The sequence below is a fragment of the Arthrobacter sp. FB24 genome, from assembly GCF_000196235.1.
Taxonomy (GTDB): Bacteria; Actinomycetota; Actinomycetes; order Actinomycetales; family Micrococcaceae; genus Arthrobacter.
On sequence record NC_008541.1, the window covers coordinates 4241352 to 4470542 of the forward strand.

A 229191-nucleotide genomic window follows, 5' to 3' on the forward strand; every position below is an offset into this window, starting at 1 on the left:
GCCGGTATCGCGGCGTCTGTGGTGGGCCTGAAGGTGGTGGCGTAATGACCAGGAATGCGACTGCCTGGCTGATCCTGCTCGCTTCCGCTGTGCTTGAGGCTGTCTGGGCCACCGCACTGGGCCTGTCCGACGGTTTCTCCCGGCCGCTGGCCACTGCCGTTTTTGCCGTCACAGCAACACTGAGCATGGCGGGGCTGGGGATCGCTGTGAAGTCGATCCCGCTCGGGACTGCCTACGCCGTGTGGGTGGGGATCGGCGCCGCCCTTACCGTGGGCTGGGCGATGGCCACCGGCGTCGAGCCCGCCAGCCCGCTCAAGCTGCTGTTCATCGCCGGGATCGTGGGCTGCGCGGCGGGCCTGAAGCTGCTGCCGCAGGACCGGTAGATCCACGCACCACCAGGTCGGACGCCAGGACCACCGGCGAACGGGTGGACTGTTCGCCGGCAATTTCGGCCGCCAGGGCATGGACGGCGGCGTGCGCGATCGCGGCGACAGGCTGCCTGAGGGTGGTCAGCGGCGGATTGGTGAGCGCCATCAGCGGGGAGTCGTCGAAACCGACGATGGACACATCCTCCGGGACGCGCAGCCCCCTGGCTTGGACGGCGCGGATGGCGCCGAGTGCCATGACGTCGGAGGCGCACACTATGGCCGTGTGGCCGGAGTCCAGGAGCTCATTGGCCGCGCTCTGCCCGCCTTCCACCGTGAACATGCTGGTAGCCGTGTGCGGTTCCGGGTCCTGGGTGTCCAGGTACTCGGCGAGGGCGGAGCGGAATCCGGCCAGCTTTTGCCTGCTGGGGATGAAACGGTGCGGGCCTATAGCCAGCCCCACCTTCCGGTGCCCCAGGCTGGCCAGGTGGTGCACCGCCGTGCTGATTGCCGCGGCGTCGTCATTGGACACGGAGGCGGCCGACAGTTCCGGACGTGCACCGTTGACCAGGACGAACGGGATGCCGCGGCCGCGGAGCCGGTGGTAACGCTCCAGGCTGGCCTGGCCGTCGGCGTGTGAACTGCAGATGAAAATGATTCCGGACGCTTCCTGCGCCACGAGCATCTCGATGTACTCGTCTTCTGAGCGCCCCCCGCCCGGCAGGGCACAGAGGATCGGGATGAAGTCCTCCTGGGACAGGAGCGATACGACAGTCTGCGCAATTGCCGGAAAGATCGGATTGGTCAGGTCCGGAACAATGATCCCCACCTGGCCCCGGGTGGTGCTTCGTGCACGGTCCGGCCGCTCGTAGCCAAGGTCGTCCATCGCGGCGAGGACCGACTGCCGCACCTCGCGCGAAACGCCTTTCCGTCCATTGACCACGCGGGACACCGTGGCGATGCTGACTCCCACCTTCCGGGCGAGGTCCTCCAGCTTGGGTCGCTCCGGGGCGTCAGGGTGTGCGCGGCCCGCCGTCGTGCTCATAAGGCTCCTTCACCGGAACAGCCGTCCGGAAGTCATCGTGCCCCCAGTCTACGTAAACGGCACGCCGCAAACGATGAAAACAGAACGCAAAATTTTCCGTAAATGGTTGACGTGCGTCACAACGGCTACCTAGGCTCATCGGTATCCCCGCTCACCGCTGATGCCGTTCTGGGGCATTGTCAAGGAAGGTCTCCCATGATTCGCCACTCCCGCCTGCCCGGGTCCCCGCCCGTCCTCAACAGGAAACTCCTGGCTGCGCTGGCCGCAGCCTGCGTCACTCCCCTCACCCTGGGCGGCCTGGCCCTCCCCGCCTTTGCGGACCACACTGCCACTCCGGGGACGGTGGCCCTCGTCGGATCGCTGCAGTCCGAAATCGGCTGCCCGGGCGACTGGCAGCCGGAGTGCCCCGCCAGCAGGCTGCTGCCGGTCGAGGGATCCGCAACTCTGTTCCGGGCCACCTTCGATGTCCCGGCCGGCACCTACGCCATGAAAGTCGCCCTCAACAATTCATGGGACGAGAACTACGGCGCAGGCGGGGCGGCCGGCGGGGGCGACATCGTGCTCAACGCGCCGGGAGGACCGGTGACCTTCACGTACGACCACGCCAGCCACAGCCTCACGGACGACGTGCCGGACGCGCTGGGAGCCGACGCCGGGGCGCACTGGCTGACGGCGGACACCATCGCTTGGAAGGCCCCCGCAGCCGAGGGCACGACCTACCGGCTCTACAGCGCCCCCGACGGCGGCCTGGCGGTTGCCGACGGACAGGTCACCGGCGGTTCCGCCCTTCCCCTCGAGCTCGATGCCCAAGGGTTGGATGCAGGCCTTGCGGCAAAGTATCCGCACCTGGCGGGCCTCGCCTCGCTGCGGCTGACGGAAGCCGGCTCACGCCAGGCCAAGGAACTGCTCAAGGGCCAGCTGCTGGTGGCCGCGATCGGCCCGGACGGCAAAGTCACAGCCACTACCGGGATCCAGGTTCCCGGCGTCCTGGACTCGCTGTACCCCGGAGCGGCAGAGCGGGAACTTGGACTGGCCTGGAAGGGCAGGCGCCCGGAGCTTTCGCTGTGGGCCCCCACGGCCCGCAGCGTCGCTGTCCGCACCTACGCCTCCGGCTCCGGCGGCGAACCCGTCGCCACCACGGCCATGAAACCGGGCAAGGACGGCGTATGGTCCATTACCGGGGACAAGGACTGGAACGGTGGCTACTACCTGTACGAAGTGGAGGTGTTCGTTCCGGAAACCGGCAAGGTCGAGCGGAACCTAGTCACCGACCCCTACAGCGTTGGCCTCTCCGCCAACTCCGAGCGCAGCCTCTTCGTGGATCTGGATGACAAGTCCCTGGCACCGTCCGGCTGGGCCAAACTCCAGAAGCCCGCGCTCAGCAAGCCGGAGGACCTTTCCGTCTACGAGCTGCACGTGCGTGACTTTTCCATCACCGACGACTCCGTTCCGGCCGGGCACCGCGGCACCTACAAGGCGTTTACGGACACCGGCAGCAACGGCATGAAGCGCATGCAGGAACTGGTGGACGCCGGGATGAACGCGGTCCACCTGCTGCCTGTCAACGACATCGGCACCATCGAGGAGCATCGCAGCGAGCAGCGCGAGCCGCTCTGTGACCTCGCAGCCCTTCCCGCCGACTCAGAGGAACAACAGGCCTGCGTGGCAGGGACGGCAGCCAAGGACGGTTTCAACTGGGGCTACGATCCCCTGCACTACACAACACCCGAAGGCTCCTACTCCACCAACCCGGACGGAGCCACCAGGATCACGGAGTTCCGTGAAATGGTGGCCGCCCTCAACACCACCGGCGCGCGGGTCATCCAGGACGTCGTCTACAACCACACCTCCAGCGCAGGCCAGTCCGGAAGCAACAACCTCGATCGGATTGTCCCGGGCTACTACCACCGCCTGAACGCCGTCACCGGTTCCCTGGAGACGTCCACGTGCTGCGCCAACACGGCCACCGAGAACGCCATGATGGGCAAGCTCATGGTCGACTCGCTGGTGACGCTGGCCAGGACCTACAAACTGGACGGGTTCCGTTTCGACCTCATGGGGCACCACTCAAAGCAGAACATGCTGGACGTCAGGGCTGCCCTAGACAAGCTGACCCTGCACAGGGACGGCGTGGACGGCAAGAACATCGCCCTGTACGGCGAGGGCTGGAACTTCGGCGAGGTGGCCAACAATGCCAGGTTCGTGCAGGCCACCCAGGCGAACATGGCCGGAACCGGCATCGGGACGTTCAACGACCGCCTGCGCGACGCCGTCCGCGGCGGGGGCCCGTTCGACCCCGATCCGCGCGTCCAGGGTTTCGCTTCCGGATTGTTCACGGATCCCAACGATTCCCCGGCCAACGGCACACCCGAACAGCAGAAGGCCGCCCTCCTTCTCGCACAGGACCTGGTGAAGGTGGGCCTGACCGGCAACCTGAAGGACTACTCCTTCATTGACCGCACCGGCGCCGCCGTCAAGGGTTCGGACGTACCGTACAACGGCGCCCCGGCGGGGTACACCAGCGATCCCCAGGAGGCCATCACCTACGTGGAGGCCCACGACAACGAGACGTTGTTCGACGCCCTGGCCCTGAAACTGCCACAGGATACGCCCATGGCCGACCGCACCCGGATGCAGACCCTTGCGCTCAGCACCACGGCCTTCGGCCAGGGCGTCTCCTTCTGGCATGCCGGAGGCGAATCGCTGCGCAGCAAGTCCCTGGACCGCAACAGCTACGATTCCGGCGACTGGTTCAACGTCCTGGACCACACGGACGCCACCAATGGATTCGGCCGCGGCCTGCCGCCCAAGGCTGACAACGAGGACAAGTACGGCTACATGCGCCCGTTGCTGGCAGATCCGGCCCAGAAGCCGGCTTCCGCGGACATCACGCAAGCCCGTCAACGGGCCGAGGAACTGCTGCGCATCCGCAAGAGCACGCCGTTGTTCCACCTGGGCGATGCCGGACTGGTCCAGCAGAAGGTCTCCTTCCCGGCGGGCGGCCCGGAACAAACCCCGGGCGTTGTGGTGATGCGCATTGACGATTCGGTCGGGACGGACGTGGACCCGAACCTGCGCGGGCTGGTGGTGGTGTTCAATGCCTCGGATGAGGCCACGAGCCAAACCCTGTCCGGCACGGCGCGTTCCGCCTACGCCCTGCACCCGGTGCAGGCCGGGGGCGTCGATTCCGTGGTCAAGGCGGCCGGATATGATGCGCAGTCGGGGACCTTCAGCGTCCCCGCCCGCACGGTGGCGGTGTTCCAGGCCAGGTAACGGCGAATTAGGCTGGTGGCCATGGCATCTATCCAGCCGGACGCGCTCCGGCATCCGGAGTTGAGGGCGGCCGTGGCGGACCTGCGCGGCCGCCTGGCGTCCGGGAACCGGACGCTGCTCGGCATCACGGGCTCGCCGGGATCCGGCAAATCGACGTTTGCGGCTGCCCTGCACACCCTCTTCGGCCCGGACCTGGCCGTGGTGGTGCCGATGGACGGCTTCCACCTGGGCAACGCGATCATCGACGGCACGCCGCTGCGGCAGCGCAAGGGGGCAATCGACACGTTCGACGCCGGCGGTTACCTCTCACTGCTGCGGCGGCTCGCCCGGCGGGATGAGCCGGTGGTCTACGCGCCGGATTTCCGCCGGGAGATCGACGAGCCCGTGGCAGCCTCCATCGGCGTTCCGGCCTCGGTGCCGCTGGTGATCACAGAAGGGAACTACCTGCTGGCGGACCACCCGGTGTGGCGGCAGGTCCGGGCGCAGCTGGACCAGGTCTGGTTCATGGACACTCCCCCGGACCTGCGGCTCGAGCGGCTGGTGGACAGGCATGTGCACTTTGGCATGGACCGGCCTGCTGCGGAGCTATGGGCCGGCGGCTCCGACCAAGCCAACGCGCGGCTGATCGAATCCACCCGTGCTGCCGCGGACCGGATCATTCCCTGGTCCTAGGGTTCCCGGTTCGTTCACCGCCGGCCGGACGGGGTTCCCGAAGTCTTATTTCAGCGGCAAACGGTCCAAGGCAGTGCAGCCCTGTTAGCCTGCTCCTAGGATCACCGGACCATCATTGGGTCTCAGCCGGTGGCTGGGTCCCCCGTGGCTCCTGGACGCAGAGGACAACAGCACATGGATGCGCAAGCACCGGACAACGCTTCAGGACCAGCGGCCACGCCCCGGGACCCCGCAACCGGGCCTGCCGCGTCCGGGCGCACGTGGAGCCTGCGGCGCGAATGGTCCAGGGCGTTCCTGCTGATGCTCGCCGCACTGCTGATCGGCGCCGTGGTCACGATCGTGGGTGTGCGCGGCCTGATGGACCAGGTGCAGGAAACGTCCGGCCGGTTGCAGCTCGAGCTCGAAAAAGTAGAGACCCTCCGGTCGGCACTCGACAGCCACGAGCAATTGGGGCACCAGTTGCTCTCGAGTGCCCCCGTGGACCGCTCCGCTTTCCTCCGGCAGCAGGAGGAAATAACCCGCGTCTTCGAGGACGTCGCCGCCGTCCTGCCGGCTGAGACAGAAGTGCGGGAAACGATTGCCGCGGCCCGGCAGTCGTGGGAGGAGACCTTGGCGGAACACGGCCTGTGGGGCAGCGGGGTGCTTTCACTCCGGGGCAGCCACGTGGAGGAGACCCCGGCATTGGCCGCCTCCAGCGCAGGAATCCGCAGCAAGCTGGCGGACATCCGGCGCTACTCCCTGGCGGAAATGGACAAGGGACTCGCGCACAGCGCCGAACTCGAGCGGTTCCTGGTTGTCGCGCGCAGCTTCCTGTTCGTGGTGGCAGTGGGCGCTACGGTCTACTTCCGCCGCAGGATGGTCAAGGACCTCATGCGCCCGGTAGGGAGCCTGCACCAGGGTGTCCGCAAGCTGCAGGCAGGCAATTACAACCACCGCATCGAGGTCTTCCGCCGCGACGAACTCGGCGAACTGGCGGAGGCATTCAACGGCATGGCCGCCGCCGTCCACAGCAGCCATGAGACACTTACCCACCGGGCGACGCACGACCCCCTCACCGGCCTGGCAAACCGGGCGGCCCTGATGGAACGCCTCACGGCATCCTTTGGGGCCGGAAGCACCCGCAGGAACCGGAACGAGGGGCTGCTGTTCATCGACATCGACGACTTCAAGGAGGTCAACGATTCACTGGGACATGAGCGGGGTGATGCCCTGCTCATCCAGCTGGCCGCCCGCCTCAAGGGCTGCGTCCGCTCCGACGACGTGGTTGCCCGGCTCGGCGGCGACGAGTTCGCGATCGTTGTGATGGACGACGACGCCGGCTCGGTCACCGCCTGGATCGCCGATCGGATCCACCGGGCGTTGCGCGCACCGTTCTTCGTCGGCGACGACCGGCTGACCGTCACGGCCAGCATGGGCGCGGCACAACGGCGTCCGGAAACCACAGACGCTGCCGAGCTGCTGCGGCAGGCGGACTTCGCGATGTATCTGGCCAAACACGGCGGAAAGGCACGTTTCCAGCTTTTCGACGCCGAGGGCTACGACCATATGACGTACCGCGCCGCCCTCAAACGGGACTTGGCCTCCGCCGTGCCCGCCGGCCAGCTCCGCCTCGAGTACCAGCCCGTTGCCGATCTGAACAGCGGAGCCATCCTCGGCGTCGAGGCTCTGGTGCGCTGGGAGCACCCCACGCTGGGGCTGCTTGCGCCGTCGGAGTTCATTCCGCTCGCCGAGGAGACGGGCGACATCGACGCCGTCGGCTGCTGGGTGCTGGACAACGCGAGCCGCCAGGCGGCCAGCTGGCGGAAATCCCTGCCGCACTGCGGAGACCTCTGGATTGCCATCAACCTCTCCACCATCCAGCTGCCCAACCCGCGGAACCTGGTCGCCATCACGCGCATCCTTGCCGACCCCGCGGCACAGGCGGAAAAGGTGGTACTCGAAGTCACCGAAACAGCCCTTGCTGGCAGCACGGACGGCGGCATCGCCGCACTCAAGGCCCTGAAGGAGACCGGTGTGCGCGTGGCTATCGACGACTTTGGGACGGGATATTCCTCGCTGAGCTCCTTGGCGGTGCTGCCGGCGGACATCCTCAAGATTGACCGTTCGTTCCTTGGACGGCAATCGTCCGAGGCGCAATCGGCGGCGATGCTCGAAGGCATCCTGGGGCTGGCCCGCATGCTCTCCCTCGACGTGATCGCCGAAGGGGTGGAGGAGCCCGGACAGCTGGACCTTCTCCGCGCCCTGGATTGCCCGATGGGCCAGGGCTACTTCCTGGCCCGCCCGGGTTCCGCCGAGGCGATCGAGACGCTCCTGGCTTCGGGTGCCCGCCTTCAGCCCCGCCCGGCAGCACTCGAGCAGGCCGTCGATTCATAAGGAATACTGGCCTTGCCGCAGGAGTTCTTGGCTAGGACGGCACTTCCCGGAACACGCACAGCAGCGAATTGGAGACCCTTATGGCACCGGCACCCGCACCATTGGTCCACCTCGGCGACGGATTGAACGTCAGCCCCCTGGGGTTCGGCGGCATGGCCCTGACCCCGGTCTACGGCGAAGTGGACGAGGCCGAGGCCCTGCGGACCCTGCACCATGCGGTGGATGCGGGCGTCAGCTTTATCGACACTGCGGACATCTACGGCGGCGGCAGCAACGAGGAACTGATTTCCCGGTTGCTCAAGGAGCGCCGGGACGAAGTACAGCTGGCCACCAAGTTCGGGCTGGTGGGCACCCCGTCAACCGGCTATACGGACATCCGGGGTGACGCCGCCTATGTGCGGGAGGCGGTGGAAGCCAGCCTCCGCCGCCTGGGCACCGACACCATTGACCTGTACTACATGCACCGCCGCGACCTCCGCGTTCCGATTGTGGAAACCGTGGAGGCCATGGCGGCGCTGGTGCAGCAAGGCAAGGTGCGGCACCTCGGCCTGTCGGAAGTGACGGCCGAGGAACTGCGGGAAGCCAGCAGCGTCCACCCGATCGCGGCGGTCCAGAGCGAGTGGTCCATCTGGAGCCGCGATGTGGAACGCCACGTTGTTCCCGCGGCGGCCGCACTTGGGGTGGGTTTCGTGCCGTATTCACCGCTGGGCCGGGGATTCCTCACCGGCACAGTGGACGCTTCGAAGCTCGGGAGCGGCGACTTCCGCCGCAACATCCCCCGCTTCGCCGCTGACGCGGCGGATGCCAACCGGGGAGTGGTGGCCGCGGTTCAGGCCGTCGCAGCCGAGCTCACCGTCGCCGGCGAGCCGGCGACTCCGGCACAAGTGGCCCTGGCCTGGCTGTTTGCCCAGGGCAAAAAGCTTGGCCTGCCTGTGGTTCCCATCCCCGGCACGCGCAAGGCGGAACGGATCGACGAGAACCTGGGTGCGCTGTCGCTCAACTTCACCAGTGCGCAACTGGAGAAGCTCGACGCCGCCGCGGACGCCGTCGTCGGCTCCCGCTCGGCGGACCCCAAGTGGGTGTCCCAGGGCCGCGAATAGGGTTTCCGTAGACTGAGGCCCATGGATTCCCTCATTCACGACCTGCGTGACATCACCATCCGCCGGATTTCGGTCAGCGAGATGGACAACAACGTTTATCTGCTCACCAGCAAGGCTTCCGGTGCCCAGCTCCTGATCGATGCGGCCGATGATCTGGCCGCCATCCAAGGGCTGCTTGCGGAGGCCGCCGCGGATACCCCCGCGACGCCGAAGCTGGCGCTGATTGCCACCACCCACCAGCACTGGGACCATGTCCGTGCGCTGCCGGGCCTGGTGGCAGCCACCGGGGTGAAGACGGCGGCCGGGACGGATGACGCCCCGGAACTGCCGGTACCGGTGGACGTCCTGCTGGACCACGGAGACGTGGGCAACTTCGACGGTTTCGACGTGACGGCAGTGCACCTTCGGGGGCACACGCCGGGTTCGGTGGCGCTGGTGTACCAGGACCCGGAGGGGCCTGCGCACATCTTCTCCGGCGATTCACTGTTCCCGGGAGGCGTGGGCAACACCCAGAAGGATCCGGAGCGGTTCAACCAGCTGATCAGCGATGTGAGCGAGCGGCTGTTTGACGTGTACCCGGATGACACGGTGGTGCATCCGGGCCACGGCAAACCCACTACCCTCGGCGCGGAACGCCCGCACCTGGAGGAGTGGCGCGCCCGCGGCTGGTAGCTTTCAGGCTGGCGCTGCGCTTCGTGATTTACGCTGCGCTAAATGCCGGTCGCTGCGGATATACCCGCAGCGACCGGCATTTTGCGTGTCGCCCGCTACTTTAGGTAGCGAAAACGCGAACTCTAGCGGCTGCGGCGTTCGTTCGAGGCCGGAGCCGACGCGCGGCGGGGGCCGCCGCTGCGTGCCGGACGGCCTTCGCCGGAGCGGCCGTTGCCGCCGCCTGCGTAGGATCCGCCCGAGGTTCCGCCCGTGTTGGAAGACCAGACTGCAGCGTTACCGCCGGCCGAGCCGGACTTGCTGCCGGCAGCGGCGCGCTGGCCCGTTGCCGGACGTCCGCTGCGCTGGCCGCCCGTTGCTCCGCCAGTGCGGGGAGCGCCACCGGTGCGGGGAGCACCACTTCGCGGTGCACTGGTGCGGGTTGCGCCGCCGCGGGCGTCGCCACGGCCGTCGGTTGTACGTGCGTCAGACCCGCGGCCGGCCGATGCACGGCCGCCTGCTGCGGGAACGTCGTTGTGGTGCGAGTAAGCAGTGGCACGGCCGCGGCCGCGGGCATTGCGGCGCTCGGCGCGCTCGGCGTCGGCACGGTCCTGGTTCTTTTCCGCCACGCGCTCAGCGGCGTTGCGGGCAGCGGCCTGGCCTTCATAGGCCACGGCACGTCGCTCGGAACGCGGAAGATCGGTGCGCGGAGCCTCTGCTCCGACGCGACCGCGTCCGCCACGTCCACCGCGGCCACCCGCGGTGGGTGCAGCCTGCGTGGTGCGGCGTGCGCGCTTGCGCTCCGCGTTTGCACCGGTGGAGGTGCCGCCGCCCTGGTTGGACTTGGCAGCCAGAAGTGCGGCGCGGGTGCGCGGGTCGATCTTGTCCGCCATTTCGCCCACCAGTTCTGCAACCAGCGGGGAGTTGGCGGTGACGCGCTCGAAGTTGACCTCGACGCCGGCAGCCTTCATGAGCTTCTTGACGTCGGACTGCTGCTCCGGGAGGGTCAGCGTGACCACGGTGCCGTCGGAACCTGCGCGGGCCGTACGGCCTGAGCGGTGCAGGTATGCCTTGTGCTCTGTGGGCGGGTCAACGTGGATCACCAGTTCGACATCGTCCACGTGGACGCCGCGGGCTGCGACGTCCGTGGCCACCAGGACGCGGACGTCGCCGGAGGAGAACTCGGCGAGGTTGCGGTCACGGGCGTTCTGCGACAGGTTGCCGTGCAGGTCGACGGCGGGGATGCCGGCGTCGGTCAGGGTCTTGGCAAGCTTGCGGGCGTGGTGCTTCGTGCGCATGAAGAGCACGCGACGGCCGGCACCGGAGGCGAGTTCGACGATCAGCTGCTTCTTGACGGTCTGGTCGTTGACGACGAGCACGTGGTGTTCCATGGTGGTGACCGCGGCCTGCGGATCGTCCACGGAGTGGGTCAGCGGGTTGGACAGGTAGCGCTGGACGATCTTGTCCACGCCGTTGTCCAGCGTGGCGGAGAACAGGAGCCGCTGGCCCTGGCTCGGGGTCATGTCCATGAGCTTCTTGACCACCGGCAGGAAGCCGAGGTCGGCCATGTGGTCGGCCTCGTCGAGCACGGTGACCTCGACAGCTTCGAGGGTCAGGATGCGCTGGCGGATCAGGTCCTCCAGGCGGCCCGGGCAGGCGATGACGATGTCAACGCCGGCGCGCAGCGCCTTCTCCTGGCGCGCCTGGGAGATGCCGCCGTAGATAACGGTGGTGTTCAGGCCCATGGCCTTGGCCATCGGCTCGATGGTGGCGTTGATCTGGGTGGCCAGCTCGCGGGTCGGCGCAAGGACCAGGCCCATTGGGCGGCCGGGCTTGCGGAAGTGCTTGGCTTCCCGCTCAGCGAGTCGTGCTACAAGCGGGATGGCGAAGGCGATGGTCTTGCCGGAGCCGGTGCGGCCGCGGCCCAGGACGTCGCGTCCGGCCAGGGTGTCCGGGAGGGTCTTGACCTGGATGGGGAACGGCTCGGTGATTCCCTGTGCGGTGAGGGTGTCGGCAAGTTCTTTGGGCGTGCCGAGGCCAGCAAAAGTAGTCATGTGTTTCAAAGGTCTTTCAGGCGGTATCCGTGCGGATATCGGCCCCCGGCGCCGGTTGGCCCAGGGGTTCGCCGAAGAAAAGTCAGGTGATCAACCGGGCTGCTGCAAACCTTGCGGTAGCGGCGGCCGGGACCAAATAGAACGCGTTCATCGACGCAGGATGTGCCTCTCACATGAAAAAAACCCACTCCCTGCCGGACAAATCCTTCGGGGGATCCGGTTGATGAACCGAATCAAAGTGGGCATCACTGCACATCAAGTTCCACCAGTCTAGCATCCGCACGCCGGGGTTCCCTGCGCGGACCGTCCGCCGGCACCTTGAACCCCGGTCCGTCACCGTGGACGTGCAGGTGGCCGCGATCTCGGGTCCCCAGCCGACACACCGGTAGCCGGCGCCCGCAACGTACCACTGCCGATCATTGTTACGTCCAACAACGGACTACAGTTGATGCCCTGAGGCTCGACGTTTGTCGAGGTGCAGGCAACACGGACTGCGGCTGATCCGCCGTCCCTGGAGACGAGGACAGGGAGGCTCCGCCATGGCCCCCCAGCCCGGCACCAAGCGGGGGCACGCCCTTTCCCGTCCGAGGAACCAACGAACAATCGGGGCCGGCCGCCGTCGGCATTCCGGCGTCCCGCCCGCCAGCACCGGTTGCCCCGCCGCGGAGGAGGGGCCCCCGCCCGCCCCCTAGTCTTAATCCACACCCCCAACTGTTACCTCCGTCACATCTGTGGCGGCTCCGTGCGGACGGCGGCGGTGCAACCTGCCGACGGCAGGCCGCCTGCGGCGCATTCCGCCTGAGACAAGGAAAGAAGCACTGATGTCTGAACGCACCACCACGGTTGCCAGGAACACTGCAACGGAAACCGCCCGCGGAGGCCACAGCCAGGAGCCGCACCTCGCCCGGGCACTGGGCAACCGCCACATCCAGCTGCTGGCCATTGGCGGCGCCATAGGCACCGGCCTGTTCATGGGCTCCGGCAAGACCATCTCCCTTGCCGGCCCGTCCGTCATATTCGTCTACATGATCATCGGCTCCATGTTGTTCTTCGTGATGCGGGCCATGGGCGAAATCCTGCTCTCCAACCTGAACTACAAATCCTTCAGCGACTTCGCCGGCGACCTCCTGGGCCCGTGGGCCGGGTTCTTCACGGGCTGGTCCTACTGGTTCTTCTGGGTTGTCACCGGTGTGGCGGACATCGTGGCAATTGCCGGCTACGTGGACAAGCTGGCACCCGGAACCCCGCTGTGGATCCCCGCGCTCATCACCCCCGTCGTGCTGATCCTGTTGAACCTCCCGACGGTCAAGGCCTTCGGTGAAGCCGAGTTCTGGTTCGCGATCATCAAGGTGGTTGCCATCCTGGCGCTGATCGGCACCGGCATCGTCATGATCGCGACGCACTTCACCTCGCCCAACGGCGCAGTGGCAAGCCTCGCCAACATCTGGAACGACGGCGGCATGTTCCCGCACGGCATGTTCGGCTTCATCCTCGGCTTCCAGATCGCCATCTTCGCCTTCGCCGGCATCGAACTGGTGGGCACCGCGGCAGCTGAAACCAAGGACCCGGAGAAGAACCTTCCGCGGGCCATCAACTCCATCCCGATCCGCGTCCTGCTCTTCTACGTGGGCGCCCTGGTGGTCATCATGGCGGTCAACCCGTGGCGGACCATCGACGCCGCCAGCAGCCCGTTCATCGGCATGTTCACCCTGGCCGGCCTGGGAATCGCGGCAGTGGTCATCAACCTGGTGGTCCTCACCTCCGCGGCTTCCAGCGCCAACTCCGGCATCTACTCCACGTCCCGCATGGTCTACGGCCTGGCCCAGGACGGCAACGCCCCGAAGGCTTTCGGCAAGCTGAGCATCCGCAAGGTTCCGCAGAACGCCCTGCTGTTCTCCTGCATCTTCCTGCTCGCCGGACTGGTGCTGCTCTACTCGGGCGACTCCGTCATCGGCGCGTTCACCGTGGTCACCTCGGTGGCATCCGTGCTCACGATGTTCGTCTGGTCCATGATCCTGGTCAGCTACATTGTGTTCCGCCGCCGCCGGCCAGCACTCCACGCCGCGTCCGCCTTCAAGATGCCCGGCGGCTCCTTTATGCCGTACGTGGTGCTGGCATTCTTTGTGTTCATGCTTGTGGCGCTTGCCCAGGCCGAGGACACCCGGCTTGCCCTGGTGGTGGCTCCCCTCTGGTTCCTGATCCTCGGCGCGGCTTGGCATTTCAACCGCAAGACGCCGCTGCAGCAGGCCCGGATCGAAGAGTGGAAGGCTGAGTCTGCGTCAGATAAGGCCGCTGCCGGACGCACAACGGCCGGCTCGCTAGCCAGCTAGGACTTCTTCCGCGCCGCAACCCTCGGCGCAACAACAACGGCGACGACGGCGATGGCGGCCGTGAGGGCGAAGACTCCGGCGAAGGAGCCGCCCGAAACCCCGCCCGCCGTCGTCGTTGCCGTTAACGCCGTGAACACGATCCCGGTGGTGGCCAGGGCCAAAGCTCCGCCGAGGGAGTCGGCAATGGACATGGCCGAACTGTTGAACCCCTCGGTGTCGGGCGTGGACATGGCCAGGGTCATCACGCTCAGGCGCGGATACATCAGTCCCATGCCGCCGCCGGCGGAAATCCAGCCGGCAATCGCGACGGCGGCCGGCCAGCCCAGGACGGTGGTCACCAGGGCGAGGGCCACGGCGGCGAGCACCATCACCGACCCGATCTTCATGGCACGGACGTTGCTGAGCTTGGCGCCCAGGCGGCCCTGGACCGCGGACGCCCCGGCCCACGCAAGGGCGCCGCCGGTGAGGGTCAGACCGGCGAACGTCGGGGAAAAGGAGTACCGCTCCACCAGCAGGTACGGAAGGTAGACCTCTGCCCCAAAGAACGCGGCCGAAACGAGGCCCCGTGCCAGGATCACACTCGGCAGCCCCCGTCTGCCAAGCAGGGTGCCGCGGGGCACCAGCGGGCGCACCGCCACCAGTGCAATCACGACGGCGGCCGCCGCCAGGTATCCTCCGGCCCCCGGCACCTGCGCGGACAGGTTCAGCCCCAGGACGGCCAGCGCCGCAAGGACTGCCCACGCGAGCCGGCCGTAGGACCACCGCCCCGGGTCCGAGCTGCCCTCCGGGACGCCTCGGAGTCCGCGCAGCGCGGGCACGATCATCAGGAGCGCCGGAACCACCAGTCCCACCACGCCCAGAAACACCCAGTGCCAGCTGGCCGCCTGGGCCACGATTCCGGCCGCGAAGGGTCCGACCAGGGAAGGAATGACCCATGCCGCGGAAAACGCGGCGAAAATCTTCGGGTGCAGCAGGGGCGGATAAACGCGCGCCACCACAACGTACAGCGCTACGGTCATGCCGCCGCCGCCCAGGCCCTGCACCAGCCGCCCGGCCACCAGGGCCGCCATGCTTCCGGCCGTTCCGGCGATCAGCAGCCCCAGAACGAACAGGGCAACAGAGGCGTACAGCGGACCCACCGGTCCGCGGCGGTCGGACCAGTTGCCGGCCGCCACCATGCCGATCACCCCGGTGGCGAGCGGTCCGGCGAAGGCCAGGGCATACAAGGCGGCGCCGTCCAGTTCGCGGCTGACCAGCGGCATGATGGTGGTCACGGCGAGGGACTCGAAGGCGGCCAGGAACACCAGGGCACACGCGCCGGCCGTCACCAGCAGGTAGTGGCGGTGCAGGATTCCGGCCTTCTCTGGGGCCTCGGCGGGGGCGCTTCGTTGCACGGTGGTGGCCTGATCAGTCGTTTCGGATGGTGCCTGCCATTAAACACCCCGGGGCCGTGCTGCGCCGGTAGGGGATCACCCGGCCGGCGCCGCCGCTCCCCGCGAGGCTAGGCCTCCAGGCCCAGGCCGGCGGACGGAACAACGGCTCCGGTGGCGGTCGAATCCGGGTTAAGCATCCAGCCCACCCGCTTGGCGGCACTCAGGACCACCACACTTTCCGCCAGTTCGATCCCGGGAATCCGCTGCTGGAGGGCCAGTTCGGCATTCATCACTTCGGCCAGTGATTGCAGCCACATGATGATCACAAAGTTGGTCCGGCCGGTGGTGGACGCGGCAAGCCGGACATTGCGCAAACCGCGAAGTTCCGCAGCGGCGGCCTCGTGCCGGCCGGGCGGCACATTGGCGAACCATTGGCACGTGACCGGGTAGCCGGAGTACTTCTGCGCGATTTCGCAGCGGAAGGACAGCAACTGGCTGGACAGCACCCGGTTCAGCTGCCGCTGGACGGTGGCCGGATTGCGGCGCAGGCTGCGGGCGATCTCAGCCGCCGTTGCCCTCCCGTCCTGCGCAAGGAACGGAATCAGGTCCAGGTGGCTCCGGGGCAGCGGGGCAGCCGTGCCGGCTGGCGGAACGTTGCCGGCGGCCTCGGGTCCGGCGAGCGCGTTGAGGGCGTTCTGCTGCGCCTTGCTCAGGACGTTGAGCCGCCAGGCGTAGCCACCTACGTGAAGCCGGGTGCAAAGGGAGGTCCGGTATTTGAGCAGGCCCGGGATCTCCTTGAACTGCGGCACCACCGACTCGCTGAAGTGGCCCAGGGTGGGAGTGATGACCGTCAGCATCAGGTCGCGGTTGCTGGCAGCTTCCTCCACCGTGACCACCTCCGGGATGGCCGCGAGCGCCGCGGTGACGTCAGCGCGCTGCCGCATTTCGCAGTCCACGTCCACCAGCGCCAGGCACATCTGCTTCGGGTCGCCGATCAGGTGGGCTGTTGTCCACGCGACGCCGGCTGTCCGCAGCCGGTCCCAGCGGGCCGCCAGGGTGGTGGCATGCACCCCCAGGATGCCGGCGGCATCGGACCAGCTCACACGTGGTGCGATTTGCAGCGCATTGATCAGTTCAAGATCGTCTTCGCTGACATCCATCTGCCGTCACCCTCTCACATGCGCGAATCCTGCAAGATCCATCTTACTTTTGATTTTTTCGAGCTATTTCCGTAATTGTGAACCAGCTCACTCCAGAATGGACGCAGGTCACTTACCAATCGTTCGGGAAGTAGGAGAACATATGTCGATCACCGTCGATGCCAAGGAACTGCAGGACGAAATTGCCCGGTTCCGCCACGAACTCCATCGGGAGCCGGAGATCGGTCTGAACCTCCCCCGGACCCAGGAGAAGGTACTCAAGGCCCTGGACGGCCTGCCGTATGAAATCACCCTTGGGGAGAGCACGACGTCGGTCACCGCGGTCCTGCGCGGCGGCGCAGCGCACGCTTCGGCCCGGAAACCGGCGGTCCTGCTCCGCGCGGACATGGACGGCCTGCCCGTCCAGGAACGCACCGGCGTCGACTTCACCTCACGAGTCGACGGCGCCATGCACGCCTGCGGCCACGACCTCCACACCTCCATGCTGGCCGGCGCCGCCCGGCTCCTGGCCGATCGCCGGGATCAGCTGGCCGGCGATGTTGTCCTGATGTTCCAGCCGGGAGAGGAAGGCTTCGACGGCGCCTCTCACATGATCCGTGAAGGCGTCCTGGACGCTGCCGGCCACCGAGTGGATGCCGCTTACGCCATGCACGTGTTCTCCGCCCTGGAACCGTACGCCCAGTTCTGCACCAAGCCCGGCGTCATCCTGAGCGCCTCGGACGGACTTTTCGTCACCGTCCTGGGTGCCGGCGGCCACGGCTCCGCACCGCACTCCGCTAAGGACCCGGTGACGGCCGTGGCCGAGATGGTGACCGCGCTGCAGGTGATGATCACGCGCCAGTTCAACATGTTTGATCCCGTGGTCCTCACAGTGGGCCTCCTGCAGGCAGGCACCAAGCGCAACGTCATCCCGGAATCCGCGCGCTTCGAAGCCACCATCCGCACGTTCTCGGAGGCATCCCGGGAACGGATGATGACGGCCGTTCCCATGCTCCTCAAGGGCATCGCCGCCGCCCACGGACTGGAGGTGGATGTGGACTACCGCTCCGAGTATCCGCTCAGCGTCACGGACGAGGACGAGACGAACACTGCCGAAAGGACCATCCAGGAGCTGTTCGGAGAGTCGCGCCTTACCCGCTGGGCCACCCCGCTCAGCGGTTCGGAGGACTTCTCCCGGGTGATGGCGGAGGTGCCCGGAACCTTTATCGGGCTCAGCGCCGTTGCACCGGGTGCGGATCACACGTCCACCCCTTTCAACCATTCCCCCTACGCCACCTTTGACGACGGCGTCCTCTCCGACGGCGCAGCGCTCTACGCGGAGCTCGCTGTTTCCCGCATCGCGGCCCTTGCGGCTGCCGGCAACTGACCTTCCCACCACTTTTGGAGCACCATATGACTTCCACCGTAGGCATGCCAGCCGAGGTCCAGATTCACAAGTCCCACCTGCGGACCCTCATCGGCACCGGCATCGGCAACGCCGTTGAATGGTACGACTGGGCGATCTACGCCACGTTCTCGCCATTCATCGCCAGCGCACTGTTCAGCAAAGCGGATCCGACGTCGGCCTTCCTGGCCACCCTGGCGATCTTCGCCGTCGGCTTCGTGGCCCGTCCGTTCGGCGGCTTCGTGTTCGGCTGGATCGGTGACCGGATCGGCCGCAAGACGTCCATGACATTCGCCGTCGGTCTGGCGGCGCTCGGCAGCCTGCTGATCGGCGTCGCCCCCACCTTCGAAGCTGTTGGCGCCTTTGCGTCAGTGATGCTGCTGGTGGCCCGCCTGATCCAGGGCCTGGCCCACGGCGGCGAGCTGCCGTCGTCGCAGACCTACCTCTCCGAAATGGCACCCAAGGAAAAGCGGGGCTTCTGGGCCACGCTCATCTACACCTCCGGTACCGCCGGCATCCTGGCCGGGACCCTGCTCGGCGCCATCCTGTCCAACGTCCTCGGCCAGGCCGACATGAACGCATGGGGGTGGCGCATCCCGTTCCTGATCGGCGGCGCCCTGGGCGTTTACGCCCTGGTGATGCGCGCCAGGATGAAGGAGACTGCTGCCTTCGAGTCCGAAACTCCCACCGAGAAGCATGAGCCGATGTGGCCGCAGATCTGGCGGCACCGCAAGCAGGCCCTGCAGGTCATCGGCCTGACCGTCGGCCTCACCGTGAGCTACTACATCTGGGGCGTCGTGGCGCCGAGCTACGCCGCAACCACACTTAAGATGGACCGCGGCGAAGCCCTCTGGGCCGGCGTGATCGCCAACGTCGTCTTCATCGCCGCCCTGCCGTTTTGGGGCAAACTGTCCGACCGGATCGGCCGCAAACCGGTCCTGGTCATGGGCTCCGCCGGCGCCGCCCTGCTGCACTTCCCCATGACCTGGCTCTTGAAGGACTCCCCCTGGCAGCTGGCCGTCACAATGTCCGTGATGCTGTTCTTCATCGCAGCCAGCGCCGCCATCGTTCCGGCGGTGTATGCCGAGCTCTTCCCCACCAGGATCCGCACTGTCGGCGTCGGTGTCCCGTACTCCATCTGCGTCGCTGTCTTTGGCGGCACGGCCCCCTACCTGCAGACCTGGCTTGGCACCATCGGACAGGCCAACCTGTTCAACGTCTACGCCGTGCTCCTGCTGCTGGTCGGCATCGCGTTTGTCTTCACGATCCCGGAGACCAAGGGCAAGGATCTGACGCACTAGGGTTGCCCGAAGCGTCACAGGCCGGGTACGCACACCGGAGCCCCAGCAGGATCTGCGTACAATCGACCGACAGACATCTATTAAGGGAACCATGAAGAAACTCACCACGGCCCTGCTTGCCGCCGGGCTCATCATCTCCGCTTCCGCTTGCTCCGCGCCGGTACAGCTGACCACCGCTGAGACCTGCGACCGGCTCAAGATCGTTGTGACGGACCCCAGCGCCAACGCCGGCAAAACCGGAATGGTCATCCTCGGCAACAAGCTCCGCCCGCTCGTGGGAGGGGCCTCGGACGAGATGAAGCCCGCCGTGCAGGCCATCCTGGACTACGCGGACGAGAACGCCAAGGAAAACCCCGACGCTGACAAGGTGGCCGAGCTGCAGGCGGGGTACCAGAAGGCCGGCGCGACCTTCGGGCAGCTCTGCAACTAAAGTTCCGCGACTAAGGGGCTCGAACCCTTAAGGATCAGCATGAACGCAGAGGAACGGCCGGAAAGCCGGGAGCTGGACGAGGCAACACCGGGCCACGCCGCCACCCCGGTCCAGGCCGCCCCGCACGATCGCAGACTGCAACGCCGCGTGGTCTCCGTCCTGGTCGGCGGCCAGATCCTCGGCGGCATCGGCATGGGCGCGACGCTTTCCCTGGGTTCCCTGCTGGCAGCCCAGCTCTCCGGATCCAACGCGTGGTCCGGAATGGCCGCCACGATGAGCACCCTCGGCGCTGCCCTCGCTGCTGTCCCCCTGGCCCGGCTTGCCCAAGCCCGGGGGCGCCGGGTCTCGCTGTCCACGGGCGCCCTCATTGCCGGGGCCGGGGCCATCGTGGCCATCACCTCAACCGCCCTTGCCGTCTTTCCGCTGCTCCTGCTGGGCCTGATGCTCCTCGGAGCGGGCTCCGCCGTGAACCTGCAGGCACGTTTCGCTGCGACCGACCTTTCGCTCCCCGGGTCGCGCGGCCGGGATCTCTCCATCGTGGTCTGGTCCACAACAATCGGAGCCGTTCTGGGCCCGAACCTTTTCGGCCCCGGCGAGGTGGTGGGCGCCGCGCTCGGCCTGCCACCGCTGACTGGCGCTTTCGCGTTCTCCGTGGCCGCCCAGCTTGCCACCGCCGTCGTCTATGCAACCGGCCTGCGGCCGGACCCGCTTCTCACCGCGATGGCCTCCCGCGTCCCCGATCTCACAGCACCCCGGCCCCAGAGCGGCCTGCGGATCCTGCGGAGCAACGCCAAGGCGCGGTACGCGGTGGCCGCCGTCGCCCTCAGCCACGCCACCATGGTGGCGCTCATGTCCATGACGCCCGTTCACCTGCGCGACCACGGGGCCAGCCTCACAGTGGTGGGCCTGACGATCAGCCTCCACATCGCCGGCATGTACGGGTTGTCCCCCGTCTTCGGCTGGATGGCGGACAAAGCGGGGCGGCTGCGCACCATCCTGCTGGGCCAGGCCATGCTGTTGTCCTCGCTGGTACTGGCCGGATTTGCGTCCGATTCGGGCCCGGCCGTGACCGCAAGTTTGATCCTGCTGGGGCTTGGCTGGTCCGCCTCGGTGGTTGCCGGGTCCGCTCTGGTGGCCGAATCGGCGCAGGTGCAGGACCGGCCGGCCATCCAGGGCGTTTCGGACCTGAGCATGAACGCGGCTGCGGCTACCGGCGGTGCGCTGGCCGGCCCGGTGCTGGCCGCCGTCGGCTATTCCGGGCTTGGTCTGATCTCCATCGCGCTGGTGGTCACCGTGATCATCTGGACTGCGCTGCAGCCGCGGTCCGGAGCCACCGGACTGAACTGACGACAACGGCGGCAGTTACCTCACGTGACGCTCCGTTACCTTCCGGACGCGCCACTCGGCCGCTCCGGGCTTCCCCGATGACGCTTTGAGTCACCGCGTGAACGCCGGTGAACGCGCGCGTCGCGGACCGTTGATAGTGCCACGCGCCAAACCGTAATCTCGGTCCAAGCGCTGGCACCGGGGCACCGGGGACGCTCCACAAGAGCAGCAGGCCCAGCCACTGACCAACGATGGAGGGCGGCAGAGATGCCGCCTCGAGCCTCCGTCCCTTCGACCTCCATCCCCGACTGTTGTCCGGCGGCAGCCCTGTGCGGGCAGGCCGCATTCGTGAAGGAATCCCCATGTCATCGCATCAGAACCCAGAAGGATCCACCCGCATCGTGGCGGGCCAAAGCAGCAAAGTCCAAAACTCCGCAGCAAAGCGCAAACGCGCCCTCGGAATCGGCATCGCGGCCGGGCTCGTCGCCCTGATCGCCGGCGGCGCGGCAGTGGCGTCGAACCTCGCCCGCAGCACCGAATCACAGCCGGCCGCAGCAGCTGCCACCGGCACGCCTGCCGCGGAGTTGAAGCTTGGCTTCTTCGGCAACGTCACGCACGCCCCGGCGCTGGTGGGGGTGAAGGAAGGTTTCATTGCCGGGAGCCTGGGCGGGACGAAGCTGAGCACGCAGGTGTTCAATTCCGGTCCGGCCGCGATCGAGGCGCTGAACGCCGGCGCGATCGACGCCACGTATATCGGCCCGAACCCGGCGATCAACTCCTTCGTGAAGAGCCGGGGCGAGTCAGTGAGCATCATTGCCGGCGCCGCGGCGGGCGGCGCCCAGCTGGTGGTGAAGCCGGAGATCGGCTCGGCCGCGGATCTGAGGGGCAAGACCCTGTCTACGCCGCAGCTGGGCGGGACCCAGGACGTGGCGCTGCGCGCCTGGCTCGCCGGGCAGGGGTACAAGACGAACACGGACGGCAGCGGGGATGTGGCGATCAACCCGACCGAGAACGCGCAGACGCTGAAGCTGTTCCAGGACGGCAAGCTCGACGGCGCGTGGCTGCCGGAACCGTGGGCGTCCCGGCTGGTGCTGCAGGCCGGCGCGAAGGTCCTGGTGGACGAGAAGGATTTGTGGGACGGGTCGCTGACGGGCAAGCCAGGCGAGTTCCCCACCACCATCCTGATCGTGAACAAGAAGTTCGCCGCTGACCACCCGGACACCGTCAAGGCCCTGCTGAAGGGCCACGCCGAGTCCGTGGCCTGGCTCAACTCCGCGGCCGCCGCCGAGAAGTCCACTGTCATCAATGCCGCCCTCAAGGAAGCGTCCGGCGCCGAGCTGAAAGCCGACGTCATTGAACGGTCCCTGAAGAACATCGTCTTCACCGTGGATCCGCTGGCCGGAACCTACAAAAAGCTGCTTGAGGACGGGGTGAAGGCCGGCACCACCAAGCAGGCGGACATCACCGGCATCTTCGACCTCACCGCCCTGAACAGCGTCACCGCCGAAACAGGCGGCAGTAAGGTCTCCGCCGCCGGACTCGGCACGGACTGAGACGCCGACGCCGCAGGGGCTGAGGGGGCGGCGGAGGCCGCCCCCTCAGCCGCTTAACCCCCGATGAAACGGTTGCGCCCGGCGCGGAAACCGAACACCGCGGCGAGCGCCCCCACCACCAGGAACAGCACACCTGCCGCGGCGAAGGATCCCGTGGCCTGATGCAGCTGCCCCACCATCAGAGTGCCTGTGGAGCCGACGCCGTAGCCCACACCTTGCATCATGCCGGACAGGTGGGCTGCCGTGTGCCCGTCACGGGTGCGCAGCATGATCATGGTCAGCGCCACCGCGGTCAGGCTGCCCTGCCCGAGGCCCAGCAGCCCGGTCCACACCCAAATGAAGTCCAGCGGCCCGAAAATGCTCAGCGCGAACCCGCCGCCGGTCATCAGCGCCACCACCGTGTTGATGGACCGCTGGTCGCGGAACCGCGCGGCCAGCGCCGGGGCGAACAGCGAACCAAGCATCTGCAGCACGATGGACGCGGAGACGATCAGCCCGGCCGTCCCGCCGTCCACTCCGCGCTCACGCAGGATGGGTGCCAGCCAGGCGAACACGCTGAAGGACATCATGGCCTGCAGCACCATGAAGATGGTCACCTGCCAGGCGACCGCCGAGCGCCACACGTTCACGCCGTCGGCAACGGCCTGGTGCCGCGGGTGCCGCTGCCGAAGGGCCATCGGAAGGAACAACAGAAGGACGACGGCGGCGGGCAGCGCCCAGAACCACAGCGCCGCCGTCCACTCCCCCGATGCGCTGAACACGGGGTAGGTGAACCCCGCGCCCAGCGCGGCCGAGGCGCAGATCGCGGTGGTGTAGAGCCCGCCCATCAGCCCCAGCCGGTGCGGGAAGTCACGTTTCACCAGGCCTGGCAGCAGCACGTTGCATAAGGCGATCGCGGCGCCACAGGCCGCTGTTCCGGCCAGCAGCGCGGGCAGGTGGCCGGCGCCCGGCAGCTCGACGGGGCGCAGCAGCAGCCCGCCGGTGAGCACGCCCATCGCCCCCAGCAGCACCCGCTCCGCACCGAAACGCCGGGCAAGGACCGGCGCCAGCGGGGCGAAGACCCCCAGCAGGGTCACGGGCACGGTGGTAAGGACCACCACCGCCCAGCCCGGCAGCCCGGCGTCTGCCGTTACTTCGGGCAGTACTGCGGAGAAGCTGGAGAAGACGGTGCGGAGGTTCAGCCCGATCAGGACCAGGCACACGCCCAGGTAGGCCAAGGCACGGCGGCTGCCCACCCGGGTGGGTTCGGCAGCGGGCAATTCATCGATTTCGGCGTCCACCAGCGTGCCCGGGTTTCCGCGCGGGTCCCGGCCCGGAGCTTTGGTTTTCACGGCTGGGTTCCTGGCTTGGTTTTCGGCTTCGTTCGCGGCTTCGGTCACGCGCCCCATTCTTGCAGGAGTTATCCACATAGCGGCGAATCCCGGCAGCGGCCCCGCCCTGCCGTCCATAGTCTGGACTGACCAACCCCGGGGCGCCACAGGGCATCCCCCTACAGGACCAAGGAGAGCCAATGAACCCACCGGAACCGCACGTCTTACCCGCAGTGTCATCGCTCGTGCCGCCAGGCCACGAGCCGCCGCCGGCCACCGCACCGTCCGTCCAGCTGCGGCGCGCCAGTGATGGCGGGGCGGGTATCGCCAGCCTGGTCATCAGTGTCGCTGCTTCTATGAGTCTGATCGTGACCGTGCCCTTGAGCCTCATGGCCGCGCTGTTGACCCGGCCCGACACCGGCCGCGGCCAGCGGGACTGGGTTGCACCGCTGGTCCTCTGGAGCCTGCCAGTGGTTCTGGGCCTTCTGGCCCTATCTCTTGGCATCGCCGCAGTCCGACGCTCCTCCCCGGGGTCAAACAATTGGACTGCCGCCATCGCCGGCTTGTGGATCTCCGGGCTGCATGCGGCCGCTGCCCTGACGCTCGTGCTCGCGAAGGGGGATTTGATGATCTTGTTCTGAAGCGCTCCCGCGCCAGCATGCCCTGGCTGCCAGTCTTGGGACGTCACAACTCCAAGCGGGTGATCTCAACTATTCTGGAAAGGATGAGTGAATCCCCAGAAACCCCCGAGCCGTCCCCTGCCCAGTCGCCGGAGGCCGCTCCGGAGCAGCCGCAGGCAGCGCGCCCGGTGACTCCCGGCAGCCAGGCTTCGTTCGGCACCTACGGCGGCCGGCCGGTCAGCTTCGTGCGCCGCGGAACCCGATTGCAGGGCCGCCGCCAGCAGGCCTGGGAGGAGCACTCGGACCGCTGGGCGGTGGACGTCCCGCGGCACATCGCCAACACCTCGGTGCACCCGGACTACGTGTTCGACGCCGAAGCGGAGTTCGGCCGCTCGGCGCCCCTGATCGTGGAGATCGGTTCGGGCCTCGGCGATGCCGTCTGCCACGCCGCGGAGGAGAACCCGGACTGGGACTTCCTGGCCGTGGAGGTTTACACCCCCGGCCTCGCGAACACGGTGATCAAGATCAACAGCCGCAAACTCAGCAACGTGCGCGTCGTGGAGGCCAACGCCCCGGAAGTCCTGGCCACCATGCTGCCGGCAGGGTCCGTGAGCGAGGTCTGGGTCTTCTTCCCCGACCCCTGGCACAAGTCGCGCCACCACAAGCGCCGGCTCATCCAGCCCGAGTTCGCCGCGCTCGTTGCCGCCGCCCTGAAGCCGGGCGGCCTGTTCCGCGTGGCCACCGACTGGTCCAACTACGCCGTCCACGTCCGCGACGTCATGGCCGGCTCGGCCGATTTCGTCAACCTGCACGACGGCGAACGCAGGGGTCCCGAAAGCCCGCTCACCCAGGTGTGGCAGTCCGGCGTCGAATCCCTGGTGGGCGGCGCGCCCGTCAAGGAGGGCCGTGCCCCGGTAAGCACCGAACACACCGGACCCAACGAGGGCGTGGACGAAACCGGGGGCTGGGCGCCACGCTTCGAGGGCCGCATACGGACAAGCTTCGAAAACAAGGCCCATGAGGCAGGCCGCCTCATCTTCGATCTCTGCTACCGGCGGCTATGAGGCACCATGGCCTCCGCACAGCCCTCCACCCCGCAACGCCCCTCCGCTGGTTCCCGCGGGCCGGCAGCCGACATCAGCAGCCTGGCGTCTGCCGCGCTGGCACCGTTTGGGGCCGTCTTCGGCCTGTCTACGTTCTCTTCGGGTAGGTAGGCGCCGGTCAGCTCACCTTGATGGCGCCCACCACTTCCTTGAGGAGGCCGATCCGCGGCTCGATCTGGGGGTCAACATAGGGCCAGATCACCACGACGCCGATGAACCGTTCCTTTTCCCACACCCCCACCGTGGCGGCCGCCTTCGCGTCGCCCCGTTTGTCGTCATAGCCGACGACGACGGCGTAGGCGGCTTTGCCGGGAAGGTTCAGTTCGCCCTCGGTCAGCAGGTTGCCGCCGCGCTCATCAAGGTAGTGGGCCGACATCAGGTGCGCCCAGCCGTTGGCCTCAGCCGGGCCTTCCACGGAGGTGTCATCCTTGATGACGGTGACGAGGACGTCTCCCAGCAGCCCGTACTGTTCGGTGTTGGGGCCGGCGGTGGAGTCGTCCAGGACCAGGGTGTGCTCGGGGAAGTCCGCGGTGAAACCGAGCGGGGATTCGATGTGAACTGTCATGGCTGGTGGTTGCTCCTTCAGCGGTAACTCGGTGTATATGGGGCGGCGGCGGCGAAACTACAGCCGGGAGAGCTTGGTGTCGTTCGGGACCTTCTGGTACGTGCTGACGTTCGTGCTGACCTGGTTTTCGGTGCTGACCTTGACCTCGCCTGCCTTGACGTCGAACCCGGCCTCGTTGGACGCAGTGACCACGCTGTTCACCTGTACCGTAGCCGAGCCCGCCTCGTAGAGCTTCGCGGCGTCCCGGGCAGCTGCGGCGTCGTTCCCGAGCGCCACGTTCTTCATGTAGCTGTCGATCACGGCGCTGTTTTCCGGCGTGTAGTCGATGTCGATCTTGACGGTGCCCTGGGTGCCCGCCGTCACGCTGGACTCGACGTTGCCGGCCTTGACGTCCATACCCTCCTTGACGCCCTGCGCCACGGTACCTTCCATGGACAGGGACACCGAACTGAGGTTGTTGTCCTTGTCCATGTTCAGTTCCAGGCCACCCTTGCCCGAAGCCTCGAACGTCCGCCCGTCCAGGTCCAGGTTGCCCTTCGCGGAGACTTCCACGCTCCCCTTGGACGTCCCGTCGCTGAGGTTCTTTTCATAGGCCAGTTCCAGCTTCGCGGAGGCGGCGGCATCAGCCGAATCGGCACCGGCTTCAAAGCTCAGCGATCCCTTGGCCTTGTCCTCGTGTCCGTTGGAGCCGTTGTCCGAGGCGGCCTCGTCCAGGGTGTCCAGGATGTAGTCGGGCGCGTTGCCGGCCACGTCCTTGATGTCACCCGCACTGTCCGGCGGGAGGTCGGCGTACATCTGGTTCCGCGCCGCCATGGCTTCTTCAATGCTGCCGAACGTGTATTCGCGGGCCACCTCGCCCGTCAGGGTGGCCCCGGCGGTCCCGGAAGCGTCGTTCACGCCCAGGCCCATGTTGCCGTAGACCTTCACGGTGGCCGAGCCGTCCGCGTTTTCCACCACTTCGGTGCCCACTTCGGCGCCGCCGTGGACCCACAGGACACGGGCTTCGATGGAGGCCTTGCCCGTCTCCGTGTAGACCGGGATGTCTTCCTTGGCCAGCTCCAGCAGGTGCTGCCGGGCGAGGTCCTGCGCTGCTTCCGGGATTCCGCCGTCCATGGCCATCAGGTCCTTGGCCAGCGGACCGTCCGGGCCTTCGCCCTCGATCAGGTACTTCTTGTCGGCGGCCGAGAGACCGTCCCACCACTTGGCCTGTTCCTCCGGGCTGGCCCCGGCCATCGTGTCCAGCTGGCCCTGAAGCTCGGCCCGGTGTTCCGCCGCCTCGCGGGCAGCCTCAAGCTTTTCCTGCGCCCAGTTCTTTATCTGGTCGAACAGGCCCTTCAGCCCGCCCGGGCCTGCGCTGGTGGCGCCCGTGCCGGCCGCCGAGGACTTTTCCTGCTCCGCGGCGTTCTGGAGCAGGACTTTAGAGTTCTGCCGGAGGCTTGCAACCACCCGTTCGATGCTGGGACGGTGGCTGCCCGTCCACTCCTGCCGGAAACGCTCGCCGTCGCCGCCTTTCCAGGGGGCGGCAAGGATCTGGCTCTGCAGCGAGGACGCCCTGGTGCTGAGCAGTGAAGCTGCTTTGTCTGCGGCCTTGGCCAAGGCGCGAAGCTGACTGACGTCAGCACCGTAAAAAGTCATGATGTCTCCCCAGAGAATGATGCAGTTGCGAGGTGGTGGCTGGTCCATATCGTGCCATGTTGCCCCCGGGGGTGCCATGGGCATCACTACCCATGGCACCCCCGCGAGCAGCCTGAGTCCGTCCGCCGCCACCCTGCCGCGGTGCATAACCGCCGTCGGCGAGCTGTTCCGGAGCCGGTTCCCGTGGCACGATTGGCCTTTAACACCGCCTGCGGGACAGCCCCGCGGCCACGAGAACTGCACGAGGGTCCGGACATCAAAAGAGAACTGAGAGAAGCCGCCGGGACGGCTGAGGAAGTCACCAACTCACGGCCGCTGGAGCTCATGGCCCGTGCCGGGTTCGCAGTGAGCGGCATCCTGCATTTTTTGGTGGGCGCCATCGCCATCCGCCTGGCCATGGGGGGCGAAGGCAAAGCTGACGTCAGCGGCGCCGTGCAGGAGCTAGCCGGCCAGCCCGCCGGACCCATCCTGCTGTGGAGCAGCTTCGCCGCCTGCGTGGCGCTCGCCATCTGGCAGACCAGCGATGCGATCTTCGACTTCAGCCACCTGCCGAAGCGCGAAAAGATCGGCAAGAAGCTCAAGGCGGCGGGCCAGGCCGTGGTCTTTGCCGCTTTCGCCGTCACGCTGGCCTCGTTCGCCATCGGCACCGGGAGGGACAACAGCCAGTCCACCAGCGATTTCACCATCGCGCTGATGAAGGCCCCTGGCGGCGTTGCGCTGCTGATCGTCATCGGCGCCGCGGTGGCCGTCACGGGGATCGTGTACGGGATCCGCGGCGTCCGGAAGTCGTTCGAAAAGAACCTCAGGATGCCTGCCCCGGGCACCACCCGAACCGCGGTGACGGTCCTGGGCGTGGTGGGATACGTCGCGAAGGGCTTCGCACTGCTGCTGGTAGGCCTGCTGATTGTCATTGCCACCATCCGGTCGCACCCGGAGGAATCCACCGGGCTCGACGGCGGGTTGAAGGCGCTGCGGGACCAGCCGTTCGGGCTGTACCTGCTGGCCGCTGCCGGCATCGGCCTGATCTGCTACGGCGTGTACTCGATGATGCGGGCAAAGCTGGCGAAGATGTAGGCCGCGTGCGGACACCCGCCCGGCTAGGGTGGACGCATGCCCCAGGTACGCGCCGAACGATTCATCCGACTCGACCCTGAGACCGCTTTTGCGTTCTCCCAGACCACCGGCGAGTTCCGGCTGAAGTGGGATCCGTTCATTTCAGCTCAGGGCTGGCTGGACGGCGCCCGGGCGGCCGGCAAGGGTGTCCGAACGCGGACGGTCTCGAAAATGGGTCTGGTGATGGTGAGCCAATACGTCTCCTACGCACCGCCCCGGAACGTGGGCATGACTATGGTGTCCGGGCCGTGGTTTTTCGCCAACTTTGGCGGCGGCTGGCGTTTCACCCCGGCCGACGGCGGCACCCGGGCTGTCTGGAAGTACACCTTTTCCTGCCGGCCGGCGTGGTTGCGGCCCGTGGCGGAGCGGATCGGCAGCTGGCTGCTGGGCCGTGAGATCGAAAAGCGCATCGGGGCTTTCGCCCGGGCGTGCGAGGACCCGCAGCTCGTGGCGGAGTTCCGCGCCCTGCGGTCCTAGGGCCGCCCGCCCTCGAGGGCGGCCCGGACACGCGCACCGATGCCGCGCAGCCGCTCGACCGGTTCGGTGGCGTAGACCAGCCGTACGTACCGGGGAGCCACGTCCTGGCCCCACGCCGTCATGGGGGTCGCGGCGATGCGGCCCGCCACCAGGAGCCGCCGGGACAGCTCCGGCGCCCGCATCCCCAGTGCCTCGGCATCCAGCAACAGCGACCAGCCGCCCTCAGGCACCACAACGGGCAGCCCGGCCAACTCCGCGGTCACCAGGTCCCGGCGCGACTGCCACTCGCGCACGGCACCGGTGATCCCGTCGTCGCTGTTGGTCAGTGCGGCGAGGACCCCGGCCTGGTTGAAGCCGCTGGCCACGGCAGTGTTGTAGATCGCGGCGAGGGCCACGTCTCCCATCACCTCCGGGGGTCCGGCCACCCAGCCGACGCGCCAGCCGATCATGCGGTAATTCTTGGAGACTCCGCCCATGGTGATGGTGTGCGGGGCCAGTTCCGGAAACGACGCCGGATGACGGTACGGCAGGCCGTCGAACAGGATCCGGTCCATGGCGGCGTCATATAGCAGCCAGCAGTCCGCGTGCAGGCAGGCATCACGGACTGCGCCCCATTCGGCGTCGTTGAGCACGTGGCCGGTGGGCATGGCGGGGCTCATTAACAGGATGGCCCGGGTGCGCGCGGAAACCGCCGCGGCGAGCCTCACCGGGTCCAGGCGCCAGCGCCCGCCGGAGACCATCAGCGGAACGAACACCGGGATGGCCCCTGCAAGCCGGACCCTGTTGATCATGCCCGCATAGGTGGGATCCGTGAGGATCACTTCGTCGCCGTGGTCCACGGTTGCCAGGAGAACGCTGAGCATTCCGGCGAGAGCGCCGCCGGTGATCACCACCTCGGAACGGGGATCGTAGGAAAGCCCGGTCTGCTGCCGGAGCCGGTGCGCCACGGCCTGGCGGAGGGCCAGCGTGCCGGTGAAGGGGAGCCAGCTGTTGGCTGCCTTGTTTCCCACAGCCTCGCGGGTGGCGATGATGGCCGACGGCGGCGGCGCGATGTCCGTGTCCAGGTTCTCCATCCGGAGCACGTCGGGATCACCACCGACGGCGGCTGCCACCTTGTCGATGCCAAAGGGCTGAATCCGGGCAAAACGCCCGGTCCTGCCGCGGACCATGTGCCCAGCGTCCCACCGGGCGCGGTGCGCGTCAATGGGCCCCCGACGAGCCGTCCACCATGGAAATGACAGCCACTGTCTGCTGGCCTTCGTTGCGCAGTTCCACACTGCTGATCCGGCTGATCTGGGTGGGCGTTGCCCCGGTGATCCTGGACCTGCCACCGGGCGTCGCGGACCAGCTGCACGCCCGGTCCTCTGTGCCGTCCTGGCCCTTGACCCACAGGGACAAGGTGCCCTGGGTGGGCAGGCTGGTCCCGGAAAACGAGACCTCGGTCCCCCACGCCTTCTTGATCAGGGCAAGCTGGACCTGAAGGCCGCCCGGGGCTTCCACCGAGTAGCTGGCGTCCGGCCGGGGCGGCTGGTTGAACAGCGGAGCGGCCAGCACCCCCACCGCCAGGCACGCGGCGGCCACCGCCCCGACAAAAGCCGCCCACCGCCGTCGTGATTTCCTCCGCCGTACTGCCAGTTCGTCCAGCAGGGCGGCGGGTTCCGCCGCGGAAGCCACTACCCCCAACGCAGTGGCTTCCGGGGCTGCCGCTGCGGGCGCCGGCCCGGCCAGGGCGACGGCGTCCGCAACAGGGAGGGCGTCCAGAAGCGCCGGCAGGCTGGCAAGTTCGTCCAGCTCCCGCCGGCAGTCCGGGCACCCCGCCAGATGCTGCTCGAACCGCGACACGTCAGCCTGCTCCAGGCCGCCCAGCAGGTAGGCTCCCAGCAATTGGTGCACGTCCGCGCTGCTCACCGTTGCACCCCCATTTCGTCAAGGATGGTCCGCAGCGCCCGCACCGCATAGAACGCGCGGGACTTCACCGTCCCGGCGGGAATACTCAGCTCCAAGGCCGTTTCCGCGACAGTGCAGCGGCGGTAGTGCAGTGCCACCAGGACGTCCCGGTGTTCGGCGCTGAGACGCAGCAAGGCTTCCTCCATCAGTACGCGGTTGAGCAGTTCGTCAACGCGTTCACTGGCTTCCGCGGGGTCTGCCACATCCCGTTCGGCCGCTTCGAGGGGACGGCGCTGGGCCTTGCGGTAGTTATCGATCATGATGTTCCGGGCGGTGCGGAAAAGGTAGCTCCGCAGGCTGCCGGTAATCTCCGGGGCCTGCTGCCAGACCCGGAGGACGGTTTCCTGGACAACGTCCTCAGCCAGTTGCGGATCGCGGCAGGCGCTCAGTACAAAGCGCCGCAGCGCCGGGCCGTGCTCCCGGTAAATCGCTGCCACCACATCTTCATCGAGCGGCATCCCCGCCCCTCCCGCTGTGCTGATGGTGCCCTGCATTATCTGTGATGCCTCATGGTGCCGCGGCCGGCCGGACGCCCGCCGTTCCCCAGTTATGACGCCGCCCGGCCCGAAACGGTTCACCGCCGAGTGCGGTCCACGGAGGCGCCGCACTGAACGATTCTGCTTGTGAACCATTCTGTTCCCTGACACGTCATACCGGATAGCGCCGGCCCGCATTCCGCACCTTTTGGCCGGCACGAATCCAAGGAGCCGGACATGAAGAAGCACTGGGGAACAGGCCTGTACGTTCTGGCGCTGGCCGCGGCCCTCACGGCCTGTGGCGGCGGAACCGGAACGTCGACGACCACCACTGCGGAAGGCACGACGTCGGCCTCCGCTCCCGCGGAAAGCTCGACAGCCGCCGTCCCCGCCGGAGCGGCTGAACTGAAGACTGCCTCGTCTGCGGCGGGCCGGATCGTGGTGGATGCGAAAGGCATGAGCGTCTATTTCTTCACGAAGGACGTGAAGGACTCCGGCACCAGCGCGTGCACCGGCGCATGCATCGCCGCGTGGCCGCCGGTCCTCACCGAATCGGACGCGCCGGCCGTGGAGGGCGTTACGGGAACGGTGGCAACAATCGCGACGCCGGAGGGAAAGAAGCAGGTGACGATCAACGGCCTGCCGGTCTACTACTACGTCAAGGACAAAGCCGCAGGTGACATCACCGGCCAGGGCGTCAACGACGTCTGGTACCTGGTCGGCCCCTCGGGAGACATGCTGAAGACCGCGGCTGGCGGCTACTAGCCGACGGTTTCAGCACAGAGCCCCGTTTCAGCACAGAGCCCGACCGGGCACGCGGCTAGCGAACCGGCGAGGGAGCAGGCAGCTCGGGGACTGGCAGCTCTACCGGCGACGTAGGAACAAGATCGGACGGACCGGGGCTCACGGGGGCGGACGGAAGCGACTTGCCCGGGGGCAGCTGTCCAAGTCCCGGAACGTTGGCCGGGTTGCGGGGATCGGGTTTCCCCGGCAGGGCGCGTCCGGGCGCGGGGACGGTGCCCGGCGAGGGGGCGGCGGTTTCCCCGGCGCTGCCCTGACCTGGTTGCCCGCCGGAGACTGTTCCGCCGTCCGCCGGCGAAGGCGCCGGCGAGGCGGGCGCGGGTGCGCCCGGTGACGTTCCCCCGGTGCCCGGCACCGGCTGGCCTGGGGTGCTTCCCCCGCCTCCCGGAGTTACGGTCCCCACGAAGAAGGTCACGGCATGACCGACGTTACCCAGGGTGTGGCGGAAGTTTTGATCCGAGGCTGCCGCGGCGGCGCCACCGGCGGCCAGGGCAGCCGCGACGGAAAGCGCCGTAAGCGGCAGCCGGCGTTTGCGCCGTCGACGGGCGGCCAGCTCATCCACGGCAGGCTCACCAGGTGCGGAGTCGGCGGGTGAGGGCTCGGCAGAGGCGGCGGGCAGTGCCATGGCGTGCGTGCGGGCGGCGGCGGATTCAGCAGAAACAGCGGGAAGCACGGTCAGCGTGACGGCCGGCGCCATCAGCGCTTCCACCGCGGCGGACGGCCGCGGGCTGTCGGCGGCCAGTGCACGCAGTTCCAGCAGGACGGGACGCAGTTCGCCCGCGTCTTCCATGCCGGCGTCAGCCAGCAGTTCGTCGATGATCCGCTGGTTCCGGAATGAGGAGTTGTCACTCATGGTCTGCCTGGCTTCCTATTGAGGCGCGTTCCCTAAGGGCGATGAGCGCCCGGCGATGCAACTGTTTGACGGCTCCAGGTGTCCTGTCCATGATTTCGGCGGCCTGCTCCACGGACAGGTCCGCCACCACCCTGAGGGCGAGGACTTCCTGGTGGTCCGGGCTGAGTCCTTCGAGAAGGGCACCTGCGCCTCCGGAGTCCACCTTCGCGAGCGCCAGTTCCTCGGCCGAAGCCGAACTGCGGCCGTCGAGTTCAGACTCGTAGGGGCTGAGGGACGGAGTGCGCTCGTTGCGGCGGTAATAATCCACCATGCGCGCATGCGCAATGGAGAAAATGAGCGACTTGGCGCCCTGAAGTCCGCCGCTCAGGCCGTCAAGCTTCGGATAGAAGGCAAGGAACACGTCCTGGGTGACCGCCTCGGGATCATCCACTCCGCGAGCCCTCAGGTAGCCAAGAACTGCGCCGGAGAACTTTCGGTAGACAAGGGTGAACAGCACGGCGGGGTCGGTCCCGTCCGTGCGCACATATTCATCTGCCAAAGTGTCCAGCACCCTAGGGCTCCTCCATCCCGTGCCGCGCGGTCACATATGTCCGAAGATCGGAAGGCTGCGAACCTGCGCCGGTTGCACCGCGGGACTTCCGCCACAGCGAAAAGTCCCGCGGTCCACCATAGGCGGCTGTATTACGGACGGCCAGCTGAGGTGGGCAGCTCAGGGAGCTCGGTGGGGACCTCGGCGGGGATTTCCGGGGTGGCCGGAACTGCTGCCTGGGTGGGCAGCTCAGGGGCTTCCGGAACCTCCGGGGCCTGAACGTCTGCTGCGGCCTCGCCGGAGCCCGCACCTTCAACCTTGCCGCCCTCGGACTTGGCCGATGCGTTGGCAGCTGCCTTGCCTGCGGCAGTTACATCAGCGCAGTAGCCTTCGACGTTGGCTTCGCCCTCAGCGGCGATGGCAAGCGACTTGAAAGCGGTGGAGGATGCGTCCAGGCCGCCCTTGGTGAAGGCGGTGCACAGGCCGTAGGCGGCGGGGCCGGTGGCGTCCGGGCCGACGGCGGTTGCCGAGGCTTCAGCGCTGGCGTCCTCGTCAGAGCCGGTTGCTGCAGCATCCGCCGAAGCGGAAGCGGACGGCGAGGCGGAGGCGGACGCTTCCGCGGTGGCGCCGGCCGTAGCGGTCTCGGAGACACCGCCGACGTGCGGGGCGGGAGCGCCGAGCAGTTCGTGGGCGCTCTGCTGAACGTCAGTAGGAAGGGCTCCGGCAAAGGCGGCTGCGCCGGTGCCACCGACCGCCAGCGTACCGGCCGCCAATGCGCTCGCGGCAACCTTACTAGTGGCAAAAACAGTGAACAAGGACATGAAACCCTCCGAAAACATATACAACAGTGTCAGTAACGGCCAGGTTGGATCCGGCCACTCAAGCTGTGCGGACGCGGTCCGCACTCCCCTTACATCGCTGCGTGTTCCGGAAAAGTTACGCGGTGCCGAAAATTCTTTTTGCGGGACCCGGGCAGGCCTGTGGCCGCGGGCCCGGCATTAGGATCGGGACCCGGGCAAGCCGACCGATCTGAAGAATGCCGCGAGGACCTGGCAGACCATGGTGGGTCAACCGTGGGCCGCGGGAAGGACGAAAGACACCGTTGTGCCCTCTCCCGGGGCGCTGGTGAGGCTGATTGATCCGCCGTGTCCTTCGATGATGGTCTTGCTGATGGGAAGGCCAAGCCCTGCTCCCGGAATGGCCGTATCGCGGGACCGTGCGGATCGAAAGAACTTGGCAAAGGCCTGTTCCTGATCTTCCTTCGTCATACCTATGCCCGTGTCGGTGATTGAGCAGACCAGCTTTTCGCCGTTCCTGCGGGCCCGGACGGTGATCCTTCCGCCGTCCGGTGAGTACTTCACCGCATTCGAGATCAGGTTGCCCGCCACCTGCCGGATCCTGACCGGGTCCACCCGGGCAGTCAGCGGTTCTTCCGTGTCGAGCACCAGGGCCGCTCCGCAGAGTGCAGCCTTCTCGTGGTCGGCGGCCACGGCGGCAGCGAGGAGGCCTGCAATGTCCGTCTCCTGCAGGACGAGCTCCACGCTTTCAGAAGCGACGGCAATCAGGTCATTCACAAGGCCCAGAAGGTAGACGGCATTCCGCTCCACGATCCGCAGCTCAGCCTGTATGTCCTCGTGGCCCGGTTCGTCGATGACCAGTTCCAGGTAACCGAGTATTGACGTCAGCGGCGTGCGCAGCTCGTGGGACACCGTGGCGACGAAGTTGTCCTTGGCAGCGAGGGCGTTGATCAGCGTGGTCACCTCGGCGAAGGTGACCACGGCCCCCGTGTTGTCCCCGTCCGGGGACGGAATGGCGCGGCCGCTGACGGAATAGGCCCGTTGCCCGCTACCCTCGCCGGCCCAGTACAGCTCATTGGTGAAGGCCTCACCGCGGGACGCCCGCGCTGCCGGGAACCCGTCCGGCGGCACTAGGGTGGTCCTGTCACCATAAAAGAGCTGAGGAGATCCCGTGGCGGGGACCAGCCGGGCCAACGAGGGGTCGGTCCGCATCGCCCTGTTGGTCAGCACATCCTGACCCTTTGCGTCCACCACCCAGACGCCCACATCAACGGCTGAAAGCACGGCATCAAGCAGCCGCTGGCGTCGGACGCTCTCGGCGAGGGTTGCTGCCAGGTCACGGTCCTTCCGGACCAGCGTCCCGCGTTGCCGGTGGAGGGCGCCGGCCACCACGTGGGCCGTCACCGCGATGGCAGCCATCAGGAGCGGCAAGAAGATGGTCCGGATCATGGAACCCTGCGCCGGGTCCGCTCCCAGGGCGGCGGCAGGGACGACGGTGCTGAGTACGGTGGCGAGGACTGCCAGGACAACCCGGTGCCTGCGCCCGCTCACCGACAGCCAGACCACCGGGAAAACCAGCAGCAGGCTCAGGACGTTGAAGCTTGGGCCGCCCGCTTGCCGCGTGAATCCGATGGCAACGCAGTCCAGGACCGGTATCAGCGTGAACGCTTCGGGGTGCAGCTTCCCCCAGGGAACGGCCAGGCAGAGGCCGAACAACGCGGCATGTGCCAGCAAGGCAATCCTGAACGCGTCGTCCGCCAGCGTTGCCGGGCTGAAGATCGCGGCAGTAACAACTATCAGGGACAAGGTAACGGGCAGAGGAAGCTGGCTCATCACCACACGGCCCCGGACTCCGAGCCTGCCGAAAAACCGGTCGATCCAGTCGGCCAACAGCGCATCCCAGGCGGGCGATGCGCCCTCTGCTGGTGGACTGTCATTGCCCGGCCCTGCCGCCGGTTGCGTCATGTCAATCGGATCGCTTGCATGGATACGTTTCATCCGTCTGTCCCCCAGGCACAGATAAAGAATCCCCCGGGCTGCTTCAAGGGCGCTGACCACAGTGTAGACCGCCCGGTGCTGTGAAAAGATCAAGCATGCGTCCCATGCAGCACTCCAGCAAACTCCAGAACGTCCGCTATGAACTCCGCGGACCCATCCTCCAGGCCGCGAAGGAGATGGAAGCCGAAGGGCACCGGATTCTCAAGATGAATCTGGGTGACACCGCGCCGTTCGGACTGGAGACTCCCGAGTCCGTGGTCGTGGACATGATCCACCACCTGCGCGGGGCCCAGGGCTACAGCGATTCCAAGGGCATCTTCTCTGCGCGCACGGCCATCTCGCAGTACTACCAGACCCGCGGCCTGATGCAGATCGGCGTCGAGGACATCTTCATCGGCAACGGCGTCAGCGAACTCATCTCCATGTGCCTCCAGGCCTTCATGGAAGACGGCGACGAAATCCTGATTCCGGCGCCCGACTACCCGCTGTGGACGGCGGCCGTCACGCTGACCGGCGGCAAGCCTGTGCACTACCTGTGCGACGAGGACGAGCACTGGTGGCCGGATATGGCCGACGTCGAAGCAAAGATCACCAAGCGCACCAAGGCAATCGTGATCATCAACCCGAACAACCCCACGGGAGCCGTGTACCCGCGGCACGTCCTGGAGCAGTTTGCCGCACTGGCGCGCAAACACCATTTGGTGCTCTTCTCGGACGAAATCTACGAGAAGATCCTGTACGAGGACTCGCAGCACATCCATACAGCCTCGGTGGCCGAGGACATCTGCGTCCTCACGTTCAGCGGCCTCTCCAAGGCGTACCGGATGCCGGGGTACCGCGCAGGCTGGGTGGCCGTCACGGGCCCGCTGGCGGCAACGCTGGCCTACCGGGAAGGCCTGGAGCTGCTGGCATCCCTGCGCCTGTGCCCCAATGTCCCCGCCCAGCACGCGATCCAGACGTGCCTCGGCGGCTATCAGAGCATCGAGGCCCTGGTCCGGCCGGGCGGCCGCCTCCGCGAGCAGCGGGACCGCGCCCATAAGCTGCTCACCGCCATTCCGGGCGTCACGTGTGTTCCCGCGGCGGCGGCCATGTACCTGTTTCCGCGTCTTGACCCGGAGCTCTACCCGTTCAAGAGCGATGAACAGTTCGTCCTGGACCTCCTGCGTGAACAGAAGATCCTGGTCTCACACGGCACGGCGTTCAACTGGCCCCGGCCGGACCACTTCCGCTTCGTCATCCTTCCGTCGGTGGAGGACATCGAGGAAGCAGTGCGCCGGATCGCCGCGTTCCTCGCCTCGTACCGGACCGGCGTGGTGGACGACGCCTAGCGGGAAGAATCAGTGCCGGATCAGGACGTGGCCGCCATCGGTGTATAGCTGAACGACTTGAGCGTCAGCGTCCCGTCCTTCGTCAGCGCCTTCAGGCCCTTAGGCGCCCCGGCAGGGAACACGAGAGACGTGAGGGTTCTCTCGCCGTCGTTGACGAACACTTCCACGGAACTGTGGTCCACATAGACCGTCAGCCGGACCCGGCCCTCGCGGGGTGCGGACTCCGCACGCCGGAGCACGCCGTAATCGGGCGCGAGTCCGGCCGTTTCCTTGGCGGCACCGTCCCGCGTGACGAAGGCGGTTCCCGATTCGAAGTCATAGCCCACTGTGGCAAAGACCCCGTTTTCGGCGAGCAGTTCCACCTTGGCCTCGGAACCGTCGTCGTCTGCCGCGCGTTCGAGCGTGAGGTCGAGCCGGTACGCTCCGCGGTCAGGCACGGGTAGCCCGGCTGCACCGTCAGGAGTCAGTTTCCGGTCTTCCACGGTGGCGGTGTCTCCTTCCAGCGACTTCAGCGCACTAGTGGGCATGGAGACGAGCGTGGGCTTGCCGGAGACCGTCTTCAGCCGGATATCCCTGACCAGAGTGTCGGCGCCCCCGTGCCAGTCGTCGGTGGGCAGCTTGCGGGCATAGGCCCAGTTGTTCAGCCACGCGATGGAGTGGCGCGACCCCATGCGCTGGCTTTCCGTGAGACGGGGGTCGTCCCAGGTCACGGCGGCGTAGAAGTCGGAGCCGTCGTCCAGCCACTGGTGCTTCTGGTCCGAAGGCTCGAACCGGGTCCCGTCCCAGGTCCCGGTCCAATAGGCGACGCCGGTGGACTTCCCTTCCTCGGCCCCGTTGGCGCTGGCAGCAAGGACCCAGGTCCGTTTGGCGGGATCGCCGTCGACGTCGAGCTGGAAGAGTTCCGGGCATTCAAGGATCCCCAGTCCCTTGCGTTCAAAGGCCGAAAGGTAGCGCCATTCCTTCAGGTTGGCGGAGGCGTACAGACCTATCTTTTCGCCCTCCGCCAGGGCCATCACCCACTGGTTGTTCGCGTTATCACGGATGATCTTCGGATCGCGCCAGTGCTGCTCCCCCGGGTTGTCCATCACCGGGTTCCCCTCGTAGGGCTTGAATGTGTAGCCCTTGTCGGTGGAATAGAACAGCGACTGCCGCTGGATGCCGTCGTCCTGCTGAGTCATGACGGCGATGACGGCACCTTTGCCGAACCCCGCGGAATTCTCGTAATCCACCACGGCACTGCCCGTTTCGATGTCGCCCAGGCCGTTCTTGTACTTTTCAATGGCCACCCCCTCGTCCTTCCAATGCACCAGGTCGGTGCTGGTGAGGTGGTACCACTCAGTGCCGTTCTCCTCCGGGTAGCCGGCGTTGTAGAGGTAGTAGTAGTGCCAGAGGCCGTCCAGCCAGAACGGCCGCTGCGGATCGTTCATCCAGTTTTCGCGGGGGGTGATGTGGTAGCCCGGGCGGTAGGCGGAGGCACCGTCCGGCCGCGCGAACGCGGACTCCGCCGGCGCCGGAACCTCGGGCCGTGCGCCCAGGTCGGACAGCATGGCCTCCACTGCAACAGCTGTGACGCAGTCCGGGCGGCGGATGTCCGCGGAGCCAGCCCGCACCACCTGGTCCTGACTGCTGGAGCGTACGAAGACGTCCTGCCCCACCCTGGCGGCGGCCACCCATCCATCGGCGCATTCAATGGCGCGGAGGTCGGAAACGCCGTCGGTCCGGAGCGGGCGTGCCAGGCCCTCCAGGCTGCGGTCGCCCCCGGCCAGCCAGAACGAGCCATAGCGGCCGGCGTCTTTTTTGGCCTCCGCCTGGGCGCCGGCGACGTCGGCCAGCGCGTCCGCGGCGGGGCTGCCCGGGCCAGGCTGCGACCCCGCACCCACCACGATGGCTACCGCCGCCAGGACGAGCGCCAGGGCAGCGGCCACCGCGACCCATAGGGCCCGTGGCGTGAGTTTGCTGGGGAGAAACCTGAGCGACATGTCCACCGATCATCGTGATGCACAAACGCCGGCGCCGGTATATAAGCCGGCGCCGGCGTTCGTGCGTGTTGGTCTGATTTCGCTCAATTTTACAGGGGCCGCGCTTCCGCGTTCCCGCCGCGGTCCCGGCAGGGCGGTTCGGGGACCCTAGGCGTCGGCCTCTTCGAACTCCACGGCGGCAATGATCTCCTTGGTCGAGGGGCTGATCATGTAGGCCTCCTCGTCATCCTCCACCATGATGAAGTCGCCCTGGTCCGTGGTGAAGTGCCAGGCGAGGACGGTCTCGCCGTTGTGCTCGTAGTTGGGATCGCCCATGGTGATCTTCTGCAGCTCCTGGCCCGCGACGTCGCACAGTTCGCGGATGATCAGTTCGAACTCCGGCGCGTTCTCCAGGGCTTCTTCCGCCGCTTCGGCCTGGCGTTCGGCAAGGTTGGGGATCCGGGCCACACGCTCGGCGATGTGGAGTTCCAGCTGCTCCCCGTCAAGCAGCAGCAGGCCTTCCTGGCCGCGGAGCCAGGCGGCGTTGAGCGCGAGGATGTCCTCGCTCTCCAGCAGCGACTCGAATTCGTCGTCGAGCCTTTCGAGTTCCCGGACCGCCTCCGGGGAGGCGGTCCCGCCGCCGTTGTCGGCGCCGCCAAAGCCCTCCGAATCCCCGTCTGCATCCCCATCCAAGTACGCGTCGGCGTCGTCCTCTGAGAGCGCATCAAAAGCCGCGGCGGTGCGGTTGAACAGCGCCAGGTGGGCGGTGGCGCCCATGCCTTCCAGGCCTTCGCGGACATAGGCGTCGATCTCTTCGCGCTCCGGAACCGTGAAGACGTACTGGGCAAAGCCGCCTGCCAGCGCCTGGGTTAGGTAGAAGTCGACGTAGTAGCTGCGGAGCGCGTTAGGCGCGATTTCCGGGGCGTCGAGAAGCTCCGCATACATGGCGTTGACCACGGTCACGTTGGAGTCCACAACGTCCTCGTTGGCCGCCTCGGCGCTTTCGGGTGCCAGGACGACGGGGTGCTTGCTGGCGGGCTGACCGGTGCTCATGGAAGATCCTCACTGCTGAAAGCGGGTGGTGCTCTGGACCCTTTCACGCTACGTGGCGCACCGGTCCGCAGGTGGAGGATGAGCTGAACGTTGGGCGAAGTTTCAGGGCCTCTTCCGGCTCGGTAAGATGGATCAGATAACCTGCAGATTTTTGACCTGCTGAAAGTAGCGCGCACCATGCCATCCCAACCGGACGAGAGTGCGGCACTGGCAATACAGACCCCCGCGATCAACGACCGCTCCCTCGCGGCCGGACTCGCCTACGCCATGGGCAGCCGGGTCTCGGGGATTTCCTTCGATGCCGCCACCGGCCTGATGCTCGGCAAGGTCCGCGGCGGTTCGGACGCGCCCTATTCAACCACTGCCAAGCTGGTCCGGAAGGCGGGCGGCTGGAGCTGCACCGTGGGCGTCTGCAGCTGCCCGGTGCGGAAGGACTGCAAGCATGTGGCCGCGCTGCTGTTCGCGGCCGAGGACAGTCCCGCCATCCGCGTCCAGCTCCTGGCCCCGGCCGAGGCCACCCGCCTGTCCCGTGAACCCCTGGCGCAGGACATGCCGGACTGGGAGCAGGCCCTGGGCCCGCTCATTGCCCGCCCTGGAATCACCCCGTCCACCAACGGCATCCCGCTGGCCCTCCAGTTCGACATTGAAGAGCCGGCCCCGCACTTTTCCTACACCGGCCGCCGTGATCCGCTCCGCAGCGTCCGCCAGCTGAAGGCGCGCCCGGTGATCATGGGCGCCAAGGGCAAGTGGATCCGCGGCGACGTCTCCTGGAACACCCTGAGCTACCTCAACTACCGGCGTGAATGCAACGAGGCCCACGTGGAGTGGATGCAGGAATTCCTTGCCTCCCACACCGCCCTCGCGAACCGGCAGCACAACTCCACCGCGCCCTGGCTGGGGCTGAACACCTACGCCGGGAAAAACCTGTGGAGCCTGCTCGCCCAGGCCCGGAAGATCGGCGTCGCGCTGGTGCATGCGGGCAGCCAGGAACCCGTGCGGTTTGTGGAGGAGCCGGCCGCGGTGGGACTTAACCTGACCCGTTTCGGCGCGTCCGGCGGGGAAACGGGCGGCGGCGCCGCCGTCGAACGTGCCGCCGTCGGGCCGGCCGCCGCCGTCAACGCGAAGACGTCCGACGACGGCGGGCTGACGCTGGCGCCCACCATGACCGTTGAAGGGGAAGTGGTTGACCCGGCGTCCGTGGGGACCATCGGCCGGCCGGCCCACGGGATCTTCCTGACGTCCGGAGCGGACGCTCTTCCCGGCACGGGCAACGGATCGATCATCACGCTGGCTCCGCTGGAAAGCGGGCTTAGCGAAGAACTCCTGACATTCGTCACGGCCGGCAGCACGCTGCACATTCCGGCGCGGGACGAGACCCGCTTCCTCACCGGCTTCTACCCCAAGCTCAAGCAGGCCGCCCGCGTCACCGCGTCGGACCAGTCGGTGGAACTGCCCACGCTGGCCGTCCCCACCTTGTCGCTCCTGGCCAACTACGGTGCCGACCACAAAGTCCGGCTGCACTGGGAATGGCACTACACGTCAGGGAACCTGGTCACGGCGCAGCCCCTCTGGCGGCATCCGGGCGACCACGGCTACCGTGACGACCCCACGGAGGCCCGCATCCTCGAGGCCGTGGGACAGCCCTGGGAAGTTGTCCCCAAGCTGGGCGAATCCGCCACCGGAGGCTGGGGAACTCCGCGGCTTGCTGCTTCTGCCGAGCTGAGCGGGCTGGACACGCTTGCCTTTACCGAGGAAGTGCTTCCCCGGCTCCGCAACACCCCGGACGTGGTGGTGGACACCTCAGGTGAGATCGCCGACTACCGGGAGGCCGAGGAAGCCCCCGTGGTGGCCATCTCCACCAAGGCCACGGACCAGCGCGACTGGTTCGATCTCGGTATCCAGATCTCCCTTGAAGGCCAGCCCGTTTCCTTCGCAGCGGTGTTCTCCGCCCTCGCCGCCGGCCAGACGAAGATGCTCCTGCCCAGCGGCGCTTACTTTTCGCTGGACCTTCCGGAACTCCATCAGCTGCGGGCCCTGATCGAGGAGGCCCGGTCCCTTCAGGACAACAAGGACGCGCCGCTGCAGATCAGCCGGTTCCAGGCCGGGCTTTGGGATGAACTGGCGCACCTTGGCGTTGTCGATGAGCAGGCGGCCGCCTGGCGCGAGGCCGTGGGCGGACTGCTGGAAGGCGGCATCAAGGGGCTGCCCCTACCGCCAACCCTGAATGCCGAGCTTCGCCCCTACCAGTTGGAGGGTTTCAACTGGCTGAGTTTCCTCTACCGGCACGGCTTGGGCGGGGTGCTGGCCGATGACATGGGCCTGGGCAAGACCGTCCAGGCCCTCGCGCTGGTTTGCGCGGCTAAGGAAGCCGCCGCGTCTGAGGGGAAAGCGGCCGACGGCGCCGCGCCCTTTCTCGTCGTGGCCCCCACCAGCGTGGTGGGCAACTGGGAGGCCGAAACCGCGCGGTTCGCCCCCGGGCTTACCGTCCGCGCCATCGGCGAGACGTTCGCGAAAAACGGGGTGGACCCGGCCGAGGCCATGGCCGGCGCGGACATCGTGATTACGTCCTACGCCCTGTTCCGGATCGACTACGAAGCGTATGCGTCACGGGAATGGGCCGCCCTGGTGCTGGACGAGGCGCAGTTCGTGAAGAACCACCAGTCCAAGGCCTACCAGTGCGCGCGCAAGCTGCCGGCGGCGTTCAAACTGGCCATCACCGGAACACCGCTGGAAAACAACCTGATGGAGTTCTGGGCGCTCACCTCGATCGTGGCGCCGGGCCTGTTCGCGAGCCCCAGCCGGTTCGCCGAGTACTACCAGAAGCCGGTGGAAAAGAACGGCGACAAGGGGCAGTTGGACAAGCTCCGCCGTCGGGTCCGTCCACTCATGATGCGGCGCACCAAGGAACAGGTCATCCACGACCTGCCGCCCAAGCAGGAGCAGATCCTCGAGGTGGTGCTGAATCCGCGGCACCAGAAGGTCTACCAGACGCACCTGCAGCGGGAGCGCCAGAAGATCCTGGGCCTCATTGAGGACGTCAACAAAAACCGCTTCACCATTTTCCAGTCGCTCACCCTGCTCCGTCAGCTCAGCCTGGACGCATCGCTGGTGGACCCGTCCCTGTCCGGCGTGCGGTCCAGCAAGCTGGACGTGCTCTTCGAGCAGCTTGAGGACCTCGTGGCCGAAGGGCACCGTGCCTTGATCTTCAGCCAGTTCACCGGCTTCCTGGGCAAGGTCCGTGAACGGCTCGTCGAGGAGAAGATCGAATTCTGCTACCTCGACGGCAGCACCCGCAACCGCTCCGACGTGGTGAACGAGTTCAAGAACGGCTCCGCCCCCGTGTTCCTGATCAGCCTGAAGGCCGGCGGCTTCGGCCTGAACCTGACAGAGGCGGACTACGTGTTCCTGCTGGACCCCTGGTGGAACCCGGCGTCCGAGGCGCAGGCGGTGGACCGTACGCACCGGATCGGCCAGGCCCGCAACGTGATGGTCTACCGGCTGGTTGCCAAGGACACCATCGAGGAAAAGGTCATGGCCTTGAAGGCCAAGAAGTCGCAGCTGTTCGCGGACGTCATGGAGGGCGACGCGCTCTCCGGCGGTTCCCTGACGGCCGATGACTTGGCCGGCCTGTTCAACGACTGACGGTTGACCGGCTCCCCGGTTGGGCGGCCCCTCAGCCCATGGCCGGGGCCAAGGACCTTCCGGAGGACAGCTGCTTCCGGGCCCAGCGGGCGAGTTTCTTGCCCTTGCCCTTCCACCAGTTGTCCTCGTCCTTGTCGTGGTGCAGGCGGAAGATGATCATGACCATCACGAAGACACCCATGGCGACGTCCATCCATGACCAGAACACGGCGTCAACCAGGACGCTGATACCCATGGCGAGGACCGACGGCAATGCCAGCGTCCGGAAAACGGTGCTGGCCACATAACGCCGGTGGGACCTGGGCACGGACAGTGCACGGACCATGTCAAAACAGAGGCACGCCACCACCATGGCCTGCCCCAGGGACAGGATGACCAGACCGGCCATCGATCCGGCGAACATGGCAACGGATTCCATCCCCGCGCTCATCGGACGCCGCCCGTCATTGCGGGGAGCCGGTAGGACACCATGGGAACGCACAAAACAAACATAGGAAAACCCCCAGAGACCAGAGACCAAGCTGTGAGACCAAGCTGTGGTCCATTCAATCCGCTGCCGCGGCGGTCCGTCACCAGTAGTGTGTACTCTATTCTGCCGGCTTGGGTCGCCGGAGGCGCGCCTCAGTACTCAGTCCGGCCCGGCGGATGCCGTTTGTCAGGATGATCTTCGTCAGAGCGTGATCTTGCGGCCGACGACTTTTGCGGCCGTATCGTAAATGGTCTGGTTGTGGGCGCGGGCATAATCGCGCAGCATCGAGAAAGCCCGGTTCATGTCCACGTTCGCGGTATGCGAGATGACGCCCTTCGCCTGTTCAATCTGGATGCGGCTGTTCAGCGCGCGCTGCAGCTGTTCATTGATGATGGCGCTTTCCCTCGCCGCACGTTCCTGCAGGAGGGTGATGGTGGCGACGTCGGCAAACGCCTGCGCAATGGCTGCGTCGTCCGCGCTGAGGGGACCGGTTTCGCGGCCGAAGAGGTTCATGGCGCCAATGGTCCGGCTGCGCAGGCGCATCGGGACGGCGTGCAGTGAGCGGAACCCCTGTGCCAGCGCGGACGCCTGGAACAGCGGCCACCGGGATCCGTCCGCCGCGATATCGTCAACGGCCACAACGGCGCCGGTGTGGTAGCAGTCCACGCACGGGCCCGCGCCGGCCTCCAGCTGGAGCACTTCCACCAGCTGGCTCTCCTCGCTCGTGGAAGCCATCACCTGGAGATCTCCGGCCGGGTCCACCAGCACCAGCCCGGCAGCGGCGGCGTCGAGTATTCCCACGGATTCCTCCACCAGGGTGTGCAGGAGGTCGAAAACGTCGTAATCCGCCACCAGGGTGTCCGCAATCTTGACGAACGCGGCACTCACGCGCCCGGCGCGGCTCATCATCGCCATGAAGGGATTCTACTGCACGTCATGGTTCGCCGTTCACCCGTCATTCGGGGTGAAGTCAAGGGTCTTGGCGACCACGTCGCGGGCCACGTCGCGGACCGTGCGCCCCTGCGCGAACGCATGCGCCCGCAGCAGCAGCAGAGCGTCGGTGGCGGAAGCCCCGGTCTGGGCCAGGACCATTCCGGTGGCCTGGTGCACCTCGCGCCGGGAGAGCGGCGAGCCGTCATGCGGCGCGTCTGTCCCGTCTCCCGGGGACAGGGTGAGGAGCTGGCGGAGCAGCTGCCACGTCACGGCATCGGCCAGTTGCAGTGCCGTCGAATGGTCAGCGGGGCTCAGCGGGCCGGCGTCGGAGCTGTACAGTTCCACCACGCCGATATCCATGGCACCAAGCATCAGCGGGAAGACGAAGAGCGCTGAAACATCAAGGTCCCGCAGGGCGTCAGCGAAGACGGGCCAGTCCGGGTGCGGAGCCGAGCGCACGTAGGGAAGGAGGACCGGCCTCCGGGTTCCCAGCGCCTCCCAGCGCGGGCCCTCGCCGAGGTCGAACTGGAGCTCGTCAATCCTCGCCGACACCGTGTTGCTGGCACAGACCATCGTTTCCGGAGCCAGCCCGGAAAAGACGGAAATGGACGCTCCGGAGACGGGCAGGGATTCCAGGAACCCGGCGCAGAGGCCCCCGTCCAGCCCCTCGGTCATCGAGCAGGAGTGTTCAACCATGGCTGGACCACGCCGCGCCAGCCGCATCCGGGCCACGGAAGGAAGTCGCTTGAACCATCGGAAAGGCACCTTCCATGCATCAACTGCTGTTCCTACAGTTTATGCCTGCTTTATAGTCAGTCCGCTGGCTGCCGCCCGGGTCCTGTGCACCCCTTGCCAGGCGGGATATACTTAATTGTTGCCCCGGACCCCGGTAGCGCCCATTGTCGGCGAACTACCCAGGAGGAGTCCAATCAATGCGCGGCCACCAATTCCTAGAAGTATCGCTCACGCATGCGGCATCTCCGGACCATGGCGAGTTGTTGAGGGCTGCCATGTCCGCCAGCCACCACGCCGGCCCGATTTGAGCCTGGACCGAAGTTCCCCTGACGCAAGGCAAACTACGATGCCGGACGATTCCGAAAGCTGGCGCGACGAGCTATTGACGGAGATCGAGGACCTCGTGGGGCAGCTGAAGGCGAAGGTGGCGCGCTACGCGCTCCTGCGGTCCGACCCGTCCCTGCACGACCCGTTGCATCCGGACAACCGGGCCGCCACGGACTGGATGCACGAAGCCCTCGAGGATATCGCTGCGACGGCGCTCGGCATCGAGCTTGCGACGCAGGAGCGGATTTTTCGCGCGATCTCCGACGTTGACCGGGACGCCACGATCCAAACCAACCAAGAACCAAGAACGGGAACCGCAGGATGATCAGCACAATCGAGGCCGGACGGACCTTTTTTGTCGAAACCACCGACCCCCGCCTCATTGATGATGAGTTGAACGCGGCGGTGGAGCAGGCACGGCAGCACGCCATGGAAGAGGGCACGTCCGGCATCCTGGTGACACGGCTGGGCCACACCACGTTCACCGTAGCCGTCAGCGCGGACGTTCCCTTCGGCCAGACGCACGAGCGCCAGGGCCCGTCCGCGAGCACGTAGAAGCTGTCCGCGGCGTTCAACGCAAAGCCGATGTGCTGTTTGTTCCACCAGCAGGACCCGCATGCCGCTGCGCTGGGACAGCTTAATGATGGCCTCCTGGATTTCGGCCACAAATCCCTCAGAGTACCCGGCGCCTACTTCTTCAGGAAGGCCAGGAGTGCTTCGTTGATTTCCTTCGCGTGGGTCCAGCACATCCCGTGCGGACCTCCCTCGATCTCCACGTAGTCCGCGTTGGGCAGCGCTTCCTTGAAGCGGCGGCCGGTCACGTCAATGGGCAGGATGCTGTCCGCGGTTCCGTGGACGATGAGCGAGGGGACATCGATTTTCGGAATGTCCGCGCGGAAGTCGGTCAGCCAGGTGGGCTGGGCGGCCACGGAGGCGTGCGCGGAGGATTTGCTGGCGGTGGCCCAGTTGGCACGCAGCGCTTCTTCGCTGAGGCGGCTGCCCAGGGTGTCGCCGGTGTTGAAGAAGTTCTTGAAGAACTCCGTGAAGAACGCGTAGCGGTCTTCCTTGACCGCACTCAGGAGGCCGTCGAAAACGTCCTGGGGGACGCCGTCGGGGTTGTCTTCCGTCTTCAGCAGGAACGGCTCGAGGGATCCGAGGAACACCGCCTTGGAAACCCGGTCCGAGCCGTAGGTGCTGAGGTAGCGGGCCACCTCGCCCGTGCCCATCGAGAAGCCCACCAGCACGGCATCGGCCAGGTCGAGTTCGGTGAGGAGGGCGTTGAGGTCGGCGGCAAAGGTGTCGTAGTCGTAGCCCTCGGTGGGCTGGCTGGATTTGCCGAATCCGCGGCGGTCATAGGTGATGACCCGGTAGCCCGCCTCCAGCAGCGCACTGGTCTGCCGTTCCCACGATGCGCCGTCCAGCGGGTACCCGTGGATGAGGACCACCGGCTGTCCCTGCCCGTGGTCCTCGTAGTGAAGCTCTACGGTGGTGCTGTTTTCTTTTCCAACAGAGACAAAAGCCATGAGGCGTTCCTTCCGGGACAGTGAAGACTGGCAGTGAACAGGCGTAACCATCCACTCTGTTCCGGCATCCCTGAGCTGTCAAGAACCCACAGCACGCTCCCGCCCGCGGTCACTCCGTGGGGCGGGGCCGCCACACCACCACAGCCTGGGAGCGGGCGCGGGGACGCTGGCCGCGGGCCAGGCTCACCACGTCGCCGGCTGCTCCGGCCGCGAAAATGCGCGAATCCAGCGGGCTGCGCCGGCGGCCGAGTTCCTCGGTCAGTTCGCTCACCCGGCGCTGCAGGGCAGCCACCTGGTTTTCCAACTGGAGGATGCGTTTGATGCCCTCCAGCGACACCCCCTCGTGGGAGAGCCGCTGCACCTCGCGGAGCACGTTGACGTCCCGCTGGGAGTACCGCCGGGATTTGCCGGGCGCGCGGCTGGGCGAGACGATGCCCAGGCGGTCATACTGGCGCAACGTCTGCGGGTGCATGTCCGCCAGCTCCGCAGCCACGGAGATCACGAAGATCGGCTGATCGAAATCAATGTCCATGGCCGGCTCCTCCCGCTAGTCCCAGTCCGTGCACGTGCGTTTCCTAGAGACGCGCCTTGGCTGCCAGTCCCGCCCGCACGTCCTGGCCGTCGGTGGCCGCGGCGAACGCCTTCACGGCGTCCTCCGCCTCTTTGGTCAGTTTCTGCGGAACCACGACGTCGATGGTCACCAGCAGGTCGCCGGTGGCCTTCGCGTGCTTGACCCCGCGGCCCTTGACGCGCAGCGTCCGGCCGGACGGCGTCCCTGCCGGGACACGGACCTTGACCTTCTCGCCGTCGATCGTGGGCACTTCAATGTCGGCGCCCAGGGCAGCTTCCGGGAAGGTGACCGGAACATGGATGCGGAGATTGTCGCCGTCGCGCGTGTAGAAGTCATGGCCCTTGACGTTGACGGTGACCATCAGGTCGCCGTTGCCCGCCGGGCCGTACTGTCCCTTGCCGCGGACGCGGACCTTCTGTCCGTCCTTGATCCCGGCCGGGACTCGGACGTCGATCACATCGCCGTCCGGTTCGCGCAGGCCGATGGTGGTGCCGCGGATGGAACCGGCGAAGGAGATGGTGGTGGTGGCCGTACGGTCGGCGCCCTTCTGCGGGGCACGCTGGAATCCCGCACCGGAACCGGGTCCGCCGAACTGTCCGCCGAAGAGGTCGGCAAACTCCGGCGGAATGCCGCCCGAGGTGCTGTAGCCCCCGGAGTGGCGTCCGCCGCCGCCGGTGAAGAGGCCGCCGAAAAGGTCCTCGAAGCCCGCACCGCCCGCTGCGCCGCCCCCGCCGCCGGGAGCAAACCGCGCACCGCCGCCCATGGCACGGATGGCGTCGTACTGCTGGCGCTCGTCCGGATCGGACAGCACGGAGTACGCCTCGGAGATGTCCTTGAACTTCTTCTCCGATGCGACATTCCCCGCGTTGGTGTCCGGGTGGTGCTGCCGAGCGAGCTTCCGGTAAGCCTTCTTGATATCGGCGTCGGAAGCGTCCTTGGCGACTCCAAGGATCTTGTAGAAGTCCTTGTCGACCCAGTCCTGGCTAGCCAATGGCGTTTCCTTTCAAATCTTTGTGCCGAGATGGCAGCTCGCGGCAATGTTCTTGCGAATCACTGATGCGAACTGCCATCTCGATGGGGTAATGCTAGGCCGGAACTGCGACGATGACCTGGGCTGCCCGCAGGACCCGCTCGCCGGATTTGTAGCCGGAGCGCAGGACCTGGCTGACGGTGTCGATTTCGACATCCTGGCCGGGCTGCTGGATGAGGGCCTCGTGGATCGTGGGATCGAACTCCACGCCGGTCTCATCGATGCGCACCAGGCCGTAGGTCTTCAGCGCGCTCTCCAGCTTGGCGGCGATCGCGGCGAACGGGCCGTCGGCCAGGTCGCCGTGCTGGCGGGCGGCGTCGACGTCGTCCAGCACCGGAAGCAGCGAGTTCAGGACGCCGATGACGGCCATCTCCCCTGCCACGGCTCGGTCGCGTTCCACGCGCTTGCGGTAGTTGACGTATTCGGCCTGCAGGCGGCGGAGATCATTCCTGAGTTCCTCCGCCTCCTCGGCGCCTACGCCCTGGGCCACAGATTCCTCGGCCGGAACCTCAACGCTGTTGAGGATGTCCTCGGCCTGGGACAGTGCGTCCCCGGAACCGGTGTTCGCTGCAGGTGCGTGTTCCTGGTCAGGGTGGCGGGCCTGGCCGGTCTTCGGATCAACCTTGCGGTTGTCGTGGATGACCGGTTTCTGCGGCTCGTTCTCCTGGCGCTCGTTTTCGCGGCTGTCGCGGGCGTGGCCTGCGGAAGGGTCGTGCTCTTCCTCGTTACCGTGATGCGGCATGATTACTTCTTCTCGTCTTCGTCAACGATCTCGGCGTCGACGATGTCCTCATCAGCCTTGGCACCTTCAGAGCCTGCGGCACTCTCTGCGCCTGCAGGACCCGTGGCACCGTCCGGCGAACCGGCCTGCGCGTAGATGGCTTCGCCGAGCTTGCTCTGGGAAGCCTGCAGCTTCTCAAAGGCGGTCTTCACGGCGGCGTCATCGGTGCCTTCGAGGGCCTTCTTGAGGGCGTCGACGTCGGCCTTGACCTCGGTCTTGACCTCTTCAGGCAGCTTGTCGGCGTTGTCCGCGATCAGCTTGTCCACGGAGTAGGCGAGCTGCTCCGCGGTGTTGCGGGTGTCGGTTGCCTCGCGGCGGGCCTTGTCCTCGGCTGCGTGCTCCTCGGCGTCCTTGACCATGCGGTCAATGTCTTCCTTGGAGAGCGCGGTGCCACCGGTGATGGTCATGGACTGTTCCTTGCCGGTGCCCTTGTCCTTCGCCGAGACGTGGACGATGCCGTTGGCGTCGATGTCGAAGGTAACCTCGACCTGCGGGACGCCGCGCGGAGCCGGAGCGATGCCGGTCAGCTCGAACGTGCCCAGCGGCTTGTTGTCGCGGGTGAACTCGCGCTCACCCTGGAAGACCTGGATGGCCACGGACGGCTGGTTGTCGTCAGCCGTGGTGAAGGTCTCGGACCGCTTGGTGGGGATGGCCGTGTTGCGCTCGATCAGGTGCGTCATGACACCGCCCTTGGTTTCAATGCCGAGGGACAGCGGGGTGACGTCGATCAGCAGCACGTCCTTGCGCTCACCCTTCAGGACACCTGCCTGCAGTGCGGCGCCGACCGCGACGACCTCATCCGGGTTGACGCCCTTGTTGGGCTCCTTGCCGCCGGCGAGTTCCTTGACGAGCTCGTACACGGCGGGCATGCGGGTGGAACCGCCCACGAGCACGATGTGGTCGATCTCGGAGAGCTTGATGCCGGCTTCCTTGATGACGTCCTGGAACGGCTTCTTGGTGCGGTCCAGGAGGTCCTTGGTGAGGTCCTGGAACTTGGCACGGGTCAGCTGCTCGTCCAGGTGGACCGGGCCGTCGGGGGTGACGGAGAGGTACTGGAGGGAGACGTTGGTGCTCGTGGAGGAGGAAAGTTCCTTCTTGGCCTGCTCGGCAGCTTCACGGAGGCGCTGCAGGGCGATCTTGTCCTTGGAGAGGTCGATGCCCTTGACCTTGAGCTGGTTCAGCAGGTAGTTGACCACGCGCTGGTCCCAGTCGTCGCCGCCGAGGTGGTTGTCACCGGCGGTGGAGCGCACCTGGATGGTGGAGAAGTTGTCTTCGTCCTTGCCTACTTCCAGCAGGGAGACGTCGAAGGTTCCGCCGCCGAGGTCGAAGACGAGGATGAGTTCATCTTCCTTGCCCTTGTCCAGGCCGTAGGCCAACGCCGCCGCGGTGGGCTCGTTGACAATGCGGAGGACGTTGAGGCCCGCGATTTCGCCGGCTTCCTTGGTGGCCTGGCGCTGGGCGTCGTTGAAGTACGCGGGAACGGTGACCACGGCATCGGTGACCTTTTCGCCGAGGTAGGACTCGGCGTCGTTCTTCAGCTTCATCAGGATGCGCGCGGAGATTTCCTGCGCGGTGTACTTTTTGTCATCGATGGCGACGTTCCAGTCAGTGCCCATGTGGCGCTTGACGGAGGCGATGGTGCGATCGATGTTGTTGACGGCCTGGCGCTTGGCGATCTCGCCGACCAGGACTTCGCCGGACTTGGAGAACGCAACGACGGACGGCGTGGTGCGGCCACCCTCGGCGTTGGCAATAACGGTGGGCTCGCCACCTTCGAGAACGGAGACGACGGAGTTAGTGGTTCCGAGGTCGATACCTACTGCACGTGACATGTGTTGCTTCCTTCTTTCCTTGGAAACGATCCGGCGCCGGGTCGCCGGGACGGACGATTCAGGCTGGTCGAAATTCAGGCACGCCCACTGATTGAGCGATCTACACTCAACTCTACTCGGGGCCGGAATTAAGTCAATCCAAAGTTGAGTCGACTGCACTCAACTCTGTGAATCGCCAGCGGGATGTGGGCGCACACGGAGAACTGCAAGCTTGAAAATCCGCGGATTTCCGCCGGACATCCGGCCGCGTGGCTGCGGTTTCGCTGTGCGTGAAACCGGCGGCCGGGTACGCCGGCCGCCGGTCAGGGGCTGTCAGGGAACGTCGCCGGTCTCCGCGGCAGTATCCGCCGGGCCGGCAGCACCGGGGGCCGGACCGGCAGTACCGGCCTTGCCGTAGTCGCCGTCCGGGTACTCGGCTTCTTCCAGAGTCACCAGGTTCTCCCCCGCCGTGCCGGCCTTGCCATAGTCGCCGGCTTCGTATTCGCCTTCCACGGCGCCGGCAGGTTCCTCGACCGCCCCGGCGGTTCCGTAATCGCCTTCGGGATATTCGCCGTCGCCGGTTGCCGCCTCGGCCTCATGCGCAAGTCCGGCCTTGCCGTAGTCGCCGTCGACGTACTGGCCGCTTTCCCCTTCGACTGCCGGCGCCGGTTCGGTGCTGCGCTGTTCTTCCGCTTCGAATTCGCTGTTCTCTGACACTGACGGTTCCCTCCTGGAAGCATCGGGCGCCCGGACGGACGCAGGGGCAGTCTATCCATCCGCCCGGCGCTCCAACAGGGGCGGGCGCCCCGTTTCAGTTGCGCACGACTGCCACCCTGCTGCCGCCCGATGCAGCAGCTGCTATTCGAGCCCGGCGATGCCGGCCAGCACCTGCAGGTGATGTTCGAACAGCTCGTCCCTGGCAGAGAAGGTGCCCTCGCCATACTGGCCGAAGACTTCGAAGCTGATGGCCCCGAAAAGGGATGTCCACACTAGCGCCCCGCGTGCCAGGAGTCCGTCCGTAAGCCCCAGGCCCCGCTCTTCCCGGATCACCTTCAAGTCGGCAGCCAGAGCCGGAGGCACTGCAGCCGGAGGCGCCGCAGCCACGGCCCCGGATTCCGCCCCCAGGGCGCCGGCCCGCCAGGCGTTGTCAAGGAGGGCCATCAGGCTGTAAACCACCCGGGTCCCCGGTTCCGTGGTGCGCTCCGCCGGGGCCCGGTACCCGGGCACGGGGCTGCCGAACAGCAGGGCGTAGCGGGCGGGCTCGCGGAGGGCCCAGCCGCGGACAGCGCGGCCCAGCGCCCGGAAGCGCCCGGCAAAGTCCCCCTCCGCAACGCGGCTGACGGCGGCATCCACTTCGTCACCCAGCTCGCCGTAAGCGTCGATCAGCAGAAGGGTCAGCAGTTCGTCCCGGCTTTGCACATACCGGTACACGGCGGAGGACACCACACCCAGCTCCCTGGCCACAGCCCGAAGCGACAGTGCCGCCGCTCCGTGGCGGGCCAGGTGCTCCCGGCCGAGGCGGACAATATCGGCGACGGTTTGCGCCCGGGCGCGCTCCCGCGGCGTGCGGAGCGCCGGGGTGGCGGCATCGGTAACTGGCATGCCTCCAGCATTCCACGACCCAGAGCGGTGTCAACAATAGAGAGCAGTGCTCTTGACGAGCGGCATCCGGCAGGGCATCCTTGTTTCCGAGAGCACCGCTCTCTTATTCACGCGCCGAATCAAGCGCACACGGGACATCCGGAGGAAAGAGAATTCAATGACCGAACTGTATGTGGTGACCGGCGCCGGCCCCGTTGGCTGGACCGTGGCGGAGCAGCTTGCCGGCCAAGGGAAGCGGGTGCGGGTCCTGACGCGCTCCGGCAGCGGACCGGATCACGCCCTCATCGAGAGGATGTCCGTGGACGTCTCCAACCCTGCACTGCTCGGCGCGGCCTTCGCGGGGGCGTCCGCCGTCTTCCACTGCATCCACGGCTCCGCCTACACTGCGGAGGCGTGGCAGCGGGAACTTCCGGCGGCGGAGGAGACGGTGCTGTCGGCTGCAGGCGAGGCGGGCGCCGTCGTCGTATTTCCTGAGAGCCTCTATTCCTATAGCCAGCCGGACGAGGTGATGGCGGAGGACAGTCCGCGGGAGGCGGAGGGCGGAAAGCGCGGTGTCCGGACAGCCCTGCTGAAGGCGCGCGCGGCGTCCCCCACGAACACCGTCAGTGTTGTGGCGGGCGATTTCTTCGGGCCGCGGGTGCGGACCTCCCACGCCGGCGAACGCGTCGTCCCGGCAGTGCTGGCCGGAAAGAGGCTGCTGGTGATCGGCAGCGCAGACCAGCTGCACTCCTTCACCTACGTGCCGGACCTTGCTGCCGCCATGATCCGTGCCGCCCAGACGCCGTCCCTGTGGAACCGGGTGTGGCACGCACCCACGGGCCCGGCCGTCACGCAGCGCCAGCTTGCGGCGGCCTTCGCGGAAGCGGGCGGGGCACCGGCACCCAAAATGGGTGCGGTTCCCGGCCGGCTCCTCAGGGCCGTGGGACTTTTCTCCTCCGGCACCCGGGAACTGGCCGAGATGCTCTACCAGTTCGAGCGTCCCTTCGTGATGGACTCGCGGGTGAGCGAGGCCAGCCTGGGCCTGCATCCGACCCCGCTACCGGAAGCCGCAGCGGCAACGGTGGCGTGGTGGAGGGCCCAGGCGTGACGCCGCGGCGCGCCTACCTGCGCCCGGCACCCTCCAGATCGGTCTCCAGGCTGCCTTCGTCGCCGCGCGAGCCGGCGAGCGCCCGCTCGTCGTCCTCCAGCCGCCCCGGTTTGCCGGGCCACCAGATCCGCCGGCCGAGATCGTAGGAGAGCGCCGGGACCAGCAGCGAGCGGACCAGCACAGTGTCCAGCAGGACTCCGAAGGCGACGATGAAGGCGAGCTGGACCAGGAACATGATGGGGATGACGCCCAGCGCCGCAAAGGTCGCGGCGAGGACCACGCCCGCGGACGTAATGACGCCGCCCGTCACGCCGAGGCCCCGCAGGATTCCGGGCCGGGTGCCGTGCTTAAGTGATTCCTCACGGACCCTGCTCATCAGGAAGATGTTGTAGTCCACGCCCAGGGCAACCAGGAACACGAAGCCGAACAGCGGCACCGTGGCATCGGCGCCGGGGAACCCGAAGATGTTGTTGAACACGAGTGCCGATACGCCCATGGCGGCGGCGTAGGAAAGAACCACCGAGGCCACAAGCAGGACCGGGGCCAGTACCGAGCGCAGCAGCAGCATGAGGATCACCAGGATGACGGCGAGGACCACGGGGATAATGACCACCAGGTCGCGCTGGGCAGTGGTGTTGGTGTCCAGGGCCGTGGCGGTCACGCCGCCCACCAGCGCGCCGGCGTCGATCTTCTTGAGGTCCTCGCGGAGCTTCACCACGACGTTCTCGGCGTCACCGGAGTCGGCCGCGTAGTTCAGGGTCGCATTGATCAGCACCTTTCCCTCGCGGACATCGGGCGCGCTCGGGGCACCCGGGGCGCCTGTGATCGGCACGCTCCCCTCCGCCAGGAGGTAGGCGTCGCCGACGCCGTCGGTCGCCTTTGTCTTGTCCAGCACCTCCCGGGCCTTCGCTTCGTCGGCGACAATCACCGCGGGACTGCCGGAACCGGCGTCGAAATGGCGCGCCAAGGCGTCCTGGCCGTCCACCGCATTGGAGGCAGTGAGGATGACATCGGTCTGCGGCACGCCGTTGGCTTTGAGCTGCAGGATGCCCGCGGATGCGACCAGGAGCAACAGCACGGAGGCGATCCAGACAGTCCGGGGCCGACGGGACACGAGGGAGCCGGTAGCCCGCCACAGCCCCTTCTGGCCTTCGAGTCCGGTGACGAACTGAGGTTCACGTTCAGCCTCGGGCACCAGCTTGGGCCGGAACGGCCAGAAGGCGGTGCGACCCAGCAGCGCCATCAGGGCCGGGAGCAGCGTGAGGGCTGCAAACAGCGAACACAGGATGCCGGCTGCCGCCACCGGGCCCAGCGCTTTGTTGGAGTTGAGGTCGGAAAACAACAGGCAGAGCAGGGCGATGATCACAGTTGCGCCGGAGGCCAGGATGGGCTCGAAGGAGGCTTTCCAGGCCGTGAGGACGGCCGCGGTGCGGTTGGTGGTGTGGGTCAGCGCCTCGCGGAACCTGGCCACATACAGCAGCGCGTAGTCCGTCGCTGCGCCGATCACCAGGATGGAGAGGATGCCCTGGCTTTGGCCGCTGAGCTGGATCCAGCCGAGCTTGGCCATGCCGAAGACCAGCAGGATGGCCGCACAGAGCGCGAACACCGACGTGAAAAGCACCGCAATGGGCAGCAGCAACGAGCGGTAGACAATCAGCAGGATGATGAACACTGCGGCAAGGGCCACGAGGAGCAGGATGCCGTCAATGCCGGCAAAGGCGCTCACCAGGTCCGCGGTCAATCCCGCTGGACCGGTCACGAATGTCTGCATCCCCTCCGGAGCTGACGCCTTGACCTCATCGCGGAGCTCCTGGACGATCTCCTTGACCTCGCCGGAGGAGGAAATGGGCACCACGAACTGGACGGCCTCGCCATCCTTCGACGGGATGGGCCCGATGACCGTGCCGACTGCCTGCAGTTCCTCCAGCTTGGACTTGAGGGCGGCAGCCTCGCCCAGCTGCGCGGGCGTGAAGGCCGAATCGCTCTCGACGACAATGACGGCCGGAATCTCGTCAGAGTCCCTGAACTTTCCCTGCCAGTCCTGCGCTTCCGTGGCTTCTGCGCCGGACGGCAGGAACGAAGCCTGGTCGTTGGACGACACTTCGTCCAAACGGCCGAAAGTGGGGCCGCCAACACCGGCGACAGCCAGCCAGGTAAGCACGAGCAACACGGGAACCAGCCAGCGGAGCCAGAACGGCACTCGCTCCCGGGAGTGGGGTTTGGGTTTCATTGTTCCTTCTGGAGGTCGCGGGCGGACTAGAATTGATTCCAGCATAGATTATCTCTGCTGTGGAGATAAGTGCCAGCCTAGCTTGTTTTGAAAGATGTCCTCCCTCGCGGGGATGGCTGCCCGGCCCGGAAGCAATGCCAGGCTGGCGGGGCACCGCGCTGAAGTAAGATCCTCAGGACGGCGGCCGTAAGAACAGCTTGGGAAACGGATGGAGGCAGGGATGGCAGACGACGACGCAGCCCGCACTCCCGACGGCCCGCCGGCGCTTGTGTTGCTGCTTCAGGAGTTCAGCCTGGAGGCCAACCGCTACGTGGACACGGCGGGCGGTCGGAATGACATGCATCGCACGGACCTGAACGCGCTCGCCGTCATCATGCGGCATGCCGCCAAGGGCATGGTGGTCACACCCGGCGTCCTGCGGAAGGAACTCCACCTCAGCTCCCCCGCCACCACAGCCCTGATCGACCGGCTGGACCAGTCCGGCCACGTGGTCCGCGAGCGGCTGGGCTCCGACCGCCGGCAGGTCCAGCTCCGGATGACACCCAAGGCCTACCGCGACGGCGGCGCCATGTTCCTGCCGCTGGCCCGCCACATGGGCGCGGCCATGGCTGAATTCACCCCCGCGGAGCTTGAGGTGGCGGCACGCTTCATGGAATCCATGACCCAGGCGACCATCCGTGCGGCACAGGAGGCCGCAGGGCAGGACGAGGGCACGGGCCAGTGAAGTCCGGCTCCGCCGTCTACTGCTCCACGGCCGACATATCGCCGACGCCAGGCGTGCCGTCGGCAATGGCGTAGCGCTGCAGCACCGCACCCTTCGGTGAGGCGACGACGGGTTCGATGAGTCTGAGGTTGGTCGGAACCACCCCGCCGGCGAAGACCTTTTTGCCGCCGCCGAGGAGGATCGGATACACCCAGAGGGTGAGCCGGTCGAAGAGCCGCTCCGCGAACAGGGTCTGCACGAAGTCGAGGCTGCCGATGACGTGGATGTTCTCGTGCCGGTCGCGCAGTTCGCGCACGGCGGCGACGACATCGGGACCAAGCAGCGTGGACTCGGCCCACTCGAGGGTAGGCGTCCCGCGCGAGGCCACGTATTTCGGGATGCGGTTGAACAGCCGGGCGATGCCCCCTTCCGCCTGCGGCCAGTATCCGGCGAAGATGTCGTAGGTCCGGCGCCCGAGCAGCAGCGCGTCCATCCCGGCCATCCCGGAGTCGACCTGTTCGCCAACGACTTCGTCGATGAGAGGTGCCTGCCAGCCGCCAAACGCGAACCCGTCGGCGGGGTCCTCGTCCGGCCCGCCGGGCGCCTGCGCGACGCCGTCGAGCGTGGTGAACAGGTCGATGTGAATGAGTCCCATGCCTTGCTCCGTCCTCTGTCGCCCGTCGTCGCCTTCGTCGCCCGGCGACGGGGATCACTTCGAGCTTGCCACGCGGCCCCCTGCGAGGCAACCGGTATCAACGGTTCGACGCGAGGCCCGCTGCGCATTGGACACGCCTCAGCCGAGCCGCGGCAACTGCCTGTTTTGGTCCGCTCGATTGACGCGCATTTTCCTGGCGGAGCGGTAGCGTTTCCTTATGAGTGCACAGCAGCCTGAAGACGTGTACACGCACGGACACCACGAGTCCGTGGTCCGCGCCCATGCCTCGCGGACCGCAGAGAATTCCGCCGCGTTCGTGATCCCGTACCTCACCCCGGGCACTTCCGTGCTGGATGTGGGATGCGGGCCGGGCAGCATCACCTGCGACTTCGCCGGCCTCGTGGCGCCGGGACAGGTCACCGGGCTGGACCGCTCCCCTGACGTGATCGCGCATGCCGCCGCGCTTGCCGCCGAACGCGGCGTGGAGAACGTCGGGTTCGTGGCCGGAAACATCTACGACCTGGATTTCGACGACGAAACGTTCGACGTCGTCCACGCCCACCAGGTGCTCCAGCACCTGACGGACCCCGTGGAGGCCCTGCGCGAAATGCGCCGGGTCGCCAAGCCGGGAGGCATCGTGGCAGTGCGCGACGCCGATTTCCACGGCATGAGCTGGTACCCTGCCGTCCCGGAACTGGACGAATGGATGGAGCTGTACCAGCGCATCGCACGCCGCAACGGCGCGGAACCCGACGCCGGCCGCCGGCTGGTCTCGTGGGCGCAGGCCGCAGGGTTCACGGACGTGGCCCCCTCCAGCAGCAACTGGCTGTATGCCACGGGCCAGCAGCGCCGGTGGCAGGCCCGGGTCTGGGGCGAGCGCGTGCTGCATTCGGCGTTCGCGGACCAGGCCCTGGAATACGGCTTCGCCAACGCCGCCGACCTCGCCCGGATTTCCGCAGGCTGGCACCGCTGGGGTTCCACCGACGACGGCTGGTTCCTGATCCCCAACGGCGAGGTCATCGCGCGGGCCTAGGCTGCCGCGCTGGACCATCCGTACCTAGGATGCAAGAAAACCATCAGCGAGGAGAATCCCCATGCGCAAGTTGACCGCCGGCCTTTTCTACTCTGTGGACGGGGTGGTTGAATCCCCCAATCTTTGGCAGTTCGACAGCTTTGATGAGGAGCTCGGCGCCGGGATGAACGAAATGATGGCCCGGGTGGAAACCGGGCTCCTGGGCCGGGTGGGCTACGAGCAGTGGGCCGGCTACTGGCCTGGCGCGGCCGCTGACGCCGACTTCGGCGCGTTCATCAATCCGTTGCAGAAGTTCGTGGCCTCCAGGACGCTGTCGGGCGAACTCGAATGGCAGAACTCCCGGCTTATGGACGCACCGCTGGAGGAGTTCGTGGCCGGCCTCAAGAACGGCGACGGCGGCGAAATTGCCGTGTTCGCCAGCATCTCTCTGACCCGGCAGCTCCTGTTCGCCGGGCTGCTCGACTCGCTGATGCTCATGGTGCACCCGGTCATTGCCGGAAGTGGGCGGCGGCTGTTCGAGGACGGGGACCCGGTGACGCGACTGGAGCTGCAGGATTCGCAGCGGACCAGCAAGGGGAACATGATCCTCAGCTATGGCATCCGCCCCTCGGCCCAGCCCCACTAAACTGGATGGGTGCAACCCTCCCTTTGGCTGGCCCTGGCCGGCGCCGGCGTCCTGATCAGCTTCACCCCCGGAGCAGGCGCCATCAACACCATGAGCAACTCGCTGAATTCGGGTTTCCGGCGGTCAATCTGGGGAATCCTGGGCCAGCAGGCTGCACTGGTGATCCACGTCCTGATCGTGGCCCTGGGCGTCGGCGTCCTGGTGGCCAGCTCGCCTGTGGCATTCAACGTGATCAGGTATGCCGGCGCGGCCTACCTGGTCTATCTGGGCATCCGGCAGTTCCTGCACAAGCCGGACCTGGACCAGGAGAAGGCCGCAGAGCTCCGGAACGAACCGGCGGCATCCATGTTCCGCCGGGGTCTGTGGGTCAATCTGCTCAACCCCAAGGCCGTCGTCTTCTTCCTGGCCTTCATGCCCCAGTTCATCAGGCCTGAGCAGCCGCTGCTGCCCCAGTATCTCGTCCTGACCGTCACCGTGGTGGTCATCGACATTCTGGTGATGTGGTTCTTCTTCGCCGCCGCAGCCAAGTCCTTCCAGCGTTTCACGCACAATGCCCACGGGCAGAAGATCCTGAACCGGACGTTCGGGGTTCTCTTCGTGGCCGTGGGCATCATGCTCGCGCTGATCCACTAGCTAGGCGGCCAGCGGAACCTCCGGACGGCCCGCAGCCACCACCAGTTCAGGCCCGTCCGCGGACACCGTGACCTGTCCCCCGGCGGCCAGGCCGGAGCCCACCAGCAGGTCGGCGATCCGGTCATCAAGCTCGCGCTGGATCACGCGCCGCATGGGCCGGGCACCGTATTCGGGCTCGTAGCCCCGCTCGGCAATCCAGTCCACCGCGTCCTCGCTGACCACCAGCCCGATGCCCTGCGAGCGCAGGCGGGCGTCGGTCTCGTCCAGCATCAGCCGCACGATCTGGCGCAGCTGGGCCCGGTCGAGCTTGCGGAACAGGACGATCTCGTCGATGCGGTTAAGGAACTCCGGCCGCATCGATTCACGCAGCCGCGCCAGCACGCGGTCGCGCAGGGCCTTCTCCGAGCCGAACGCGTCCCCCGCCGCGGTGAACCCGGTGGGTCCCGCCTTGCTGGCCAGGAACTCCGACCCCAGGTTCGAGGTCATGATGACCACCGTGTTGCGGAAGTCCACGGTACGTCCGTGCCCGTCCGTCAGGCGCCCGTCGTCGAGAACCTGCAGCAGGAGGTTGAACACGTCCGGGTGGGCCTTCTCCACCTCGTCGAGCAGCACGATCGAGTACGGATTGCGCCGCACCCGCTCGGTCAGCTGCCCGGCCTCGTCGTAACCCACGTACCCCGGAGGGGCACCCACCAGTCGGCTCACCGTATGCCGTTCACCGAACTCGCTCATGTCGAAGCGGATCATGGAGTCCTCGCTGCCGAAGAGCGAGCCTGCGAGCGCCTTGGCGAGTTCGGTCTTGCCCACGCCGGTGGGGCCCAGGAAGAGGAAGCTCCCGATCGGCCTGCCAGCGGCGCCCATGCCCGTGCGGTTGCGGCGAACGGACTTCGCAATCAGGCTCACGGCATCCTCCTGGCCCACAACACGCTGGTGCAGGTCCTCTTCGAGCCTGGCCAGGCGTTCACGGTCACCCTCGGTGATCCGGCTCGCCGGGATGCCCGTTGCGCGGGAGATGATCTCGGCAATCTCCGCCTCACCCACGACGGCGGACTCGCTGCCGGGGCCTTCCTGGCTGGCCGCGCCGCCGTCGAGCTTTTCCTTCAGCGCGTTCGCTTCGTCCCGGAGCCGGGAGGCCGCTTCGAAGTCCTCCGCCGCTATGGCGGCGGTCTTCGATTCCTCAAGCGCCACCAAGCGCTCGCGCAGGGCGGCAGCGTCCTGCCGGGAACCGAGCTTCAGGCTCAGCCTGGCACCGGCCTGGTCCATGAGGTCGATCGCCTTGTCGGGAAGGAACCGGTCCGTCACGTACCGGGCGGACAGTTCGACGGCGGCCCTGACCGCTTCGTCGGTGTAGCGGACACCGTGGTGTTCTTCATACCGCTCGCGCAGCCCGGAAAGGATCTGCACGGCATCCTCGACGGCGGGCTCCCCCACCTGCACGGGCTGGAACCGGCGTTCGAACGCGGGGTCCTTCTCCACCTTGCGGTATTCGTTAAAAGTGGTGGCACCCACAACATGGAGTTCGCCGCGCGCCAGCCGCGGTTTCAGGATATTGCCCGCATCCATGCCACCTTCCCCTGCGCCGCCTGCGCCGATGACGGTGTGCAGCTCATCGATGAACAGAATGAACTGCCCCGGGTTCGCGGTGACTTCGTCCATCGCCTTGGTCAGCCGCTCTTCGAAGTCGCCCCGGTAGCGGGTCCCTGCGAGCATGGCAGGAAGGTCCAGCGAAATGACCCGCTTGTTGCGGAGCTGTTCCGGCACAGTGCCGGCGGCAATCGCCTGGGCCAGGCCTTCGACGATGGCCGTCTTGCCCACCCCCGCTTCGCCGATCAGCACCGGATTGTTCTTGGTGCGCCGGGCGAGGACCTCAATGGTCTGGGCTGTTTCGTCGGAGCGCCCGATGACCGGGTCAAGGCCGCCTGAGCGCGCCAGGGCCGTCAGGTCAGTCCCGTAGGTGTCCAGCATCGGGGTCGCCGCCGCGGTGCCGGTACCGCTTGCGGATGCTGCAGCGTCCGGTGCGCCGGCTCCGGACGGCTCGGTACCGGAAGTTTCGCGCGCCCCGGCCTGGAAGGACTCCGGCGTGACGCCGGCCGCAGCGAGCACCTGCCCGGCGGGGGCGTCCTGGTTGAGCACCAGGGCGAAGAAGAGGTGCTCCGGGTCGATGTAGGTGGACCCGAACGCCCGGGCTACCTGGTAGGCATCGAGCAGTGCGCGCTGCGCGGACGGCGTCAGCGCAGGGGCGCTTGTCGCCGCCCGGCCGGATTTCTCCGGCAGGCGTTCTTCGGCTGCCCTGGCAACTGCCGCGGGGTCGGCCCCGGCGCGGCGCATGTAGCTGGTGGCCGGTTCCGCCCCGGCCATGGTCCGCAGGATATGCAGGGCATCCACATCGCCGTGTCCGAGGTCCACGGCGAACTGGCCGGCGAGCGAGAGCACTTCATGGGTGCGGCGGCTCAGCAGCCGGGTGATGTCCGTGGGGCGCCCGGACCGGGCAGCGCGCTGGCCCTGCAGGTAGCGCGCGAGGAACTCGTCAAACGAACCGCTGCCGGTACCGGCAGGTCCAAAAAACGTTGGCATGTACCCTCCGTAGGTAAAGTTGAGTGCAATTGACTCAAGTCTCTAGCTACGAAGATTATTCCCGGTCCGGGGACGGGACCGCAACTGTCCGTTCGCGCCCGCCCCCGGGGCCGCAAGTGCCCGTTCGCGCTACTGCAGCTGGCCGTTTGCGGGGGTCAGCTTCCGCAGGTCCGCCTTCCTGATCTTGCCGCTCGCCGTCCGCGGCATCTCGTCCACGAACACCACCGACTTGGGAATCTTGTAGCGGGCCAGGCGCCCGTCCAGGTGGGCCCGCAGCTGCTCCTCACTCAGCTGGGCCCCCTCCCGCAGCAGCACCACGGCCCGCGGCACTTCGCCCCACTTTTCGTCCGGCACGCCGATCACCGCCACGCTGCCCACGGCCTCCAGCTCGGTGATGGCCTGCTCCACTTCCGCCGGATAGATGTTCTCGCCGCCGGAGATGATCATGTCCTTGAGCCGGTCCGAGATGAACACGAAGCCCTCGCCGTCCTTGTAGCCCATGTCGCCGGACTTGAACCAGCCGTCCGCGGTGTAGGAATCGGCCGTCGAGTCGGGCCGGTTCCAGTATTCGTGGATGACGTTGGGACCCTTGATCTGGATCTCACCCACCGTGCCCGGTGCCGCCGGCTCCGTGTCGGGACTGGCGAGGTCTGCTATCCGGACCTCCGTAAAGAAGTGCGGCAGCCCGGACGATCCGGCCTTGTCCCGGGACCGCGCCGCCGGCAGCGTGGTGGCACCCGGCGCCGTCTCGGTCATCCCGTAGCCGTTCGAAAAGTGCAGCCCCCGCTTCTCGTAGGCATCCAGCACGCGCAGCGGCACCGCCGACCCTCCGCAGGTCAGCTTGTTCAGGGAGCTCAGGTCCGTGGTTTCCCAGGCGGGATGTTCGCAGAGCATCTGGTAGGTGGTGGGCACCCCGCTGATGGTGGTGGCCCGGTGCCGTTCGATGAGCTGAAGCGTCCGCAGCGGATCGAACCGGGCCTCCAGCACCACGGTCCCGCCCTTCAGCAGTGTGGGCAGGACGCCCATGTCCAGCGACGCCACATGGAACATCGGGGAGATCATCAAGGCAACGTCCGTGGAAGCGAAGTCGAAATCGACAATCACATTGATGCAGTTCCACGTGATGTTCCCGTGGGTCAGCAGGGCACCCTTGGGGTGACCGGTGGTGCCCGAGGTGTAGAGGATCATGGCGCCGTCGTCCAGGCCCACCGGCTCGTCGGGGGCCACGTTCGCGCCGGACGCCACCACGTCTTCGTAGCGTTCCGCCGGCTGGTCCCCCTGCACGGCGGCAGCGCCGCCGTCGTGCTTTCCTGTCGGGGCGGCTTCGTCGACGGCGATCCGCCGGACGGCGCCGGTGCCGCCCGCGCCACGGACCGCCAGGTCCGACAGGCTCTCCGCGTGCACCAGCAGCACGGCGCCGCAGTCCCTGAGCTGGAACTGAATTTCCGGGGGCGCCAGCCGCGTGTTCAGTGGGACGAAGACGGCTCCGGCCAGGCCGCAGGCGAAAAGGGTCTCCAGGAAGGACGGATCGTTCTCCCCCAGGTAGGCCACCCGGTCCCCGCGGGCCACGCCGCGGTCACGGAGGGCATTGGCAAGCCGGGCCGAGCGTTCCGCCAGTTGCTCGTAACTGACCTCCCGGTCTCCGGCGATAATTGCTGTCTTGTTGCCCGACTTCGGGCGGCGCCGTTGCAGCCACGAGCCGATGCCAAAATTTTCCACGGCAAATCCTTTCTAATTAGACGGTAGTCCCTGGCGGCCGGATCAGAGCCGGACTGTCTGGAGATCGTTGTTCTTGGGTTCCCGGGTGAGCAGGATGAAGACGATCGACACCACGGACATGATGGCGAGGTACCAGACCACCGAGCCGGTGTTCTGGCCGGAGTCCTTGAAGATCTGCGCCACGATGGAACATCGGCACGAGGTAGGCGATGAACAACACGAGTCCGCCCACCATCACCGGCCGCCGGCCCAGCTTGTCCGAGAGCCTGCCGCCCAGGACCACAAAGACGATGGAGACCAGGGAGGCTGCGGCGTAGGCGTAGAGCACGCCCTGGCGGTCGGCGCCCTTGGAGACGGCGAAGGTCACCGCGAACGTTGCCAGCACCACCTGCAGCGCGAACCCCGCGGCTCCGGCCAGCATGGTGAAGATGAGGGTCTTGGGCCGGCGGAGCACCTGGAGCAGGGGAATTTCACGGCGGACCGGTGCGGTGCCGCGGGCTCCGCTTGCGCCTTCCGTCCGCGCCGCTTCGGCCTGCACGCGCTTTTCCTGTTCGAGGGCAGCCTTGAAGATGGGGCTCTCGGAGACCTTCAGACGGACGAACATGCCCACGCCCAGCAGCACGAAGGAAAGCAGGAACGGTACGCGCCAGCCCCAGGCAAGGAACTGGTCGTTCGGCAGTGACGAGAAGGCGCCCATGATGAACGTGCCCAGGACGGCGCCCGTCGGGGCACCGGCGTTCACGAACGACGCCGCGAAGCCGCGCTTGCCGGATTCCGAGTGTTCCAGCGCCATCAGGGCGGCGCCGCCCCATTCACCGCCGACGGCGATGCCCTGGAAGATGCGGAGGACCACCAGCATCACGGCGCCCCACGGCCCCGCCACGGAGGCGCCCGGGACCAGGCCGATCAGGGTGGAGGCCACGCCCATGACCAGCATGGAGACGATGAGCATTCCCTTGCGGCCCAGCTTGTCGCCGAAGTGGCCGAAGATGATCCCGCCGAGGGGGCGGGCCACGTAGCCGGCGGCGAAGGTGCCGTAGGCCGCCACCACGCCTACCCATTCGTCCATCCCGGAGAAGAAGACCTTCGGGAAAACGACGGCGGCGGCCGTGGCGTAGAGGAGGAAGTCGTAGTACTCGATGGTGCTGCCCAGATAACTGGAGGCGATGACCGTGCGCGCTTCCTTGCGGCGTTCGGCCGTACCCATGGCTTGAAGCTGAGTGAGTCCAGACATGGCTGTTCCTTTAGGACAGAGGGATAAAAAAGGGGGGTTTGTACTGGAAAGGCGGGTTCCGTGGCGATTATTTGTAGAAGCGGGCCAGGAATTCGGCCACGACGGCGGGGCGCTCCTGGCCTTCGATCTCGATGGTGTTGGCCACCTTGATCTGGGCGCCGCCCTTGACCTCGGTGACCTCGGCAATGGTGGCCTGCATGCGGATCCGCGAGCCCACCTTCACCGGCGAGGTGAAGCGGACTTTGTCCAGGCCGTAGTTCACCTTGGTGGTGACGCCGTCCACGTCGAACAGCTCGCCCCAGAACGGAATGATCAGCGAGAGGGTGAGGAACCCGTGGGCGATCGGGGCGCCGAACGGGCCTTCCTTGGCGCGCTCCGGGTCTACGTGGATCCACTGGTCATCGCCCGTGGCGTCGGCAAATTTGTTGATTTGCTCCTGCGTGATTTCGCGGTATTCGGTCACGCCGAGATCGGTTCCGGCGAGCGTGAGCAGTTTGTCGAAGTCGACGACGAGATTGGGCATGTGGGCCTCCTAGTGTGGTTTTTGGAGTTGCGGAAGTACGACGGCCGTGCGGTGCTGCCGCCGTCGGGTTTTGGTTGTTGTTCGATTCAGTTAGCGGCGTCCGGTTAGCGGCGCGTCAGCGGGTGAAGGCGCTTTCGCCGGTGAGGGCGCGGCCCACGATGAGTGCGTTGATTTCGTGGGTGCCTTCATAGGAGTAGACGGCTTCGGCGTCGGCGTGGAACCTGGCCACGTCCGTCTCGAGGGTGATTCCGTTGCCGCCCACCACCTCGCGGGCCAGGGCCACGGTTTCGCGCATCAGCAGGGATGTTTGCATCTTGGCGAGTGCGGAGTCCTGGTCGCGGTAGATGCCGCGGGCCTGTTGTTCAGTCAGCCGGACCACCAGGGACAGCGAGGACGTGACGTTGCCGAGCATCCGTGCCAGTTTTTCCTGGACCAGCTGGAAGGAGCCCAACTGGCGGCCGAACTGCGTGCGTTCGGTGACGTAGCGGAGGGCGGCTTCGAAGGCCCCGGCCTGGATGCCGGTGGCAATCCAGGCAACGTCCGATCGCATGGCCCGGAGCATCGCGGCCACGTCCTTGAAGGAGTTCACGTTGTGCAGCCGCATGGATTCCGGCACGCGGACACCGTCGAGCCTGATGTGGGCGTTCTGCATCATCCTCAGCGCAGTCTTGCCGTGGATCTTCTCGAGTGTCACGCCCTCAGCCTGGCGGTCCACCAGGAAGGCCTTGACCTGCCCGTCCTCCTGGTCCCGGGCGAAGACCGCCAGCACGTCGGCGCTTACTGCGCCGCCGATCCAGCGCTTGGCGCCGTTCAGCACCCAGGAATCCCCTTCCCTGCGGGCTGTGGTGGACAGTCCTCCGGCGATGTCCGAACCGGAGTCAGGTTCAGTGAGGGAAAAGACGCCCTTGAGGGAGAAGTCGACGACCTTCGGCATCCACTCGGCCTGCTGCTCCGGCGAGGCGCCCACCCGGATGGCGGTGCGGAAGAGTCCGGCCTGGGACGTGTACCAGGTGGCCAGCGAGGCGTCCGCTCGGGCGAGTTCGAAGATCCGGAAACCCTGGTAGATGCCCCGGGCAGGGCTGCTTTTTGCGCCCAGGGCGCCCGTAAGCTCCGCCGGTTCCATCAGGTCCAGGTCGATCAGGGGCTGGGCGAGTTGTGTGGGGAACTCCCCGCGTTCCCAGTAGTCGGCCAGCAGCGGTTGCGCTTCCCGGTCCAGGAAGTTCCGCAGCCGGCCCAGCACGCGGCGCTCGTCCTCCGTGAGAAGGGATTCGGCGTCGTAGTAGTCGCAGACGCCGTAGAGGCGGGCCGCCGCCACAGTCCCCGTATCGGTATCGAGGCTCATCTCAGCCGCCCAGTCCGAGCAGGCGCACCGCGTTGTGCTTGAGGATCTTGGGCCTGACCTCGTCCTTGAGCGGCAGGTCCGCGAAGGCGCCAAGCCACTTCTGCGGCGTGATGAGCGGGAAGTCGGTGCCGAACAGGACCTTGTCCTGCAGGACCGAGTTGGACATGCGCACCAGCGACTCCGGGAAGTACTTGGGCGACCAGCCGGAGAGGTCGATATGTACGTTGGCCTTGTGCGTGGCGATGGAGTTTGCCTCGTCCTGCCACGGCACCGAGGGGTGCGCCATGATGATCTGCAGTTCAGGGAAGTCGGCGGCGACGGCGTCCAGCAGGAGCGGGTTGGAATAGGCCAGCTTGATGCCGTACCCGCCGGGGAGGCCTGCGCCCATGCCGTTCTGGCCGGTGTGGAAAATGGCCGGCAGGCCCAGTTCCTGCAGGGTCTCCCACAGCGGATAGAACTGCTCGTTCGAGGGGTCGAAGCCCTGCAGGCTGGGATGGAACTTGAAGCCGCGGGCGCCAAGGTCGATGGCCTGGTGCTTGGCGCCCTGGATGGCTTCGGCCCCCGTGCGGGGATCCACGCTGCCGAAGGGGATCAGCACATCGTTGTTCCGGGCCGCGCCGGCGATCAGGTCCTCAATGCTGTTGGGTTCGTGCTTGAGCTGGGTGCGCGCGTCCACGGTGAAGACGACGGCGGCCATGTTCAGTTCCCGGTACACCTCGGCGATGCGGTCCAGCGAGGGGGTGCGGTCCTCGGATTTGAAGTACTTGGCCGAAGCTTCAGTGAGCGCCGGCGGGAGCGACTCGTGGCCGTGGCCGTCCACTTCGAGGTGGACGTGCATGTCGATCGCGTCGAGCTTCGCGGCGTCGATGCCGAGCTCATAGCGGGTGGCAGGCATGGCTAGCCCACCTTCACGGGAGCCGGCTGGTTCCCGGCCGGACGCGCGTCGGGCTGCAGGTCCTCGGGCAGCGGCAGGAACTCCTCGCCCACGCTCTGAAGCTTCCCGCCGAAGAGCGGGCCGAAGTTGGCCACGAGGTCCTCGTAACGCCAGCCGCCCTCGCGGTATTCGGTGGCCGCTGCCTCGGGGTGGGTCCAGAGCTGGAGCCGGTCGCCGCCGGCGCCGATGGCCTGGCCGGTAATGCCGGCCGCCTCATCGGAGGCGAGGAACGCGACCAGTCCGGAGACGTCGTCGGCCGTTCCGAAACCGAGTTCGTGGCGGAAGAAAGCCGGCATGGCCTCCCCGCGCTCGTCCGCCTCCACTGCCTTCTGGAAGTAGGGAACGGTTTTTGTCATGGCCGTGGCCGCCACCGGGATGACGGCGTTGGCGGTTACCCCGGCCTTCTTCATTTCCAGGGCCCAGGTGCGGACCATGCCCACGATGCCGGCCTTGGCGGCGGCGTAGTTGGTCTGGCCGAAGTTGCCGCGCTGCCCGGTGGGCGAGCCGATGGTGATGATCCGGCCGGCAACACCGTTCTCCTTGAAGTAGGCGAACGCTTCCCGGACACACGTGAAGGTGCCGCGGAGGTGGACGTTGATGACGGCGTCGAAATCCTCGTCGGTCATCTTCAGCAGGCTCTTGTCCCGCAGGATGCCGGCGTTGGTGACCAGGATGTCGAGCCGGCCGAAGTTTTCCACGGCTGCCTGCACAAGTTGCCTGGCCGCCTCCGTGCTGCCGACGGGAGCGACGACGGCGGTGGCCTTCCCGCCGTCCGCCTCAATGGTCCGGACCGCTTCCGCGGCCACCTCGGCGTCCACGTCGTTGATGACGACGGCGGCGCCCTGCCGGGCGAGTTCCCGGGCGTAGGCCAGGCCCAGGCCCCGGCCGCTTCCGGTGACGATTGCTACTTTGCCTGACAGGCTCATGGCTGCTCCTTTGCTAGCTGACCTTGTGCATTCCCGCCATCGGCGTGGGATGCTGTTCTGTATCCATGAAATTATGGATAGTTGAAAATGTCAACGATTTATTTTGAGGATTATTGGAGTTGGGCATGACGATCGAGATACAGGGCGGTCAGCGCACCGAACAGGCCCACAAGTTGGTCGCCGCATCCATCAGCCAGGACCTCGGCTTCCTGCTGGCCAAGCTGCACGCCGCAGGGTCCGTTGTGAACAACAGGGCGCTGGCCGAATTCGACCTCAAAGAGCGTTCCTACTCCGTCCTGATCCTCGCAAACAGCGGGCTCGAGCCGACGCAGCGCGAAATGGCCGACTTCCTCAGCCTGGACCCGAGCCAGATTGTGGCCCTCGTGGATGAGCTGGAGAAGCGTGGCCTGGTGGCGAGGGCGCCCGGGAAGCAGGACCGCCGGGCAAAGACCGTGACGGCTACCGCCAAGGGAGGAAAACTGCTCGGCCAGGCCAGCGAGGCTGCACGAAGGGCTGAGGCGGAAGTTCTGGACGGGCTGCCCGCGGAGGAATCGGCCCAGCTCAAGGCACTGCTCCGCAAAGCATTGTGGGGTGCCGGGCTGCCCGAATGAGGGCCGGCCGGGCCGGGCGGGCCTAGCGGGGTGCCGGGCCCGGCTTAGCGGGCCGGGCGGGAGCGCCCCTCTCGGGCGGCCTGGTTCCGCCGCGCCAACTCTGCCATGACCACCGGCCCCACCAGGCCGGCGTGGTTCGGGCCCGGGGTGTTTTCGCAGTCCCTGAGGAGGCCGGCCAGCGCTTCGAGCTCACCGGTGGGGACAGCGGACAAGGAGGCGTACGCCTTGATGACACGCCGTTCGGCGATGCCGGCGTGGCGGCTTCTGTCGGCGTGTAGTTTGCGGCGCATGGGACTTCCTCAGCGAAGAATCCGGAGGCTGCCTGCATAACCCGAAGCCAGAATACCGCAGCCGGGTCAGTCGTGGAACGGTTCTCCCGTGGTCCGATGGTCCGCGTGGTTGATGGTTTCCCGGATCAGCCGGACGAGGTGGCCGTCGTGCAGCGAGTAAATGACCTGCCGGCCGTTCTTCCTCCCGTCCACCATTCCGCTGAGCCTGAGCTTGGCCAGGTGCTGGCTGACTACGGTCCGCGGTACGGCTGCCGCCTCAGTGAGTTCAGTGACACTCTTGGGGCCCTGCGAAAGCTGCCACAGCAGATGCAGGCGGGTCGGCTCGGCCAGCATCCGCAGCGTGGCGGCGGCATTTTCAAGCAACTCCGCGCCAGGTGTGACCGGATGGACGAGCGAGGGCTCCTCAGTTCCGGCGTTGAACGGACTGCTCGGCTGGCTGCTCAACTGTGCTCCTTGATGGCGGCTGGGTCTGATCCTAAAGCTGGGCCTGGTCCTAAAGGGGTCTTTCCGGGCCAGAACAGGAAGCCTCCTGCACTGCCAAGTATCGCAAGGATCGTCAGCGCTGCTGCAGCCCAGCCCAGGCCCGCGGCGGCACCAATCCAGCCTGCCAGCGGGTAGCTCAGGATGTAGCAGGCATGGGAGAGCGAGAACTGGGCCGTGAAAACGTAGGGAAGGGTACCCTCGGTGGAGGCCTCCCGAAGCAACCGGGAGGACGGTGTAAGGACGGCTGAAGTGGCAGCCCCCAGCAGGAGCCACAGCGCCAGCAACGGCCACCACCCCGTCTCCGCAGTCGCCAGGAACATCATCGCGGCGGCACCGGCGAGCGCCGGCGGGATCAGGGCGGCTCCGGTCATCATGACAGCACGGTCTCCAAAGCGGTCAAGGAGCCGCGGGGCAGCCAGGGCGACGGCCATGGAGCCGGCACCGAAGCAGGCCAGGGCTACGGCGAGATCGGATCCGGGACGGTGCAGGCTGTCGCGGACGTAGACCACCGTATTGACCAGCACCAGGGCATTCGGCGCGGACACCGCCAGGTTCAGCGCGAGAAGCGACCTCAGCCGCCGGTTGTGCCAAAAGATCCGCGTTCCCAGCGTGGTCCGGTGCCAGAGGGAAGGCTGAGGACCTCCGGGCGCGGCGGACCGGGGAATGGCCGTCATGGCGACGAGGATCGCCGAAGCCAGGAAGCCTGCAACCGTACCGATGAACAGCCTGTTGTAGCTCATTACCGTCAGCAGCAGCGCGGCGGCGGCCGGGCTGACGAGTGCTTCCATGTCGTAGGCGAGCCGGGACAGCGAAAGGGCGTACGTGTAGTCCCTGGGATCCTTCAGGATCAGCGGTATCAGCGACTGGAACGCCGGGGTAAACGTTGCGGACGCGGACTGAAGCAGGAAGATCACCACGTAGATCTGCCACGTTTCCGTGATGAACGGCAGGCATAGGGCCATGGCCGCCCGCACGAGGTCAGCTCCGATCAGAACGGGCTTCCTGGGCAGGCGCGCCACCAGCGCGGTGATCACCGGGGCCAGCCCCACATAGGCCAACATCTTGATGGTCAGCGCTGTGCCAAGGACGGCCCCGGAGTTCCTGCCCGCGAGGTCATACGCCAGCAGCCCCAGGGCGATGGTCAGCAGACCCGTCCCCGCCAAAGCCACGATCTGGGCACAGAACAACCGGGCATAGACTCCGTTGCGAAGGACCGCGAACACCAGACTCCTCAAGTGCATATGTGCACTAATGTGCACATATAGACTAGCTGAGCCGAGCCTCGATGCAACCGCCTAGCGGAAGGAGGGCTTGTGATCGGCGCCGCGCATCCGGACAGCCACCACAACACCGGACACTCCGGTCAGGACGGCAACGACGGCGACTGCCGCAGGAATGCCGTAGGCGTCTGCAATGATTCCGGACAGCAGGGCGCCGACCGCAAAGCCGCCGTCGCGCCACAGCCGGTAGATCCCCACCGACCTGGCCCGCCATTCGGGGTGGGCAACGTCGCCGATGGCGGCCAGCAGCGTCGGGTAGACCATGGCCGTGCCTGCCCCCAGCAGGACTGCCGCGGCCAGCCAGATCTCAAAGGCGGCGCCAAAGGCGACCATGCCGAGCGCGACGGCCTGCACCAGCATGCCTCCCACGATCAGGGGCTTGCGCCCGATCCGGTCCGACAGCACCCCGGTCACCAGCTGGCCGGCTCCCCACACGGCCGGATACACCGCCGCGAGGATGCCGATGCGTTCAATTGTCAATCCGGCGGCCGCAAAGAGGACCGGAAAAAGGCCCCAGGCCAGGCCGTCGTTGAGGTTGTTCACCATGCCCGCCTGGCTGACAGCGGACAGCGATTTGTCACGGAAGCTCGTCAGGGTGAACACCTCGCGGTTGCTCAGCTGCCCGTGCGCCCCCTCGTGGACCGCAACGTGGCTGGCGGCCTCAGCCCTGGCGTGGTGGTGCGTTTCCCGCACGGTGAGCACGGAAAGGCCCAGGCCGACGGCGATGAAGGCAGCACCCAGCAGGAACGGGCCGGGGCGCAACCCGTAAGTGGAGGCGATGTAGCCGGTGGCCAGTGCGGTCCCGGCGACGCCGAGGTAGCCGGCGGCCTCGTTGAGGCCCATGGCCAGGCCCCGGCGTGAAGGACCCACGAGGTCCATCTTCATCATGACCGTCGTGGACCAGGTCAGCCCCTGGCTGATGCCGAGGACGATGTTGGCCGCGACGATCCACCCCCATGACGGCCCGAAGATCAGCATCAGCGGGACGGGCAGCGCGACCAGCCACCCCGCCACCAGGACCGGCTTGCGCCCGTAACGGTCCGACAGGGTTCCGGCGAAGTAGTTGGTGGCCGCCTTGGCCACCCCGAACGCCAGGATGTACGTCAAGGCGCTGGTGTACAGGTCCAGCTTGAAGACCTCACCGGCCAAGAGGGGCAGGACGGTCCTCTCCTGGCCCAGCGTGCCGCCAACCAGGGCATTGACGGCCACCAGGATCATGAACTGGGCAAGATTCTGCCGCAGCCCCAGGGTTATGGCACCCCTAGTGCCGGGCTGATGTTTCGGGGAGGTGTTTCCGGGCGTCATGGGTACGTTCCTTGGTTTCCGTAAGCGTGGTCTGCCTAGAGGGCAGGGCAGGCATCCGGTGACGCACGGAACGGGCGCCGGGCATCCCGCCCCACAGCGTAAACACGCCGATCGGAAGGGCCGACGGCGACTGGGGACAGCCCGGGTCTCAGCGGGCTTTTCGCCGCCGGCCCCATAACAATTTTAGGAGATTCCGCCCCGCTGCGTGCGAGTGGACGCTACCCGTTTTCCCCCGGTTGCGCTATGCAGACGTAGTTCCGGCCACGCGGCCTGCGGCGCGTGCGGAGCGGTTGCGCCACCAGCGGCGGACGAGGTCCGCCATGGCCAGGAGTCCCGCCAAGGGCGAGAGGACTGCTGCGGTGTAGACGAAGAGCAGCCATGTGAGTGTTGCAATGGGCGGCTGGCTGGTGCTGAGGAGGGACAGTCCGCCCAGGAAGGCAACCGTCCAAAAAAGAACGACTCCGGAGAGCACCGCTGCAGCAGGGAAATACTCGTTCGTCACTACGGTCATCACAGTGTTCAATGCTCTTCCTCCTGACTGGTTTGGCGCCGGACTTTACCGCGTCAATCTCAGTATGGGGCCAGCCAAACCAGGATTCCGGCAGGACGCAGAAACCGTGACGAAAATAACCAGAGACCGTGCCGGGAACTGCTCAGCCAGGGCTCTTTACCGAGGACAGCACTTCCAGCGCGGCGCGCAGCCGCGTGTCGGCGTCGTTGGCCACTTCCGCAACGGCGGGACTGCCGCTCAGCTGCACCATGGTCTGCGGATCAATGGCCTGGATGGTTGTCATGTCCGCGTCGCGGCCGCGGCGCACCACGACGTTGCAGGGCAGCAGTGCACCGAGGTCCGGTTCGGCGGCAAGCGCGCGGCTGGCCAGGGCAGGGTTGCACGCGCCCAGGATGACGTAGTCGCCCAGGGCGTCAGCGGCCTCGGCGCCAAGTTTGGCCTCAAAGGTCGCGCGGACGTTGATCTCCGAAAGGATGCCGAACCCCTGTCCGGCGAGCGCCTCCCGCGTTTGTTCGACGGCGTCGCTCCAGGACAGCGGGACGGTCGCGGTGTGGGTATAGCTCATATTGTCTCCTTGGCTGTGGCCGGTGGGCCGGAACGGTTGGGTGTTCTTGTCGGTGGTTTTGCGGCTTGGGTGCGGCTCAGGCAAGGGACAGGAAGAGCTTTTCCAGGTCTTTCGTGTCCATGCTCGCATCCTTGCGGACAAGGCATTGCTCCAGCCCGTTGGCAATGATGGCGAATCCCGCGCGGTCCAGTGCCTTCGACACCGCGGCCAGTTGGGTCACGACGTCTTTGCACTCGCGGCCTTCTTCGAGCATCCGGGTTACTGCGGCAAGCTGCCCCTGGGCCCTCTTGAGCCGGTTGATGACCGGGGCGAGGTCGGTTGAATCGAGTTCCATGGTGCCTCCGGGTAAGGGTTGGATGCTTCCAGCGTATACCCCCCGGGGTGTTTTGGCTACCCCTAGGGGTATCTGCAATACTCGGTGGGGTATTCAGCTTCTGTCTGATCCGTCTTGAAAGGACATCCATGACACGCCCCTCCGCTTCGGCATCCTCCTCCGCTTCACTTGCGGCCCCCGCAGTCACTGCCCTGGATCCGGAAACGCTGCAGACCTGGTTTCAAGAACACAAGGACCTTGTGGTGATCGACGTACGATCGGCCGCAGAATTCGAATCCCTGCACATCCGGGGGTCGTACAACGTCCCGCTCCCCCTGCTTTCCGAGCACACCGACGAACTGGCCACCCGGCTGGGAAGCCGCGTTGTGCTTGTCTGCCAGTCCGGCGCACGGGCCGAGCAGGCACGGCAGCGCCTCGGCGGTGCAGGCATCGGTACCGCTTATGTCCTGACCGGCGGCGTGCCGGGCTTCGCAGCAGCCGGCGGAAACGTTGTCCGCGGCAAGGCCCGCTGGGACCTGGAACGCCAGGTCCGCCTGGCAGCCGGCTCCCTGGTGGTGCTGGGCCTGGCCGGCGGCAAATTCGTTTCACCCAAAATCCGCCTGCTCGCAGGAGCCATCGGCACTGGCCTGACATTCTCCGCCGCGACCAACACCTGCGCCATGGGCCAGGCACTCTCGGCGATGCCGTGGAACAAGGCGGCAAAGGAACCCACCCGCGAATCCGCCATCCTGCAGCTGCCCACGGCAGCGTTGCAGACCGATCAGGACCGGGCGCAGGCGGCATGATTTCAGCTTTGGCCCTGGGGCTACTCGTCGGGGTCGTGCTCGGCGTAGTCGGGGGCGGCGGCTCGATCATCGCCGTCCCTGCCCTGGTGTACGGGGTGGGCCTAAGCCCCGCGGAGGCCATCCCCACTTCCCTGGTGGTGGTAGGCCTCTCGTCACTGGCAGCACTCCTGCCCCGGCTCCGCGAAGGCATCAACTGGCCGGTTGTCCTGCTGGTCGGGGCTGCCGGCATCCCGGCCGCCTGGGGAGGGGCGGCCGTAGGCCGGCTGCTGGATCCGAACGTACTGATGCTGGCATTCGCAGGCATCATGGTGGTTGCCGGCGTCCGTATGCTGATGCGCACCAAAGAACTGGAGGGTTCTTGTAGCACGGGCCCCGCGAGGGCCTTCCGATCCTGCGCCCCCAAGGCCGTTGGAGTCGGGCTGCTGGTCGGCTTCCTGACCGGCTTGTTGGGAGTTGGCGGCGGATTCCTCATCACACCGGCACTCACGCTCTTCCTGGGGCTGCGCATGAAGCAGGCCGTCGCCTCCTCCCTGGCCATCATCGTCATCAACTCCGCCGCAGGCTTCGGAGCTCACGCCGCCGGTTTCACCATCGAGTGGTCCACGGTCCTGGCCTTCACGGTGCCGGCCATCCTCGGCTCGCTCGCCGCGGCCCGCCTGGCCCGCCTGCTCAAGGACAGGCACGTCCGCGTCTCATTCGCCGTTCTGATCTTCGCCGTCGCCGCCTGGGTCACGGCGAGCACCGTCACAGCCTGACCGGCACCCGCCCGTCCCACACCACCAAAAGTCCCACGAAGGAGAACCCCATGAGCCTTATCGACTCGCTGAAGAAGGCTTTCAGCAAACCGTACAAAACCGTCTCGGTGGCCGAGGCCAAGGAGCTCCTGGTATCGCGGGCGGTGCTGATCGACGTCCGTTCCGCGCAGGAATGGCGAAGCGGCCACGCACCCCAGGCCAAGCACCTGCCCCTGGACAAGCTGCAGGCCGGCGTAACGGGCCTGCAAAAGGGCCGTCCCGTCGTCGCCATGTGCCAATCGGGAGTCCGCTCAGCCTCGGCCGCGCGGCTGCTGGCCAGCCAGGGCTACGAGGCATATTCGCTCCGCGGCGGCATCGGGGCCTGGCGCCAAGCCGGCGAACCGGTCCGCTAAACATCCACCCCACACTCCCGAAAGGAACCCGTCATGGCAGAAATAACCGTCACCGAAGTTGAGCAACGGCGCGCCAGCTCACAAGTCCTCGATGTCCGCGAAGACTTCGAAGTCGCCGAAGGCATGATCCCCGGCGCCCTGCACATCCCGATGGGGCAGCTGCAGGCCCGCCTCTCCGAGCTGGACCCCGGCGTACACGTCATCGTCGTCTGCCGCAGCGGCAATCGAAGCGCCCGCGTGGCAGATGCGCTCAGTGGCGCCGGATTCAGCGCCGACACTATGACCGGCGGCATGATCGCATGGAGCCGCGCAGGACTCCCCGCCGCCTGACACGCCTGCCGCAACCGCAGCTATCCACCCCCTCCAGCCATACTTAAGGAATTCAGCCATGGCAACCATCGACATCACGGAAGAATCGCTTGCCCGGACCCTTGAAGATAACGACATTGTCTTCATCGACTTCTGGGCCGGCTGGTGCGGCCCCTGCCGCATGTTCGCCCCCACGTACGACGCAGCCTCCCAGAAGCACCCGGACGTCGTTTTCGCCAAGGTGGACACGGAAGCCGAACAGGCATTGGCTGCCGCTGCCGGCATCACGTCCATCCCCACGCTGATGGCATTCCGGGACAAGACCCTCGTCTTCTCCCAGCCAGGCGCCCTCAACGCGGCAGGGCTGGAGCAGGTCATCCAGGGCGTCAAAAACCTCGATATGGCAACACTGCGCGAGCAGGCAGCGCAGCATCAGTCCTGACGCATATCCACAGAAGCCGATGCGCAGTATTACGCCCGGCGACCTGGCGGCAATCTGGCCCCGCACGGTGGTGGTGGACGTGCGGCGCCAGGATGAATATGCCGTCGCCCATATCCCGGGCAGCTTGAACATCCCCCTCGATGAACTGCCCTTCCGGCAGCAGGACCTGCCAAACAGCACGCTCTACGTCCTGTGTGGGTCAGGCAAGCGCAGCAGCAAGGCCACTGCGCTCCTCACTGCCCAGGGCCACGACGCGGTCAACATCGCGGGCGGCATTACGGAGTGGTACCGGGAAGGCCATCCGGTGAGCTATGCACCGCCGGCGCCAGACGAACTTCCGTCCGGACGCTGGAGATCTGCACTGGAGAAACTTGCGAATTGGCGCGGCCGAAGCACCGGCTGACGGCTTCAAAACCACAGCGCCGCGCCATTTGCTGTATACCCCCTGGGGTATTATGATTTTAACTAGACCAACGGGGAGCCACCCCGGAACCCCGCAAGCTTTTACGAAGGAGAACCCATGCTTCTCGAACGCATCTACGATGAAGACCTCGCCCAGGCCAGCTACTTCATTGGCTGCCAGCGGAAGGGTGAGGCAGTTGTTGTCGACGCCCGCCGTGACATCGACACCTACCGCTCCCTCGCAGCAGCCAACGGCATGAAGATCGTGGCCGTTACCGAGACCCACATCCACGCCGACTACCTCTCAGGCACCCGTGAACTCGCGGCCGCCACCGGGGCAAAGATCTATGTCTCCGGAGAGGGCGGCCCCGACTGGCAGTACGGTTTCGACGGCGAGCGCCTGTTCGACGGCAGCAAGATCACCATCGGTAACATCACCGTTCAGGCGCTCCACACTCCGGGGCACACTCCGGAGCACCTGTCCTTCCTGATTACGGACGGCGCATTCAGCAGCGAGGCCGGGTACCTGCTCTCGGGCGACTTTGTCTTCTCCGGCGACCTGGGCCGCCCTGACCTCCTGGACGAAGCCGCCGGCGGCGTGGATACCCGCTTCCTGGGTGCCAAGCAGCTGTTCGCCAGCCTGCGTGACAAGTTCCTGCCCTTGCCCGACTTCGTCCAGGTCTATCCGGGACACGGCGCCGGCAGCGCCTGCGGCAAGGCCCTCGGCGCCATCCCGTCATCCACGGTGGGCTACGAGCGGCTGTACGCCTGGTGGGGCCCGTACCTGGCCGCCAACGACGAGCAGGGGTTCATCGACGAACTGCTCGACGGCCAGCCGGACGCGCACGCCTACTTCGGCCGCATGAAGCGCGAAAACCGCGAAGGCCCCGCCATCATGGGCGAACGTGCGCCGCTGCAGGAACTGGACGCGGCCGACGTCGCAAGGAGCCTGGCAGAAGACACCCTGACCTTCATCGACACCCGTCCCAACGGCGACGTCCACCAGGGCACCGTGGTCCGGTCCCTGAACGTTCCGGCCGGCAAATCCGTTGCCAGCTACGGCGCCTGGGTGGTGAACCCCGAGACGGATCAGAACCCGCTGGTGCTCCTGGCCAAGGACCAGGAGCAGGCCCAGGGCATGTGGGACCACCTGGTACGCGTGGGCATCGACAACGTGGCGGGCTACCTGACCGGCATCGACGGGCTGCCCACCTTCACACCGAAGCTGATCCAGCCCGAGGAACTCGAGGGCTTCGACGCCGCCATGGTCCTGGATGTCCGCAACAAGACCGAGCACAAGGCCGGGCATGTTCCGGGCTCGCACCAGCTCAGCGGCGGCCGCGTCATGTGGCACCTGGATGAACTGCCCGCCGCCGGCACCATCGTGTCCTACTGCCAGTCGGGTGTGCGGAACTCCGTAGCCGCCAGCGCGCTGCGCCGGGCCGGGTACGACGTCGTCGAACTCGACGGCAGCTACGCCGCGTGGGCAGCTAAGGAACAGTCGCTGCAGACCGCTTCGACCCGCTAATCCAACGGCCCGGCCGAGGCCGCAGCGGATCCACCGCACAAGACCCCCGCCGGGCAGTTCCGGGCGGGGGTCTTTCCTTGGGCGCGAACGGAGAACTCGTTCACCGGGGACGGGAGACGGCCCTGGTTCGCTCACGCGCGCTGCGCGGTGACCCGCCGACGCGAAGACGCCAGGAAATTTCGCAGGGAATATCCAATGTCGGAGCCTGGGTCTAAACTGAATTATCGAACATATATTCGAATAAAGGTGTGTTGTGGGCATAATTATCGGTCCCCGCGTGATAGAGGCGGGCGCGTCCCTGCTGTCGGTACTGATCTCCCCGGTACCCGTCGCGGCGGGCTATCCGTCGCCGGCGCAGGACTACTTTGACGGCCGGATCGACCTCAATGAACACCTCATCAAGGACATCACCAGCACCTATATCGTGCGGGTGTCCGGAGACTCGATGGAAGGGGCCGGGATCAGCGACGGCGACGAGCTGATCGTCAACCGTGCCCTGGACCCCAAGGACGGATCAGTGGTCATAGCGGTCCTGGACGGTGAACTGACCATCAAGCGGCTCAGGGTTACGGCATCCGGAGTAGTGCTGCAGGCGGACAACCCCCGGTATCCGGATATCAGGGTCCCGGCATTGTCGGACCTGGTGATCTGGGGCGTGGCCACGCGGTGCCTGCACCATGTCTGAGTCGCGGGCGCCTGAGAAGCGGGCGCAGGACACGGTCCGGCAGATTGCCTTGGTGGACGTCAACTGCTTCTATGCCTCAGCCGAGCGGGCATTCGATCCCTCGCTGGAAGGCCGCCCCCTCGTGGTCCTCTCGAATAACGATGGCTGCGCGGTCACCCGGTCCCCCGAAGCCAAGGCGCTGGGCATCCCCGTCGGCGAGCCGTGGTTCAAGATCGCGCCCCGGGCCAAGGAATGGGGGCTGGTGGCCAAGTCCAGCAACTATGAGCTGTACGGGGATATCAGCGCCCGCGTGATGGAGCTTCTAGGGCGCTACTCGGCCTGGCTGGAGGTTTACAGCATCGATGAAGCCTTCCTGGGAGTCAAAGGGACCCCGGATGAGCTCCTGCGTCTGGGACAAACCATCAAGACGGCTGTCCGCCGCAACGTCGGGGTGCCGGTCTGCGTGGGAATTGCCAATACCAAGACTCTCGCGAAGCTGGCCAACAAGTGGGCGAAGAACAACCCCGGCCTCAACGGCGTGTGCCACTGGGACTCCATGCCGCCCCCGGCCCGCGAAGCGCTGATGGGCCGGGTATCCGTCATCGAACTCTGGGGCGTGGCTGGCCGGCTGACAAAACGCCTGAACAACATGGGCATCCATTCCATCCTGGACCTTGCCCGCGCCGATCCCGTCCGGATCCGTGACCGCTTCTCGGTGGTGCTGATGCGCACGGTCCTGGAACTGCAGGGCACCGCGTGCATCCCCATGGAAGCAGAGCGCATTGGGCGTGACCAGCTCATCTTCAGCCGCTCGTTTTCCACGCCCATCACCACCGCCGCGGACCTGCGACAGGTCATGAGCGTCTACGGCCAGCAAGCCAGCGCCCGCCTGGCCAAGCACAGCCTGCAGGCCAAGGTCCTCACGGCCTTCGCCGGCACCTCCCACTACAACCCGCTGGACACGTCCTACCCCTCGGTCTGCGTCACCCTGCCCATGCCCACCGCGGATCCGGTGCTGTTGACCAGGGCCGCGCATGCCCTGCTCCCCCGGATCCAGGAAGGGACCAAATACGTCCGCGCGGGCATCATGGTCACCGACCTGCGCCCCTCGGGCCAGCAGTCACCCCTGCCGGTGTTTGCCAACCCGCACGAAGAACGCGGCATCGGCCCCCTGCTGGAGGACATCACCCGCCGCTACGGACGCGGATCCGTGGGCCTCGGCCATGCCGGAATCCGGGGCGGGCCGGACTGGTCCATGCAGCGCACCATGCTCTCGCCCAGGTACACCACGCACTGGAACGAGCTTCCCGTGGTCAAGGCAGCCTGAGCGCCCGCTGTTACACTCTGCACATGATCGGGCTTCCCTTCGCGGGAAATGGGCTTGTGCACGGCGTTATGACGGGGCTCGGAATCTTCGCAGCCCTGCTGTTTTACGCCTATGAAAAGCGCCGCCGCGGCCTGACTGATCCCCGGTTGTGGCCCATCGCAGGCTTCGCCGTCGCCTTCGGGGCCATCGGATCACGCGTGCTCACCTGGGATATTTCCCGGCAGGTCTCCCTGGCGGACTGGTGGGGCAACGGCGACCGCAGCATCCTCGCCGGCCTGGTCGGCGCATGGTTCGGGGTCCATCTGGGCAAACGGCTGACAGGCTACCGGGAATCCACCGGTGACCTGCTCGCACCGTCGGTGGCACTGGCCCTGATCGTGGGGCGGATCGGCTGCCTCCTCACCGAACTGCCCGGCACCCCGACTGGGGGCGCCTGGGGAATAGTCCTCAGCCCGGCGCAAGCGGCGCTGATCGGCGGGCCCCCCGGGGCCGGACTCCATCCGTCCTTTGCCTACGAGATCGTGTTCCACGCCGCCGCGTTCGCCGTCATGTGGCGTTTTCGAGACCGCCTCGCACACCCCGGCGACCTTTTCATCTGCTATGTGACCGCCTACGCGCTGTTCAGGTTCGGGGTGGAGTTTGTCCGCGGCAATGAGGTGATCTGGCTGGGAATGAGCCGCCCCCAGTGGTTCCTGCTGGCGGTTCTCCCCCTGCTGGGCTGGCGGATCTGGCGGGTGTTCGGGAAACCGCTCCGCCCGGAGTTGAAAGGAAGAGTGGCATGAGCGAGGACACCCCTGACGTTCCCCGGAACCCGCCCCCGCCCCAAATAGAGGGGCCGCCCTCTGCACCCAGGCGTGGCTCCATGGTGCTCGGAATCCTGTTGGGGACTCCTGCCCTTTATGCCCTCTATTTCGGGACAACATCGGGTATCGCTCCGGATGAAGGGTACAAGACCTTTCTCGCTGGGCCCGCAGCGTTCGTACCAATCGCCGTGTATCTGGCGGTAGCCGTTGTGCTGGCGGTCCGGCCACGCACGTCCCGGTTCGGCGCGGGGCTTCTTATTGGCCTGGGAGTCTTCACCCTGCTCGGCGGTGGGATCTGCGTCGGATCCCTCGCGCAGATGAGGGGCCTGAGATGAATCCGTCCTCGTTCTCTTCCCGGACGCCGCTTGGACCTGGCCAGCCGCTGCGCGGCGACCGCATCCACCGGTATGTCACGGCGTTCTGCCCCCGCTGCCACGAGACGAATCCCCCGCTTGCCCAGGTGCGGCGCCTGTCCGGGGCACTGCTGATCCGTGACGACCGCGTGTGGCTCGAACGCGGCTGCCCCGACCACGGACTGGTGCGCACGCTGTACGACGAATCGCCCGAAATCCTGCGCTACCTGGAGAAATGGCAGGCGCCCACCAAGCAGCACATCCCCGACCAGGCGGACAACTTCCGCCCGGTACCCGAGGCGTACGCCTACGGGCTTCCCGCCATGCAGACGCAGCACACGTGCATCCTTCTGCAGGACATTATCGAGCACTGCAATCTACGCTGCCCCACTTGCTTCACCTCCTCCGGCCCGCAGCTGCAAGGCGTGGCGCCGCTCGCCGAGGTGCTCGCGAACGTCGATGCACGGCTTGCCCGCGAGAACGGGCGCCTTGATGTGCTGATGCTCTCCGGCGGCGAGCCCACGCTCTACCCTCATCTCGCCGAACTACTGGAGGAACTCGTCGCACGGCCGATCGTCCGGATCATGGTGAACAGCAACGGCATGCTGATGGCGACCGACGACGAGCTGCTCGCCCTCCTGGCGAAGCATCGAGACCGGGTGGAGGTGTACCTCCAATACGACGGACCCTCCAAGGAGGCATCGATTCACCACCGCGGAGGCGATCTGACGCGCTTCAAGGATGCGGCGATCTCGCGCCTGTCCGAGGCGGGCGTCTTCACGACCCTGACGATGACAGCAACCCTCGGCGTCAACGACGGCGAAGTGGGCGCCGTCGTCATGCGCGCCCTGGAAACCCCGTTCGTGGGCGGAGTCGCACTCCAGCCGGTGTTCGGTTCCGGCCGCGGACACGGAATCGATCCCATGGACCGGCTCACCCACACGGGCGTCCTCGAAAGGCTGGCGGAGCAAACCAACGGGGTTGTCTCGTGGCACGACCTGACAGCCCTCCCTTGCTCGCATCCGCACTGCGCCTCCGTCGGCTACATGCTGAAGGACGACTCCGGCGTCTGGCGGTCGCTGACCGCCCTCATCGGGCACGACCAGCTACTCGCCTGGCTGGAGCTCAATCCTGACAGCCTCGCCAACCGCATCGCAGACAGAGCAATCCCATTGGAGCTGCGCAGCCTGATGAAGTCCTCGCTGCTCGATCTGCTGAGCGAACAGTCGTCGCTTTCCCACCCGCGGACAGCGGATCTCTGGAAGAACATCTGCACTCAGTGCGACCTCGGGATAGGCACGCTCACCACGCTGGCGGCCGGCAAGCTCCCCGGTCAGCAGCAACGGCTGCGCAGGCTCCTGGCCGAACGCGTCACACGGATCATGGTCAAGCCATTCATGGACATTTCGACCATGATCGAGGAGAGGCTCACCCAATGCTGCGTGCACGTCGGAACCAAGAGTGACGCAGGCGATCACCAGTGCGCCCCCTTCTGCGCCGTCCAGGCGTGGCCTGCCCTGTCCAGACAACGGATGAGCACGGCCACGGGCGTGCAGCTGCTCCCGGTGCGCCAACTCTGAGGATGATGATGAGCTCCGATTCCGACGCGAGGCGCATCGCCTCCGGCCCCCTGCCGTCGCAGCTGATGCGCGTCCACTGCGTCCGCCACGGCGCCCACGGTGTCCAGCCGGGCGCCGACCCGGATCCGCAGGCCGGCGTTCCGTTCGATCCGCTGCGCCTTTGCATCTTCGCCACAATCGCCCTGCTGGGCTGGCTGACCGGTCCGGTTGCCCTGGCCGTGTTCGCGGCCATCGGGTTCGTCGGATACTGGAAGGCCCGCCGCAAGGGTCTGACAAAGTCGAAGTGCTACCTGCGCGACACCAGGCTGGTGCTCGCCTACCTCGGCCTCCTCCTGGGCGCCGGCCTCTGGGGGATGTACGCGCTGGTCGCGCGCCTGGCCGGCTTCTGAGCAGGCGGTCGACCTAGGCGGCCAGCGGGGAGCCGAACATTTCCGCGGCCCGCCGCAGCAGGTGCTCCGGAACGTCCGCTTCGCCTCCGCGCTCGGTCCGGCCAAGGAACACAGCCGTACCCCTGGCAGCATCTGACAGGTCGAGGCCGGCCTCGCGGATAAGTTGGGCTGCGCGGATGTTCGCAGGCAGGTTCATGAGATGGCCTTCGGCGTTCAGGTAGACATGCCAGTCGCCGCGGCTGACGGATTCCAGGTGTCCCCCGACCAACTGCTGAAGAGTGTTGGTAGTCGCCTCAAGAGCCACGGTTTTCAGGGCGTCACCCAACCGGGCCGGAATGACCAGTGCAGTACATGTAGTGCTCATTTTTCTTCCTCAGTACTGATAACTGAGATGCCACTCAATCTGTTCCCGCGTGCTGCCCGCGTCCACCGGATATGACAGGATTCGACACAATATTGACGCGCCCGTAATGCGCACGGCTTGTGACTAGCCAAGAGGGGGCACCATCCCCCATGCTTGCTCCATGTCCTCAATGTCGAGCCCATACCGGATCATCGCGGTGTGCACCGGAAATATCTGCCGGTCCCCGATGGCCGAGCTGATGCTGGCCAAGGCCTTCGCAGCAGCGGGGCTCGCCGGCGACGTCGTGGTGGATTCAGCCGGAACCACAGCCTATGAGGCCGGCCGCCCCATCGATCCCCGGGCCGCCCGAAAGCTGGCCGCCCACCAACTCGCCTCCAACGCGCACGTGGCGCGGGAGTGGCGTCCCGAATGGTTCCGTGACCGTCACCTGATCCTCGCCCTGGACGTGGACCATTACGGCTGGCTCCGGGCGACGGCCCCCGACGGCGAGGCGCTGGCACGGATCCGGATGCTGCGCAGCTTCGACCCGGCAGTCTCCGGCAGGGACCTCCTGGACCAGGGAATCGAGGACCCCTGGTACGGCGGCCATGCCGACTTCGACATCACCTGGGACCTCATCAAGGCTGCCGTTCCCGGAATCGTGGACCATGTCCGGCGGGAAGTGCAGCAACAGAAGCAGCCCGGGCAGCAGGTACGCTCTATTTCATGACCCCTGCACCCGTGATCATTGCCGTCGACGGCCGGTCCGGCGCAGGAAAAACCACCCTCGCAATCGAGCTTGCCGCGCGGCTGCGGGAGCATCACAAGGTGTCGCTGTTCCATCTGGAGGACGTCTATCCCGGCTGGAACGGCCTGGCGGCGGGCATCGAACGTTATGTCACCACCGTGCTGGCCCCGCTGAGCCGCGGCGAAGCTGCCGAATGGGTCAGCTGGGACTGGGAGAACCACTACGACGGCCAGTCGCGCACAACACTTCCGGCAGAGATCGTCATCGTGGAGGGTGTGGGCGCCGCTGCGGCATCCGCCCGCCCGCTGCTGGACGCCGTGGTCTGGGCGGAGTCCTCCGACGTCGACCGCCGCACCCGCGCCCTGGCACGCGACGGCAGCACTTACGAACCGTTCTGGGACCAGTGGGCAGCTCAGGAGGATGAGTGGCTGGCAACGGACAGGGTGCAGGACCATGCCGACATCCGGGTGCTCAATCTGGCCGACGGCACCGCGCCGGATGATGTCCTCCGGGCCCTCCAGTACCTTCCCGCCCTTGCGGCCGTGCTGCTGCCCGAGCTCTCGGCCCGCCGCGGCCTTCAGCTCCATGCCGAACGGCTGGACTGCGTTCCCGACGCCGCCCGGCTCTTCGGTGCACTCTACGGCGACTCACCGAATGCCGTGTGGCTGGATTCCTCGCTCAGGACGGACGGAGCGGCCGCCGAGCGCAGCCGCTTCAGCATCATGGCGGACGACGGCGGCAGCTTCGGCCAGGACGTCCGGCACCGTTCCGGCGTGACCCGGCTGACCACCGGCACCGCCACGGTTGCCATCGCCGGACCGTTCTTCCGCTGGCTCGATGCCGTCTGGGGCCGCCGCGCCCTCCGCGCGCCGGAGGGCTACCCCTGCGAATTCACCCTCGGCTGGCTGGGCTACCTGGGCTACGAACTCAAGCGCGAAACCGGCGGCAGCGACGTTCCGTCCGGAATCCCCGATGCCGCCATGATCTTCGCCGGCCGGGCAATGGTCCTGGACCATCGGGATGGCAGCGTGTGGCTCCTGGCCCTGGAGGCTCCCGATGCCGCGGAGTGGCTGGCATTCGCCCGCTCAGCCGTCGCGGCGGCCGCCGGCCCCTCGGAACCGGGCGCCAGCGCCGCCGTCGTACCCGCAACAGCGCCCGCCCCCGCATTCACGGGCCGTGACACCGAGCAGGCCTACAAGCTCAAGATCGCCGACGCGCAGCGAGAAATCGCCGAGGGAAACACCTACGAAGTGTGCCTCACCACGGCCGTTAGCGCAGCCGTGCCGGCCGGTGCGGACGGATTGGATCCCTGGCGCACCTACCTGGCGCTGCGCCGGAAAAACCCTGCACCGTTCGCCAGCTATCTGCGGTTCGGCGGCCTCACCGTCGCCAGCACGTCGCCGGAGCGTTTCCTGCGGATAGCGGCCGACGGCGGCATGCGCGCCGAGCCGATCAAGGGCACCCGCCCGCGGGCGGCGGAACCGGTCCGGGACCGGCAGCTGCGCGAGGACCTGGAGTCCTCCCCCAAGGACCGGGCCGAGAACATCATGATCGTGGACCTGCTCCGCAACGACCTCAGCCACTTCGCCGTGGCAGGGTCTGTCACTGTCAGCAGGCTCTGCGCGATCGAAAGCTATGCCACGGTCCACCAGATGGTCAGCACCATCGATGCGAAGCTGAGGCCGGGGCTGCCGCGCGCCGAGGCCGTCGCCGCATGCTTTCCCGCGGGCTCCATGACGGGGGCGCCGAAGATCAGCACCATGGCCATCCTGGACCGTCTGGAAGGGGCGCCGCGCGGGGTCTACTCGGGCGCCATCGGCTATTTCTCCCTGAGCGGGGCGATGGACAACGCAGTGGCCATCCGGACCCTGGTGATCCGCGCCGACGGTGCCGGCGGCACTGAACTGAGCCTCGGCGTCGGCGGTGCCATCACCGCGGATTCCTCACCGCAGGAAGAGTACGACGAAATCCGGACCAAGGCGTACGGGGTCCTGTCCGCGCTGGGCGCGGACTTCCCGGAAAGCTGAACCCGCCTGCTGCGGGGGCCCTGACGCCGGGCGGCCCTACTGCAGCGTGGCCGTGAGCCGGGCGACGTTGTCCACGTACTTGACCGCCATGGGCCGTTCCATCCAGTCCTCGAGCGTCAGTTCACGGGAGATGCCCCGGTAGGTGTCCTCCACGGCGCGCATCTTGGCCACGATGTCGGCGCCAAGGAGCATCACCGAAACCTCCAGGTTCAGCGAGAAGGACCTCATGTCCATGTTGCTGGACCCCAGCACCGCTACTTCGTCGTCGATGGTGAAATGCTTCGCATGCAGCACGAACGGCGCCTTGTACAGGTAGATCCGCACGCCCGCTTCCAGCAGCGCCTCGTAGTAGGACTGCTGCGCGTGGTGGACCAGGAACTGGTCCCCCTTTTCCGAGACGAAAAGTTCGACGTCGACGCCGCGTTGCGCCGCCGTCGTCACCGCGTAGAGCAGCGAATCATCGGGGACGAAGTATGGGCTGCAGATGGAGATCTTGTGCTGCGCGGAGTAGATGAGGGTGTTGAAGAGGCGCAGGTTGTTCTCGGTGATGAAGCCGGGGCCGCTGGGCACGGCCTGGGCGGTCACGGCGCCCGCTGCCGTCTCGGGCTGGTAGGCCAGCTGGTCCTCCAGGGACTCGTCCGTCTCACTGAGCCAGTCGGTGGCAAATACCACGTTGAGCGTGGTGACGATCGGCCCGCGCATGCATGCCATGAGCTCCACCCACTCGCGCCCCACCTTGCGGTGCCGGGGATTGTTGTAGGACGGTTCGATCAGGTTCTGCGAGCCCGTGAAGGCGATTTCGCCGTCGATCACCATGATCTTGCGGTGGTTGCGCAGGTCCGGACGGCGCCACTGGCCGTGGACGGGGTTCAGTGGCAACATGGGCCGCCACTGGATCTGGCTGGCCTTCAGGCGCGCGATGAGCTTGCGGTAGCCCTTGATGCGCAGGGTGCCGAGGTGGTCGAACAGCACTCGGACCTGGACGCCGCGCTCCGCGGCCTCTTCCAGTGCGGTGAACAGGTCATCGGTGATGTGGTCCGTGCTCATGATGTAGAACTCGGCGTTGACGAAGTTCTTCGCCCCGCGCACGGCGGCGGCCATGGCTTTGATCGAGTCGGGGTAACCGGGCAGTAGCTCCACGCTGTTGCCGTCCACCATGGGCAGCGAACCAAGGGTCTTGTTCAGTTCTGCCGCCGACGCTACCCATTCCGGGCCGTCGTATTCGCTTTCGACGGCGGCCAGCTGGGAGGTGCCGGCGCGGACCCGCTTGTTCACGGCATCCTGCTGTGCACGGCGCTTCCGGGAGAGTTTGAAGTTTCCAAAAAGCAGGAACAGGATCAGGCCGAGGGCGGGCACAAAGAAGATTCCCAGCAGCCAGGCCATGGCCGTGGTGGGACGGCGGTTCCCCGGAATGATTCCCAACGCCAGCACCCGGATCACCAGGTCAACAATGCTCAGCGCGAGCACGAGCCAGTAAGGCGCGGTGCCCACCAGCGGAAACGGCCACAACACAGACAGACTCCCACGGTTACTCGCCCGCCGGACCGGTTCCGGAGAGGCATCCAGCACAGCCTATCCCGCGGCCGGCGTCCGGGACCGAGGATAAGCTGGAGGCATGACTCCTGCTGCCCCGGCCACCGTTCTCGTATTCCTTGATCCCCGGTTCGACGACGGCCGGATTGCCGATGCTTCGCAGCCGCAGCTGATGGCCACGGACCAAGGTGCCACGCGCGGCGACGGCGTGTTTGAGTCCATGCTGGCCGTGGGCGGAAACCCGCGGAAGCTGGACGCCCACCTGCGGCGGCTGCAGGGTTCGGCCCGCGCGCTGGAGCTGGACATCCCGGGCGAGGACACCTGGCGCCGGGCCATAGCGACGGCGGTGGCCGAATACCGTTCCCAGCATCCCGCCGGCACACCGGAGGAAGACGAGACGGTGGTGAAGCTGATCTGCACCCGCGGCGCCGAGGGCGGAGCACGCCCCACCTGCTGGGTCCAGGCTTCCCCCGTCCCCGCCGCCGGCCGGCGCCAGCGCGAGACGGGGATAGACGTCATCCTCCTGGACCGCGGCTACGACAGTGAAGTGGGTGAACGGGCGCCGTGGCTGCTGCTGGGCGCCAAGACGCTCTCCTACGCGGTGAACATGGCGGCCCTGCGGTACGCCCACAACCAGGGGGCGGACGACGTCATCTTCACCTCGTCCGACGGACGGGTCCTCGAAGGCCCCACGTCCACCGTCCTGCTGGCGCACCTTGACACAGTCGACGACGGCGGCACCCGCACGGTGCGCCGCCTCATCACGCCGCAGCTGGACAGCGGCATCCTCCCGGGAACGTCTCAGGGCGCGCTCTTTGCTGCCGCCAAAGCTGCGGGCTGGGAACTCGGCTACGGCCCGCTGGAGCCGAGGGACCTTTTCGACGCCGACGCCGTGTGGCTGATTTCCAGCATCCGGCTGCTGGCTCCCGTGAACCATATCGACGGCAAGGAAATCGGCACGCCCGCCCTCCGGAAGCAGCTGACCGACGAGCTCAACCAGCTGTTCGCCACGATCGAATAGCCCCTCCTTCCACCCCCTCTCCCGGACGCTCTCTCACATCCTGCCCCCCTTTCCCCGGACGCTCTCTCACTTGATGTCGGGTAAATCCTGACGCTCTCTGACATGAAAATTAGGTGAGTGCGGTGGGGTGCGTGGGGTGAGCGGTGTTATCCGGTCTGTTGCAGGGGTTCGAGAATGACTTGATAGCCGAGGGATTCTAGTTGTCTGACGGCCCGGGCCATGGTTTTAACGGGTGTCTGCCGGGTGAAGTAGTCGGCGCCGGGGTCGTTGTAGAGTTCGCCGGTGGTGAGCATGTGCCACGCTGCGGTGAGGATGGAGTGTTCGACGGCGACGAGGGCTTTGGCGGGTCCGCGCCGGGAGGCAATGCGCCGGTATCTGGCACCGAGGTAGGTGTTCTTCGATTTCGCGCAGGACAGAGCAGCGATGCCCAGGGCACCTTTGAGGTACCGGTTGCCGGGCCGTGTTTTGGTGGATTTGACCCGTCCGGCGGATTCGTTGGATCCCGGGGAAGTACCGGCCCAGGATGCCAGCTGCCCTGCGGTGGCGAATGCGCTCATGTCGGCGCCGGTTTCGGCGATGAAGATTTCCGCGATGGTGGTGCTGAACCCCGGGATGCTCACGAGGAGCTCCCGGGCGAAACGAAAGGGCTCCATCGCCGCCTCGATCCTGGCGCTGAGGTCGTTGATATCGGCGGTGTGGGCATCAATCCGGTGCAGATAGAGTCCGGTCATGTAGCGGTGGTGTTCGGTGAACCGGCCGTTGAGGGCTTGGGTGAGTTCAGGGATTTTGGACCGCAGCCGGCGTTGGGCCATCTCTGCCAGGGCCGCGGGGTCGGTCTGCCCGTCGATGAGTGCTTGGAGGATCAGTCGTCCGGAGACCCCGGTGATGTTCGAAGCTACCGAGGATAGTTTGATGCAGGCGTCCTCGAGGAGTTTCTCCAGGCGCTGGATTTCCCGGGTCCGTTCCTGAGTGATGATGGTCCGGGCCCGGGTCAGGTCCCGCAGTTCACGGATCGGAGGCGGGGGCACGAAGGAGGCCCGGACCAGCCCGTGGGCGCCCAGGTCGGCAAGCCAGGCAGCGTCGGAAACGTCGGTTTTGCGGCCCGGGACGTTCCTGGCGTCATGGGCATTGACCAGGATGATGTTCAGTCCGTCGTCTTCAAGCAGGTAGTAGAAGGGGCGCCAGTAATCACCGGTGGCCTCCATGACCACCAGATCCACGTGCTCGTCCAGGAGGTGTTCCTTTAGCCCCAGGATCTGCCCCGTCATCGAACCCCAGGTCGTGATGGTGGATGTGGTGGACCGGCCGCCGCGGCCCTGGATGCGGACACAGACCTTCGCGTCCTTCTTTGAAATATCGACACCCGCGCAGCGCGGGTGAATGACCTCCATGAGAGCTCACCCTTCCTCGAACAGTCCAACAGATGGCGTCTGTGTCCCGGGGAAGGCGGATAAACAACAAATCTGACATTCGTGCTCAACGGCAACATTCCACGGTCCCGCGGACAAAAGCTGCGCCCTCCACCACCAAACTCACTTACAGGCTCACCGGCACTAAAGAGAGACCGGGGTCGACCGGAACACACTCTTCAGTCTGCTCCGGCAGCCCCGACACCGCAAAGGTTCCCCACAGCAGTACATTTTCGGCCCCCACGGCGGAGCGAAAGCGCCCCTGAGAAACTCACTTGGTCCGCGGCCGCGCGGGCAGCCGCGTGGATCCGGGAGCGGTGCGCAGCCCACTCCTCGGGGGTGCGGGTCGTCAGGTTGGGGTCGCCCGGCCGCTGGCCCGCTGATCCGTCGATGAGCTCGCGGAGGATGTCCGCGTGGCCCAGATGCTGGGCCGTTTCCACGCACATGTGCACCAGGATCTGGTGGAGGGTCACGTGCCTGCGTTCCTCCGGCCACCAAGGCACTTCGCCGGGGGCGTCCAGCGGCAGTGCGTCAATGGTGGCGTCGCTGTGCTCGGCGGAGAACCGATGGAGTTCAACGATCTGCTCGCGGGTTTCCTCCGGACCAGCCCACATGTCGGCGTCGGATTCTGCGTCCTCAGCATCCCAAGGCAAGTTCCGCGGACTCGGGCGCCCGAAGACCTCGCCGAAATATCCGAGCTGCACGCTGGCCACGTGCTTCACCAGGCCCAGGAGGTTGGTGCCGGTCGGCGTTAGGGGTCTCCGGGCGTCGTACTCATCCAGCCCGTCGAGTTTGGCGAGGAGGTCCACGCGCCGCGTGCGCAGGTAACGGTGCAGAGTTGCCTTGTCATCCATAGCGCGCACTATACCCACCCCTCGCCCAACGGGGCTGCCACAAGTGAGTTTCTCAGGGGCGCTTTCGCTCCGCCGTGGGGGCCGAAAATGTACTGCTGTGGGGAACCTTTGCGGTGTCGGGGCTGCCGGAGCAGACTGAAGAGTGTGTTCCGGTCGACCCCGGTCTCTCTTTAGTGCCGGTGAGCCTGTAAGTGAGTTTGGTGGTGGAGGGCGCAGCTTTTGTCCGCGGGACCGTGGAATGTTGCCGTTGAGCACGAATGTCAGATTTGTTGTTTATCCGCCTTCCCCGGGACACAGACGCCATCTGTTGGACTGTTCGAGGAAGGGTGAGCTCTCATGGAGGTCATTCACCCGCGCTGCGCGGGTGTCGATATTTCAAAGAAGGACGCGAAGGTCTGTGTCCGCATCCAGGGCCGCGGCGGCCGGTCCACCACATCCACCATCACGACCTGGGGTTCGATGACGGGGCAGATCCTGGGGCTAAAGGAACACCTCCTGGACGAGCACGTGGATCTGGTGGTCATGGAGGCCACCGGTGATTACTGGCGCCCCTTCTACTACCTGCTTGAAGACGACGGACTGAACATCATCCTGGTCAATGCCCATGACGCCAGGAACGTCCCGGGCCGCAAAACCGACGTTTCCGACGCTGCCTGGCTTGCCGACCTGGGCGCCCACGGGCTGGTCCGGGCCTCCTTCGTGCCCCCGCCTCCGATCCGTGAACTGCGGGACCTGACCCGGGCCCGGACCATCATCACTCAGGAACGGACCCGGGAAATCCAGCGCCTGGAGAAACTCCTCGAGGACGCCTGCATCAAACTATCCTCGGTAGCTTCGAACATCACCGGGGTCTCCGGACGACTGATCCTCCAAGCACTCATCGACGGGCAGACCGACCCCGCGGCCCTGGCAGAGATGGCCCAACGCCGGCTGCGGTCCAAAATCCCTGAACTCACCCAAGCCCTCAACGGCCGGTTCACCGAACACCACCGCTACATGACCGGACTCTATCTGCACCGGATTGATGCCCACACCGCCGATATCAACGACCTCAGCGCCAGGATCGAGGCGGCGATGGAGCCCTTTCGTTTCGCCCGGGAGCTCCTCGTGAGCATCCCGGGGTTCAGCACCACCATCGCGGAAATCTTCATCGCCGAAACCGGCGCCGACATGAGCGCATTCGCCACCGCAGGGCAGCTGGCATCCTGGGCCGGTACTTCCCCGGGATCCAACGAATCCGCCGGACGGGTCAAATCCACCAAAACACGGCCCGGCAACCGGTACCTCAAAGGTGCCCTGGGCATCGCTGCTCTGTCCTGCGCGAAATCGAAGAACACCTACCTCGGTGCCAGATACCGGCGCATTGCCTCCCGGCGCGGACCCGCCAAAGCCCTCGTCGCCGTCGAACACTCCATCCTCACCGCAGCGTGGCACATGCTCACCACCGGCGAACTCTACAACGACCCCGGCGCCGACTACTTCACCCGGCAGACACCCGTTAAAACCATGGCCCGGGCCGTCAGACAACTAGAATCCCTCGGCTATCAAGTCATTCTCGAACCCCTGCAACAGACCGGATAACACCGCTCACCCCACGCACCCCACCGCACTCACCTAATTTTCATGTCAGAGAGCGTCCCGATCCAGGCGGCCACAACTGAGAGAGCGTCCCGATTCGGGCGGCAGGAAGTGAGAGAGCGTCTAGTTGGCCGGGCCGGCGGACCCCGAAATGGAGGCTTCGTGATCGGAGGAGGTTCGCCAGGCGGCCCAGTCGAGGGGCTGGACCGAGGGACGGCCCAGGAGGTATCCCTGCCCGTAGGCCATCCCAAGGTCCATCACCGAGGTGAGCTCGGCCTGGGTTTCGATTCCTTCGGCAACCAGGTCCGCGCCGATTTGCCGGGCGAACTCCACCATGGCCGCGCCCAGGGTCTTCTGGCCCGCGGCATGGTCGATTCCCGCGATGAGGCTGCGGTCGAGCTTGATGATGTCCGGACTGAGGTGCGTGACCTGGCTCATCGAGCCGAAACCCGCTCCGGCGCCGTCGACAGCTACCCGCAGTCCGCGCAAGCGGAGGGGTGCCAGCGCTGCCACGACGGGATCGTATTCATGCTCGGCAAGCCGCTCCGTCAACTCGATGACGATCCGGTCCACGGCCAGTTGGGATTGCTCCACGAACGCCCGGAGCCGGGGGTCCAGGCAGGTGACCGGTGACAGGTTCAGAGCCACGTAGACGTGGGCCGGCAGTTGTTCGGCGGCAACGAGTGCCGCCTGCAGGGCAGCGAATTCAAGGTCGGGTCCGAGGCCTACGGCAGCAGCCTCATTGAACCAGTGGTCCGCACTCGCGCCGTCGTCACTGACGAAACGCGTCAGCGCCTCAACACCAACGACGTTCCGGCTGCGAAGCTCGTGGATGGGCTGGAACGCGGTGAGGAGCATCCTGTCGCCGAGGATCGCCTCGATGCGGCGCCTGCTCCGGCGGGTGAACAGCACCGTGTTGCCGTAGTCCTCATCGGGAGTCGGCAAGTCGGGGCTGGGAAGGGTGGCCTCGGTTTCTTCCGGCTGCTCGTCCGTGATGCTCCGGGTGGCCATGAGGTGCTCAAGGAGGGCGCGTTCGGGATTACCCGGGTACGATTCCATCCGGCTTCGCAACTGTTCACGAGCCCACTCGCTCTGCGGAGTGGCGTCACCCAGTACAGACTCGATGATGTCCCGCGCCTGTCCACGGATCGTCGGATCACTCACGTCCGAAGGCGGCACCGACTGCGGTCCCCGGAAAGCAGTGGATTCTCCATCGGTCAATGCTGGAAAAGAAGTCTCATCCATTGACATTGGCTATTCCTTTATAAGTGCTGGTCCCGGCTGAGCCCGGGACCCGTCCATGATTGCACCGCATTCTTATTCGAGGATGCGGGAACCGCGAACGTTTCAAAAGAGTACAACGCGACCGGTCCGTCTGTCTCTAGCTGTATCCGAGTCGTAATGCTAAGCAGGCGAGTTACTCCTCCACGAATTCAGCGGCCAGGTGGATGTGCTTGTCGGCCAGCCACACAGGATTGAAGGCCTTGCTCAGGTAGTTGCTGCCGGCGTCGGGAGCTATCGCCACCACCACGGATCCGCGCGGCGCGGCACGAGCGACCCTGAGCGCCGCAGCCACCGCGAGCCCGGACGAGGGTCCCAGGGACAGCCCCTCTTCATTCAGCAGCCGGTGCTCCGTGGTGTACACCTCGTTGTTGGGAATGCGCAGGAAGCGGTCCACAATGCCGCGGTCGAAGATCTTGGGCCACTCGGCTTCCGGCCAGGAGTTGCCCACGCCGTCCACCAGGATCTCGCCGGGGTGGCCCCCGCTGTACACGGAACCAACAGGATCCGCGGCGATCACCTCCACATGGCCGCCGGTCTTTTCCTTCAGGTACCGGCCATTGCCGCTGATGGTGCCGCCGGTGCCGATCCCGGCCACGAAATGCGTCACTCTCCCGGACGTCTGCTGCCAGATTTCCGGCGCTGTCCCTTCGTAATGGGCCAGCGGATTGGCCGGATTGTCGAACTGCTGAGGCCGCCAGGCGCCCGGGTTCTCTGCCGTGATCCGGGCCGCGACCGCCCGTGCGTTCTCCGGCGACTCCGACGGCGCGGTCCAGTCCGTCACCACCACCCTGGCACCGTAACGGTGCAGCGCGGCAAGCTTCTCGGACGAGATGGTGTCCCCGGTGACCACCACCACGGGGTGTCCGGTGAGGGCACCAATCAGCGCCAGCCCGATCCCGGTGTTCCCGGACGTGCTCTCCACGATGGTTGCCCCCGGCCGGAGCTCACCGCTGCGCTCAGCCGCGCGGATCATGCTCAGGGCCGTCCGGTCCTTGATGGAGCCGCCGGGATTGTCGGATTCGAGCTTGACGTAAACCGTGCTGCCCAGCCCCTTGCCCAGGACGTCAAGCGGCACCAGCGGGGTGTTTCCCACCTGTGCCAGGACGGCGGCGGCATCCGCCGCAACATCAGCCTCCCGGACCGCGTGCCTGCCTGTCATGGTGCTCATCGCTGCCTTTCCGTGCCGCCGACGGCATGGGAATCCCGGCCGCCGTTCAGGGCACTGTTGAAGCCGTTGCCGAGGAACGCGTCCAGTTCAACGCGCGCCTCGTCCACGAGCGCCGCGGCCGGCAGGTGCCGGGCCAGCAGTCCGGAAAGACGGTCGACGACGGCGGCCGTCCCGTTTCCCAGCGGCCGCACCGCGCGCGCTTCCGCCGCCCCCAGCAGGTACGCCGCTGTCAGCGCCTCGATGGCGAGCAGCTTCCCGGCAGCATCGACGGAACGCTCCAGCTGCTGGAGCGCCAGCGGCGCCAGTGTGGAGTGGTCTTCGACATCGGCGGACAGCGTGGGCGCACCAAGTGTTGCCGGCGCCGCGAGGAACTTGAGCTCGGACAGCAGGCCTGCGGCCGAATACCAGAGCAGTCCGGGCAGCTCTTCCGGCTCCAGCGGTGCTCCGTTCGTGGCGGCCTCGAGGTGCCGCTGGCGGATCCGACGCTGCGGCGGGTAGAGCTTGGCGATCCGGCGTTCGCTGCTGATCCCGAGGTGGGCCAGCCCCAGGCGCAGCGCCTCGAATGCCAGGGCCAGCTGCATGGGCTGGAAGTTACCGCCGGAGACCATCCGACCGGAGCCGATGTCGGTCAGCGGGTTGTCGCCCCGGCCGTTCAGTTCCACTTCCAGAGCGTCTTCCAGCGCCGTGACCTGCCACCGGATGGCGCCGTGGGTCTGGGGTGCCGCGCGGAAGGAAAGCGCGTCCTGCACGGACACCTCCCGCTCCGGGTCCTCCAGCCACCCGCCCTCGAGGAGCCGTAGCACATGGGCCGCCGTGACCGACTGCCCGTGCACTGCCTTGGCCGCCTGCACAGCCGGCGAAAACGGGCTGAGGTTGCCGCCGCCGTCGTGCCTTGCCGTCGCCTCAAGCGACAACGCGAGCGCGGTGTCCGCCAGGTCGGCGAGCCGCAGGATGCGGCGCAGCACCAGCGCGCCGACGCCGATGGAATAGGAGTTGGAGCTGACCAGGGCCAGGGCTTCGCCGGGCGCGAGTTCCAGCGGAGCCAGCCCGGCGTCCGCCAGGGCCTGGCCGCCGGGCAGCAGCTGGCCGTCCACTGCCACCGCCTGGCCCTCCCCGATCGCGACGGCGGCCACTGCGGCGAGGTGGGTCAGGTCTGCGGAGCCTACGGACCCTTCGCGCGGGATGGCGGGGACCACCCCGCGGTTGAGCATTTCAACGTAGAAGCGGGCTGTTTCCGGCCGGACGCCGGAGCCGCCGCGGCTGAAGCCCACAAGCCTCGCCAGGATCACGGCCCGGACCTCATCGGCGCCGAGAAACACGCCCACCCCGCTGTTGTGGTACCTCACCACCTGCACCTGGTAGGCGAGGATCGACTTCTTCTCCACGGCGGTGTCCCGCCCGGATCCCAGCAGCGTATTGAGTCCGTAGACGCGGTGGCCGGAGTCGATGGCCTGCTGCACCACCTCACGCGAGAGCCCGATCAGCTCCAGGGCGTCCACGCTCAGGACGAACTTAACGGCGGGATCAGCCGCGGCTTCGGCGACGTCCCTGGCGCGCAGGTGCGCCGTGCCGATCAGGAACTCTCCGCTGCCGCCGCCCATGGCACTAGAAGTCCAGCAGGTTCCGGCGGAAGCCGCCGTCGCCATAGCTTGTCCGGAGCAGCCCGCGGCGTCGCAGCACCGGGGCCAGCCGGTCCAGCACACCATGAACGGTGGCCGGATCAACGAAACCCGAGAACAGGAAGCCGTCCCCGCCCACCTGCACGCCGGTTTCTTCGAGGTAGTCGGCAATTTCCTCGGCCGTGCCGATGATGCTGTCCCCGGCGCCGCCGCTGCGGGCCTGCAGGAGCTGGCGCAGCGTGGACCCGGGAGGACCCGCCTTGGCGAAATGATCCAGGGTGCCCTGGTTGCTGTTCGTGGTGAGCTCGGGGAGCGGGGCGTCGAGGTCGAACTGCTGGAAGTCGATCACGGAGAGGTAGGAGATGGAGTTCAGCTGGCTGTCGATGTCGCGCTGCGTGAGCTGGCGGCGCTGCTCCCGGAGCTCGTCCGCTTCGGCCCGGGAGCCCACCACGGTGGGTTTGAGGACAAACAGCACCTTGACGTCGTCGGGGTCCCGCCCCGCCGCGGCCGCCTCGGCCCGGATCGAATCACGGTAGGCCCTCATGCCGTCCGCGCCCCTGGCGAGGGCAATTGCGACGTCCGCGTTGCCGCCCGCGAAAGCCTTGCCCCGCGGGGACGCCCCGGCCTGCACCAGCACCGGTTCCTCAGGCAGCGGCGCGGTGTTGAGCGGGCCCCGGACCTTGAAGAATTGGCCGTCGTGGTTGATCGGATGGACCTTCGTATGGTCGGCAAAGATGCCGGCGTCCGGATCCTCGACAATGGCGTCCGGCTCCCAGCTGCGCCAGAGCTTGCGCACCACGTCCACGAATTCCTCCGCCTTCTCATAGCGGAGGTCATGCTCGATCTGCTGGTCCAGCCCGTAGTTCTGCGCAGCAAGATCGCTGCCGGAGGTCACCACGTTCCAGCCCAGCTGGCCGCTGGAGAAATGCTGCAGCGTGGCCAGGAGCCGGGCAGCGGTGAACGGCGGGTAGAAGGACGCACTCACCGTGGGAACAATGCCCAGGTGTTCCGTGGCGGAGAGCAGGTAGGGCACCAGTGCCAGCGGATCGTGCTTCGGCGCAAAGGACGCCTGCGCCAGCGACACCTTGGCGCTTCCGCCGTACGTGTCCGGTACGGTGAGCGAGTCCTCGATGATGAAAAGGTCCAGCCCTGCCCGCTCGAATTCCCGCACGGCGTGCTGGTACAGGGCGGGTTTTTTCCAGTCGTACCCGATGCCATACCCGGGCGTACCCCACCCCTGGACGCCGAACCCGTGACCCACAAACCAACCGAAGTGCAGCATGGGACTGCCTGTATTCCGATTCGATTCATTCACGGCTGCCTGATTTCATCCGGCGTTACAGCGGTTCATCTCCCGTCATTATCCCCCCGGCAGGGTCTTTTGTAACTGCAGCCGGGGGTACCGCCGGGGCGGATGCGGGGCCGCGGTGCGGGCGTTCCCGTTACGGAAGATGACGACGACGGCGGTGCGGGCCGCCGTCGTAAGTGTTACGTTTTTGGGGAGTAATGAGAACCGGCGCCAAGCCCTGACTGGCCGGTCGGCAACCCTCCTTCCACGGCGGGGTGCCTCAGGTGAATACTCGGCATATCGATATTCGAATTGCAAGCGTGAGAGAAGGAGATCCGTCGTGTCCGACGCACCCGCACAGCTGGCCCCGGCAGCCGAACCAGACGCCGCCGGCCAGGAACAACCGGCCCTGGCACTGCCGCAGGAAAGGCTGGCCTACCGGCTCATCACCGGCCCCGACGACCGCTCGTTCTGCGAGCGCATCTCCGCAGCACTGGCCGACGGCTATGTCCTGCACGGAGGCCCGGCGGCAACCTTCAACGGCACCAGCGTGATCGTTGCCCAGGCCGTGATCCTGCCCGAGGCAGTCGCCAGCTCCGACGCGGCGGTGGCAACCGCAGTGGACGAACTTGAGTTCGACGCCGACTTCCCGGGCGAAGGCTTCGAGGGCCACGCATGAGCTACGCCGGAGACCTGAGCCCGCAGGACGCCTGGGCCAAACTGGAGCAGGGCGCCGTCCTGGTGGATGTCCGCACTGAGGGCGAGTGGGCGCACATCGGCATCCCGGACACCAAAGCCACGGATAACGATCCCCTCTTTATCCAGTGGACCTTCCCCGGCGGCATCCCCAACCCGGATTTTGTCGACCAGCTGAAGCAGCAGGCCCCCGAGGACTCCGGCGTCGAACTGGTGTTCCTCTGCCGTTCCGGTGTCCGGTCCGTTGCCGCGGCCATTGCCGCCACCCGGGCCGGGTTCACCGCCTACAACGTCCTCGAAGGCTTCGAAGGCGAACCGGACCGTTACGGCGAACGCACCGTCAACGGCTGGAAGAACCGCGGCCTGCCCACCAATCTCGGAAAGAACTAAGTGACCTTCAATCCCGACGCCGCTGGCTGGAGCCCTGACACCCAGGCTGTCCGCGGCGGACTTGACCGCACCAATTTCCAGGAGACCGCCGAGCCGATCTTCCTCAACTCGGGGTTCGTCTACGAATCCGCGGCAGCTGCCGAGCGGGCATTCACCGGCGAGGACGAACGGTTTGTGTACTCCCGGTACGGCAACCCCTCCGTGGCCACCTTCCAGGAACGCCTCCGGCTGCTCGAGGGCACCGAAGCGTGCTTTGCGACGGCGTCCGGCATGTCCGCCGTCTTTACGGCACTGGGTGCCCTGCTGGCTGCCGGTGACCGGGTGGTTGCCGCCCGGTCGCTGTTCGGCTCCTGCTTTGTCATTTTGAACGAGATCCTGCCCCGGTGGGGCGTCGAAACGGTGTTCGTGGACGGCCCGGACCTGGAACAGTGGCGGACCGCTTTGGCGGAACCGACGACGGCGGTCTTCTTCGAGTCGCCGTCGAACCCGATGCAGGAGATCGTGGACATCGCCGCGGTCAGCGAACTGGCCCACGCTGCCGGGGCGACCGTCGTCGTCGACAATGTCTTTGCCACCCCCCTGCTGCAGCGCTGCGGGGAGCTCGGCGCGGATGTGGTGGTGTACTCCGGCACCAAGCACATTGACGGCCAGGGGCGGGTCCTTGGCGGCGCCATCCTGGGCACCAAGGAGTTCATCGAAGGCCCGGTCAAGCAGCTGATGCGCCACACCGGGCCGGCGCTTTCAGCCTTCAACGCCTGGGTGCTGACGAAGGGCCTGGAAACCATGGCGCTGCGCGTCAACCATTCCTCGGCCTCCGCGCTTCGCCTGGCCGAGTGGCTGGAAGGCCAGCCGGCGGTCAGCTGGGTCAAGTACCCGCTGCTGAAGTCCCACCCGCAGTTTGAGCTGGCGGCCAGGCAGATGAAGGCCGGCGGTACCGTGCTCACGCTGGAGCTTCTGCCGTCGGCGGGCCGCACGGCGAAGGAAGCAGCCTTTGCCCTGCTGGACGCGCTGCGGATCATCGACATCTCCAACAACCTCGGCGATGCCAAGACGCTCATCACCCACCCGGCCACCACCACGCACCGTGCCATGGGGCCGGATGGCCGGGCCGCCATCGGGTTGAGCGACGGCGTGGTCCGCCTGTCGGTAGGACTCGAGGATGTTGACGACCTCATCCGCGACCTGGAGCAGGCGCTCAAACAGATCTGACCATCCCGCCCCTGATCAGCGCCAAGCTACGAAGACCTGCCGCGCCGAAAGTCAGGTGTCCAGCTCCCAGTGCAGGCGGATCGCTTCAGCTATCGGGGCGGCCGCAACGTCCACAGTGAAGGCGACTGGCGCGGTGCCGGTCTCTTCGATGACGGTGTCATGGTAGACGCGGCCGCATGCCGGGCACAGCGTGTAGAGGTCCTCATCCCCGGGCCACTCGGCCAGTCCGGCCGGGACAGGAGTGCCCTCGCCAAGGTGGACGGGCATGCCTTCGGAGTTGGCCTGGATCAGCCCTTCGTCGCTGACGGTGTTTCCGCAGACGCAGGTGATGGTGGTGACATCGTGGCCGGCGACTGTTGCGTATTCGGTTTCCATAGCGCGCTCCGGGGTAGTAGGAACCTGTTCAGGACTGGCGAACGCGCAGCAGCACCGGCGCCTTCTCGCGCGCGGTGACGGCTTCGGTCCGGCGCATGCTCACGTCCACCGCGTGGGCAACCACGGCGGCCAGCCCGGCGGCGGCCTCCGGGTTCCCGGCAAGGCATTCCTGCATGGCAAGCCGCTGCTGTTCCGAACCGGTCCCCCGGTCCAGGATCCTCCGCACGCCTTCCCAGGCCAGTTCCAGCTCGTCCTGTTCCGCCAGGACGGGCGCGACGTAGTCCACCAGCGCCTCCACGACTTCCTCGGCGGGAGCGGGGCGGAACGTGCCGAAATCCAGAAGGTCTCCCCGGAGTCCGCAGTTGCTTGCCTGCCACGCGGCCATCCGCAGGAGCACCGTCGGCACGGGCGCGGGGTCTACACCGGCCCGCCATTCCCTGCTGGCCGATTCCACCAGCGCCCGCACCAGCACGGCGATCAGGGCGGCGTCCTCGGCCTGCAGGCAAACGTCCGCCACCCGGACTTCCACGGTGGGGTGGTTCCGGGAGAGCCTCGCATCAAAATAGATCATGCCCTCGTCCAGCAGCACGCCGCTGTCCAGCAGCCGGGTGACCACGCGGCGGTACATGGAGTGCGTCCCGAAGATCTGGGACGGGCCCGACGTCGGCCAGCGGTTCCAGGCCTGCGTGCGGTAACTCTCGAAGCCGGTCTCCACGCCGTTCCAGTACGGCGAATTTGCGCTGAGCGCCGTGAGCACCGCCAGCTTGTCCCTGAGCCGGTCGATGACAGCCACGCCTTCTTCCGGGGATTCGACGAAGGTGTGGACATGGAAACCGCAGGTCAGCTGCTCATGGACGGTGAGGCCAAAGCGTTCCTGCATGGTGGCATAGCGGGGGTTCGGTGTGGTGTGCGTCGTGGAGGCAATCGGCGATGTTGCCAGCGCGGCCACCCGCGCATTGTGTTTCTCCGCGGCGGTATCTGCCAGGGCCCGGCCCTGGCGGATCTGGAGGAGCAGCTCCTCATAGTTCAGACACGGACGGGTCTGCGTCTCGATCTGTTCAAGTTTCAGTTCGGCAGTGAGCCCGGTGTCGCCGTCGTCACGGGTTGGATCGTGGGGGTCCAGGATCCGGGGTTTGTCCGGAGCATCGTCCGCAGCAAGCTTCCGCCCTGTCAGCAGGGCGTCCGCCAGTGCCAGCGGCTCCCCGGTCACGGGGTCCACAATCAGCAGCTCTTCCTCAACCCCGAAAGTTCGCATGCATACATTGTGCCCCCGTGACCGCCCTGTACGACAGGCGCCGCAACGGCGCCTTCTTTCGGCGCCGGACGGGTCAGTCCTGGAAGTATTCGATCTTCGCGCCGATGGTGTTGAGCCGCTCGGCCAGGTCCTCGTACCCGCGCTCGATCACGTAGATGTTGCGCAGCTCCGAAACCCCGCGGGCGGCCAGCATGGCCAGCAGGATGCATGCGGCCGGGCGGAGGGCGGGCGGGCAGCCCACCTCGGCGGCACGCCACCTGGTGGGTCCGTTGACGTAGATCCGGTGCGGATCCAGCAGCTGGACGCGGGCCCCGAGCTTGTTCAGCTCGGTGAGGTAGATGGCACGGTTCTCGTAGACCCAGTCGTGGATCATGGTCTGGCCTTCGGCGTTGGCGGCAATGACGGCGAAGAACGGCAGGTTGTCGATGTTCAGGCCGGGGAACGGCATGGGGTGGATCTTGTCCGTCGGGGCATGCAATGCGGAGGGTTTGGTGGTGACATCCACCAGCCGGGTGCGGCCGTTACGGGCAAAGTACTCGCCGGAGATCTCCAGTTCCTGGCCCATCTGCTCCAGGGTGGCGAGTTCTATTTCCATGAACTCAATGGGGACCCGGCGAATGGTGACCTCGGAATTGGTCACGATGCCGGCGGTGATGAGGCTCATCGCTTCGATCGGGTCCTCGGACGGGAAGTATTCAATGTCGACGTCGATGGACGGCAGCCCGGTGATCTTCAGGGTGGTGGTCCCCACGCCGTCGATCTTCACGCCGAGGCCCTGCAGGTAGAAGCAGAGATCCTGGACCATGTAATTCGGGCTGGCGTTGCGGATCACGGTGGTGCCGCGGCGGTGGGCGGCCGCCATGATGGCATTCTCGGTGACCGTGTCACCGCGTTCGCTCAGCACAAAGGTGCGGTTGTCGCCGTCGGCCGGCGGTGCCTGCACCGAATAGAAGCCGGAGGTGGCTTCCACGGACAGGCCGAACTGGCGCAGGGCCTGCATGTGCGGCTCCACGGTGCGGGTGCCGAGGTCGCAGCCGCCCGCGTACGGGAGACGGTACTCCGCGGACTCGTCCAGGAGCGGCCCCAGCAGCATGATCACGCTGCGGGTGCGGCGGGCAGCCTCCACGTCCATGGAATCCAGGTCCAGCACGGCGGGGCGGCGGATCTGCAGATCGTTGGCATTGAGCCAGGTGCATTCGACGCCGATGCTGGTGAGCACCTCCACGATCCGGTTCACTTCCTCGATCCGGGCCAGCCGGCGCAGCGTGGTGGTGCCGCGGTTGATGAGGCTGGCACAGAGAAGGGCAACTCCTGCGTTCTTGCTGCTGTTGACGTCCACCGAACCGGACAGAGTGCGGCCGCCCTCCACCCGGAGGTGTGTCATCTGCGGCCGGCCCACTTTGACGATGCTGCGGCCCACAATGGCCTCGAGCCGCTGGATCATTTTGAGACTGAGGTTCTGCTTGCCCTGTTCCATCCGGGCGATGGCGCTCTGGCTGGTGCCTAGCTCGGCGGCCAGCTGTCCCTGGGTCCAGCCCTTCTCCCCGCGGGCATCGCGGAGCAGCAGGCCTACATGTTCAGCAGTCTCTTGAGTCATACAAGAAAAATATCACGCATGAGCTATTCGGGAACGCGAAACGCGGAAAAGTGCACTTGAACTCACACAATATCCATGTCGTGCGATATGCAGGGTGTCAGCCGGCCGCTATTGCTGCTCCAGAAACACCATATTCCAGGTCCCTGCCCCGACTGCCGCGGACACGGCCACCGCCGCAATCAGCACGCCGCCGAGAACCACCCAGACGTCCAGCGGGCTGTACGTGGACTCACGCGCCCAGGTCCGCTGCGCGCCGCCGAACCCCCGCGCCTCCATAGTGACGGCAAGCCGCGACGCCCGGCGCACGGCCTGGACCAGGAGTCCGAAGCTCTGCCCCAGCGTCGCCCGGAGGCGCTGTGCCGGGCTGCCGTGCGAGCCCACACCGCGGGCGCGACGGGCCATGCCGATCGTCTGCCATTCCTCGGCCATCAGCCCCACGAGCCGCATGGCGGCCAGCGTACCCAGCACGAAACGGTGCGGCAGCTTCGCCTTCTGGGCGAGGGCGTCTGCCAGGTCGGTCGGGTCCGTGCAGCTCATCAACAGCACCGCGGGGAGGGCGATTGCCACCCCCCGCAGCAGGAATCCCAGCCCCAGCTCCAGCGAGCCTTCACTGATGGACCAGATCCCGACGTCGAGCAGTATCCTTCCGGCGTCCGGCGCCAGGATCGAAGTGCTCCAGCCGCCCAGTGCAGCCGCCACGATCAGTGGCCAGCCACGCTGCCAAAGCAGCGCGACGGTCAGTCCGGCCAGCGGAAAGAGCAGCAGCTCGAAGGCCAGCGCAACGGAGGCGGACACCCAGTCGATGGACAGCGCCAGCACTACGGTCATCAGCATCACGACGGCGAACTTGGCCAGCGGATTGGCCCGGGTGAGCAGGGCGTGGTTCGCCTGCAGGGTCAGCGCTTCCCTCACGGTGCAGCCACCTCCGGGTTGCGCAGGCCGGGACGGCCGGGCTCAGGCGTGCCAAGATTCAGCTCGGTGCCGCCGAGGACGTCGCTGAACTCCTGGTCGTGGGTCACCGACACCACGGCGGTGCCGGCGTCGAGGAGTTCGGAGAGGAAGGACGCCAGTTCCGCCCAGGTATTGGCATCCTGCCCGAAGGTGGGCTCGTCGAGGATCAGCACGCGGGGATGGGCGGCCAACACGGTGGCGACGGACAGCCGGCGCTTCTCTCCGCCGGAGAGCGTGTAGGGGTTGGCGTCCACCAGCTTGGTCAGCCGGAGACGCTCCAGGAGTTCGTCCACTCGGTCCTCTCCGTGGCCCAGGTGCCGCGGGCCGAACATCAGCTCATCCAGCACCCGGCCGGTGACGAACTGGTGCTCCGGCTCCTGGAACACGGTTCCGATCCGGGAGATCAGCTGCTCCGCCTTCCACTTGTACGGGTCAATGCCGGCACCTTCGCTGAGGTCAACCGTGGCGGAAACCGTGCCCGCCACCGGCTGGAGCAGGCCGGCGAGGGTCAGGGCAAACGTGGACTTTCCGGAACCGTTCGGCCCCGTGATGGTCAGTGCCTGGCCGGCACGGACCTGCGCCGTGATGCCGGACTGCACCGGTACCGGCTGGACAGCCTTGAACCGCCGCCGGCGGGGACGTTCGCGGGACACGGCAAGGTTCTCGGAGGCCAGCAGGAGGTTCCCGGCGCCCGGCTCTCCCGGGCCGCCCTGCGCTCCGGTGCCGGGTGCTCCGGTGGCACCGGTCCGCGCCCGGGTGGCGGGCACGTACCCGGGCACCCAGACGCCGGCGGCAACGAGCATGTCCCGCGCCTCTGCCAGGACCTGGTCCGGGGGGCCGTCCAGGAGCACCGCGGTGTCCGTGGCGGATCCCGGCTGCAGCACCACGATCCGGTCCACAAGGTCTTTCCATACGCCCACGCGGTGTTCCACCACCACCAGCGTTGCCCCGGTCTTGTCCAGGCACCGGCCCACGGCGTCACGGACTTCCAGGACGCCCGCGGGGTCCAGGTTGGCGGTGGGCTCGTCGAGGAGCAGCAGTCCTGGGCGCATGGCGAGGATGCCGGCCAGCGCGAGGCGCTGCTTCTGCCCGCCGGACAGGGCCGACGTCGGGTGGTCCAGCGGCAGGTGGGCCAGCCCGACGTCCTCGAGCGCCTCTCCGACACGCGTCCAGATGTCCGGGCGCGGGACGGCGAGGTTCTCGGCGCCGAAGGCGACGTCGTCCCCCACGCGGGAAAGGACCACCTGCGTCTCGGGGTCCTGCTGCATCAGGCCGGCTCGCCCGCGCCGGGCACGCGGCGGGGCGCCGTCGATCAGCAGGGTGCCGGTCTCGTCGGAGTCGTCGGCATCCGGCGTTCCGTCGTGGTGGGCTCCGGAGTCGCTGTCACCGAGCACCCCGGCGAGGGCATGCAGCAGCGTGGATTTGCCCGCGCCGGAGGGACCCAGCAGCAGCACGCGTTCGCCCGGCCGAATGTCCAGGTCCAGGCCGTGGACGGCGGGCCGGGACCGGCCGGCATGCCGCCAGCCCCAGCCGCGTGCCGTGACCGCTGCCGGGCGGACGGTGTCGGAAGACGTCATGAGCAGTGTGCGTTCATCAGGAGAAGACGGGCTCCGCCGCTGCCTTGCGGGAGGCGAAGGAGCTCAGCACGCCGGTCCGGGCCAGGCCGCGGGTGGCGATCCAGGACAGGCCGCCGGCGATGATCGCACCGGAGATGGCCGTGAAGATGATGTAAGCCAGCTTGTCGCCGGCGGCGTAGGCGATATTCCACCCCCACGGGGCGAACGAGTCGTTCAGGCCGCAGAAGAGGCCCGCAGCGGCACCGGCCAGTAGCGAAACGGGGAGGTTGAACTTCTTGTAAACGAACACCGCGAAGATGATCTCCGCACCGAGCCCCTGCACGAAGCCGGAGAACAGCACGGACGCGCCGTACTGCGAGCCCATGATCAGCTCACCGGTGGCGGCCACTGTTTCGCAGAACAGGGCGGCTCCGGGCTTGCGGATGATCAGCATGCCCAGGACGGCGGGAATCATCCAGCCGCCTGCGATGAGGCCGGTCAGCGGCGGGTAGACGGCGTTCATGGGCGGCGAAACGGCAGCGGCCCCCTGGGACCAGGCCCAGAAAATGACGCCGCCGGCTACTGCGATCAACGCGGCAACCACAATGTCCACCACACGCCAGTTGTACTTGCTGTTGCCAAGCGTCTGCTTGGCCGTCATTCCAGTCATTTTCTTCCTCCTGAGGTACAGGAGGGGAGAGTGCTACCCGGGCAGTCCGCGGCTTCCGCCGCCAGCTGCCGGACACTCTGAGAACTCGACTCCCTTGCGCCGGTACTAACCGGATCAGGTTCGAGGGTCTGCGGCTGTCCGCACTCTCAGCGCCCGCCTCCGGTTCCCTGGAAATGTTCCAGTGATGCCCGACGGCGACGCTCCCCTGTCGTATCAATTCGCCCTTGTGGGCGTGGATTAGTTTACACCCGCGGGCCCGCGAAATCCCGGGGAGGGTGTCACAATGCGCGGTGATGCGGCCGGGTTGATGCGGCTAGGCTAGGGGAAGCCCTGTTTCCGTCGTTTCCCACCTGTAAGGGGTACTGGAGTGAGTTTTTTCATCAAGCTGCTTGGAACCGGAGTGAGCCTGCTTGCCGGATTCGCCGGCACCAAGGCCGTTGACGTCGTCTGGGAAAAGATCACCGGCCGCAAGCCCCCGAAGGGCGACAAGGACGACGTCCCCACCACCCTGCGCAGCGCCCTGACCTTTGCGCTGATCTCGGCGGCTGTCAGCGCCATCATCCAGGTCCTGGCCAACCGGGGCACGCAGCGTGCCATCACCCGCTTCGCCAAGAGCCAGGACATCGTCTAGGCATTTGAGGGCCGCCGCTAGGCTGCGCCGTCGTCATCCTCGTCGGCGGCGCGCTTGGCGGCGGCCTTTTTGTCGGCTGCCTTCAGCACCACGGCCTCCAGTTCATCCGTGGTGAGCAGTTCCTTGTGCAGGTGCTTGGTGCGGTAGCCTGCCCTGCCCACCATGTGGGCAGACACCGGAACGGTGAGCACCTGGAAGATCCACGCCACGAAGAGCACGGGCCACACCCACCAGGTCCGCAGCTGCAGGCCCACCGAGGCCAGCAGCAGGAACAGCCCCAGCACCTGGGGCTTGGTGGCGGCGTGCATCCTGCTCATCAGGTCGGGGAAGCGCAACAGGCCGACCGCCGCACCGAGGGACATCAGGGCGCCCACCACCATAAAGACGGCCGACACTGCATCAATGATTGTGTCCACGGCAGATGGTTCAGGATTCATGGGGCTGCTCCCGCCGGTCGGCCACGAAGCGCGCCACGGTCACGGATCCGATGAACCCGATGATGGACAGCGCCACGAGCAGCATCAGGTTGTTCAGGTGCCGGTTGACGGCCATGTCTATGCAAAGCGTGGCACCGATGATGGCCAGCAGCACGTCAGAGGCCAGCACCCGGTCCAGCAGGGACGGGCCGATGGCGATCCGGACAATCGCCCCGGCTGCCGCCAGGGACAGGATCACGGCCGTCACGGCCAAGACAACGCCCATCATGCCCCTACCTCCTGTTTCAGTGCGGCCAGTTCCTCGCGGGTGCCCATGATCCTGATCAGTGCCGCCTCTGCGTCCCGGACCTCTTTGCGCAGGTTCACAATGTCCTCTCCGCTCCGCACGTTGAGTCCGTGGATGTAGAGCGTGGACGTGGAGCGGTCCACCTCAACCACCAGCGAACCCGGAATCAGCGAAATGACGTGGCCGGTGGCCGTCACCATCAGGTCCGAGTGGCTGCGCAGCTTGACCGCGACGACCGCGTTGGTCACCTTGGGCCCGCGGGCCAACGCCAGGTACAGCACCTGGAAGCTGGCGGCCACAACCTTGGCCAGGAACACCAGTGCGAACGGAACTGCCCGCACGATGCTGAAGCGGCCGCCCAGCTCCACCGGGGGCAGGTAGAAAAGCCGTGCCACCACTACCGCGATCAGCGCACCGAACAGCAGGTTACCGGGGCTGAAGTCCTGCCAGAGCGCTGCCCAGACGAACACCAGCCAGACGAGGAGGGGCAGTTCCTGCCGGATTGAGATCCGTCGGCGGTTCATTTGTTCCCCTCCTGCTGGACGGGTTCAGGCTGGGCGATCGGGGGCACGGGGGCGTTTTCGCCCAGCACGGCCTGGATGTAGGCGGACCGGTCCAGCATTTCCACGGCCGACTGGTCCGCCACCCGGAAGAGCGGCCCGGCAAAGACGGTGAGCGCCACACCGAAGGCCACGAGGCCCAGGGTTGATCCCACCATGGTCCGCGGCAGCAGCGTGACATTGCGCTTGCCTGCGCGGTCGCCCGTCTCGGAATCCTCAGGGGCCGCGAGCAGCACGGGGTCCGGGTTCTCGGCGTCCTCGGGTTTGCGCCAGAACGCGCGGTTCCACACACGGGCGACGGCCAGGAGCGTCAGCAGGCTGGTCACGACACCGCCGATCACCAGGGCGTAGGCCAGCGGGGTGCCAAGCTGCACACCGGCCTGCAGCAGCCCGAGCTTGCCCAGGAAACCCGAGAACGGCGGGATGCCGGCCAGGTTCATGGCGGGGATGAAGAACAGCAGGGCCAGGATCGGGGACAGTTTGGCCAGGCCGGCGACGCGGTCGATCGACGAGCTTCCGCCGCGGCGTTCGATCAGGCCCGTGACCAGGAAGAGGCTGGTCTGGATGGTGATGTGGTGGGCCACGTAGAACACCGCCGCGCCAAGTCCGGCCACCGAGGACATCGCCAGCCCGAACACCATGTAGCCGATGTGGCTGACGAGGGTGAACGAAAGAAGGCGCTTGATGTCGCTCTGGGCCAGCGCACCCAGGATTCCCACCACCATGGTCAGTAATGCCACCACCATCAGCGGAGTGTTCAGCGAGTCCCCCGGAAAGAGGAGCGTCTCGGTGCGCACCATGGCATAGACCCCCACCTTGGTCAGCAAGCCGGCGAACACCGCCGTGACGGGGGCTGGTGCCGTGGGGTACGAGTCAGGAAGCCAGAAGGACAACGGGAAGACAGCCGCCTTGATGCCGAAGGCCACCAGCAGCATCACGTGCAGCAGCATCCGCGTTCCGGAGTCCAGGTCCGCGAGCTTGACGGCAAGGTCCGCCATGTTGATGGTTCCGGTGGCGCCGTAGATCATGGCGATGGCGATCAGGAACAGGACGGAGGACACCACGGAGACCACCACGTAGGTCACGCCGGCACGGATGCGGGGGCCGGTTCCGCCGAGGGTCATCAGCACATAGCTCGCCGTCAGAAGGATCTCGAACCCCACGTAGAGGTTGAAGAGGTCGCCCGACAGGAACGCGTTGGACACGCCGGCCACCAGGATCAGGTAGGTGGGGTGGAAGATCGACAGCGGCGCGTCCTGGTCGCCGTCGGCCATGCCCTGGCCGGTGGCGTACACCAGCACCGCGAGGCTGACCGTGGAGGAGACCACCAGCATCAGGGACGAGAACTGGTCCACCACCATCACGATGCCCCACGGGGGCAGCCAGCCGCCGATGTTGACGGCCGCGGTTCCGCCGTCCCAGACGGACGCCAGCAGCACGCATTCCAGCAGGAGCGTCAGCGAGAGCAGCGTAATGCTGACGGCCCGCTGGGCCTTGGAGTGCCGGATCAGCACGAACGTCAGGGCGGCACCGAGGATGGGAAGTACGACGGCGAGCGGGGCAAAGCTTGCGATGTTCACTTCACGCCTCCTTCCGGGCCGGGGGTCACGTTTTGGGAGCCGGGCTGCTCTTCCGCAGCGGCGTCCTTGGCTTTGATCTTGCGGTCGCCGGCCTTGACGGTGGCCACGCCGCCCTGCGGGCCGTCGCCTGAAGTGCCGTCGCTTGAAGCGCCGCGGCCGGAACCGCTGTCGGCGGACAGGTCCGAACCGGTGATGCCCTTGCCGTCCGAACCGATCATGGTCAGCGGGAACTCCGAGGTTTCTACCGGAATCTCGGAATCATCCTCCGCGTCGAAGCTGGGGGTCTCGGCAACACGGATGTCCTCGACGTCGTCCTGGATCTCATCGCGGCGGGCCAGCACCCAGGTCCGGTAGATGATGCCCAGCATGAACGCGGTCACCGCGAAGGAGATCACGATCGATGTCAGGATCAGTGCCTGCGGGAGGGGGTCGTTGTAGTCGCGGGGGTCCGTGTCCTTGCTGAACATGGGTGCCAGGCCGGCGTAGCCGCCGGTGGCCAGGATCAGCAGGTTGGTGGCGTTGGCCAGCAGCATCAGGCCCAGCAGCACCCTGGTGAGGCTGCGTTCCATGATCAGGTAGATTCCGCAGGCATAGAGCGCGCCCATGACGGTCAGCAATGTCAGGTTGACGCTCATGCTTTCCCCCTCCCCGTGGTTTCGGCGGGAATTCCGTCCGGTTCCTGCCCTTCGGTCTCGCCCTCGGGGTTCTCTTCAAAGTGCTCATCGATTTCCGCGCCCAGGCTGCGCAGCACGTCCAGCACCAGACCTACCACCACGATGTAGACGCCGATGTCGAAAATGGTGGAGGTGACGAACTTGATGTCGCCGAACACCGGCAGCCACAGTTCGATGATGGCGCTCTGGAACACCTGCCCGCCCAGCAGGAGCGGCACCACTCCGGAGGCCGCTGCCGTGGCCAGCCCGATTCCCAGGAGCGTTCCCGCACCCACCGGGGTGGCCTCCCGCAGTTCGAAGCGGCCGCCGGCGAGGTAGCGGATGGTCAGGGCAAGCCCGGCCGTCAGACCGCCGGCGAATCCGCCGCCCGGAAGGTTGTGACCGGCGAGCAGGAGGTAGATGGAGAAGACGATCATCGAGTGGAACACCAGCCTGGTGACCACTTCGAAGATGATGGAGCGGCGCTCGGGAGCCATGGTGCGCCCTGCCACGAGCCAGGCGTCCCTGGTGGAGGCGGCAAATTTGCGGCTCAGGGCCAACGCGGCGCTGTCACGGGAGCTCTGTCCGGCACCGGAGCGCCGGCCCACGGTCCCTTCGGCCACGGAGGACGAGGCCCGGATGCCGTCGCCGCGCCCCTTCACGAAGATGAGGCTGGCGACACCGGTGGCGGCCAGTGCCAGGACGGAGATCTCGCCGAAGGTGTCCCACGCCCGGATGTCCACGAGGGTGACGTTGACGATGTTCAGTCCCCCGCCGCCTTCGTAGGCAAGCCGCGGGAACTCCAACGCGACGGGCGTCGCGACCCGCGCGCCCATCGCGTAGATGGCCACGAAGATCATGGTGACGCCGAACGCCGCCCCGATGATCACGCGGATCACCCGGTACTTGCCGCCGGTGCGGTCCCGGAGTTCGGCCGGCAGGCTGCGCATGGCCAGGACGAACGCCACCAGGATGATGGTTTCCACCAGCATCTGGGTCAGGGCCAGGTCCGGTGCGCCCTGCAGGGCGAACATCAGGGCGATGCCGTAGCCGGTCACGGAGACCATCAGCACGGCGAGGAACCGCTTGTTCGCACGCACGGCTGCCAGCGCCCCGATCACGATGCCGGCCCCGGCCACCAGCTGCAGCGGCGAATTGGGATCGATGAAGTACAGCCCGTCCGGCAGTGGCTTCCCGGCGATGAGCAGGGCTGTGAGCGGAAGGGCGAACGCCACCGTGAGGATCACTGCGAGGTAGAAGAACAGCGAACCACGCTGCGTGCGTCCCGTGACCCACACGGCAACGTCATCCAGCGCGCCGATGGTGATTTGGTAGGCGCGGTCGCCGTCCACCCACGCCGGCACCAGGCTCTGGCCCCTGGCGACCATGTTGCGGCCATAGAACATCGCCAGGCCGAGCACGAAGGTGATGGCCGTCAGGCCCAGCGCGGGCGTGAGTCCGTGCCACAGCGCGAGGTGGCCGGCGGCGGTGGCCGGATCGCCGCCGTCGTGCACGAATTCCGCGGCGTACGGCTGGATCCAGGCGTCCACCGGCGCCGGCCATAGGCCGTAGACGATGGTCAGCAGGCTCAGCAGGGCGGGGGCTGCAAGGAAGGATGGCTTGATGGCCTTGAACGGTGTGGATTCGATGCCGGGCTTCGACGCGAAGGCACCCCACATAAAACGCGCGCTGTAGGCGAAGGTAAGGATGGACCCCAGGACCAGCCCGGCGAGCACCACCAGGCCCCAGGAGCCGGCCGCATCACCGGAGGTGCCATAGTGCACGAAGGCCTCGAACACCGATTCCTTGGCCACGAAGCCTGCCAGCGGCGGGATGCCGGCCATCGACGCGGCACCGATGGCCGCCACCACGGCCAGGGCGCGGGAGGACTTGTAGACGCCGGAGAGCTTGCGGAGATCGCGGGTTCCGGACTGGTGGTCGATGATGCCCACCACCAGGAACAGGGTGGCCTTGAAGAGTCCGTGGGCCAGGAGCAGGGCCAACCCGGCCAGCGCCGCATCGGGTTTGCCGAGGCCCACCACCATAGTGAGGAAGCCCAGCTGGCTCACCGTGCCGTACGCCAGGATCAGCTTGATGTCGGTCTGCCGCAGCGCGCGGTAGCCGCCCACCAGCATGGTGGCCAGGCCCAGTCCCAGCACCATGGGCAGCCAGTACGCCGTCTCCGCGAAGCCCGGCGCCAGCCGCGCCACGAGGTAGACGCCGGCCTTCACCATCGCGGCGGCATGGAGGTACGCGCTCACCGGTGTGGGCGCCGCCATCGCTCCGGGGAGCCAGAAATGGAACGGTATCAGCGCGGACTTCGTCACGGCACCGATGAGGATCAGGACGACGGCGGCGCCCACGGCCCCCGCTGCCGGGCCGGTGGTCAGCCCGGGAGCCTGTTCCAGGATTGCCGAGATCCGGTAGGTTCCGGCGCTGGACCCCAGAATGATGAGGCCCACCAGCATGGCCAGGCCGCCCGCCGTGGTAACCATCAGGGCCTGCAGGGCCGAGCGCCTGGCGGAGAGCCGGGTGCGGGCGTAGCCGATCAGCAGGTAGGACAGGACGGTGGTGAGTTCCCAGAAGATGAACATCAGGAGCAGGTCATCGGCGGTGACCAGGCCGAACATCGCCCCCGCGAAGGCCAGGAGCTGGGCACCGAACCCGCCCAGGTTGCTGTCCTTGTTCTTGAAGTAGCGCGCACAGTAGACCAGCACCAGGGCACCCACGCCGAGTACCAGCAGTGACATGATCCAGGCCAGCGGGTCCATCCGGAACGCCAGCTCGATCTTGAGTTCCGGGATCCAGGGAAGGAGTTCAGTGACGGCGCTGCCCGTGAAGGGTGGTGCCGCGGAGGCCTGCTCGTACGCTCCCTGGTACACGGCGTCGCGTTGCAGGAGCAGCCAGACGAAGGAACCGGCGGGGACCGCAGCCAGCCCGTAGAACGTGTTCCTGCGGAACTTTCGGAAGAGGAACGGCGCCACGGCAGCCACCGCGAAATGCACGGCAAGGACTGTGATCACTGGTATCTCCGCAACGTCAGGAATTCGATTGTCAAAAGTTGGAGCAGGCGGTCATTCGTCAGGTTCGGTGCACACAGTTTATCAAGCGGATGCAAACACTTTTGCCACCTGCCAGTGCCGCGCGGGGCGGATTCTCCCTGCCGCCGGAGAGTTTCCACCGCCTGTTCACTCGCCGTTGCAAATGGTTCGTCGTATCGCCAGGGGCGGATAGCATTCAGCCTATGAACCCCGTTGCCGCTTCCGCGGCTACCCAGCCCCCGTCCGAACTGGAGTCCGGAACGTCGGCCACCAGCAAGGGCAAGGTCCTTGCGTGGGCCGCCTGGGACTGGGGCTCGGCGGCCTTCAACGCCGTGATGACCACGTTTGTCTTCACGGTGTACCTGACGTCCAACGCCTTCGGCGGCGAGGACCAGGCCTCCGCTGTGCTCGGCGGTGCGCTGGCGATCGCCGGGGCGGCCATCGCCCTTCTGGCGCCGGTGACGGGCCAGCGGTCGGACACCGGCGGCCGCCGGAAGCTGTGGCTGGGAGTCAACACGGCCGCCGTCGCGGTCCTGACCGGATTGTGCTTTTTTGTGTTTCCGCGGCCGGAGTTCCTGTTGCTGGGCGTCACACTGATCGCGCTGGGGAACGTCTTTTTCGAATTCGCCGGGGTGAACTACAACGCCATGCTGGCGCAGATTTCGACGCCGAAGAACATCGGGAAGGTGAGCGGCTTCGGCTGGGGCATGGGCTACCTGGGCGGCATCGTCGCGCTCCTGATCGTGCTGCAGCTGTTCGTCCAGCCCAGCTTCGCGTGGTTCGGGGCGTCCACCGAAGACAGCCTCAACATCCGCCTCGTGGCGGTGTTCTCGGCCCTCTGGTTCTTCATCTTTGCGTTGCCCGTCCTGTTCGCCGTGCCGGAACTGCGCAGGCCGCAGCGGGGCCCGAAGCTGGGGTTCCTGGCTTCCTACGGCCTGCTGGTGCGCCGCATCAAGGCGATCTACCGGACCAGCCCGCATACCATTTACTTCCTCCTTGCCAGTGCCATCTTCCGCGACGGCCTGGCCGCCGTCTTTACCTTTGGCGGGATCATCGCTGCGGGCACCTTCGGTTTCCAGCTGAAGGAAGTCATCTTCTTTGCCATCTTCGGCAACGTCGTTGCGGCCGTCGGAGCCATGATCGGCGGCTTCCTGGATGACCGGATCGGACCCAAAGCCGTCATCATCGGCTCGCTTGCCGGCCTGCTGGTTGCGGGCACCGTCATCCTGGTCCTGGGCAACGGCAGCTATGTCTTCTTCGGCCAGGCCTGGCCGGGCACCACCACGTTCTGGGTGTTCGGGCTGTTCCTGTGCCTTTTCGTTGGACCGGCGCAGTCCTCCTCCCGCGCGTACCTTGCCCGGCTGGCGCCGCATGGCGAATCCGGGGAGCTCTTCGGCCTCTATGCCACCACGGGCCGGGCGGTCAGCTTCCTGGCGCCAACGCTTTTCACGCTCTGCATCGCGGTGGCGTCGCCGCTCGTGGCACCCGGCGAAGCCCAGCGCTGGGGGATCCTCGGCATCATGGTGGTGCTCCTCGCCGGGCTGCTGGTGCTGCTGCCGGTCAAGGCTCCCGGAAAGGTGGAAATCGCCGTGGTTCCGGCGGCCTGAGGGTCCCGCAGGCAATTCGTGGTTTCGACACCCCAACGCCGTCCGCGCGGACTAGGCTGGTGCCATGAACGTGGATGAGACAGACCTCCCTGGCCTTGGCAGGCGCAAGGATTTCATGACCGCTTCGGGCCGCCGGATCGGCGTGGTGGAATACCGCGAGGGTCAGACCGAGCTGATTGTTTCCACCTGGGACGATCCCGACACGTGCCAGGCGTCCATCCCGCTGACGGCCGAGGAAGCCGCCGCCCTGGGCAACCTGCTGGGCGGCCAGCGCCTGGCCATGCAGCTCTCCGAAGAGCACCGCGAAATCCCGGGAATCGTCACCCGCCAGTTCTCCATCGGCGGGGACTCACCGTTCCACAACCAGCCCATGGGCAAAGCCTGCATCCGCACCCGCAGCGGTGTCTCCATCGTCGCCATCATGCGGGAAGGCGAGGTGCTCCCCTCCCCTGGACCCGACGTCGTCCTTCACCCCGGCGACCTGCTCGTGGCGGTCGGAACGCAAGAAGGTCTCGATACAGCAGCCGATATCCTGCGCAACGGCTGAGCGGCATGGATCCGCTCGCGCTAACCCTCATCGAACTGGGGGCCGTCGTGTTCTGCCTTGGCCTGCTGGCCAGGCTGGCCGGGCGGATCGGGATGTCCCCCATTCCCCTGTACCTGGTGGGCGGGCTGTTTTTCGGCGCCGGTGGACTGGTCAAGCTCGAAGGAATGCACGAATTCGCGCATCTTTCCGGCGAGATCGGCGTGATCCTGCTGCTACTCATGCTCGGATTGGAATATACGGCGGCTGAACTGGTCACCGGCCTCCGGCGGTCGTGGAAGGCCGGCGTCCTGGACCTCGTTCTGAACTTCATTCCGGGGGCCGGCCTGGCCGTGCTGCTGGGTTGGGGCCTGGTGGGAGCAATGGTGATGGGCGGCGTCACGTACATCTCGTCCTCCGGCATCGCAGCCAAGGTGATTACGGACCTCGGCCGGATCGGTAACCGCGAGACCCCTGTGGTTCTGTCCATCCTGGTCTTCGAGGACCTTGCGATGGCCGTCTACCTGCCCGTCCTCACTGCCACGCTGGCCGGGGTCAGTTTCCTGGTGGGGCTGCAGACCGTCGGAATTTCGCTCGCTGTGGTCACTGTGGTGCTGGTAGTGGCCCTCCGGCACGGGCACCACGTGTCCAAGGCAGTACACAGCGAAAATTCCGAGGTGTTCCTGCTGAACCTTCTCGGCGCGGCGCTCCTGGTTGCCGGTCTCGCCGCCGCCATGCAGGTCTCGGCCGCGGTGGGCGCGTTCATGCTGGGCATCGCCATTTCCGGCGCCACGGCTCACAGCGCTACCCGGATCCTCGAACCCCTCCGGGACCTGTTCGCGGCCATCTTCTTCGTGGTCTTCGGCCTCAACACCGATCCATCATCCATCCCGCCGGTACTGGGGTGGGCGCTGATCCTGGCTGTCCTCACCGCCGCCACCAAAATGATCACGGGAATCTGGGCGGCCAAGCGGGCAGGAATTGGCCTGCCGGGCCGGTTCCGTGCGGGAGCTGCGCTGATTGCGCGCGGTGAGTTCTCCATCGTCATTGCCGGCCTGGCGGTGGCTTCCGGTGTGGTGCCGCACGATCTCGCGGCGCTGGCCACGGCCTACGTGCTCATCATGGCCATCATGGGTCCGCTGGCGGCACGCTACGTGGAGCCGGTTGTGAAGATGCTGCGCCGCCCGGCAAAACCGCGGCCGGCCGCCCGCCCCATCTGACGCTCTCTCAGATCCTGCCGCCTTTTCGGCGACGCTCTCTCAGATCCTGCCGCCTTTTCGGGCACGCTCCCTCAGATCCTGCCGCCTTTTCGGCGACGCTCCCTCAGATCTCAGTGCGGTGGAAGTTCAGGTAGCTGCGGCTGGCGGTGGGACCACGCTGGCCCTGGTAGCGGTTGCCGTACTCACCGGAGCCGTAGGGGAATTCGGCGGCGGAGCTGAGCTTGAAGAAGCACAGCTGGCCGATCTTCATGCCGGGCCACAGTTTGATGGGCAGCGTGGCCATGTTGGAAAGCTCCAGCGTGACGTGGCCGGAGAACCCGGGATCGATAAACCCTGCGGTGGAGTGCGTCAGCAGCCCCAGCCGGCCCAGCGAGGACTTGCCTTCGAGCCGTGCCGCAATGTCATCCGGCAAGGTGACGGTTTCATAAGTGGAGCCCAGCACAAACTCGCCCGGGTGAAGGATGAACGGCTCTCCGCGGTCAACTTCCACCAGGCGCGTCAGCTCAGGCTGGTCCTCGGCAGGGTCGATGTGCGCGTACTTGTGGTTGTCGAACAACCGGAAGAACCGGTCGATCCGGACGTCCACGGACGACGGCTGGACCATCACCGGGTCGTACGGATCCAGGACAATCCGTTGGGAATCAATTTCGGCACGAATATCGCGGTCAGAGATCAGCACACTCAAAAATACCGCACCATTGCCGCGCCCGTTGCCCGGGGTTACTGTTACTGCTGATAAGAAACGTCATCTCCGATACAGGATGAGTCTGATGTTGCGGCTGTGACGGGTTGCCTTCGCCCTGAAGGAGGCGGCACCGACGGATCTGGGGTTGGCTTGAGGAAGATTTCGGCACGGACACTGGCAGCCATGATCTGCGCACTGGCACTCATCACGCCTGCGGCCGGCCAGCTGGGGGGACCTTCCTCAAGCCCAAAACCCGATGTGTCCGCCGTGGCGGACCAGCAGGCGCAAAGCGTCGCCCTCGGCCCGCCATCGTTCGTGTACGACGCCGGCTTGGGCACCGCGGATGACACACCAGGGCAGCGCCTCGCCCCCGCCGTGGACCCGGCGGTCAGGGAAGGGGACCCAGGCGGCACAACTGCTGCTTTGGTCAATACCTCAGGAACGGCCGGCGCCGGTGGCGGCGCCGGCACACTCTCCACCAACACGCCGCCGCTGCCAGCAGGAGACTCCCCTCCCGAGCCGGCGTCCGTCCCACCGTTGTCCGCCACCGACGCCGACCTGGCGGCCCTCACCCAGGCCGGGCTGCAGACCCGGCCTGCACCCACGGCGGGCACCGAAGCCCTCCGAACCGAATCACTGACGACGCAGGCCCTCGTCAGGGACGACGCGTCGTCCCAAATCCTGGCGGTGTTCAAAGCCATCAACAGCTACCGGGCTTCGTTCGGACTGCCCGCCGTGAAGTACCACGCCACAGTGGCCGCCATGGCCCAGGAGTGGTCCGACAGCATCGCGGCCCGGGAAGTGATCGAGCACCGCTCGAGCTTCTGGACCGATTCGCGGGCGCTCAGCCCCACCAATGGCGCCGGCGAGGTCATTGCCGTCCGCTGGGACCGCGACGCCGCCCAGCTTGTTGAGTGGTGGAAGGGCTCGCCCGCCCACAATGCAATCCTGAAGGACCCGCGGTTCAATGTGATGGGGATCGGGATCACCTTCACGGACGGCAACTGGCAGACCACGCCCAACCGCTACACCATGTGGGGCGTGGTGGACTTCTTCGGATACGGCACGCTGCCCGCGGGAACCACCAGCAGCCCGGGCGGCAGCACTGAAATGCCCGTACAGCCCGCCAGCGTGTGCGATCCGCTGGTGCGGCACATGCCGCCGTCGGCGGACCTTGCGGCGGCCGCGATCAAGGGTCCCGGCGACCTCGTGTCGGTGAACTCATCCGGGGAACTCATCAACCGCCCGTCCCTGGGAAACCGGCAATACGGCGCACAACAGGTCGTCGGGACCGGATTCGGCTCCGCCAAGGAACTCTTTGTCACCGACTGGGACCGGGACGGAGTCTTTGACATCCTGGTCCAGTGGACTGATGGCAGGGTTACGCTGCACGCCGGCTCGGTGGGCGGCGGATTCCTTCCAGGCGTGACACTGGGCCAGTCCGGGTGGGCGGGAATGACCCTGGCGGTCGGGGGCTGGTGTGCCAACAACCGCCTCCCGCAACTGGTGGCGCTGGACACCTCCGGGAACCTCTGGCTGTACCCCAACCGGGGCAAAGCGGACCTTGTGCAGCGGACTCTGATGGCGTCCGGCGTTTCAGCCAACCGGCTGGCCATGGCGGATTACGACGGCGACGGCTTCCAGGACCTGTTGGCCCGGCAGTCGGACGGTTATGTCCGGCTCTTCCGCGGCTCGGGCGCGCCGGCACCGCGCGCCGAAACCCGGGCTGTGGTGGCCAGCGGATGGTCGGACGTTACAGCCATCCGTCCGCTGCGGGATGTCACGGGCCTGAACTCAACGGGACTGGCCCTCCGACGAGCCGGCGACGTGGTGCAGTATTGGGACCTCAGCACGGGCGCCTTGACGTCGCCGTCGTCCATCCCCGGAACGTGGGCGGGACAGCGCCTCGCGCAATAGCCGCCTTACCCTGCGCGCGGGTCTCGCGGGTTACGGCTCCGCGGGCCGGGCTTCCAGGACTTCCTTAAGGCGTTCCAACTGCGCGACTTCCGACTTCATGGTCCGTTGGATCATGAAGTCCATCAGCCCGGCCAGTCCCTTGGGCCGCGACTCCAGGGCGAACCTGACCCGGGTGCTTGTTCCCTCGGTGCTCAGGTAATAGCCGCCGTGCGGGCGCGCCGGGCCGGCAACCACTTGGAACTGGATCTCGGCGCCCGGCCGGAGCTGCGTGATTTGGAAGTCGGCGGCGATGGGGCGTCCCGCAGGACCGGCCAGGGTCTGCTGGTAGACCGCGCCGCAGGCTCCCAGCGCACCTGAACGCAGTTCGATGTTCCGGATCCCTTCCCGCCATGAGGGAAGGTTCAGCCCGTCCTGCAGGAACTGGTACACGGTCATGGCATCGCGTTCCACGACGACCTCGTACTCTGCAAATGCCACGGGGATCCCTTGATTGTCGGACAGCTTTCTTGCGTAGCCCGTTCCCCTGATACTGCAGCTAACCCCAATAGGATAGTCAGCTCGGCCTGCTTCCCAGCGGCCACGGCCGTGCCTTAACCGAACAGTTATCGAACGGACCGAAGAGTTATCGAAAGCATGCTGTCGCCTGACGGTCGTGTCCCTGTTCTGGGAGTGCGCACGGCTGGGGTAAAGTAAATCCGGTTGACGCAACCGGGACATGGCCGAGGTAAGTGGCTGGTCCCTCTGCGGCTGTAGCTCAATGGTAGAGCGCTAGCTTCCCAAGCTTGATACGCGGGTTCGATTCCCGTCAGCCGCTCCATTCCTTCCGCGGGGCATTAGGCGGCTACCTGTATCGTCAGAAGTCAGGAACCCCTTCGGTTCCGCTACAGGAGCAATCATGGCTGACAAGTCCCCGCGTCAAGCAGCATCCGCGAAATCCGGCAAATCCATCAAGGAAAAACGCGCCGACAAGAGGGCAGCCGCAGCGCCGCCGAGCTCCCTCGACAAGGCAACCGCCACCAAGGCAGCGAGCCCCAAAAAGAAGTGACCGGTTCCGCGAACCATCTCAGCCTCGGAGTCCTCGCCAGCACGCGCAAACCTGACGAACGCCGGCTCCCGCTCCACCCCCTCCACCTGGACCGCATCGCACCCGAACTGCGGCGGAACATCATCCTCGAACAGGGCTACGGCGAACGGTTCGGCGTTTCGGACACCCATCTGGCCTCCCTCGTGGGACGGATTGCCACCCGCGGCGAGATCATTGCCGACGCCGACGTCGTCCTGCTGCCCAAGCCGCAGCCGGAGGACCTCGCGGAACTCCGCGACGGCCAGGTCCTCTGGGGCTGGCCGCACTGCGTCCAGGACCGCGCCATCACCCAGCTGGCCATCGACAAGAAGCTCACGCTGATCGCCTTCGAGGCCATGAACCACTGGGCGGGCGACGGCGGCTTCGGCCTCCACGTCTTCCACAAGAACAACGAACTGGCCGGCTATTGCTCGGTCATCCACGCCCTTGCCCTCACCGGTTCCACGGGCGTCTACGGCCGGCGGCTCACCGCCGTCGTCATCGGTTTCGGGGCCACAGCCCGCGGTGCCGTCACGGCGCTGAACGCCCACGGCATCCACGACGTCCAGGTGCTAACCAACCGGGGCGTCGCCGCGGTGGGTTCGCCCATCCACTCGGTGCGGATCGCCCAGTTCGACCATGACGACAAGGCGCCGTTCCTCAGCCAGGTCATCACCGAACGCGGCAGGGTTCCGCTGGCGCCGTTCCTGGCCGAAAGCGACATCGTGGTCAACTGCACGCTGCAGGACCCCAACGCCCCGCTAACGTACCTGCGTGAAGAGGACCTCAGCGCGTTCCGTCCCGGCAGCCTGATCGTGGACGTTTCCTGCGACGAGGGAATGGGCTTCAGCTGGGCGAAAACCACCACGTTCGCCGAGCCCATGCTCACCGTGGGCGACCACATTGACTACTACGCGGTGGACCACAGTCCCTCCTACCTGTGGAACTCCTCCAGCTGGGAGATCAGCGAGGCGCTGCTCCCCTTCCTGGAAACCGTCATTTCCGGCCCCGAAGCTTGGGCCGGAAACGACACGATCGCCCGTGCCATCGAAATCCGCGGCGGAGAGATCCTCAACAAGGACGTGCTGCAGTTCCAGCAGCGGCAGGCGGAGTACCCGCACGCCCCTCTGGACGCGTAGCAGCCGGCCGGGGCGCCGGCCCTGAGGGCCCGCGCCCCGGCTTCTTTGCCTTCCGGCTGACTATCCGGATGAGGTGGTGCCGGTCCCTGAGGTTCACCTTGAGGGTCAGCTCACCGCGCCGGGCCAGTACGACGGCGACAGTCACCGCTGCCAGGACCGGCACCCCGCCGGAAACGAGGATGGCGGTGTGCGGGTCCAGGTGCTCGGCAATCCAGCCCATCATGGGACCGCCGATGGCCTGCCCGCCGATCAGCACCATGATGTACAGGCTCATGACGCGTCCCCGGATTCCCATGTTGGAACTGATCTGCACCAGCTGGTTGGCCGCGGTTAGGAACATCAGGCACCAGAATCCGGAGAGCACCATGGCGGCGCCGAACCACACCATGGACGGCGCCAGGGCCGCGAGGCAGAGCATCAGCCCGTACATTCCGGCACCCAGCACCACCGACCGCAGTCGCAGCTGCCGGCGGCGGGTGGAGGTGACAGCCCCGGCGAGCGCACCCAGCGCCACCAGCGCGTTCAGCAGGCCGTAGCCTCCGGCGCCGGCGTCGTACACGTTGTCCGCGAAGGCGGCCAGCAGCACCGGCAGGCTCATGGCGAAAACTGCGATGAACCCTGCCATCAGCCAGGGCCAGTAGATGGTGGGCTTGCTCAGCGCGTACTGTAGCCCCTCCCGGAGCATGCCCTTGCGCTTCGGCGCGGGCGCAGTGATGAACAGCTGGTCCTTGCGCAGGAGCAGCAGCATTGCCACCGTGGAACAGCAGGCCACGGCATTGGCGGCGAAGGCCCAGCCGGCACCCACCGCGGTCAGCAGGAGCCCGGCTAGTGCGGGCCCGATCAGGCCGCCCAGCTGGAAGGTCGTGGAGTTCACGCTGATGGCGTTGCGCAGGTACGTGGGGCCGACGAGTTCGTTGACGAAGACCTGCCGGGCCGGCTGGTCCAGCACGGTGACCAATCCCAGGACCAGGGCGATCGCGTAGACGTGCCACACTTCGATGCGCTGGCTCAGCGCCAGGACGGCAAGGGCGGCGGCAAGCACGGCGGCCACTGACTGGCAGAGGATGAGGATCTTCCGTTTGGGGAACCTGTCCGCCATCATCCCGCCCCACGGCCCCAGCACCAGCGACGGCATGAACTGCAGCGCCACGGTGATGCCGACCGCCGTGACGGAGCCGGATAGCTGCAGCACGAGCCAGTCCTGCGCGATCCGTTGCATCCAGAGCGCGATCACCGCGATGAAGTGTCCGATGGCAAAAATGCGGAAGTTGGGGACGCGGAGGGAAATGAAGGTGTGGCGCCAGGGCAGGCGTTCGCTGACGACGGCGATCGGCTGAGTGACGTCCCGCGGCTGCGGCAGGGTCTGCGGTGCGTTCTGCGGTGCAGTCTGCAGCGGCGGAGATGCGGCGGAATCGATGACGGGCTGGCTGACGGTTGCCGTGGAAGGCGGAGGGGGTGCCACAGGGAATCCTCAAAGGTGCGGGCGGGCGGGATACGTCCACGCTATGGTGGCCCGATGGGATTGTGGAAGCGTATTGTTCCTATAACTAACATTGCGAACCGCAATAGTCATTCCCCAGCCCCGCAGGAGTGCCATGTTTGAACCCGCCCAGCTCCGCTCATTTTTGGCGGTTGCAGAGACCCTCAGCTTCACCAAGGCGGCGGAACGGCTGGGGCTTGCCCAGCCCACGGTCAGCCAGCATGTGCGCAAGCTGGAAGCCGCGGCCAAGCGGGTCCTGATTGCCCGGGATACCAGGGACGTACGGCTGACGGACAACGGCGATGCCATGGCCGGCTTCGCGCGGACCATCCTTGCGGCCCACGATGCCGCGTCCCGCTATTTCTCCGGGTCCGCGATGCGCGGCCGGCTCCGCTTCGGGACGGCGGACGACCTCGCGATCACCGGGCTCCCCCGTATCCTCCGTGAGTTCCGCCAGATCTATCCACAGATCAACCTTGAACTCACCGTGGGCCAGAGCGATCAGCTCTACCGGAAACTGAATGCCGGCCAACTGGACCTGGTTTTCGTGAAATGGGTGGCCGGCGCCAAGGACGGAACGGTGGTCCAGCACGACGCCTTCGCGTGGGTGGGCCTGGAGCAGACGGTGCTGGAGCCCGGAGACCCTGTACCGCTGATCGCCTACCCGTCGCCCAGCCTCAGCAGGAAGCTTGCCATCGACGCCCTGGAATCCCGGGGACGGACCTGGCGAATCACGTGCACCACCCGGCAGATCAGCGGGGTCCTGGCCGCTGTTCGGGCGGGAATCGGAGTCGCCGTGATGCCGTCCTCGCTGGTTCCGGACGACCTCAAGATCATCACCCGCCGCTTTGACCTGCCTCCCGTGGGAGACGTCGACTTCACCCTGATCCGAAATCCCTTAGCCAATGCCGAAGTAATCGATGCGCTCACCCAGGCGATTGTAGGGCGCACCCTGAAGCGACCCGCCTAGGCTTTCGTACCTGTCGTTGGGTTAAGCCACTGGAGCTGACCAAGTAAGTAGGTAGTCGGGCCCGGGCAAGTGGTTATTCCACGTAAGTGATTGAAGTTATTACGTGCGTAAATTATGCTGAATTTTGTTAAAGGTTAAGCAGAAGCCGCTGACAACGATTCGATGACGAACCGTGTCCGCCCACGCTGCCTTGGGGCGCCTGACGGACAAAGTTCGGGATAGGCATGCTATGACGCCAACCACGAACCACCCGCATCTTTCAGTCTCAAATACAGTCCACTCCCTCAAAACGGTACGCCCGCTGGCGGTAGGGACGCACCGCAACACGCCGGCACACCACGAAACAAGCGCACACGCTGATCTGGTCAGTCAGCGCGAACCGCACCCCGCCGCCACCCTGGTGGACACCGAGTTTGTAGGCAGCCCCTACTGCGAACGCTGCGGGACGGATGAATTCATTTACCTGGAGACGTTTGTCCCGGCAAAGTACCGGCACGACGGCACGCTCCGGAAGCCGGGCGAAGTCACGTATTTCTGCACCGGATGCGAAGAATTTTCGGCACACTCGGTCCCTGCCTCGTGGGTGCCGCCAGGCTGGTACTTGGGCTAATAACGGTTGGTGCCGTTCACCTACACAGTTTCACGTCAGCAAATAAATCGCCGCCGTCAGGCACCCGAGGGTGCCTGACGGCGGCGATTTATTTCTGGCTGGAACCCGCACTGGCAAGGCGGCCCCCAACCCCTTGAGAAAAGAAGCCCCTTAGATCAGGCTGTCCGAGAGGTGGTTGGGCGTCCCGAACCGGTGCGCGGTGATGCTGACAGCCTGCTCGTGCAGGAACGGCAGCAGTTCCACGCGGCCGGCTTCGGTGACCCGGTGGGCGTAGATGGCCAGGTCCGGACGTCCACCGGTGGCTTCAGCCAGTGCCTTCGCGTCGCCGCCAAGAAGCCGGATCCGGCCGCCGGACAGCTTTCCGGCCTCAGCGAGCGTGGCTGCGGAAGCCAGCCACGCGGCGTCGTCCGCCACCGTGACGGTGATGTCCAGGGCGGCGAGCGCTGCCTGCAGCGGAGCGGGGAGCTCGACGGCGGTGGAAACCGTCAGTGCCGAACCGGCCAGGACGCCGGCGGCTACTGTCCTGACCAAGGCGGCCACCGGCTCGCCTTCGGCGAGGCGGACCGTTACCGGCAGGGAGCGGTAGCGGAAGATGTTCCGCTCCGCCCTCAGCCCGGAAACATCCCTGGCGGTGCCGAACTCTTCGGCCCAGGCAAGGGCGTCGGAGGCCAGGGCACGCTCCAGGGCTTCGACGGCGGGAGCGTCCAGTGAGCCCTTCGCGGCACCCAACACGCGGCGAACGCCGGAGTTGGTCACGGCCGCCGATGCTCCGCCCGCGGTGCTGGCTTTACTGACCCATTCGCCCAGGCCGACGAGGTAGTTGGGCCCTCCTGCCTTGGTACCGGCGCCGACGGCCGATTTCTTCCAGCCGCCGAACGGCTGGCGTTGCACGATGGCCCCGGTGATGCCGCGGTTTACGTAGAGGTTGCCGGCCTGGATGGTGTCCAGCCAGAGTCCCACTTCCTCGGTGCTGAGTGAGTGCAGGCCGGCGGTCAGGCCGTACTCCACCTGGTTCTGGATGGCAATGGCGTCCTCGAGGGTATCCGCCGTCATGACGCCGAGGACCGGGCCGAAGAACTCGGTGAGGTGGAAGTAGGATCCGCGGCGCACGCCGTAGCGGACACCCGGGCTCCAGAGCCTGCCGGTTTCGTCGAGCTTGCGCGGCTCAACGGCCCAGTTTTCGCCTTCGCCGAGGGTGGTGAGGGCATTCAGGAGCTTGCCGTTGGCGGGTTCGATGATCGGACCCATCTGGCTGGCGGGGTCTGCGGGGTAGCCAACCTTGAGTGAGGTGACCGCGTCGATCAGCTGGTTGTGGAACCGCTTGGAAGTGGCCACGGATCCCACCAGGATCACCAGCGAGGCGGCGGAGCACTTCTGTCCGGCGTGGCCGAAGGCGGAGTAGGCCACGTCCTTGGCGGCTAGGTCCAGGTCTGCGCTGGGCGTAACGATGATGGCGTTCTTGCCGCTGGTCTCGGCCAGGAGCGGCAGGTCCTTGCGGAAGGAGCGGAACAGTTCGGCGGTCTCGTAGCCGCCGGTCAGGATCACTCGGTCCACGGCCGGGTGCGAGATCAGCTGCTGGCCAAGCTCACGTTCGCCCAGCTGGACCATGGTGAGGACGTCACGGGGCACACCGGCTTCCCAGAGTGCTTCGATCATCACGGCACCGCTGCGGCGGGCCTGCTTGGCGGGCTTGATCACGACGGCGGAGCCGGCGGCGAGTGCCGCGAGGGTGGAGCCTGCCGGGATGGCCACCGGGAAGTTCCACGGCGGGGTCACAACGGTGAGGTTCGCGGGCACGAAGGTGGCGCCGTCGACGTCGTCGAGCCTTCGGGCGGACTCGGCGTAGTAGTGGGCGAAGTCCACGGCTTCGCTGACCTCGGGGTCGCCCTGGTCGATGGTCTTGCCGGTTTCGCTGGCCATGACCTCGAGCAGGTCCGCGCGGCGGGCCTCCAGGATGTCGCCGGCGCGGTGCAGGACGGCGGCGCGCTCGGCGCCGCTGAGGGCGCCCCAGGCCTTGCCTTTTTCGACGGCAGTGGCGATCACCGTGTTGAGGGTCTCAGCGTCCGTGATGGTGGCCGCTTCCACGGAGGCATTGCCCAGCGTGGAGGACGGAACGCGTTCCAGGATGGCCCGGCCCCAGTCGCGGTTGGCGGGCAGGGACGGGTCAGTGTCCGGAGTGTTCTCGAAGGAGTCATGCGGCATCGGCTCGGCCGGGAGGCTGCGGTTCTGCCGGCGGTTGGGGCCGGGGACTTCGTCGTCGAGCTCTGCCAGAGAGGCGAGGAAGCGCTGCTTCTCACGCTCGAAGAGCACTTCGTTTTCGGAGAGTTCGAAGACGGCGGACATGAAGTTGTCCTGGCTGGCGCCTTCTTCGAGCCGGCGGATCAGGTAGGCGATCGCGACGTCGAATTCGGCCGGGTGCACCACGGGCGTGTAGAGGAGCAGCGAGCCGACGTCCTTCTTGACCGCTTCAGCCTGGCCCTGCGCCATGCCCAGCAGCATCTCGAACTCGATGCCGGACTCCACACCGCGCTGCTTGGCGAGCAGCCACGCGAAGGCGATGTCGAAAAGGTTGTGGCCTGCGACGCCGATCCGGATGTTCTTGATCCGGTCCGGGTGCAGCGAGTAGTTGATGACACGCTTGTAGTTGGTGTCCGAGTCCTGCTTGGTGCCCCAGGTGGCCAGCGGCCAGTCGTGCAGGGAGGATTCGACCTGTTCCATGGGCAGGTTGGCACCCTTGACCACCCGGACCTTGATGGCGGCACCGCCGTGGGCGCGGCGCTCAGCAGCCCAGTCCTGCAGGCGGATCATGGCGGCGAGGGCATCCGGGAGGTAGGCCTGGAGCACGATGCCGGCCTCGAGGTCCTTGAATTCGGGCTTGTCCAGGATCCGGGTGAACACCGCGATGGTCATGTCCAGGTCCTTGTACTCCTCCATGTCCAGGTTGATGAACTTGGCCTTCTGCCCGCCGGAGGCGAAGGACGCGGCGCGGGCGAAGAGGGGAGTGAGCTTTTCGACGACGTGCTCCACGGCCTCGTCGAAGGCCCAGACCGAGTGCGGGGCGACGGTGGAGGACACCTTGATGGAGACGTAGTCCACGTCGGGCCGTGCCAGCAGGGTGTGGGTGCCCTCGAGCCGGCGGGAAGCCTCATGCTCACCGAGGACGGCTTCGCCGAGGAGGTTGACGTTGAGCTTGATGCCGTCCTTGCGGATCTTGGCGATGGCCGGACCAAGCTTGGCGTCCGTGGCATCGACGATCAGGTGGCCCACCATCTCGCGGAGCACCTTCCGGGCCGCCGGGATAACGACCTGCGGCAGGACGGGCGCCATGGTGCCGCCAAGACGGACGGCGCTGCGCATGTACCAGGGCAGGAACGCGGGAACCTTCGGGGCCAGTGCTGCCAGGTTGCGGGCGGCGACATGCAGGTCTTCCGGGCGGACCACGCCGTCGACGAAGCCGACCGTGAAGTCGAGCCCGTTGGGGTCCTTCAGCACGCCGGCGAGCTGTTCAGCGGAGGCGTCCACGGGAACCTTGGCGGCCTCCGTCAACCAGTGGCGCACCAGACCGATGGTATCCCCGGCCAGGGCCTGGGCCTCGGGTACGTGGGAACCGCCCGCGGGGGCCGTTTCGGTGACCGTCTTTCCGGCGAGGACACCGGGCTCCGTAGAAATATGGGTCATGGCTAACACTCGTTCTTTCCGTTGGTGAGGACCTTCTTTCCACCAGTATGAGCCTGCCGTAACTTAAGATAAAGCGACGTTTTCTGAGCAATACAGGTTAGAAAATCCGATGATTCTGAATCCCGCCCGAACGTTCGGAAACCACCCGGACCCTCTCTCACTTCCTGCCCCTTTCTGACGGACCCTCTCTCACTTCCTGCCGGAAACGACGAACCCCCTCCCACCGGGGTGAGAGAGGGTTCGTCGATATGGCACCGGATCTGAGAGAGCGTCCGGTTGTTTGTGGCAGGAAGCGAGCGGGCTTTGGGTGGCTACGCCAGGGGGCGGTGCATCTCGACGGCCTCTTCGTGCCGTGGACTGTCCGGGTTCATCAGGGAATGCTTGCGGCCGTAGCCGAAGTAGATGACCAGCCCGACCACGAGCCAGATGCCGAAGCGCAGCCAGGTTTCCCAGTGCAGCTGGAACATCAGGAAGGCCGAGGCCAGCACCCCGAATGCGGGAACCAGGGGCATGAAGGGCAGCCGGAAGGCGCGCGGAGCGTCCGGCTTCTTGTAGCGGAAGACGATCACCGAGAAACAGACCACCACGAACGCGGCCAGGATGCCGATGTTGGTCAGGTCTGCGACGGCCTTGATCGGGAAGACGCCTGCCAGCAGGGCCGAAGCAACACCGGCGATCCAGGTGACGCGCTGCGGAGTGCCGTGATGGTCCGTCTTGGAGAACCAGCCCGGGAGCAGGCCGTCGCGGCTCATGGAGAACCACACGCGGGTGACCCCGAGGAGGAAGGTCAGCATCACGGTGAGGATGGACAGCACCGCGAACACGGAGATGATGGTGGCAATGACGGGCAGGCCGACGCCGGTGAACGCGGAGGCGAATCCGGCCTTCGGATCGATGTCCTTGTAGTTCTGCATGCCGGTGAGGACCAGCGTGGCCGCCACGTAGAGCAACATGGCGATGATGAGCGAGAGGATGATTGCCTTCGGCATGTGCTTCTTGCCATCGGTGGCTTCCTCTGCCGCGGTACTCATAGCGTCGTAGCCAAAGACAGCGAAGAACACGGTGGCCGAACCAGCCAGCACCGGGCCGAAGCCGCTTGGCATGAACGGGTTGTAATTGTTCGTGTCGATGTAGAAGATGCCCAGGCCAATGATGAACAGAATGAGGACAACCTTGATGGCCACCGCCACCAGTTCAAACCGGCCGAACGCCCGGGTACCGCGGGACAGGATCCAGGTCACGATGAGGCAGACGACGATGGCCGGGATGTTGACGATTCCGCCCTTGCCCTCGTCCGGGGTGGATGTCATCCAGACGGGCATGTGGACCCCGATGCCGGAGAGGAACGCGTCAAAGTAGCCGGAAATACCAATGGCCACGACGGCCACAATGGCAATGTACTCAAGGAGCAGGTCCCAGCCGATGAACCAGCCGATCACTTCACCAAGGGCCACATAGCCGTAGGTGTAGGCCGAGCCCGCACGTGGAATCATGCCGGCAAATTCCGCGTAGGACAACGCGGCGGCCGCAGAGGCAAGGCCGGCTATCAGGAAGGAAAACAGCACCGCCGGCCCCACGCCCGGCTCGCTTTCGCTGCCGTGGGCGACGAGGCCCGCCAGGGAGAAGATGCCGACGCCGATGATGCCGCCGACGCCGATGGCCGTCAACTGCCACAGGCCCAGGCTTTTCATCAACCCGCTGTGTTTATTTTCTTCTTCTATGTCGTCAATAGGCTTACGCCGCATGATCGACTGGGCTAAATCTTTTGTGCTCATCAGGGACTCCTGCTTAGATGTGGACCCATCAATCCGCCCTGTGATGGGGGTAACTCAGTCTGTTTAGTATGCAAGCCCAATTGCATTAGATAAAGTGAATTCTCCTAATTAATATTCATTAGATTTAGCGAAGGAACAGCGATGCTCGACGTCCGGCGGTTGAGGCTGCTCCGTGAACTCAAGATCCGTGGAACCTTGGCCGAGGTGGCGGATGCCCTCCAATACAGTCCCTCGTCGGTTTCGCAGCAGCTGGCACTGCTGGAGAAGGAGGCCGGGGTGCAGCTGCTGCGCAAGACCGGGCGCCGGGTCCAGCTGACACCGCAAGCCGAAGTCCTGGTAGCGCACACTGCCCACCTGCTTGAAACGCTGGAACAGGCCGAGGCCGATCTGGCCGCCAGCCTGACCACAGTTTCCGGAACGGTCCGGATAGCCGTCTTCCAGTCCGCCGCCCTTGCACTGATGCCGGGCACCCTGACCCGGATGGCGGCGACTTATCCTGAAGTCAGGATCGAGATGGTCCAGCGGGAGCCGGAAACGGCGTTGCATGAAACATGGGCCCGGGACTTTGACCTGGTCATCGCCGAGCAGTACCCCGGCCATGCCGCCCCGCGCTACGCGGAACTGGACCGCCTCCGGCTCACCGGGGACGCCATCCGGCTGGCCGTACCCGGAGCGGACAAGGGCATGCCGCCCGTCCGCTCGCTCGAAGACACGGCGGACCTGGCCTGGGTGATGGAGCCCCGGGGTGCGGCGTCCCGGCACTGGGCTGAACAGGCCTGCCGCAGCGCGGGTTTCGAGCCTGACGTCCGGTACGAAACGGCGGACCTGCAGGCGCAGATCCGGCTGATTGAGTCCGGCAACGCCGTGGGCCTGATGCCCGATCTTGTCTGGACCGGCAGGGAAACGTCGGCGCAGCTGCTGCTGCTGCCCGGCAACCCGCACCGGACCGTCTTCACGTCCGTGCGGAGGTCCAGCGCCAAGCGGCCCGCCATCCTCGCCGCCCGCGAGGTACTGGCCGTCACAGCCGACTCGATTGCCCCCGCCGGCCCGGTGCCGCCGGAGGCCAAATCCGCGTGATTCCCGGGGAAAACAGCGCGACGGCGGCCCTGCGGTCACGGCGGGAAGTTCCCTACGTCACAGCGCGGAAGGGCGCCGGGCGTTAGACTGGGCACGTTATGAATCGCACAATGTTTAAGTCCAAAATCCACCGGGCCACTGTCACGCATGCCGATCTGCACTACGTGGGGTCGGTCACCGTTGACCTGGACCTGCTGGAGGCTGCGGACATTCTTCCCGGAGAACTCGTGGCGATCGTTGACGTCACCAACGGGGCGCGGCTGGAGACGTACACCATCGCCGGAGAGCGCGGTTCCGGGGTTATCGGCATCAACGGCGCGGCTGCTCACCTGATGCACGAGAATGACATCGTCATCCTGATCACCTATGCCGAGATGACCACCGAAGAAGCCAAGGCCTACACGCCCAAGGTGGTCCATGTTGACAAGGACAACAAGATTGTCCAGATCGGCAACGACCCCGCTGAAGGGCACACCCGCGGCCTCATGCGGCCGCCGTTCGCACTCAACAACTCCGCCCTGAACTAGGCCCCCTCCCCCGGAACGGCCCCGTCCGGATGCCGAGATCCTGCCCACAATCCGGCTTCAGGCTGAATAAATCTGATTAGCTGGGATCGTGAACGCCGAACCCCACCCGCCCGGCCTGCCAGGGAAACCGCCAGGGACGTCCGGGTGCTAGGCGTTCTCGCGGGCTTCTTCGTGGTGTGGTTCATCATCCTGGTGGGCATGTTCGTTGGCCGCCGGAAGGTGCTGGGAGAAAACGCCCGGTCCGTGCTCAGCGCGCTGACATTCTTCGTGGCGAGCCCTGCGCTCCTGTTCGAGACGCTCAGCAAGGCCAAGCTCCACGATGTCTTTGCCGCTCCCCTGCTGGTGACCGCCGCCGGCGCGATGGTCACGGCCGCAATCTTCTTCGTGATTGTCCGGTTCCTGCTGAAACGGACCGTGCCCGAATCGCTGATGTCGTCCATGAGCGCGTCCCTGGCGAACTCCGCCAACCTGGGTATTCCCATTGCCGTGTATGTCCTCGGCGACGCAAGCTACGTTGCGCCGCTGCTGATCTTCCAGCTGGCCTTCTTTACCCCGCTCTTCCTGATGGCCCTGGATGCCACCACCAGCTCACACCGGACCACGCCCGCCGGCTTTGCCCTCATGATCCTCAAAAACCCGATGATCGTGGGTTCCGCACTGGGCCTGGTGGTGGCGGGAACGGGATGGCAGGTGCCGGAGCTGGTCATGCAGCCCATCCACCTGATCGGCGGTGCGGCCATCCCCGCCATGCTGATCGCTTTCGGCATGAGCCTGAACGGGTCGCGGCCCCTCCAGGCAGATACCGGCCGCCGCATCGACGTGCTCCTGGCTAGTACGTTCAAACTCGTCATCCACCCCGCCATCGCCTATCTGGTGGCGCGGCTGATCGGCATGGAGGGGCAGGCCCTCTTCGCCGTCGTCGTGACGTCCGCACTGCCCACTGCGCAGAACGTTTTCGTCGCGGCCAGCCGCTACCGGACGGGCATCATCGTGGCCAAGGACACCGTGCTGGTCACCACGGTGGTGGCAGTACCGGCCATGATCTGCGTGGCCCTGCTCCTTACCTAGGCCCGCACCCCGGCCAACGCCTTAGTTCTTCTGGTGCTGGTCCAGGATCCGGGCGCAGCGGATGAAGCCCAGATGGGAGTAAGCCTGCGGGTGGTTGCCCAGATGGGTTTCGGTCCCGGGATCGTATTCTTCGGGCAGCAGTCCGGTAGGGCCGAACAGGTTTACCAGCTGGTCGAACAGGTCCCACGCCTCCTCGATCCGGCCCACCGCCACATAGGCCTCGATGAGCCACGTGGTGCAGATGTGGAAGCCGCCCTCCAAACCCGGCAGCCCGTCGTCGTACCTGTACCGAAAGACGGTGGGTCCCACCCGAAGCTCCCGCTCCACAGCGGTGACGGTGTCCAGGAACCGCTGGTCGTTCACATCCAGCAGGCCGGACAGGCCGATGTGCAGCACCGCGGCGTCGAGGTCGGGGCTGTCGTACGCAACGGTGTAGGACGCCGCACCGTCATCCCAGCCTTCGCGGAGGACTTCCTCGCGGATGGTTGCGGCGGTGGGTGCCCACTCGGGTTCCGGCGCCCTGCCGTGCCTGGCCGCCGTGCGCAGCGCCCGGTCCAGGGTTACCCAGCACATCACCTTGGTGTAGACGTGGTGCCGGGGTGCGCGGCGCGCTTCCCAGATCCCGTGATCGGCCTCGTGCCAGCGGGCCATCACGGCGGAGGCCATTTGGATCATCAGCTCCCAGTGCGAATCCTCCAAAGTGCCCTCGCGCTGACTCACCGCGCAGATCAGTTCCGCGATGGGCCCGAACACATCCAGCTGCACCTGGTGGTCCGCGGCGTTGCCGATCCTGACGGGGCGTGATCCCGCGTAACCGGGCAGACTTTCGATGATGGCCTCAGTGGACAGCGGCGCCCCGGTGACCGAGTACAGCGGGTGCAGCCATTCCGGTCCGGGGGCGTTGTCCAGGATCCGGCCCAGCCAGCGCAGGAACCCATGCGCTTCCGTCGTGGAACCCAGGTCCACGAGCGCATTGACGGTCATGGACCCGTCCCGCAACCAGCAGTAGCGGTAGTCCCAGTTCCGGGTGCCGCCGATTCCTTCCGGCAGCGAGGTGGTGGGGGCGGCCAGGACGGCGCCGGTGGGTTCGTGCACCAGTGCGCGCAGCACCAGCGCCGAACGGCGCACCAGCGACGGCTTGACGCCCGGCAGGTCCAGGTCCTGGACCCACCGCCGGGAGTGATGGGCGACGGCGGCGCGGCGCTCGGTTTCGCCGCCCACCCCGGCGTGAGTTGGCTCGGTGTCGCCGCAGCGCAGGTTGAGCACCACGGGGCCATTCCGCAGGTTGACGTCCGCGGTGGCAGTGGCATGGCGGCCGTCCGAAGTGATGGAAAAGCTGACGCCGGGAGCCAGCAGGATGATCGGGTCGGACGTGCCCACCACGTGCAGTTCCTCGCCCCGCGCCTCCATGCTGAACGGGGCGTTGGCGTAGTCGGGCCGGGGCGCGAAGACGATCCGGGCGGCGCCGCTGCCGGACAGCACGCGGACCAGGCTCGTGATCCCGTCCGGGGCCGGCTCAAGATAGTCGGTCACGGTGACGTCAGCCCAGCGGGTTTCCACGATCATGGTGCTGTCCACATAGCGCTGGCCCAAGACCTGGGATGCCTTGACCGGTTCCACCGAGAAGTGGCCCGCGGCGTCGCCGCCCAGGATATGGGCGAACAGGGACCCCGAGTCCGGCAGCGGGTGGCTCATCCAGCAGACCTTGGCTTCGGGCGTGATCAGCGCAGTGGACGAGCCGTTGCCGATCATCGAGTGGCGCTCCAGGCCAACGGCGTCCTCCCCGAAAAGCCAGGCCCGCCGCAGTTCGAAGAGGATGGCCAGGACCCGCGCGAAGGACTCGGGGTCCCGGAGGCGGTGGGTGGCCGCAGTGGGGCCCTCCCCCACCTTGATGCCCATATCCGGGCCGCGCAGGGTGGCCATTGCCAGTTCGTCGCTGGAAGCGTCGCCGGCATAGAGGGCGGCACTCACGCCCAAGCGGGCGCGCAGGTGCTCCAGCGCATCGGCCTTGGACGGCTCCACCACGGAAAGGTCCAGCACGGAGCCGTCCACGATGTAGAACAGGCCGTGGGCGCGGGCCACCTCTTCGGCCTTTTCCAGCACCTTGGCAACAATCGCGGTCGAGGCCGGCCGGGTGTGTACGGACACCGCAACGGGCTTGCGCTCGATGCTGATCCCCTTGTAGGCGCCGATCGTTTCAACGAGGGCCTGGCTGGCCTGCTGCAGCACCGATTCGGTGGCCAGGGACAGGCCGTGGGCGAAGCCCATGTCGAATTCGGCGCCGTGGGAGCCCACGAGGTGCACCTCCGCCGGAAGCCTGGAAACTGCCGCCAGGTCCCGCAGCGACCTGCCGGAGATGACGGCCGCGTGGGTGTTGGGCAGTGCGGCAAGGGCCCGGAGAGCGATCGCGGCGCTCCCCAGCGGCAGGGTTTCGGTGGAGATCCCCTCCGCGTCGCAGAGCGTGCCGCCGTAGTTGCAGGCCACCAGCAGCCCGGGAGTGCGTGCGAGGATCTTGAGTTCAGCGAGCAGGCTTGGCGTGAGGCCGTCGTCGGCTGCATCGGACTGAACAAAGGCGCGGAGCAGGCCGAGCGGCAGGGAGCGCGTTAGGAGGGCAGAATCGGCCACGGACTGGTTGAGCGGAGTAGGCACAGGCGACGTCCTTCGGATAATCCCCAATGATGAGAAAAGTCCGGCGAGGGACATACCCCCAGTCTCCGATGCCGTCGTTACACCAGAATATCCCTGTCATTGCGGGAATGTAACGTGTGTGCGGCCCCCATTCAGGAAGGCGGCGCGGCAGCTACCGTACCCGATGCACTACAGCGCCCGTTTCAGCACAACCACAGTGGCGTCATCGGAAACATCGCGGCCCGAGGCCAGCTCAAGGACGGCGTCGCAGGCAGCCTGCGCGCTGGCGCGGCCGGAAACGGTGCCGGCCACGACGGCCGTGAGGACCTCGACGTCGGGGTAGACATCCAGCAGGCCGTCGCTGACCACCGCCAGGCAATCGCCGGGCTCCAGCGAAACCTGGTGCGCATCCCACTCCTGGTCGGGCCATGCTCCCACCGGTGGTCCGCTGGTGAGCAGCCGTGAGCAGCTTCCGTCCGCCCTGATGTGGAGCGCCAGGCCGTGGCCGGCGTCCAGGTACTGGAGGATCCCGGTGGCCGCGTCAAGCCTGGCGTGGAAGAGCGTGACGAAGGACGCGGACTGTTCGAGGTCGGCTTCCAGGATCCTGCCGGCCGAGCTGAAGGCCTCACTCAGCGGCGTCCGGTGGGCCACGGAGCGCATGACGGCGCGGACTGTGGCGGCAATCAGCGCGGCGCCCATGCCTTTGCCCATCGCATCGGCGAGCGTCATTTGCAGGCCGCCGTCGCTGGGGTACCAATCGAAAAAGTCGCCGCCCACATTTCGGGAGGGCCGGAAGGATCCTGCGATGTCGAACCCGTCAAGGGACAACCCCTCCGCCGGCAGGAGGCTGCGCTGGACTTCGACGGCGCGTCGCAATTCGTCCCTGGCTGCGGCCTCGTGGACGGCACTGGCGCGCGGCCTGCGGAACAGGGCGGTGATCCGGGACGCGAGTTCGCGGGGGCTGAACGGCTTGGTGAGGTAGTCGTCCGCGCCGGTGTCGAGCCCGGTAAGGCGGTCCAGTTCCTCGCCGCGGGCCGTGATCATCAGGATGTAGGCATCGGAAAACTTGCGCAGTTCGCGGCAGACCTGAACGCCGTCGATGTCCGGCAGGTTGAGGTCCAGCGTCACCAGTTCGGCGCCCTCCCGCTGCATCAGCTCGACCCCGGCCCGCCCGGTGGATTCGGCGGACACCTGGAAGCCCTGCTTGGTGAGAATGTGGACCAGCAGTCCGCGGATGTCGTCATCGTCCTCAATGACCAGGGCGCGGCGTACCTCCGGCTCATCAGTCATGCCCTTATTAGACTCCGTGCAGGCTGGTGTTGTCACATCGGCCTCAGCCGGATCTTCCTGTCACACGGGTGCCGGGCCGCTTCACGGCCCGGTGCCGCGACGGCACCGGACCGCAACTGCCGGATTTAGTGCCCCAGGAACGTCACCATGGTGAAGCCCCCGGGCGCTACCGTCACGCGCCCCGACCGCGTGCCGGCGTCGTTCTTCGCGCCTGCGACCGGCTGACCGGAAGAATCATACTGGCGCTGGACCATGGTGCATCCGTCCGGAATGTCCACCTCCTTCACGGTTGTGGACCCTGCCGCGCTCACATAGAGGGTGGAATCGCCGCCGGCCCCGGACACCGACACCGTGGAGATCTGCGGCTGCAGGAGCAGTGCGTCCAGCGCAACGTTTCCATTGGTGGTGCCGACGACGGCGGTCAGCCCGGCGGACAGCGCGCGTTTGAGGGAGTAGGGGAAGAGGATGCCCGGGGCATCCGTGATGCCCTGCTCCCCTGCCCCGCCGTTTTCCGTGGTGCCCAGCGGGCCCTTGGCGGACGTCCAGGCGGTGCTGCCGGACGGGGCTATCCCCCGATTCACGATGGGGTAGATGTTATGGGGCTGGTCGGAGGCCGGGAGCGGAATGTCCAGGGAGGCACCGGCCTTCAGGTCCACGTAGGCGCCGCCGGAGAGGTTTGCCTCACCGGTCCAGGCGGAGGACGGCCTGACCACGGTTCCCTCGCCGGTGATGGTGCCCGATTCGGCTTCCACCACGCTGAGGCCCCGTGTGGACACCGTCCGGTTTATCCCCACGGCAGCCGACTTCAGCGCCGGATCAGCGTCCAGCGCCAGCATGGTGAGGAGGGCGTGGATGGTGGATTCCGCACCGGAGTTGGGATTGACCCGCCCGTCCGGCTCTATGCCGTCGATCGCTGTTCCCGTGGCGGGGTTGTAGGCCGGGGCGCCGCTGGGGTTGGCTCCGAAGAACCAACCCGCTGTGACCGCGGCAAGGTCCAGCAGGCCCGGCGCATCAGCGGCCCGGGCTGTGGCCACGAGACTTTGGACCCGGGAGTCCACGCCGTAGGCAATTTGTGCTTCGCCGGGCGTCGGACTCCAGGCGTTGTCCGGTCCGCCCGCTGCGAGGAGTTGGGGTGTGAACTGGGCGGTGTCCTTGACTGCCGCTTCAAGCAGCGCTGGTTGGTCGAGCACTTCGGAGGCGGTGGCGACGGCGGCGGGGGCCATGCCGCCCCAGGCGTGCCAGAGCGTCTGCGATTTGTTCCAAGGCATGATGGCGCCAAAAGGCCACTGGCTGGCGGAACCCGAGGACATTGCGGCCACGCCTTCGCTAAGACGGTCCAGTGCCGTGGCCGCCAACTCATCGCCCGGAACGGAGCTCACATAGGAGGAAAGTCCCAGCACGGCCTCGGCCGAGGCGTCGGCGCCGCCGGCGATGAGCCATGCCGGCACCTGCACGCCGTCCGCGGTGTCATAGGTGCCGTACTTTGCAAGGGACTGTTTGTTGAGCGAGCCTAATGCAAGGTGCAGCCGGTCCTGCAGGAAACCGGCGAATTCGGGATCGTCGTCCTGGAACGCCGTGAAACCCTCACCGAGTGCCCATACGGTGCGCGCAAGCCAGTATGACTCCGCCGAGTCGGAGGGGTCCGGCAGTTCCACCGGTTTGGCGCTGGGGGTCAGGCTTCCGTCCGACTGCTGCCACAGCACAACGTTGCCTGCGTTCGGGCCGTCCGTGGTCTGGAGGAACGTCAGCGAGCGCAGGGCCTGGAATGCCCGCTCCTTGCTGGCGGGATCGCCGGTCTGCTGCCAGTGCCGCAGATAGACCACCGCGGTACGTGCGATGTCATCGGCGTTGTAGGCGCCCTGGGTCCAGTGTCCCGTGGCGGGGTCGAGGTCTCCGCCGCCGACGCGTCCGTAGCTTCCGTCCGCTTCTTTGTCGGCGTAGGTCCACGGCGCCTGGGCGGACGGCATCTCGTCCAGCTTGTAGGTGGTGTGGCCCGCCACCGGGGTGAGCGGGACAGTATCCATCAGGAAGTCCAGGTGTGCTGTGTTGGTCAGCGGCCCCCTTTCGGCCGGGGCGCCGGGGCCGGCCGGGACCGGCGCGGTCAGCGCCGGTCCGGCTTCCGTGGCGGGTCCAGGTGCCGCGGAGGCCGCACCCGCTCCCACCAGGAGCATCGACGCGGCCACAGCGATGGCCAGCGGTTTGGTTCGTGCTTTCGAGCGGACATCGTTGTTCGTCATCGGTACTCCTGGTGGGGGTGGTCAGGCGGGCTGGTGCTAGTTGGCCGGAACGCGGTCCAGCCTGGCCACGCCGATCTTCGAGTCGGCCATGCCGTAGAACACGAACAGCTGGCCGTCCACTTCCTCGATGGCGGTGGGGAACACCACGTTGGGCACGATGCCGGAGATCTCGTCTTCGGTTTCCGGTGCCAGCAGCGGCTTGTCGCTGCGGGCAATGACCTTGCTGGGGTCACTGGCGTCCAGGATCATGGCGGCCGCGGTGTAGTTGACCTTCTGCTGGTGGTCGAACGCGGACTTCTCCAGGGCACCGGCCACACCGTGGTGGATGAGCAGCCAGCCTTCATCGACGCGGATCGGCGCGGGACCGCCACCGATCTTCAGTTCCTCGAACGGGAACTCGCTGAGGGCAACGAGGGTGTGCTTGCCCATGTGCACCAGGTTGCGGATGTCCTTTTCCACGTCTTCCACGGCCACGTAGGAGATCCAGATGCCGGGTCGGTTGTCCGTCACGCCGGCGGGCAGGTGCTCGCCTTCGCCGTCACGGATCCAGCCCAGGTCCCACATGGGGCGGTGCAGCATCGCATAGGAGGGAATGCCATCAGGGTCGTTGACAGGTTCCGGGAAGAACACGGCGTCCTTGTTGGGAAACAGGTTCAGGTCCATGGAGAGCTCGGCCTTGTATTCGAAGAAGCACGGGCCCAGGCGTTCCCAGCTGCGGAGGTCCTCGGAATGCGCGAAAGCGAGCCGCGGGCCCAGCGGACCGTAGGCGACATAGGTCATCAGGTGCTTGCCCAGGGAGGGTACCCAGGTAGTGCGGGGGTCCTCGGTACCGGCGTTGTTCAGGCCGCGTTCCCAGCCCTCGTCCGGGGCGAGCACTACGCCTTGGCGTTCCACTCCGGTGGGAACGCCGTCTTCGATGACAACCTTGGCCAGGCCGACGCGGGATACATTACCCTTGGCGACGAGCCGGGGCAGAAGGTACAGCTCGCCGTCGGGGCCCCGGCCGCTGGCGGGGTTGAGGACGCCTTCCGCTTCAAAGTCGTTGCCCTCTTCCGGGGACATGATGACCCCCGCGCGGGTGAGGGTGAAGGGAACGGTGGGGAGTGCGGAAGTGTGGGGGGAAGTCATTGATTAGCCCTTTACGCTTGATCCGATATTGGTGGAAATGAACTGGCGCTGGAAGAAGATGAACAGCGCGATGGCAGGTGCCGCGAGGACGCAGGCGCCGGCGAGGATTGCACCGAACGGGTTGGAGGCCGTGGCGGCGACGTTGGAAATGTAGTTGGCGAGGGACACCGCAAGCGGCTGGATGGACGAATCCTTGGTGACAAGGAACGGCCACAGGAACTCGTTCCACGGACCGATGAAGGTCAGCAGCACAGCCGTGACGATTGCCGGACGCACCAGCGGAATGGCGATCTGCCACAGGATCCGCAGTTCGGAGGCACCGTCGATCCGGGCGGCTTCAAACAGCGTCGACGGCAGCTGCATGAAGTACTGACGGAAAACGAAGACGGCGGTGGAGTTGATCGCGAACGGCAGGATCATGCCGATGTAGCTGTCCGCCAGGCCGTAGTCCCGGACGATCATGACGTACAGCGGGATGAGCAGCAGCTGGAACGGGATCATCTGCACGAGCAGCATCATGCCGAAGACGAATCCCTTGCCGCGGAAATGCATCTGTGCCAGGGCGTAGCCCACCAGGAGGCCGAAGACCACGGTGAACAGGATGACGCCGCCGGTGAAGATCCCGGAGTTGACCAGGCCTTTCAGCAGGTCGATGGAACCGTTGATGTTGGCATAGTTCTCGCCGGTGAGGTTGGCCGGGTTGGGGAATGCACCCGCCACTGAAGTGTCCGGAGACGTCTGCAGCGAGCCGATAAACATGTAGTAGAAGGGGAACAGGAATACGAAGGCGCCGACGGCCAGCAGCACGAAGCTGCCAACGCCGAGGTTCCTGCGCTTTTCAACTGTGGAACCTCCGCGGCCGGAAGGAAGAGCGCCCGGCAGCCCGGCGTCGTCGTCGTTCTTTTCGTTTTCGTTGTTGGCGGCGGTCGCCGCGTCGATGACCGACATGTCAGGCCTCCTTTCCGCCCACGAGGCGTTTCTGGATCAAGGCAATCAGCAGGACGCCGATCACCAGGATGACGCCCAGGGCGGCCGCCACGTCGGGGTTTCCCTGAAGGATGCCCTTCTGGTACATCAGGAACACCGGTGACGTCGATGCGCCGTCCGGGCCGCCGCCTCCGGTGAGGAGGTACGGCTCGGTAAAGAGGTTGGCGCCGGTGATGGTGGCGAGCAGCGTGACCAGTACGCTGGCCGAGCGAACGCCGGGAACCGTGATGTTCCAGAACTGGACCCATTTGTTTCCGCCGTCCACCGAGGCGGATTCGTACAGCTCGTCCGGTATGTTCTGCAGTGCGGCCAGATACAGCAGGATGAAGAATCCCAGCTGTTTCCAGGTGACGTACAGCGCCACCGTTGGCATGGCCAGCCAGGAGTTGGTCAGCCAGGACGGGTTCGGGGCCAGTGGCCCCAGCAACGCATTGACCAGCCCGTTCTGCTGGAACAGGAACAGCCAGACGCCGACGACGGCGACGCTTGCGGTGACGTACGGGACGTAGTAGCTGACCCGGAAGAAGGTCCGCAGCTTCGTCACGCGGTTCAGGGCGTTGGCCAGGACCAGGGACAATCCCACGGTCAGCGGGACGTTGATGACCAGGAACACTCCGATGTTGGCGAAGGAACGCTGGACGGCGGGGTCTGACAGGACGGTGATGTAGTTGTCCAGGCCGACGAACGGGCGGTCCACCTTGACCCGCGGGGCAGTGAAGAAGAAGTCGTGGAAGGAGATGTAAACGGCGTAGCCCAGCGGGTAGGCCAGGACAGCCAGGACGTAGATGACGTACGGGGCGCTGAACAGCAGCCCCAGCGGCTGGCGGCCCAGGATGTTCTTGCGTTTCCTGGGCGCCGGCCGCTGGTCAGCCGTCCGTCCAACCGGCACGCCCGTTGCGGGACTGCCCGCCGCGGGCCCGCCGTCAGAAGATCGGAGTGACATTGGGGATCACTCGCTACTTCTGTGCTGCCAGTTGGTCGATCTTTTCTGCGGCGCCCTTGAACGCGGAGTCAATGCTTTCGTTGCCGAAGATCACTGACTTGGCGTAGGCGGTCCGGAAGGTCTGCCAGACCTCAACCGAGTTGGGCACGTTGGGCACCTCGACGGTGCGTCCGGCCTGCTCGGCGAACTGGGTGTAGAGCGGGTTCTTGGTGAAGTAGTCGGCGTACGCAGTGGTCAGGTCCTTGCGCATGGGCATCTGGCCGGTCTCGGCCAGCAACTTGCCGTCCTGCTCCTGGCTGGTGGCGAACTTCATAACCTCCCAGGCTGTGCCTTGGTTCTCGCAGGCGGAGTACATGGCCACGTTCTTGGCGTCCGAGAAGGTGGACGTACCAGCCTTGGATTCAGCGGCGGGCACCGGCACGGCGCCCCAGTTGACCTTGTCCTTGTACGCGGCGATGGCCCACGGGCCGGCCAGGGACATGGCTGATTTTCCCTCACCGAAGGCGTCGCCCTGAAAGACCTCCTTGGACGCCAGGTTCTCCTTGTAGAGGGTCGCGAACATGGTGGCGACCTGCTTGCCCTCTTCGCTGTCGAAGGTGGCCTTGCTGTCCTTCAGGAGCGGAGTGCCGTCGGTGTTGGCAGCGTAGAACGGGTAGAAGTCGAACCACGACTGGAAGAAATCGCTGGCCGGGGAGGGCCATACGGCGTTGGCTGTGGCGCCGGACTTTACGAGGGTCCGTGCGGTTTCGAGGAATTCGGCGTGCGAGCCGAGCTTGGGGTTTTCGGGGTCCAGGCCGGCCTTGGCGAAGATGTCCTTGTTGTAGAACAGGACCACCGGGTTGGATTTCCACGGAAGCTGGTACATCTTCCCGTCCGTGGACTTGTACTGATCGGCGAGGTCGCCTGTGCGGTCCTTGATGTACTGCGCGCCGTCGGGGAAGGAGTCGAGGGCGACGAGTCCGCCCTGCTTCTGGAACTGCGGCACCGCCACCGGAGCGGTGTTGAAGACCAGGCACGGGGCATTGCCCGCTGTAATGGCTGCGCCGATGACTTCCTCGGAGCTCTTGCCAGCCGGGATTTCCTGGGCATCGATCTTCTCGTCCGGGTGGGCGGCGTTCCAGGACTCCACCATTGCCTTGCCCCACTTCACCTCGAACTCGTTGTTGGAGTACCAGATCTTGATGGGGCCCTTGGCGGCCGTGGCCGAGTCGGCGGAGCTGCCTCCCCCTCCCCCGCCGCAGGCAGCGAGGCCTGCGCCCATGATGGTCAGGGCGGCCACGGACAATACGCGCGCGGCTGTTGAAAAGCGCTTCATTGCGACTCCTATTTAGGGAAACAGAGGGTTGGGTGCGGGGTGTAGCTGGGCATGGGGTGAAGCTGGGTGCAAGGTGGGGCGGGGCGAACTAACGGGCGGGTACCGGGCCGGTGGAGGCCCTCACCAAAAGAGTCGGAGCCTGGAGAACCGTGTCTTGCCCGTCGTGCGCGTTGCTGAGCTGATTGAGGAGCACTTGGGCGGCAACCTGGCCCCAGAGCATGGGATCGGTGGAGACGGTGGTGAGGGGCGGATTGAGGTACTGGGTGAAGTCGGCGTTGTCATAGCCCGTGACGGACAAATCTCCCGGCACAGTGAGGCCCTGGGTTTGTGCGTAAGACTGGCCGGCGGTCGCCATCAGGTCATTGGCGTACACGATTGCCGTGGGCTTGTCCGCCCGTCGGAGCAGATCGGCGGTGGCGGCCATGCCTCCGGCGGCTGTGAAGTCGGCCTCCTCGAACAGGTCGGCGCGGAGGCCGGCAGCGGACAGAGCGTCTTCCCACGCCTGGCGGCGGCTCCTGCCGTGGATGTATTCCTGGCCGCCGCCGACATGCGCAATGCGGGTGTGGCCCAGCGCCACCAGATGCTCGACGGCTGCCGTGATTCCGGCGCAGTCGTCCATGGAAACGGCAGGGAACGGCGATTCCGCGTCGGGCCGGTTCAAGGTGACCGCCGGGAGTTTGAGTTCCTGCAGCAGCGGGATGCGGGAGTCGTCGTGTCGGACGTCGGTGAGGAGAAACCCGTCCACCCTTCCGTTCTCGGCCAGCTTGCGGTAGCAGCGTTCCTCCGCTCCGGCGCCCGTAGCGACGCTGAGCACCAGGGTATAGTCGTGTTCCGCGAGCGCCGTTTCGATGCCGGCGATGAACGCCGGAAAGAACGGGTCCGTTCCGAGCAGGGAGGGGTCCCTGGCAACGACGAGTCCCAAGGCGTAGGCCTTGGCGGACGAGAGGCCTTTGGCCCGCAGGCTGGGTTTCCAGCCGAGTTCTTTGGCCACCTGGAGGATCCGTTCCCGGGTTCCCTCGCTGACTCCCGGCTGGCCGTTGAGGGCATAGGAGACAGCACCCTTGCTGACGCCGGCCGCGTGGGCGACGTCGCTGATGGTGACTGCCATGGATTCCGCCTTTACTCGCTCGGCGGCTCAGTGATACAACTCACTGAACCGGTTCAGTGATATCCACTAAACCGGTTCAGTTGAGAGTTGTCAAGGGGAGCGCTTTCAAAAGGTAGCGCCCGACGGCGTGACGCGGCCCTAGGCGCGGACCAGCCCCGCAGCGCTGGCGAGGAGTTCCACGGACCGCAGGCGGGCCTCGGTTCCGTTGCTCTGGTGGGCCACGATCAGTTCGTCCGCATCAGCGTGGGCGGCAAACTCGTCCAGGTAGTCCATCACCACGTCAGGGGTCCCGATCGCCGAGTACTTCATCATCTGGGCTACGTGCTGGCCCTGCGGCGAGTCGAGGATCATGTCCGCCTCGTCGTCGGTGAACACCCTGCCGTTGCCAAAGAACAGGGACACGCGGGCGCGCTTGGTGGCCTGGAACATCTCTTGGGCTTCGGAGGCGGAATCGGCCGCTATCACGTTGACGCCTGCAATCACGTGCGGGGCATCCAGCTGGGCCGAGGGCTTGAATTCCCGCCGGTAGATGGCCACCGCTTCCTGCAGGGCATTGGGAGCGAAGTGCGAAGCGAAGGCGTACGGCAATCCAAGCTGCGCTGCGAGCCGGGCCCCGAAAAGCGAGGAGCCCAGAATGTACAGGGGCACGTTGGTGCCCTTGCCCGGCGTCGCCTCAACGCCCTGGATGCGGGTGGGGCCGGTGAGGTAGCCCTGCAGTTCCAGGACATCCTGCGGGAAGCTGTCCGCGGACATCGGGTCGCGCCGGAGTGCTCGCATGGTGTTCTGGTCACTGCCGGGCGCACGGCCCAGACCGAGGTCGATGCGGCCCGGATGCAGGGTCTCCAGCGTGCCGAATTGCTCGGCGATGGTGAGCGGGGAGTGGTTGGGCAGCATCACGCCGCCGGCACCCAGCCTGATGGTGCTGGTGTTGGCCGCGATGTGGGCGATCAGCACGCTCGTTGCCGACGAAGCGATAGAGGACATGTTGTGGTGCTCCGCGTACCAGACCCGGCGGTACCCCAGCTCCTCCGCCCGCTGCGCCATGGCCACGCTGCCGGCAAAGCTCTCGGCTGCGGTCTGGTCCTTGGCGATGGTGGCCAGGTCAAGGATGGAAAGCGGAACAGTCACGGAGGAGCCGGCCTTTCATAGCGGAGCGTTGGCGGCGCCGTTCCGTTTGCGGAACAGGCACACTGGCGACAACGACGGCGGCGCCCGGGTTATTTCTCAACGTCGTCGTGGCGCCGGACACGCGGGAGTCGTGGCGCCGGACACGCGGGAGTCGTGGCGCCGGACACGCGGGAGTCGTGGCGCCGGACACGCGGGAGCGGGGCCACCGTTTCCGGCGACCCCGCTCCTTTTTAGCTCGCTTGTGCTATTTCGCTACGCAGCCGCCCAGCAGGATCTGCCCGTCGATGGCTGCTATCTGGCCCTGAACGGCGCCGAGCTGGTCCTGAAGGGACTTGACCTTTATGCGCTGGGCCTCGATGGCGTCCTTGTTTGTCTTCTTTTGGGCCGTGAGCGTGCTCAGCTGTCCTTGGGCAGTCGTCACCTGCTGGTCCAGCGCTGTCAGCTGCGCTTGGAGGGTCTTGAGTTGGGCCTCCGTGGTGCTGATTTCCCCGTTGAGTTTGTTGAGCTGTTCCAGGAGTGGAGCCACACGGTTCTGCAGATCCAGAACCTCGGCCTCCTTGGCTGCGATCCGGGCGTTGAGATCCGCTAACTGGCTGACCAATGCGTCCATCTCAGTGTTCAGCTTCGCGATTTCATCCTGCTTGGCCGAAACCGAGGCCTTGGCAACATCCGCCGCAGCCTGAAGTCCCGGCAGCTCGCCCTCCAAGGCACTGATCTGCGCCCTCTTGGCCTCCACCGCCGCGTTTGCGGACGCGACGGCGTCGTTCGCTTCTGCCAGGTTGGACTGCAGACCGGCGAGCACCGCCTTCTGCGCGGCAACCGCCGCTTCGGCCTCGGCCACGCCGGTCTCCAGACCCGGGATTGCGGCTTCCAGATCAGCCACGACCTTTTCCTGAGCTGTGACGCTCGCCGCGGCCGTGGCTGCAGCACCTTGGAGTGCCGGCAGCTGGCCCTCCAGAACCGTGAGTTCTCCCTGCTTTGCAGCAACAGCGGCATTCGCGGCGCTCACCGCGGATTCGAGGCCCGGAAGTTGTGCCTTCAGCGTCGAGATCTCGCCCTCCTTTGTGGCGACGGCGGCGTTCGCTGCGGTCAATGCCGACTGGAGCGGCGAAGCCTGTTGTTGCAGTGCGCTGCTTTCCTGCTGCTTGGCCAAGAGCTGGGCGTTCAGCGCGTCCACAGAGTACTGAAGAGCGGCCAAGTCACCCTGGTACCCGGAGATCTGGGCATTTTTAGTGCTGATTTGGCCGTTCACAACATTCAGCTGGGCCTGCTTCACGTCCCGCTGTGCTATCAGATCCCGTTTGGCTTTGGAGTTGCCGTTGATCGCGTCAATCTGCGCCGTAAGGGCGGCGATCTCCGACTCCAGTGAAGCCTTGCTGGCCTGCAGTGTAGTGAGCTGGCCTTGCGCTGTAGTCAGCTCAGCCTGCTTGGCCGCGATCGCGGTGTTCGCGGCCGCAATCTGCCCTTGGAGCGTGGTGATTTCCGCGTTGACCGAAGTAATCTTATTTGTATTGGCGGCGAGGGCCGATGCGGCGGCCGCCGCGCTTGCCTCGAGCGAGGAAAGCGCCTCCTGCGCCGCTCCGATCGCGGCGTTCTTGGCGGCCAGCGCGTCAGCGGCCTGGCTGGCTGAAGCCTGCAGCGACGTGAGTTCACTCTGCGCAGCACTGATCTCCGCCGCTTTTCCCGCTGCGGCGTCGGCCGCAGCCGCAGCTGTCGACTCCAGGGTAACGAGTGTCGACTTGGCGTCTGCAACCTTAGTTTGCTGGGCCTCAAGCTGCGCCTGCGCGGTATCCTCGACGCCCTGCAGCCGTGCGAGCTCGGCCTCGGCGTCGGTGACGGCTTGGGCCGCTTCGGTGGCGGCGGCCGCGGCATCGTCGGCTATCCCCGTGAGATTCGTCAATTCGCCCTGTGCTTTGGCAATCTCGGCGTTCTTGCCGGCAAGGGCCTCGGCTGCGGCGTCTGCTGCCGCTTGGAGCGCCGAGAGCTCGCCTTCGGCCGCGCTGATCTCACCCTTCTTCGCCGATTCCTGGGCTTCCAGGGCAGCTTTCTGCTGTCCTAGAAGTACAGCCGCGGCTTGGGCAACGTCGAGCTCCTCCTGCAATGGGATGAGTTGCGCTTCGGTGGTGGCAACATCCGCCTCAAGGCCGGCCAGCGCCTTCTCCGCGTCTGCGACCGACTGGGCCGCCATAGTCTGCGCGACCAGCAATCCGGCCAGCTTGGTTTCCGCCGTGCCTACCTCCGTGCCCAGCTGCTCTTCCTCAGCTTCAAGTCCAGCAAGCGCTTTGTCCGCCGCGGCGATCTCCGCCGCAAGGCTGTTGGCTGTGGCCTGCAGCGCGGTGCGTTCGGCCTGCAGGGACGCGATCAACACGGCGTTCTTGCGGGCTGCCGCCTTGAGCAGGTTTTCCTGTACGGTGCCGCGATGGGCCAGCTGGTTCACCACTCCGTTGCAGATGCTGGCGGTGTCGTTGGCCGCATGGGCCGCCGGTACCAGCACCAACATGCTGGTCAGAACGCCGGGAAGGACGACGGCAGCAGCCAGCCGGCGGACGAGTATGGATGTGGTGGACGCTTGTTGCATGGTGAACCCCCGGGTGCGAATGGGAAATGCGGCCGTCATTGGCCGCATTTATAGTCCCGATGCTAGGGGTGTTCACTCAGGAAAACATCAGTATGTTCCACTCGACTTTGGTGTTTATATACCTGTTTTTTGTCTTCAGTACTCAGGTTCCACTGAGATTAATTCCAGATACTCCGGTGAACTTCTGTAACACGGCTTACAGCCCAGCTATTCGCAGGCGTAGTTGTAGTCGAGGCCGTTGGAGACATACTGCGTTACTTCCACTGTGCTGCCCGGCGTGAGCCCTTCCAGAGAGCAGTTGGACTTGGCCCCCTTCAGGGTTCGTGCACCGGCGAGCCAACTGGGAAGCCCCGCCAGGTTGCTGGTGGAGGGGACCGTCCCCGCAATCTTGCCCCACTGGTAGCCGGTGGAATAGATTCCGACGTCGGCGCCGATGCTTTCGAAGTAGGCGGTCATTCCTTCCAGGTCAGCCCGGTTGGCTTCGGTGTCGGCTTGCCAGCTGTTTTCTGTCTCCACATCCAGCCACCAGAAGTAGTCCTCCGGGCCGTCAACGCCGCGCAGCACGGCGTCGTCGTATGCTTTCGCGTAGCCGTACATATAGGCGCAGGCCTTGTCGTTCTTGCCCTGGCACTTCCCGTAGGGATTGTCCACGACGGTGCCCATGTAGAAGTTGGATTTGGGCCACCAGGAACCGGCCAGCCCGGGGTTGGCGGTGTTCACGTAGAGGGCGACGCGCGGCTGGCTGGTGACTTGGTCTTCCACAATCGTCGAATCGGCCCAGTCAAGCTGGTCCCCGAGGCAGGGATTCGTGTTGTTCGCGAGTCCGTTGTTGACGCCCACGATCGCGAAAGCCAGCCCCTCGGGCAGGGTCTTTCCGCACTGCGGCCACGAGACATCGATGCCTACGCGGTCGGGCGTACGCGGCGGTCCCGCCGTCGCCGGACTGCCGCCCATCAGGGCCAGCGCAAGTGCCGTGGCAACGGACAAAACCAGCTTCAGCAGTGATGTGGCCATGCCAAAGCTTACTGCGTGCCCCCGCTGGCAGGAATACTCAGCTTGCTTAGCGGGTTGGCGCCCTTAGGAGCCGGCCCGAACAGGCCGGCCGGAAAGGAGCAACATCATGGCAAACATTCTGATGGTCGTATCCGCTGCCGATTCCCTCACCATGCGGGACGGCACCCAGCACCCCACGGGCTACTGGGCGGAGGAGCTGGTGGTATCGCACCAGACACTGCGCGACGCAGGCCACACGGTGCATATCGCAACCCCCGGCGGAGCCAAGCCCACTGTGGACGAGGTGAGCCTCGCCGCAGAGTCGGCCGGCGGCCAGGACCGGGCGGACGGCTTCCGCGAGTACCTCGCCAAGATCGACGCCGAACTTTCCGCTCCGCTGGTGCTAGCCGACGTCGACCCCTCCGGGTACGACGCCGTGGTGATGCCGGGTGGCCACGGCCCCATGGCGGACCTCTACCAAGACGCCGACCTGGGCCGCATCCTGGCTGAGGCGGACCGGGCCGGCAAGGTCATCGCGCCGTTCTGCCACGGTCCGGCAGGCCTCCTCAGCGCCGTAGACGGCGACGGGAAGTTTGCGTTCGCCGGCCGTCACCTCACCGTTTTCTCCGACGACGAGGAACTCAGCGGCGGCACCGGACCCAACACCCCGTGGTTCGTGGAGGACGTGCTCAAGGAAAAGGGGGCCATCGTTGAGAACGGCGCCGCCTGGGGCTCCAACGTGGTCCGCGACCGGAACCTGATCACCGGGCAGAACCCGCAGTCCAGCGAGGACGTGGCAAAGGAAGTCATCAAGGCCCTCGGAGAGTAGGCCGGCGTCCCCCGACGGCCGCGGCGGCCGGGCATCTTCGTACCGGCCGCCGCGGTCCCCGGAAGTGTTTCCGTGACGTCAGCAGACGCCGGATTAACCCCGGTTACCCCCTGTATCGCCGGGTTTCACAGTGCTTTGACCGGTTTTTCACGCTGCCGGATAGTTGCTGGCACAAGCACCAAATCCGCACACTTCCAAGGGGAAACCATGGCCCGTTTTTCACTCAAACCCGGCGTCACCGCAGCGCTGGCAGCCACCACTTTGCTGGTGCTTGCGGCCTGCTCCGACCCCGGCGCCGCAGCGGCCCCGGCGTCCGGTCCGGCGACGTCCGCCGCAGGCGTCAAGCAGTTCAACCTCTCCCCCGAGCAGAACCGGGAGGCAGCCGCCGTTGACCCGGCAGCCGCGGCTCTGGTGCCGGAAGCCATCAAGAAAGACGGCAAGCTCACGGTGGCCGTCAGCCCCTTCGCAGCGCCGTTGGCCGTCTACGCCACGGACAACAAGACTCCGGTGGGCAACGAGGTGGATATCGCCGTCGCACTGGCCCAGACGCTGGGGCTGGAGGCTGACATCGTTCCCACCGCCTGGGCGGACTGGCCCCTCGGCGTCGAGTCCGGCAAGTACGAGGCCGTGCTATCCAATGTCACGGTGACCGAGGAGCGGAAACTCAAGTTCGATTTCGCCAGCTACCGGGACGACAAACTGGGTTTCTACACCAAGAGCGACAGCTCCATCAGCAAGGTGGAATCCGCTCCGGATGTTGCCGGGAAGCGCGTGATTGTGGGTTCGGGGACCAACCAGGAGTCCATCCTGCTGCGCTGGGATGAGGAGAACAAGAAGAACGGCCTGCCAGCGGTGGAGTTCCAGTATTACGACGACGACTCCGCCTCCTCGCTCGCCCTCCAGTCCGGACGCGCGGACCTGACGTTCGGGCCGAACGCTACGGCCGCCTTCAAGGCGGCGTCCGACGCAAAGACCAAGCTGGTAGGCCTGGTGGACGGCGGCTGGCCACTGAAGGCCAGCATCGCGGCCACCACCAAGAAGGGCAACGGCTTTGCCGCTGCCGCCCAGGCCGGCCTGAACCACCTCATCGAAGACGGCAGCTATGCCAAAATCCTGGACCGCTGGGGCCTTAGCGCGGAAGCCGTCCCGAAGTCCGAACTGAACCCGGCGGGACTGCCGAAGAAGTAGTTCGGCTTTCGACATGGAAGTGCAGGGCGGCCGGCGGCTGCCCTGCACTTCGCCGTGGCGCTCCCGGGCGCCGCGGCGTACGCTCGTGACATGACCCCGCAAGAGCTCGCCAACCTGGCGCACCTGCGCCGGGCGCGGGACCTGATCGACAGGGACTTCGCCCGGGCCTTGGATGTGCCCACCATGGCGCGCAAGGCCCTGATGTCACCGGCGCATTTCTCCCGGCAGTTCCGCGCCGCCTACGGCGAGACTCCCTACAGCTACCTGATGACCCGCCGTATCGAGCGGGCCATGGCGCTGCTCCGGGGCGGCATGAGCGTGACCGATGCCTGCATGGCCGTGGGTTGTACCTCGCTGGGCTCGTTCAGCTCGCGCTTCACGGAACTCGTGGGCGAATCGCCCAGTGCGTACCGGGTCCGGGAGCACAGCGCAGTGGAAGCGATGCCGGGCTGCGTGGCCAGGCTTGCCACGCGGCCCAGCCGGCGACCCTCCGGCGCCGGGCCCGGCCGCCAAGTGAGCAGTATTCGAGAAGCGGCGCTGACGCCCGCCGAATAAGTTGGTGGCATGAACATTTCACTCCAGTACTGCAACATCACCGTCGATAACACCGAAAAGGCCCTCGCCTTCTACCGCGATGCCCTCGGCCTCGAATTGCGCAACGACGTAGCCTCCGGGGGCTTCCACTGGATCACGCTCGGCAGCGCGGACCAGCCGGGCCTTGAGATCGTGCTCTCCGAGCCGCATGCCGGCCGCTCCCCGGAAGACGGGGACATGATGCAGGAGCTCCTCACCAAGGGAGTCCTGCCCATGCTCGTGTTCCGCACCGACGATCTCGACGCAACCTTCGAGAAGGTGCGCGCATCCGGCGCCGAGGTCATGCAGGAGCCCATCGACCAGCCCTGGGGTCCGCGCGACTGCGCCTTCCGCGACCCCGCCGGCAACATGGTCAGGATCGCCCAGGCCCCGAAGGACTGACTAGAGGTACTGCTGCCACATGGTCAGCTGCAGCCTGATGATATCTGCGGCTGATTCGAGGCCGGCGTCTTCCACCTCGGTACCGGACACGCCGTCATCCATCGGTTCAGGCCCTCGCGGCCGAGGGCTCGGCAACCACGTCGGCGGAGTCCGTGCCGGGACGCTCCGGCGTTGACAGGCCCAGGTTCTCCCGCAGCGTGCAGCCGGCATATCCGGTGGGGTAGACGCCGCGTTCCTGCAGTGCGGGCACCAGGTGGTTGACGATGTCATCCAGGCCGGTCGGGATCAGCCATGGTGAGATGTTGAAGCCGTCCACGGCACCGGTCCGGGCATACTCCACCAGCCGGTCGGCCACTTCGGTGTAGGACCCGTTGAACGTGGCGTCCACGCGGCTGGTCTTGGCCGAGACGAACTGGCGGATGGACAGTCCCTTTTCCTTGGCTTCGGCCCGCCACTGGTCTGCCAGCTGCCGCGCTTTGGCCCCGTGGAAGCCGCTGCCGCGGGTCTCGGAGGTTTCCTCCACCACCGGATCAATCTCCGGCAGCGGCCCGTCCGGATCGTAGCCACCCAGTTCGCGCCCCCAGAACTGTTCCAGGTAGGCGATGGCCTGCTGCGGGCCGATCTGGAGGCTACGGACCCAGGCTTTCTTGTCCCGGGCTTCCTCGGGCGTCGCGGCCAGGATGAACTCGCTGGCTGGCATGATCTTGACGTCGTTAGCCCCGCGTCCTGCGTTCAGCGTCCGCTCCACGATGTCGCGCCGGAAGTCCAGGGCGTCGTCGAGCTTGGGGTGGGCGGAGAAAATGACGTCGGCCTGCCGTGCGGCGAAGTCCCGGCCTTCCGGGGAGTCCCCGGCCTGGAACAGGACGGGCCGGTACTGGGCGCTGCGGGGCAGGCGCGGTGTCACGTCCACGGTGTAGTGCTGTCCCTCGTGGACCACCCGCCGCCACCCGCCTGCGGCAGGATCATGCGAGTCCCAGATCTGCTTGGCGGTCTCCACGAAGGCCTCGGCTTGCGTGTAGCGGTCAGCGTGGTCAAGATAACCGCCGCGGCGGAAGTTGGCGCCGGTCCAGGCGTTGTCCGTGGTCACGATGTTCCATGCCGCCCGCCCGCCGGAGAGCAGGTCCAGCGAGGACAGCCGGTGTGCCAGGTCCGCCGGGTCGTTGTAGGTGGTGTTCTGGGTGGCGACCAGTCCGATGTTGGACGTCACCGCGGCCAGGGCTGCGAGCATGGTCTGGGCGTCGGGCCGCCCCGCAACGTCCAGTTCATGCGGGCGCCCGAGGTGCTCGCGGAGCCGGAGGCCTTCACCCAGGAAGAACGCGGCGAAGAGGCCCCGTTCAGCTGTCTGGGCGATGCGGCGGAATGATTCGAAGTCCGTCTGTGAGCCGGATTCAGCGGCCTTCCAGATGGTTCCCGAGTTGACGCCCTGGAAGAAGATGCCGAACTGGAGCTTCCCGCTCGGCTTGTATTTAGCACGGCTGTGTTGTGTCATGGTTTTCCCCTAATTTCGAACGGCGGTTGCGGCGTAGCGGCTGGCCGGCCGTTCGAGGCCCAGCAGGTCCCTGAAGGTGCCGTCCTGCGGCACCGGGGCGAGCACTCCCCTGCGCCGGAGTTCCGGCAGCACCAGCCGGGCCAGTTCTTCGAAGTCGACGTCGAGCACGGCCGGATACAGCCGGACGCCGTCAGCCGCTTCCAGCACTTCCGCCAGCATCTCGGCCAATTCGGCGGCGGACCCGGCGAAGCGTGCCCGCTGGGTACCGTCAGCCGCGGCGCCGTCCGGCCGCCGGCCGGCGCGCTGTCCTCCCCCGAGCCGCTGGGCAGCGGTCTGTCCGCGGGCGTCCAGAATGACGTCGAGCTCCACCACCACTGCGGGCGATCCGCCGCCCAGCCGCGCCCGCACATCACGGACCTCGTCCACGAGGAGCTCAACAGTGGGAGCAGACACCAGGACCGCGTCCACCGCGGAGGGCTCAACCAGGCCGTCGCCCACCAGCGGTGCCGGTACAAGCACCGGCAGCTGCCCTTGCAGCGGACGGGGGATGATGGACGGTCCCTTCACCGAGTAGCCGGGACCGTCAAAGTCCACGTAATGCAGCTTGCCCGCGTCGAGATAGCGTCCGCTGGCGACGTCGCGGATCACGGCGTCGTCCTCCCAGGAGTCCCACAGCCTGCGACCGGCCTCGATGGAGGCAGCGGCCTCCCGGGCAAGGCCGTCGTCCGTGACATACGTGCGTCCGACCGCAGCGGCCGCAGCGCGGTCGTCGGCCGCTGTTGCAATCCAGCCGGCACGGCCGCCGCTGACATAGTCCAGGCTGGCCAGCTGGGTGGAGGCGTGGAAGGGCTCGGTGTAGGCCGTATCCATCTCCGGGATCAGCGCTATCCGCCGGGTCAGCGGGCCGGCGAAGGCGGCGCGCTGCAACGCGTTGAGCCGCCCCTCCTCCGGCGCATCCCGGAACGTCACGGCGTGGAAACCGGCCGACTCGGCGGCCAGCACTGCTGCCGCGAGCGCCGGGGCACCTCCTGCTGTGTCTCCCTCGGCTGGGTCGCCGCTGGCGCCGTCGAGTTCCAGCGCCAGGAAGCCCCGGCCTCCGGGGGTGTGGATTGGGTTGCTCATCGTGCGTCCTGGCGTTCGGTGGGGGTCTTCTCGCCGGCTTCGACGGCTACCGGCAGCCGGTTCTCGGCAGGGGGCAGCGGGCACGTGGCCAGGTCCGTGTAGGCGCACGGCAGGTTCACCGACCGGTTGAAGTCCAGGCTGACCCTGCCGTCAAGGCCGGGCGCCGCGACGGTCAGCGAGCGGTTGGCCGCGTAGGTGGTCTTGCCGGACGTTTCATCGGTGAACAGCACCGACAGGCTCCCCGGGGCGTTGCCGGTGAACGCGGTCAGTGCAAGATCGCGCCCGCCCAGCCGGAACCGGACCTGTCCCGGCGCTTCGTAGAGGTGCTGGATGCCCTCGACGGCGGCGCCCACGGTGGTGGCTCGCGGTTCGTCGAACGGCACAAAGATGCCCTCGACGGCGTACGCGGGGTCCGGCGCGTACGCCGGCGTCCCCCGGTACTCCCGGAGCAGCGGATTGTCCGCGCGGCGCGGACGGACGATGTATTCGCCGCCTCGTTTGGCGAGCTCGACGACGGTGTCCCCCGCCGCCAGGTTGATGCCGCCGCGTTCCGCGATGGGACCGAACAACACGGTGGCGCTGCCGCCGTCGGGGTTGAGTTCCCTGCCGTCCTGCTGCAGGTTCTCGCCTTCGGCCAAAACCAGCCGGACGGCGCCGTCCTCCACGTTCCAGGTGCCGGGAACGCCGTCCAGCCGCGCCGGCTCAGCGCCCAGCCAGTGCAGGTGGGTGACGGCGAGGAACCCGTGTGCGGCAGCGCGGAGCCCCTCATGGGCGGCATGCCACTCGGCCCAGGCCGCGGCGAACGAAGTTTCAGTGTGCGTAGACGTGGGCATGGTAGCTCCTGTAGTTGTCGTGGTCGGCGGTGACGGTGGCGGCAGCGTCCGGTTCGGTGGTTCCGGCAGACTCCGGACGGCCGGCGAAAGGATCCTCCGGTTCCCACAGCGTGGTGGGGGCGGCGGCCCGGACGGCCGGGATGACCTCCAGGGCGAACCGCTCCAGGATGTCGAGTTGCTGTTCGAACGGCAGGGTGGTGGGCAGCGAGATGGACTGGAGGTCGTGGCCGTATAGCTCGTGGTAGCTGAGGATCTTGTCCACCACCTGCTCCGGGCTGCCCACCAGGGCAGGGCCCTCAGCGACGGCGTGGTCGATGTCCCGGAACGGCGAGTTGTTTCCGGGTACGTCGCGGCCCGCGGTCAGTGCCTCGTACACGGGGCCGAACTGCCGCTTGGCTTCCTGCGTGGTATCGGCAATGAACACTCCGCCCGCGCCGCTGCCCGATCCCAAGTACTGGTGCCGCGGATCATGCCCGTGCCTTTCATATTCCTCGCGGTAATGATCGATCAGCACCTGGTAGTTTTCCCGCGGTTGGATGGCGTTGGCGGTGAACAGCGGATCGCCCCACCGGGCCGCGAGCGCGGCGGAAGTCAGGGTGGTGGCTGAACCGTGCCAAACGCGCGGTGCACCCGCGAACGGCCGCGGGGTGGTGGTGGCGGGTTCTTCCAGGGCCGCCCGGAACCGGCCGGACCACGTGACGTTCTCCTCACGCCACAGCCGGCGGAGGAGCCCGTACTTTTCCGCCAGGAGGTCCCACTGGTCCTCGAGGTCCAGTCCGAACAACGGGTACTGGAGCACTTCGTTGCCTTTGCCGATCACCAGTTCCAGCCGGCCCCGGCTCAGCTGGTCGATCGTGGCGTAATCCTCCGCAACGCGCACGGGGTCCAGGACGGAGAGGACGGTCACCCCGCTCTGCAACCGGATCCGGCTGGTGACTGCGGCGATGGCGGCCAGCACGGTGGTGGGCGACGACGAGATGAACTCCCCGGCGTGCCGCTCCCCGACCGAGAAGCTGTCGTAGCCCAGCTCCTCGGCGCGCTGCGCGGTCCGGACCACCTGGTTGAGCCGGTCAGCCGTGGAGACGATCGCCCCCGTGACCGGGTTCTTCAGGTGCGGGACGATGTCGAGGACCTGGAATTTCATTTGGCAGTCCCGAAGTTTGCCTCGGTGACGGTCTTCGACTCCGGCAGGGCTTCCTCGGACAGGCCCCAGCGTTCCAGGACCTTGCCGTATGAGCCGTCCTTGATGGCGGAGTTCAGCGCCTCCGTGATAACCGGGGGCCAGCCCGTTGCCCTTAAGCGACGTGGCAGCCACCAGGGTTTCGGACGGCCAGCCGGCGTTGACCTTGCCAACAATCTTCAGGTCGTCCCGTGTGTTCTCGCGGTACGCCGTGGACGGGTAGGGCGCGATGTTGAGGTCGGTCCGGCCCGAGGACAGCGCCAGGATGGTGTCGGCGTCGGAGGAGTAGTACTGGAGCACCGCCGGTGCCTTCCCCTTGGCCTCAAGTTCCTTGTTCCACGCCAGCAGGATCTTCTCCTGGTTGGTTCCGGAACCCACCGAGACCTTCAGGCCGGAGATGTCGTCCGCGCCCTTGATGTCATAGCTGGAACTCTTCTTGGCCTCGAAACCCATGTAGGCGGCCCGGTAGCTGGCAAAGTCGAACAGCTTCACGCGGGCGGCGTTGATGCCCACGTTGGAGAACACGGCTTCGAAGTCGCCGGACTGCGTCTTCAGCGGCCAGTTCTCCCAGGAGGTGACCTGGACGTCGAGCTCCAGTCCCAGCTTGTCCGCCACCAGCTGCGCGATGTCCAGCTCGGAGCCGACGGGTGTCTTGTCATCCGTGGCGTGGAAGGACAGCGGGATGGAGCCGGCGGTGGTGGCCACGGTGAGCTTGCCATCCTTTCCGATCAGCTCCGGGACCTTGGCGGCGAGCGCCGCATCCTTCTCCGCCCGGATGCGCTTCTGGTCCGGTGAGGTGTTGTAGACGACGCCGTTGCGTGCCGCCGTCGTCCCTGGCTTGCCGGATACTGCATCGCCGGAGGCCGCGGCCCCGGGATCGGCGCAGCCGCTCAGCGCAAGGGTGCCGGACAGAGTACCGAGAAGGACGACGGCGGGCAGAGAGCGCACTCGTGCTTTCCCTGTCAATGAAGCAGCCCGGAGCCGGGTGTTGGTCGATGCCATGGAGGTTTCCTTAGATATTGAAAGCGGGTTCGATCACCTTGGAGAAGAAACTCCGGGTGCGTTCTTCCTGCGGTCTGGTGAAGATGTCCTGGGGCGCGCCCTGTTCCACGATCTGCCCCTGGTCCATGAAGACCACCGTGTCCGCCACGTCGCGGGCGAAGCCCATTTCGTGGGTGACGATGATCAGTGTGGTCCCGGAGGTGGCAAGTTCGCGGATGACGTCCAGGACCTCGTTGACGAGTTCGGGGTCCAGTGCCGAGGTGGGCTCGTCGAAGAGGAGGATCTTGGGGTCCAGCGCCAGGGCCCGGGCGATCGCCACGCGTTGCTGCTGGCCGCCGGACAGCTGGCGCGGGTAGGCATCGGCGCGGTCCTTCAGCCCCACCCGGTCCAGCAGCTCCAGTCCGCGGGTCCGGGCTTCAGCCTTGGTCAGCCGCGGTTTGCCGGAACGCGGGGCGACGACGGGCGCTTCGGTCACGTTCTCCAGTGCCGTGAGGTGCGGGAAGAGGTTGAAGTTCTGGAACACCATGCCGATTTCGGTGCGCTGCTTAAGGATGTCCTTCTCGCGCAGTTCATGGAGCCGCTTTCCGCGGACCTCATAGCCCACCAGTTCGCCGTCGATGGCGATGAAGCCGCCGTCCACCTTTTCCAGGTGGTTGATGGTGCGCAGCAGGGTGGACTTGCCGGACCCGGACGGCCCCACGATGACGGCGACACCGCCCGGCTCCACCGTCAGGGTGATGCCTTTGAGGACTTCCGTGGTCCCGAAGGATTTCCGGACCTTGGTGATTTCCACCAGTCCGCGCGTTGTTGGGGGTGCAGCGACGGCCGTGCTCATCGGGTGCTCCTTGCTCGGTTGTCGGTAACGGCAGCGTGGGTGGCGAAGAACCTGCGGGCCTTCTGGAGCGGGGTCATCGGGAGGGTCCGCACGGCGCCCTTCGAATAGTGCCGTTCGATGTAGTACTGGAAAACGCTGAGCACGGAGGTGATCACGACGTACCAGAGGGTGGCCACGAGCAGCAGGGGAAGAACCTGCTGGGTCCTGTTGTAGATGACCTGGACGGTGTAGAACAGCTCCGAATACGCCAGGACGTAGACGATGGACGTTCCCTTGACGAGGCCGATGATCTCGTTGAAGGCCGTGGGCAGGATGGCCCGCATGGCCTGCGGCAGGACGATCCGGGTGGAGCGGCGCCAGGCGGGAATGCCCAGGGCGGCTGCTGCTTCCAGCTGGCCCTGGTCCACCGAGAGGATGCCGCCGCGGATGATCTCCGCCGAGTACGCCGCCTGGTTCAGGGTCAGGCCGAGGACTGCTGCCGCGAACTGGCTGATCAGGGTGGTGGTCTGGACTTCGAAGAAACGGACGTCCGTGAAGGGAATTCCCAGGCTGATCTTCTCGTAGAGGTAGCCAAGGTTGTACCAAAGGAGCATCTGCACCAGGAGCGGGGTGGAGCGGAAGATCCAGGAAAAGGTCCAGGACACCGAGACCAGCAGCGGGGAAGCGGACAGGCGCATCAGGGCGAGGATGAAGCCCAGGACGAACCCGAGGGCACCGGAGATGGCGGTCAGCTTGAGAGTTTCCACCAGCCCGTTGACTACGGACTGCGCGGTGAACCACTGGGCCACCACACCCCATTCCCAGCGCGGGTTGGTGGCCAGCGACCACACCACTGCGGCGACCCCGAGTGCCACCACTGCGGTACCCACCCAGCGCCACGGGTGGCGGGACGGGACCAGCCGGTAGTCCGCGTAGTCGGTGGCGGGCTGGCGGGCTTCGGGTACCTGGGGGCCGCCCGGCTCACCGGACGGGCCGGAATTGGGAACACTTGCGTCAGTTCCGGCGGACGCCGGCCCAGCTGCGGACTGCGCTGCCCGGGTTGCTGTTGAACTCATGCGCCACCTCGCTTCTTGTCATCTCGGGTTGGTTTGTCAGCTTCGGATTGCTGCAAATCTAGGGAGGCAGGAAACCCGGAGCAAGGCGGCGTGTTGCATGGGTTCACAGAGGTTCTTGCGGCGTCATGAGTCGTTTTCTTGCGCCGATTTACGCGGGATTACGCGTCGTGAACGGCCGTGACCCGGGCGTCGACCGGGGCCAGGCCCGTTGCCTAGCATGAGGCGAAAACCCCGGTCCCCAACCACCCCGCCTGAACAGGAGTCCAGCCGTGCCAGCGAACATCCCTTCCGTGGCCTTTGTGGGCGGCGGTCCCCGGACGGCCGGCATCCTGGAACGCCTCGCGGCCAACCGGCCGGAGCTCTTCTCCCGTCCGCTGGCCATCCACGTCATCGAGCCCCACACTCCCGGTTCCGGCAGGATCTGGCGCTACGACCAGCACCCCGGCCTGCTGCTCAACTCCGCCGCAGCGGACATCACCATGTTCACCGACGCCTCCGTTGCCTGCGAGGGTCCCGCTGCCGACGGCCCCGGGCTCGACGGGTGGGCTGCCGGGGTGCTGGACGGCACCATCACCGACGTTCCCCCGCTCACGCCGGAACTGCAGCGCCAGCTGCAGGCCCTGGATGGCACCACCTTTCCCACCCGCCAGCTGCAGAGCGTCTACCTTGAGTGGTTCTTCCGCCGGGCGGTTTCCGCCCTTGGCCCTGACGTCACAGTCACCCTCCACCGGGACACTGCGGTCCGGATCGATTCCGACGGCGATAGCGGCACCGGCGCGTACCGCGTGAGGCTTGCCGGTGGCGCTGCGGTGGATGCCAACGTCGTGGTTTCCGCCTTGGGCCACACTGATTCGCTGCCGGACGAGACGTCCGCCCGCTTTGCCGGCTTTGCTGCCCGGCACGGCGGGTTCCACGCGGCACCCAGCTACACCACCGACGTCGACTATTCAGCGCTGGCCCCCGGCCAGGACGTGATCGTCTCGGGCATGGGGCTGGCCTTCGTGGACCTGGTGGTCCTGCTGACAGAAGGCCGGGGCGGCCGGTTTCAGGAAACGCCCGACGGCGGCCTGGCGTACCTTCCGTCAGGTGCGGAACCGCGGCTCTGGGCGGGTTCGCGGCGCGGGGTTCCATACCATTCCAAGATTTCCTCCACCCTCCGCGGCGAAGCGGCCGGCGCCCCCCGTTTCTTCACCGCCGCCGCCGTGCAGGACTTGCTGGCGCGGCACGGGGAGCTGGACTTCCGGACCCACCTCTGGCCGCTGATAGCCAAGGACGCCGGGTACGGATACTTCCGCGAGCTCTTCACGGGCTACCCGGAACGCGTGAACATCGGCTGGAACGAATTTTCGGACCGGTTCGGCGCACTGGACTGGTACAGCGCCGAACGCGAACGGCTGGTGCTCGAATCGGTTCCGGACACGGAGTTCCACCTGGACTTCGAACAGCTGGACCGGCCCCTTACAGGGTTGGATACTGCCGGGCGTGACTTCGCCGGGCATGATGACGTGCAGCGCGCCGTGGCGGCCTACATCGAACACGACCTCCGGCTGCGGACCAGCCCGGACCACTCGGAGACCCTCGCCCTGTTCATCGCACTGCTCAAGGTATACATGGAGCTCGGGCGGCTGGTGCCGGCCGAACGGCTCAATGCGCGGTCGCAGCAGGCGGTTCATGGCTGGTGGCACGGCTTCTTCAGCTTCGTGGACTCCGGCCCGCCGCCACAGCGCCTGCGCGAACTGCTGGCACTCCACCGGGCAGGGCTGCTGCAGTTCCTAGGCCCCGGGCTGGAAATCGTGCCCGATGAGGCATCCGGGCAGTTCGTGGCTGTGTCGGCCCAAAGCGGGGTAAGGGTACCGGCCGCGGCATTGATCGAAGCGCGGCTTCCTGCCCCCGCGGTGGCCGGCTCGGCGAATCCGCTGCTGCGGCATCTGCACAGCTCCGGGCTGGGCAGCGAGCAGGCGGTCCTCACTGCCGGCGGCCTCCACGCAACCGGGCGCCTGCTGGTCTCCCCTGCCGGCGAGCTTGTCAGCCCCGTGGGGGAACCGAACCGCAGGATGTTCGCCGTCGGACCCCACACCTCCGGCTGGGGCGCCGGCGCCTTTGCCCGCCCCGGGACGAACGCCGCACCGTTCCGGGAGAACGATGCGCTGGCACGGCGGGTCCTTTGCTTGCTGGCTGAGGACCCACACGACGGAGTTGAACACGCAGCGGAAGAACGCGGTGAAAGCCGTGTTGTGCAAGAGCCGGCCGCAGCGGCCGTCTCGGGAAAGGCCCAGCCATGGAACAACTAACCGTCCCGCCGGCGTCGTCGCAGGCGCCCGCCCCGTTGGAGGTGTCAGAGCTGACCGTGCTGAACCTGCCCATGCATGACGCCCGGGTCCGGCCGCTGCTGGACGAGCTCGCTGAGGAGTACGACGGCCGGTATGGCGATTTGTTCGGCCGGAAGGCCGCCGCCGAGGAACTCAACCGTTACCCTGCGGCGGAATTCGCCGCGCCGGGTGGGGCACTGCTGATCGTCCAGGAGAACGAAGAATCCGTGGCGGGAGGGGCTTTCCGGCGGCACGGGCCGGAAACAGCAGAGTTCAAACGGATCTGGACGCACTCGGCCCACCGCCGCCGCGGACTGGCCAGGTTCGTGCTCGCTGAGCTAGAGGCCCTGGCAGTCCGCCGCGGCTACAGCCAGGTGTACCTAACCACCGGTCCGCGGCAGCCCGAAGCGAAGCACCTCTACCTGAACTCCGGGTACGAGCCACTGTTCGATCTGGCGGCAGATCCGGAAACCATCAAGTTCCTGGCATTCAGCAAAGATCTGGGCCCCCGCGGCTAAGCTATCGGCATGGCCATCAAATCCACTGCAGATAAAGTCGCCACCATCCAGAAGGGATACACCCTGGACGGCGCCACCATCGAACTGGGGGCCGCGATCGTCGACGGCGAGCTCCACAAGGACGCCCCCGTCCGGCTGCCCCTGGCCATGATGAACCGGCACGGACTGGTGGCCGGCGCAACAGGTACCGGCAAGACCGTCACGCTCCACATGATGGCGGAGCAGCTGTCCACGGCCGGGGTGCCGGTGTTCCTCGCCGACATCAAGGGAGACCTTTCCGGGCTGGCCACCGCCGCAACCGGCAGCGAAAAACTGAAAGCGCGCACGGACAGCATCGGCCAGGCCTGGGCGGGCAGAACTTTTCCCGTGGAATTCCTGGCTCTCGGCGGCGACGGCAACGGCATCCCTGTCCGGGCCACCATCACTTCTTTCGGCCCCATCCTGCTCTCGCGGATCATGGAGCTCAACGACACCCAGGAATCCAGCCTGCAGCTCGTTTTCCACTTTGCGGACAAGAACAACCTGGAACTGATCGACCTCAAGGACCTCAGGGCGGTCATCCAGTTCCTCACGTCGGACGAGGGCAAGGACGAACTCGAGGCGCTGGGCGGGCTCTCCAAGGCGACGGCCGGCGTCATCCTCCGCGAACTGGTGACCCTTGAGGCACAGGGCATGGAAGCATTCTTCGGCGAGCCCGAATTCGACACCGCCGAACTGCTGCGCACCGCCCCTGACGGCCGCGGCGTCATCACCTGCCTGGAACTGCCCACGCTGCAAACCAAGCCCATGGTGTTCTCCACCTTCCTGATGTGGCTGCTCGCGGACCTGTTCGAGGACCTGCCCGAAGCCGGGGATCTGGACAAGCCCAAACTGGTCTTCTTCCTCGACGAGGCACACCTGCTCTTCAACGATGCCTCCAAGGCGTTCCTGGAGGCGATTACCACCACTGTCCGGCTCATCCGTTCCAAGGGCGTGGGCATCTTCTTTGTCACCCAGACGCCCAAGGACGTGCCGGCCGATGTCCTGGGGCAGCTGGCAAACCGCATCCAGCACGCCCTGCGCGCGTTCACCCCGGAAGACGCCAAGGCCCTGAAAGCCACCGTGTCCACGTTCCCGGTGAGCGACTACGACCTCGAGGAAACGCTGACCTCGGCCGGAATCGGTGAAGCCGTCATCACGGTGATGAATGAAAAGGGCGCCCCCACCCCGGTGGCATTGACCCGCCTCCGCGCCCCGGAATCCTTGATGGGCCCCAGCACGGAGGACCTCGTCAAGAGCACCGTGGCCGGTTCCGCGCTGCTCGTAAAATACGGCACGGCCGTGGACAAGGTCTCCGCCTACGAGAAGATCTCAGGAAAGGGCGCCGCCCCCACGGGAGCCGCGGCGCCCGGGCAGCCTCCCGCTCCGAACTCGGAAATTTTTGTGCCCAATAGCCCCGCGCCCGGTAGCCCTGTTCCCGGAACCATGGACCAGGCCTCCGTGGACGCCGATGCCCGGCGCATCGAGGAAGATATCCTGGGCCGCCCCAGCAGCAGACCCGCCCCGGTACCGGAACGGCCACGCAGCGGCGAACGCACAGCGCCGCAGGCCCGGAAGGAATCAGGCGGAAGCATGGCTGACGATCTCGCCGGAGCCTTGGGCGGCGCGCTGGGCGGCGGCCTCAAAAGCATGGCCCGCTCGCTCGGAACCCAACTGGGCCGGGAGCTGTTGCGGGGCGTCTTCGGCACGTCCTCCCGCCGCCGCCGGTAGAGCAGCAGCTAGCGCCGCGGCGGGGCTGGCAAGGGTGCCGGCCGGCCGCCGTCGGACTGTCTGACAGCCACCGGGCGGCGTCATACCGGAGGTCCCCCACACCTGCTTTCACGCGCCTTGCAGGTAACGTAAGGTGCGTGCAGATGAGTCAAGCGTTGGTGAGGATCGCGGCCGGATGGCTGCTGGGCCTGATGCTTGCCATCGCCGGAGCCATCGTCGCGGTCAACCTGGTGAACGCCTCGGTGGCGAGTCCCGAGCAGCCGGTACGGGAATATCTGGACGCTTTGCAGAAGGGCGAGGGCGAGAAAGCCCTGGGCCTCCTGCGCGCCTCCGTCCCGGAGAGCGACGCCGCCATGCTCGACGGAACGGCCCTGCAAACGGCGGCTTCCCGGGTGACGAACGTGAAGTTCGGCGAGACCCAGGAACGCTCCGGGAACCAGGTCATGGTTCCGATGGACTACACCATTGACGGCAGCCGGCTCAGCACCGAGTTCCTGCTGGAGCGGACCGGTACCGAATGGCTCTTCTTTAACAAGTGGGCGTTCGTGCCGGCCAAGCTTCCCGTCCTGGAAGTCACAGTGGTCAACTCCAACCAGGCCACCCTCAACGGTGTTCCGGTGAACATGCCCAACGGCCGCAATTCCTTCGCCGTCTTCTATCCAGGGGAGTACGAGGCAAGCCTGAACGGCGAGTACTTCTCCGCCCCGCCCACCCGTGCCACGGTGTCCGGACGTGACGTCCCCACCGCCCCGCTGAGCCTCCTGACCGAAGCCACCCCCGCACTGAAGGACGCCGTGGGCGCCAAGGTCAAGGAATTCCTGGATGCCTGCGCAGCAGAAGCCGTGAAGGAGCAGAAACTCCAGCCCGACTGCCCGTTCTACCACGCCACGTTCAACCGGGTGACGCCGGGGACCATCGACTGGAGCATCAGCGAATACCCGAAGGTTTCCATCGAGCCCTTCGGCGGCCGCTGGGTGGTGGCCCCGCTGGACGGGAAGGCACGGCTGAAGGCGCAGCAAACCGACCTGTTCACCGGCATCGTGGGCGACCTCGACGTGGAGCACGACTTCAGCTTCACGACCCGCCTGGACGTCGACGGCGACACCATCAGGGTCACCCCGCTCCTCAGCTACTAGGCCGGCTCCGGCCGGGCGGCAGCCACTTCCCCGGATACGCCAAAAGGCTGCGGCGCGTGACGCATGGTCACGGGCCGCAGCCTTCTGTGGTGCGTTTGAGGAGAACCTCAGTCCATGCCGCGGAGGTCCAGGACCAGCTCAGTGTCGCCGTCGGCCTGCAGCACCACCGGGATGCCCCAGTCCTGCTGGTACAGGTGGCAGGCAGCGTGGTCGGGGATCTCGCCGTCGGCCGTTTCGGGGCCGTCGCAGGCCGCGGCGCGCGCCGTAATATGCAGCACGCCGTCGGGAACGTCGGCGGAGAGCTCCAGCGTCCGCTGCAGCCCCACCGAGGTTCCACCGCCGGCAACCAGCAACTCGGGCGGCGTTGAGGAAATCTTCAGCTGCGTGGGGTCCCCCCAGCGGTCGTCGAGCTTCTGCCCGGTGGGTGCCGTGAACCGAACGGTCAGCTCCAGTGTGCCGGGAGCGACCGGACTCTTGGGCCGGTGCGTCTGCACCGCGCCCTCGTCCACCTGCTGGGCCTCCTTGGGGATGGGCACGTAGATCAGCTGGTGCTTGTTGGCTTCCACGACCACCAGCAGCGGCTCCGAGCCGGCTGTGTGCGTGTGGTCCACAATCACGTCGGAGGGCTCGGACAACCCGCGGGCGAGCGTGGACACCGTCCCGGTGGCGGGGTCGTAACGGCGCACGGCACCGTTGTAGGTGTCGGCGATGGCCACGGATCCATCCGGCAGAACGGTGACGCCGAGCGGGTGCTGCAGACGTGCTTCCGCGGCGGGACCGTCGCGGAAGCCGAAGTCGAAAAGGCCCTTGCCGACGGCGGACTCCACGGTGACCGTGCCGGCGTCGTCAATTACCAGTTTGCGCAGCGCGGAGGTCTCCGAGTCGGCCACCCAGATGTTGCCGTCAGCGTCCTCGGCCAGGCCGGACGACTGGGCGAACCAGGCTTCGTGCGCGGCGCCGTCCAGGAGCCCTTCCAGGCCGTTACCGGCAAGAATTGATACGGCTCCGGAGATCGGGTCGAAGCTGAAGATCTGGTGGACGCCGGCCATGGCAACAACCACGGCATTGAGCTTGGCCGACCAGACAACGTCCCACGGCGAGCTCAGGGCAACGTCCAAGGGATGGTCACTGAGGCGTCCGGTGAAGCCAGCCGCATCCTCGTCCACCCGCGCCGGCCCTGTCTCGAGCAGGCGCTGCACGCCGCTGCCGACGAGCGTGCTGACGGTTCCGTCCGCGAGGGACAGCCCGCGCAGGCGGTGGTTGACGGAGTCGGCAATTACGACGTCGTAGCCCGTCTTCGCTGCCACGTCTTCCGGCAGGAGGACCAGGCCCTGCGGTTCGTTGAACTGTGCGGTGGGTTTGACGGAGTCGACGTCGGCGCCGGGGCCGTCGGCATGTCCCTTGGTCCCGGAGCCGTAGGTGCGCAGCACCGTGTGGAAGTCCGTGCCCAGCTCCACCAAGCGGTGGTGGCCGGTGTCGGTGACGAGCCAGGAGCCGGCGTCGGAAGTCCCGGCGTCGGACGCTTTTGCCTCCGGTCCGCCGATGGCGGAGGTGCCCCGGCCGGCCGGGAGGAAGAGTGCCTTTCCGGGGAAGCGCAAGGTGCCCGACGTCGGCTCCGGCGCAACGTACGGGCCGTCGCCGCGGTGCAGGGTGCCCTTGGCCTCATGCTGGGCGATAAGTTCCGGGATCAGCACGGACAGGCCGTCCGCGTGGCCTTCACCGGAAAGGTGCGCCACGATGTAGCCCTCGGGATCGATGACCACCAAGGTGGGCCAGGCGCGGGCGGTGTAGGCCTTCCAGGTCTCCAGTTCGGGGTCGTCCAGGACCGGGTGGTGGATCTCGTAGCGCTCCACGGCGGCGGCGAGGGCAACGGGGTCGGCCTCGTGCTCGAACTTCGGGGAGTGCACGCCCACCGTCACCAGGACGTCCGAGTACTTCTCTTCCAGCGGCCGCAGCTCATCGAGTACGTGCAGGCAGTTGATGCAGCAGAAGGTCCAGAAGTCCAGGAGCACAATCTTGCCGCGCAGGGATTCCAAGTCCAGGGACTTCCCGCCGGTGTTGAGCCAGTTACGGCCAACCAGTTCGGAGGCGCGGACCCGGTGGTGGGTCCGTACGGTTTCGCTCATCAGCGTCCTTCCAGCTTTGAGTTGCGTTCAGCCAGCTTGGCGTCGCGTTCAGCCAACTTGGCAAACATATCGTTGTAAGCAGTGAGATCGGCGTCGTTATTCCTGTCCGCGGCCCGGTCGGTCCTTTTGGACTCCCGCGCATCCGAGCGGGACCACATCACGGCCACGCCGATTGCCACAAGCAGCGTGGGTACTTCACCGATGCCCCAGGCCACTGCACCGCCCATCTGCTGGTCGAGCAGCGCGGAGGGCCCCCAGGTCCGGCCCAGGTTTCCGAAGTAGTCCGCGGCCAGCAGCCCGGTGCCTCCCATGATCGCCACCCCAAAGAATGCGTGGAAGCCCATGGTGGCCAAGAGCAGCAGCAACCGCATCGGATATGGTGCGCGGCGGGGCAGCGGGTCCGTTCCGATCATGGTCAGGACAAAGATGTAGCCGGTGAGGGCGAAGTGCAGGTTCATGAGCTCGTGGCCCACGTGGTCCCGCATGGCGTAGCCGAACGCGTCGGAGTAGTAGAACAGCACGATTGAACCGGCAAAGTTGGCCGCGGCGAAGAGCGGGTGCGTGACCAGCTGGGAGAACTTGGAGTGCACGAACAGCAGCAGCCATTCGCGTAGCCCCCGCGAGCCGTCAGCGCGGGCCGGCAGGGCGCGCAGCGCGAGCGTTACGGGGGCGCCCAGCACCAGGAAAATCGGGGCCACCATGGTCAGCGCCATGTGATCCACCATATGGGCGGAAAACAGCACTCGCCCGTACACCGACGGCGGACCGGAGGTGACGTAGGTGAGGACCACCAGTCCAATCACCCAGTTGACGCTGCGGAACCAGGACCACTTGTCGCCCCGGCGCAGGACCTTGGCCACGCCGAGGAAGTACGACACCAGGCCGACCGCTGCTACGGCAATCCAGAGCCAGTCCAGACGCCATTCGGTGAGCCAGCGTTCCGGGGTCAGCTCAGGCGGCAGTTCGTAGCCGGAGAGGATGAAGGCCGGGGAGGCGTCAGGAGCGAAGGTGGTGGGTTGTGGCGGGGCGGAACGGCCAAGGGCGACGGCGATTCCCGACGTCGCGCCCATGATCAGCAGTTCCGCGATGACCAATTGCCAGAGCACCCGTCGGGAGGACAGCGCAGCGCCGCCCTTGCGGTTCAGCTGCGGGATGACCCACTGGCGGTGCATCAGGCCGATGGCGCCAAGCATCAGGGTGGCCACGGCCTTGGCGAGCACCATTTGCCCGTAGGCGGATCCAAAGAGGTCGTGCCAGCTGGTGATCCGGATGCTGGCATTGATGACACCGGAGGCAAACACCAGGACGAAGGCGAATCCGGCAAGGGAAGAGAAGCGGCGGAGCGTGGGCTCTGTGATGTCTGCTTTGGAGCCGGCGCTGGTGTTGCCTCCGGTCAGGATGCCGGACAGGACGGCCAACATGATGATGCCGCCCACCCAGGCGGACACGCCCACCAGGTGCAGGGCCAGGGAGTTGATGGCTCCTTCGTGGTCGCTGGAACTCGAGGAATGGCCGATGAGGGCGATGGGCACCATGCCCACCAGTGAAAGCGTCAGCGTCATCGCCAGCCCGGTCAGCGACCTGACCCCGAACAAGGCGGTAGTCACCACGGCCGCCACGATGGTCACGGCGAGCCAGGCGCGGCCGGTTTCGATGTCCGTCATGAAGTAGACCAGTGCGCGGGTGAATTCCGCATCACCGGAGAGCGACTGGCCAGCCACGTCCGAGTAGGTGAGCACCAGCACGGCAATGGCTGACAGCGTCCACGCTGCGCCTGCAGCTGCCGCCACGGCCAGCGCACGGGAGAACGCAGGGTGCTCTGCTGTGGCGGTGTCCCTGGACCGGGAAGCGTTGGCATTGCGTGGCAGGATGCCGACGGCGAAAACCAGGCCGCCGATCACCGTGGCCAGTGAGACGTTGTGGATGGCTTTGCTGATGGGCAGCCCCCAGCGAATCAGGGCGCCGGGATCAGAGACCTCGCGCGCGGCAGCCGCTCCGGAGAACAGGAGGGCCGCTGTTAGCCCCAGGAAGAGCGCGGCGAGGCCGGCAAACTGCCACGGCCGGGAAATGCCCGCAGCGCCCGCAGAGACCCCCGTCTTTCCCGGAGTGGGGGAAGGCTGCGGATGGGTGGGGCGGGATTTTGCTGCGGAGGGCACCTATCCATTGTCCGCTACGGGTGCCTGCGCCGCGAATCGACGGCCTGACTGCGGCGCACAACGCAAAGGGAGCGGCAACCCTGAGGTTGCCGCTCCCTTTCAAGCGTTGGACGCCGGATGCTACTTCTTGGAGACAGCAGCCTTCAGCTTGGAGCCCGCGGTCAGCTTGACGCTGTGGCCGGCGGCGATCTGGATGGTCTCGCCGGTCTGCGGGTTGCGGCCCGTACGGGCTGCACGGTCGGTGCGCTCAACTGCGAGCCAGCCCGGGATGGTGATCTTCTCGCCCGCGGCGACAGAGGTCTCGAAAACCTCGAACAGTGCATCGAGCACGGAGTTGACGGCTGCCTGGCTGGTGCCGGCCTTGCCTGCTACCTCTGCAACAAGTTCACTACGGTTCTTAGCCATTTATGTCCTCCTGGACGGTCATGATTTCTGGAGCCTGAACGCGGCATGCGCACAAGCCACTGTTCGAAAACTTACCAGCTTGCCGCGGTCAGGTCCGCAAATTCCGCGTGTTTCCGCCATTTTTTGAGGTAAATCACCGGTTTTGAGGCCTTTTGACCCCGTATTTCGCCATCAGCGGACGGCCGCCGAAGCTCCCGCCTGAGGACCAGCGCGGGACGCTCTCTCACCTTTGGCACTCCCCCTGCCGACGCTCTCTCGGTTGTGGCGGGTTTCGACGGCGGTGTGTGGCCCACGTGTCACGGCCGGGTGCCAGGCCCGGGTGCCGCAGGGGGGTGGGAGCGCGTCCGGCACAACACGGCAGGTAATGAGAGAGCGTGGGCAGGAAGGGGTGCCGGATGTGAGAGAGCGTCCCAGGGGGCGGTGGGGGTTTGTGGGTGGGTGGTGGGGTTTTGGTGGTTAACGTGGGAGAGCCCCGACCAGTTGCCTGGTTGGGGCTCTCGACCTGAATGATGTTCCGGCGGTGACCTACTCTCCCACACCCTCCCGGGTGCAGTACCATCGGCGCTGTGGGTCTTAGCTTCCGGGTTCGGAATGGGACCGGGCGTTTCCCCCACGCTATGACCGCCGTAACCCTTTTACCCGGACCCCCGGTGGGGGTTGGGAAAATTAGTGGTTACAACATGCTCCTGCCGCTCAGGGCAGGTGTGGTGTTGTTATGTTGTTGTGTTTGTTCCTCAAGCAACGGGTTTGTTGTTTGGGAACCACATAGTGGACGCAAGCAGTCTTGTTTTTCTTTGTACCCTTTCCATGGTGTGAACGTCTTTTGAATCCGTTCACGGAAAGGGTGTGTGGTGTAAGTTATCGGCCTATTAGTACCGGTCAGCTTCACGAGTCGTTAGTCCTCGCTTCCACATCCGGCCTATCAACCCAGTGGTCTGGCTGGGGGCCTCTCACACACAAGGTGTATGGAAATCTCATCTCGAAGCGAGCTTCCCGCTTAGATGCTTTCAGCGGTTATCCCATCCGAACGTAGCTAATCAGCGGTGCACTTGGCAGTACAACTGACACACCAGAGGTTCGTCCGTCCCGGTCCTCTCGTACTAAGGACAGCCCTTCTCAAATTTCCTGCGCGCGCAGCGGATAGGGACCGAACTGTCTCACGACGTTCTAAACCCAGCTCGCGTACCGCTTTAATGGGCGAACAGCCCAACCCTTGGGACCTACTCCAGCCCCAGGATGCGACGAGCCGACATCGAGGTGCCAAACCATGCCGTCGATATGGACTCTTGGGCAAGATCAGCCTGTTATCCCCGAGGTACCTTTTATCCGTTGAGCGACGGCCATTCCACAATGTACCGCCGGATCACTAGTCCCGACTTTCGTCCCTGCTCGAGATGTCTCTCTCACAGTCAAGCTCCCTTGTGCACTTACACTCGACACCTGATTGCCAACCAGGCTGAGGGAACCTTTGGGCGCCTCCGTTACTTTTTAGGAGGCAACCGCCCCAGTTAAACTACCCATCAGGCACTGTCCCTGACCCGGATTACGGGCCGAAGTTAGATGTCCAAAGTGACCAGAGTGGTATTTCAACGATGACTCCACCCGAACTGGCGTCCGGGCTTCAACGTCTCCCACCTATCCTACACAAGCCACTCCGAACACCAATACCAAACTATAGTAAAGGTCTCGGGGTCTTTCCGTCCTGCTGCGCGTAACGAGCATCTTTACTCGTACTGCAATTTCGCCGAGTTTATGGTTGAGACAGCGGGGAAGTCGTTACTCCATTCGTGCAGGTCGGAACTTACCCGACAAGGAATTTCGCTACCTTAGGATGGTTATAGTTACCACCGCCGTTTACTGGGGCTTAAATTCTCAGCTTCGCCTTGCGGCTAACCGGTCCTCTTAACCTTCCAGCACCGGGCAGGAGTCAGTCCGTATACATCGTCTTGCGACTTCGCACGGACCTGTGTTTTTAGTAAACAGTCGCTTCCCCCTGGTCTCTGCGGCCCCGATCCCCTCCGGACAGCAAGTGTCCATCAAGGTTGGGGCCCCCCTTCTCCCGAAGTTACGGGGGCATTTTGCCGAGTTCCTTAACCATAATTCTCTCGATCGCCTTAGTATTCTCTACCTGATCACCTGTGTCGGTTTGGGGTACGGGCGGCTAAAACCTCGCGTCGATGCTTTTCTAGGCAGCATAGGATCACCGAATCCCCCCCTAAAGGGGTCCCGTCAGGTCTCAGGCATCATGAACGGCGGATTTGCCTACCGTTCGCCCTACATCCTTGGACCGGGACAACCATCGCCCGGCTCGGCTACCTTCCTGCGTCACACCTGTTAATACGCTTACCTCCCAGGATCAGGTCCCGCGCTCCACCAAAACCCTCACACCACAAGGGTGATCGGGCAGGTCTCGGGCGGTTAGTATCCCCTGTTCAGCATGGGCGGTTTTTCGCCGGTACGGGAATATCAACCCGTTGTCCATCGACTACGCCTGTCGGCCTCGCCTTAGGTCCCGACTTACCCAGGGCAGATTAGCTTGACCCTGGAACCCTTGATCATTCGGCGGACGGGTTTCTCACCCGTCTTTCGCTACTCATGCCTGCATTCTCACTCGTGTAGGCTCCACCGCTGGTTTACACCGCGACTTCACTGCCCACACGACGCTCCCCTACCCATCCACACTCCTGAACCAACCCCACAAAGGAGGCGGCTTGGATAAAATGTGAATGCCACAACTTCGGCGGTGTACTTGAGCCCCGCTACATTGTCGGCGCGGAATCACTTGACCAGTGAGCTATTACGCACTCTTTTAAGGATGGCTGCTTCTAAGCCAACCTCCTGGTTGTCTTCGCAACTCCACATCCTTTCCCACTTAGCACACGCTTAGGGGCCTTAGTTGGTGGTCTGGGCTGTTTCCCTCTCGACTATGAAGCTTATCCCCCACAGTCTCACTGCTGCGCTCTCACTTACCGGCATTCGGAGTTTGGCTGACGTCAGTAACCTTGTAGGGCCCATTAGCCATCCAGTAGCTCTACCTCCGGTAAGAAACACGCAACGCTGCACCTAAATGCATTTCGGGGAGAACCAGCTATCACGAAGTTTGATTGGCCTTTCACCCCTACCCACAGCTCATCCCCTCCATTTTCAACTGAAGTGGGTTCGGTCCTCCACGACGTCTTACCGTCGCTTCAACCTGGCCATGGGTAGATCACTTCGCTTCGGGTCTAGATCACGCCACTGCAACGCCCTATTCAGACTCGCTTTCGCTACGGCTTCCCCACACGGGTTAACCTCGCGACGTAACACTAACTCGCAGGCTCATTCTTCAAAAGGCACGCCGTCACCAGAATCAGACTGGCTCCGACGGATTGTAAGCACACGGTTTCAGGTACTGTTTCACTCCCCTCCCGGGGTACTTTTCACCTTTCCCTCACGGTACTGGTCCGCTATCGGTCATTAGGGAGTATTTAGGCTTATCAGGTGGTCCTGACAGATTCACACGGGATTTCTCGGGCCCCGTGCTACTTGGGATACTCTCCAGGCGGTACACAACATTACGGTTACGGGGCTCACACCCTCTCTGGCCGGCCTTTCAAGACCGTTCACCTATGCCTGCACATCACACCTCACCAGTCCGGCAGAACTGATACGGAAAGTCCCACAACCCCGACCATGCAACGCCCGCCGGCTATCACACATGGAACGGTTTAGCCTGATCCGCGTTCGCTCGCCACTACTAACGGAATCACTATTGTTTTCTCTTCCTGCGGGTACTGAGATGTTTCACTTCCCCGCGTTCCCTCCACGCACCCTATGTGTTCAGATGCGGGTCACCAGGCAACTCGCGTCCCTGGCGGGGTTTCCCCATTCGGACACCCTGGGATCACAGTCCGGTTATCGACTCCCCCAGGCTTATCGCAGATTCCTACGTCCTTCTTCGGCTCCTAATGCCAAGGCATCCACCGTGTGCTCTTAAAAACTTGACCACAAAAGATCAAAAACGCTAATTTTCGAGAGAACCACAGAAACCACCGCTCCATCCCGAAAGACAGAACAACAGATCCAGGTTCATATTCTTGGAAATTGCTTCTTATAAAAGATGCTCGCGTCCACTATGTAGTTCTCAAACAACAACCCCGTACCACACACCCCACACACACAAACATGCATGATCGGTGCAGCCAGGAAACCAGAAACAAACAAACCCACACCACAACCGCATCCCCCGCAAAGGAAACCCGGCCATGCCATGGCCCTGTTGCCTCAGGACCCAACAGTGTGCCAAACACTAAACCGGAACCCCTCCCCCCGAACCCTTCCAGGACACCCTCCACACGTGAAGAACATCCGTACTAAGTCAGGAAAAAGAACCACCGGCCGCTATTTGCTGATATTCCACCCGTGAGCACCCGCCGCAGAACTTACGTCTGCGCAACGGGCGTACTCCTGACAACACCACCACACAGGCATCACGCCCGGCAGGGTTGTTGTAGGTGCTCCTTAGAAAGGAGGTGATCCAGCCGCACCTTCCGGTACGGCTACCTTGTTACGACTTAGTCCCAATCGCCAGTCCCACCTTCGACAGCTCCCTCCCACAAGGGGTTAGGCCACCGGCTTCGGGTGTTACCAACTTTCGTGACTTGACGGGCGGTGTGTACAAGGCCCGGGAACGTATTCACCGCAGCGTTGCTGATCTGCGATTACTAGCGACTCCGACTTCATGGGGTCGAGTTGCAGACCCCAATCCGAACTGAGACCGGCTTTTTGGGATTAGCTCCACCTCACAGTATCGCAACCCTTTGTACCGGCCATTGTAGCATGCGTGAAGCCCAAGACATAAGGGGCATGATGATTTGACGTCGTCCCCACCTTCCTCCGAGTTGACCCCGGCAGTCTCCCATGAGTCCCCGCCATTACGCGCTGGCAACATGGAACGAGGGTTGCGCTCGTTGCGGGACTTAACCCAACATCTCACGACACGAGCTGACGACAACCATGCACCACCTGTGAACCGGCCCCAAAGGGGAAGGACTGTTTCCAGCCCGGTCCGGCCCATGTCAAGCCTTGGTAAGGTTCTTCGCGTTGCATCGAATTAATCCGCATGCTCCGCCGCTTGTGCGGGCCCCCGTCAATTCCTTTGAGTTTTAGCCTTGCGGCCGTACTCCCCAGGCGGGGCACTTAATGCGTTAGCTACGGCGCGGAAAACGTGGAATGTCCCCCACACCTAGTGCCCAACGTTTACGGCATGGACTACCAGGGTATCTAATCCTGTTCGCTCCCCATGCTTTCGCTCCTCAGCGTCAGTTAATGCCCAGAGACCTGCCTTCGCCATCGGTGTTCCTCCTGATATCTGCGCATTTCACCGCTACACCAGGAATTCCAGTCTCCCCTACATCACTCTAGTCTGCCCGTACCCACCGCAGATCCGGAGTTGAGCCCCGGACTTTCACGGCAGACGCGACAAACCGCCTACGAGCTCTTTACGCCCAATAATTCCGGATAACGCTTGCGCCCTACGTATTACCGCGGCTGCTGGCACGTAGTTAGCCGGCGCTTCTTCTGCAGGTACCGTCACTTTCGCTTCTTCCCTACTGAAAGAGGTTTACAACCCGAAGGCCGTCATCCCTCACGCGGCGTCGCTGCATCAGGCTTTCGCCCATTGTGCAATATTCCCCACTGCTGCCTCCCGTAGGAGTCTGGGCCGTGTCTCAGTCCCAGTGTGGCCGGTCACCCTCTCAGGCCGGCTACCCGTCGTCGCCTTGGTGAGCCATTACCTCACCAACAAGCTGATAGGCCGCGAGTCCATCCAAAACCACAAAAAGCTTTCCACCCCCCACCATGCGATGAGGAGTCATATCCGGTATTAGACCCAGTTTCCCAGGCTTATCCCAGAGTTAAGGGCAGGTTACTCACGTGTTACTCACCCGTTCGCCACTAATCCCCCAGCAAGCTGGGATCATCGTTCGACTTGCATGTGTTAAGCACGCCGCCAGCGTTCATCCTGAGCCAGGATCAAACTCTCCGTTGAAGTAAAACAAAAACAGACACAACTACCACCCCCGGGAAAACGGAAGAAAGCGGCTGCACAAAATTTGAAACCAGCTGTAAAAACCAGACCACACCACGGGGTGGCGGATCCAGTCAATTCAACCAATCCATAAAATAAATTGGTATCAACAAACTTGGCACACTATTGAGTTCTCAAACAACAGACACACCCGGCACCACCACAACCACACGGTCAAGGATCGCTCCGGAGCAACTTCCCAAACTTACCCGATCCCGCAACACAATGCAAACCGGCATTCCGCCAGCCACAAGCACCACAGGAAGGATCCCCACCCGACATCCGCACGCCATAACAGCGCCGTTTTCCAGGCCATTCAGAAGGGGGTCGGTCGCAATCTCTCCGCATCAGCGGCGGCGACTCGAATTACTTTACACGCCCACAGCACCCCACACAAATCCACCCCCACACAGCAAGAACCCAACCAAAAACCCCGGAATGACAAGGATTCCCGGCCGGTTCCGCTGCTTCTGGGCGTTCCGCGGCACGCTACAGCTCTATGTGGACTGAGTCACACCAAAGACCAACGAGAAGTCGGCTTCCCGCGGCGCCAGCCGGTAACCTTCCAGCACCCCCGGACCGCAGGCCGCAGTTCCGACTCCGAGTACGGCGTGATCGAGGTACACGTAGGTGCGGCCGTCCGGAATAAGGTCCGGGCGATGGGTGGCGGCTTCCAGTGCCGCCAGGCTGTAGGGGCGCACGGTGAGTGCGAACGGCTCGCCGCCGATGGTAAGCCGGCCGGCGTCGAGCTCCAACGCTGCCGAGTACACGCCGGAACGGGCGCCCGATTCCTGGGGCCGGACGTACTCCACGTCCAGGTCCTTCAAGGGCAAGTCGTACCAGCCAAGCCTGGTGCCCTGGCCTGTATCCGGGTAACTGTGGTGCGGCCCCTGGCCGAACCACTCCACGGACTTGGCGGCCGAACCCATCACGAGTTCCACTCCTATGCGCGCCCACGGCACTGGCCAGCCGGCGTTGACCCACGAACCGTCGGGTGTGACCGTTGTCCGCACGCTGACACTGGAGCCGTCACTGGTCCAGGCGTATTCGGCCAGCACCCCGAATTGCTTACCTGCCGCTGCAACCCGCGTCCGCACCACCAGCTCGTCCCCGCCGCCTGCCGCGGGCCGGGAGGAAATGCCGACAAGCCGGGCGTGCATCCGGTTGAGTCCCGCATCCAGCCACTGTGTGGCTACTGGGCGGGGATCCGGGCTACCCCACTCCGCCCCAAGATCATTATCCGTGGGTGCACGCCACAGCAGGAGTCGAAGCCCCTCGACTGCAGTGTCGCCCAGCCGAACAAGCGAACCCGTCGCGCGATCGAAGGCAGCCGGCCCCAGGCGAAGGAGGCCACCGTCCACCTGCACGGCGGAAGTTGCCGCCGGCACCGGAGCCACCCGCACATTGGCAGACTTCTGGCCCCACGCAACTTCGTGGCCCGCGTCCACCCAGGCGGCGTCTTCCTTGAGGACTGCCCTGACCGTCAGCACGGCAGGAGCCAGCCCCGCTCGTTCCAGCAGCCCGGCCGGCAACCGGAGGTCGGCTGATTCGTGCGGCGCCACAGGCGCAACGTCAACCGGACCGCCGTCGACCGTGACGCCGTCGGCCTCCACAGAGTAGCGGAACTCCAGCCCCGATGTGTCGGCGAAATCGAAGCGGTTCGTGAGCGAGAACCCGGACCAGTCCGCCGCCACGTCAATGGTTAGCGGCTCGATGACCTTCTTGAAATCCAGCAGGCCCGGGCGCGGCACCCGGTTGGCATCCACCAGGCCGTCAGTGACGAAGTTTCCGTCGTGGACTTCCTCGCCGAAGTCGCCGCCATAGACGAAGTATTCCTGCCCGTCAGGAGCCGTTCGGGTGATGCCATGCTCCAGCCACTCCCACACAAAGCCGCCCATCAGCCGCGGGTGCCGGTGAAAAAGTTCCTGGTATTCGGACATGCCCCCCGGGCCGTTGCCCATGGCGTGAACGTACTCGCACAGGACGAACGGCATGGCGCGCCGCCGCGCGTCAAGGTCCGCGTCATCCAAAGGAGGTTCCACGCCACGGCCGATCAGCTCCGTTTCCGCCTGGCTTGCATACATCCGCGAATATACGTCCACGTGGGCGGAGCTCCAGTCGCCCTCGTAATGGATGGGCCTGGAGGGGTCGCGGAGTTTGGTCCAGCTGGACATCGCTGCAAGGTTTTCGCCCGTGCCGGCCTCGTTGCCCAGGGACCACATAACCACCGACGCGTGATTCTTGTCGCGCTCCACGGTCCGGGACATTCGGTCCACGAGGGCCTGCTGCCACTGCGGATCGGCACTGGGATTCTGCTGCCAGCCGCCTTGTTCGAAGCCATGCGTTTCGAGGTCGCATTCAAGGACCACGTAGAAGCCAAGTTGGTCCGCCAGCGCCAGGAAGTCCGGGTGCGGCGGGTAGTGCGAGGTCCGGATGGCGTTGATGTTGTGCTGCTTCATCAGCCGCAGTTCGCTTTCCATGACCTCCCTGGGCACCACGCGGCCCAGCTTGGGATGGTGTTCGTGGCGGTTGACGCCTCGGAGCAGGATCCGCTGGCCGTTCACCTTGAACTGGGCATCCTCGATACTGATGGTGCGGAAGCCGAGCTGCACCGAGGCGGTCTCCCCCGTGGTGCTGACGGTGGCGTCGTACAGCCGCGGCAATTCTGCCGACCACGGCTCGATGCCCGGGAGCCGACGCTCCTCCCCGGCGGGCACTTCCAGCCCCAGTTCAGGGATGCGCACGACGGCGGCAGCCGGCTGCCCTGCCCGGCTCGCCTCTACGCGGAGGATGCCTTCGCCGCTGCGATGGTCATAGTCAGCGTGGACGAAGACGTCGTCGAGCCCCTCCGACGGCCGCGCCTGCAGCGTCACATCCCGGAAGATGCCGGGCAGCCACCACATGTCCTGGTCTTCCACATAGCTGGCTGCCGAGAACTGCGCCACTTGGACTGCAAGCACGTTCCGTCCCGGTACCAGCACACCCGTGGCATCGAATTCGTGGGCGAGCCGGCTGCCGCGTGTGGTGCCAAGCAAGGTGCCGTTCAGCCATACAGTTCCGGCCGATTCTATGCCGTCGAAGCGGATCAAGGCTGACGGGAAGTACTCCGGGCCCGCCTCAAACTCGACGAAGAGATCGCCGACGGGATTGGCGTCAGGAACATGCGGCGGTTCCACGGCGAAGGGGAACTGAACGTTCGTGTACCAGGGCGTCCCGTGGCCGTGCATGGGCCAGCTGGACGGTACCGGGAGGTCGCCGAAATCCGGACGATCGCCGCCCGACTGCCAGCCGTCGTGTGGCGCCTGCCGGATGCCCGCGTGAAGCCTGAACTTCCACACACCGTTCAGCGGCAGACGCGGGGCATCACTCACAAGGTAGGCCCGTGCCGGCGTCGTGCCCCGTGGCGGGGCTACGGAAGCGAGTGCGGCCACCTGCTCGGCGGCGACGTCGAGGATCCGCTCCGGGGCGTGCACCGCCTGCCTGACCGCTGCCTCGGACCCGGGTCCAGCGCCGCGGCCCGCAGCGGAGGAGAGGCTGGATGTTGTGGGCTCAACGGGCATGGTGGTCCTCGGGTCTGGTGTTGGCTCCGGTCATCGCACATGGCGCGCGACTGCGACCGACTGACAATCGTGAACGTTCACGTTCTTACCGATCGTACGCGAATGCAGCGTGGTTGAAAAGGGTCCACAGGGTCCCGGCAATTCCACCGCCGTCGATCACAAACTCCGAGCCCTTCACTTAGGCGGATTCGTCAGAGGCCAGGTACCGGACCAGTTCGGCACGCCGCCGCCGCGGCGGCAGTAGTGTGTCGTCAGGTGCTTTCCCGGAGGACCAGCCGATGTTTCAAGGTTGTCCGTGATGACTGTGATCCCGGAGTGACCGCCCCCGAGAGCAACCCAACCAGAAGTTCGACGGCGGCCCTTCCGACCTCGCGGAGGTCCAGCGCCATAGTGCTGAGCTGGGGACTTAGCAGCTCGCCGAGCGGGATACCGTCCATGCCGATCACCGCACAGTCCTCGGGCACCCTGCGCCCTGAACCTGAAAGTGCCTTCAATACGCCGGCGGCCATCAAATCGTTGAATGCCAGGATCCCGTCGGTCTCCGGATGTTCCCGAAGAAATGCAGCTGCTGCCTCCCTGGCTGCCTCCGCTGTCTCTTCGGCAACTATGAGGGACCACGACGCCCCGAGTTCGTCCAGGCGTCCAGCCACAGCTTTCCCGCGGACAGTGCACGGGACAGGTTCGTCACTCTCAGAGGCTGACCCCGCCTCGAGGTAGGCGATGTGCTGACGCTTCGAATCCATCAGCTGAGCGACAGCAACCTTCGCCGCATGCTGGTAATCGAAGTTGATGCTACCGGCTGCACCTCCGGGATTTTCGTCCAGGACAATCAGCGGACGACGGCCCAGAACGGTCTGGGCTTGGTCGGCGTAACCGCCAAGGTAGCCGATCACCGCGTCCACCTGTGGCGCCAGATGCTCTACGGCATCCAGGCCGCTGCGGCCGCCATGACCGTAGTCGTCTACCACCACGTGCCATCCTCGGAGCGTGGCCAATTCCACGACGCTTGAGGCAAAGGCCGGGAAATAAGGGTTGGTGAGATCAGGGATCGCCAAGCCAACTGAGGTCCTTGCTCCCTGGACGAGGCCCTTAGCGAAACGGCTCGGGGTGTAACCGAGCTCCTGCGCCAACTTCTGCACCCGCTGGCGAGTAGATTCCTTGATCCCAGGCATGTCATTCATCGCCCGGGTAACTGTTTGGCGCGAAACACCGGCAGCCGCGGCCACGTCAAGGATGGTGGCCGGCTTGGCCGGGTAACTGGACGGTTTGTGGCTCATGGAGTGTAAGTCTAGGGGCGGCAGTGCGGGAGCGGCCGGCAAAGGGGTTTTGGTGGTTAACGTGGGAGAGCCCCGACCAGTTGCCTGGTTGGGGCTCTCGACCTGAATGATGTTCCGGCGGTGACCTACTCTCCCACACCCTCCCGGGTGCAGTACCATCGGCGCTGTGGGTCTTAGCTTCCGGGTTCGGAATGGGACCGGGCGTTTCCCCCACGCTATGACCGCCGTAACCCTTCTACCCGGACCCCCTTGCGGGGGTTGGGAAAATTAGTGGTTACAACATGCTCCTGCCGCTCAGGGCAGGTGTGGTGTTGTTATGTTGTTGTGTTTGTTCCTCAAGCAACGGGTTTGTTGTTTGGGAACCACATAGTGGACGCAAGCAGTCTTGTTTTTCTTTGTACCCTTTCCATGGTGTGAACGTCTTTTGAATCCGTTCACGGAAAGGGTGTGTGGTGTAAGTTATCGGCCTATTAGTACCGGTCAGCTTCACGAGTCGTTAGTCCTCGCTTCCACATCCGGCCTATCAACCCAGTGGTCTGGCTGGGGGCCTCTCACACACAAGGTGTATGGAAATCTCATCTCGAAGCGAGCTTCCCGCTTAGATGCTTTCAGCGGTTATCCCATCCGAACGTAGCTAATCAGCGGTGCACTTGGCAGTACAACTGACACACCAGAGGTTCGTCCGTCCCGGTCCTCTCGTACTAAGGACAGCCCTTCTCAAATTTCCTGCGCGCGCAGCGGATAGGGACCGAACTGTCTCACGACGTTCTAAACCCAGCTCGCGTACCGCTTTAATGGGCGAACAGCCCAACCCTTGGGACCTACTCCAGCCCCAGGATGCGACGAGCCGACATCGAGGTGCCAAACCATGCCGTCGATATGGACTCTTGGGCAAGATCAGCCTGTTATCCCCGAGGTACCTTTTATCCGTTGAGCGACGGCCATTCCACAATGTACCGCCGGATCACTAGTCCCGACTTTCGTCCCTGCTCGAGATGTCTCTCTCACAGTCAAGCTCCCTTGTGCACTTACACTCGACACCTGATTGCCAACCAGGCTGAGGGAACCTTTGGGCGCCTCCGTTACTTTTTAGGAGGCAACCGCCCCAGTTAAACTACCCATCAGGCACTGTCCCTGACCCGGATTACGGGCCGAAGTTAGATGTCCAAAGTGACCAGAGTGGTATTTCAACGATGACTCCACCCGAACTGGCGTCCGGGCTTCAACGTCTCCCACCTATCCTACACAAGCCACTCCGAACACCAATACCAAACTATAGTAAAGGTCTCGGGGTCTTTCCGTCCTGCTGCGCGTAACGAGCATCTTTACTCGTACTGCAATTTCGCCGAGTTTATGGTTGAGACAGCGGGGAAGTCGTTACTCCATTCGTGCAGGTCGGAACTTACCCGACAAGGAATTTCGCTACCTTAGGATGGTTATAGTTACCACCGCCGTTTACTGGGGCTTAAATTCTCAGCTTCGCCTTGCGGCTAACCGGTCCTCTTAACCTTCCAGCACCGGGCAGGAGTCAGTCCGTATACATCGTCTTGCGACTTCGCACGGACCTGTGTTTTTAGTAAACAGTCGCTTCCCCCTGGTCTCTGCGGCCCCGATCCCCTCCGGACAGCAAGTGTCCATCAAGGTTGGGGCCCCCCTTCTCCCGAAGTTACGGGGGCATTTTGCCGAGTTCCTTAACCATAATTCTCTCGATCGCCTTAGTATTCTCTACCTGATCACCTGTGTCGGTTTGGGGTACGGGCGGCTAAAACCTCGCGTCGATGCTTTTCTAGGCAGCATAGGATCACCGAATCCCCCCCTAAAGGGGTCCCGTCAGGTCTCAGGCATCATGAACGGCGGATTTGCCTACCGTTCGCCCTACATCCTTGGACCGGGACAACCATCGCCCGGCTCGGCTACCTTCCTGCGTCACACCTGTTAATACGCTTACCTCCCAGGATCAGGTCCCGCGCTCCACCAAAACCCTCACACCACAAGGGTGATCGGGCAGGTCTCGGGCGGTTAGTATCCCCTGTTCAGCATGGGCGGTTTTTCGCCGGTACGGGAATATCAACCCGTTGTCCATCGACTACGCCTGTCGGCCTCGCCTTAGGTCCCGACTTACCCAGGGCAGATTAGCTTGACCCTGGAACCCTTGATCATTCGGCGGACGGGTTTCTCACCCGTCTTTCGCTACTCATGCCTGCATTCTCACTCGTGTAGGCTCCACCGCTGGTTTACACCGCGACTTCACTGCCCACACGACGCTCCCCTACCCATCCACACTCCTGAACCAACCCCACAAAGGAGGCGGCTTGGATAAAATGTGAATGCCACAACTTCGGCGGTGTACTTGAGCCCCGCTACATTGTCGGCGCGGAATCACTTGACCAGTGAGCTATTACGCACTCTTTTAAGGATGGCTGCTTCTAAGCCAACCTCCTGGTTGTCTTCGCAACTCCACATCCTTTCCCACTTAGCACACGCTTAGGGGCCTTAGTTGGTGGTCTGGGCTGTTTCCCTCTCGACTATGAAGCTTATCCCCCACAGTCTCACTGCTGCGCTCTCACTTACCGGCATTCGGAGTTTGGCTGACGTCAGTAACCTTGTAGGGCCCATTAGCCATCCAGTAGCTCTACCTCCGGTAAGAAACACGCAACGCTGCACCTAAATGCATTTCGGGGAGAACCAGCTATCACGAAGTTTGATTGGCCTTTCACCCCTACCCACAGCTCATCCCCTCCATTTTCAACTGAAGTGGGTTCGGTCCTCCACGACGTCTTACCGTCGCTTCAACCTGGCCATGGGTAGATCACTTCGCTTCGGGTCTAGATCACGCCACTGCAACGCCCTATTCAGACTCGCTTTCGCTACGGCTTCCCCACACGGGTTAACCTCGCGACGTAACACTAACTCGCAGGCTCATTCTTCAAAAGGCACGCCGTCACCAGAATCAGACTGGCTCCGACGGATTGTAAGCACACGGTTTCAGGTACTGTTTCACTCCCCTCCCGGGGTACTTTTCACCTTTCCCTCACGGTACTGGTCCGCTATCGGTCATTAGGGAGTATTTAGGCTTATCAGGTGGTCCTGACAGATTCACACGGGATTTCTCGGGCCCCGTGCTACTTGGGATACTCTCCAGGCGGTACACAACATTACGGTTACGGGGCTCACACCCTCTCTGGCCGGCCTTTCAAGACCGTTCACCTATGCCTGCACATCACACCTCACCAGTCCGGCAGAACTGATACGGAAAGTCCCACAACCCCGACCATGCAACGCCCGCCGGCTATCACACATGGAACGGTTTAGCCTGATCCGCGTTCGCTCGCCACTACTAACGGAATCACTATTGTTTTCTCTTCCTGCGGGTACTGAGATGTTTCACTTCCCCGCGTTCCCTCCACGCACCCTATGTGTTCAGATGCGGGTCACCAGGCAACTCGCGTCCCTGGCGGGGTTTCCCCATTCGGACACCCTGGGATCACAGTCCGGTTATCGACTCCCCCAGGCTTATCGCAGATTCCTACGTCCTTCTTCGGCTCCTAATGCCAAGGCATCCACCGTGTGCTCTTAAAAACTTGACCACAAAAGATCAAAAACGCTAATTTTCGAGAGAACCACAGAAACCACCGCTCCATCCCGAAAGACAGAACAACAGATCCAGGTTCATATTCTTGGAAATTGCTTCTTATAAAAGATGCTCGCGTCCACTATGTAGTTCTCAAACAACAACCCCGTACCACACACCCCACACACACAAACATGCATGATCGGTGCAGCCAGGAAACCAGAAACAAACAAACCCACACCACAACCGCATCCCCCGCAAAGGAAACCCGGCCACGCCATGGCCCTGTTGCCTCAGGACCCAACAGTGTGCCAAACACTAAACCGGAACCCCTCCCCCCGAACCCTTCCAGGACACCCTCCACACGTGAAGAACATCCGTACTAAGTCAGGAAAAAGAACCACCGGCCGCTATTTGCTGATATTCCACCCGTGAGCACCCGCCGCAGAACTTACGTCTGCGCAACGGGCGTACTCCTGACAACACCACCACACAGGCATCACGCCCGGCAGGGTTGTTGTAGGTGCTCCTTAGAAAGGAGGTGATCCAGCCGCACCTTCCGGTACGGCTACCTTGTTACGACTTAGTCCCAATCGCCAGTCCCACCTTCGACAGCTCCCTCCCACAAGGGGTTAGGCCACCGGCTTCGGGTGTTACCAACTTTCGTGACTTGACGGGCGGTGTGTACAAGGCCCGGGAACGTATTCACCGCAGCGTTGCTGATCTGCGATTACTAGCGACTCCGACTTCATGGGGTCGAGTTGCAGACCCCAATCCGAACTGAGACCGGCTTTTTGGGATTAGCTCCACCTCACAGTATCGCAACCCTTTGTACCGGCCATTGTAGCATGCGTGAAGCCCAAGACATAAGGGGCATGATGATTTGACGTCGTCCCCACCTTCCTCCGAGTTGACCCCGGCAGTCTCCCATGAGTCCCCGCCATTACGCGCTGGCAACATGGAACGAGGGTTGCGCTCGTTGCGGGACTTAACCCAACATCTCACGACACGAGCTGACGACAACCATGCACCACCTGTGAACCGGCCCCAAAGGGGAAGGACTGTTTCCAGCCCGGTCCGGCCCATGTCAAGCCTTGGTAAGGTTCTTCGCGTTGCATCGAATTAATCCGCATGCTCCGCCGCTTGTGCGGGCCCCCGTCAATTCCTTTGAGTTTTAGCCTTGCGGCCGTACTCCCCAGGCGGGGCACTTAATGCGTTAGCTACGGCGCGGAAAACGTGGAATGTCCCCCACACCTAGTGCCCAACGTTTACGGCATGGACTACCAGGGTATCTAATCCTGTTCGCTCCCCATGCTTTCGCTCCTCAGCGTCAGTTAATGCCCAGAGACCTGCCTTCGCCATCGGTGTTCCTCCTGATATCTGCGCATTTCACCGCTACACCAGGAATTCCAGTCTCCCCTACATCACTCTAGTCTGCCCGTACCCACCGCAGATCCGGAGTTGAGCCCCGGACTTTCACGGCAGACGCGACAAACCGCCTACGAGCTCTTTACGCCCAATAATTCCGGATAACGCTTGCGCCCTACGTATTACCGCGGCTGCTGGCACGTAGTTAGCCGGCGCTTCTTCTGCAGGTACCGTCACTTTCGCTTCTTCCCTACTGAAAGAGGTTTACAACCCGAAGGCCGTCATCCCTCACGCGGCGTCGCTGCATCAGGCTTTCGCCCATTGTGCAATATTCCCCACTGCTGCCTCCCGTAGGAGTCTGGGCCGTGTCTCAGTCCCAGTGTGGCCGGTCACCCTCTCAGGCCGGCTACCCGTCGTCGCCTTGGTGAGCCATTACCTCACCAACAAGCTGATAGGCCGCGAGTCCATCCAAAACCACAAAAAGCTTTCCACCCCCCACCATGCGATGAGGAGTCATATCCGGTATTAGACCCAGTTTCCCAGGCTTATCCCAGAGTTAAGGGCAGGTTACTCACGTGTTACTCACCCGTTCGCCACTAATCCCCCAGCAAGCTGGGATCATCGTTCGACTTGCATGTGTTAAGCACGCCGCCAGCGTTCATCCTGAGCCAGGATCAAACTCTCCGTTGAAGTAAAACAAAAACAGACACAACCACCACCCCCGGGAAAACGGAAGAAAGCGGCTGCACAAAATTTGAAACCAGCTGTAAAAACCAGACCACACCACGGGGTGGCGGATCCAGTCAATTCAACCAATCCATAAAATAAATTGGTATCAACAAACTTGGCACACTATTGAGTTCTCAAACAACAGACACACCCGGCACCACCACAACCACACGGTCAAGGATCGCTCCGGAGCAACTTCCCAAACTTACCCGATCCCGCAACACAATGCAAACCGGCATTCCGCCAGCCACAAGCACCACAGGAAGGATCCCCACCCTCAAGCAGCACGCCAAGTGACGAACCGTTTTTCAGGCTGTTTAGAAGGGGTTTTGGCCACCTTCGGCAACCGGCTTCTCGCCGGCCCCCTCTCGGCGACTTAGAAAACAATACACCTACTTTGGTCCCACCGCAAACCCTCCCCACGCGGGGTGCTGAACCGCGCCAATCCGCGGCGGAAGGGGCCGCGAGGGCGCTCCCAGGGACATCGTCGTCGTACCTGGTTCCTGTGTGCTGCATCACCGTATCTGACCGCCCGCACTCGAGGGCGGGTTAAACGCAAGAAGGGCCGGCAACCGTGAGGTTGCCGGCCCTTCTTAGGCCACTGGAATCAGCTGTGCTGAATTACCAGGAAGACTTGGTGATGCCCGGAAGCTCACCGCGGTGCGCCATGTCGCGGAAGCGAACACGGGAGATACCGAACTTCTGGAAGGTACCGCGGGGGCGTCCATCGATGATGTCGCGGTTACGCAGACGTACCGGGGAGGCGTTGCGGGGCAGCTTCTGCAGGCCGAGGCGTGCAGCTTCGCGTGCTTCGTCGGTCGACGCGGGGTCAACCAGGGCCTTCTTCAGTTCGAGGCGCTTTGCGGCATAGCGCTCGACGATGACTTTACGCTGTTCGTTCTTAGCGATCATTGACTTCTTAGCCATAGTGCTTAGCGCTCCTCTCGGAATTCGACGTGCTTACGGATGCGGGGGTCGTACTTCTTCAGAACCATGCGGTCCGGGTCGTTACGACGGTTCTTGCGCGTGACGTAGGTGTAACCCGTGCCAGCGGTCGACTTGAGCTTGATGATCGGACGTACGTCCTTGTCCTTAGCCACTAGAGCTTCACTCCTCGTGCCAGGATGGCGGCTACGACTACGTCGATGCCACGCACGTCGATGGTCTTGATGCCACGTGCAGAGACCTGCAGGGTGACATTACGGCGCAGGGACGGAACCCAGTAGCGCTTCTTCTGAATGTTCGGGTCGAACCGGCGCTTGTTGCGGCGGTGCGAGTGCGAAATGCTGTGTCCAAAGCCCGGCTCGGCTCCGGTCACCTGGCAGTGTGCTGCCATGACGACTCTCCTCGTGAAATAAATGAAACGGTCCGCAGCGTTCCGCGTCCCGTGCGACAGGTGGCGTCCGCATCCAGCTTTCACATATTCGGCGGTCCGCAGGCGTGGACAGTCGGCAAGAGCCGGCTGTTTTCCGCACTACGGGCGAACATGATTGGCCACGAGTACCGGGCAGCGGAATCCACTGCGAAGTACCGGGATGCTGGGCGAATACAGGAGTGCACGCAACTTGAGCCCCTAACTACCGGCCTTGAGGACTGTCGATATTGAGGACAGATCCCGCCAACCGGAGCAATTGCACACGCTCCGCGCCACCTAGCGCCTACCAAGTCTACGAGCTTGACTAATTAAAGGCCAATCGGGTAGCCGTCGTTGCCCGCCCGCGGGTGTATAAGGCCGCCAGCCTCACCGTTCCCAAGTCACATCGGCGCCGCAGTCTTTTCACAGCAGAATGAAAGGATCCGGCCGCAATGTTGAAGCATGAACACACAACTCCTGCCGGCTTTGCCCGCCGGGCCCAACGGCTCCCGCAAGGGGCGGGGAACTTTCACGGCCACGCACCGCCGTCGCCTGTTCCGCGCCGACCTGCTGACAACGGCTGCCTGGGCATCCGTTGCAGCCGCTGTGGCACTGTGGCTGGCCGACGGCGGCGCAACAGGATTCTCGACACCCGCCGGATCCTTCACCGCTTTGGGCATTGTGGCCGGGCTGGCCGGCATGGACCTGGTCCTCCTGATGCTGCTGCTGGCGGCCCGGATTCCTCTCATCGACCAGTCCGTCGGCCACGACCGCGCCCTGGAATTCCACCGGAAGCTCGGGAAGCCGTCGCTCTACCTCCTGCTGGGGCACGGGATCCTGATCGCCATCGGCTACGGAATGGCCGAAGGGCTTGATCCCGTCAGCGAAGCCGTGTCCCTCTGGGTGCTGGTGCCGGACATGTGGCTGGCCTTTATTTCCATGGCGCTGTTCATCGCCGTTGTGGTGACGTCCCTGGTGGCTGTCCGCAGGCGCTTTCCTTACGAGTTCTGGTACGCGGTGCACCTGCTGACCTACGCCGCCGTCGCAACGTCGCTGCCCCACCAGTTCAGCGTAGGCGGGCTGTTCGCCGAGGGCACCTGGCAGCGCTGGTACTGGCTGGCCGTATGCATCGCAACCGGCGCCGCGCTCCTGCACTACCGCGTCCTTGAGCCCGTCGTTGCCACGTTCCGGCATCAGCTCACCGTCAGCCGCGTGGTGCAGGTGGCACCCGGAGTGGTCAGCATTGAGATGCACGGGCTGCACCTTGACGAACTGGCCGGAACCGGAGGCAGGTTCTTCATCTGGAGGTTCCTGGCCCAGGGCCTGTGGTGGCACCCTCATCCGTTCAGCCTCTCCGCCGAGCCGTTGCAGTTCGATTCCTCAGGGCGCGGCTTGCTGCGGATCACCGTCCGCAATCTTGGGCGCGGGTCGGCCCAGCTCGCCGCCGTGAAACCGGGGACGAAGGTCGCCGTGGAGGGACCGTACGGAATCTTCAGCACCGCGGCCCGCAGCCGCGACAGGGTGGTGATGATCGGCGCCGGGATCGGGATCACGCCCCTTCGGGCCCTCCTGGAATCGACGCCTTTCGCGCCAGGGCAGGCGACCGTGATCCTTCGGGGCCGCAGCGAGCAGGAACTGTACCTCGGTGACGAGATCCTGGAACTTGCCCGGAACCGGGGAGCCACCCTGTTCCATCTGACCGGCGCCCGCTCGGTCCGTCACACGGGCAGCTGGCTCCCGGACAGCGCCACACGGGCCGGCCATCGACTGGCCGACTATGCCCCCGACGTCGCAAACGCGGACGTCTATGTCTGCGGGCCGGCGGCGTGGGCCCGAAACGTAATTGCCGACGCCCGCGCCGCGGGCGTCAAGGAAGACCAACTCCACTACGAAAGGTTTGACTGGTGAGAATACGCGCAGCAGTATCAGCAGCACTTGCCTCCGCGGGCATCCTTCTCGCGGGGTGGCAATCCGGCATCCACGTGGAGAACACCCAAAGCGCCGCAGGCAGCACGTCGGCAGGAACCAACGGGACCACCGGCGCCACCGGCGCTACCGGCGCAACGGGTTCCTCCGGCTCAGGCTCAGGCTCCTCAAGCGCCGCCTCCGGCACCACCGGCACCGGCCGCAGCAACGGCACTACCGGGACAGGGTCAGGCACTGCCGCGGAGCCCGCAACCGGGGCCGCCGCAAAGGCCGGCGGCACCTACGCCGGCAGTGTGGTGCAGACGCGCTTCGGCGCCGTCCAGGTCCAGATCACGGTCAAGTCCGGTGCCATCACGGACGTCGTGGCGCTGCAGCTGACAGACGACGACCGCAAGTCCATCCAGATCAGCAACCGCGCCGCACCCCTCCTCAAAGCCGAAGTCCTCGCTGCGCAGTCAGCGGACGTCCAGACCATTGGAGGCGCCACTGTGACCAGCGACGCCTACCTGAGCTCACTCCAGGCGGCCATCGATGCAGCGAACCTCTGATCACCGGACCGGCGCGAAAGTTCAGCCCGTCTTGCGGGCCAGGACCTTCAGCTGCATGGGAACGGTGGTGAGCCTCACCCTGCCCGCAGCCTCCGGTGCGGACGAGCTGGTTGCGGCCACCGCCGTCGTCGAGCAGCTCTTCGCCGGACTCGACGAAACGTTCAGTCTCTACCGGCCTGACTCGGAAGCCAGCAGGCTGGCGCGGGCCGAAATAGCGCTCCCGGACGCGTCCAAGGAGATGCGCCGCCTCTACGCCGACGCCGTCAGCTGGCGGCTGCTGACCGAGGGGGCCTTCACCCCTGAACGGCCCGACCGCGTCCTGGACCTGTCCGGGATCGTCAAGGGATATGCAATCCAGGAGGCGGGCACATCTCTTCTGGCGCTGGGCCTTCGAGACTGGTGCCTGAACGCCGGGGGCGACGTGCTGGTCAGCGGATCCCCCGCCCCGGGGACCACGCAATCCGGAAAACCCGAGCCGTGGAGGGCCGGGATTGTTGATCCGGAAGACCGCCGCACCCTTATTGCCGGCTACCCGCTGGGCGGCTTTGCCGGGGCGAAACCTGCACTGGCAACTTCCGGCTCCGCGGAGCGGGGAGACCACATCTGGGCCGCCGGAGCAGGCCGGGTTGCGCCGGTGTTCCGCCAAGTCTCCGTTGCGGCGGCGGACATCGTCACTGCTGACGTGCTGGCGACGGCGATCGTGGCCGGCGGCCTGCCGATGCTGGACCGCGCAACGGACGGGTGGGACATCGAGGTGCTGGCTGTGCGGACCGGCGGCGAACTGCTCGCGACACCGGGCTTCCGGCGCTAGCCTCCGGCGCTAGAGCCGGGTGAGCTGGCTGTACCGCGGCTGGAGGCCGTCACCCGAGGACTTGCCCGTGACCCGGCGGACCACCCAGGGTCCCGCAAACTCCCGCACCCAGCGCGCGTTGGCCCGGATCGCATCCGCCCGGCTCAGCTCCGGCACAGGAGTCATGGGCGGCACATCGATGGAGTGATCGTGTTCGAGGACAGTCAGCACCCTCTTGGCCATGTTCGCGTGACCGGCCGCGGACATATGCATCCGGTCCTTGGCCCACATGCCCCAGTCGTAGTATTCGCTGAAGCGCCAGTAATCCACCAGCAGGGCGCCGTGGTCGCCCGCAATGCCGCGCACCAGCTCGTTGTAAATGGCGGTGCGGCCGCGCATCGTGCCGAAAACCTTGGAACCGCGGGCGTCGAAACCCGTGAACATCACCACGGTGGCACCCGTGGCACTCAACTTGCGGATGCCGGCGTCGTACTCCGCCAAAAGGTCGTCGATGTCGACCTTGGGGCGGAGAATATCGTTGGCCCCGGCGTAAATGGTCACCAGCGTGGGTTTGAGTTCGATGGCGGCGTCCACCTGCTCCGCCATGATCTGGCGGAGCTTCCGGCCCCTGATGGCGAGGTTCGCGTAGCCGAAGGCCGGATCCGCCGCACCGAGCTGCTCGGCCACGCGGTCCGCCCAGCCCCGCACGCCGTTCGGGCGTGCCGGATCGTCGTCACCGACGCCTTCCGTGAACGAATCTCCCAAGGCGACATAGCGGGCGGCAAAATCCATATCGATAGTCTGCCATCCGTTGCCGTGAGCAACCAAGCGGCGGCTATTCGCGGATCCGGACGGCCGATTCACGCAGGTACTGTTCCACCCGTGTGTACGCATCCCGGGTCAGGGCCTTCCACAGGGCGATGGCAAGCCTCGGATCTGTGGACTCCAGGTCGGCGATTGCCTCGGCACTGAGCACCATCACCTCCACCGGGCCGTCCGCCCTGACCGTCGTTTCCTGCCGGTTTCCGCTGCCCAGCGCCAGCTCGCCGAACGTCATGCCGGCGCTGAGGGTGTTGAGCTTGACCCGGTCCGAGGTGGGCCCCGGCGACGTACTGCTGACCTTGCCCGAGGTAATGAAGTAGACCCCGCCGAACCGCAGGCCAATGCGGCGGATGACGTCGCCGTCGTCGTACTTCTTTGCTGTCATGAGGCCCTGCAGGGCCAGCGCGTCCGCCTCCTCGAGCGGCGCCAGCGCGGGCGAGTCGGTGACCGGAACGTGGTCCCGGAGCAGCAGCCCGTCCCCGTACTTTGCCAGCAGCCGGTTTTCACAGAATTCGACGGCGGCACTCCGGGTCGAAAACGACGGCACCGCCCCGTCTGCGTGCCCGTCCCGTTCGCCAAGGGAATCCGCCACCGCCCCGTCCGCTTCGATCAGCACCAGCTCGCGGCCCCCGCTGGACAGGCCCTGACGCGCCGCCTCGAGAAGGCGCAGCGCCACCTCGCTCACCTGATCGGTTCGGCGGAAGTCCAGAACCACCAGTTCGACGTCGTCATCCAGTCCGCTGAGCTCGCGCGCCATGGATTCGCTCCCGGCGAAGAGGAGGTCGCCGTTGAGTTCGATCACCCGGGCCCGGTGCCCGTGGGCACGGAGGACGTCGGACGCTTCGGCATTGCGCCGGATGCCGGACGGCGTTTCGGTGACGTCATATGCGGCAAGGATGGCCGAACGCCCGGCGCGCGCCGCCCTGACGAAATGCAGCTCCATGTCGCGGGAGAGCCGCTGGGCAGTTGCCAGGCCCCGGACGCTGCCACCGTGTTCATCGAGCGGCGGAGAGTAGACCGCCAGCCCAACCTGGCCCGGCAGGACGGCGATAATCCCGCCGGCAACACCGCTCTTTCCGGGCATGCCCACGCTGCTGATCCAGGCACCGGCGTCGTCGTACATGCCGGACGTCATCATCACCGACAACACCCGTTCCACCGGGCCGATGTCCAGTACCTGCCTGTGGGTGAGAGGATTCTTTCCGCCATTCGCGAGGGTGGCGGCCATGATGGCTAGGTCGAAGGTGTTCACCATGACCGAGCACTGGCGGAAATAGTCCTCCAGGACAGGCGTGGGGTCGTCCTCGATGATGTTGAAGGACCGCAGCAGGTGGGCCAGCGCCGTGTTGCGGTGGCCGTGCTTCAACTCGGACTCAAAGACCTTCTCGTTGACCGAAAGCTGACGGCCCGCGAACGCCGAGTATGTGCTGAGGATCCGTTTGAAGCTCGACTGGCCGCCGGATCCCCTGATCAGTGACGTGGCGGTGAGGGCGCCCGCGTTGATCATGGCGTTCGCCGGGCGGCCTGTCCCTTCGGCCAATGAGATCTCGTTGAAGGAGTCGCCGGAAGGTTCAACATCCACCTTGGCATCCACGGCGTCGCTGCCGAGGTCCTCCAGTGCCAGCCCGTAAGTGAAAGGCTTCGAGATGGACTGGATGGTGAATTCCTCGCGGGAGTCCCCCACCTCATAGACCTGCCCGTCCACGGTGGCCAGGGCAATGCCGAAGTTGTCAGGGTCCACGTTGGCCATGGCCGGAATGGTGCCGTAGGGCTTGCCGTCCCTGAGCTGGGCGATCTCGGCGTGGATCTGGCGCAGGTAGCTCTGGATGGGCGATTCCATGGAACCAACACTACGGGCGTGGCCAGCCCCCGGGACGCGTCGCGGGTCAGGACTCGCGCAGGATCCAGTGATCGGCGTCCAGACGGCCCACGATCTTCTCGCCGATGCGGGCCAGGTCAGCGACGTCGCGCTCGGTCAGGGCATCAAGGAACAGCGCCCGGACCGCTTCCACGTGGCCGGGTGCCAGCTCAACAATGGTGGCCATGCCGGCGTCGGTCAGGTGGGCTGTGGTCACGCGCGCGTCGCGCGGATGCGGACGGCGTTCCACCCACCCCCGGTTCTGGAGCTTGGTGACCACATGCGACAAGCGGGACAGCGAGGCGCTGGTCCGTGCGGCGAGTTCACTCATGGGAAGGAACCGGCCTTCCGCTTCGGAGAGCATGGCGAGTACGTTGTAGTCGAAGAGCGAAAGCTTGCCCGCCGCGTGCAATTTCGTATCCAGCGCTGCGGGCAGCAAGGTGTTGATGCTCAGCTGGGCCAGCCATGCACGGCGTTCGTCGGCGTTGAGCCAGCGCGGTTCGGTCATGGATACATCCTAGGAGAAAAATTGATTGACAGTTCAAGCCCGGACTGTTCCCATCAACCGCCGTCCAGATCGAAGGAAGGACCATGACTGACATCACGATCATCGGCACGGGAAACATGGCGGCAGGAATCGCTGCGCGAGCAGCCAGTGCCGGCCGCAGCATCCAGATCCTTAGCCGCGATGCAGTGGCCGCGTCCGCACTGGCTGCCGAAACGAACGCGACCCCCGGCACCACCGGACAGGACATTGAAGGCAGCATCGTTGTGCTTGCCACCCATTTTGACGTGTCCAAGGAAATCGCCGGGCGTTACGGCGAGGCACTCAACGGCAAGACGATCGTGGACATTTCCAACCCCGTCAACAACGAAACCCTCGACTCCCTCACCGTGCCTGCCGGGAGCTCCGCGGCCGAGGAGATCCAGGCGCTGGTTCCGGGCGCGAACGTGGTCAAAGGCTTTAACACTGTCTTCGCCTCCACGCTGGCCGCCGGAGAAGTGGCCGGGCAGACCCTCGATGTCCTGCTGGCAGGGGATTCCGCCGAGGCCAAGGCCGCTGTGGCCGGCTTCATCAATGATTCCGGTTTGCGCGCAGTCGACGTGGGGCCGTTGCGCCGGGCGCGGGAACTGGAAGCCTTCCAGTTGCTCATTATCGGGCTCCAAGCCAGCGACGCCCACCCCCAGTACAACTGGAACAGCGCATTGAAACTGCTTCCTTAGCAGGAACCGGTAGGCTGACCGCATGTACGTAGTCTCCCTAACCTACAAGGTTCCCGAAGAGATCGTCGATTTCCACCTCAAAGCACACGTTGAGTGGTTGCAGGACGCTTTCGACCAGGGCATTTTCATTGTGGCCGGCCGGAAGATCCCCCGCACCGGCGCGTTGTTGCTGTCCAATGCGGACCGGGCAGACCTTGACGCGGCGCTGGTCAAGGACCCCTTCTACACGAACGGCGTGGCGGAGTTCGATGTCGAGGAATTCCACGCCGGCAGGGTGGCCCCCGGTTACGAAAACCTCCTGGACAGCTAGCCCTTCGGGAGATTCGCCTCCGGAGCCTTCTCAAAGAGTTTCTTCAGCCCGCCCTTCCGCGGAACCCTCACGGGCTCCGGCCAGCGCGGGCTAAGGCTGTCCCCCAGGGTCACGCCGCGCAGCTTGCGGCCGAAAAGCGGCAGGACCCAGTCGTGCACCCATCGCCGTTGCCGCTGTTCCCACTCCCGCAGGCTCATTTTGCCCGGCGGCTCCCACTCCAGCGGGCTGATCTTGTGCGGAACACCCAAATGGTCCAGAACCTGGGCGGCGAGGTATTTATGGCCGGCCTTGGACATGTGCAAGCGGTCCGAGTCCCACATCCGCCGGTCATGGAAGGCATCGAAGCACCAGTAGTCGACCAGAACGGCGTTGTACCTGGCGGCGATGTCCCGGACGCGTTGGTTGTAGGCGGTGTTGCGTTTCTTCAACGGCTCAAGGACGGCCGAAACCTTGACGTCGAAACCGGTGAACAACACCAGCGTGGCACCCGTGGCAGCCAGCCGGGCCACGAGGGCCTCGTACTCGGCCATGAGCGCCTCCACATCGGTGCCGAAGTCGAGGATGTCATTGCCGCCGGCATACAGGGTGACCAGCGTTGGCTCCATCGCGAGCGCCGGTTCCAACTGCTCGTCGATGATGTGGCGGAGCCTCTTGCTGCGGATGGCCAGGTTTGCGTACTCCCACCCGGGTTCGGCTTTGGCCAGCTTCTCAGCCACCCGGTCGGCCCAGCCGCGCACCCCGTTGGGCAGCCGCTTGCTCCGGTCCCCCACGCCCTCGGTGAACGAGTCGCCCAGGGCAACAAACCGCCGTCGCCCATCCCTGTCCGGAAGCAAAGGAAATGAACCCATCCCGGCACCCTACTCATACAAAGAAAAGACAGGGTTAACGGCCGACGACGAGGGGTGAGAGGGACTGGAAAAACCCGCCGGAAGTGGGAGAGCGTTTGGAATACTGTCCGCCGGCGCTGACGGCGCACCAAACCGACAAAAGGCTTACAGCTCCGCTTTGCCCTGCCGCCAGTAGCCCATGAACGCCACCTGTTTGCGGTCGATCCCGACGTCGCGCACCAGGTACCGGCGCATCTCCTTGATGACCCCCGCCTCGCCGGCAATCCAGGCGTAGAAGGGCATGGCTCCAGCGGGCATGCCGGGGTTCTTCGTGGCTGCGATGGCCGCGGTTTCCATCCTCGCGGGCGTCTCCCAGAGGATCTCCTGGTCCACGTCAACATCTTCGGGTTCCGGACCGGCCCCGCCGGACGCGGCCTTGATGCCCACCCAGCCTGGCTCGGGTACGGCGGCGCGTACGGCCGCCTGCAGGAGTTCGCCATGGGGGCGCGATCGACCGATCAAGGCGCCTCGCGCCAGCCAGGTGATTTCGACGTCGGCGTCCGACTTCAGGTCCAGGAAATCGCCGGCTTCGGGGACCTCAAGGAACGCGTGCCCGCTCATGTAAGGCGGGAGGCTTTCCAGGATGGCGCTGATGGCAGGGACAGCGGTTTCGTCGCCTGCGAGGAGCACGCGCTGGGCCAGTCCGGGACGCCATTCGATGCCTGAGTAGATCTCGGCCGTAACGCAGTGCGCCGCGCGGTTGTTGGGTCCGATGAGGGTGAGGGCGTCCCCGGGCTTAGCGTTCAGTGCCCAGTTTGCCGCGGGACCGCCGTTGCCCGCCGAGTCAAAGTGCATCACGAAGTCCACATCGATCTCGGGGTAGACGGCATCGAGCCGTTCCTGCCGGACGGTGTAAGTGCGCATGGAGCCGCGGGTCGCCGGGTCCATGGCCAGCCATTCCCGGTACCAGCCGGACTGCTCCGTCTGGAAAACAGGCAGCGGCAGCCGGGTGCCGTCCTCGGCAAGGGAAGGGATCATCAGCTTCACGCGAAGGTCCAAGGTTCCGCCATGGACGCCGAAGTCACGCAGCGAATACCCGCCGAATGTGATGCGGCGGAAGTTTGGGCTGAGTTCCTGCACGGCGGTGACGGTCACGTCGAAGGCCAGGGTCATGGGTTCGGTACCGGCGATGTCGCGGGTCTTCATGAAACGAACTCCAGTTCAGTTGCAGTGGTGTGGTGCCGGCCGAGCGGAATGATCAGCGGCGTGCCGGAAACGGGGTCGGAAAGTACCCGGGAGTCCAAACCGAAAACGTCCCGGACCAGGTCCTCAGTGACCACGTCGGTGGACGCGCCCTCGGCCACGATCCGGCCGCCCTTCATGGCGATCACGTGGTCCGCATACCGTGCCGCGAGGTTCAGGTCGTGCAGGACGATGGCCACGGTGGTGCCGCGCGTGCGGTTGAGGTCGGTGACCAGGTCCAGCACTTCCACCTGGTGGGCGAGGTCCAGGTAGGTGGTGGGTTCGTCCAGGAGCAGCACGTCAGTTTCCTGGGCGAGCGCCATCGCGATCCAGACGCGCTGGCGCTGGCCGCCGGACAGTTCGTCCACGTTGCGCCCGGCGAGTTCCAGCGTTTCGGTGGCCTCCAGCGCGCGCTGCACCGCGGCGTCGTCGTCCGTTGACCAGCTGCGAAAAAAGCCCTGGTGCGGGTACCGCCCGCGTCCCACCAGGTCGCGGACCATGATGCCGTCCGGCGCAGTGGGGTGCTGCGGCAGGAGGCCCAGGGTCCGGGCGACGTCCCGGGCCGAGCGGGTGTGGATGTCCTTGCCGTCCAGCGCCACGGTCCCGGCCGCAGGCTTCAGCAGCCGGGACAGTCCGCGGAGCAGGGTGGACTTCCCGCACGCGTTCGCGCCCACGATCATGGTCACCTTGCCCTCGGGGATCTCCGCCTGCAGCCCTTCCACAACTGTGCGCTGGGCGTATTTGAGGGTGAGGTCCGTGGCGCGCAGAACAGCCATCTCAGGCATCCTTTCGGTTGGAGGTGACCAGCAGCCACAGCAGGAACGGGGCGCCCAGGGCGCCGGTGACCACGCCGACCGGCAGGACGGTGCCGTCCAGCAGCAGGGGCGCGATGTTCGCGGCGAAGTAGTCCGCCGCCAGTACTATCAGCACCCCGGCGAGGGCCGACGCCGGGAGGCTGGCTTTTGCGGTGAAGCGTCGGGCGATGGGCCCGGCCAGGAAGGCGACGAACGCGACAGGGCCGGCCGCCGCCGTCGCCACCGCCGCGAGGGCCACGGCGACGACCACGACGGCCAGCCGCGTGAAGCCGACCCTGATGCCGAGCCCGGCGGCGGCGTCATCGCCCAGTTCCAGGATGCGCAAGGGGCCGGAGAGTGCGGCTGCCGCAGGGATGAGGACCAGCAGCGCGAGGGCAAGGACGCCGGCGCGGTCCCAGCTGGCGGAATTGACGGAGCCGTTAAGCCACACCAGGGCGTCGGCCGCCGTGCGGATGTCCGCCCGGGTCATGAGGAAGCTGACCACGGCGTGGAGGGCGGCGGCGATGCCCACGCCCGCCAGGATCAGCCGGCTGCCGGCCGCATTGCCGCTGTTTCCGCCGCCGGACCCCAGGGACCCGCCGCGGGAGATGGCGTAGATGAGCGCGGCAACCCCCAGCGCACCGGCGAGGGCGGCACCGGAGACCACGGCCCCGGACGCTCCGAAAACAACGATTGCCGCGACGGCGGCGGCGCTGGCACCGTAGCTGATGCCGATGACGTCCGGGCTGGCCAGCGGATTGCGGAGCATCGTCTGGAAGAGGGCGCCGGCAAGGCCGAACGCGGCACCGATCATGGTGCCGATCACGGCGCGGGGAAGCTTGTTTTCCATAACGATGAAGCTTGCGCCGGGGATCTTCTGGCTGCCGGTGAGGTGGGCGAGCAGGATTTTGAAGAAGTCGGGGATCGTGACGGTGTAGCTGCCCAGCAGAACGCTGACGGCGAAGAGGACCACGACGGCGAACGCCAGCATGGCGGTCCGGTTCAGGCCGTTGCGGTGCCCCTTACCAGCGGGAACGGGCAGATATGGCCCTGGTTTCGCGGTTTTGAGGGCATCAACTGCCCGTTCGCGCCCGGCACCGGGGGCGTTGTCTCCCAGTTCGCGCCCGACGTGGGCGAGGTCTGCCTTGCTCACAGTCCGGCCCCCTTCCCGCGGCGGACCAGCCACACGAAGACCGGCGCGCCAACCAGGGCCGTCATGATTCCCGCCGGGACTTCACCGGGCAAAAGGACAACCCGGCCGAGAATGTCCGCGGACAGCAGGAGCACCGGCGCCAGGACGAGCGAAAAGGGCAGGATCCAGCGGTAGTCGGGTCCGGTCAGGAAGCGGACGGCGTGCGGAATGACGAGCCCCACAAAGCCGATGGGCCCGGCGAGGGCGGTGGCTGACCCGCACAGCAACACGATGCCCAAGGCAGTCACACCGCGGACCAGCCCCACCCGCTGGCCGAGTCCGCGCGCAATGTCATCGCCCAGTGCCAGGCTGTTGAGGATGCGGCCGGTAGCCAGCACGATGACCGCGCCGAGAACAAGGAACGGCACGCCGGGCAGCACCACGGACCAGTCGCGCCCGGCAATTCCGCCCACCTGCCAGAACCGGAACCGGTCCAGCGTGTCCTGGCTCGAAACCAGGATGACGTTCATCAACGAGTACAGCCCGGCGCTGAGGGCGGCGCCCGCCAGGGCGAGTTTCACCGGCGTCGCGCCTTCCCTGCCCAGCGAGGCGACGAGGTAAACGACGGCGGCAGCCGCCGCGGCGCCGATGAAGGCGAACCAGATGTATCCGGTCAGGGAAGAGATCCCGAAAACGTAGATTCCGGTGACCACGGCCAGCGCGGCGCCGGCGTTGACACCCATGATGCCGGGGTCGGCCAGCGGGTTGCGGGCCACGCCCTGCATGGCGGCGCCGGCCAGGCCGAGGGCACCGCCGGCGAGGAGTCCCAGGACGGTGCGCGGGATGCGTGCATGGACCACCGCGTGGTCGCCGTCGGCGGGATCGAACCGGATGAGCGCCTGCCACACGGTGTCGAGGGGAAGCCCGCGGGCGCCGACGGCCAGCGAAACTGCGGAAAAAAACACAAGTACGGCGACGGCGGTAATCAGCCACGCAGCCCGCTTGCGTGCGGCGGGGCGGACGGAAGGCGGACTGAACGCGCTGCCCCGGCCCGCCGTCGTCGTACTTGGTGTCATGGTGAGATGCCTACTTCACTGCGTCCGCTGCGCTGGCCAGCTGGGGCAGGAAGGTGTCCAGCGACCACGGCAGGCTAAGGGGCGACGACGCCGAGATGGACAGCGTGAGCGTGTTGTCCGAGTCGGCAACCAGTGCGCCGTTCTTGATGGCCGGGATCTGGCCCAGCAGGGGATCGGCCTTGATGGAATCGGTGGTGCCGGAGTCAGGAACCCAGGTCACGAAGATGTCCGATTCGAGTTCGTTGGCCTTTTCGGCGGACCACGGGATGAAGAACTCCTTGGAGCCCTTCGAGTTTTCCTCCACAACCGGGGCGAGCTTCATGCCGATCTCCGAGAGGAAGCGCGGACGGTTATCGTTCCCGGTGTAGACGTTCACGCCGTCGCTCTTGGCGGGCTCCAAGTTGCCGTAGATGAAGCTCTTGTCGGCCAGCTGCGGATACTTGGAAACCTTGTCCTTGATGGTGGCTTCGGTGTCCGAGATCAGTTTGGTGGCCTCGGTTTCCTTGCCCAGTGCCTTGCCGATGATGCTGGTGGAGTCCTGCCAGGAGGTGCCGTAGGCGATCTCCGGGTGGGCGACCACCGGGGCGATCTCGCTGAGCTTCTTGTAGTCCTCTTCCGTCAGGCCCGAGTAGGCGCCCAAGATGACGTCCGGGTTGAGCTTGGCGATTTCGGTGAAGTTGATGCCGTCCGCCTCGGAGAACTGGACCGGCGCCTTTTCCGTGCCGAAGCCGGCACCCAGCTCTTCCAGCTTGGCGTCCTTCCACGGCGTGGAGCCCTTGTCGTTGCCGCCCCATTCGTTCTTGGGTACGCCCACGGGGACAACGCCCAGGGCGAGTGCGACGTCGTCGTTGACCCAGGAAACCGTGACCACGCGCTGCGGCTGGGACTCGATGGTGGTCTCGCCGAAGACGTGCTTGATGGTGACGGGGAACTGCGAGCTGCCGGACTGGCTGGCCGTCGCCGTGCCGGTGCCGGATGCCGCCGGACCGGTGGAGCAGGCAGTCAGCGAGAGGGCTGCTGCTGCCAGGACGGCCGTTGCCTTGCCGGCGGTCTTGAGCAGCATGCGGCGGGACGGACCGGCGGCGAATCCGCTGCGGCCGGCGCCGAGGCCGGAGAAGAGGGGGGAAGTCACGGAACTCCTTAGGGTCAATGATGCGAACCTAAGTAAGGCTAGCCTACCCTTCTGTGAATTACGGAAGGTTTGCGTAACGTAATTGTCTCAATCAGGCCTGCCTGCCTGGTTGGTCGGCTGCCGCGGACCAAAAGTGAGGCTTCACACGCCCGAATTCGTTGGGTGCGCGGGGTGAACAGTGGTTCACTTGAAGGGACAGTAAACGCGCGTTCACCCCTTGTGGCCGCCTCACGCCCAGAAGGTCCCGCCCTGATGCCCCCATCCCGCAATAGATCCATGTCCCCCGGTGCCATCACGGCAGTCCTTGCGCTGAGCGGCACGGTGGTGGCGCTGATGCAGACCCTCGTGGTGCCGCTCCTTCCGGATTTCCCCGGAATCCTCGGCGTTACGGCCGACGACGCGTCCTGGCTGGTCACCGCCACGCTGCTCTCCAGCGCCGTGGCCACCCCGATCGTGTCCCGCAGCGCGGACATGTACGGCAAACGTAAAATGATGGTGATCTGCCTCGCCATCATGGTTGCCGGCTCCATCGTGGCCGCGGTGGGGGGAAGCTTCCTCTGGCTTATCGTCGGCCGGGCACTGCAGGGGTTCTCCTCGGCCTTGATTCCCGTAGGCATCAGCATCATGCGCGACGAACTGCCCAAGGAAAAGATGGGATCCGCCGTAGCCCTGATGAGCGCCACGCTGGGCATCGGCAGCGCACTGGGCCTCCCGCTGGCCGGGCTGCTTTACGAAAGCCTGGGCTGGGAGTCCATCTTCTGGGTTTCCGGTGGCGCCGGCACGCTGCTGCTCGCTGCCGTCGTCCTGGTGGTTCCCGAATCCAAGGTGCGCACACCGGGCCGCTTCGACTACCTCGGCGCAGTGATTCTTTCCGCGGCACTGGCAGCGCTGCTCCTGGGCATTTCCAAGGGCGGATCGTGGGGCTGGAGTTCCGAACCGGTGCTGCTTTTGTTCCTCGCCGCCGCCATCCTCCTGGCCGCCTGGCTGCCCTACGAGCTGAAGGTCAGCCAGCCGATGGTGGACCTCCGCACCTCCGGCCGGCGCCCTGTCCTCCTGACCAACCTGGCATCCCTGCTGGTGGGTTTCGCCATGTTCGCCAACATGCTGCTGACCACCCAGCAGCTCCAACTGCCCACCTCCACCGGCTACGGTTTCCAGCTCAGCGTGATCACCGCCGGCCTCTGCATGGTTCCATCCGGCCTGGCCATGGTGGTCTTCGCTCCCGTTTCCGGCGGCATCATCCGGCGGTTCGGCGGGAAGACTGCGCTGATCTCGGGCGCGGCGGTCATGGTGGTGGGGTACGTTGGCCGCGTCTTCTTCTGGGATTCCATCGCCTCGGTGATCATCGGCTCCACGGTGGTCAGCATCGGCACCGCCATCGCCTACGCCGCGATGCCCACCCTGATCATGGGGGCCGTGCCCATCACCGAAACAGCCTCGGCCAACGGCCTCAACAGCCTGGTGCGGTCTATTGGAACCTCGACGTCGAGTGCAGCCGTCGCCGCCGTCCTCACCTCAGTGACCATCACCGTGGGATCCGCCCGGCTGCCGTCCTTCGAGGCATTCAAGGACGTCTTCTGGATGGCCGCCCTGGCGTCCGCGGCCTCCATGGTGGCTGCCGTGTTCATCCCGCGGGCCGCGGCCGCAGCCAAGGCGGCCCTCCCTGCGCCGGCCGCCACCGAACTGGTGGTGCAGGGGCGCGTCCTGACGGCCGACCGCCGCCCGGTCACTCCCGCCGTCGTCACCGTCCTGCAGACAAGCGGCGAACCGGTGGACTGGAGCCGGGTGGACAGCGATGGCAACTATTCCGTGGCACTGCCCGGGGCGGGAACATATCTGATGGTGGCCAACGCCGCCGGCTGGGCGCCGATGGCAGAGGTGTTCGACTTCGACGGCCGCACGCTCCAGCAGAACTTCCACCTGGAAAACCGCCTGGAACTGGCCGGAACCGCCACGGTGGGAGGCACGGCCCTCACGGACGCGGTGGTCACCCTGTTGCAGGCCTCCGGCGAACACGTGGCGACAGTCCGCACCGATTCGGAGGGACGCTATTCACTGCCGCTGCCCTTGGCCGGGCGCTACATCGTGACCCTGCTGAACCCGGCGACCCACCAGGCCATCGCCCGGAAGCTGGCCGTGGACAACCGGTCGGTGACCGCGGACCTGGCGATGGACGCCCCGGCCGGACAGCTGGTGGACGCGTGAGCGCGGCCGTGGTGTCCAGCCGCGACGCCGTCCTGGATTCGGCCGGCAGGCTGTTCGGCGAGCGCGGCTACCGCGGCGTGACGGTCCGCGACATCGCCTCTGACGCCGGCGTCTCAGCAGCCCTGGTGATGAAGCTTTTCGGCTCCAAGGAAAAACTGTTTGCAGCCGCCAAACCGGACGAGTCGCTGCTGTCCGATCTCGACGTCCCGGCCGCCGAGCTCGGCGCGACACTGGTGTTCCGTGTCCTGATGCGCCGGGAACGCGGGCTGAAAGAGCCGTGGGCCATGCTCCCGTTCACCATACAGGACTCCCCGACGCCCGACGCCGCCCGCGCAGAAACGCGCGAACGGTACCTCACCGCCATGGCCACGCTCCTGGAGGATACGACGCCGGACCGGCGTTACGCATCCACCGTCGTCGCGCTCATGACCGGTTTTGGCGAAGCGGTAAGGACTCTCGGCATGTTCGACGACTGGGACTTCGACGACCTGGTGGCCCACTACGGGGCCATCGTGCAGGCACAGGTCGACGCGTGCGGCGAGACCCGCCCCTAACGCTCTCTCACTTCCGGCCGCCCTTTTCCAAACGCTCTCTCACTTCCGGCCGCCCTTTCCGTAACGCTCTCTCACTTCCGGCCGCTCTTTCCGTAACGCTCTCTCACTTCCGGCCGCAGCCTGCGGTTGCCGACGCGTTGCGCATTTGGGAGGATGGCGGGGCGGGCCGCTGGCGCCCGGCAATCAGGCGGTCCGGATCGGACTGCCTGCACAACGAGGGGAATGAGCATGCCGAAGACCGTCGAGGTCATCGCAGCCGCGGGAAGCGGGGCGGCCGGAATGGCGTGCTTTGCGGCCACGGCGACGTCAGCCTTCCCGCGCCGGACCTGCCCCTAGCCGTCCGACAGGTATCTTCCTTCATTGGGCTCCTGGTGCGCCCGGAATCAGCTGACAAGAGACTGCTATTCCCCCTTGGGGACCCTACGTTTTCGAAAGCTCATTGTCATGCAGAAAATCACTGCCCAGCAGATCCGTTCGTCCTTCATCAATGCCAGCCGTTCCGAGGCGGCCAAGCTCACCCTGCCCCGGGAGTTCGACTCCCTGGACTGGGACAGCCTGGACTTTTTGGGGTGGCGGGACGCCAAGATGCCGCTCCGCGGCTACCTCGTAGTCCCGGGCCCCTCGGGGTTGACCGGAATCATGCTCCGCGCTCCCGAGGGCGGAGCCAAGAAGAGCCGGTCCGTACTATGCGAACTGTGCCGCGACGTGTTCTCCAGGGACGACGTCCTGTTGTGGGTTGCCAAACGCGCCGGCCAGTCGGGCCGGAACGGCAACACCATAGGGACGCTGATCTGCGCCGATTTCCTGTGCAGCGGGAACGTGCGCGTGGAACCGCCGGCCAATGAGATCAACCCGGACCCGGCCGCCGTCGTTCTTCGGCAGATCGACGGACTGACAGCGCGGACGGAACTGTTCATCAACCGGGTCCAAGGACGCTAGGGCTGTCGGGGCGGGGGCGGGCACGTTCCCGCCCGGCCGACAGGGTAGCGCCGGCCCGGAGAAGTCAGCTGTACGAAATGCTCAACAACAGCGCTTTGAGTGCCTGCCCCTCGGCCCCTGCCAGCCACGACTTTGCCGCCTCGTCGCTGGCGAACGGCTTCTCGATGAACCGGACGTCGGCCACCAGGACCTCTTCGCCGATGCGGATGATCCCGTCAACCCGGGAGCCCTCACCGGCCGCGGGCGTCCCGGCCGTCAGGTGCATGCGGTACGTCGGGCTGCCATCCATCCTGTCCACATAGAAGGAATAGTGGGCGGCGGGAGCAGGTTGCCTGCTGAGGCCGGGAACTGGTTCGGACTCGAAGACTGTCCGGTTGACCGGATGGCTAACAGCATCAGCCATCTGTCCGGAATACACGGTGACCTGCTCCGTACCGCTCGCATCGAAGACGGTCGCCGTTCGGGACAGGGACGGCTCCCCCGCCCCGGTGAACAGTTCCACCCGCCAGTCCGCCGGGTAATTAAAAGACAGACGCCCGTCCGGGAATGTGTACGTCGCGATGCCGGCGGAAACCTGAGCGGACGACGGCGGCTGGGCACCGCTCGTCGTCGGGCCCGCCGTAGCGGGTGCGGATGTTGCGCCTGCCGACTCCGAGGAGGTGCCGATGCCCGACGGCGATGCGCCGCCGGAGGAAGCCGCGGGGACGGCTGCCCCGCAGCCGGCCAGGCTGAGGGCTGCGGCGGTGGCTAGGGCGGCGATGAAGGGGACGCGACGTGCGGAATGCATGATGGTGCCTTTCACGAAGAGGCCGTCAGCTCGGTGGGGCTGGCTTCCGGTCCCGCCGCGATGGCAGTGGCTCGTGATGACCCTGATGGAGCATGTGGCGATGTGTTGTGCACTACAGAATCGCACGCAGGGACAGTGCACCTCCATACCGCTGCGAATAAATCCATCGATTTGTTATAAATGTCCGAACACGTCACGACGGACGAAAAGTGCGAGAGCGTCCGTAAAAAACCCGCAGGAAGTGAGAGAGCGTCCTGTTAGGCGGCCGGAGTTAGCGCAGGACGATATCCACCGGGTTCGCCTCGGACCTCCACTGGCCTTCAGCGCCCGCCCGCGGCCCGATCACGGGAGCTGTGAGGACTCCGGAGCGGTTGGTGCGCTTGTCCCGCAGGATTTCCGTGACGGAGCCCAGGTGCTTGGACAGGTCAATCACATTCTCCGGAGCGGCCAGGAGCAGCTGGAAGCCGAATTCATGCAGCGCCTTGATGCCCGCACCGGCGAATTCCTCCGAGGCAAGGACAAATGCCTCGTCCATCATCACGGTGCCGTAGGTGGTGAAGCCCTGCTCCGCGATGCCCAGCTGATAGCTCAGCGCCGCGGCCATGATGAACGCCGTGAAGCGCTGCCGCTCGCCGCCGGACATGGAACCCGTATCCGCGTGCATGAACACGTCCGTCCGCTTGCCGCCGCGCGGACCAAGTACTTCGCGGTGCTCCTTGCACTGGATGAACAGGTGCCCGCGCACATCCAGCACCTCGGCCCGCCAGCGCCGGTCCTCCGGCGTCTGCGACCCCAGTCGCTTCACGAGCGTTTCCAGCGACTTGTAGCGGTTGGTGAGCTCGGCGTCGTCGTCCGTTTCGGCGCCGGCAGCTGTCGCTCCCGCAGCGCGCGAGGGCCGCGTGTGACGCGTCCTGAGCGCATTCTGGATGGCGTCCTTGAACTGCTTCGCGGTGGGCGGCAGGGTCTGTTTGATATCGAGTTCCAGGAAGCTGCCCTCGTGGAAGTTGACCTCGGACAGGATGCCGTTCAGGGGCAGGATGCGGCTGGTAATGGACCGGCGTTCCTCGTCCAGCAGGTGCAGCAGGGTGCTGAACGATTCGTGCGTGCGCTGGTTGAAGAACTGCCGGAACTCGGCTTCCTGCGCGGGCAGGCCGTCGCTGACGATCGCATGGTACCGGGCTTCGAACTCCCCGGCGGCGCCGATCGAGGTGCCGTGGTCCGCGGAGATCGCCGTGCCCCATTCGCGGACGAATCCTTCGAAGATACGGGTGAGGCGCTCCGAGGTGGCCTGGCCGCGGGACTCTGCAGCGTGCAGTTCTGCGAGGAGCCGGGTCCGGACCTGGTGGGCCAGGTTGTCCAGCTCATGCATTTCCGCGACGTCGTCCACGCCGCCGAAGTCGGCACAGTATTGTTCCAGCGCGGCGACGGTGGCGTCCGACGGCGGTGCCTGGCGCAGACGGGTGCGCGCGGCTTCCAGCAGCGAATCCGCCGCGGTGAGCTGGTGGTCCAGCGCCTTGTATTCGCTTTGCAGGACCGCTGCGGCCTCGGTGCTGGACTGGTGCTTCTGCCGGGCCGCCTCGATGTTGGCGCGCAACGGCTCCAGGTCGGCCTGGGCGGCGAGGGCATCCTTGAGCCGCTGCTCGATCTTCCCGAGCTCGTCCTCCGCGACAGCCGCGGAAACCTGCTCCCAGGGCCGGTTGTCCTCGGCGATCCGGCGTAGGGCCTCCAGCTGGCGGGTCATTCCCTGGTGCGACTCCTCGCGGCTTTGCGCGAGTTCGGCGGCCTTCGCCAGTTCCTGCTGCAGGTCCTCCACCTGTGCAGCCACCAGCTCGAGCTTCGAGGCGTTGTCGAAGCCCAGGACGTAGTCCTGCCTGCTGGCAAAGCGGTCGTCCTTCTCCACCGTGTGGCGGTTGCGCTTGACCACGCCGCCCAGGCTCAGGCCTTTGTCCAGCGCAGCGAGTTCGTCCGGGTCCTCGACGCATGGGTAGGCGAAGTCGACCGCGATCCGCTCGCGGATCCACTGCCCGGCGTCGGCCGCCGGCCCGGTGGTGAGGATGTCAAGCTTGGTCAGCAGATCGCCGTCGGCCGCGTTTTCAACGGCCAGCGCGCCGCCAGCGAGCGGCTTAGACACGTCCACGGCACGGAGCGCGCCGCGGACGGAGTTGTTGTTCAGGTAGCGGGTGACGGCGGCGAAGTGCTCGCCGGGAACCAGCAGCGTGGTGGCCAGGTTGCGCAGCGCGCGTTCAGCGGCGGGCCGCCATTGTTCCTCCCCTTCGGCGACGTCGATCAGTTCGCCGCCGAACGGCATCTGCTCCTCCGGCACGCCGGTTGCCGCCGCGATGGCGGTCCGGTTTTCGATGCTCGACGGCGGGAGCAGGGACTTGCGCGTCTTCAGCGAGACGAGTTCCTGCTGGGCCGCCGCAAGCTCACGTTTCTTCGTGGCGTGGCCGTCGAATGCCTCGAAGCGCAGCTCTTTGAGCGCCTCGGAGTCACCCTGCAGTTCCGCCGAGCGGTCGGCTGCGTGGGTGTGCGCCTGTTCCCAGCCTTCGGCCGACCACGCGAGCTCCAGCCCGGCATCGGCCAACGCCTGCCGCGCGGCTTCCTCCACCTGCTGGCGGAGCTTGAGTCCCACCCGGGCATTCTCCAGCGACTGCTCGATCGCCGAGATCGCGTTGCCGCCCTGGTTGTTATAGTCCGCCTCGAGCTGGCGCAGGTCCTTCGCCAGGCCGTCCCGGACCGCGCGCTCCGCGGCAAGGTCCTTAGCCTTGGCCCGGGCGAGGTCCTTGTAACGGACCAGGGTCTTTTCGTGGACCGTCACCGCGAGCTGCTGCTTGTAGGCATCGAATTCTTCACCGGCGAGTTCCCGCAGGCGGTTCGCATCCAGGAGGGACTGCGCGTATTCCTTGTTGAGGCCCGGAACCGGAGCCAGCTGGTCGCGCTGCTGCCGCACGTCCTCCAGCCGCTGCCGGATGGACATCAGGTTGCTGAATTCCTCGACGACGTCATCCGCTGCGGACAGCGTGGCGGGAGCATCAAGCACCTGGTCCCGGAAGAAGGTGTTGACGCTGCCGCCGAGGCCCTTGCCGGCCTGGATCACCCGGAGCAACGGCAGGGCCTGGTCCGAATTGATGCCCAGCAGGCGCCGGAACCGCTCGGCAAACGCCTTGTGCACGTCGAAGACCTGCGCGTCCGGGAAGATCGTGTCCAGCGCAGCCTTGGTGAAGCGCTTCTCGGCGATGCCCTCGATCGCCGCAAGGTCCAGCGGCTTGTTGTCGATCAGGTAATACCGGCCGACACTCGACTCCGTGCCGTTCTTGGGCAGGTCGAAGAGCGCCGACACCGTCACCTTCGTGCCGGCCGCGTTGTCGAACGTTAGGGCGACGGCGGACCACGTGGCGCCGGGGCGCTGGAAGGCACTGGCAGAGCCCTCACCCACAGCCTTGTCGCCCACCTTGCCGCGCATGTACGTGAACGTTGTCCGCTTGTCCTCCACAGCGCCGGAGCGCTGCGCCGCGGCCTCGTTGGAGCGCGGCCGCGCATCGAACACACGCAGCATCGCGTCAAACAGCGTGGACTTGCCCACTCCGGAGTTGCCCGTCAGCAGGGTGCCGTTACGGTCCACGTGCATCGTGTGGGCGCCATGGAACGTGCCCCAGTTGACCACCTGCACCAGCGCGAGACGCATCTGGCCGGGGTTGGTGAGCTCGCCCATCGGCAGCATGGTTGCGATGCTCACTTGGCGTTCCCTTCCTCGTGGTCGCCTGTCGCGGCGCCACCGGACACATGCTCTGCATGCTCGCTCGTTCCTCGCTTAGACGCATGCTGCCGCATGTCCCCGGCGTCGTCGCTGCTGTCAGTCACCGAATCGTCGTCTTCCGTGCCGTCATCCGAGCGAACGGGGTTCTCCCGGTCCAGTTCCAAAAGGGGTTCTGTACCTGCGGGGTCTGCTGTTGCCGCCACGAGCGCTTCTATGTGCGCGGGGATGTCGCCGATGTTTTCGAAGGGGAGGGCCAGGGGGAGTGCGTTGGAGATGGTGTAGACGTCCTCGAGGCCGGTGGTGATGAGGAGTTGGCGGGCCAGGAGCTTGGTGATGGCGCGGTTCACGACGTCGGAATCCCGCAGCGCGTCCTGCTGGCCGGACGGCTGGTAGTGGGCCACCAGCTCGGCGATTTCTTCCTTCGTGATCGTGGGATCCGTCTGGGCCGTGACGTGGCGGTCCAGCAGGAGCCGCAGGCGCAGCAGCACGATGGTTTCCACCCGGCTGAGCGCACGCTGCTGGCGCAGGATGCTGGAGCGGGTGCTGCCGCCGATGGCCTCGGGATCCACCGGACGCAGCACTGCCACCTTCCGTTCGTGGTCGAGCTGCAGCGTCAGGAACAGCTCGGACAGCCGGCTGCGCAGGATCAGCTGGTTGTCCAGAAGCGTAGTCCAGAGTTTCTCATCCCGGCCGCCGTCGATGTACGGGCCCTTCAGCAGCTTCACCAGGGCCTGGCGGACCTTCATCGGCAGCACGCCGGTGTCGCCCGGGAACAGCGCCGCACCGTCGACAAAGGTGTCCTTGGGCGTTACCGCGAAAGGGGCGCCGTGGATGTGTTCGGGCGCCGGTCGCACGTCCGGGGTCTCACCGTCGACGCCGGCGTCCGCCGTCGTCGTCATCTCGTCAGTCATCGTCAATCCTTCTTGAGGGTGACCACCGGCAGGAATGCCCTGCGGGTGGTTCCGTCTATTTGTTCGAAGTCGATGGCGTCCCAGCCTGCGCGGTCGAAGCCGGCGCCGTCGTGCAGGGCCTGGGACAGCAGCGCGCGGATGGAGTTGATGTGGCGTTCCTCCGGCGGAAGCTGCTCCCATGCCTCCGGCAGGGTGGCCGCTCCGGCGACCGCGGCGCGGATGGCCGCCGGCTTGGCCTTCCCGGTGCGCGGCGAGCGCACGCGGTCCGAGTCGCTGAAGGCTATGGGGTCGGCAAGTTTGGGCGGGGCGGCGAACTCGTCGGGGTCGAAGAGCTTGACCATCGACAAGGATTCGAAACCCGCGTTAAAGAGCACAGGTCCGGGCACCAGGCCGGGGCGTTCACGTTCGTAGGGCAGCGAACGGATGGCCTGTTCAGCCTCCCGGAGCACCTTCCGCAGCCGCACGGACTGGCGGAAATCGTCGCTCTGGACGTAGGTGTTGAGGCTTTCGCTCAGCTTGCCGTAGATCCGCTGGATCTGGCTGTGCTGCGTCCGGAGCTCAGCCACCAGGTTCTTCAGCGTCTCGCGGTCCTCATGGCTGAGGTCGTCCGCGAACTGGCGGCTGAGCACCTCCCCGATCGCGGACCGGAATCGCAGCTGCTGCTGCGGGTCCTCGAGGAATGCCGTAAATGACCGGAACGTCCTGCCTTCAGGACTCTGCCTGAGCCGCTTGTCCGCCTCCAGCACCTGTGCCATGGTGGCGCCCTTGCTGAGGGACTCCTCGATGATCTGGTTGCGGAGCTCGCCCACCAGTTCTTCGATCCGGTCACGCATCTTCTTGTAGTCCGCCGGCAGGCTGGCGGCGAGGTCCAGGATGTTTCCTGCGGCCTCCACCGCTTCGTCATCGTCCAGCAAGCCGTCGAAGTCCCCGGAGCTGATGTCCTCGATGAGCTGCTGCCGCTCCTCGATCTCGTCTTCGAGCGACTCCAGCCGGGCGCTCTGGTCCGGGTTGGTCTCATTGGCAAGTTTCTCGACGTCGCCCAGCAGCGTCCCCAGCCGGGAACCGTTCAGCGTGGAGCGTTCGCTGGAGAGGCTGTCCAGGAAGGCGAGGACGCGGGCCGCAGGCTCGGTGACTTCGTAGACGATCTGACCCGACTGGTTACGGCGGGTCAGGAAGTTCTTACGGGTCCATTCGTCGCCGAAGGACTTCCCGTTGGCCATTCCGCCCAGTCCGGGGTCCTGGCGGCGGAGCTGCTCAAGGAAGGCATCGACGTCGGCATGGAACTCTTCCAGCGGAAGCTGCGGACGGGTTCGGGTGAAGGAAGCCTGCAGGACGGCGATGACCCACGGCGCGGACCGGGTGAGCGCCCAGGCAGGTCCCTTGGTGAGGAGTTCGAGGTCCCGGAGCCGGGCGCTGATCGCGTCCGCGGAGGACGGGGCGGATCGGGACACACACTCTCCTTCAGCTGCCACAGGACTCGTCGGGCAGCGGAAAACCCGAAAACTGCCAACTACAAGGTTAACGCAGTGCCCCGGCCGGCAGGTCCGGCGCACTTCGTGGGCAGCTCTCCTGTTACGCGTGTTACTGGTGGGGTTTCAGTGACCGCGCCGTGACCTACGCACCGGTAGCATTTCGATCCCGTATCAACCCCTCCGCCACGGCGTGCTGAGTCTGGCTGACGGCGGCGCCCGCACCCTACGCTCGTCCTACTTGATCCATCCAGGCAGTGACGCAGGGGGAAACATGCAGTTCGATCTCAGTGCAGTTGAAACAGGCACGTTCGTGTTCATCGGAACGCTGGTGTTTGGAATGCTGATCGTGGGCTTCATGATGACGGCCGGATTCCTGGCCATGGTGCTCGTGGGGGTGGGCCGGTTCGCCTGGTTCATCATTGCCGGCACCCTGGTGGGATTGGTCCACGGCATCAACCACTTGTGGGACCGAATGGTGCACCATGCCTCCACCGTGGAACTCCCCGGCGACTTTCAGGGGCAGCCTGCCCCTAGCACGGGAACTTACCCGCGGGTAGCATTGAGGGACAGCTGAAGGGTTCTCCACCCGAGGCGGACCCAGGGCTCGAGCCGGCCACCCCGGTTAGAGGAGATGCCCCGTGAGCTCTGCCACTGACAGTCCAGCCGCCGATGTTCCCGTAGCGCCCGACAAGATCGGGCCGGAAGCCACCGAGGCCGACGCCCGGGCCATCACCGAGGCCGCCCGCGAAACCTCCTGGGACCGGCCCAGCTTCGCCAAGGGCTTGTACCTGGGCAGCTTCGATCTCTCACTGATCCATCCCTGGCCCGAAGCCAGGGCCGAGGACGTGGAACGCGGCGAAGAGTTCATGGCCCGCCTCACCGCCTACTCCAGGACCATGTCCGGCCGGGTGATCGAGCGGAACGCCAAAATCCCGGACGAATACATCGCAGGCCTGGCAGGGCTGGGCGTCTTCGGCATGAAGATCCCCCGCGAGTATGGCGGCCTGGGCCTCTCCCTCGTGTACTACGGCCGCGCGCTGGCCCTGCTGGGCTCGGTGCACCCGAGCCTCGGGGCGCTGCTCTCCGCACACCAGTCCATCGGCGTCCCTGAGCCTGTCAAGGTGTTCGGCACTGCGGAACAGAAGCAGGAGTACCTTCCCCGCTGCGCCGCCGGCGCCATCACGGCATTCCTGTTGACGGAACCCGACGTCGGGAGCGACCCCGCCCGGATGGGCAGCACTGCAGTTCCCACGGACGACGGCGACTTTTACATCCTGGACGGCGTCAAACTGTGGACCACCAACGGCGTGATCGCCGAACTGGTGGTGGTCATGGCCTTGGTCCCGGAGCATAGGGATTCGGACGGCACCGTCCACAAAGGCGGCATCAGCGCCTTCGTGGTGGAAATGGATTCCCCCGGCATCACGGTGGAAAACCGCAATGCCTTTATGGGGTTGCGCGGCATCGAAAACGGGGTGACGCGCTTCCACCAGGTGCGGGTACCCGCGGCCAACCGGCTCGGGCGGGAAGGCCAGGGCCTAAAGATCGCCCTCACCACCCTTAACACGGGAAGGCTTTCCATTCCGGCCCTCTGTGTGGCATCCGGCCGGTGGAGCCTGAAGATCGCCCGTGAATGGTCCAACGCACGCACCCAGTGGGGCCGGCCAGTGGGCAAGCACGAGGCAGTGGGCAAGAAGATCGCTTTCATTGCAGCGAGCGCCTTCGCCCTGGACGCCGTGTTTGAACTGTCCGCCGAAATGGCCGACGCGGGCCAGAAGGACGTCCGGATCGAGGCCGCCCTCGCCAAGCTCTGGTCCACGGAGATCAGCTGCCGGATAGCTGACGAGCTGGTCCAGATCCGCGGCGGACGCGGCTTCGAGACGGCGGATTCGCTGGAGGCGCGCGGCGAGCGCGCCGTGCCGGCCGAGCAGCAGCTCAGGGACCTCCGGATCAACCGCATCTTCGAGGGGTCCTCGGAAATCATGAGGCTCCTGATTGCCCGTGAGGCAGTGGACGCGCACCTCGCCGCCGCCGGGGACCTTGCCTCCGCGGATGCCAGCCTGTCCGACAAGGCGAGGGCCGCCGTCGGCGCTTCAGGTTTCTACGCGAAGTGGCTGCCCAAGCTGGTGGCTGGCGCCGGGATGGACCCGCGGTCCTACGCGGAGTTCGGCCGGCTGGCGAAGCAGCTGCGTTTCGTGGAGCGGTCCTCGCGGCGGCTGGCCCGCCAGACGTTTTACGGGATGGGCCGGTGGCAGGCCAAGCTGGAGCACAAGCAGGCCTTCCTGGGCCGGATCGTTGACATCGGGGCCGAGCTGTTCGCCATGGCGGCCTGCTGTTCGCGGGCTGAAGGCATGCTCCACACTGCGCCCGAGCAGGCCGCCACCGCCTATGAACTCGCCGAAGCGTACTGCGAACAGGCACGGGTCCGCGTTGACGAGTACTTCGACCAGCTCTGGCGGAATACGGACGACGCCGATCGCGCGCTCACGGAGAGGGTTCTCGCCGGCGACTACACCTGGCTGGAGGCGGGGGTCCTGGACCAGTCCGAAGGCACCGGGCCATGGATCGCCGATGCGTCTCCCCGGGCATCCGTGAAGGAGAACCTGCACCGCAAATACCGCTGATTTACGCTGGTTTTCGGACCGCCCCAGATGCTAAGCATCCTTGCTACCACCGGTGTGCCGTGGTTAGGTGGTGAGAAGAGCACCATGCACGTCTCCGCATAGCGGTGGCCGGCCCAAACAATGGTCCCGGTCCGATCGATGAAAGCGAGAACGCCTGATGAGCAGCACAGTAGGGCCCGAAGACAGACAGTCCCGACGCGCCCGCGGCGAGGCCACCGACGGCCTCGACGCCAGCCGGGTGGACCGTAACGGCGTGGAGGACAGGCTGGAGGGCCGGCGGAGTTACGCTGACGCTGCGCGTCCCGCCCGCAATGACGGCGCCGTCACTGATTACGACGGCGACACCCGCGCCTACCCGGTGCCTGTTACCGCCGAACCCGCTGTGGCTGCCGACCCGAATGCCGCCACCCGCGAGACCGTGGTTGCCAGGGAGAAGGAACAGTTCGGCGGCATCAAGATCGGCTCCGCCTTCTTTGGCTGGCTGGCAGCGACGGGAACAGCCGTTTTGCTGACGGCCCTGGTGGCAGCAGCCGGGACAGCAGTGGGGCTCGCCACCAGCACGGACGTCAACGAAGCCGTGAACCAGGCATCCTCCGACCAGACCGTCGGACTGGTGGGAATCATCGTGCTGCTGGTCATTCTCTTTGTGGCCTATTACTGCGGCGGCTACGTAGCCGGACGCATGGCCCGCTTCAACGGCGCCAAACAGGGATTCATGGTGTGGGTCTGGGCCGTGATCTTCGCAATCCTTGTTGCACTGCTGGCCATGATCGCCGGCGAGCGCTTCAACATCCTGGCCAACCTGAACAGCTTCCCGCGGATCCCGGTCAATGAAGGACAGCTAACCACCACCGGAATTACTGCCGCCATCGTGGTGGCCGTGGTTGCGCTGATTGGCGCCGTGGTGGGCGGCATGGCGGGCATGCGGTTCCACCGCAAGGTGGACCGGGCCGGGTTCACTCCGGTTGAAGCTGACGCTGACCGCTAAGGCGTAGCCTCGTCGACGTAGTACCAACGGCGGTCCAAGCGCAGGAACCGGCTGGTTTCGTGGTGGACTCCCCGCTCGCCGTCGTGCCGGAAGTGGGCCTTGAACTCAACGGTTCCTTCCGAATCCAGCGGTCCGCCGCGGAGCGTCGAGACAATGTCCAGCCGGCGCCACTCCATGGCCGGATCCAGGTCGAGTTCCGCGGGCCTGGTATCCGGGTGCCAGGTGCGGAGCAGGTAGGCGGCATCCCGGACCGCGAAGGCGCTGTACCGGGAGCGCATGAGCTGTTCCGCCGTGGGGGCTTCGGCGTCGCCGCTGTGGAACCGGCCGCAGCAGTCCGCGTACTGTTCACCGGACAGGCAGGGGCAGTTTCCGGGGTGGGGCACGGATAGTCCTTTCGTGATGGCAGAGGGTTCCATTGGCTGCCTCAGACTATATGCCGGACCGGGCCGGAACCGTCTGTGTCATATCCGATAACAGCTTCGACACAACCCCGTCGCGGGCCTCGATGCGGGCGTGTTGCCCGGCAAAAGTCCGTATTGTTAAGGGGTGCTTATCGGCGGGTCGTATTACCCGTACACAGGCGCTGCAGGCCGTGAGGAGAGGTAAATGGAAGATCCCACCACCATTGCCCTGAACCTGACCTTTTTTGGCACGCTCGGTGTGGCCTTCGTCATGTTCATCGGACTCTTCCTCGTCTTCGTGGCCACCCTGCTGATTGCGGGGCTCGGCCGGCTGGTGGGCGTCACGGTCATGGCGTTGTTCGGCCTCCGCCCCGCCAGATCCCCCCGCCCCGTCCGGGCCCCTGCGATAAGCGCCGACCGCATGCCGCGCCGGACATTCAGCCTGAAGACGGCCCTTGGGTCCGGCGCACTCAAAACGAAGCTGCGCAGCGAAAAGGAACAACCGGCGGGCACCCGCACTCCCCGCAGGGAAGCTGCTCCAGCCCTGGCCGGGGACTGGGCCGCGGCCGTCGCCCGGGCAGACGCCCGTGCTGCAGCCAGGGCCCAGGCGTCGGCACCGCCCGAGGTGAAGGTCACTGTTCGTGATCTCCCCAGCCCGGATGCCCCGGTGGAAGACGTCAGGGCGGTCGCTCCCCTCGTGGAGTCCGCCACGGACCAGCACGCCACCGTCAAGGCCACCCCGCACTCCTTCGAAAAGCCGCCTGCACCGGGACGGACGGCCATGCTGGACACCGGCTCACTGGTTTCCCTTGCCGGGCATCCCGGCGCGCTGAAACGCCTCCCGCCAGCAGAGCACCGCCGCGCCGGCTAATTCACAATTCGTCATTGATGTCCGCTGCGTTACCCCGGACTACTCAAGACTAAGAAGTACTTCGCCAGCGGCCTCTGCCCGCCCGATTTTGTGTAGCCTCGTGACGATCCACAGCAATCGGCCGTGGGAGTCAAACGTGAGGAAACCGGGAATGAGCCTCAACCAGCTACGGGTGTTCGGGCGCAGCGGGACATTGATCAGCCCGCTCACTTTGGGGACCATGAACTTCGGCGAGGGCGCACGGGCGGACCCGGCGGGCGCCGGCGGAACCGCCCAGGGCTATGCGCCCACCGGCGCCGATGAAAGCATCCGCATCATCAACGCTGCCCTGGACGCCGGCATCACCGCCGTGGACACGGCGGACGTCTACTCGCAGGGGCAGAGCGAACAGGTGGTGGGCCGCGCCCTGAAGGGCCGCCGCGACGATGTTTTCATTGCCACCAAATTCCACGGCCAGATGAGCGCCAACCCGGCCCACTCCGGCAACTCGAGGCGCTGGATCATGCAGGCAGTGGAGGGCAGCCTCCGCCGCCTGCAGACGGACCGGATCGACCTGTACCAGGCGCACCGTCCCGACTACAACACCGACGTCCTGGAAACCATCACGGCACTGAACGACCTCATCCGCCAAGGCAAGATCCTCTACTACGGAACGTCCGTTTTCACTCCGGCGCAGCTGGTGGAGGCCCAGTGGCTGGCAACCACCAACCACCTCATCCCGCCCGTCGCCAACCAGGTCCCCTATTCCATGCTGGTCCGGGGCACCGAGCGTGATGTCCTGCCGATCGCCCAGCAGTACGGGCTCGGAGTGCTGGCCTACGGTCCGCTGGCCGGCGGCTGGCTGTCCGGGAGCTTTGTCCTGGATGCCGGGAAGCCGCCCACGCGCGTTCACTCGCTTCCCGGACGGTACGACATTTCCGGCCCGGCGAGCGAGCGCAAGCTGCACGCCGCAGATGCCCTGGCCAGGCTGGCGGACAAGCTGGAACTTCCGCTGGTGGACCTGGCAGTCGGCTTCGCGCTGAACCACCCGGCTGTCAGCAGTGTGATCATTGGGCCGCGGAGCGAGGAGCACCTGCACGCCTACCTGAAGGCTGCGGACACGGTGCTGGACGAATCCGTGCTGGATGCCATCGACGAGCTGGTGCCCCCGGGCACCAATTTCGTGGAGCGGGACGCCGGCGCCGTGGTCCCCTCCCTGGAGTATGCGGAGCTCCGGCGAAGGTAGCTGGCGGAAAGCCCTTACCCTGAGCAACCAAGTGGGCTACGGTGAAAACCATGGAATTCAGATACCTCGGCAACAGCGGCTTCAAGATCTCCGAAATCACTTTCGGCAACTGGCTCACGCACGGCTCCCAGGTGGAGAACGACGTGGCCACCCAGTGCGTGCGGACGGCACTGGACGCGGGCATCAGCACGTTCGACACCGCGGACGTCTACGCCAACACGGCGGCGGAGAAGGTACTGGGCGAGGCCTTGAAGGACGAGCGCCGGGAGTCCCTGGAAATCTTCACCAAGGTGTTCGGCCCCACCGGACCCAAGGGCCACAATGATGTGGGGCTGTCCCGCAAGCACATCATGGAGTCCATCAACGGTTCCCTGACACGCCTCCAGACCGACTACGTGGACCTTTACCAGGCCCACCGCTACGACTACGAGACGCCGCTGGAAGAAACCATGCAGGCGTTCGCGGACATTGTCCGGCAGGGCAAGGCACTGTACATCGGCGTCAGCGAATGGACGGCGGACCAGATCAGGGACGGCCACGCCCTCGCCAAGGACCTGGGGTTCCAGCTGATCTCCAACCAGCCGCAGTACTCCATGCTGTGGCGGGTCATCGAAGCCGAAGTGGTCCCGACATCCGAAGAGCTGGGCCTGTCCCAGATCGTCTGGTCCCCCATGGCCCAGGGCGTGCTGAGCGGCAAGTACCGGCCAGGGAAGCCGGCCCCGGAAGGAAGCCGCGCCACGGACTCCAAGGGCGGCGCCCGGATGATCGAACGCTGGATGTCCGACGATGTCCTGAGCGGAGTTCAGCAGCTCAAGCCGATCGCGGAGGAGGCCGGGCTGACCATGGCCCAGTTGAGCATCGCATGGGTGCTGCAGAACAAGAACGTGGCCTCGGCGATCATGGGCGCGTCCCGTCCCGAGCAGATTGCCGGCAATGTGGCGGCCGCCGGCGTCAAGCTGGACCAGGCCATCATGGACAAGATCGACGACGCCATCGGCTCGCTGGCTGAACGGGACCCGGCCCAGACCAAGTCGCCCGCCTCCCGGGAGGCCTAGCCATGGCGGCCGGGGACCTTCCCGATCTGGCCGTCACCGGATCCACCGGGCAGCTCGGCAGGCTCGTCGCCGGGATCCTCGCCGACGCCGGACTGCCGCAGCGGCTGCTGGTGCGCGACGCCGCACGGGCGCCTGATCTTCCGGGCGCAGTGCCGGTGGTCTCCACGTACGGCGATCCGGTGCTGGCAGCGGCCTCCCTGGCGGGCGTGAAAACGCTGTTCATGGTGTCCGCCGCGGAGGCGGAGGACAGGCTCCAGACGCATTTCGCGTTCGTTGACGCGGCTGCCGCGGCCGGGGTTGAGCATGTGGTGTACACGTCCTTTTTCGGCGCGTCCGCGGACTGCACGTTCACGCTGGGCAGGGATCATTACGCCACCGAGGAGCGGATCAAGGCCTCCGGGATGAAGTACACGTTGCTGCGGGACAACTTTTACCTCGACTTCCTGCCGTTGCTCACCGGAGAAGACGGCGTCATCCGGGGCCCGGCGGGCGACGGCGTCATGGCTGCCGTGACCCGCGCGGACATCGCCCGGTGCGCCGCGGCGGTGCTGGGTGACCCGGCACTGCACGTGGGCCGGACCTATAACCTGACCGGACCGGAGGACATTTCGCTGCAGCGGGCCGCGGAGCTTCTTACCGCCGGTACCGGGCGGACTGTCAGGTACCACAATGAAACCGTGGAGGAGGCCTATGCGTCCCGCGCGTCCTACGGTGCCCCGGCCTGGCAGGTGGACGCCTGGGTAAGCACGTACACGGCCATAGCCAACGGCGAACTGGCCGGGCCGACGTCGGACGTTCATGTCCTTACGGGCAGGGAACCCCAGGGTCTCGCGGCCTTCCTCGAGGAGGCGCATCACCTCTAACGCTCACGCTTGACGCACCGGCGGCAGCGGCGTAGACCTGTGCCATGACGAAGCAGATTTCCCGGCGCCGTCAGTCCGTGAAGCCCGCGGCGCACTCAGGAGAGCCCACCCACGGTCCGCTCACCGCAGAGGAACTGCAGCTGGCCGTCAGGAACCATTCGATGCCATTGGAGGCCTTGCGGGAGGCCACCACACCGCCGGGGCTGCACTACGTCCTGACGCACTTCGACATCCCGTTCATTGACGCCGACTCCTGGCACCTGCGGATCGGCGGTGCCGTGCAGCGCGCCGTCGAGATCAACCTCCGGGCGCTTCGCCGGGACCCGACCATCAGCATTCCGGTCACGCTGGAGTGCGCCGGCAACGGCCGCTCGCTGCTGCATCCGCGGCCGCTGAGCCAGCCGTGGCGGCTCGAGGGCGTGGGAACGGCGGAGTGGACCGGGGTTCCGCTCGCGTACCTGCTGGCCCAGGCCGGCGTTGACGAGGACGCCGTCGAAGTGGTGTTCACCGGCGCCGACGCCGGCATCCAGGGCGGAGTCCGGCAGACGTATGCGCGCAGCCTTCCGATCAAGGAGGCGATGCGCCCCGATGTCGTCCTGGCGTATGAGATGAACGGTCGCGAGCTGCCGCCGCAGCACGGCTACCCCCTGCGCCTTGTGGTCCCTGGCTGGTACGGCATGGCCAGCGTGAAGTGGCTGGAGTCCATTCAGGTGCTGACCCATCCGTTCGAGGGATTCCAGCAGTCGGTGGCGTACCGCTACCAGAAGGACGCGGACGACGCCGGCACTCCGGTCTCCCGGATCAAGGTGCGTTCGCTGATGATTCCGCCGGGCATCCCGGACTTCTTCACCCGCAGCAGGGTCCTCTCCGCCGGCCCGGTCATGCTTACGGGCAGGGCCTGGTCCGGTGAAGGCTCCGTGGTCCGCGTGGAAGTGGGGATTGACGGGAAATGGGTGACCGCGCACCTCGGACACCCGGCGGGGCCGTTTGCCTGGTGCGAATGGACGCTGCCGTGGGTGGCGGACCGGGGCGAGCATGAGCTCGCTTGCCGGGCCACCGACGCCACGGGATCAACGCAGCCGCTGGAGCAGGTCTGGAACTACCAGGGCATGGGCAACAACGTGGTGCAGCGCGTGAAGGTGAGCGTCGAGTAGCCCTGCCCCGCGTCAGCAGCCTTCGAAGTCGCTCAGGACCTTGACCTTGCCCGCCGAGGCGGATGCGGGGTCGAAGGTGTAGCCCAGCCACTCCCGGGCGAGCCGGCGGGCGAGCTCCACACCCACCACGCGCTGGCCCATTGTGAGCACCTGGCAGTCGTTGGACAGCACCGAGCGTTCCACCGAGAAGGAGTCGTGGGCCGTGGCTGCCCGGATTCCCTCCACCTTGTTCGCGGCGATGGCTACGCCGATGCCGGTGCCGCAGAACAGGATGGCCCGGTCGGCCAGGCCGTCCTTGATCATTTCCCCGGCGGCGATCCCCACGTACGGGTACGGGGTGGTGAACTTCTCGGGGGCATCACTGCGGTTGACGCCAATGTCGATGATTTCGCTGACCCGGGGGTCCTTCCGCAGGTCCTCCATGATCCGTTCCTTGTAGTCCACGCCGGCTTCATCGGCGCCCAGGATGAGTCGGATACCCACGGCCTGTCCTTCCCTGGTCATGACGGTGTTCCGGCGGGCTGGCGGGGTGGAACCGGCGCTGCAAGGTGCGCCCCCATCACGGTGAAGATCATGGCCAGTGATGTGGCACCGGGGTCCGCCGTGCCAACGCTCTTTTCCGCGAGGGGCCGGGCGCGGCCTTTGAGCGGCCGCAGGGAGGCGGTGGCTTCCGCTGCCGCCGTGGACACCGCAGCGGCTTCGGCCCATGCCGCTTCGGCTGCCGCCGCGTGGCTGCCGCCGTCGGCCACCAGCCGGCTGAACGTCTCTGTGAAGGGCAGCAGGGCGTCCACCATGGTCTTGTCCCCGATGTCCGCCTTGCCGAGGCCGGTGATCCGTGCCGAGAATGCCGCGACAGCCGCGGCCAGTTCCGAAGGTCCCGGAGCCAGCTGGTTGCCGAGGGCTTCGCCGAAGGACCGCAGGCCTGCACCCCACAGCACGCCGGAGGTTCCGCCTGCCTTGTCAGCCCAGGCGTCCCCGGCGGCCGAAAGAACCGCGCCTGCTCCGGCACCGCGGGGCAAGGCGTTCCCGGCTGCAGCCACGGCCGCGTCGATACCGCGGACCATCCCGCGCCCGTGGTCTCCATCGCCCGCGACAGCGTCCATGTCCCCCAGCCTCGCTTCAGCCGCGTGCAGTGAGTCCCGGGCGGCAGCGAGCGCCGCCAGGCAGCTGGCCGCGTAGCCGCGCGACTCTTCGGTGGCTTCGAAGGCAGCGGGCGCGGCGGTGCCGTCTGACGCATGTTCCGCCATCAGGTCGCCGGACTGCAGGGCGGCGTTGCCCCGCCGGTAGGCCGGCGTTTCAGCCGGCGCAGTCCACAGCGGCTCAAGTTCCTCGTCCAGCCAGGTGATCGTGAGGGAGACACCGGACATGTCCAGGCTGGTGACCAGTTCTCCCACCTCCGGCATGACCAGCGTGTAGCCGGCGGCACGGAGCAGCGGGGCAACGGTGAGCCAGAGGACAAAGAGTTCCTCGTGCTTGGTGGAGCCCAGGCCGTTGAGGATGACGGCGATGCGGTCGCCCGCACCGTGCGGTGTCTCCGCCAACAGCCGGGAGACGAATTCCTGGCCCAGCTCCTTGGCGGGCGGCAGTTCGGTGTCGAACAGGCCGGGTTCGCCGTGGATGCCCAGGCCGAGACCCATCTGACGGTCCTTGAGGGTGAACAGCGGAGCCTCGGCGCCAGGGAACGTGCAGCCGTTGAAGGCACTGCCGATGGTTCGGGTCAGGCTGTTGGCCTTCCGGCCCAGGCGCACGACGTCGGCCAGGCCGGCTCCCGCCTCCGCGGCGGCGCCCATGATTTTGAAGACGGTGAAGTCGCCCGCGATGCCGCGGCGTTTCTCCGCTTCCGACGGCGGGGCACTGGCGACGTCGTCCGTCACCAAGACGTTTTCCACCTGGATTCCCTCTGCGGCGAGCCGTTCGCTGGCCATGCCGAAGTTCAGGACGTCCCCGGCGTAGTTGCCGTAGGTGAACACCACACCCGCGCCGGAGTCCGCCGCCTTCGCCACGGCGTAGACCTGCTGCGCGGACGGCGAGGTGAAGATGTTGCCCACCACGGCGCCGTCGGCCAGTCCGGTACCGATCAGGCCGGCGAAGGCCGGGTAGTGGCCGGAGCCGCCGCCGGCAAGGACGGCCACCTTGGGTTTGGCAGGGCGTTGGCGGCGCACGGCCCCGCCGGGAACCTGGCGAACCAGGCCTGCGTGGACGTCGCAGAAACCGGCGAGGGCTTCCTCGGCGAAATCGGACGGATCGTTGAAAATTCTGGTCATGGTGGGCTCTCCAGGCTGCGCTCGGTCTTCTGAATGGCGAGACTGCTAGTGGATGTGGCTTCCGCCGTTGATGTCGATGGTGGTTCCCGTGAGGTAGGCCGATTCCTCGGAGGACAGGAATGTGATGACGGCGGCGATTTCCTCGGTGGTGGCGTTGCGGCCCAGGGGGATGCCGGCGTTGATGGCGGCCTCCTGCTCCTCGGTGCTGCCCACGCGGATGTTGGTGTCCACGGCGCCCGGGGTGATCGCGTTGACGGTCACGCCGGTGGCGCCGATTTCGCGGGCGAGCGCCTTGGTGAAGCCCAGGATGGCTGCCTTGGCGGCGGAGTAGGGGACCTTGCCGAAGACGCCGCCGCCGCGCTGCGCGGAGACGGAGGACATGTTCACAATCCGGCCCCAGCCGCTGGCAATCATGTCCGGCAGGAAGGCCTTGGTGACCAGGTAGGTTCCGGTGGCGTTGACGTCCATCACCTTGTGCCAGAGCTCCAGGGTGGTTTCCAGGAACGGCACCGGCGAGGTGATGCCGGCAATGTTGGCCAGCGCGCCCACGGGGGGAAGGTTGCCGGCGGCGACTTCTGCGGCGACGGCTGCATAGGCGGCGTTGACGGAGCCCTCATTGGCGACGTCGATCTCGTGGCCGAAGGCGGGGACGTTGAACTCGTTGCCGATTTCGGCGGCGACCTTGGCGGATTTCTCGCCGTCGAGGTCCAGGATCACCACCGCCCAGCCCTGGTTGGCGTAGCGGCGTGCGGTGGTGATGCCGATGCCGCGGTCCGAAGTGGCCCCCGTGAGGACGGCGGTGCGCTGGATGGTGGTGCTCATGGTGGTGCTCCTTGGGTTGCTTGGTGGTGGTTCGGGTAAGGCTGTGCTCTAGATAAGGTCTGTGATGAAGCTGGCTGCCTTGGCGGCGGCCGCGGGGCGTTCGTCGTGGGTGACGTCCCGGGTTTCGAGTTCCAGCGAGAAGTGGCCGGTGTAGCCGCGCGCTGCGAGCGAGCGCAGCCCGGCGGCAAAGTCCGCCTGGCCGCTTCCGATGCTGAGGTTGATGTTTCCCGGAACGGCGTCCCTGATGTGGACGTGGGTAATCCGGCCGTCGTGCCGTTCGAGGTATTCAAGGGGGTCTTCGCCGGCGGCAACGATGTGGCTGAAGTCCATGACGATTCCCACGCCCGAGCCCGCCAGCCGGTCCGCCAGCAGTTCGGCGCGCTCCAGGTTCCAGCAGAACCTCAGGAAGTGCAGCGATTCGGTCCAGAGTTCTACGCCGAATTCAGCGGCGCGCTGCCCGGCATGGATGAGCTGGGCCGCGATGGTGTCCAGGTCCTCCTCGACGCTCCGGACCGGATTGTGGCCCAAGGCACCGCACGGAAGCACCAGCGCCTTCGCGCCGGTATTGGCCGCGAGGGTGAGCAGCGCCTCCAGGTGCCGTTCGCGGGCGCCCTGCCCGCCGGCGTCGAGCACTGCATTGAGGTCTCCGATGTCCCCGTTGACCGAGCGGACCCGCAGCCCGGAAGCGGCAACCTCCGCGGTGACAGCCGTGACGGCGTTCGCATCCAGTTCATACGGGACGTGGTCGCAGACGCCGGGAAGGGCGCCGAGGTCGATTTCTTCGAAGCCAAGGCCGCCGATGGTCCTCAGGGCCGTGACCAGGTCCTGGTGGCGGAAGCTGATGGACGAGCAGCCGAGTCGGGAGTTGAACATCTTCATTGATCCTCTGAAAGGGCGGGGTGATGTGAATCACTGTATGCGTTTCATTGTTGACAGTCAACCTCCAACATTGACTGTTGACATTGGGCATGACCCGGGTCACACTGGCATATCATTTGTTAACAGTCGACAGCGGCGGTGCGGAAGCGTTGCCCGCTCTTCGAAAGGGATTCAGCAATGAGCAATGAGGCTCTGAAAATGCGCGGCCACGTGCACGGCACAAAGGACGCTAAACGCGTCGCCATCGGCTCCGGTGTCGGCGCCGTCATCGAGACTTATGACTTCATCGGCTTCGGCACTGCCGCCGCCCTGTACTTCGGAACGGCGTTCTTCCCCACGGGCGACCCGGTCACCGGCACCCTGGCCGCCTTCGCCACGCTCGGCGTCGGCTTCGCCGCCCGCCCCATCGGCGGGATCATCGGCGGCCACCTCGGCGACAAGGTGGGCCGCAAGCCCGTCCTGGTGGCCTCCCTGATCCTCATGGGTGTCGCCACGTTCCTCATCGGCCTCCTGCCCACCTACGAACAGGTCGGCCTGCTGGCGCCGGCGCTGCTGGTGTTCGTCCGCGTCGTCCAAGGCCTCGCCTTCGGTGCCGAATGGGGCGGCGCCATCCTGATGAGTTACGAGCACGCGCCCTGGAAGTCCAAGGGAAAATACACCGGCATCGTGCAGGCCGGCTTCCCCGTGGGCCTCCTCCTGGCCAACCTCGTCTTCCTGGTCAGCGTCAACCTGGGCGGCGAACTCGCCTGGCGCGTCCCGTTCCTGGCCAGCAT

194 protein-coding genes, 1 tRNA gene, 6 rRNA genes, 2 pseudogenes and 2 riboswitches (2 of these 205 running past the window's edge) are annotated in these 229191 nt (G+C 65.9%); of the genes and pseudogenes, 86 read left to right on the forward strand and 117 right to left on the reverse strand.

Features of this window, described 5'->3' with window-relative positions:
* Positions 1 to 45, forward strand: partial view of a DMT family transporter gene (locus ARTH_RS19065; RefSeq protein WP_011693589.1) — the 3' end only. Its footprint begins 279 nt before the window's first position; the window shows 45 of its 324 coding nt (coding positions 280–324); its start codon lies beyond the left edge, outside the window; its stop codon occupies positions 43 to 45.
* Positions 45 to 383, forward strand: coding sequence for a DMT family transporter (locus tag ARTH_RS19070; protein ID WP_011693590.1), 339 nt, complete (start codon positions 45 to 47; stop codon positions 381 to 383). The genes ARTH_RS19065 and ARTH_RS19070 overlap by 1 nt, the downstream gene beginning before the upstream one ends.
* On the opposite strand, the gene ARTH_RS19075 is transcribed toward ARTH_RS19070, so the two are convergent.
* A complete protein-coding gene (locus ARTH_RS19075) occupies positions 325 to 1410 on the reverse strand; it encodes a LacI family DNA-binding transcriptional regulator (RefSeq protein ID WP_011693591.1) in 1086 nt (361 codons plus the stop codon). The genes ARTH_RS19070 and ARTH_RS19075 overlap by 59 nt on opposite strands.
* A gap of 195 nt (positions 1411 to 1605) precedes the next feature.
* Between ARTH_RS19075 and pulA the strand changes: the two genes are divergently transcribed.
* The 5 genes from pulA (at position 1606) to ARTH_RS19100 (ending at position 9500) form a co-directional block, all read left to right on the forward strand.
* Complete coding sequence (pulA, locus tag ARTH_RS19080; RefSeq protein WP_011693592.1) at positions 1606 to 4683, forward strand: pullulanase-type alpha-1,6-glucosidase; 3078 nt, start codon at positions 1606 to 1608, stop codon at positions 4681 to 4683.
* 21 nt (positions 4684 to 4704) lie between these two features.
* Positions 4705 to 5355, forward strand: coding sequence for a nucleoside/nucleotide kinase family protein (locus ARTH_RS19085; RefSeq protein WP_043430090.1), 651 nt, complete (start codon positions 4705 to 4707; stop codon positions 5353 to 5355).
* A 174-nt stretch (positions 5356 to 5529) separates the two neighbouring features.
* Positions 5530 to 7728 carry a putative bifunctional diguanylate cyclase/phosphodiesterase gene (locus tag ARTH_RS19090; RefSeq protein WP_011693594.1) on the forward strand — a complete coding sequence of 733 codons (2199 nt, stop codon included), beginning with the start codon at positions 5530 to 5532 and terminating at the stop codon, positions 7726 to 7728.
* Between the two features lie 80 nt (positions 7729 to 7808).
* A complete protein-coding gene (locus ARTH_RS19095) occupies positions 7809 to 8828 on the forward strand; it encodes an aldo/keto reductase (RefSeq protein WP_011693595.1) in 1020 nt (339 codons plus the stop codon).
* A 21-nt stretch (positions 8829 to 8849) separates the two neighbouring features.
* Positions 8850 to 9500: an MBL fold metallo-hydrolase gene (locus tag ARTH_RS19100; RefSeq protein ID WP_011693596.1), complete on the forward strand. Its 651-nt coding sequence runs from the start codon at positions 8850 to 8852 to the stop codon at positions 9498 to 9500.
* A 122-nt stretch (positions 9501 to 9622) separates the two neighbouring features.
* Here the strand turns inward: ARTH_RS19100 and ARTH_RS19105 are convergent, their stop codons facing one another.
* Positions 9623 to 11530: a DEAD/DEAH box helicase gene (locus ARTH_RS19105; RefSeq protein WP_011693597.1), complete on the reverse strand. Its 1908-nt coding sequence runs from the start codon at positions 11528 to 11530 to the stop codon at positions 9623 to 9625.
* Between the two features lie 821 nt (positions 11531 to 12351).
* On the opposite strand from ARTH_RS19105, the gene cycA reads away from it, so the two are divergent.
* A complete protein-coding gene (cycA, locus tag ARTH_RS19110) occupies positions 12352 to 13860 on the forward strand; it encodes a D-serine/D-alanine/glycine transporter (RefSeq protein WP_011693598.1) in 1509 nt (502 codons plus the stop codon).
* Here cycA and ARTH_RS19115 read toward each other — a convergent pair.
* Both ARTH_RS19115 and ARTH_RS19120 read right to left on the reverse strand, forming a co-directional pair.
* The gene (locus ARTH_RS19115) at positions 13857 to 15254 is read right to left on the reverse strand and encodes an MFS transporter (protein ID WP_011693599.1); all 1398 of its coding nucleotides are present in this window, start codon (positions 15252 to 15254) and stop codon (positions 13857 to 13859) included. The two genes, cycA and ARTH_RS19115, sit on opposite strands and share 4 nt — an antisense overlap.
* A gap of 107 nt (positions 15255 to 15361) precedes the next feature.
* Entirely contained in the window at positions 15362 to 16393 is a 1032-nt protein-coding gene (locus ARTH_RS19120; protein WP_011693600.1) for an Lrp/AsnC family transcriptional regulator, read from the reverse strand.
* Between the two features lie 142 nt (positions 16394 to 16535).
* Here ARTH_RS19120 and ARTH_RS19125 point away from each other — a divergent pair, with 142 nt between their 5' ends.
* The 5 genes from ARTH_RS19125 (at position 16536) to ARTH_RS19145 (ending at position 22387) form a co-directional block, all read left to right on the forward strand.
* Complete coding sequence (locus ARTH_RS19125; RefSeq protein ID WP_011693601.1) at positions 16536 to 17759, forward strand: M20 metallopeptidase family protein; 1224 nt, start codon at positions 16536 to 16538, stop codon at positions 17757 to 17759.
* A 26-nt stretch (positions 17760 to 17785) separates the two neighbouring features.
* Positions 17786 to 19078, forward strand: a complete 1293-nt coding sequence (locus ARTH_RS19130; RefSeq protein WP_011693602.1) for an MFS transporter — start codon at positions 17786 to 17788, stop codon at positions 19076 to 19078.
* Between the two features lie 91 nt (positions 19079 to 19169).
* Positions 19170 to 19508, forward strand: a complete 339-nt coding sequence (locus tag ARTH_RS19135; RefSeq protein WP_011693603.1) for a hypothetical protein — start codon at positions 19170 to 19172, stop codon at positions 19506 to 19508.
* A 39-nt stretch (positions 19509 to 19547) separates the two neighbouring features.
* A complete protein-coding gene (locus ARTH_RS19140) occupies positions 19548 to 20855 on the forward strand; it encodes an MFS transporter (protein WP_011693604.1) in 1308 nt (435 codons plus the stop codon).
* A gap of 341 nt (positions 20856 to 21196) precedes the next feature.
* Positions 21197 to 22387 carry an ABC transporter substrate-binding protein gene (locus tag ARTH_RS19145; RefSeq protein WP_011693605.1) on the forward strand — a complete coding sequence of 397 codons (1191 nt, stop codon included), beginning with the start codon at positions 21197 to 21199 and terminating at the stop codon, positions 22385 to 22387.
* A gap of 53 nt (positions 22388 to 22440) precedes the next feature.
* On the opposite strand, the gene ARTH_RS19150 is transcribed toward ARTH_RS19145, so the two are convergent.
* Positions 22441 to 23775, reverse strand: coding sequence for an MFS transporter (locus tag ARTH_RS19150; RefSeq protein ID WP_011693606.1), 1335 nt, complete (start codon positions 23773 to 23775; stop codon positions 22441 to 22443).
* Positions 23776 to 23897: 122 nt separating this feature from the next.
* Between ARTH_RS19150 and ARTH_RS19155 the strand changes: the two genes are divergently transcribed.
* Entirely contained in the window at positions 23898 to 24338 is a 441-nt protein-coding gene (locus ARTH_RS19155) for a hypothetical protein (protein WP_043430092.1), read from the forward strand.
* 83 nt (positions 24339 to 24421) lie between these two features.
* Positions 24422 to 25381 carry a tRNA (guanosine(46)-N7)-methyltransferase TrmB gene (trmB, locus tag ARTH_RS19160; protein ID WP_011693607.1) on the forward strand — a complete coding sequence of 320 codons (960 nt, stop codon included), beginning with the start codon at positions 24422 to 24424 and terminating at the stop codon, positions 25379 to 25381.
* Between the two features lie 157 nt (positions 25382 to 25538).
* Here trmB and ARTH_RS19165 read toward each other — a convergent pair whose 3' ends face one another.
* A complete protein-coding gene (locus ARTH_RS19165; protein WP_011693608.1) occupies positions 25539 to 25985 on the reverse strand; it encodes a hypothetical protein in 447 nt (148 codons plus the stop codon).
* A gap of 57 nt (positions 25986 to 26042) precedes the next feature.
* The gene (locus tag ARTH_RS19170; RefSeq protein ID WP_043430094.1) at positions 26043 to 27620 is read right to left on the reverse strand and encodes a hypothetical protein; all 1578 of its coding nucleotides are present in this window, start codon (positions 27618 to 27620) and stop codon (positions 26043 to 26045) included.
* Between the two features lie 183 nt (positions 27621 to 27803).
* Here ARTH_RS19170 and ARTH_RS19175 point away from each other — a divergent pair, with 183 nt between their 5' ends.
* The gene (locus ARTH_RS19175) at positions 27804 to 28694 is read left to right on the forward strand and encodes a DUF1206 domain-containing protein (protein ID WP_011693610.1); all 891 of its coding nucleotides are present in this window, start codon (positions 27804 to 27806) and stop codon (positions 28692 to 28694) included.
* A gap of 36 nt (positions 28695 to 28730) precedes the next feature.
* On the forward strand, positions 28731 to 29210 hold the full coding sequence (locus ARTH_RS19180) for an SRPBCC family protein (RefSeq protein WP_011693611.1): 480 nt from the start codon (positions 28731 to 28733) through the stop codon (positions 29208 to 29210).
* Here ARTH_RS19180 and ARTH_RS19185 read toward each other — a convergent pair.
* Genes ARTH_RS19185 through ARTH_RS19195 form a run of 3 tightly spaced genes read right to left on the reverse strand, consistent with a single transcriptional unit; the run spans position 29207 to position 31615 of the window.
* On the reverse strand, positions 29207 to 30379 hold the full coding sequence (locus ARTH_RS19185; RefSeq protein ID WP_011693612.1) for a pyridoxal phosphate-dependent aminotransferase: 1173 nt from the start codon (positions 30377 to 30379) through the stop codon (positions 29207 to 29209). The two genes, ARTH_RS19180 and ARTH_RS19185, sit on opposite strands and share 4 nt — an antisense overlap.
* A 31-nt stretch (positions 30380 to 30410) precedes the next feature.
* The gene (locus ARTH_RS19190) at positions 30411 to 31118 is read right to left on the reverse strand and encodes an anti-sigma factor family protein (RefSeq protein ID WP_011693613.1); all 708 of its coding nucleotides are present in this window, start codon (positions 31116 to 31118) and stop codon (positions 30411 to 30413) included.
* Positions 31115 to 31615, reverse strand: a complete 501-nt coding sequence (locus ARTH_RS19195) for a sigma-70 family RNA polymerase sigma factor (RefSeq protein ID WP_011693614.1) — start codon at positions 31613 to 31615, stop codon at positions 31115 to 31117. The genes ARTH_RS19190 and ARTH_RS19195 overlap by 4 nt, the downstream gene beginning before the upstream one ends.
* Before the next feature lie 255 nt (positions 31616 to 31870).
* On the opposite strand from ARTH_RS19195, the gene ARTH_RS19200 reads away from it, so the two are divergent.
* On the forward strand, positions 31871 to 32398 hold the full coding sequence (locus tag ARTH_RS19200) for a COG4315 family predicted lipoprotein (protein WP_011693615.1): 528 nt from the start codon (positions 31871 to 31873) through the stop codon (positions 32396 to 32398).
* 55 nt (positions 32399 to 32453) lie between these two features.
* Here the strand turns inward: ARTH_RS19200 and ARTH_RS19205 are convergent, their stop codons facing one another.
* From ARTH_RS19205 to ARTH_RS19220, 4 genes are all read right to left on the reverse strand, one after another.
* Complete coding sequence (locus ARTH_RS19205) at positions 32454 to 33287, reverse strand: hypothetical protein (protein WP_043430097.1); 834 nt, start codon at positions 33285 to 33287, stop codon at positions 32454 to 32456.
* Positions 33280 to 33837: an RNA polymerase sigma factor gene (locus tag ARTH_RS19210; RefSeq protein ID WP_011693617.1), complete on the reverse strand. Its 558-nt coding sequence runs from the start codon at positions 33835 to 33837 to the stop codon at positions 33280 to 33282. The genes ARTH_RS19205 and ARTH_RS19210 overlap by 8 nt, the downstream gene beginning before the upstream one ends.
* A 131-nt stretch (positions 33838 to 33968) precedes the next feature.
* On the reverse strand, positions 33969 to 34637 hold the full coding sequence (locus ARTH_RS19215) for a hypothetical protein (protein WP_011693618.1): 669 nt from the start codon (positions 34635 to 34637) through the stop codon (positions 33969 to 33971).
* Positions 34638 to 34883: 246 nt separating this feature from the next.
* On the reverse strand, positions 34884 to 36578 hold the full coding sequence (locus ARTH_RS19220) for a sensor histidine kinase (protein ID WP_156810856.1): 1695 nt from the start codon (positions 36576 to 36578) through the stop codon (positions 34884 to 34886).
* A gap of 128 nt (positions 36579 to 36706) precedes the next feature.
* Between ARTH_RS19220 and ARTH_RS19225 the strand changes: the two genes are divergently transcribed.
* Positions 36707 to 37939, forward strand: a complete 1233-nt coding sequence (locus ARTH_RS19225; RefSeq protein WP_011693620.1) for a pyridoxal phosphate-dependent aminotransferase — start codon at positions 36707 to 36709, stop codon at positions 37937 to 37939.
* 20 nt (positions 37940 to 37959) lie between these two features.
* Here the strand turns inward: ARTH_RS19225 and ARTH_RS19230 are convergent, their stop codons facing one another.
* Positions 37960 to 39918 carry a glycoside hydrolase family 32 protein gene (locus ARTH_RS19230; RefSeq protein ID WP_011693621.1) on the reverse strand — a complete coding sequence of 653 codons (1959 nt, stop codon included), beginning with the start codon at positions 39916 to 39918 and terminating at the stop codon, positions 37960 to 37962.
* Positions 39919 to 40065: 147 nt separating this feature from the next.
* Positions 40066 to 40950, reverse strand: a complete 885-nt coding sequence (locus ARTH_RS19235) for a DMP19 family protein (protein WP_011693622.1) — start codon at positions 40948 to 40950, stop codon at positions 40066 to 40068.
* A gap of 177 nt (positions 40951 to 41127) precedes the next feature.
* Here ARTH_RS19235 and ARTH_RS19240 point away from each other — a divergent pair, with 177 nt between their 5' ends.
* The gene (locus ARTH_RS19240; protein WP_011693623.1) at positions 41128 to 44592 is read left to right on the forward strand and encodes a DEAD/DEAH box helicase; all 3465 of its coding nucleotides are present in this window, start codon (positions 41128 to 41130) and stop codon (positions 44590 to 44592) included.
* A 31-nt stretch (positions 44593 to 44623) separates the two neighbouring features.
* Here ARTH_RS19240 and ARTH_RS19245 read toward each other — a convergent pair whose 3' ends face one another.
* The 3 genes from ARTH_RS19245 to ARTH_RS19255 form a co-directional block, all read right to left on the reverse strand.
* The gene (locus ARTH_RS19245; protein WP_043430099.1) at positions 44624 to 45010 is read right to left on the reverse strand and encodes a hypothetical protein; all 387 of its coding nucleotides are present in this window, start codon (positions 45008 to 45010) and stop codon (positions 44624 to 44626) included.
* Positions 45011 to 45262: 252 nt separating this feature from the next.
* Positions 45263 to 45976 carry a GAF and ANTAR domain-containing protein gene (locus ARTH_RS19250; protein WP_011693625.1) on the reverse strand — a complete coding sequence of 238 codons (714 nt, stop codon included), beginning with the start codon at positions 45974 to 45976 and terminating at the stop codon, positions 45263 to 45265.
* A 33-nt stretch (positions 45977 to 46009) separates the two neighbouring features.
* On the reverse strand, positions 46010 to 46690 hold the full coding sequence (locus ARTH_RS19255) for a GAF and ANTAR domain-containing protein (protein ID WP_043431157.1): 681 nt from the start codon (positions 46688 to 46690) through the stop codon (positions 46010 to 46012).
* 385 nt (positions 46691 to 47075) lie between these two features.
* Here ARTH_RS19255 and ARTH_RS19260 point away from each other — a divergent pair, with 385 nt between their 5' ends.
* On the forward strand, positions 47076 to 47381 hold the full coding sequence (locus tag ARTH_RS19260) for a hypothetical protein (protein WP_011693627.1): 306 nt from the start codon (positions 47076 to 47078) through the stop codon (positions 47379 to 47381).
* Entirely contained in the window at positions 47378 to 47611 is a 234-nt protein-coding gene (locus ARTH_RS19265; RefSeq protein ID WP_011693628.1) for a hypothetical protein, read from the forward strand. The genes ARTH_RS19260 and ARTH_RS19265 overlap by 4 nt, the downstream gene beginning before the upstream one ends.
* 134 nt (positions 47612 to 47745) lie before the next feature.
* On the opposite strand, the gene ARTH_RS19270 is transcribed toward ARTH_RS19265, so the two are convergent.
* The 7 genes from ARTH_RS19270 to ARTH_RS19300 all read right to left on the reverse strand — a co-directional run bounded on the left by ARTH_RS19270 (position 47746) and on the right by ARTH_RS19300 (position 54374).
* Complete coding sequence (locus tag ARTH_RS19270) at positions 47746 to 48579, reverse strand: alpha/beta fold hydrolase (RefSeq protein ID WP_043430102.1); 834 nt, start codon at positions 48577 to 48579, stop codon at positions 47746 to 47748.
* A gap of 109 nt (positions 48580 to 48688) precedes the next feature.
* Positions 48689 to 49111, reverse strand: coding sequence for a heat shock protein transcriptional repressor HspR (locus ARTH_RS19275; RefSeq protein ID WP_011693630.1), 423 nt, complete (start codon positions 49109 to 49111; stop codon positions 48689 to 48691).
* A 43-nt stretch (positions 49112 to 49154) separates the two neighbouring features.
* On the reverse strand, positions 49155 to 50141 hold the full coding sequence (locus tag ARTH_RS19280) for a DnaJ C-terminal domain-containing protein (RefSeq protein WP_011693631.1): 987 nt from the start codon (positions 50139 to 50141) through the stop codon (positions 49155 to 49157).
* 94 nt (positions 50142 to 50235) lie between these two features.
* On the reverse strand, positions 50236 to 50922 hold the full coding sequence (locus ARTH_RS19285; protein ID WP_011693632.1) for a nucleotide exchange factor GrpE: 687 nt from the start codon (positions 50920 to 50922) through the stop codon (positions 50236 to 50238).
* 2 nt (positions 50923 to 50924) lie between these two features.
* A complete protein-coding gene (gene dnaK / locus ARTH_RS19290) occupies positions 50925 to 52793 on the reverse strand; it encodes a molecular chaperone DnaK (RefSeq protein ID WP_011693633.1) in 1869 nt (622 codons plus the stop codon).
* 312 nt (positions 52794 to 53105) lie between these two features.
* Entirely contained in the window at positions 53106 to 53489 is a 384-nt protein-coding gene (locus tag ARTH_RS19295; protein WP_011693634.1) for a hypothetical protein, read from the reverse strand.
* A gap of 141 nt (positions 53490 to 53630) precedes the next feature.
* The gene (locus tag ARTH_RS19300; RefSeq protein ID WP_011693635.1) at positions 53631 to 54374 is read right to left on the reverse strand and encodes a TetR/AcrR family transcriptional regulator; all 744 of its coding nucleotides are present in this window, start codon (positions 54372 to 54374) and stop codon (positions 53631 to 53633) included.
* 157 nt (positions 54375 to 54531) lie between these two features.
* Between ARTH_RS19300 and ARTH_RS19305 the strand changes: the two genes are divergently transcribed.
* Entirely contained in the window at positions 54532 to 55461 is a 930-nt protein-coding gene (locus ARTH_RS19305; protein ID WP_011693636.1) for an NAD-dependent epimerase/dehydratase family protein, read from the forward strand.
* A 13-nt stretch (positions 55462 to 55474) separates the two neighbouring features.
* Here the strand turns inward: ARTH_RS19305 and ARTH_RS19310 are convergent, their stop codons facing one another.
* Positions 55475 to 57691 (reverse strand): MMPL family transporter, encoded by a 2217-nt coding sequence (locus ARTH_RS19310; RefSeq protein ID WP_052309727.1) that lies wholly within the window; start codon positions 57689 to 57691, stop codon positions 55475 to 55477.
* A 220-nt stretch (positions 57692 to 57911) separates the two neighbouring features.
* Between ARTH_RS19310 and ARTH_RS19315 the strand changes: the two genes are divergently transcribed.
* Positions 57912 to 58415, forward strand: coding sequence for a MarR family winged helix-turn-helix transcriptional regulator (locus tag ARTH_RS19315; RefSeq protein WP_011693638.1), 504 nt, complete (start codon positions 57912 to 57914; stop codon positions 58413 to 58415).
* A 16-nt stretch (positions 58416 to 58431) separates the two neighbouring features.
* Here the strand turns inward: ARTH_RS19315 and ARTH_RS19320 are convergent, their stop codons facing one another.
* Entirely contained in the window at positions 58432 to 59049 is a 618-nt protein-coding gene (locus ARTH_RS19320) for a dihydrofolate reductase family protein (protein WP_011693639.1), read from the reverse strand.
* 217 nt (positions 59050 to 59266) lie between these two features.
* Between ARTH_RS19320 and ARTH_RS19325 the strand changes: the two genes are divergently transcribed.
* The 3 genes from ARTH_RS19325 to ARTH_RS19335 all read left to right on the forward strand — a co-directional run bounded on the left by ARTH_RS19325 (position 59267) and on the right by ARTH_RS19335 (position 61340).
* Positions 59267 to 60082, forward strand: a complete 816-nt coding sequence (locus ARTH_RS19325) for a methyltransferase domain-containing protein (RefSeq protein ID WP_011693640.1) — start codon at positions 59267 to 59269, stop codon at positions 60080 to 60082.
* 61 nt (positions 60083 to 60143) lie between these two features.
* On the forward strand, positions 60144 to 60707 hold the full coding sequence (locus ARTH_RS19330; RefSeq protein ID WP_011693641.1) for a dihydrofolate reductase family protein: 564 nt from the start codon (positions 60144 to 60146) through the stop codon (positions 60705 to 60707).
* A gap of 9 nt (positions 60708 to 60716) precedes the next feature.
* On the forward strand, positions 60717 to 61340 hold the full coding sequence (locus ARTH_RS19335) for a LysE family transporter (RefSeq protein ID WP_011693642.1): 624 nt from the start codon (positions 60717 to 60719) through the stop codon (positions 61338 to 61340).
* On the opposite strand, the gene ARTH_RS19340 is transcribed toward ARTH_RS19335, so the two are convergent.
* The 7 genes and pseudogenes from ARTH_RS19340 to ARTH_RS19370 all read right to left on the reverse strand — a co-directional run bounded on the left by ARTH_RS19340 (position 61341) and on the right by ARTH_RS19370 (position 70592).
* On the reverse strand, positions 61341 to 63914 hold the full coding sequence (locus ARTH_RS19340; protein ID WP_011693643.1) for an ATP-dependent Clp protease ATP-binding subunit: 2574 nt from the start codon (positions 63912 to 63914) through the stop codon (positions 61341 to 61343). It lies immediately after the preceding gene.
* Positions 63915 to 64043: 129 nt separating this feature from the next.
* On the reverse strand, positions 64044 to 65633 hold the full coding sequence (locus ARTH_RS19345) for an acyl-CoA synthetase (RefSeq protein ID WP_011693644.1): 1590 nt from the start codon (positions 65631 to 65633) through the stop codon (positions 64044 to 64046).
* 42 nt (positions 65634 to 65675) lie between these two features.
* Positions 65676 to 66867: pseudogene (locus ARTH_RS19350) on the reverse strand (MFS transporter).
* 67 nt (positions 66868 to 66934) lie between these two features.
* Positions 66935 to 67390: a MaoC family dehydratase gene (locus tag ARTH_RS19355; protein WP_011693646.1), complete on the reverse strand. Its 456-nt coding sequence runs from the start codon at positions 67388 to 67390 to the stop codon at positions 66935 to 66937.
* A 115-nt stretch (positions 67391 to 67505) separates the two neighbouring features.
* The gene (locus ARTH_RS19360; protein WP_011693647.1) at positions 67506 to 68732 is read right to left on the reverse strand and encodes an acyl-CoA dehydrogenase family protein; all 1227 of its coding nucleotides are present in this window, start codon (positions 68730 to 68732) and stop codon (positions 67506 to 67508) included.
* A 1-nt stretch (position 68733) separates the two neighbouring features.
* A complete protein-coding gene (locus tag ARTH_RS19365) occupies positions 68734 to 69627 on the reverse strand; it encodes a 4-hydroxyphenyl-beta-ketoacyl-CoA hydrolase (protein WP_011693648.1) in 894 nt (297 codons plus the stop codon).
* 2 nt (positions 69628 to 69629) lie between these two features.
* Complete coding sequence (locus tag ARTH_RS19370; RefSeq protein ID WP_011693649.1) at positions 69630 to 70592, reverse strand: SDR family NAD(P)-dependent oxidoreductase; 963 nt, start codon at positions 70590 to 70592, stop codon at positions 69630 to 69632.
* 125 nt (positions 70593 to 70717) lie between these two features.
* On the opposite strand from ARTH_RS19370, the gene ARTH_RS19375 reads away from it, so the two are divergent.
* Positions 70718 to 71203, forward strand: a complete 486-nt coding sequence (locus ARTH_RS19375; protein ID WP_011693650.1) for a MarR family winged helix-turn-helix transcriptional regulator — start codon at positions 70718 to 70720, stop codon at positions 71201 to 71203.
* Between the two features lie 44 nt (positions 71204 to 71247).
* Here the strand turns inward: ARTH_RS19375 and ARTH_RS19380 are convergent, their stop codons facing one another.
* From ARTH_RS19380 to ARTH_RS19410, 7 genes are all read right to left on the reverse strand, one after another.
* Complete coding sequence (locus ARTH_RS19380; RefSeq protein WP_011693651.1) at positions 71248 to 71493, reverse strand: hypothetical protein; 246 nt, start codon at positions 71491 to 71493, stop codon at positions 71248 to 71250.
* A 66-nt stretch (positions 71494 to 71559) separates the two neighbouring features.
* Positions 71560 to 71937, reverse strand: a complete 378-nt coding sequence (locus tag ARTH_RS19385; RefSeq protein ID WP_011693652.1) for an ArsR/SmtB family transcription factor — start codon at positions 71935 to 71937, stop codon at positions 71560 to 71562.
* On the reverse strand, positions 71934 to 73199 hold the full coding sequence (locus tag ARTH_RS19390) for an MFS transporter (protein ID WP_011693653.1): 1266 nt from the start codon (positions 73197 to 73199) through the stop codon (positions 71934 to 71936). Before ARTH_RS19390 ends, ARTH_RS19385 begins: the two co-directional genes overlap by 4 nt.
* Before the next feature lie 72 nt (positions 73200 to 73271).
* A complete protein-coding gene (locus tag ARTH_RS19395) occupies positions 73272 to 74561 on the reverse strand; it encodes an MFS transporter (protein WP_011693654.1) in 1290 nt (429 codons plus the stop codon).
* A gap of 241 nt (positions 74562 to 74802) precedes the next feature.
* Positions 74803 to 75075, reverse strand: a complete 273-nt coding sequence (locus tag ARTH_RS19400) for a hypothetical protein (RefSeq protein ID WP_232223672.1) — start codon at positions 75073 to 75075, stop codon at positions 74803 to 74805.
* A gap of 139 nt (positions 75076 to 75214) precedes the next feature.
* A complete protein-coding gene (locus tag ARTH_RS19405) occupies positions 75215 to 75637 on the reverse strand; it encodes a DUF302 domain-containing protein (protein WP_011693656.1) in 423 nt (140 codons plus the stop codon).
* A 76-nt stretch (positions 75638 to 75713) separates the two neighbouring features.
* Positions 75714 to 75971, reverse strand: a complete 258-nt coding sequence (locus tag ARTH_RS19410; RefSeq protein ID WP_011693657.1) for a metal-sensitive transcriptional regulator — start codon at positions 75969 to 75971, stop codon at positions 75714 to 75716.
* A 128-nt stretch (positions 75972 to 76099) separates the two neighbouring features.
* Here ARTH_RS19410 and ARTH_RS19415 point away from each other — a divergent pair, with 128 nt between their 5' ends.
* The 13 genes from ARTH_RS19415 (at position 76100) to ARTH_RS23995 (ending at position 85700) form a co-directional block, all read left to right on the forward strand.
* A complete protein-coding gene (locus ARTH_RS19415) occupies positions 76100 to 76756 on the forward strand; it encodes a rhodanese-like domain-containing protein (RefSeq protein WP_011693658.1) in 657 nt (218 codons plus the stop codon).
* A complete protein-coding gene (locus ARTH_RS19420; RefSeq protein ID WP_011693659.1) occupies positions 76753 to 77511 on the forward strand; it encodes a sulfite exporter TauE/SafE family protein in 759 nt (252 codons plus the stop codon). The genes ARTH_RS19415 and ARTH_RS19420 overlap by 4 nt, the downstream gene beginning before the upstream one ends.
* A 50-nt stretch (positions 77512 to 77561) precedes the next feature.
* Positions 77562 to 77903, forward strand: a complete 342-nt coding sequence (locus ARTH_RS19425; protein ID WP_011693660.1) for a rhodanese-like domain-containing protein — start codon at positions 77562 to 77564, stop codon at positions 77901 to 77903.
* Positions 77904 to 77936: 33 nt separating this feature from the next.
* Entirely contained in the window at positions 77937 to 78233 is a 297-nt protein-coding gene (locus ARTH_RS19430; RefSeq protein ID WP_011693661.1) for a rhodanese-like domain-containing protein, read from the forward strand.
* 58 nt (positions 78234 to 78291) lie between these two features.
* Complete coding sequence (locus ARTH_RS19435; protein ID WP_011693662.1) at positions 78292 to 78654, forward strand: thioredoxin family protein; 363 nt, start codon at positions 78292 to 78294, stop codon at positions 78652 to 78654.
* A 19-nt stretch (positions 78655 to 78673) separates the two neighbouring features.
* Positions 78674 to 79057: a rhodanese-like domain-containing protein gene (locus ARTH_RS19440; RefSeq protein WP_011693663.1), complete on the forward strand. Its 384-nt coding sequence runs from the start codon at positions 78674 to 78676 to the stop codon at positions 79055 to 79057.
* Positions 79058 to 79174: 117 nt separating this feature from the next.
* On the forward strand, positions 79175 to 80584 hold the full coding sequence (locus tag ARTH_RS19445) for an MBL fold metallo-hydrolase (RefSeq protein ID WP_011693664.1): 1410 nt from the start codon (positions 79175 to 79177) through the stop codon (positions 80582 to 80584).
* A 253-nt stretch (positions 80585 to 80837) separates the two neighbouring features.
* Positions 80838 to 81269 carry a LexA family protein gene (locus ARTH_RS19450; protein WP_011693665.1) on the forward strand — a complete coding sequence of 144 codons (432 nt, stop codon included), beginning with the start codon at positions 80838 to 80840 and terminating at the stop codon, positions 81267 to 81269.
* On the forward strand, positions 81262 to 82575 hold the full coding sequence (locus ARTH_RS19455; RefSeq protein ID WP_011693666.1) for a Y-family DNA polymerase: 1314 nt from the start codon (positions 81262 to 81264) through the stop codon (positions 82573 to 82575). Before ARTH_RS19450 ends, ARTH_RS19455 begins: the two co-directional genes overlap by 8 nt.
* 23 nt (positions 82576 to 82598) lie before the next feature.
* Complete coding sequence (locus ARTH_RS19460; RefSeq protein WP_011693667.1) at positions 82599 to 83357, forward strand: prolipoprotein diacylglyceryl transferase; 759 nt, start codon at positions 82599 to 82601, stop codon at positions 83355 to 83357.
* Entirely contained in the window at positions 83354 to 83713 is a 360-nt protein-coding gene (locus ARTH_RS19465; RefSeq protein ID WP_011693668.1) for a hypothetical protein, read from the forward strand. Before ARTH_RS19460 ends, ARTH_RS19465 begins: the two co-directional genes overlap by 4 nt.
* Positions 83710 to 85311, forward strand: coding sequence for a radical SAM protein (locus ARTH_RS19470; RefSeq protein ID WP_011693669.1), 1602 nt, complete (start codon positions 83710 to 83712; stop codon positions 85309 to 85311). Before ARTH_RS19465 ends, ARTH_RS19470 begins: the two co-directional genes overlap by 4 nt.
* Positions 85312 to 85319: 8 nt before the next feature.
* Positions 85320 to 85700, forward strand: coding sequence for a hypothetical protein (locus ARTH_RS23995; RefSeq protein ID WP_011693670.1), 381 nt, complete (start codon positions 85320 to 85322; stop codon positions 85698 to 85700).
* A gap of 13 nt (positions 85701 to 85713) precedes the next feature.
* Here ARTH_RS23995 and ARTH_RS19480 read toward each other — a convergent pair whose 3' ends face one another.
* The gene (locus ARTH_RS19480) at positions 85714 to 86064 is read right to left on the reverse strand and encodes a DUF3846 domain-containing protein (RefSeq protein ID WP_011693671.1); all 351 of its coding nucleotides are present in this window, start codon (positions 86062 to 86064) and stop codon (positions 85714 to 85716) included.
* A 160-nt stretch (positions 86065 to 86224) separates the two neighbouring features.
* Between ARTH_RS19480 and ARTH_RS19485 the strand changes: the two genes are divergently transcribed.
* Both ARTH_RS19485 and pabB read left to right on the forward strand, forming a co-directional pair.
* Positions 86225 to 86773, forward strand: coding sequence for a low molecular weight protein-tyrosine-phosphatase (locus ARTH_RS19485; protein ID WP_011693672.1), 549 nt, complete (start codon positions 86225 to 86227; stop codon positions 86771 to 86773).
* Positions 86770 to 88818 carry an aminodeoxychorismate synthase component I gene (gene pabB / locus ARTH_RS19490; RefSeq protein WP_011693673.1) on the forward strand — a complete coding sequence of 683 codons (2049 nt, stop codon included), beginning with the start codon at positions 86770 to 86772 and terminating at the stop codon, positions 88816 to 88818. Before ARTH_RS19485 ends, pabB begins: the two co-directional genes overlap by 4 nt.
* Before the next feature lie 36 nt (positions 88819 to 88854).
* On the opposite strand, the gene cls is transcribed toward pabB, so the two are convergent.
* Positions 88855 to 90330 carry a cardiolipin synthase gene (gene cls / locus ARTH_RS19495; protein WP_011693674.1) on the reverse strand — a complete coding sequence of 492 codons (1476 nt, stop codon included), beginning with the start codon at positions 90328 to 90330 and terminating at the stop codon, positions 88855 to 88857.
* 103 nt (positions 90331 to 90433) lie between these two features.
* Between cls and ARTH_RS19500 the strand changes: the two genes are divergently transcribed.
* Positions 90434 to 91372 carry an aminodeoxychorismate lyase gene (locus ARTH_RS19500; RefSeq protein WP_011693675.1) on the forward strand — a complete coding sequence of 313 codons (939 nt, stop codon included), beginning with the start codon at positions 90434 to 90436 and terminating at the stop codon, positions 91370 to 91372.
* Between the two features lie 146 nt (positions 91373 to 91518).
* On the opposite strand, the gene ARTH_RS19505 is transcribed toward ARTH_RS19500, so the two are convergent.
* Positions 91519 to 92763, reverse strand: a complete 1245-nt coding sequence (locus tag ARTH_RS19505; protein ID WP_011689782.1) for an IS110-like element ISArsp3 family transposase — start codon at positions 92761 to 92763, stop codon at positions 91519 to 91521.
* A gap of 197 nt (positions 92764 to 92960) precedes the next feature.
* Entirely contained in the window at positions 92961 to 93635 is a 675-nt protein-coding gene (locus ARTH_RS19510) for a DinB family protein (RefSeq protein WP_011693676.1), read from the reverse strand.
* 336 nt (positions 93636 to 93971) lie between these two features.
* Between ARTH_RS19510 and ARTH_RS19515 the strand changes: the two genes are divergently transcribed.
* Entirely contained in the window at positions 93972 to 95216 is a 1245-nt protein-coding gene (locus tag ARTH_RS19515) for an IS110-like element ISArsp3 family transposase (RefSeq protein ID WP_011689782.1), read from the forward strand.
* 120 nt (positions 95217 to 95336) lie between these two features.
* On the opposite strand, the gene ARTH_RS19520 is transcribed toward ARTH_RS19515, so the two are convergent.
* The 4 genes from ARTH_RS19520 to ARTH_RS19535 form a co-directional block, all read right to left on the reverse strand.
* The gene (locus tag ARTH_RS19520) at positions 95337 to 96377 is read right to left on the reverse strand and encodes an EAL domain-containing protein (RefSeq protein WP_232223557.1); all 1041 of its coding nucleotides are present in this window, start codon (positions 96375 to 96377) and stop codon (positions 95337 to 95339) included.
* Between the two features lie 253 nt (positions 96378 to 96630).
* Positions 96631 to 97665, reverse strand: a complete 1035-nt coding sequence (locus ARTH_RS19525) for a PLP-dependent cysteine synthase family protein (protein WP_011693678.1) — start codon at positions 97663 to 97665, stop codon at positions 96631 to 96633.
* Positions 97662 to 99266, reverse strand: coding sequence for an aromatic amino acid ammonia-lyase (locus ARTH_RS19530; protein ID WP_011693679.1), 1605 nt, complete (start codon positions 99264 to 99266; stop codon positions 97662 to 97664). Before ARTH_RS19530 ends, ARTH_RS19525 begins: the two co-directional genes overlap by 4 nt.
* Positions 99267 to 99270: 4 nt before the next feature.
* Positions 99271 to 100566: an NtaA/DmoA family FMN-dependent monooxygenase gene (locus tag ARTH_RS19535; RefSeq protein WP_011693680.1), complete on the reverse strand. Its 1296-nt coding sequence runs from the start codon at positions 100564 to 100566 to the stop codon at positions 99271 to 99273.
* A 220-nt stretch (positions 100567 to 100786) separates the two neighbouring features.
* Positions 100787 to 100899: riboswitch (SAM riboswitch) on the forward strand.
* An 82-nt stretch (positions 100900 to 100981) separates the two neighbouring features.
* On the opposite strand from ARTH_RS19535, the gene ARTH_RS19540 reads away from it, so the two are divergent.
* From ARTH_RS19540 to ARTH_RS19550, 3 genes are read left to right on the forward strand one after another with little or no spacing between them, the layout of a single operon-like run.
* The gene (locus tag ARTH_RS19540; RefSeq protein WP_156810859.1) at positions 100982 to 101251 is read left to right on the forward strand and encodes a DUF1737 domain-containing protein; all 270 of its coding nucleotides are present in this window, start codon (positions 100982 to 100984) and stop codon (positions 101249 to 101251) included.
* Positions 101248 to 101658, forward strand: a complete 411-nt coding sequence (locus ARTH_RS19545; protein WP_011693682.1) for a rhodanese-like domain-containing protein — start codon at positions 101248 to 101250, stop codon at positions 101656 to 101658. The genes ARTH_RS19540 and ARTH_RS19545 overlap by 4 nt, the downstream gene beginning before the upstream one ends.
* Positions 101659 to 102867 carry an O-succinylhomoserine sulfhydrylase gene (locus tag ARTH_RS19550; RefSeq protein WP_011693683.1) on the forward strand — a complete coding sequence of 403 codons (1209 nt, stop codon included), beginning with the start codon at positions 101659 to 101661 and terminating at the stop codon, positions 102865 to 102867.
* Positions 102868 to 102918: 51 nt separating this feature from the next.
* On the opposite strand, the gene ARTH_RS19555 is transcribed toward ARTH_RS19550, so the two are convergent.
* The 6 genes from ARTH_RS19555 to ARTH_RS19580 form a co-directional block, all read right to left on the reverse strand.
* Positions 102919 to 103242 (reverse strand): hypothetical protein, encoded by a 324-nt coding sequence (locus ARTH_RS19555; RefSeq protein WP_011693684.1) that lies wholly within the window; start codon positions 103240 to 103242, stop codon positions 102919 to 102921.
* Positions 103243 to 103270: 28 nt separating this feature from the next.
* Positions 103271 to 104497, reverse strand: a complete 1227-nt coding sequence (locus ARTH_RS19560; RefSeq protein WP_011693685.1) for a glutamate--cysteine ligase 2 — start codon at positions 104495 to 104497, stop codon at positions 103271 to 103273.
* Positions 104498 to 104570: 73 nt separating this feature from the next.
* On the reverse strand, positions 104571 to 106094 hold the full coding sequence (locus ARTH_RS19565; RefSeq protein ID WP_011693686.1) for a UDP-N-acetylglucosamine 1-carboxyvinyltransferase: 1524 nt from the start codon (positions 106092 to 106094) through the stop codon (positions 104571 to 104573).
* A gap of 108 nt (positions 106095 to 106202) precedes the next feature.
* The gene (locus tag ARTH_RS19570) at positions 106203 to 107006 is read right to left on the reverse strand and encodes an energy-coupling factor transporter transmembrane component T family protein (RefSeq protein WP_011693687.1); all 804 of its coding nucleotides are present in this window, start codon (positions 107004 to 107006) and stop codon (positions 106203 to 106205) included.
* Entirely contained in the window at positions 107003 to 108622 is a 1620-nt protein-coding gene (locus ARTH_RS19575; RefSeq protein WP_011693688.1) for an ABC transporter ATP-binding protein, read from the reverse strand. Before ARTH_RS19575 ends, ARTH_RS19570 begins: the two co-directional genes overlap by 4 nt.
* 16 nt (positions 108623 to 108638) lie before the next feature.
* Positions 108639 to 109271 carry an ECF transporter S component gene (locus ARTH_RS19580; protein ID WP_011693689.1) on the reverse strand — a complete coding sequence of 211 codons (633 nt, stop codon included), beginning with the start codon at positions 109269 to 109271 and terminating at the stop codon, positions 108639 to 108641.
* 73 nt (positions 109272 to 109344) lie between these two features.
* Positions 109345 to 109488: riboswitch (TPP riboswitch) on the reverse strand.
* A 150-nt stretch (positions 109489 to 109638) separates the two neighbouring features.
* Here ARTH_RS19580 and ARTH_RS19585 point away from each other — a divergent pair.
* On the forward strand, positions 109639 to 109902 hold the full coding sequence (locus tag ARTH_RS19585; RefSeq protein ID WP_011693690.1) for a DUF4235 domain-containing protein: 264 nt from the start codon (positions 109639 to 109641) through the stop codon (positions 109900 to 109902).
* A gap of 17 nt (positions 109903 to 109919) precedes the next feature.
* Here the strand turns inward: ARTH_RS19585 and mnhG are convergent, their stop codons facing one another.
* Genes mnhG through ARTH_RS19615 form a run of 6 tightly spaced genes read right to left on the reverse strand, consistent with a single transcriptional unit; the run spans position 109920 to position 116441 of the window.
* Complete coding sequence (gene mnhG, locus ARTH_RS19590) at positions 109920 to 110339, reverse strand: monovalent cation/H(+) antiporter subunit G (RefSeq protein WP_011693691.1); 420 nt, start codon at positions 110337 to 110339, stop codon at positions 109920 to 109922.
* On the reverse strand, positions 110329 to 110607 hold the full coding sequence (locus ARTH_RS19595; protein ID WP_011693692.1) for a monovalent cation/H+ antiporter complex subunit F: 279 nt from the start codon (positions 110605 to 110607) through the stop codon (positions 110329 to 110331). The genes mnhG and ARTH_RS19595 overlap by 11 nt, the downstream gene beginning before the upstream one ends.
* Positions 110604 to 111149 carry a Na+/H+ antiporter subunit E gene (locus ARTH_RS19600; RefSeq protein ID WP_011693693.1) on the reverse strand — a complete coding sequence of 182 codons (546 nt, stop codon included), beginning with the start codon at positions 111147 to 111149 and terminating at the stop codon, positions 110604 to 110606. The genes ARTH_RS19595 and ARTH_RS19600 overlap by 4 nt, the downstream gene beginning before the upstream one ends.
* On the reverse strand, positions 111146 to 112765 hold the full coding sequence (locus ARTH_RS19605; protein ID WP_011693694.1) for a Na+/H+ antiporter subunit D: 1620 nt from the start codon (positions 112763 to 112765) through the stop codon (positions 111146 to 111148). The genes ARTH_RS19600 and ARTH_RS19605 overlap by 4 nt, the downstream gene beginning before the upstream one ends.
* Entirely contained in the window at positions 112762 to 113400 is a 639-nt protein-coding gene (locus tag ARTH_RS19610; protein WP_011693695.1) for a Na(+)/H(+) antiporter subunit C, read from the reverse strand. The genes ARTH_RS19605 and ARTH_RS19610 overlap by 4 nt, the downstream gene beginning before the upstream one ends.
* Positions 113397 to 116441, reverse strand: coding sequence for a Na+/H+ antiporter subunit A (locus ARTH_RS19615; protein ID WP_011693696.1), 3045 nt, complete (start codon positions 116439 to 116441; stop codon positions 113397 to 113399). Before ARTH_RS19615 ends, ARTH_RS19610 begins: the two co-directional genes overlap by 4 nt.
* Positions 116442 to 116662: 221 nt before the next feature.
* Between ARTH_RS19615 and ARTH_RS19620 the strand changes: the two genes are divergently transcribed.
* From ARTH_RS19620 to ARTH_RS19630, 3 genes are all read left to right on the forward strand, one after another.
* The gene (locus ARTH_RS19620) at positions 116663 to 118066 is read left to right on the forward strand and encodes an MFS transporter (protein ID WP_011693697.1); all 1404 of its coding nucleotides are present in this window, start codon (positions 116663 to 116665) and stop codon (positions 118064 to 118066) included.
* A 64-nt stretch (positions 118067 to 118130) separates the two neighbouring features.
* On the forward strand, positions 118131 to 118613 hold the full coding sequence (locus ARTH_RS19625) for a cation:proton antiporter regulatory subunit (RefSeq protein ID WP_011693698.1): 483 nt from the start codon (positions 118131 to 118133) through the stop codon (positions 118611 to 118613).
* A 5-nt stretch (positions 118614 to 118618) separates the two neighbouring features.
* Positions 118619 to 119809, forward strand: coding sequence for a cation:proton antiporter (locus ARTH_RS19630; RefSeq protein ID WP_011693699.1), 1191 nt, complete (start codon positions 118619 to 118621; stop codon positions 119807 to 119809).
* Between the two features lie 103 nt (positions 119810 to 119912).
* Here ARTH_RS19630 and dcd read toward each other — a convergent pair whose 3' ends face one another.
* On the reverse strand, positions 119913 to 120488 hold the full coding sequence (dcd, locus tag ARTH_RS19635) for a dCTP deaminase (protein WP_043430109.1): 576 nt from the start codon (positions 120486 to 120488) through the stop codon (positions 119913 to 119915).
* Positions 120489 to 120644: 156 nt separating this feature from the next.
* On the opposite strand from dcd, the gene ARTH_RS19640 reads away from it, so the two are divergent.
* Positions 120645 to 122411, forward strand: a complete 1767-nt coding sequence (locus ARTH_RS19640; protein WP_011693701.1) for a CAP domain-containing protein — start codon at positions 120645 to 120647, stop codon at positions 122409 to 122411.
* 30 nt (positions 122412 to 122441) lie between these two features.
* Here the strand turns inward: ARTH_RS19640 and ARTH_RS19645 are convergent, their stop codons facing one another.
* On the reverse strand, positions 122442 to 122888 hold the full coding sequence (locus ARTH_RS19645) for an SRPBCC family protein (protein WP_011693702.1): 447 nt from the start codon (positions 122886 to 122888) through the stop codon (positions 122442 to 122444).
* A gap of 266 nt (positions 122889 to 123154) precedes the next feature.
* Between ARTH_RS19645 and ARTH_RS19650 the strand changes: the two genes are divergently transcribed.
* The 3 genes from ARTH_RS19650 (at position 123155) to ARTH_RS19655 (ending at position 124613) form a co-directional block, all read left to right on the forward strand.
* Positions 123155 to 123228 (forward strand) — tRNA-Gly (locus tag ARTH_RS19650).
* A gap of 78 nt (positions 123229 to 123306) precedes the next feature.
* Positions 123307 to 123456: a hypothetical protein gene (locus ARTH_RS24140; protein WP_198011525.1), complete on the forward strand. Its 150-nt coding sequence runs from the start codon at positions 123307 to 123309 to the stop codon at positions 123454 to 123456.
* Positions 123453 to 124613 (forward strand): N(5)-(carboxyethyl)ornithine synthase, encoded by a 1161-nt coding sequence (locus ARTH_RS19655; RefSeq protein ID WP_011693703.1) that lies wholly within the window; start codon positions 123453 to 123455, stop codon positions 124611 to 124613. The genes ARTH_RS24140 and ARTH_RS19655 overlap by 4 nt, the downstream gene beginning before the upstream one ends.
* Here ARTH_RS19655 and ARTH_RS19660 read toward each other — a convergent pair.
* The gene (locus ARTH_RS19660) at positions 124546 to 126075 is read right to left on the reverse strand and encodes an MFS transporter (protein WP_011693704.1); all 1530 of its coding nucleotides are present in this window, start codon (positions 126073 to 126075) and stop codon (positions 124546 to 124548) included. The genes ARTH_RS19655 and ARTH_RS19660 overlap by 68 nt on opposite strands.
* A gap of 133 nt (positions 126076 to 126208) precedes the next feature.
* On the opposite strand from ARTH_RS19660, the gene ARTH_RS19665 reads away from it, so the two are divergent.
* A complete protein-coding gene (locus ARTH_RS19665) occupies positions 126209 to 127063 on the forward strand; it encodes a LysR substrate-binding domain-containing protein (RefSeq protein WP_011693705.1) in 855 nt (284 codons plus the stop codon).
* Positions 127064 to 127292: 229 nt separating this feature from the next.
* Positions 127293 to 127673, forward strand: coding sequence for a hypothetical protein (locus tag ARTH_RS19670; protein WP_011693706.1), 381 nt, complete (start codon positions 127293 to 127295; stop codon positions 127671 to 127673).
* Between the two features lie 150 nt (positions 127674 to 127823).
* Here ARTH_RS19670 and ARTH_RS19675 read toward each other — a convergent pair whose 3' ends face one another.
* Together ARTH_RS19675 and ARTH_RS19680 are read right to left on the reverse strand one after the other, a co-directional pair.
* On the reverse strand, positions 127824 to 131351 hold the full coding sequence (locus tag ARTH_RS19675) for a bifunctional proline dehydrogenase/L-glutamate gamma-semialdehyde dehydrogenase (RefSeq protein ID WP_011693707.1): 3528 nt from the start codon (positions 131349 to 131351) through the stop codon (positions 127824 to 127826).
* 311 nt (positions 131352 to 131662) lie between these two features.
* Positions 131663 to 133126: an amino acid permease gene (locus ARTH_RS19680; RefSeq protein WP_011693708.1), complete on the reverse strand. Its 1464-nt coding sequence runs from the start codon at positions 133124 to 133126 to the stop codon at positions 131663 to 131665.
* 141 nt (positions 133127 to 133267) lie between these two features.
* Between ARTH_RS19680 and ARTH_RS19685 the strand changes: the two genes are divergently transcribed.
* The 3 genes from ARTH_RS19685 to ARTH_RS19695 all read left to right on the forward strand — a co-directional run bounded on the left by ARTH_RS19685 (position 133268) and on the right by ARTH_RS19695 (position 135798).
* Entirely contained in the window at positions 133268 to 134203 is a 936-nt protein-coding gene (locus ARTH_RS19685; RefSeq protein ID WP_011693709.1) for a LysR family transcriptional regulator, read from the forward strand.
* 98 nt (positions 134204 to 134301) lie between these two features.
* Positions 134302 to 134730 carry an aspartate 1-decarboxylase gene (gene panD, locus ARTH_RS19690; protein ID WP_011693710.1) on the forward strand — a complete coding sequence of 143 codons (429 nt, stop codon included), beginning with the start codon at positions 134302 to 134304 and terminating at the stop codon, positions 134728 to 134730.
* A 144-nt stretch (positions 134731 to 134874) separates the two neighbouring features.
* Positions 134875 to 135798, forward strand: coding sequence for an AEC family transporter (locus tag ARTH_RS19695; RefSeq protein ID WP_011693711.1), 924 nt, complete (start codon positions 134875 to 134877; stop codon positions 135796 to 135798).
* 21 nt (positions 135799 to 135819) lie between these two features.
* Here ARTH_RS19695 and otsB read toward each other — a convergent pair whose 3' ends face one another.
* The 11 genes from otsB to ARTH_RS19750 all read right to left on the reverse strand — a co-directional run bounded on the left by otsB (position 135820) and on the right by ARTH_RS19750 (position 152154).
* Positions 135820 to 138447, reverse strand: a complete 2628-nt coding sequence (otsB, locus tag ARTH_RS19700; RefSeq protein ID WP_043430114.1) for a trehalose-phosphatase — start codon at positions 138445 to 138447, stop codon at positions 135820 to 135822.
* A gap of 168 nt (positions 138448 to 138615) precedes the next feature.
* Positions 138616 to 139716 (reverse strand): PP2C family protein-serine/threonine phosphatase, encoded by a 1101-nt coding sequence (locus ARTH_RS19705; RefSeq protein ID WP_043430116.1) that lies wholly within the window; start codon positions 139714 to 139716, stop codon positions 138616 to 138618.
* A gap of 125 nt (positions 139717 to 139841) precedes the next feature.
* Positions 139842 to 141953, reverse strand: a complete 2112-nt coding sequence (locus tag ARTH_RS19710; RefSeq protein WP_011693714.1) for a hypothetical protein — start codon at positions 141951 to 141953, stop codon at positions 139842 to 139844.
* A gap of 36 nt (positions 141954 to 141989) precedes the next feature.
* Positions 141990 to 143081 (reverse strand): glycoside hydrolase family 130 protein, encoded by a 1092-nt coding sequence (locus tag ARTH_RS19715; RefSeq protein WP_011693715.1) that lies wholly within the window; start codon positions 143079 to 143081, stop codon positions 141990 to 141992.
* 3 nt (positions 143082 to 143084) lie between these two features.
* Positions 143085 to 144029 (reverse strand): carbohydrate ABC transporter permease, encoded by a 945-nt coding sequence (locus tag ARTH_RS19720; RefSeq protein WP_011693716.1) that lies wholly within the window; start codon positions 144027 to 144029, stop codon positions 143085 to 143087.
* Between the two features lies 1 nt (position 144030).
* Entirely contained in the window at positions 144031 to 145011 is a 981-nt protein-coding gene (locus tag ARTH_RS19725; RefSeq protein ID WP_011693717.1) for a carbohydrate ABC transporter permease, read from the reverse strand.
* A 13-nt stretch (positions 145012 to 145024) separates the two neighbouring features.
* Positions 145025 to 146326 (reverse strand): ABC transporter substrate-binding protein, encoded by a 1302-nt coding sequence (locus ARTH_RS19730; RefSeq protein ID WP_011693718.1) that lies wholly within the window; start codon positions 146324 to 146326, stop codon positions 145025 to 145027.
* 88 nt (positions 146327 to 146414) lie between these two features.
* On the reverse strand, positions 146415 to 147434 hold the full coding sequence (locus ARTH_RS19735; RefSeq protein ID WP_011693719.1) for a LacI family DNA-binding transcriptional regulator: 1020 nt from the start codon (positions 147432 to 147434) through the stop codon (positions 146415 to 146417).
* Positions 147435 to 147572: 138 nt separating this feature from the next.
* Positions 147573 to 148562, reverse strand: a complete 990-nt coding sequence (locus ARTH_RS19740; protein WP_011693720.1) for an LLM class flavin-dependent oxidoreductase — start codon at positions 148560 to 148562, stop codon at positions 147573 to 147575.
* 244 nt (positions 148563 to 148806) lie between these two features.
* On the reverse strand, positions 148807 to 151140 hold the full coding sequence (locus tag ARTH_RS19745; RefSeq protein ID WP_011693721.1) for a chromosome segregation ATPase: 2334 nt from the start codon (positions 151138 to 151140) through the stop codon (positions 148807 to 148809).
* A gap of 207 nt (positions 151141 to 151347) precedes the next feature.
* Complete coding sequence (locus ARTH_RS19750; RefSeq protein ID WP_011693722.1) at positions 151348 to 152154, reverse strand: hypothetical protein; 807 nt, start codon at positions 152152 to 152154, stop codon at positions 151348 to 151350.
* Between the two features lie 106 nt (positions 152155 to 152260).
* Here ARTH_RS19750 and ARTH_RS19755 point away from each other — a divergent pair, with 106 nt between their 5' ends.
* The 4 genes from ARTH_RS19755 to ARTH_RS19770 all read left to right on the forward strand — a co-directional run bounded on the left by ARTH_RS19755 (position 152261) and on the right by ARTH_RS19770 (position 155125).
* Positions 152261 to 152962, forward strand: coding sequence for a type 1 glutamine amidotransferase domain-containing protein (locus tag ARTH_RS19755; protein WP_011693723.1), 702 nt, complete (start codon positions 152261 to 152263; stop codon positions 152960 to 152962).
* Between the two features lie 207 nt (positions 152963 to 153169).
* Positions 153170 to 154150, forward strand: coding sequence for an ABC transporter substrate-binding protein (locus ARTH_RS19760; protein WP_011693724.1), 981 nt, complete (start codon positions 153170 to 153172; stop codon positions 154148 to 154150).
* Between the two features lie 90 nt (positions 154151 to 154240).
* Complete coding sequence (locus ARTH_RS19765; protein WP_011693725.1) at positions 154241 to 154705, forward strand: helix-turn-helix transcriptional regulator; 465 nt, start codon at positions 154241 to 154243, stop codon at positions 154703 to 154705.
* 9 nt (positions 154706 to 154714) lie between these two features.
* A complete protein-coding gene (locus tag ARTH_RS19770; protein ID WP_011693726.1) occupies positions 154715 to 155125 on the forward strand; it encodes a VOC family protein in 411 nt (136 codons plus the stop codon).
* 106 nt (positions 155126 to 155231) lie between these two features.
* Here the strand turns inward: ARTH_RS19770 and ARTH_RS19775 are convergent, their stop codons facing one another.
* From ARTH_RS19775 to ARTH_RS19805, 7 genes and pseudogenes are all read right to left on the reverse strand, one after another.
* Positions 155232 to 156614, reverse strand: coding sequence for an NtaA/DmoA family FMN-dependent monooxygenase (locus ARTH_RS19775; RefSeq protein WP_011693727.1), 1383 nt, complete (start codon positions 156612 to 156614; stop codon positions 155232 to 155234).
* A gap of 9 nt (positions 156615 to 156623) precedes the next feature.
* On the reverse strand, positions 156624 to 157736 hold the full coding sequence (locus tag ARTH_RS19780) for an LLM class flavin-dependent oxidoreductase (RefSeq protein ID WP_011693728.1): 1113 nt from the start codon (positions 157734 to 157736) through the stop codon (positions 156624 to 156626).
* Positions 157733 to 158569, reverse strand: a complete 837-nt coding sequence (locus ARTH_RS19785; RefSeq protein ID WP_011693729.1) for a DUF1684 domain-containing protein — start codon at positions 158567 to 158569, stop codon at positions 157733 to 157735. The genes ARTH_RS19780 and ARTH_RS19785 overlap by 4 nt, the downstream gene beginning before the upstream one ends.
* Positions 158547 to 159713 (reverse strand): LLM class flavin-dependent oxidoreductase, encoded by a 1167-nt coding sequence (locus ARTH_RS19790; RefSeq protein WP_043430119.1) that lies wholly within the window; start codon positions 159711 to 159713, stop codon positions 158547 to 158549. The genes ARTH_RS19785 and ARTH_RS19790 overlap by 23 nt, the downstream gene beginning before the upstream one ends.
* Positions 159710 to 160751: pseudogene (locus ARTH_RS19795) on the reverse strand (transporter substrate-binding domain-containing protein). Before ARTH_RS19795 ends, ARTH_RS19790 begins: the two are co-directional and overlap by 4 nt.
* A gap of 10 nt (positions 160752 to 160761) precedes the next feature.
* Complete coding sequence (locus ARTH_RS19800) at positions 160762 to 161586, reverse strand: amino acid ABC transporter ATP-binding protein (RefSeq protein WP_011693731.1); 825 nt, start codon at positions 161584 to 161586, stop codon at positions 160762 to 160764.
* The gene (locus tag ARTH_RS19805; protein ID WP_011693732.1) at positions 161583 to 162641 is read right to left on the reverse strand and encodes an amino acid ABC transporter permease; all 1059 of its coding nucleotides are present in this window, start codon (positions 162639 to 162641) and stop codon (positions 161583 to 161585) included. The genes ARTH_RS19800 and ARTH_RS19805 overlap by 4 nt, the downstream gene beginning before the upstream one ends.
* Before the next feature lie 269 nt (positions 162642 to 162910).
* Between ARTH_RS19805 and ARTH_RS19810 the strand changes: the two genes are divergently transcribed.
* The 4 genes from ARTH_RS19810 (at position 162911) to ARTH_RS19825 (ending at position 168353) form a co-directional block, all read left to right on the forward strand.
* On the forward strand, positions 162911 to 164932 hold the full coding sequence (locus ARTH_RS19810) for an FAD/NAD(P)-binding protein (RefSeq protein ID WP_011693733.1): 2022 nt from the start codon (positions 162911 to 162913) through the stop codon (positions 164930 to 164932).
* Positions 164920 to 165468 carry a GNAT family N-acetyltransferase gene (locus ARTH_RS19815; RefSeq protein WP_011693734.1) on the forward strand — a complete coding sequence of 183 codons (549 nt, stop codon included), beginning with the start codon at positions 164920 to 164922 and terminating at the stop codon, positions 165466 to 165468. Before ARTH_RS19810 ends, ARTH_RS19815 begins: the two co-directional genes overlap by 13 nt.
* Before the next feature lie 9 nt (positions 165469 to 165477).
* Positions 165478 to 167217 (forward strand): helicase HerA-like domain-containing protein, encoded by a 1740-nt coding sequence (locus ARTH_RS19820; RefSeq protein WP_011693735.1) that lies wholly within the window; start codon positions 165478 to 165480, stop codon positions 167215 to 167217.
* A 143-nt stretch (positions 167218 to 167360) separates the two neighbouring features.
* Positions 167361 to 168353 (forward strand): hypothetical protein, encoded by a 993-nt coding sequence (locus ARTH_RS19825; protein WP_011693736.1) that lies wholly within the window; start codon positions 167361 to 167363, stop codon positions 168351 to 168353.
* A 107-nt stretch (positions 168354 to 168460) separates the two neighbouring features.
* On the opposite strand, the gene ARTH_RS19830 is transcribed toward ARTH_RS19825, so the two are convergent.
* The 14 genes from ARTH_RS19830 to rpmB form a co-directional block, all read right to left on the reverse strand.
* Positions 168461 to 170479 (reverse strand): NHL domain-containing thioredoxin family protein, encoded by a 2019-nt coding sequence (locus ARTH_RS19830; protein ID WP_011693737.1) that lies wholly within the window; start codon positions 170477 to 170479, stop codon positions 168461 to 168463.
* Complete coding sequence (locus tag ARTH_RS19835) at positions 170479 to 172635, reverse strand: cytochrome c oxidase assembly protein (protein WP_011693738.1); 2157 nt, start codon at positions 172633 to 172635, stop codon at positions 170479 to 170481. The genes ARTH_RS19830 and ARTH_RS19835 overlap by 1 nt, the downstream gene beginning before the upstream one ends.
* 120 nt (positions 172636 to 172755) lie before the next feature.
* A complete protein-coding gene (locus tag ARTH_RS19840; RefSeq protein WP_011693739.1) occupies positions 172756 to 173040 on the reverse strand; it encodes an HU family DNA-binding protein in 285 nt (94 codons plus the stop codon).
* 512 nt (positions 173041 to 173552) lie between these two features.
* Positions 173553 to 173669 (reverse strand): 5S ribosomal RNA (gene rrf / locus ARTH_RS19845).
* 219 nt (positions 173670 to 173888) lie between these two features.
* A 23S ribosomal RNA gene (locus ARTH_RS19850) occupies positions 173889 to 177026 on the reverse strand.
* Between the two features lie 518 nt (positions 177027 to 177544).
* Positions 177545 to 179068: ribosomal RNA gene (locus ARTH_RS19855) — 16S ribosomal RNA — on the reverse strand.
* The 16S, 23S and 5S rRNA genes sit together here, the layout of an rRNA operon.
* Positions 179069 to 179604: 536 nt before the next feature.
* Positions 179605 to 182667 (reverse strand): glycoside hydrolase family 2 TIM barrel-domain containing protein, encoded by a 3063-nt coding sequence (locus tag ARTH_RS19860; protein WP_011693740.1) that lies wholly within the window; start codon positions 182665 to 182667, stop codon positions 179605 to 179607.
* 251 nt (positions 182668 to 182918) lie between these two features.
* Positions 182919 to 183944: a LacI family DNA-binding transcriptional regulator gene (locus ARTH_RS19870; RefSeq protein WP_011693741.1), complete on the reverse strand. Its 1026-nt coding sequence runs from the start codon at positions 183942 to 183944 to the stop codon at positions 182919 to 182921.
* 112 nt (positions 183945 to 184056) lie between these two features.
* Positions 184057 to 184173, reverse strand: a 5S ribosomal RNA gene (rrf, locus tag ARTH_RS19875).
* 220 nt (positions 184174 to 184393) lie between these two features.
* A 23S ribosomal RNA gene (locus tag ARTH_RS19880) occupies positions 184394 to 187531 on the reverse strand.
* Positions 187532 to 188049: 518 nt separating this feature from the next.
* A 16S ribosomal RNA gene (locus ARTH_RS19885) occupies positions 188050 to 189573 on the reverse strand.
* A gap of 660 nt (positions 189574 to 190233) precedes the next feature.
* The gene (rpsN, locus tag ARTH_RS19890; protein ID WP_011693742.1) at positions 190234 to 190539 is read right to left on the reverse strand and encodes a 30S ribosomal protein S14; all 306 of its coding nucleotides are present in this window, start codon (positions 190537 to 190539) and stop codon (positions 190234 to 190236) included.
* Between the two features lie 5 nt (positions 190540 to 190544).
* Positions 190545 to 190712, reverse strand: a complete 168-nt coding sequence (gene rpmG, locus ARTH_RS19895) for a 50S ribosomal protein L33 (protein ID WP_011693743.1) — start codon at positions 190710 to 190712, stop codon at positions 190545 to 190547.
* Positions 190712 to 190948 (reverse strand): 50S ribosomal protein L28, encoded by a 237-nt coding sequence (gene rpmB, locus ARTH_RS19900; RefSeq protein WP_011693744.1) that lies wholly within the window; start codon positions 190946 to 190948, stop codon positions 190712 to 190714. The genes rpmG and rpmB overlap by 1 nt, the downstream gene beginning before the upstream one ends.
* Positions 190949 to 191428: 480 nt before the next feature.
* On the opposite strand from rpmB, the gene ARTH_RS19905 reads away from it, so the two are divergent.
* From ARTH_RS19905 to ARTH_RS19915, 3 genes are read left to right on the forward strand one after another with little or no spacing between them, the layout of a single operon-like run.
* Positions 191429 to 192874, forward strand: a complete 1446-nt coding sequence (locus ARTH_RS19905; protein ID WP_011693745.1) for a ferredoxin reductase family protein — start codon at positions 191429 to 191431, stop codon at positions 192872 to 192874.
* Positions 192871 to 193440 (forward strand): FMN-binding protein, encoded by a 570-nt coding sequence (locus ARTH_RS19910; protein WP_011693746.1) that lies wholly within the window; start codon positions 192871 to 192873, stop codon positions 193438 to 193440. Before ARTH_RS19905 ends, ARTH_RS19910 begins: the two co-directional genes overlap by 4 nt.
* Positions 193441 to 193495: 55 nt before the next feature.
* Complete coding sequence (locus tag ARTH_RS19915) at positions 193496 to 194251, forward strand: FAD:protein FMN transferase (protein WP_011693747.1); 756 nt, start codon at positions 193496 to 193498, stop codon at positions 194249 to 194251.
* A 9-nt stretch (positions 194252 to 194260) separates the two neighbouring features.
* Here ARTH_RS19915 and ARTH_RS19920 read toward each other — a convergent pair whose 3' ends face one another.
* Genes ARTH_RS19920 through ARTH_RS19930 form a run of 3 tightly spaced genes read right to left on the reverse strand, consistent with a single transcriptional unit; the run spans position 194261 to position 197418 of the window.
* Complete coding sequence (locus tag ARTH_RS19920; RefSeq protein WP_011693748.1) at positions 194261 to 195022, reverse strand: SGNH/GDSL hydrolase family protein; 762 nt, start codon at positions 195020 to 195022, stop codon at positions 194261 to 194263.
* A 43-nt stretch (positions 195023 to 195065) separates the two neighbouring features.
* Complete coding sequence (gene glsA / locus ARTH_RS19925; protein ID WP_011693749.1) at positions 195066 to 196892, reverse strand: glutaminase A; 1827 nt, start codon at positions 196890 to 196892, stop codon at positions 195066 to 195068.
* Positions 196893 to 196938: 46 nt separating this feature from the next.
* The gene (locus ARTH_RS19930) at positions 196939 to 197418 is read right to left on the reverse strand and encodes a MarR family winged helix-turn-helix transcriptional regulator (protein ID WP_011693750.1); all 480 of its coding nucleotides are present in this window, start codon (positions 197416 to 197418) and stop codon (positions 196939 to 196941) included.
* 83 nt (positions 197419 to 197501) lie between these two features.
* On the opposite strand from ARTH_RS19930, the gene ARTH_RS19935 reads away from it, so the two are divergent.
* Positions 197502 to 198134 (forward strand): NADPH-dependent F420 reductase, encoded by a 633-nt coding sequence (locus ARTH_RS19935; RefSeq protein ID WP_011693751.1) that lies wholly within the window; start codon positions 197502 to 197504, stop codon positions 198132 to 198134.
* A 22-nt stretch (positions 198135 to 198156) separates the two neighbouring features.
* A complete protein-coding gene (locus ARTH_RS19940) occupies positions 198157 to 198444 on the forward strand; it encodes a YciI family protein (RefSeq protein ID WP_011693752.1) in 288 nt (95 codons plus the stop codon).
* Here ARTH_RS19940 and ARTH_RS19945 read toward each other — a convergent pair.
* From ARTH_RS19945 to ARTH_RS19970, 6 genes are all read right to left on the reverse strand, one after another.
* Positions 198441 to 199292 (reverse strand): SGNH/GDSL hydrolase family protein, encoded by an 852-nt coding sequence (locus ARTH_RS19945; protein ID WP_011693753.1) that lies wholly within the window; start codon positions 199290 to 199292, stop codon positions 198441 to 198443. The genes ARTH_RS19940 and ARTH_RS19945 overlap by 4 nt on opposite strands.
* A gap of 144 nt (positions 199293 to 199436) precedes the next feature.
* Entirely contained in the window at positions 199437 to 200477 is a 1041-nt protein-coding gene (locus ARTH_RS19950; RefSeq protein WP_011693754.1) for a siderophore-interacting protein, read from the reverse strand.
* Positions 200474 to 201289, reverse strand: a complete 816-nt coding sequence (locus ARTH_RS19955) for an ABC transporter ATP-binding protein (RefSeq protein WP_011693755.1) — start codon at positions 201287 to 201289, stop codon at positions 200474 to 200476. The genes ARTH_RS19950 and ARTH_RS19955 overlap by 4 nt, the downstream gene beginning before the upstream one ends.
* 1 nt (position 201290) lies before the next feature.
* The gene (locus ARTH_RS19960) at positions 201291 to 202298 is read right to left on the reverse strand and encodes a FecCD family ABC transporter permease (RefSeq protein ID WP_043431180.1); all 1008 of its coding nucleotides are present in this window, start codon (positions 202296 to 202298) and stop codon (positions 201291 to 201293) included.
* Between the two features lie 158 nt (positions 202299 to 202456).
* Complete coding sequence (locus tag ARTH_RS19965; protein ID WP_011693757.1) at positions 202457 to 203515, reverse strand: FecCD family ABC transporter permease; 1059 nt, start codon at positions 203513 to 203515, stop codon at positions 202457 to 202459.
* Between the two features lie 10 nt (positions 203516 to 203525).
* Positions 203526 to 204647 (reverse strand): iron-siderophore ABC transporter substrate-binding protein, encoded by a 1122-nt coding sequence (locus ARTH_RS19970; RefSeq protein WP_011693758.1) that lies wholly within the window; start codon positions 204645 to 204647, stop codon positions 203526 to 203528.
* Positions 204648 to 204866: 219 nt separating this feature from the next.
* Between ARTH_RS19970 and ARTH_RS19975 the strand changes: the two genes are divergently transcribed.
* The 3 genes from ARTH_RS19975 to ARTH_RS19985 all read left to right on the forward strand — a co-directional run bounded on the left by ARTH_RS19975 (position 204867) and on the right by ARTH_RS19985 (position 208345).
* On the forward strand, positions 204867 to 206852 hold the full coding sequence (locus ARTH_RS19975) for an MFS transporter (RefSeq protein WP_374068696.1): 1986 nt from the start codon (positions 204867 to 204869) through the stop codon (positions 206850 to 206852).
* Positions 206849 to 207406 (forward strand): TetR/AcrR family transcriptional regulator, encoded by a 558-nt coding sequence (locus ARTH_RS19980; protein WP_011693760.1) that lies wholly within the window; start codon positions 206849 to 206851, stop codon positions 207404 to 207406. Before ARTH_RS19975 ends, ARTH_RS19980 begins: the two co-directional genes overlap by 4 nt.
* Positions 207407 to 207850: 444 nt before the next feature.
* Positions 207851 to 208345 carry an FBP domain-containing protein gene (locus tag ARTH_RS19985; protein WP_043430129.1) on the forward strand — a complete coding sequence of 165 codons (495 nt, stop codon included), beginning with the start codon at positions 207851 to 207853 and terminating at the stop codon, positions 208343 to 208345.
* Between the two features lie 64 nt (positions 208346 to 208409).
* Here ARTH_RS19985 and ARTH_RS19990 read toward each other — a convergent pair whose 3' ends face one another.
* The 4 genes from ARTH_RS19990 to ARTH_RS20005 all read right to left on the reverse strand — a co-directional run bounded on the left by ARTH_RS19990 (position 208410) and on the right by ARTH_RS20005 (position 215251).
* Complete coding sequence (locus ARTH_RS19990) at positions 208410 to 209132, reverse strand: hypothetical protein (protein ID WP_232223560.1); 723 nt, start codon at positions 209130 to 209132, stop codon at positions 208410 to 208412.
* Between the two features lie 271 nt (positions 209133 to 209403).
* Positions 209404 to 212868 carry an ATP-binding protein gene (locus ARTH_RS19995; protein ID WP_011693763.1) on the reverse strand — a complete coding sequence of 1155 codons (3465 nt, stop codon included), beginning with the start codon at positions 212866 to 212868 and terminating at the stop codon, positions 209404 to 209406.
* On the reverse strand, positions 212865 to 213800 hold the full coding sequence (locus tag ARTH_RS20000; protein ID WP_011693764.1) for a DUF4194 domain-containing protein: 936 nt from the start codon (positions 213798 to 213800) through the stop codon (positions 212865 to 212867). Before ARTH_RS20000 ends, ARTH_RS19995 begins: the two co-directional genes overlap by 4 nt.
* 2 nt (positions 213801 to 213802) lie before the next feature.
* Positions 213803 to 215251, reverse strand: a complete 1449-nt coding sequence (locus ARTH_RS20005; protein WP_011693765.1) for a DUF3375 family protein — start codon at positions 215249 to 215251, stop codon at positions 213803 to 213805.
* Between the two features lie 292 nt (positions 215252 to 215543).
* Between ARTH_RS20005 and ARTH_RS20010 the strand changes: the two genes are divergently transcribed.
* The 3 genes from ARTH_RS20010 to ARTH_RS20020 all read left to right on the forward strand — a co-directional run bounded on the left by ARTH_RS20010 (position 215544) and on the right by ARTH_RS20020 (position 218884).
* Positions 215544 to 215846: a hypothetical protein gene (locus ARTH_RS20010; protein ID WP_011693766.1), complete on the forward strand. Its 303-nt coding sequence runs from the start codon at positions 215544 to 215546 to the stop codon at positions 215844 to 215846.
* 64 nt (positions 215847 to 215910) lie between these two features.
* Positions 215911 to 217896, forward strand: a complete 1986-nt coding sequence (locus ARTH_RS20015; RefSeq protein WP_011693767.1) for an acyl-CoA dehydrogenase family protein — start codon at positions 215911 to 215913, stop codon at positions 217894 to 217896.
* Between the two features lie 157 nt (positions 217897 to 218053).
* Positions 218054 to 218884 carry a hypothetical protein gene (locus tag ARTH_RS20020; protein ID WP_011693768.1) on the forward strand — a complete coding sequence of 277 codons (831 nt, stop codon included), beginning with the start codon at positions 218054 to 218056 and terminating at the stop codon, positions 218882 to 218884.
* Here ARTH_RS20020 and ARTH_RS20025 read toward each other — a convergent pair.
* Entirely contained in the window at positions 218881 to 219300 is a 420-nt protein-coding gene (locus ARTH_RS20025; protein WP_011693769.1) for a YchJ family protein, read from the reverse strand. The two genes, ARTH_RS20020 and ARTH_RS20025, sit on opposite strands and share 4 nt — an antisense overlap.
* A 190-nt stretch (positions 219301 to 219490) precedes the next feature.
* Here ARTH_RS20025 and ARTH_RS20030 point away from each other — a divergent pair, with 190 nt between their 5' ends.
* The 5 genes from ARTH_RS20030 (at position 219491) to ARTH_RS20050 (ending at position 224453) form a co-directional block, all read left to right on the forward strand.
* Entirely contained in the window at positions 219491 to 220156 is a 666-nt protein-coding gene (locus ARTH_RS20030; protein WP_011693770.1) for a hypothetical protein, read from the forward strand.
* Between the two features lie 151 nt (positions 220157 to 220307).
* Entirely contained in the window at positions 220308 to 221381 is a 1074-nt protein-coding gene (locus ARTH_RS20035) for an aldo/keto reductase (RefSeq protein ID WP_011693771.1), read from the forward strand.
* A gap of 50 nt (positions 221382 to 221431) precedes the next feature.
* Positions 221432 to 222436 carry an aldo/keto reductase family protein gene (locus tag ARTH_RS20040; protein WP_011693772.1) on the forward strand — a complete coding sequence of 335 codons (1005 nt, stop codon included), beginning with the start codon at positions 221432 to 221434 and terminating at the stop codon, positions 222434 to 222436.
* Positions 222437 to 222438: 2 nt separating this feature from the next.
* Positions 222439 to 223299 (forward strand): SDR family oxidoreductase, encoded by an 861-nt coding sequence (locus ARTH_RS20045; protein WP_011693773.1) that lies wholly within the window; start codon positions 222439 to 222441, stop codon positions 223297 to 223299.
* Positions 223300 to 223343: 44 nt separating this feature from the next.
* Positions 223344 to 224453, forward strand: coding sequence for a sulfite oxidase (locus tag ARTH_RS20050; RefSeq protein ID WP_011693774.1), 1110 nt, complete (start codon positions 223344 to 223346; stop codon positions 224451 to 224453).
* Between the two features lie 12 nt (positions 224454 to 224465).
* Here the strand turns inward: ARTH_RS20050 and ARTH_RS20055 are convergent, their stop codons facing one another.
* The 4 genes from ARTH_RS20055 to ARTH_RS20070 are packed head-to-tail and all read right to left on the reverse strand — an operon-like array spanning position 224466 to position 228412.
* Positions 224466 to 224957, reverse strand: a complete 492-nt coding sequence (locus tag ARTH_RS20055; RefSeq protein ID WP_011693775.1) for a ribose-5-phosphate isomerase — start codon at positions 224955 to 224957, stop codon at positions 224466 to 224468.
* Complete coding sequence (locus tag ARTH_RS20060) at positions 224954 to 226717, reverse strand: dihydroxyacetone kinase family protein (protein ID WP_011693776.1); 1764 nt, start codon at positions 226715 to 226717, stop codon at positions 224954 to 224956. Before ARTH_RS20060 ends, ARTH_RS20055 begins: the two co-directional genes overlap by 4 nt.
* Before the next feature lie 45 nt (positions 226718 to 226762).
* Complete coding sequence (locus ARTH_RS20065; protein ID WP_011693777.1) at positions 226763 to 227539, reverse strand: SDR family NAD(P)-dependent oxidoreductase; 777 nt, start codon at positions 227537 to 227539, stop codon at positions 226763 to 226765.
* A 48-nt stretch (positions 227540 to 227587) separates the two neighbouring features.
* Positions 227588 to 228412 carry a sugar phosphate isomerase/epimerase family protein gene (locus ARTH_RS20070; protein WP_043431184.1) on the reverse strand — a complete coding sequence of 275 codons (825 nt, stop codon included), beginning with the start codon at positions 228410 to 228412 and terminating at the stop codon, positions 227588 to 227590.
* Between the two features lie 183 nt (positions 228413 to 228595).
* Between ARTH_RS20070 and ARTH_RS20075 the strand changes: the two genes are divergently transcribed.
* Positions 228596 to 229191 carry the start of an MFS transporter gene (locus ARTH_RS20075; RefSeq protein WP_011693779.1) on the forward strand. 742 nt of this gene lie beyond the right edge of the window, so the window shows 596 of its 1338 coding nt (coding positions 1–596); it begins with the start codon at positions 228596 to 228598; its stop codon lies off the right edge, out of view.

What these genes read in the sequence shown, in the direction of transcription:
- ARTH_RS19070 (WP_011693590.1), top strand. Translation starts at nt 45, where the DNA reads ATGACCAGGAATGCGACTGCCTGGCTGATCCTGCTCGCTTCCGCTGTG.
- ARTH_RS19075 (WP_011693591.1), bottom strand. Translation starts at nt 1,410, where the DNA reads ATGAGCACGACGGCGGGCCGCGCACACCCTGACGCCCCGGAGCGACCC.
- pulA (WP_011693592.1), top strand. Translation starts at nt 1,606, where the DNA reads ATGATTCGCCACTCCCGCCTGCCCGGGTCCCCGCCCGTCCTCAACAGG.
- ARTH_RS19085 (WP_043430090.1), top strand. Translation starts at nt 4,705, where the DNA reads ATGGCATCTATCCAGCCGGACGCGCTCCGGCATCCGGAGTTGAGGGCG.
- ARTH_RS19090 (WP_011693594.1), top strand. Translation starts at nt 5,530, where the DNA reads ATGGATGCGCAAGCACCGGACAACGCTTCAGGACCAGCGGCCACGCCC.
- ARTH_RS19095 (WP_011693595.1), top strand. Translation starts at nt 7,809, where the DNA reads ATGGCACCGGCACCCGCACCATTGGTCCACCTCGGCGACGGATTGAAC.
- ARTH_RS19100 (WP_011693596.1), top strand. Translation starts at nt 8,850, where the DNA reads ATGGATTCCCTCATTCACGACCTGCGTGACATCACCATCCGCCGGATT.
- ARTH_RS19105 (WP_011693597.1), bottom strand. Translation starts at nt 11,530, where the DNA reads ATGACTACTTTTGCTGGCCTCGGCACGCCCAAAGAACTTGCCGACACC.
- cycA (WP_011693598.1), top strand. Translation starts at nt 12,352, where the DNA reads ATGTCTGAACGCACCACCACGGTTGCCAGGAACACTGCAACGGAAACC.
- ARTH_RS19120 (WP_011693600.1), bottom strand. Translation starts at nt 16,393, where the DNA reads ATGGATGTCAGCGAAGACGATCTTGAACTGATCAATGCGCTGCAAATC.
- ARTH_RS19125 (WP_011693601.1), top strand. Translation starts at nt 16,536, where the DNA reads ATGTCGATCACCGTCGATGCCAAGGAACTGCAGGACGAAATTGCCCGG.
- ARTH_RS19130 (WP_011693602.1), top strand. Translation starts at nt 17,786, where the DNA reads ATGACTTCCACCGTAGGCATGCCAGCCGAGGTCCAGATTCACAAGTCC.
- ARTH_RS19135 (WP_011693603.1), top strand. Translation starts at nt 19,170, where the DNA reads ATGAAGAAACTCACCACGGCCCTGCTTGCCGCCGGGCTCATCATCTCC.
- ARTH_RS19140 (WP_011693604.1), top strand. Translation starts at nt 19,548, where the DNA reads ATGAACGCAGAGGAACGGCCGGAAAGCCGGGAGCTGGACGAGGCAACA.
- ARTH_RS19145 (WP_011693605.1), top strand. Translation starts at nt 21,197, where the DNA reads ATGTCATCGCATCAGAACCCAGAAGGATCCACCCGCATCGTGGCGGGC.
- ARTH_RS19150 (WP_011693606.1), bottom strand. Translation starts at nt 23,775, where the DNA reads ATGGGGCGCGTGACCGAAGCCGCGAACGAAGCCGAAAACCAAGCCAGG.
- ARTH_RS19155 (WP_043430092.1), top strand. Translation starts at nt 23,898, where the DNA reads ATGAACCCACCGGAACCGCACGTCTTACCCGCAGTGTCATCGCTCGTG.
- trmB (WP_011693607.1), top strand. Translation starts at nt 24,422, where the DNA reads ATGAGTGAATCCCCAGAAACCCCCGAGCCGTCCCCTGCCCAGTCGCCG.
- ARTH_RS19165 (WP_011693608.1), bottom strand. Translation starts at nt 25,985, where the DNA reads ATGACAGTTCACATCGAATCCCCGCTCGGTTTCACCGCGGACTTCCCC.
- ARTH_RS19170 (WP_043430094.1), bottom strand. Translation starts at nt 27,620, where the DNA reads ATGACTTTTTACGGTGCTGACGTCAGTCAGCTTCGCGCCTTGGCCAAG.
- ARTH_RS19180 (WP_011693611.1), top strand. Translation starts at nt 28,731, where the DNA reads ATGCCCCAGGTACGCGCCGAACGATTCATCCGACTCGACCCTGAGACC.
- ARTH_RS19185 (WP_011693612.1), bottom strand. Translation starts at nt 30,379, where the DNA reads ATGGTCCGCGGCAGGACCGGGCGTTTTGCCCGGATTCAGCCCTTTGGC.
- ARTH_RS19195 (WP_011693614.1), bottom strand. Translation starts at nt 31,615, where the DNA reads ATGCCGCTCGATGAAGATGTGGTGGCAGCGATTTACCGGGAGCACGGC.
- ARTH_RS19200 (WP_011693615.1), top strand. Translation starts at nt 31,871, where the DNA reads ATGAAGAAGCACTGGGGAACAGGCCTGTACGTTCTGGCGCTGGCCGCG.
- ARTH_RS19205 (WP_043430097.1), bottom strand. Translation starts at nt 33,287, where the DNA reads ATGAGTGACAACTCCTCATTCCGGAACCAGCGGATCATCGACGAACTG.
- ARTH_RS19215 (WP_011693618.1), bottom strand. Translation starts at nt 34,637, where the DNA reads ATGTCCTTGTTCACTGTTTTTGCCACTAGTAAGGTTGCCGCGAGCGCA.
- ARTH_RS19220 (WP_156810856.1), bottom strand. Translation starts at nt 36,578, where the DNA reads ATGACGCAACCGGCGGCAGGGCCGGGCAATGACAGTCCACCAGCAGAG.
- ARTH_RS19225 (WP_011693620.1), top strand. Translation starts at nt 36,707, where the DNA reads ATGCGTCCCATGCAGCACTCCAGCAAACTCCAGAACGTCCGCTATGAA.
- ARTH_RS19230 (WP_011693621.1), bottom strand. Translation starts at nt 39,918, where the DNA reads ATGTCGCTCAGGTTTCTCCCCAGCAAACTCACGCCACGGGCCCTATGG.
- ARTH_RS19235 (WP_011693622.1), bottom strand. Translation starts at nt 40,950, where the DNA reads ATGAGCACCGGTCAGCCCGCCAGCAAGCACCCCGTCGTCCTGGCACCC.
- ARTH_RS19240 (WP_011693623.1), top strand. Translation starts at nt 41,128, where the DNA reads ATGCCATCCCAACCGGACGAGAGTGCGGCACTGGCAATACAGACCCCC.
- ARTH_RS19245 (WP_043430099.1), bottom strand. Translation starts at nt 45,010, where the DNA reads ATGGAATCCGTTGCCATGTTCGCCGGATCGATGGCCGGTCTGGTCATC.
- ARTH_RS19250 (WP_011693625.1), bottom strand. Translation starts at nt 45,976, where the DNA reads ATGGCGATGATGAGCCGCGCCGGGCGCGTGAGTGCCGCGTTCGTCAAG.
- ARTH_RS19255 (WP_043431157.1), bottom strand. Translation starts at nt 46,690, where the DNA reads ATGGTTGAACACTCCTGCTCGATGACCGAGGGGCTGGACGGGGGCCTC.
- ARTH_RS19260 (WP_011693627.1), top strand. Translation starts at nt 47,076, where the DNA reads ATGCCGGACGATTCCGAAAGCTGGCGCGACGAGCTATTGACGGAGATC.
- ARTH_RS19265 (WP_011693628.1), top strand. Translation starts at nt 47,378, where the DNA reads ATGATCAGCACAATCGAGGCCGGACGGACCTTTTTTGTCGAAACCACC.
- ARTH_RS19270 (WP_043430102.1), bottom strand. Translation starts at nt 48,579, where the DNA reads ATGGCTTTTGTCTCTGTTGGAAAAGAAAACAGCACCACCGTAGAGCTT.
- ARTH_RS19275 (WP_011693630.1), bottom strand. Translation starts at nt 49,111, where the DNA reads ATGGACATTGATTTCGATCAGCCGATCTTCGTGATCTCCGTGGCTGCG.
- ARTH_RS19285 (WP_011693632.1), bottom strand. Translation starts at nt 50,922, where the DNA reads ATGCCGCATCACGGTAACGAGGAAGAGCACGACCCTTCCGCAGGCCAC.
- dnaK (WP_011693633.1), bottom strand. Translation starts at nt 52,793, where the DNA reads ATGTCACGTGCAGTAGGTATCGACCTCGGAACCACTAACTCCGTCGTC.
- ARTH_RS19300 (WP_011693635.1), bottom strand. Translation starts at nt 54,374, where the DNA reads ATGCCAGTTACCGATGCCGCCACCCCGGCGCTCCGCACGCCGCGGGAG.
- ARTH_RS19305 (WP_011693636.1), top strand. Translation starts at nt 54,532, where the DNA reads ATGACCGAACTGTATGTGGTGACCGGCGCCGGCCCCGTTGGCTGGACC.
- ARTH_RS19310 (WP_052309727.1), bottom strand. Translation starts at nt 57,691, where the DNA reads ATGAAACCCAAACCCCACTCCCGGGAGCGAGTGCCGTTCTGGCTCCGC.
- ARTH_RS19315 (WP_011693638.1), top strand. Translation starts at nt 57,912, where the DNA reads ATGGCAGACGACGACGCAGCCCGCACTCCCGACGGCCCGCCGGCGCTT.
- ARTH_RS19320 (WP_011693639.1), bottom strand. Translation starts at nt 59,049, where the DNA reads ATGGGACTCATTCACATCGACCTGTTCACCACGCTCGACGGCGTCGCG.
- ARTH_RS19325 (WP_011693640.1), top strand. Translation starts at nt 59,267, where the DNA reads ATGAGTGCACAGCAGCCTGAAGACGTGTACACGCACGGACACCACGAG.
- ARTH_RS19330 (WP_011693641.1), top strand. Translation starts at nt 60,144, where the DNA reads ATGCGCAAGTTGACCGCCGGCCTTTTCTACTCTGTGGACGGGGTGGTT.
- ARTH_RS19340 (WP_011693643.1), bottom strand. Translation starts at nt 63,914, where the DNA reads ATGCCAACGTTTTTTGGACCTGCCGGTACCGGCAGCGGTTCGTTTGAC.
- ARTH_RS19355 (WP_011693646.1), bottom strand. Translation starts at nt 67,390, where the DNA reads ATGCCCAATCTCGTCGTCGACTTCGACAAACTGCTCACGCTCGCCGGA.
- ARTH_RS19360 (WP_011693647.1), bottom strand. Translation starts at nt 68,732, where the DNA reads ATGAGCCTCGATACCGATACGGGGACTGTGGCGGCGGCCCGCCTCTAC.
- ARTH_RS19365 (WP_011693648.1), bottom strand. Translation starts at nt 69,627, where the DNA reads ATGCCTGCCACCCGCTATGAGCTCGGCATCGACGCCGCGAAGCTCGAC.
- ARTH_RS19370 (WP_011693649.1), bottom strand. Translation starts at nt 70,592, where the DNA reads ATGAGCCTGTCAGGCAAAGTAGCAATCGTCACCGGAAGCGGCCGGGGC.
- ARTH_RS19375 (WP_011693650.1), top strand. Translation starts at nt 70,718, where the DNA reads ATGACGATCGAGATACAGGGCGGTCAGCGCACCGAACAGGCCCACAAG.
- ARTH_RS19380 (WP_011693651.1), bottom strand. Translation starts at nt 71,493, where the DNA reads ATGCGCCGCAAACTACACGCCGACAGAAGCCGCCACGCCGGCATCGCC.
- ARTH_RS19395 (WP_011693654.1), bottom strand. Translation starts at nt 74,561, where the DNA reads ATGACGCCCGGAAACACCTCCCCGAAACATCAGCCCGGCACTAGGGGT.
- ARTH_RS19405 (WP_011693656.1), bottom strand. Translation starts at nt 75,637, where the DNA reads ATGAGCTATACCCACACCGCGACCGTCCCGCTGTCCTGGAGCGACGCC.
- ARTH_RS19410 (WP_011693657.1), bottom strand. Translation starts at nt 75,971, where the DNA reads ATGGAACTCGATTCAACCGACCTCGCCCCGGTCATCAACCGGCTCAAG.
- ARTH_RS19415 (WP_011693658.1), top strand. Translation starts at nt 76,100, where the DNA reads ATGACACGCCCCTCCGCTTCGGCATCCTCCTCCGCTTCACTTGCGGCC.
- ARTH_RS19420 (WP_011693659.1), top strand. Translation starts at nt 76,753, where the DNA reads ATGATTTCAGCTTTGGCCCTGGGGCTACTCGTCGGGGTCGTGCTCGGC.
- ARTH_RS19425 (WP_011693660.1), top strand. Translation starts at nt 77,562, where the DNA reads ATGAGCCTTATCGACTCGCTGAAGAAGGCTTTCAGCAAACCGTACAAA.
- ARTH_RS19430 (WP_011693661.1), top strand. Translation starts at nt 77,937, where the DNA reads ATGGCAGAAATAACCGTCACCGAAGTTGAGCAACGGCGCGCCAGCTCA.
- ARTH_RS19435 (WP_011693662.1), top strand. Translation starts at nt 78,292, where the DNA reads ATGGCAACCATCGACATCACGGAAGAATCGCTTGCCCGGACCCTTGAA.
- ARTH_RS19440 (WP_011693663.1), top strand. Translation starts at nt 78,674, where the DNA reads ATGCGCAGTATTACGCCCGGCGACCTGGCGGCAATCTGGCCCCGCACG.
- ARTH_RS19445 (WP_011693664.1), top strand. Translation starts at nt 79,175, where the DNA reads ATGCTTCTCGAACGCATCTACGATGAAGACCTCGCCCAGGCCAGCTAC.
- ARTH_RS19455 (WP_011693666.1), top strand. Translation starts at nt 81,262, where the DNA reads ATGTCTGAGTCGCGGGCGCCTGAGAAGCGGGCGCAGGACACGGTCCGG.
- ARTH_RS19460 (WP_011693667.1), top strand. Translation starts at nt 82,599, where the DNA reads ATGATCGGGCTTCCCTTCGCGGGAAATGGGCTTGTGCACGGCGTTATG.
- ARTH_RS19465 (WP_011693668.1), top strand. Translation starts at nt 83,354, where the DNA reads ATGAGCGAGGACACCCCTGACGTTCCCCGGAACCCGCCCCCGCCCCAA.
- ARTH_RS19470 (WP_011693669.1), top strand. Translation starts at nt 83,710, where the DNA reads ATGAATCCGTCCTCGTTCTCTTCCCGGACGCCGCTTGGACCTGGCCAG.
- ARTH_RS23995 (WP_011693670.1), top strand. Translation starts at nt 85,320, where the DNA reads ATGAGCTCCGATTCCGACGCGAGGCGCATCGCCTCCGGCCCCCTGCCG.
- ARTH_RS19480 (WP_011693671.1), bottom strand. Translation starts at nt 86,064, where the DNA reads ATGAGCACTACATGTACTGCACTGGTCATTCCGGCCCGGTTGGGTGAC.
- ARTH_RS19485 (WP_011693672.1), top strand. Translation starts at nt 86,225, where the DNA reads ATGTCCTCAATGTCGAGCCCATACCGGATCATCGCGGTGTGCACCGGA.
- pabB (WP_011693673.1), top strand. Translation starts at nt 86,770, where the DNA reads ATGACCCCTGCACCCGTGATCATTGCCGTCGACGGCCGGTCCGGCGCA.
- ARTH_RS19500 (WP_011693675.1), top strand. Translation starts at nt 90,434, where the DNA reads ATGACTCCTGCTGCCCCGGCCACCGTTCTCGTATTCCTTGATCCCCGG.
- ARTH_RS19505 (WP_011689782.1), bottom strand. Translation starts at nt 92,763, where the DNA reads ATGGAGGTCATTCACCCGCGCTGCGCGGGTGTCGATATTTCAAAGAAG.
- ARTH_RS19510 (WP_011693676.1), bottom strand. Translation starts at nt 93,635, where the DNA reads ATGGATGACAAGGCAACTCTGCACCGTTACCTGCGCACGCGGCGCGTG.
- ARTH_RS19515 (WP_011689782.1), top strand. Translation starts at nt 93,972, where the DNA reads ATGGAGGTCATTCACCCGCGCTGCGCGGGTGTCGATATTTCAAAGAAG.
- ARTH_RS19525 (WP_011693678.1), bottom strand. Translation starts at nt 97,665, where the DNA reads ATGAGCACCATGACAGGCAGGCACGCGGTCCGGGAGGCTGATGTTGCG.
- ARTH_RS19530 (WP_011693679.1), bottom strand. Translation starts at nt 99,266, where the DNA reads ATGGGCGGCGGCAGCGGAGAGTTCCTGATCGGCACGGCGCACCTGCGC.
- ARTH_RS19535 (WP_011693680.1), bottom strand. Translation starts at nt 100,566, where the DNA reads ATGCTGCACTTCGGTTGGTTTGTGGGTCACGGGTTCGGCGTCCAGGGG.
- ARTH_RS19545 (WP_011693682.1), top strand. Translation starts at nt 101,248, where the DNA reads ATGAGCTACGCCGGAGACCTGAGCCCGCAGGACGCCTGGGCCAAACTG.
- ARTH_RS19555 (WP_011693684.1), bottom strand. Translation starts at nt 103,242, where the DNA reads ATGGAAACCGAATACGCAACAGTCGCCGGCCACGATGTCACCACCATC.
- ARTH_RS19560 (WP_011693685.1), bottom strand. Translation starts at nt 104,497, where the DNA reads ATGCGAACTTTCGGGGTTGAGGAAGAGCTGCTGATTGTGGACCCCGTG.
- ARTH_RS19565 (WP_011693686.1), bottom strand. Translation starts at nt 106,094, where the DNA reads ATGACTCAAGAGACTGCTGAACATGTAGGCCTGCTGCTCCGCGATGCC.
- ARTH_RS19575 (WP_011693688.1), bottom strand. Translation starts at nt 108,622, where the DNA reads ATGACGTCTTCCGACACCGTCCGCCCGGCAGCGGTCACGGCACGCGGC.
- ARTH_RS19580 (WP_011693689.1), bottom strand. Translation starts at nt 109,271, where the DNA reads ATGACTGGAATGACGGCCAAGCAGACGCTTGGCAACAGCAAGTACAAC.
- mnhG (WP_011693691.1), bottom strand. Translation starts at nt 110,339, where the DNA reads ATGAATCCTGAACCATCTGCCGTGGACACAATCATTGATGCAGTGTCG.
- ARTH_RS19595 (WP_011693692.1), bottom strand. Translation starts at nt 110,607, where the DNA reads ATGATGGGCGTTGTCTTGGCCGTGACGGCCGTGATCCTGTCCCTGGCG.
- ARTH_RS19600 (WP_011693693.1), bottom strand. Translation starts at nt 111,149, where the DNA reads ATGAACCGCCGACGGATCTCAATCCGGCAGGAACTGCCCCTCCTCGTC.
- ARTH_RS19610 (WP_011693695.1), bottom strand. Translation starts at nt 113,400, where the DNA reads ATGAGCGTCAACCTGACATTGCTGACCGTCATGGGCGCGCTCTATGCC.
- ARTH_RS19620 (WP_011693697.1), top strand. Translation starts at nt 116,663, where the DNA reads ATGAACCCCGTTGCCGCTTCCGCGGCTACCCAGCCCCCGTCCGAACTG.
- ARTH_RS19625 (WP_011693698.1), top strand. Translation starts at nt 118,131, where the DNA reads ATGAACGTGGATGAGACAGACCTCCCTGGCCTTGGCAGGCGCAAGGAT.
- ARTH_RS19630 (WP_011693699.1), top strand. Translation starts at nt 118,619, where the DNA reads ATGGATCCGCTCGCGCTAACCCTCATCGAACTGGGGGCCGTCGTGTTC.
- ARTH_RS24140 (WP_198011525.1), top strand. Translation starts at nt 123,307, where the DNA reads ATGGCTGACAAGTCCCCGCGTCAAGCAGCATCCGCGAAATCCGGCAAA.
- ARTH_RS19665 (WP_011693705.1), top strand. Translation starts at nt 126,209, where the DNA reads ATGTTTGAACCCGCCCAGCTCCGCTCATTTTTGGCGGTTGCAGAGACC.
- ARTH_RS19670 (WP_011693706.1), top strand. Translation starts at nt 127,293, where the DNA reads ATGACGCCAACCACGAACCACCCGCATCTTTCAGTCTCAAATACAGTC.
- ARTH_RS19675 (WP_011693707.1), bottom strand. Translation starts at nt 131,351, where the DNA reads ATGACCCATATTTCTACGGAGCCCGGTGTCCTCGCCGGAAAGACGGTC.
- ARTH_RS19680 (WP_011693708.1), bottom strand. Translation starts at nt 133,126, where the DNA reads ATGAGCACAAAAGATTTAGCCCAGTCGATCATGCGGCGTAAGCCTATT.
- ARTH_RS19685 (WP_011693709.1), top strand. Translation starts at nt 133,268, where the DNA reads ATGCTCGACGTCCGGCGGTTGAGGCTGCTCCGTGAACTCAAGATCCGT.
- panD (WP_011693710.1), top strand. Translation starts at nt 134,302, where the DNA reads ATGAATCGCACAATGTTTAAGTCCAAAATCCACCGGGCCACTGTCACG.
- ARTH_RS19705 (WP_043430116.1), bottom strand. Translation starts at nt 139,716, where the DNA reads ATGACTGATGAGCCGGAGGTACGCCGCGCCCTGGTCATTGAGGACGAT.
- ARTH_RS19710 (WP_011693714.1), bottom strand. Translation starts at nt 141,953, where the DNA reads ATGACGAACAACGATGTCCGCTCGAAAGCACGAACCAAACCGCTGGCC.
- ARTH_RS19715 (WP_011693715.1), bottom strand. Translation starts at nt 143,081, where the DNA reads ATGACTTCCCCCCACACTTCCGCACTCCCCACCGTTCCCTTCACCCTC.
- ARTH_RS19720 (WP_011693716.1), bottom strand. Translation starts at nt 144,029, where the DNA reads ATGTCGGTCATCGACGCGGCGACCGCCGCCAACAACGAAAACGAAAAG.
- ARTH_RS19725 (WP_011693717.1), bottom strand. Translation starts at nt 145,011, where the DNA reads ATGTCACTCCGATCTTCTGACGGCGGGCCCGCGGCGGGCAGTCCCGCA.
- ARTH_RS19730 (WP_011693718.1), bottom strand. Translation starts at nt 146,326, where the DNA reads ATGAAGCGCTTTTCAACAGCCGCGCGCGTATTGTCCGTGGCCGCCCTG.
- ARTH_RS19735 (WP_011693719.1), bottom strand. Translation starts at nt 147,434, where the DNA reads ATGGCAGTCACCATCAGCGACGTCGCCCACGCGGCCGGCGTCAGCAAG.
- ARTH_RS19745 (WP_011693721.1), bottom strand. Translation starts at nt 151,140, where the DNA reads ATGCAACAAGCGTCCACCACATCCATACTCGTCCGCCGGCTGGCTGCT.
- ARTH_RS19750 (WP_011693722.1), bottom strand. Translation starts at nt 152,154, where the DNA reads ATGGCCACATCACTGCTGAAGCTGGTTTTGTCCGTTGCCACGGCACTT.
- ARTH_RS19755 (WP_011693723.1), top strand. Translation starts at nt 152,261, where the DNA reads ATGGCAAACATTCTGATGGTCGTATCCGCTGCCGATTCCCTCACCATG.
- ARTH_RS19760 (WP_011693724.1), top strand. Translation starts at nt 153,170, where the DNA reads ATGGCCCGTTTTTCACTCAAACCCGGCGTCACCGCAGCGCTGGCAGCC.
- ARTH_RS19765 (WP_011693725.1), top strand. Translation starts at nt 154,241, where the DNA reads ATGACCCCGCAAGAGCTCGCCAACCTGGCGCACCTGCGCCGGGCGCGG.
- ARTH_RS19770 (WP_011693726.1), top strand. Translation starts at nt 154,715, where the DNA reads ATGAACATTTCACTCCAGTACTGCAACATCACCGTCGATAACACCGAA.
- ARTH_RS19775 (WP_011693727.1), bottom strand. Translation starts at nt 156,614, where the DNA reads ATGACACAACACAGCCGTGCTAAATACAAGCCGAGCGGGAAGCTCCAG.
- ARTH_RS19780 (WP_011693728.1), bottom strand. Translation starts at nt 157,736, where the DNA reads ATGAGCAACCCAATCCACACCCCCGGAGGCCGGGGCTTCCTGGCGCTG.
- ARTH_RS19785 (WP_011693729.1), bottom strand. Translation starts at nt 158,569, where the DNA reads ATGCCCACGTCTACGCACACTGAAACTTCGTTCGCCGCGGCCTGGGCC.
- ARTH_RS19790 (WP_043430119.1), bottom strand. Translation starts at nt 159,713, where the DNA reads ATGAAATTCCAGGTCCTCGACATCGTCCCGCACCTGAAGAACCCGGTC.
- ARTH_RS19800 (WP_011693731.1), bottom strand. Translation starts at nt 161,586, where the DNA reads ATGAGCACGGCCGTCGCTGCACCCCCAACAACGCGCGGACTGGTGGAA.
- ARTH_RS19805 (WP_011693732.1), bottom strand. Translation starts at nt 162,641, where the DNA reads ATGAGTTCAACAGCAACCCGGGCAGCGCAGTCCGCAGCTGGGCCGGCG.
- ARTH_RS19815 (WP_011693734.1), top strand. Translation starts at nt 164,920, where the DNA reads ATGGAACAACTAACCGTCCCGCCGGCGTCGTCGCAGGCGCCCGCCCCG.
- ARTH_RS19820 (WP_011693735.1), top strand. Translation starts at nt 165,478, where the DNA reads ATGGCCATCAAATCCACTGCAGATAAAGTCGCCACCATCCAGAAGGGA.
- ARTH_RS19825 (WP_011693736.1), top strand. Translation starts at nt 167,361, where the DNA reads ATGAGTCAAGCGTTGGTGAGGATCGCGGCCGGATGGCTGCTGGGCCTG.
- ARTH_RS19830 (WP_011693737.1), bottom strand. Translation starts at nt 170,479, where the DNA reads ATGAGCGAAACCGTACGGACCCACCACCGGGTCCGCGCCTCCGAACTG.
- ARTH_RS19840 (WP_011693739.1), bottom strand. Translation starts at nt 173,040, where the DNA reads ATGGCTAAGAACCGTAGTGAACTTGTTGCAGAGGTAGCAGGCAAGGCC.
- ARTH_RS19860 (WP_011693740.1), bottom strand. Translation starts at nt 182,667, where the DNA reads ATGCCCGTTGAGCCCACAACATCCAGCCTCTCCTCCGCTGCGGGCCGC.
- ARTH_RS19870 (WP_011693741.1), bottom strand. Translation starts at nt 183,944, where the DNA reads ATGAGCCACAAACCGTCCAGTTACCCGGCCAAGCCGGCCACCATCCTT.
- rpsN (WP_011693742.1), bottom strand. Translation starts at nt 190,539, where the DNA reads ATGGCTAAGAAGTCAATGATCGCTAAGAACGAACAGCGTAAAGTCATC.
- rpmB (WP_011693744.1), bottom strand. Translation starts at nt 190,948, where the DNA reads ATGGCAGCACACTGCCAGGTGACCGGAGCCGAGCCGGGCTTTGGACAC.
- ARTH_RS19905 (WP_011693745.1), top strand. Translation starts at nt 191,429, where the DNA reads ATGAACACACAACTCCTGCCGGCTTTGCCCGCCGGGCCCAACGGCTCC.
- ARTH_RS19915 (WP_011693747.1), top strand. Translation starts at nt 193,496, where the DNA reads ATGGGAACGGTGGTGAGCCTCACCCTGCCCGCAGCCTCCGGTGCGGAC.
- ARTH_RS19920 (WP_011693748.1), bottom strand. Translation starts at nt 195,022, where the DNA reads ATGGATTTTGCCGCCCGCTATGTCGCCTTGGGAGATTCGTTCACGGAA.
- glsA (WP_011693749.1), bottom strand. Translation starts at nt 196,892, where the DNA reads ATGGAATCGCCCATCCAGAGCTACCTGCGCCAGATCCACGCCGAGATC.
- ARTH_RS19930 (WP_011693750.1), bottom strand. Translation starts at nt 197,418, where the DNA reads ATGACCGAACCGCGCTGGCTCAACGCCGACGAACGCCGTGCATGGCTG.
- ARTH_RS19935 (WP_011693751.1), top strand. Translation starts at nt 197,502, where the DNA reads ATGACTGACATCACGATCATCGGCACGGGAAACATGGCGGCAGGAATC.
- ARTH_RS19940 (WP_011693752.1), top strand. Translation starts at nt 198,157, where the DNA reads ATGTACGTAGTCTCCCTAACCTACAAGGTTCCCGAAGAGATCGTCGAT.
- ARTH_RS19945 (WP_011693753.1), bottom strand. Translation starts at nt 199,292, where the DNA reads ATGGGTTCATTTCCTTTGCTTCCGGACAGGGATGGGCGACGGCGGTTT.
- ARTH_RS19950 (WP_011693754.1), bottom strand. Translation starts at nt 200,477, where the DNA reads ATGAAGACCCGCGACATCGCCGGTACCGAACCCATGACCCTGGCCTTC.
- ARTH_RS19955 (WP_011693755.1), bottom strand. Translation starts at nt 201,289, where the DNA reads ATGGCTGTTCTGCGCGCCACGGACCTCACCCTCAAATACGCCCAGCGC.
- ARTH_RS19960 (WP_043431180.1), bottom strand. Translation starts at nt 202,298, where the DNA reads ATGCTGGCGTTCGCCGTCGTGGTCCTCTTCGCCGTCAGCGTTCTGCTG.
- ARTH_RS19965 (WP_011693757.1), bottom strand. Translation starts at nt 203,515, where the DNA reads ATGACACCAAGTACGACGACGGCGGGCCGGGGCAGCGCGTTCAGTCCG.
- ARTH_RS19985 (WP_043430129.1), top strand. Translation starts at nt 207,851, where the DNA reads ATGCAGAAAATCACTGCCCAGCAGATCCGTTCGTCCTTCATCAATGCC.
- ARTH_RS19990 (WP_232223560.1), bottom strand. Translation starts at nt 209,132, where the DNA reads ATGCATTCCGCACGTCGCGTCCCCTTCATCGCCGCCCTAGCCACCGCC.
- ARTH_RS20000 (WP_011693764.1), bottom strand. Translation starts at nt 213,800, where the DNA reads ATGACTGACGAGATGACGACGACGGCGGACGCCGGCGTCGACGGTGAG.
- ARTH_RS20010 (WP_011693766.1), top strand. Translation starts at nt 215,544, where the DNA reads ATGCAGTTCGATCTCAGTGCAGTTGAAACAGGCACGTTCGTGTTCATC.
- ARTH_RS20020 (WP_011693768.1), top strand. Translation starts at nt 218,054, where the DNA reads ATGAGCAGCACAGTAGGGCCCGAAGACAGACAGTCCCGACGCGCCCGC.
- ARTH_RS20025 (WP_011693769.1), bottom strand. Translation starts at nt 219,300, where the DNA reads ATGGAACCCTCTGCCATCACGAAAGGACTATCCGTGCCCCACCCCGGA.
- ARTH_RS20030 (WP_011693770.1), top strand. Translation starts at nt 219,491, where the DNA reads ATGGAAGATCCCACCACCATTGCCCTGAACCTGACCTTTTTTGGCACG.
- ARTH_RS20035 (WP_011693771.1), top strand. Translation starts at nt 220,308, where the DNA reads ATGAGCCTCAACCAGCTACGGGTGTTCGGGCGCAGCGGGACATTGATC.
- ARTH_RS20040 (WP_011693772.1), top strand. Translation starts at nt 221,432, where the DNA reads ATGGAATTCAGATACCTCGGCAACAGCGGCTTCAAGATCTCCGAAATC.
- ARTH_RS20045 (WP_011693773.1), top strand. Translation starts at nt 222,439, where the DNA reads ATGGCGGCCGGGGACCTTCCCGATCTGGCCGTCACCGGATCCACCGGG.
- ARTH_RS20050 (WP_011693774.1), top strand. Translation starts at nt 223,344, where the DNA reads ATGACGAAGCAGATTTCCCGGCGCCGTCAGTCCGTGAAGCCCGCGGCG.
- ARTH_RS20055 (WP_011693775.1), bottom strand. Translation starts at nt 224,957, where the DNA reads ATGACCAGGGAAGGACAGGCCGTGGGTATCCGACTCATCCTGGGCGCC.
- ARTH_RS20060 (WP_011693776.1), bottom strand. Translation starts at nt 226,717, where the DNA reads ATGACCAGAATTTTCAACGATCCGTCCGATTTCGCCGAGGAAGCCCTC.
- ARTH_RS20065 (WP_011693777.1), bottom strand. Translation starts at nt 227,539, where the DNA reads ATGAGCACCACCATCCAGCGCACCGCCGTCCTCACGGGGGCCACTTCG.
- ARTH_RS20070 (WP_043431184.1), bottom strand. Translation starts at nt 228,412, where the DNA reads ATGTTCAACTCCCGACTCGGCTGCTCGTCCATCAGCTTCCGCCACCAG.